This window comes from Rhizobium sp. BR 314 (genome assembly GCF_047445805.1).
Classification (GTDB): domain Bacteria; phylum Pseudomonadota; class Alphaproteobacteria; order Rhizobiales; family Rhizobiaceae; genus Rhizobium; species Rhizobium lusitanum_B.
Window position 1 is genome coordinate 1 of sequence record NZ_JARWLA010000011.1, and the last position, 174,181, is coordinate 174,181.

General features: G+C 58.9%; 152 protein-coding genes, 3 pseudogenes and 1 riboswitch. Of the genes and pseudogenes, 63 read left to right on the forward strand and 92 right to left on the reverse strand.

Annotated features, from left to right (window positions below):
• From QD461_RS15960 to QD461_RS15985, 6 genes are all read right to left on the reverse strand, one after another.
• Positions 1–320, reverse strand: a 320-nt coding sequence (locus QD461_RS15960; RefSeq protein ID WP_414088595.1) for a transposase, incomplete at its 3' end; no start/stop codon positions are given.
• Positions 321–444: 124 nt separating this feature from the next.
• A complete protein-coding gene (locus QD461_RS15965; RefSeq protein ID WP_184705941.1) occupies positions 445–1,167 on the reverse strand; it encodes an amino acid ABC transporter ATP-binding protein in 723 nt (240 codons plus the stop codon).
• The gene (locus QD461_RS15970; RefSeq protein ID WP_414088596.1) at positions 1,154–1,822 is read right to left on the reverse strand and encodes an amino acid ABC transporter permease; all 669 of its coding nucleotides are present in this window, start codon (positions 1,820–1,822) and stop codon (positions 1,154–1,156) included. The genes QD461_RS15965 and QD461_RS15970 overlap by 14 nt, the downstream gene beginning before the upstream one ends.
• A 135-nt stretch (positions 1,823–1,957) precedes the next feature.
• The gene (locus tag QD461_RS15975; protein ID WP_184705945.1) at positions 1,958–2,773 is read right to left on the reverse strand and encodes a transporter substrate-binding domain-containing protein; all 816 of its coding nucleotides are present in this window, start codon (positions 2,771–2,773) and stop codon (positions 1,958–1,960) included.
• 218 nt (positions 2,774–2,991) lie between these two features.
• Entirely contained in the window at positions 2,992–3,387 is a 396-nt protein-coding gene (locus QD461_RS15980; RefSeq protein WP_414088597.1) for a VOC family protein, read from the reverse strand.
• Positions 3,388–3,414: 27 nt separating this feature from the next.
• Complete coding sequence (locus QD461_RS15985) at positions 3,415–3,762, reverse strand: VOC family protein (protein WP_414088598.1); 348 nt, start codon at positions 3,760–3,762, stop codon at positions 3,415–3,417.
• Positions 3,763–4,007: 245 nt separating this feature from the next.
• Between QD461_RS15985 and QD461_RS15990 the strand changes: the two genes are divergently transcribed.
• Positions 4,008–5,657 carry a dihydroxyacetone kinase subunit DhaK gene (locus QD461_RS15990; protein ID WP_414088599.1) on the forward strand — a complete coding sequence of 550 codons (1,650 nt, stop codon included), beginning with the start codon at positions 4,008–4,010 and terminating at the stop codon, positions 5,655–5,657.
• A gap of 276 nt (positions 5,658–5,933) precedes the next feature.
• Here QD461_RS15990 and QD461_RS15995 read toward each other — a convergent pair whose 3' ends face one another.
• The 5 genes from QD461_RS15995 to gcl all read right to left on the reverse strand — a co-directional run bounded on the left by QD461_RS15995 (position 5,934) and on the right by gcl (position 12,957).
• On the reverse strand, positions 5,934–7,562 hold the full coding sequence (locus tag QD461_RS15995) for an MFS transporter (protein WP_414088600.1): 1,629 nt from the start codon (positions 7,560–7,562) through the stop codon (positions 5,934–5,936).
• A gap of 506 nt (positions 7,563–8,068) precedes the next feature.
• The gene (locus QD461_RS16000; RefSeq protein ID WP_414088601.1) at positions 8,069–9,337 is read right to left on the reverse strand and encodes a glycerate kinase type-2 family protein; all 1,269 of its coding nucleotides are present in this window, start codon (positions 9,335–9,337) and stop codon (positions 8,069–8,071) included.
• Between the two features lie 117 nt (positions 9,338–9,454).
• Positions 9,455–10,339, reverse strand: coding sequence for a 2-hydroxy-3-oxopropionate reductase (gene glxR, locus QD461_RS16005; protein ID WP_414088602.1), 885 nt, complete (start codon positions 10,337–10,339; stop codon positions 9,455–9,457).
• 5 nt (positions 10,340–10,344) lie between these two features.
• Complete coding sequence (gene hyi, locus QD461_RS16010) at positions 10,345–11,160, reverse strand: hydroxypyruvate isomerase (protein ID WP_414088603.1); 816 nt, start codon at positions 11,158–11,160, stop codon at positions 10,345–10,347.
• A 12-nt stretch (positions 11,161–11,172) separates the two neighbouring features.
• Positions 11,173–12,957, reverse strand: coding sequence for a glyoxylate carboligase (gene gcl, locus QD461_RS16015; protein ID WP_414088604.1), 1,785 nt, complete (start codon positions 12,955–12,957; stop codon positions 11,173–11,175).
• A gap of 185 nt (positions 12,958–13,142) precedes the next feature.
• On the opposite strand from gcl, the gene bhcR reads away from it, so the two are divergent.
• Positions 13,143–13,979, forward strand: a complete 837-nt coding sequence (bhcR, locus tag QD461_RS16020) for an HTH-type transcriptional regulator BhcR (RefSeq protein ID WP_414088729.1) — start codon at positions 13,143–13,145, stop codon at positions 13,977–13,979.
• 62 nt (positions 13,980–14,041) lie between these two features.
• Here the strand turns inward: bhcR and guaD are convergent, their stop codons facing one another.
• Positions 14,042–15,385 carry a guanine deaminase gene (guaD, locus tag QD461_RS16025; protein ID WP_414088605.1) on the reverse strand — a complete coding sequence of 448 codons (1,344 nt, stop codon included), beginning with the start codon at positions 15,383–15,385 and terminating at the stop codon, positions 14,042–14,044.
• Positions 15,382–16,620: a urate hydroxylase PuuD gene (locus QD461_RS16030; protein ID WP_414088606.1), complete on the reverse strand. Its 1,239-nt coding sequence runs from the start codon at positions 16,618–16,620 to the stop codon at positions 15,382–15,384. Before QD461_RS16030 ends, guaD begins: the two co-directional genes overlap by 4 nt.
• 140 nt (positions 16,621–16,760) lie before the next feature.
• Here QD461_RS16030 and QD461_RS16035 point away from each other — a divergent pair, with 140 nt between their 5' ends.
• The 3 genes and pseudogenes from QD461_RS16035 to QD461_RS16045 all read left to right on the forward strand — a co-directional run bounded on the left by QD461_RS16035 (position 16,761) and on the right by QD461_RS16045 (position 18,542).
• On the forward strand, positions 16,761–17,699 hold the full coding sequence (locus QD461_RS16035; RefSeq protein WP_414088607.1) for a LysR family transcriptional regulator: 939 nt from the start codon (positions 16,761–16,763) through the stop codon (positions 17,697–17,699).
• Positions 17,700–17,847: 148 nt separating this feature from the next.
• The gene (locus tag QD461_RS16040; RefSeq protein ID WP_414088608.1) at positions 17,848–18,099 is read left to right on the forward strand and encodes a type II toxin-antitoxin system Phd/YefM family antitoxin; all 252 of its coding nucleotides are present in this window, start codon (positions 17,848–17,850) and stop codon (positions 18,097–18,099) included.
• A 2-nt stretch (positions 18,100–18,101) separates the two neighbouring features.
• Positions 18,102–18,542, forward strand: a pseudogene (locus tag QD461_RS16045) (PIN domain-containing protein).
• 103 nt (positions 18,543–18,645) lie between these two features.
• Here QD461_RS16045 and xdhC read toward each other — a convergent pair.
• The 4 genes from xdhC to uraH are packed head-to-tail and all read right to left on the reverse strand — an operon-like array spanning position 18,646 to position 23,711.
• Complete coding sequence (gene xdhC / locus QD461_RS16050; RefSeq protein WP_414088609.1) at positions 18,646–19,494, reverse strand: xanthine dehydrogenase accessory protein XdhC; 849 nt, start codon at positions 19,492–19,494, stop codon at positions 18,646–18,648.
• Between the two features lie 4 nt (positions 19,495–19,498).
• Positions 19,499–21,853, reverse strand: coding sequence for a xanthine dehydrogenase molybdopterin binding subunit (gene xdhB, locus QD461_RS16055; protein WP_414088610.1), 2,355 nt, complete (start codon positions 21,851–21,853; stop codon positions 19,499–19,501).
• A gap of 4 nt (positions 21,854–21,857) precedes the next feature.
• Positions 21,858–23,339, reverse strand: a complete 1,482-nt coding sequence (xdhA, locus tag QD461_RS16060) for a xanthine dehydrogenase small subunit (protein ID WP_414088611.1) — start codon at positions 23,337–23,339, stop codon at positions 21,858–21,860.
• A 6-nt stretch (positions 23,340–23,345) separates the two neighbouring features.
• Positions 23,346–23,711, reverse strand: coding sequence for a hydroxyisourate hydrolase (gene uraH, locus QD461_RS16065; protein WP_414088612.1), 366 nt, complete (start codon positions 23,709–23,711; stop codon positions 23,346–23,348).
• A 160-nt stretch (positions 23,712–23,871) separates the two neighbouring features.
• Here uraH and puuE point away from each other — a divergent pair, with 160 nt between their 5' ends.
• Together puuE and QD461_RS16075 are read left to right on the forward strand one after the other, a co-directional pair.
• Positions 23,872–25,374, forward strand: coding sequence for an allantoinase PuuE (gene puuE / locus QD461_RS16070; protein WP_414088613.1), 1,503 nt, complete (start codon positions 23,872–23,874; stop codon positions 25,372–25,374).
• Positions 25,375–25,860, forward strand: a complete 486-nt coding sequence (locus QD461_RS16075) for an ureidoglycolate lyase (protein ID WP_199086496.1) — start codon at positions 25,375–25,377, stop codon at positions 25,858–25,860.
• A gap of 225 nt (positions 25,861–26,085) precedes the next feature.
• On the opposite strand, the gene QD461_RS16080 is transcribed toward QD461_RS16075, so the two are convergent.
• From QD461_RS16080 to mtnK, 8 genes are all read right to left on the reverse strand, one after another.
• Positions 26,086–26,505, reverse strand: coding sequence for a type II toxin-antitoxin system VapC family toxin (locus QD461_RS16080; protein WP_414088614.1), 420 nt, complete (start codon positions 26,503–26,505; stop codon positions 26,086–26,088).
• Positions 26,502–26,759, reverse strand: coding sequence for a FitA-like ribbon-helix-helix domain-containing protein (locus tag QD461_RS16085; RefSeq protein WP_414088615.1), 258 nt, complete (start codon positions 26,757–26,759; stop codon positions 26,502–26,504). Before QD461_RS16085 ends, QD461_RS16080 begins: the two co-directional genes overlap by 4 nt.
• Before the next feature lie 506 nt (positions 26,760–27,265).
• A complete protein-coding gene (locus QD461_RS16090; protein WP_414088616.1) occupies positions 27,266–28,558 on the reverse strand; it encodes an NCS2 family permease in 1,293 nt (430 codons plus the stop codon).
• Between the two features lie 470 nt (positions 28,559–29,028).
• Positions 29,029–30,147, reverse strand: coding sequence for a RuBisCO large subunit C-terminal-like domain-containing protein (locus tag QD461_RS16095; protein WP_414088617.1), 1,119 nt, complete (start codon positions 30,145–30,147; stop codon positions 29,029–29,031).
• The gene (locus QD461_RS16100) at positions 30,147–31,148 is read right to left on the reverse strand and encodes a transketolase family protein (protein ID WP_184705993.1); all 1,002 of its coding nucleotides are present in this window, start codon (positions 31,146–31,148) and stop codon (positions 30,147–30,149) included. Before QD461_RS16100 ends, QD461_RS16095 begins: the two co-directional genes overlap by 1 nt.
• A 2-nt stretch (positions 31,149–31,150) precedes the next feature.
• A complete protein-coding gene (locus tag QD461_RS16105) occupies positions 31,151–32,086 on the reverse strand; it encodes a transketolase (protein ID WP_414088618.1) in 936 nt (311 codons plus the stop codon).
• Between the two features lie 4 nt (positions 32,087–32,090).
• On the reverse strand, positions 32,091–33,185 hold the full coding sequence (gene mtnA, locus QD461_RS16110) for an S-methyl-5-thioribose-1-phosphate isomerase (RefSeq protein ID WP_414088619.1): 1,095 nt from the start codon (positions 33,183–33,185) through the stop codon (positions 32,091–32,093).
• Positions 33,182–34,453, reverse strand: a complete 1,272-nt coding sequence (mtnK, locus tag QD461_RS16115) for an S-methyl-5-thioribose kinase (RefSeq protein WP_414088620.1) — start codon at positions 34,451–34,453, stop codon at positions 33,182–33,184. The genes mtnA and mtnK overlap by 4 nt, the downstream gene beginning before the upstream one ends.
• A gap of 145 nt (positions 34,454–34,598) precedes the next feature.
• On the opposite strand from mtnK, the gene QD461_RS16120 reads away from it, so the two are divergent.
• The 5 genes and pseudogenes from QD461_RS16120 to QD461_RS16140 all read left to right on the forward strand — a co-directional run bounded on the left by QD461_RS16120 (position 34,599) and on the right by QD461_RS16140 (position 39,010).
• The gene (locus QD461_RS16120; RefSeq protein ID WP_414088621.1) at positions 34,599–36,116 is read left to right on the forward strand and encodes a sugar ABC transporter ATP-binding protein; all 1,518 of its coding nucleotides are present in this window, start codon (positions 34,599–34,601) and stop codon (positions 36,114–36,116) included.
• Positions 36,113–37,162, forward strand: coding sequence for an ABC transporter permease (locus QD461_RS16125; protein WP_184706003.1), 1,050 nt, complete (start codon positions 36,113–36,115; stop codon positions 37,160–37,162). The genes QD461_RS16120 and QD461_RS16125 overlap by 4 nt, the downstream gene beginning before the upstream one ends.
• A 52-nt stretch (positions 37,163–37,214) precedes the next feature.
• On the forward strand, positions 37,215–38,267 hold the full coding sequence (locus tag QD461_RS16130; protein ID WP_184706005.1) for a substrate-binding domain-containing protein: 1,053 nt from the start codon (positions 37,215–37,217) through the stop codon (positions 38,265–38,267).
• A 240-nt stretch (positions 38,268–38,507) separates the two neighbouring features.
• A pseudogene (locus tag QD461_RS16135) lies at positions 38,508–38,759 on the forward strand (ribbon-helix-helix domain-containing protein).
• Between the two features lie 2 nt (positions 38,760–38,761).
• Entirely contained in the window at positions 38,762–39,010 is a 249-nt protein-coding gene (locus tag QD461_RS16140) for a hypothetical protein (protein ID WP_414088622.1), read from the forward strand.
• Between the two features lie 301 nt (positions 39,011–39,311).
• On the opposite strand, the gene QD461_RS16145 is transcribed toward QD461_RS16140, so the two are convergent.
• The 3 genes from QD461_RS16145 to QD461_RS16155 all read right to left on the reverse strand — a co-directional run bounded on the left by QD461_RS16145 (position 39,312) and on the right by QD461_RS16155 (position 43,810).
• Entirely contained in the window at positions 39,312–41,366 is a 2,055-nt protein-coding gene (locus QD461_RS16145) for a bifunctional aldolase/short-chain dehydrogenase (protein WP_414088623.1), read from the reverse strand.
• 57 nt (positions 41,367–41,423) lie between these two features.
• Positions 41,424–42,404: a sugar-binding transcriptional regulator gene (locus tag QD461_RS16150; protein WP_184706011.1), complete on the reverse strand. Its 981-nt coding sequence runs from the start codon at positions 42,402–42,404 to the stop codon at positions 41,424–41,426.
• A gap of 209 nt (positions 42,405–42,613) precedes the next feature.
• A complete protein-coding gene (locus QD461_RS16155; RefSeq protein WP_414088624.1) occupies positions 42,614–43,810 on the reverse strand; it encodes a glycosyltransferase in 1,197 nt (398 codons plus the stop codon).
• A gap of 309 nt (positions 43,811–44,119) precedes the next feature.
• Between QD461_RS16155 and QD461_RS16160 the strand changes: the two genes are divergently transcribed.
• The 4 genes from QD461_RS16160 to QD461_RS16175 all read left to right on the forward strand — a co-directional run bounded on the left by QD461_RS16160 (position 44,120) and on the right by QD461_RS16175 (position 50,881).
• Complete coding sequence (locus tag QD461_RS16160) at positions 44,120–45,457, forward strand: polysaccharide biosynthesis/export family protein (RefSeq protein ID WP_414088625.1); 1,338 nt, start codon at positions 44,120–44,122, stop codon at positions 45,455–45,457.
• A 30-nt stretch (positions 45,458–45,487) separates the two neighbouring features.
• On the forward strand, positions 45,488–48,745 hold the full coding sequence (locus QD461_RS16165) for a glycosyltransferase (protein ID WP_414088626.1): 3,258 nt from the start codon (positions 45,488–45,490) through the stop codon (positions 48,743–48,745).
• 4 nt (positions 48,746–48,749) lie between these two features.
• Positions 48,750–50,039: a glycosyltransferase family 4 protein gene (locus QD461_RS16170; RefSeq protein WP_414088627.1), complete on the forward strand. Its 1,290-nt coding sequence runs from the start codon at positions 48,750–48,752 to the stop codon at positions 50,037–50,039.
• Between the two features lie 149 nt (positions 50,040–50,188).
• Entirely contained in the window at positions 50,189–50,881 is a 693-nt protein-coding gene (locus QD461_RS16175; RefSeq protein ID WP_414088628.1) for a sugar transferase, read from the forward strand.
• Here QD461_RS16175 and QD461_RS16180 read toward each other — a convergent pair.
• On the reverse strand, positions 50,871–51,029 hold the full coding sequence (locus tag QD461_RS16180; RefSeq protein WP_414088629.1) for a hypothetical protein: 159 nt from the start codon (positions 51,027–51,029) through the stop codon (positions 50,871–50,873). The two genes, QD461_RS16175 and QD461_RS16180, sit on opposite strands and share 11 nt — an antisense overlap.
• A gap of 285 nt (positions 51,030–51,314) precedes the next feature.
• Here QD461_RS16180 and QD461_RS16185 point away from each other — a divergent pair, with 285 nt between their 5' ends.
• The gene (locus tag QD461_RS16185; RefSeq protein WP_414088630.1) at positions 51,315–52,832 is read left to right on the forward strand and encodes an oligosaccharide flippase family protein; all 1,518 of its coding nucleotides are present in this window, start codon (positions 51,315–51,317) and stop codon (positions 52,830–52,832) included.
• Positions 52,833–52,924: 92 nt separating this feature from the next.
• Positions 52,925–53,761, forward strand: a complete 837-nt coding sequence (locus QD461_RS16190) for a methyltransferase, TIGR04325 family (protein ID WP_414088632.1) — start codon at positions 52,925–52,927, stop codon at positions 53,759–53,761.
• Positions 53,762–53,812: 51 nt separating this feature from the next.
• Here the strand turns inward: QD461_RS16190 and QD461_RS16195 are convergent, their stop codons facing one another.
• Complete coding sequence (locus tag QD461_RS16195) at positions 53,813–55,528, reverse strand: GMC oxidoreductase (RefSeq protein WP_414088633.1); 1,716 nt, start codon at positions 55,526–55,528, stop codon at positions 53,813–53,815.
• A gap of 213 nt (positions 55,529–55,741) precedes the next feature.
• On the opposite strand from QD461_RS16195, the gene QD461_RS16200 reads away from it, so the two are divergent.
• Both QD461_RS16200 and QD461_RS16205 read left to right on the forward strand, forming a co-directional pair.
• Entirely contained in the window at positions 55,742–56,926 is a 1,185-nt protein-coding gene (locus QD461_RS16200) for a DegT/DnrJ/EryC1/StrS family aminotransferase (protein WP_414088634.1), read from the forward strand.
• 1 nt (position 56,927) lies between these two features.
• Complete coding sequence (locus tag QD461_RS16205) at positions 56,928–57,632, forward strand: 4'-phosphopantetheinyl transferase family protein (protein ID WP_414088635.1); 705 nt, start codon at positions 56,928–56,930, stop codon at positions 57,630–57,632.
• A gap of 103 nt (positions 57,633–57,735) precedes the next feature.
• Here the strand turns inward: QD461_RS16205 and QD461_RS16210 are convergent, their stop codons facing one another.
• From QD461_RS16210 to QD461_RS16230, 5 genes are all read right to left on the reverse strand, one after another.
• Positions 57,736–59,337 (reverse strand): hypothetical protein, encoded by a 1,602-nt coding sequence (locus QD461_RS16210; protein ID WP_414088636.1) that lies wholly within the window; start codon positions 59,335–59,337, stop codon positions 57,736–57,738.
• A gap of 48 nt (positions 59,338–59,385) precedes the next feature.
• Complete coding sequence (locus QD461_RS16215; protein ID WP_414088637.1) at positions 59,386–61,869, reverse strand: condensation domain-containing protein; 2,484 nt, start codon at positions 61,867–61,869, stop codon at positions 59,386–59,388.
• Positions 61,866–69,959: an amino acid adenylation domain-containing protein gene (locus QD461_RS16220; RefSeq protein ID WP_414088638.1), complete on the reverse strand. Its 8,094-nt coding sequence runs from the start codon at positions 69,957–69,959 to the stop codon at positions 61,866–61,868. Before QD461_RS16220 ends, QD461_RS16215 begins: the two co-directional genes overlap by 4 nt.
• Positions 69,956–71,872, reverse strand: a complete 1,917-nt coding sequence (locus QD461_RS16225; protein ID WP_414088639.1) for an amino acid adenylation domain-containing protein — start codon at positions 71,870–71,872, stop codon at positions 69,956–69,958. The genes QD461_RS16220 and QD461_RS16225 overlap by 4 nt, the downstream gene beginning before the upstream one ends.
• 303 nt (positions 71,873–72,175) lie before the next feature.
• Positions 72,176–73,018, reverse strand: coding sequence for a glycoside hydrolase family 16 protein (locus QD461_RS16230; RefSeq protein ID WP_414088640.1), 843 nt, complete (start codon positions 73,016–73,018; stop codon positions 72,176–72,178).
• A 151-nt stretch (positions 73,019–73,169) separates the two neighbouring features.
• Between QD461_RS16230 and QD461_RS16235 the strand changes: the two genes are divergently transcribed.
• The 4 genes from QD461_RS16235 to QD461_RS16250 all read left to right on the forward strand — a co-directional run bounded on the left by QD461_RS16235 (position 73,170) and on the right by QD461_RS16250 (position 77,748).
• Positions 73,170–74,594 (forward strand): hypothetical protein, encoded by a 1,425-nt coding sequence (locus QD461_RS16235; protein ID WP_414088641.1) that lies wholly within the window; start codon positions 73,170–73,172, stop codon positions 74,592–74,594.
• Entirely contained in the window at positions 74,591–75,829 is a 1,239-nt protein-coding gene (locus QD461_RS16240; RefSeq protein ID WP_414088642.1) for a polysaccharide pyruvyl transferase family protein, read from the forward strand. The genes QD461_RS16235 and QD461_RS16240 overlap by 4 nt, the downstream gene beginning before the upstream one ends.
• A gap of 230 nt (positions 75,830–76,059) precedes the next feature.
• Entirely contained in the window at positions 76,060–76,731 is a 672-nt protein-coding gene (locus tag QD461_RS16245; protein WP_414088643.1) for a Crp/Fnr family transcriptional regulator, read from the forward strand.
• Between the two features lie 258 nt (positions 76,732–76,989).
• The gene (locus tag QD461_RS16250) at positions 76,990–77,748 is read left to right on the forward strand and encodes a LuxR C-terminal-related transcriptional regulator (RefSeq protein WP_414088644.1); all 759 of its coding nucleotides are present in this window, start codon (positions 76,990–76,992) and stop codon (positions 77,746–77,748) included.
• Between the two features lie 440 nt (positions 77,749–78,188).
• Here the strand turns inward: QD461_RS16250 and QD461_RS16255 are convergent, their stop codons facing one another.
• From QD461_RS16255 to QD461_RS16265, 3 genes are read right to left on the reverse strand one after another with little or no spacing between them, the layout of a single operon-like run.
• Positions 78,189–78,614: a DUF6941 family protein gene (locus QD461_RS16255; RefSeq protein ID WP_184706047.1), complete on the reverse strand. Its 426-nt coding sequence runs from the start codon at positions 78,612–78,614 to the stop codon at positions 78,189–78,191.
• Positions 78,615–78,618: 4 nt separating this feature from the next.
• A complete protein-coding gene (locus QD461_RS16260) occupies positions 78,619–79,026 on the reverse strand; it encodes a helix-turn-helix domain-containing protein (RefSeq protein WP_414088645.1) in 408 nt (135 codons plus the stop codon).
• A complete protein-coding gene (locus QD461_RS16265) occupies positions 79,010–79,495 on the reverse strand; it encodes a hypothetical protein (RefSeq protein WP_184706051.1) in 486 nt (161 codons plus the stop codon). The genes QD461_RS16260 and QD461_RS16265 overlap by 17 nt, the downstream gene beginning before the upstream one ends.
• A 327-nt stretch (positions 79,496–79,822) precedes the next feature.
• Between QD461_RS16265 and QD461_RS16270 the strand changes: the two genes are divergently transcribed.
• The 5 genes from QD461_RS16270 (at position 79,823) to QD461_RS16290 (ending at position 83,255) form a co-directional block, all read left to right on the forward strand.
• Positions 79,823–80,899: a hypothetical protein gene (locus tag QD461_RS16270; RefSeq protein ID WP_414088646.1), complete on the forward strand. Its 1,077-nt coding sequence runs from the start codon at positions 79,823–79,825 to the stop codon at positions 80,897–80,899.
• Positions 80,900–81,035: 136 nt separating this feature from the next.
• On the forward strand, positions 81,036–81,356 hold the full coding sequence (csgH, locus tag QD461_RS16275; protein WP_414088730.1) for a curli-like amyloid fiber formation chaperone CsgH: 321 nt from the start codon (positions 81,036–81,038) through the stop codon (positions 81,354–81,356).
• A complete protein-coding gene (locus tag QD461_RS16280; RefSeq protein ID WP_414088647.1) occupies positions 81,353–81,865 on the forward strand; it encodes a hypothetical protein in 513 nt (170 codons plus the stop codon). Before csgH ends, QD461_RS16280 begins: the two co-directional genes overlap by 4 nt.
• 41 nt (positions 81,866–81,906) lie before the next feature.
• Positions 81,907–82,215, forward strand: coding sequence for a curli assembly protein CsgF (locus QD461_RS16285; protein ID WP_414088648.1), 309 nt, complete (start codon positions 81,907–81,909; stop codon positions 82,213–82,215).
• A 143-nt stretch (positions 82,216–82,358) separates the two neighbouring features.
• Complete coding sequence (locus tag QD461_RS16290) at positions 82,359–83,255, forward strand: CsgG/HfaB family protein (protein WP_414088649.1); 897 nt, start codon at positions 82,359–82,361, stop codon at positions 83,253–83,255.
• A gap of 3 nt (positions 83,256–83,258) precedes the next feature.
• Here QD461_RS16290 and QD461_RS16295 read toward each other — a convergent pair whose 3' ends face one another.
• The gene (locus tag QD461_RS16295; protein WP_414088650.1) at positions 83,259–83,558 is read right to left on the reverse strand and encodes a hypothetical protein; all 300 of its coding nucleotides are present in this window, start codon (positions 83,556–83,558) and stop codon (positions 83,259–83,261) included.
• A gap of 59 nt (positions 83,559–83,617) precedes the next feature.
• Positions 83,618–83,959 (reverse strand): hypothetical protein, encoded by a 342-nt coding sequence (locus tag QD461_RS16300; protein ID WP_414088651.1) that lies wholly within the window; start codon positions 83,957–83,959, stop codon positions 83,618–83,620.
• 173 nt (positions 83,960–84,132) lie between these two features.
• Here QD461_RS16300 and QD461_RS16305 point away from each other — a divergent pair, with 173 nt between their 5' ends.
• Complete coding sequence (locus QD461_RS16305; protein ID WP_414088652.1) at positions 84,133–84,762, forward strand: invasion associated locus B family protein; 630 nt, start codon at positions 84,133–84,135, stop codon at positions 84,760–84,762.
• Positions 84,763–84,932: 170 nt separating this feature from the next.
• On the opposite strand, the gene QD461_RS16310 is transcribed toward QD461_RS16305, so the two are convergent.
• The 7 genes from QD461_RS16310 to ctlX form a co-directional block, all read right to left on the reverse strand.
• Complete coding sequence (locus QD461_RS16310; protein WP_414088653.1) at positions 84,933–86,084, reverse strand: M20 aminoacylase family protein; 1,152 nt, start codon at positions 86,082–86,084, stop codon at positions 84,933–84,935.
• A gap of 8 nt (positions 86,085–86,092) precedes the next feature.
• Positions 86,093–86,857, reverse strand: coding sequence for an ABC transporter ATP-binding protein (locus QD461_RS16315; protein ID WP_414088654.1), 765 nt, complete (start codon positions 86,855–86,857; stop codon positions 86,093–86,095).
• A 26-nt stretch (positions 86,858–86,883) separates the two neighbouring features.
• Positions 86,884–87,585 carry an ABC transporter permease gene (locus tag QD461_RS16320; protein ID WP_414088655.1) on the reverse strand — a complete coding sequence of 234 codons (702 nt, stop codon included), beginning with the start codon at positions 87,583–87,585 and terminating at the stop codon, positions 86,884–86,886.
• A complete protein-coding gene (locus QD461_RS16325) occupies positions 87,585–88,298 on the reverse strand; it encodes an ABC transporter permease (RefSeq protein ID WP_414088656.1) in 714 nt (237 codons plus the stop codon). Before QD461_RS16325 ends, QD461_RS16320 begins: the two co-directional genes overlap by 1 nt.
• Before the next feature lie 182 nt (positions 88,299–88,480).
• Complete coding sequence (locus QD461_RS16330; RefSeq protein WP_184706075.1) at positions 88,481–89,281, reverse strand: transporter substrate-binding domain-containing protein; 801 nt, start codon at positions 89,279–89,281, stop codon at positions 88,481–88,483.
• Positions 89,282–89,310: 29 nt separating this feature from the next.
• Positions 89,311–90,114, reverse strand: a complete 804-nt coding sequence (locus QD461_RS16335) for a dimethylarginine dimethylaminohydrolase family protein (protein ID WP_414088657.1) — start codon at positions 90,112–90,114, stop codon at positions 89,311–89,313.
• A 40-nt stretch (positions 90,115–90,154) separates the two neighbouring features.
• Entirely contained in the window at positions 90,155–91,117 is a 963-nt protein-coding gene (gene ctlX, locus QD461_RS16340) for a citrulline utilization hydrolase CtlX (protein ID WP_414088658.1), read from the reverse strand.
• 560 nt (positions 91,118–91,677) lie between these two features.
• Between ctlX and QD461_RS16345 the strand changes: the two genes are divergently transcribed.
• Together QD461_RS16345 and QD461_RS16350 are read left to right on the forward strand one after the other, a co-directional pair.
• Complete coding sequence (locus QD461_RS16345) at positions 91,678–92,226, forward strand: hypothetical protein (protein WP_414088659.1); 549 nt, start codon at positions 91,678–91,680, stop codon at positions 92,224–92,226.
• Positions 92,227–92,383: 157 nt separating this feature from the next.
• The gene (locus QD461_RS16350) at positions 92,384–93,346 is read left to right on the forward strand and encodes a magnesium transporter CorA family protein (RefSeq protein ID WP_414088660.1); all 963 of its coding nucleotides are present in this window, start codon (positions 92,384–92,386) and stop codon (positions 93,344–93,346) included.
• Positions 93,347–93,629: 283 nt separating this feature from the next.
• On the opposite strand, the gene QD461_RS16355 is transcribed toward QD461_RS16350, so the two are convergent.
• On the reverse strand, positions 93,630–94,742 hold the full coding sequence (locus QD461_RS16355) for a LysR substrate-binding domain-containing protein (protein ID WP_414088661.1): 1,113 nt from the start codon (positions 94,740–94,742) through the stop codon (positions 93,630–93,632).
• Between QD461_RS16355 and QD461_RS16360 the strand changes: the two genes are divergently transcribed.
• The 8 genes from QD461_RS16360 to QD461_RS16395 all read left to right on the forward strand — a co-directional run bounded on the left by QD461_RS16360 (position 94,627) and on the right by QD461_RS16395 (position 101,662).
• Positions 94,627–96,054 (forward strand): M20 family metallopeptidase, encoded by a 1,428-nt coding sequence (locus QD461_RS16360; RefSeq protein ID WP_414088662.1) that lies wholly within the window; start codon positions 94,627–94,629, stop codon positions 96,052–96,054. The genes QD461_RS16355 and QD461_RS16360 overlap by 116 nt on opposite strands.
• A 47-nt stretch (positions 96,055–96,101) precedes the next feature.
• On the forward strand, positions 96,102–96,953 hold the full coding sequence (locus tag QD461_RS16365) for a transporter substrate-binding domain-containing protein (protein WP_414088663.1): 852 nt from the start codon (positions 96,102–96,104) through the stop codon (positions 96,951–96,953).
• Complete coding sequence (locus QD461_RS16370) at positions 96,953–97,660, forward strand: ABC transporter permease (RefSeq protein ID WP_414088664.1); 708 nt, start codon at positions 96,953–96,955, stop codon at positions 97,658–97,660. Before QD461_RS16365 ends, QD461_RS16370 begins: the two co-directional genes overlap by 1 nt.
• Positions 97,661–97,664: 4 nt before the next feature.
• The gene (locus tag QD461_RS16375; protein ID WP_414088665.1) at positions 97,665–98,351 is read left to right on the forward strand and encodes an ABC transporter permease; all 687 of its coding nucleotides are present in this window, start codon (positions 97,665–97,667) and stop codon (positions 98,349–98,351) included.
• Positions 98,352–98,484: 133 nt separating this feature from the next.
• Entirely contained in the window at positions 98,485–99,333 is an 849-nt protein-coding gene (locus QD461_RS16380; protein ID WP_414088731.1) for a glyoxalase, read from the forward strand.
• Between the two features lie 176 nt (positions 99,334–99,509).
• Positions 99,510–100,718: a DUF3422 domain-containing protein gene (locus QD461_RS16385; RefSeq protein ID WP_414088666.1), complete on the forward strand. Its 1,209-nt coding sequence runs from the start codon at positions 99,510–99,512 to the stop codon at positions 100,716–100,718.
• A gap of 207 nt (positions 100,719–100,925) precedes the next feature.
• Entirely contained in the window at positions 100,926–101,102 is a 177-nt protein-coding gene (locus QD461_RS16390) for a hypothetical protein (protein WP_414088667.1), read from the forward strand.
• Between the two features lie 89 nt (positions 101,103–101,191).
• Positions 101,192–101,662 carry a hypothetical protein gene (locus QD461_RS16395; RefSeq protein WP_414088668.1) on the forward strand — a complete coding sequence of 157 codons (471 nt, stop codon included), beginning with the start codon at positions 101,192–101,194 and terminating at the stop codon, positions 101,660–101,662.
• Positions 101,663–101,954: 292 nt separating this feature from the next.
• Here QD461_RS16395 and QD461_RS16400 read toward each other — a convergent pair whose 3' ends face one another.
• From QD461_RS16400 to QD461_RS16415, 4 genes are all read right to left on the reverse strand, one after another.
• Positions 101,955–103,679 (reverse strand): dipeptide ABC transporter ATP-binding protein, encoded by a 1,725-nt coding sequence (locus tag QD461_RS16400; protein WP_414088669.1) that lies wholly within the window; start codon positions 103,677–103,679, stop codon positions 101,955–101,957.
• Positions 103,679–104,578: an ABC transporter permease gene (locus QD461_RS16405; protein WP_414088670.1), complete on the reverse strand. Its 900-nt coding sequence runs from the start codon at positions 104,576–104,578 to the stop codon at positions 103,679–103,681. Before QD461_RS16405 ends, QD461_RS16400 begins: the two co-directional genes overlap by 1 nt.
• Positions 104,578–105,543, reverse strand: a complete 966-nt coding sequence (locus QD461_RS16410) for an ABC transporter permease (RefSeq protein WP_184706101.1) — start codon at positions 105,541–105,543, stop codon at positions 104,578–104,580. The genes QD461_RS16405 and QD461_RS16410 overlap by 1 nt, the downstream gene beginning before the upstream one ends.
• Before the next feature lie 130 nt (positions 105,544–105,673).
• Positions 105,674–107,245: an ABC transporter substrate-binding protein gene (locus QD461_RS16415; protein WP_414088671.1), complete on the reverse strand. Its 1,572-nt coding sequence runs from the start codon at positions 107,243–107,245 to the stop codon at positions 105,674–105,676.
• A 159-nt stretch (positions 107,246–107,404) separates the two neighbouring features.
• Between QD461_RS16415 and QD461_RS16420 the strand changes: the two genes are divergently transcribed.
• The 3 genes from QD461_RS16420 (at position 107,405) to QD461_RS16430 (ending at position 110,838) form a co-directional block, all read left to right on the forward strand.
• Positions 107,405–108,772 carry an amidohydrolase family protein gene (locus QD461_RS16420; protein WP_414088672.1) on the forward strand — a complete coding sequence of 456 codons (1,368 nt, stop codon included), beginning with the start codon at positions 107,405–107,407 and terminating at the stop codon, positions 108,770–108,772.
• Between the two features lie 39 nt (positions 108,773–108,811).
• Positions 108,812–110,017, forward strand: coding sequence for an amidohydrolase (locus QD461_RS16425; protein WP_414088673.1), 1,206 nt, complete (start codon positions 108,812–108,814; stop codon positions 110,015–110,017).
• Between the two features lie 104 nt (positions 110,018–110,121).
• Positions 110,122–110,838 (forward strand): GntR family transcriptional regulator, encoded by a 717-nt coding sequence (locus tag QD461_RS16430; protein WP_414088674.1) that lies wholly within the window; start codon positions 110,122–110,124, stop codon positions 110,836–110,838.
• A gap of 88 nt (positions 110,839–110,926) precedes the next feature.
• Here the strand turns inward: QD461_RS16430 and QD461_RS16435 are convergent, their stop codons facing one another.
• Both QD461_RS16435 and QD461_RS16440 read right to left on the reverse strand, forming a co-directional pair.
• Entirely contained in the window at positions 110,927–111,598 is a 672-nt protein-coding gene (locus tag QD461_RS16435; RefSeq protein WP_313206310.1) for a LysR substrate-binding domain-containing protein, read from the reverse strand.
• Positions 111,599–111,646: 48 nt separating this feature from the next.
• A pseudogene (locus QD461_RS16440) lies at positions 111,647–111,823 on the reverse strand (LysR family transcriptional regulator); the annotation flags it as partial.
• Positions 111,824–111,996: 173 nt separating this feature from the next.
• On the opposite strand from QD461_RS16440, the gene QD461_RS16445 reads away from it, so the two are divergent.
• Positions 111,997–113,223 (forward strand): MFS transporter, encoded by a 1,227-nt coding sequence (locus QD461_RS16445; RefSeq protein ID WP_414088675.1) that lies wholly within the window; start codon positions 111,997–111,999, stop codon positions 113,221–113,223.
• 90 nt (positions 113,224–113,313) lie between these two features.
• Here QD461_RS16445 and QD461_RS16450 read toward each other — a convergent pair whose 3' ends face one another.
• Entirely contained in the window at positions 113,314–113,880 is a 567-nt protein-coding gene (locus tag QD461_RS16450) for an aldehyde dehydrogenase family protein (RefSeq protein ID WP_414088676.1), read from the reverse strand.
• Here QD461_RS16450 and QD461_RS16455 point away from each other — a divergent pair.
• Positions 113,770–114,048: a type II toxin-antitoxin system RelE/ParE family toxin gene (locus tag QD461_RS16455; protein WP_414088677.1), complete on the forward strand. Its 279-nt coding sequence runs from the start codon at positions 113,770–113,772 to the stop codon at positions 114,046–114,048. The genes QD461_RS16450 and QD461_RS16455 overlap by 111 nt on opposite strands.
• A gap of 118 nt (positions 114,049–114,166) precedes the next feature.
• Here the strand turns inward: QD461_RS16455 and QD461_RS16460 are convergent, their stop codons facing one another.
• The 10 genes from QD461_RS16460 to QD461_RS16505 all read right to left on the reverse strand — a co-directional run bounded on the left by QD461_RS16460 (position 114,167) and on the right by QD461_RS16505 (position 124,298).
• Positions 114,167–114,586 carry a hypothetical protein gene (locus QD461_RS16460; RefSeq protein WP_246806361.1) on the reverse strand — a complete coding sequence of 140 codons (420 nt, stop codon included), beginning with the start codon at positions 114,584–114,586 and terminating at the stop codon, positions 114,167–114,169.
• 166 nt (positions 114,587–114,752) lie between these two features.
• Entirely contained in the window at positions 114,753–115,610 is an 858-nt protein-coding gene (locus tag QD461_RS16465; RefSeq protein ID WP_414088732.1) for an ABC transporter permease, read from the reverse strand.
• Positions 115,611–115,660: 50 nt separating this feature from the next.
• Positions 115,661–116,596 (reverse strand): ABC transporter permease, encoded by a 936-nt coding sequence (locus QD461_RS16470; RefSeq protein WP_414088678.1) that lies wholly within the window; start codon positions 116,594–116,596, stop codon positions 115,661–115,663.
• Positions 116,597–116,598: 2 nt separating this feature from the next.
• Entirely contained in the window at positions 116,599–117,594 is a 996-nt protein-coding gene (locus QD461_RS16475; RefSeq protein ID WP_414088679.1) for an ABC transporter ATP-binding protein, read from the reverse strand.
• On the reverse strand, positions 117,591–118,607 hold the full coding sequence (locus tag QD461_RS16480) for an ABC transporter ATP-binding protein (protein ID WP_414088680.1): 1,017 nt from the start codon (positions 118,605–118,607) through the stop codon (positions 117,591–117,593). The genes QD461_RS16475 and QD461_RS16480 overlap by 4 nt, the downstream gene beginning before the upstream one ends.
• Positions 118,600–119,463, reverse strand: coding sequence for a metallophosphoesterase (locus tag QD461_RS16485; RefSeq protein ID WP_414088681.1), 864 nt, complete (start codon positions 119,461–119,463; stop codon positions 118,600–118,602). The genes QD461_RS16480 and QD461_RS16485 overlap by 8 nt, the downstream gene beginning before the upstream one ends.
• A 65-nt stretch (positions 119,464–119,528) precedes the next feature.
• Positions 119,529–121,169, reverse strand: coding sequence for an ABC transporter substrate-binding protein (locus tag QD461_RS16490; RefSeq protein WP_414088682.1), 1,641 nt, complete (start codon positions 121,167–121,169; stop codon positions 119,529–119,531).
• 135 nt (positions 121,170–121,304) lie between these two features.
• The gene (locus QD461_RS16495; RefSeq protein ID WP_414088683.1) at positions 121,305–122,840 is read right to left on the reverse strand and encodes an alkaline phosphatase family protein; all 1,536 of its coding nucleotides are present in this window, start codon (positions 122,838–122,840) and stop codon (positions 121,305–121,307) included.
• Positions 122,827–123,636 carry a DeoR/GlpR family DNA-binding transcription regulator gene (locus QD461_RS16500; RefSeq protein WP_414088684.1) on the reverse strand — a complete coding sequence of 270 codons (810 nt, stop codon included), beginning with the start codon at positions 123,634–123,636 and terminating at the stop codon, positions 122,827–122,829. Before QD461_RS16500 ends, QD461_RS16495 begins: the two co-directional genes overlap by 14 nt.
• A gap of 134 nt (positions 123,637–123,770) precedes the next feature.
• On the reverse strand, positions 123,771–124,298 hold the full coding sequence (locus tag QD461_RS16505) for a GNAT family N-acetyltransferase (RefSeq protein ID WP_414088685.1): 528 nt from the start codon (positions 124,296–124,298) through the stop codon (positions 123,771–123,773).
• A 424-nt stretch (positions 124,299–124,722) separates the two neighbouring features.
• Here QD461_RS16505 and QD461_RS16510 point away from each other — a divergent pair, with 424 nt between their 5' ends.
• Positions 124,723–125,358, forward strand: a complete 636-nt coding sequence (locus QD461_RS16510) for a Pr6Pr family membrane protein (protein WP_414088686.1) — start codon at positions 124,723–124,725, stop codon at positions 125,356–125,358.
• A 129-nt stretch (positions 125,359–125,487) separates the two neighbouring features.
• On the opposite strand, the gene QD461_RS16515 is transcribed toward QD461_RS16510, so the two are convergent.
• The 12 genes from QD461_RS16515 to QD461_RS16570 form a co-directional block, all read right to left on the reverse strand.
• A complete protein-coding gene (locus QD461_RS16515; RefSeq protein ID WP_414088687.1) occupies positions 125,488–126,255 on the reverse strand; it encodes an SDR family NAD(P)-dependent oxidoreductase in 768 nt (255 codons plus the stop codon).
• A gap of 292 nt (positions 126,256–126,547) precedes the next feature.
• Positions 126,548–127,297 (reverse strand): 2OG-Fe(II) oxygenase, encoded by a 750-nt coding sequence (locus QD461_RS16520; protein ID WP_414088688.1) that lies wholly within the window; start codon positions 127,295–127,297, stop codon positions 126,548–126,550.
• Between the two features lie 222 nt (positions 127,298–127,519).
• Entirely contained in the window at positions 127,520–131,221 is a 3,702-nt protein-coding gene (locus QD461_RS16525; RefSeq protein ID WP_414088689.1) for an autotransporter domain-containing protein, read from the reverse strand.
• A 208-nt stretch (positions 131,222–131,429) separates the two neighbouring features.
• Entirely contained in the window at positions 131,430–132,506 is a 1,077-nt protein-coding gene (locus QD461_RS16530; RefSeq protein WP_414088690.1) for an ABC transporter ATP-binding protein, read from the reverse strand.
• Between the two features lie 87 nt (positions 132,507–132,593).
• Positions 132,594–133,892, reverse strand: coding sequence for a D-tagatose-bisphosphate aldolase, class II, non-catalytic subunit (locus QD461_RS16535; RefSeq protein WP_414088691.1), 1,299 nt, complete (start codon positions 133,890–133,892; stop codon positions 132,594–132,596).
• The gene (locus tag QD461_RS16540; protein WP_414088692.1) at positions 133,889–134,842 is read right to left on the reverse strand and encodes an SIS domain-containing protein; all 954 of its coding nucleotides are present in this window, start codon (positions 134,840–134,842) and stop codon (positions 133,889–133,891) included. The genes QD461_RS16535 and QD461_RS16540 overlap by 4 nt, the downstream gene beginning before the upstream one ends.
• Before the next feature lie 12 nt (positions 134,843–134,854).
• Positions 134,855–135,712: a carbohydrate ABC transporter permease gene (locus QD461_RS16545; RefSeq protein ID WP_184706146.1), complete on the reverse strand. Its 858-nt coding sequence runs from the start codon at positions 135,710–135,712 to the stop codon at positions 134,855–134,857.
• Positions 135,712–136,629 carry a carbohydrate ABC transporter permease gene (locus QD461_RS16550; protein WP_414088693.1) on the reverse strand — a complete coding sequence of 306 codons (918 nt, stop codon included), beginning with the start codon at positions 136,627–136,629 and terminating at the stop codon, positions 135,712–135,714. The genes QD461_RS16545 and QD461_RS16550 overlap by 1 nt, the downstream gene beginning before the upstream one ends.
• Positions 136,626–137,882 carry an ABC transporter substrate-binding protein gene (locus QD461_RS16555; RefSeq protein WP_414088694.1) on the reverse strand — a complete coding sequence of 419 codons (1,257 nt, stop codon included), beginning with the start codon at positions 137,880–137,882 and terminating at the stop codon, positions 136,626–136,628. The genes QD461_RS16550 and QD461_RS16555 overlap by 4 nt, the downstream gene beginning before the upstream one ends.
• Before the next feature lie 13 nt (positions 137,883–137,895).
• A complete protein-coding gene (locus QD461_RS16560) occupies positions 137,896–138,873 on the reverse strand; it encodes an N-acetylglucosamine kinase (RefSeq protein WP_414088695.1) in 978 nt (325 codons plus the stop codon).
• On the reverse strand, positions 138,870–139,664 hold the full coding sequence (locus QD461_RS16565; protein WP_414088696.1) for a DeoR/GlpR family DNA-binding transcription regulator: 795 nt from the start codon (positions 139,662–139,664) through the stop codon (positions 138,870–138,872). Before QD461_RS16565 ends, QD461_RS16560 begins: the two co-directional genes overlap by 4 nt.
• A gap of 180 nt (positions 139,665–139,844) precedes the next feature.
• Entirely contained in the window at positions 139,845–141,161 is a 1,317-nt protein-coding gene (locus QD461_RS16570; protein WP_414088697.1) for an alpha-glucosidase/alpha-galactosidase, read from the reverse strand.
• Positions 141,162–141,267: 106 nt separating this feature from the next.
• Here QD461_RS16570 and QD461_RS16575 point away from each other — a divergent pair, with 106 nt between their 5' ends.
• Positions 141,268–142,137, forward strand: a complete 870-nt coding sequence (locus tag QD461_RS16575; RefSeq protein WP_414088698.1) for a helix-turn-helix domain-containing protein — start codon at positions 141,268–141,270, stop codon at positions 142,135–142,137.
• A gap of 24 nt (positions 142,138–142,161) precedes the next feature.
• Here the strand turns inward: QD461_RS16575 and QD461_RS16580 are convergent, their stop codons facing one another.
• The 8 genes from QD461_RS16580 to QD461_RS16615 form a co-directional block, all read right to left on the reverse strand.
• Positions 142,162–143,724: an ArnT family glycosyltransferase gene (locus QD461_RS16580; RefSeq protein WP_414088699.1), complete on the reverse strand. Its 1,563-nt coding sequence runs from the start codon at positions 143,722–143,724 to the stop codon at positions 142,162–142,164.
• Between the two features lie 299 nt (positions 143,725–144,023).
• Entirely contained in the window at positions 144,024–144,911 is an 888-nt protein-coding gene (locus QD461_RS16585) for a cation diffusion facilitator family transporter (protein WP_414088700.1), read from the reverse strand.
• Positions 144,912–145,054: 143 nt separating this feature from the next.
• Complete coding sequence (locus QD461_RS16590; protein ID WP_414088701.1) at positions 145,055–145,621, reverse strand: manganese efflux pump MntP family protein; 567 nt, start codon at positions 145,619–145,621, stop codon at positions 145,055–145,057.
• A gap of 6 nt (positions 145,622–145,627) precedes the next feature.
• Positions 145,628–145,796: riboswitch (yybP-ykoY riboswitch) on the reverse strand.
• Positions 145,797–146,057: 261 nt separating this feature from the next.
• Entirely contained in the window at positions 146,058–146,789 is a 732-nt protein-coding gene (locus QD461_RS16595; protein WP_414088702.1) for a tyrosine-protein phosphatase, read from the reverse strand.
• Positions 146,789–147,643, reverse strand: coding sequence for a carbohydrate ABC transporter permease (locus tag QD461_RS16600; RefSeq protein ID WP_414088703.1), 855 nt, complete (start codon positions 147,641–147,643; stop codon positions 146,789–146,791). The genes QD461_RS16595 and QD461_RS16600 overlap by 1 nt, the downstream gene beginning before the upstream one ends.
• A complete protein-coding gene (locus QD461_RS16605) occupies positions 147,633–148,574 on the reverse strand; it encodes a carbohydrate ABC transporter permease (RefSeq protein ID WP_414088704.1) in 942 nt (313 codons plus the stop codon). Before QD461_RS16605 ends, QD461_RS16600 begins: the two co-directional genes overlap by 11 nt.
• 114 nt (positions 148,575–148,688) lie before the next feature.
• Positions 148,689–149,996 (reverse strand): ABC transporter substrate-binding protein, encoded by a 1,308-nt coding sequence (locus QD461_RS16610; protein ID WP_414088705.1) that lies wholly within the window; start codon positions 149,994–149,996, stop codon positions 148,689–148,691.
• Between the two features lie 16 nt (positions 149,997–150,012).
• Entirely contained in the window at positions 150,013–150,885 is an 873-nt protein-coding gene (locus tag QD461_RS16615; RefSeq protein WP_414088706.1) for a metallophosphoesterase, read from the reverse strand.
• Positions 150,886–151,001: 116 nt separating this feature from the next.
• Between QD461_RS16615 and QD461_RS16620 the strand changes: the two genes are divergently transcribed.
• Positions 151,002–151,607 (forward strand): TetR/AcrR family transcriptional regulator, encoded by a 606-nt coding sequence (locus tag QD461_RS16620; RefSeq protein WP_414088707.1) that lies wholly within the window; start codon positions 151,002–151,004, stop codon positions 151,605–151,607.
• 68 nt (positions 151,608–151,675) lie between these two features.
• Here the strand turns inward: QD461_RS16620 and QD461_RS16625 are convergent, their stop codons facing one another.
• Positions 151,676–152,425 carry an SDR family oxidoreductase gene (locus QD461_RS16625; protein ID WP_414088708.1) on the reverse strand — a complete coding sequence of 250 codons (750 nt, stop codon included), beginning with the start codon at positions 152,423–152,425 and terminating at the stop codon, positions 151,676–151,678.
• 592 nt (positions 152,426–153,017) lie between these two features.
• Here QD461_RS16625 and QD461_RS16630 point away from each other — a divergent pair.
• A complete protein-coding gene (locus tag QD461_RS16630; protein ID WP_414088709.1) occupies positions 153,018–153,503 on the forward strand; it encodes a hypothetical protein in 486 nt (161 codons plus the stop codon).
• Between the two features lie 86 nt (positions 153,504–153,589).
• On the opposite strand, the gene QD461_RS16635 is transcribed toward QD461_RS16630, so the two are convergent.
• Both QD461_RS16635 and QD461_RS16640 read right to left on the reverse strand, forming a co-directional pair.
• The gene (locus tag QD461_RS16635) at positions 153,590–154,813 is read right to left on the reverse strand and encodes a dihydrolipoamide acetyltransferase family protein (protein ID WP_414088710.1); all 1,224 of its coding nucleotides are present in this window, start codon (positions 154,811–154,813) and stop codon (positions 153,590–153,592) included.
• Between the two features lie 2 nt (positions 154,814–154,815).
• A complete protein-coding gene (locus tag QD461_RS16640) occupies positions 154,816–156,894 on the reverse strand; it encodes a transketolase C-terminal domain-containing protein (protein ID WP_414088711.1) in 2,079 nt (692 codons plus the stop codon).
• A 118-nt stretch (positions 156,895–157,012) separates the two neighbouring features.
• Here QD461_RS16640 and QD461_RS16645 point away from each other — a divergent pair, with 118 nt between their 5' ends.
• The 11 genes from QD461_RS16645 (at position 157,013) to QD461_RS16695 (ending at position 166,566) form a co-directional block, all read left to right on the forward strand.
• Positions 157,013–157,492 carry an Lrp/AsnC family transcriptional regulator gene (locus QD461_RS16645; RefSeq protein ID WP_414088712.1) on the forward strand — a complete coding sequence of 160 codons (480 nt, stop codon included), beginning with the start codon at positions 157,013–157,015 and terminating at the stop codon, positions 157,490–157,492.
• A gap of 94 nt (positions 157,493–157,586) precedes the next feature.
• The gene (locus QD461_RS16650) at positions 157,587–158,477 is read left to right on the forward strand and encodes a PaaX family transcriptional regulator C-terminal domain-containing protein (RefSeq protein ID WP_414088713.1); all 891 of its coding nucleotides are present in this window, start codon (positions 157,587–157,589) and stop codon (positions 158,475–158,477) included.
• A gap of 299 nt (positions 158,478–158,776) precedes the next feature.
• Positions 158,777–159,784, forward strand: coding sequence for a 1,2-phenylacetyl-CoA epoxidase subunit PaaA (gene paaA / locus QD461_RS16655; RefSeq protein ID WP_414088714.1), 1,008 nt, complete (start codon positions 158,777–158,779; stop codon positions 159,782–159,784).
• A 30-nt stretch (positions 159,785–159,814) separates the two neighbouring features.
• Positions 159,815–160,099: a 1,2-phenylacetyl-CoA epoxidase subunit PaaB gene (gene paaB / locus QD461_RS16660; protein ID WP_414088715.1), complete on the forward strand. Its 285-nt coding sequence runs from the start codon at positions 159,815–159,817 to the stop codon at positions 160,097–160,099.
• Complete coding sequence (paaC, locus tag QD461_RS16665) at positions 160,099–160,881, forward strand: 1,2-phenylacetyl-CoA epoxidase subunit PaaC (RefSeq protein WP_414088716.1); 783 nt, start codon at positions 160,099–160,101, stop codon at positions 160,879–160,881. The genes paaB and paaC overlap by 1 nt, the downstream gene beginning before the upstream one ends.
• A 9-nt stretch (positions 160,882–160,890) precedes the next feature.
• Entirely contained in the window at positions 160,891–161,415 is a 525-nt protein-coding gene (gene paaD / locus QD461_RS16670; protein ID WP_414088717.1) for a 1,2-phenylacetyl-CoA epoxidase subunit PaaD, read from the forward strand.
• A gap of 25 nt (positions 161,416–161,440) precedes the next feature.
• A complete protein-coding gene (gene paaE / locus QD461_RS16675) occupies positions 161,441–162,517 on the forward strand; it encodes a 1,2-phenylacetyl-CoA epoxidase subunit PaaE (protein WP_414088718.1) in 1,077 nt (358 codons plus the stop codon).
• A gap of 29 nt (positions 162,518–162,546) precedes the next feature.
• On the forward strand, positions 162,547–163,302 hold the full coding sequence (locus tag QD461_RS16680; RefSeq protein ID WP_414088719.1) for a Phenylacetic acid catabolic protein: 756 nt from the start codon (positions 162,547–162,549) through the stop codon (positions 163,300–163,302).
• A 68-nt stretch (positions 163,303–163,370) separates the two neighbouring features.
• A complete protein-coding gene (gene paaZ / locus QD461_RS16685) occupies positions 163,371–165,428 on the forward strand; it encodes a phenylacetic acid degradation bifunctional protein PaaZ (RefSeq protein ID WP_414088720.1) in 2,058 nt (685 codons plus the stop codon).
• Positions 165,429–165,432: 4 nt separating this feature from the next.
• Complete coding sequence (locus tag QD461_RS16690) at positions 165,433–165,951, forward strand: acyl-CoA thioesterase (protein WP_414088721.1); 519 nt, start codon at positions 165,433–165,435, stop codon at positions 165,949–165,951.
• Positions 165,952–166,566, forward strand: a complete 615-nt coding sequence (locus tag QD461_RS16695; RefSeq protein WP_414088723.1) for a phenylacetic acid degradation protein PaaY — start codon at positions 165,952–165,954, stop codon at positions 166,564–166,566. It begins immediately after the preceding gene.
• Between the two features lie 71 nt (positions 166,567–166,637).
• Here the strand turns inward: QD461_RS16695 and QD461_RS16700 are convergent, their stop codons facing one another.
• The 4 genes from QD461_RS16700 to paaG form a co-directional block, all read right to left on the reverse strand.
• Entirely contained in the window at positions 166,638–167,234 is a 597-nt protein-coding gene (locus tag QD461_RS16700) for a TetR/AcrR family transcriptional regulator (protein WP_184706207.1), read from the reverse strand.
• Between the two features lie 105 nt (positions 167,235–167,339).
• Positions 167,340–168,650 (reverse strand): phenylacetate--CoA ligase PaaK, encoded by a 1,311-nt coding sequence (gene paaK, locus QD461_RS16705; protein ID WP_414088724.1) that lies wholly within the window; start codon positions 168,648–168,650, stop codon positions 167,340–167,342.
• A gap of 144 nt (positions 168,651–168,794) precedes the next feature.
• Positions 168,795–169,238 carry a hydroxyphenylacetyl-CoA thioesterase PaaI gene (paaI, locus tag QD461_RS16710; protein ID WP_414088725.1) on the reverse strand — a complete coding sequence of 148 codons (444 nt, stop codon included), beginning with the start codon at positions 169,236–169,238 and terminating at the stop codon, positions 168,795–168,797.
• Positions 169,235–170,023 (reverse strand): 2-(1,2-epoxy-1,2-dihydrophenyl)acetyl-CoA isomerase PaaG, encoded by a 789-nt coding sequence (gene paaG / locus QD461_RS16715; protein WP_414088726.1) that lies wholly within the window; start codon positions 170,021–170,023, stop codon positions 169,235–169,237. The genes paaI and paaG overlap by 4 nt, the downstream gene beginning before the upstream one ends.
• A 100-nt stretch (positions 170,024–170,123) precedes the next feature.
• Between paaG and paaN the strand changes: the two genes are divergently transcribed.
• The 3 genes from paaN to QD461_RS16730 form a co-directional block, all read left to right on the forward strand.
• Positions 170,124–171,785, forward strand: a complete 1,662-nt coding sequence (gene paaN / locus QD461_RS16720) for a phenylacetic acid degradation protein PaaN (RefSeq protein ID WP_414088727.1) — start codon at positions 170,124–170,126, stop codon at positions 171,783–171,785.
• 51 nt (positions 171,786–171,836) lie between these two features.
• The gene (locus QD461_RS16725) at positions 171,837–173,915 is read left to right on the forward strand and encodes a 3-hydroxyacyl-CoA dehydrogenase NAD-binding domain-containing protein (RefSeq protein ID WP_414088728.1); all 2,079 of its coding nucleotides are present in this window, start codon (positions 171,837–171,839) and stop codon (positions 173,913–173,915) included.
• A 106-nt stretch (positions 173,916–174,021) separates the two neighbouring features.
• Positions 174,022–174,181: helix-turn-helix domain-containing protein (locus tag QD461_RS16730; protein WP_414088733.1), on the forward strand; the 160-nt coding region annotated here is incomplete at its 3' end.

Below are 174,181 nucleotides of genomic sequence, written 5' to 3' on the forward strand. Positions count from 1 at the left end.
TCAGATGTGTATAATATACATCTGTGGTCGCGGCGGAAATCGCCCACCTTCTTGACGTCCGGCGCAACCTGACCCAGCAGCCACATCGTCTCCACATTACGCCGGCATTCCCGCTCAAGCCGCCGGGATGAGCGCACCTCGTTAAAATAGCCGTAGATGTAGAGCTTCAGCAGATCACGCCGATCGTAGGGCGGACGACCTGTCGAGGCCTCAACCGCKCGCCTGAAGCCGAGCTGCGCAACATCAAGCCCATCGACAAAGGCATCGATCACGCGCACCGCGGCATCTGCGGCAACGTAATCCTCGATCCGCGCTGGCAATAGCGACCTCTGACCCCGATCAGTCCCTGAAACAAATCCCATGAAAATGGCCGCATCGTTTCCAATGCGGCCACTTTAATTGATTTGGCGGACTTCTCACACAGGCTGGTGAGGCGGGCCTTTCCTAGAGTATCTTTGCCAGGAAGTTCTTCGTGCGATCCATCTGGGGATTGGAGAACAGCTCCTGAGGCGCGCCCTCTTCGAGGATCTGGCCGTGATCCATGAAGATCACCCGATGACCGACCTCGCGGGCAAACCCCATTTCATGGGTTACGACGACCATCGTCATGCCTTCGCGCGCCAGGCCGTTCATGACCTGAAGCACTTCACCCACCATTTCCGGATCGAGTGCAGAGGTGGGCTCGTCAAAGAGCATCACATCGGGTCCCATCGCCAGCGCGCGTGCGATGGCCACGCGTTGCTGCTGACCGCCTGAAAGCTCGTCGGGATAGTTGGCCTCCTTTCCACGCAGGCCGACTTTTGCCAGCAATTCATGTGCCACGCGGTCGGCCTCCTCGGGCGCGACTTTCTTGACCTTGCGTGGTCCGATCGTGATGTTTTCCAGGATCGTCAGATGCTTGAACAGATTGAATTGCTGAAACACCATGCCGACATGCTGGCGCAGCTTGTGGATATTGGTTTTGGGGTCGGTCAGCATCATTCCGGCGACTTCGATGTCGCCGCTGGTTGGCGTCTCCAACCCATTTAGGCAGCGCAGGAATGTGCTCTTGCCACTTCCGGATGGCCCGATGACGACGACGACCTCATTATTCTCCACATGCGTGGTAATGCCTTTCAGGATCTCATGCTGCCCGAAGGACTTGTGAAGGTCTTTAACGCTTATCAACTTGAAGCCTCCTCTCGATGTAGGATGAGAACTTCGACAGGGAGAAGATCATGACGAAATAAAGCGCCGCGACGAAGCCCCATATCGTGAAGGATGCGAAGGTTTCGGAGATAACGATCTCGCCCTTATAGACTAGCTCCGCAATGCCGACTGGCGCCAGAAGGGAGGTGTCTTTGATCGTCTGGGCGGCCTGGTTGACCAGGGGCGGGATCATGCGCTTGAAGGCCTGCGGCAGGACGATGTAGCGCATCGTCTGAAAGCCGTTCATGGCAATGCTTGCTGCCGCCTCTTTCTGTCCGCGGTCGACACCCAGGATGCCGGCGCGGACAATCTCGGTGACATAAGCGCCTTCATTCAGGCTGAGGGTGAAGGCCGCGGCAAGAATTGGATAGGTCAGCTGTCCGAACCAGGCATTGACGGGCAGGATCGCCGGCAATCCCAATACGATGAAGAAGAGTTGGACCAGCAATGGTGTCGACCGGAAGATCTCCACATAGGCTGTGGCGATCCATCGGAGCGGCGCAACCTTGGAAAGCCGCATGAGCGCCGCGATCAGCCCTATGATAACCATGAGGATGATTGCGACAATCGCATATTCGATCGTCAGCAGCAGACCGCTGAGGATGACAGGTAGATTTTGCCAGATGGCGTCCATGAACCGTGCCTTGTTTTTGTATTTATCAACGACAGGTCAGACGCGCGGCACGCATTAAGTGCCGCGCGGCTTGCGGATCAATCATAGGACTTTCGAGAGTAGAGGTATCTTTGGCCGGCATCCTGCCAGCTGATTTTATTCCGAAAGCGCCACTTTGTCTGGCTTAACGACATCATTGACCTCGCCGCTCGTATCGCCGCCGAAATACTTCACGAAGAGCTGATGATATTCACCGCTCTTGCGGATTTTGGCGAGCCCATCATTGATCTTGTCGACGAGTTCCGGCTTCGACTTGCTGAGGGCGATGCCGTAATATTCGCCTGTCAGCAGCGGTCCGACAGTCTCGACATTGTCGTGTTTGGATTTGAAATCGACATTGACGGGGTTATCGAAGATGACGGCATCCGCGCCGCCGGTTGCAAGCGCTTGATAGGCCGCGTCGATATTCTGGAACTGCTTGATGTAATCGGATGAAAAGCCGTGGCCGGTCAGATAGTCGACTGAAGAGGTTGCCTTCTTGGTTGCGACGACGTGGCCCTTGAGGTCGTCAAAGCTCTTGATGTCCGATCCTTTTTTCACCAGGACCGAAAGGCCGGATTTGTAGTAGGCATCGCTGAAATTGGCATTCTTCAGTCGACTGGTCTTGATTGTGATGCCTGCGACTGCCGCGTCGATCGAGCCGGCCTGCAGGCTTGGAACGAGCCCGTTGAACGGTAGCGTTTTCAGGGAGACGGTTAAGTTCTCGGCTTTGGCGATTGCATTGATCATGTCAATATCAAATCCGGTGACGACACCATCCTTCTCCGTTTCGAAGGGTGGAAAAGTTGTATCGGCACCGACCACGATGCTTGTAGCCGCATCCTGAGCGATGGCAACGGACGTTCCACCAAATATTGCGGCAAGAGCGGAAGCCACTGTAGCGACCAAAACGATAGACGATTTGCTTTTCAAGGGGGCTCTCCTTTTGGTGGGAGATCATGCCCTTGCGCCTGCGCGCCAATTCAGAAGGCGCGTAAAATTAGACTGCAAGCCTCTCCCTGGGAAATATTCAACGACATTGTTTGCGGGGTCAAGAGCAAGCAGAAACAATTTATTAGCGTGGGCGAATGTGATCATCTCGCTCAAGGCGCAGCCGTAAAGCAGTCACGCTGGCGCTGCTCTGCCGATCCTCACGCGGTATCATTTTGCAATGGTGACGGTAAGGTTATCGGCTGGTAGAGCCCGATGCGATAGCCGTCCGGATCGGCAAGGACGGCTCCAAGGCCGTAGGGTGCAGGTGAAACAGGATCGAGCAGATGTCCGCCTTGTCGCCCCAGCTCTTCGATGACGGCATGCATCTGCTTGCCGGATAAAGTGAAAGTCGGAAATGGATGACGGCCCGGGCAAGGTTCACCGAGCATGAAGCTCATGCTGAAGTCAGCCGACAGGCGGGTGAAGATGAAATTCTGGTTCACCGCCTGATGCCGTTCGAACGTAAGGCCGAACAGAGCGTGATAGAATGCCTCCGTCCGGTCGAGATCGAGGACATGGAAAATGAGGCAGGTTTCGGCGGGGCGCAGCGACATGAAGGATTGCTCCTTGGCGAATTGAGGCTAGATGACGTCAGCTATCATCAGAAGGTTCCCGTCGAGATCCTTGAATGTGAAGAAGACGTCGTCGCGGATTGCGGAGAGCGCAAGAACCGGCAGCGCTCGGCAATGATCATGCGCGCCTTTCAGATTTGCGGTCTTGAAATAGAAGATCGGCTTGGCATCCTGCGGGCCGACAAACGCCTTGCTGTCCAGCACGAGATTCGTTTCGCCGACCATGGGCACGCGCCAGAGATGGCCATGGGCGATCTCGCCGATGGGGGCGATCTCGAGCAGGCGGGCATACCATGCTCGTGCCGAGATAATTTCGCGGACAGGAATGAAGACTGCACCAATAGAGCGCGTGATCAATTTCGACTCCACCGAACCAGGTTTTCTGTCCACTATCGCCTGCAAATTGCAGAAGGATTACGCGTGACTGGCGATGATGAAACAGCGTAGCGACGGAGGCAATCGACGCTTCTGCTTCGGTTAGAGCAAGGCGAGCGGTGCGGCGCCGGCTCCTGCGGGTCGACCAGGTGGAAACACCCGTGCTAGGCTGATGATGGTTGCATTATGTGTCGTCATTGCTACGGCATCGAACTGGGAGAGTGGACGTGCGCAGCTTTTTGAACCGTAAGGAAGATCTCGTTTCTGAAGCGATCGATGGGTTGATTGCGGCAAGTGGCGGGCGGCTGGTGCGGTTCTCACCGGACAGCAGCGCAAGGGTGGTCCTGCGGGCAGACTGGCATAAATCGGATGTTGCCATTGTTTCCGGCGGCGGCTCCGGTCATGAACCTTCCCATGCCGGATTGGTGGCGGATGGCCTGTTGACGGCTGCGGTTTGCGGCGAAGTCTTTGCCTCTCCGAGCGTGGATGCCGTCCTCGCAGGTATCGTTGCGGTAACCGGAGATGCCGGCTGCCTGCTCGTCGTCAAGAATTACACCGGTGACTGGCTGAATTTCGGTCTTGCTGCCGAAAAAGCCAAGGCGCTTGGGCTCAAGGTGCAGATGATCATCGTTGCGGATGATCTGGCGACATCTCAGTCGCGGCAGCCACGCGGCATTGCCGGCACCCTGTTCGTTCACAAGATTGCCGGACATCTGGCACGGGCCGGCGCTGGCCTGGAGGAGATTGTCGCCATTGTCGAGCAGGCAAATCGCGGGATCGTCACGATCGGTGCGGCGCGCGATACCTGCGCCGTACCGGGCAGTCCGAAGGTCGAGCGGATAGGAGTAGACGAGGTCGAGATCGGGTTGGGGATCCACGGCGAGCCTGGCGTGGAGATCGCGGCACCCAAAAGCTCAAGCGTGTTGATCGACGATCTGGTATTGCGCCTTACGCCGCGGCTGAAGCCTGGTGTCGACTATGCGGTAATTTTCAACAATCTCGGCGGCCTTTCCAATCTAGAATGCCTGGTGCTTTTCTCGGACCTGATGAAATCGACGCTGCGCCCGAAGCTTCGCTATGTCGCAGGGCCGGCTCCCGTCATGACGGCGCTCGAAATGCCCGGCTTTTCGATCTCGCTGCTCGAATTGACGAGTGAGCGCGAGACGTTCCTGACATCGCCGACGGCTTCCCCCTATTTTCCAAGGTTTGAAAGGCTTCACAAAGTCGAGCCGGTTGCCGCACCAAAAGTCGACGCAGGGGAAGTTTTTGTGGCGTCCGCCGATGCCCCTGTGCGCGCCGTTGTCGAGACGATCATTGAAACCTGCCTTGCCATGGAGGCGGATATCAACGCGCTTGACGCCAAGGTTGGCGATGGGGATACCGGCAATACCTTTGCCGGAGCCGCAAGAGCGGTAAAGGCTGCAATCGACAGGCTCCCCTTTGCCGACGGAGCCGCATTGTTCTCTGCCCTCAGCGACCTCAAGCGCAAGGCCATGGGCGGCTCGAGTGGCGTCCTGTTCGCCATCATGATGGCGCGCAGCGCAGATGCCTATCGGCAATCGAAGGACTGGGTCGCGGCTCTTTCAGAAGGCTTGCAGGCAATGCAGCAATATGGTGGGGCCAAGCCGGGAGATCGCACGATGGTTGACGCGCTTTCGCCGGCCCTTGCTGCCCTCGCAAAGGGAGAGGGCTCGGCGTCGGCCGCCAGCGCCGCGCGGCGCGGAGCGGATGCCACCGCAGCCATGACACAAGCCAATGCCGGTCGCTCATCCTATCTTGAGGCACGGTCCCTTGAGGGAATTGCCGATCCGGGTGCTGAGGCGATCGCGCGCATCTTCGAGGCGCTTGCCGCCTCTGCAGGGGATTTGGATCGATAATCTCTTGCTCGTTGCCGCCGGTGTGGACAAAGCATGGCTTCGACGAAGCTCTCCCTTGCTTCTATGCCGATAATCAAAGGGCGGTCGCGCTCTACGAGGCGGAAAAAACGGACAAAAATCGGACCATCTTTCTTGCATCGCAGTACGGGGCAATTGGAGTGCCACCATTAATTCGTGATCGGTGCCAAGTGCGACCACTTCTCATTCAAAGAATGTCGTGATGTTCAGCGGGTGATCACGCCTGAACTCGTCGTGAAGTTGCGCCGGCTCCGGCCCTCATGTCGCGTCGAGATATGGCTTCAGTGGCATGTCGTCATGTCTTGGCACCGTCTGCCGCTCGATCATGTGGTGGATAGCAGGCGGTTCGCTGCCACGATGCAGCGCTTCGAGGCGCTCCGAAACGTCGACATCGGCGTGCGTCTGACGCTGGCTGTGCCGGACATAGTCGATCCAGGTCGGCAGATGATAGCTTTCGGTCCAGGTGTTGGGCTTTTCCAGATCGCGCAGCAACGACCATTGCTTTGCGCCATCCCGGATCCGCATCCTGCGGCGCTGGGCCATGACGGCAAGGAATTCAGGCACGTCGTCCTGGTCGATGCTGTAGTCCACCATGACAAGGATCGGGCCGCTCCTTGAGCGGAGATCCAGTTGCAATTGCGGTTCGCTGAAGGTGTTTGTCGGGTCGAGATTAAGCGACTCGAAATCCGGCTGACGCAGGGCAAGGCCGAGCAGGCCGCCGATGGCCAGGGTAACACTTGCGATGACAAGCGCGCCGGTGACGCCATGGCTATCGGCGATCTCGCCCCAGAGCCAGCTTCCCATTGCCATGCCGCCGAAAGTGGCAGTCTGGTAGAGCGAGAGCGCGCGGCCGACCACCCAACGCGGCGTCGACAGCTGAACCGTGACGTTGAATAGGGAGAAGGCCTGTACCCAGGCGACGCCGGCCGGCATAAGAAGAAGACAGCTCAACCATACCTGATGGCTAAGAGCGAGGAGGAAGCAGCTGACCGCCAGCGTGAAGAACGCGCAGCGGATCACCCATTCGTTGCTCAATAGGTCGCGAATGCGGCCGATCAGGAGCGCGCCGCAGATGGCGCCGAAGCCGAAGAAGCCGAGCATGATGCCGTAGGTGATGGCCGTTCCGTGCACATGATCGCGCGCGACCAGAGGCAGCAGCGCCAGGATCACGATGGCCGTCAAACCAAAGACGAAGCTGCGGCACATAACCTTGAGAAGATTGGGCGACATCAGGACATAGCGGAACCCGGCAGACATCGCACTGCCGAAGGGCTCGCGCGGCAGCGCATTGCGCGCGGGTGTCTTCTTCCAGCGCCAGAGCGTTATGATAAGAGCGAAATAACAGAAGACGTTGAAGAGAAACGCGAAGGCGGCACCTGCGGCCGCGACGATGACGCCGCCGATGGCCGGTCCGATGCTGCGCATGAGATTATAGCTCATACTGTTGAGCGCGACAGCGCCCGGCAGATGGTCGCGTGGCACGACATCGCCCATCGAAGCCTGCCAAGAGGGATTGTGGAGGGCGCCGCCGCAGCCGATCAGAAAGGTGAAACAGAGCAACAGCCAGGGCGTCAGGGCATTGGTATAGGACAGTACGGCCAGCGTTGCCGACACGCTGAGCATCAGCATCTGTGCGATCAGCATAATCCGCCGGCGATCGTAGTTATCGGCAAGGGCCCCTGCGGCAAGCGAAAAGATCATCACAGGCAGGGTCGTGGAGGATTGGACCAGTGCGACCATGCCATGGGAGGTGGCGAGACTGGTCATGAGCCACGCCGCGCCGACACCTTCGACCAGCCCGCCAAGATTGGAGATGAGCGTTGCAGACCAGAGTGAGCGGAAGGTCTTGGACTGAAACGCGACGAGCGGCGAAGTTCTTTTGGGCATGTCGACTTTTCTTCACAGGATTGTCTTGCTCGGCGGGCGCAGCAAAGTCGCTCAAGGGCAAGCGCAGCCGAGTCGACACGAAGCGTATAGTGATTTGCTAAATTCCGAAACGATTTTGGAATAATATTCTCGGCGAAGATGGCGAAATCATGCGACGCCGAGCAGCATCCGGCATGTTTCAGTCATGGGTGAGGGCGGATCCTGCCCTGTCAAAGCCGTCAGCGCCCTGAAGCCGGACGTGCCTCATGGCTCTCCTATACCTCTTCTGCGTGATGGAAATGCTTGATGGGCTATTCATGAGCGGCGGCGAACGGCGCTGGAAGCGTCCTGGCGACAGGAATATCACCGACCGCGAGTTCGTAATTTGTTCAAGGAATGTGCTCGTCGCCCTGTCGGGCGATCTAGACCTACCAGCTGTTCTCTCCTCGCCCGATATGTTGTGATCGGCGGGAGAGGGGGCAGCCTGAAGTAGCTCGCATGTCGCCACGACCTTGGAGGTCGACAGCCTATTGCAAAAGGATTGCGCGGAAATCGTTGACGTTCGTGCCGGTCGGGCCGCTTACGAAAAGGTCACCAAGCGCGTCAAAGGCCGACCAACTGTCGTTGCGATCAAGAAAGTCGACGGCGTCTTTTCCTTGAGCTGCAAGTCGCGAGACGGTGGTGCCGTCGGCAAAGGCGCCGGCATTGTCTTCCGAACCGTCGATACCGTCGGTGTCGGCTGCAAGTGCCGAAACTCCCTCCTGGCCGGATATGGCGCAAGCCAGAGACAGCAGGAACTCGCTGTTGCGGCCGCCCTTGCCCTTGCCCTTGATTGTCACCGTAGTCTCGCCGCCCGACAGGATGAGGACAGGGCTTTGCGGCGCTAGGCCTCGCTTTGAGATTTTGGCCACGATCGCTGCATGTTGGCGGCCGACTTCGGATGCTTCGCCTTCGATGGCGTCCGAAAGGATGATGGGTTCGACGCCGGCATTGCGTGCGACACCGGCGGCAGCCTCAAGAGCGATGGCGGCCGAAGCGACCAGCTTGACCTCGTTTCGCACAAAGCGGGGATCTGATGGTAAAGGTGGTTCGCCAATGCCATTTGCGATATGGCGTGTGACGGCTTCCGGCAAGTCGAGCCGGTAGCGGTCTATGATCTCGAGTGCTTCGGCACGCGTGGCTGTATCGGCAATGGTGGGGCCGGAGGCGACCAGCGCCGGATTGTCGCCCGGAATATCGGAAACGACGAGAGAGACTACGCGGGCGGGATAGGCAAGAGCGGCCAGACGGCCGCCCTTGATACGCGAGACCTGCTTGCGCATGGCGTTCATGGCGCTGATCGGCGCACCGGAGGCAAGCAGCGCGCGGTTGACGGCGACCTCGTCGGCAAGCGTGAGATCGCCGGCCGGAGCCGGCAGCAATGCCGAGCCGCCGCCGCAGATGAGGGCGACGACCAGATCGTCTTCGGTGAGGCCGCTCACCGCCGCCATCAGCCGCTCCGCTGCGAGCAGACCGCTTTCGTCCGGCACAGGATGCGCTGCTTCAAGAACCTCGATACGCTCGCATCGGACGGCATAACCGTAGCGCGTTACGACGACACCGGAAAGTGGCGCATCCCAAAGGCGCTCGAAGGCGCGCGCCATTTGCGCCGCCCCTTTACCCGCGCCGACGACCACCGTACGACCCTTCGGCTTTTCCGGCAGATGGGCGACAAGCGCCTTGTCCGGATCGGCAGCAGCCACTGCTGCATAAAACAACTTTTCCAGAAAGGCGCGAGGATCGGAAATGGGCGGCATCGAGCTTCTCACATTCCAGAGCGTTTTCGCCTTTCCGGCGAAGCGCGAAAACGCTCTATTTCAGTTTGGGTACGCATTCAGGTCGGAAAACCGCTCAGCAATTTTCCTGATGGTGCTTTAGGCGACGGGATGGTTCGCCATGCGCTCCAGCGCCTTGACCAGGCCGGAGTGGTCGAGCCCGCTATCGCCATTGGCGGCGCATTGGTTGAAGAGCTCCTGTGTCAAGGCAGTGTTGGGTAGTGAGACGCCAAGCGCCTTTGCACCCTGCAGCGCGAGGTTCAGGTCCTTCTGATGCAACGAGATGCGGAAGCCGGGCTCAAAGGTGCGCTTGATCATGCGCTCGCCATGCACTTCGAGGATGCGCGACGAAGCAAAGCCACCCATCAGCGCGGCGCGCACACGCGCCGGATCGGCTCCGGCCTTGGAAGCGAAGACGAGAGCCTCGGATACCGCCTCGATCGTCAGTGCGACGATGATCTGGTTGGCGACCTTGGTGACCTGGCCGTCGCCGCAATCGCCGACGAGCGTAATGTTCTTGCCCATCAGTTGAAGGAGCGGCAGCGCCCGTTCGAAGCTTGCCTCGGAGCCACCGGCCATGATCGAGAGCGAGGCATTTTTTGCGCCGACCTCTCCACCGGAAACAGGCGCGTCGATATATTCGGCACCGGTTTCGCGAACCTTCCTGGCGAATTCCTTGGTCTCGATCGGTGAGATTGAGCTCATGTCGATGACGAGCTTGCCTTTCGATAGACCATAGGCGACACCGTTTTCGCCGAAGAGGACATCCTTGACCTCGGGCGTATCCGGCAGCATCAAGATGATGGTGTCGACGGTTTCGGCGAGCGCTTTTGGTGTCTCGACGATCTGCAGGCCGTGGTCGAGTAATTCCTGACGCGGCGCAATCGCGAACTTGGAGGTGATGACGGTGTGGCCGGCATCCTGCAGGTGACGAGCCATGGGCGTTCCCATGATGCCGAGGCCGATAAATCCGATATGTGCCATGGTTCTTAGCTCCTGATAGTGAGAATAGCGGCGCTTTCGGCCTGGCGGCCGGCGGTCGCAAACCAGCCGAGCCCTGCCTCGGTCGTGGTGCGTGGCTTGTATTCGCAGCCGATCCAGCCGTCATAGCCGAGCGCATCGAGTGCGTTGAAGACGAAGGGATAGGCGATCTCGCCGGTACCCGGTTCGTTGCGACCGGGATTGTCGGCAAGCTGCACATGGGCGATCTGGGCCTGATGCTTCTTGAACGTGCCGATCAGCTCACCCTCGGTGCGCTGCTGATGATAGAGGTCATATTGAATGAACAGGTTGTCGCTGCCGACCTCCGCTATGATCGAAGCGGCCTGATCGGGCGTGTTCAGATAAAAACCCGGAATGTCGAAGTGGTTGATCGGCTCGATCAACAGGCGAATTCCGTGCTTGCCCAATTCGGCTGCGGCATAGCTGAGGTTGGCGACGAAGGTCGTGCGCAAGATCTCGTTGGACATGCCAGACGGAGCGATGCCTGAGAGGCAGTTGACCTGGCTGCAGCCAAGCGCCGTTGCATAGTCGATCGCAGAGGCGACACCGCGGCGGAACTCGTCGATACGATCGGGGAAGATTGCAATCCCGCGCTCGCCGCCAGCCCAATTGCCGGCCGGCAGGTTGTGCAGCACCTGGGTAAGGCCATGACGATCGAGCTCGGCGCGAAGCGCGTCCCTCTCGAAATCATAGGGGAAGAGATACTCGACGCCCTCGAAACCGGCCTTGGCTGCGAGTGCGAAGCGCTCGAGGAAGGGGGCCTCGTTGAAAAGCATGGTCAGATTGGCCGCAAATTTCGGCATGGGATGTCTCCTTTAGTCCAGCAAGGCAAGGGTCGCGGTCGGGGCGTCCTCGCCCCGCTCGGCAAGTTCCTCGAACTCGACGACGGCATTGATGTCGGCGCCCATGGCGATGTTGGTGACACGCTCCAGAATGAACTCGATGACGACAGGAACCTGATGTTCGGCCATGAGCTTTTTGGCTGTCGTGAATGCCTCCTGGAATTCGTTCGGGCTGCGCACGCGGATGGCCTTGCAACCGAGACCCTCGGCAACCGCGACATGGTCGACCCCGTAACCCGGCTCTGCGCCGTCCGTGGCGTTGATATTGTCGAAGGCGAGGCTGACCTCGAAATCCATGTTGAAGCCGCGCTGGGCCTGGCGAATGAGGCCGAGGTAGGAATTGTTCACGACGACATGCAGATAGGGCAACTTATGCTGGGCACCAACGGCCAATTCCTCGATGAGGAACTGGAAGTCGTAATCGCCGGACAGAGCGACGATCGGACGGTCCGGATCTGCAGCACGCACGCCGAGCGCTGCCGGCAGCGTCCAGCCGAGCGGGCCGGCCTGGCCGCAATTGATCCAGTTGCGCGGCTTGTAGACATGCAGGAACTGCGCGCCAGCGATCTGGCTGAGCCCGATGGTCGAGACATAGCAGGTGTCGCGATCAAAAGCCTTGTTCATCTCCTCGTAGACGCGCTGCGGCTTCAGCGGTGTCTGGTCGAAATGCGTCTTGCGCAGCATTGTGCGCTTGCGGTCGCGGCACTCCTCAGCCCAGGCCGACCAGTCGCGCAGCTTGCCGGCGGTCTTCCATTCGGTGGCGACGTCGAGGAAGAGCTTCAGCGCAGCGCCGGCATCCGAGACGATACCGAAATCTGGCGCGAACACACGGCCGATCTGGGTCGGCTCGATGTCGACATGCACGAAGGTCCGGCCCTCGGTATAGGTCGAGACATTTCCTGTATGACGGTTTGCCCAGCGATTGCCGATGCCAAGCACGAAGTCCGAGGCGAGCAGCGTGGCATTGCCGTAGCGATGCGATGTCTGCAGCCCGCACATGCCGACCATCAGCGGATGATCGTCGGGGATTGTGCCCCAGCCCATCAATGTCGGGATGACCGGAACACCGGTGATCTCGGCGAACTCGACCAGGAGATCGGAAGCGTCGGCATTGATGATGCCACCGCCGGCAACGATCAAGGGCCGCTCGGCTGCATTGAGCATGGCAAGTGCCTTTTCAGCCTGCGCCCGCGTCGCCGACGGCTTGTAGGGTTCAAGCGGGGCATAGGTGTCGATGTCGAACTCGATTTCAGCGAGCTGGACGTCAACCGGCAGATCGATCAGGACAGGTCCTGGACGGCCGGAGCGCATCGTATGAAGTGCCTTCTGGAAGACAAAGGGAACGAGTGCCGGCTCCATGACGGTTACGGCCCATTTGGTGACCGGTGCTGCGATCTTGGCGATGTCGACGGCCTGAAAATCCTCCTTATCGAGGCGCGCGCGCGGCGCCTGACCCGTAATGCAAAGAATCGGAATTGAATCGGCCGAAGCCGAATAAAGGCCGGTGATCATGTCGGTACCGGCCGGGCCGGATGTTCCGATGCAGACACCGATATTGCCGGCGCGCGCGCGGGTATAACCCTCGGCCATGTGGCTTGCGCCTTCAACATGACGGGCAAGCACATGGCGGATCGAGCCGCGGGCTTTCATCGCCGAATAGAAGGGGTTGATCGCAGCGCCGGGAACGCCGAAGGCGCAATGGATGCCCTCCTTCTCCAGAACCAACACTGCAGCATCGACTGCTCGCATCTTTGCCATGGGAATTCCTCCGTTTCTGTATCGAAGGTAGCGCATATGCCAGCAAGCGCAATCATAAAATGGAAATCAATCCCATTATATGGAAATAAACATTTTCAACAAATCTGGAACAATCGAGACTAAGCGGATATGTCATGAAACCGAAGCAGACTGCGCCAAAAGGCGCAGCGCGGGTTCGATCGGGAATGGAAATCGTGGTGGAAAATCGGGAAAAGACCAGGGGCCGGCCGGGTCGAAAACCAGCCGAGAATGCGGCGGCTTCGTCCGTCCAGGTGCTGGATCGCAGTTTGAAGCTTCTGGAGCTTGTGGCTGAGGCAGACGGCGCTGTTTTGACCGACCTTGCCGATCAATCAGCCATGGCGCCGTCTACGGTGCATCGACTGCTGACATCTCTCGCCCAGCACGGCATGGTGGCGCATGATAGCGAAACCGGCGCGTGGACCATCGGGGTCAAGGCCTTCGAGATTGGAACGGCTTACTTGCGCTTCCGCAAGCTCAGCACGATCAGCAGGCCGTTCCTGAAGCAACTGATGGAGGAAACCGGTGAGACGGCCAATATCGCCATCGAGGAGGATGGCGACGTCGTTTTCATCTCTCAGGCGGAAAGCCATGCGCCGATGCGCGCCTTTTTCCGGCCCGGCCGGCGCGGGCCAATCCATGCCTCCGGTATTGGCAAGGCGATCATTTCGACCTGGCCGGACAGCCGGATCGAGGCTGCACTTGGCGAACGCACGCTCCAGCATTTCACGGAGAAAACCCGCGATACGCTCCCTGCTCTGCTAAAGGACCTCACCGAGATCCGCTCGCGCGGCTGGTCGATCGATGACGAGGAACACACGCTCGGCATGCGCTGTGTGGCGGCGCCGATCTTCGACGAATATGGCGACGCCGTTGCAGGAATCTCCGTTTCAGGGCCGGCTGTGCGCTTGCCGGACGAGAAGGTCCATGCGCTCGGTCCGATCGTGCGGGCTGCGGCCGAAGGGTTGACGAAGGCCATGGGTGGACGTTCGAAACGCGCCTGAATGCCTTCACCGTCGCCTCCGATGACGGAGACGACGGTGTTGGTGGGCCGCCGCATCAATTGTCAGGCAAGCTGAAGTGACGCTTGAGCCATTGTCGCCGGCTTGTTGTTTTTGGTCTTCATCGCTTTTCCGGCAACATAGACTTCGGCGATGCAACGGTCGTCGCCCATGGTTTGAAGAATGAAGAGCTCCTCGGCGAGCGAGGTTACGGTGCGCATACGGAATTCCATCGCCGACTTCGCGCCGGAATCGAGCACGACGATATCGGCATCCGCGCCCGCCTGCAGCGAGCCGATCTGTCGTTCCAGTCCGAGCGCGAGCGCATTGCCGCGCGTCATGCGGTAGAAGGAATTGAACGGCGTCAGTCGCTGGCCCTGCAGATGCAGAACCTTATAGGCTTCGTCCATGGTTTCGAGCATCGAGAAGCTGGTGCCGGCGCCGACATCCGTCGCGACCGACCAGCGCGCACCGAGCTTGTCGAACTGTGCGGCATTGAAGAGACCGGAGCCGAGGAAGAGGTTCGATGTCGGGCAGAACACGCCGACCGCTCCGGTTTCGGCCAGAACGGCAACTTCTCGCTCGCTCATATGGATACAATGGCCGAGCAGCGTGCGCTCGTTGAGCAGACCATAGCGGGCATAGATGTCCGTATAGTCTTTCGCCTCGGGGTAAAGAGAGGTCGTAAAGGCGATCTCATCCCGATTTTCTGAAAGATGCGTTTGGACGTAGCAGTCGGGATGCTCGGCGACGAGCGCCTTGCTCATCTCCATCTGTTCGGGCGTCGAGGTGATGGCAAAGCGCGGGCTGATCGCATAATGCGCCCGACCGCGGCCGTGCCATTTCTCGATAAGCCGCTTTGTCTCGTCATATCCGCGCTGCGGCGTGTCACGCAGCGCGTCCGGCGCATTGCGATCCATCATCACCTTGCCGCCGATCATGCACATGCCGCGTGCTTTGGCCGCCGCAAAATAGGCGTCAACGCTTTCCGGATGCACCGAGCAATAGGCAACCGCCGTCGTCGTGCCGTTCGACAGGAGTTCGTCCATGAAACGGTCGGCCACCTCGGCCGCATGCGCGGCGCGGGCGAATTTCTGCTCCTCGACGAAAATGTAGGTGTTCAGCCATTCAAGCAGCTGCGCGCCATAAGACGCAATCGCCTGCGTCTGCGGGAAATGCAGATGCGTATCGATAAGGCCGGGTAGAATGAGGTTCGGTCGATGATCGGCAATACTGATATCGGCACCGGAAAGCTTGCTTATTTCGCCATAGGGGCCGATCTCAACGATCTTTCCGCCGCGGACAAAAACGGCGCCATCCTCGATATAGCGATAGGATGCGGTGTCATCGATGCCTTGCGGTTCGGCAAGGAAGGTCAGGACGCGGCCACGGATGAGAACTTCATTCATTGGGTTTTCTCCCCATTGACAGCATTTTCATACCAGGAAACGAGCAGGCGGCGCTCCTCGTCGGTAATGTGCGAGGCATTGGCCGGCGGCATGGCGTGGCTTCGGCCCGCCTGCAGATAGATTTCACGGGCATGGGCTGCTATATCGCGATCGGTCTCGAAGACGACGCCCTTCGGAGGGGCGATGATGCCCTCCCAGCTCGGCTCCTTCGCATGACACATAGAGCAGCGCCCCATGATGGTGTCGCGAACTTTCGGAAAGGCCTGAGCCTCGACGAAGGGCTGCTGGATCGCCGAAAGCTTCGTGACCGGCTCGCCGGTCAGAATTTTCGGAACGGTCGAAAGCCACATGATAGCGATGAAGAGGATGACGGTGACGATCCATGTCCAGGTCGGCTTGCCGGCGTCGGCATGACGGGTGTTGAACCAGTGTCGGATCGTCACGCCCATCAGGAAGACAAGCGAGGCGATGATCCAGTTGAACTGCGTGCCGAAAGCCAGCGGATAGTGGTTCGACAGCATCAGGAACAGGACTGGCAGCGTCAGATAATTGTTGTGGGTCGAGCGCTGCTTAGCGATTCGGCCGTATTTCGGATCTGGTTTGCGGCCGGCAATGAGGTCAGCGACCACGATCTTCTGGTTCGGAATGATGATGAAGAACACGTTGGCGGACATGATGGTCGCGGTAAACGCGCCAAGATGCAGAAAGGCGGCGCGACCGGTGAACAGGTGCGTATAGCCCCAGGCTACCGCCACCAGAATGAAGTAGAGCGCCACCATCAGCCGCGTATTGTCATTGCCGAAGGGCGACTTGCAGATCAGGTCATACATGATCCAGCCGCCGGCGATCGATGCCAGCGAAATGGCGATGGCGACCGGCTTCGATACGTCGAGCACAGCCGGGTCGATCATATAGAGGTCCGCCCCGGCATAATAGACGAGACAGAGCATGCCGAAACCGGACATCCAGGTGACGTAGCTTTCCCATTTGAACCAGACGAGGTGGTTCGGCATATTGGCCGGCGCCACCAGATACTTTTGGATATGGTAGAAGCCGCCGCCATGAACCTGCCATTCTTCGCCGTAGGCGCCTGGCGGCAGGGCAGGGTGCTTCTTCAGGCCAAGGTCGAGCGCCACGAAATAGAATGACGAGCCGATCCAGGCGATTGCTGTGATAACGTGCAGCCAACGGACGGCAAAGGTCAGCCAGTCCCAGGCGATGGCATATTCATACATGGGAACTCCCTCCCGATTTCCATGGGATTGTTTGCCATCGCTCGATTTTCACGAAAATCCCGGGGAATCCGCAACACTTTCAAAAAAATCTATAAGATGCCCCCCGCTTTGTTCTGCTTTGCGATGTGGTAGAAAGGGTTATGTCCTATCTTGATAACGTCCGTGTCTTCGTTCGCGTGGTCGAACTCGGTACCCTCTCGGCGGCAGGGCGCGATCAGCGCGTCACGCCGGCGGTTGCCAGCAATCGCATAAAGGAACTCGAGCGGCATCTCGGCGTGCGTCTGTTCAACCGCACGACGCGTAAGCTCTCGCCGACCGAACATGGACGCGTTTTCTATGAGAAGGCGGTAAAGATCATCGAGGCGGTCAATGAGGCCGAAGCGGCGATTGCCGATCTCTCCCGCAATCCGAAGGGTTCGCTCAGAATCACCGCGCCGCTCGGCATCGGCCGTCGGCTGGTGGCCTCGGGCATTCCGGAGTTTCACGACAAATACCCGGATATCGAGGTGCGTGTTCGCCTCTCGGACCACAATGTCGATATTCTGGCCGAAGGTGTCGACGTCGCCTTCAAGCTCGGCGTGCTTGAGGATTCCAATCTGCGCATGCGCGGCATCCTCAATTGCGAACGCGTGCTGTGTGCTTCGCCCAGCTATCTCGAGCGTCGCGGCGTTCCCTCGACGGCTGACGCATTGATCGCCGACAAGCATGACTGCCTTCTGTTGCGCTATCCGGGCTCGAAGGAATATTACTGGACGCTGATGACGGCGGAAGGCGTGCGCAAGTTCGAGGTTGCGGGACCCTATGACAGCGACGATGGCGATGTCCTCACTCAATGGGCGCTGGAGGACCGTGGCATCATCAACAAGCCTCTGTTTGAAGTGAAGGCCTACCTTCGGGAGGGCCGATTGGTGGAGATCCTGAAGGAAAGCCCGCCGGCGCCGGTGCAACTCGCCGCCATCTATCCGCACAAGCGTTTTCAAGATCCCAAGGTGCGCCTGATGATCGATTTCATGGCTGAGCGCTGTCAGCGGCTCATCGGCAAGTTACTTGCCGATGAGCCGGCAGCCGTAGCACCATGATCCGAAGGCCTTGCCTCACAAGACTGTCTCCTTGACCAGACGGATTCAGGACATCGCATCCTCGCATGCGAGCGTGAGGAGAGTGGTGATGACGATTCAGAGTCAGGAAGTTCTTATATGACTACTGATGGTCATATAGAGAATTGACATGAAGGAAATCCAGCTCAAGGATGCCAAAGCGACGCTTTCCGCCGTCGTCGATCAAGCCGTGGCCGGCGAGCCGACCATTATCACTCGCCATGGCCGTAAAGAGGCCGTGCTGGTTTCCTTCGAAGAATGGGAACGAATTTCCAGAGTGCCGGACTTTGCAGATCTGCTTTTGGCTTTTCCTGGAGAAACGTCGGATATTCCAGAACGATCACGAAAGCCTGCCCGCGCATTGCGTGAAAACGGCCTTTGACCTTGTATCTTCTGGACACCAATATTGTGTCGGCCGATGCCCCGACCAAGCAGAACGTCGGTATCGATGCATTTGCAGCCTGGATGCGTGCGAATAGCGACCGGCTTTATCTATCAGCAATCTCCATTGCCGAGATTGAGGCAGGAATTGCGCGTGCAGTAAGGATCGGGGCAACGACCAAAGCAGCGCAGTTGCGTCGCTGGCTCGCGGCGGTCGAACATTTTTACGCGGGTTGAATTCTGCCATTCGGAATGGAGGAAACGAGACACGCTGGCCTGATGCTTGACAGAGCACGCGCTCACGATCCTGGCTTCGAGGACATTGCCATCGCCGCGACTGCGGCTGCGCATGGTCTTACTGTCCTGACGGCCAACGAGCGTCATTTCGAGCCGCTTGGTGTGCCGCTCGCAAATCCCCTAAAGCAGTTACCTATTATCCAGTGACAGGTTTTAGTGAGACCGGCTGACTGCTGCAGCCAGCCGAGATCTTGCGACGGCTTTCGAGGGACGATGATACGGCAAGGGTATTCAGCTCATTGCCGAAAGGCTAGCGATTGACGGCGCCCACAAGTTTGATCCGCTCGGCCGCCCAACTCAGCGCGGCTGTCATGATTTCGGCAGCGGCAAGGGTTGCGATAACGGTCGGGCGCTTGTCCTTTATCGCGGTTCCACCGATCGGGCAGATGAGGCGATCGAAAAGATCCGCGTGACCGATTTCCCGTGCCAGCCAGTTGCGGAAGGTGGCGCGCTTGGTTTTCGACCCTATCATGCCGACATAGGCGGCATCAGAGCGTTTCAGCGCTTCGGCTGTGATCAGAAAATCGAGTGCGTGGTCATGGGTTAGGATCACGAAGCTGCTGCCGGCTGGCGCGTCGCGCACGACCGCCTCCGGCATGGCCGTCAGGCAAGTTTCAATGCGCGGCACGGTGCAGGCGGTCAGCTCATCCTCGCGCGTATCCACCAGCACCACGCGCAGCGGCGCCAGCGAAAGCGCCATGGCAAGCGCATCGCCGACATGGCCTGCTCCAAAGACGTAGACATGTGGGCGCGCGGCCATTTCCCGGTCGCTGCGAGCGACAAGATCGTTGGCAAGCTGCGGATTGAGCACGGTGAAGGCAAGTCCCACCCGACCGCCGCAGCACTGGCCGATCTCCGGGCCGAGCGGAACGCTCATCGGTTCTGCCGCAAGGCCGGAGCGCAACGCCCTACGGGCCTGGTCGATGGCCATGTATTCGAGCTGCCCACCGCCAATCGTCGCGAAAATCGCATGTTCCGACACCAGCATCCAGGCATCGGTATCGCGCGGCGCCGAGCCGGCAACTCCGGTCACTTCGACAAGGATCGATGCCGGTTCGCGGCGCAGGAAATCCCGGATATCTTCGCGGGCGGCAGACATGACCTCACTCCTTGTTCGCCGCCTTGAGACGCTCGATCGCCATCAGCACCCGTTCCGGTGTTGCCGGCGCGTCGAGACGCGGGCAGATCTTGTGATCGGCAACGCTTGCAACCGCATCCGAAAGCGCGTGCAAGACGGCAAGGCCAAGCGGCAGCGGCGGTTCGCCGACCGCCTTCGACCGATGGATCGTCGGCTCATAGGCCTCGGACCAGTCGGTCAGCGCCACATTGAAAATCTTCGGGCGGTCGGATGCAAGAGGGATCTTGTAGGTCGACGGTGCATGCGTGCGCAGTCGGCCCTTGCCGTCCCACCAGAGCTCTTCTGTCGTCAGCCAACCCATGCCCTGGATGAAGCCACCCTCGATCTGGCCGATATCGATGGCCTTGTTCAGCGAACGGCCGGTATCGTGCAGAATATCCGTGCGCTCGACGACATACTCACCGGTCAGCGTGTCGATGGAGACTTCCGAACAGGCCGCACCATAGGCGTAATAATAGAACGCATGGCCGCGACCGGCCTTGCGGTCCCAATGGATCTTCGGTGTCTTGTAGAAACCCGCAGCCGAAAGCTGGACGCGGGCCATATAGGCCTTTTTAACGAGGTCATCGAACGGGATTTCGATATCGCCGATCCGCACCCGGTTCGGCAGGAATTTGACCCGGTCGCGCGTCACCTGATGGCTTTCAGCCGCAAAGGCGATCAATCTCTCCTTGATCTGACGCGCGGCGTCTTGTGCCGCCATGCCGTTCAAATCCGCACCCGAAGAAGCGGCGGTCGGCGACGTGTTCGGCACCTTGGCCGTCGTCGTCGCGGTGATTTTCACCCGATCGAGATCGATCTGGAACTCCTCCGCCACGACCTGGGCCACCTTCAGATGCAGACCTTGCCCCATCTCCGTGCCGCCATGGTTCATGTGCACGGAACCGTCATTATAGACGTGGACCAGTGCTCCGGCCTGGTTCGACTCTGTCTTGGTGAAGGAGATGCCAAATTTCACTGGAGTGAGCGCGATGCCGCGCTTGACGATGCGGCTCTTTGCGTTGAACTCGGCAATGGCCTTGCGGCGTCCGGCATAGTTGGCGCTTTCCTCCAGTTCCGCGACGATACGCTGGATAATGCAATCCTCGACCCTCTGGTGATAGGGAGTGAGATTGCGCTCGCCCTGCACGCCCATCGCGTCATAGAAATTCAGCTTGCGAATCTCGAGCGGGTCCTTGCCGACCGCAAAGGCGACTTCGTCGATGACGCGCTCGGCGCCCACCATCCCCTGCGGTCCGCCGAAACCACGAAAGGCGGTGTTGGAGACGGTATTGGTATAAAGCGGCGCCGACTTTGCATGAACATGCGGGAAGAAATAGGCATTGTCGCAGTGAAACAGCGCGCGGTCACCGACCGGGCCGGAAAGGTCGGCGGAAAATCCGGCCCGAAGCGCGAAGGTATAGTCGACGGCAAGGATGCGGCCTTCGTCATCGAAGCCGACGTCGTAGTCGATAGCAAAATCATGCCGCTTGCCGGTGGCGGCCATATCTTCGTCACGGTCGAGGCGGATCTTGACGGCGCGTTTCAGCTTCTTGGCGGCGATCGCCGCGATTGCGGCGCACTGGTTTGCCTGGGTTTCCTTGCCGCCGAAGCCGCCGCCCATACGGCGCACTTCGATCGTCACGGCATTGCTCGGCACGCCGAGCGCGTGGGCGACCATGTGCTGCGTCTCGCTTGGGCCCTGCGTCGAGCAATAGACGACGACTTCATCGTCCTCACCGGGGATGGCAAGCGAGATTTGGCCCTCCAGGTAGAAATGATCCTGTCCGCCGAGCCGCATACGACCGGTGACGCGTCGCGGTGCGCTTGCAAGAGCAGTGGCAGCATCGCCGCGTTTCAGCGTCAATGGTGTCACCACTTGCCGATGGGTCGAAACGTCGAGATCCCAGATGTCGATATCGGCCGGCAGTTCCTCATAGTCGATCTTGGCAAGCCGGGCAGCGCGCCGGGCCTGCTCGCGCGTTTCCGCAATGACGCAGAAGATCGGCTGGCCGTGAAACTCGACCTTGCCGGCGGCGAGCACGGGATCGTCATGCATGTAGGAAGGCGAGATATCGTTGACGCCGGGTATGTCCTCATGGGTCAGGACGGTGACGACGCCGGGGGCCGTGCGTACTGCCGAGAGATCGACTGATTTCAAAATAGCATGTGCGACGGTGGACAGGCCGAGACCGGCATGCAACGTCCCGGCTGGTTCTGCGATGTCATCGATATAGATAGCCGCGCCGGAGACATGCTTATGCGCTGAATCATGCCTCGGGCTCGAATGGACACCGCCGACAATGGCTTCGGGTTTGAGATCGGTTGTGTGCTTGTTCATGGGTTCACGCGGCCTCGTATCTGGACACCTGTGCCGGTGTCGCATGGGAGGTGGTTTCCAGGTAGAAACGCAGCAGAAGGTTCTTCGCGGCGAGCGCACGATAGTCCGCGGTAGCGCGCATATCGGTCAGCGGCGAATAATCCTCGGCATATTTCTCCATGGCGACCTCTACCGTCTCCTCGCTCCAGCTCTGGCCGAGCAGCGCTTTTTCGACGGCGAAGGCCCGTTTCGGCGTTGCGGCCATACCGCCATAGGCGATGTGGATTTCCGTCACCGTGCCATCGTCGGCAAGGGTCACGCGAAAAGCGCCCAGCGTGGCCGTGATGTCTTCGTCCCGGCGCTTCGTCACCTTGTAGACGGCGAATTTTTCGCCTGATGCCGGGATCGGAATATGCACGGCTTCAACAAATTCACCGGCTTGGCGATCCTGCTTACCGTAAGCGATGAAGAAGTCTCCAAGCGCGATGGTGCGCCGGATGGCACCTTTGCGCAAGGTCAACGATGCGCCGAGCGCAATAAGGGCCGGTGGCGTATCGCCGATCGGGGAGCCGTTGGCGATATTGCCGCCGATCGTGCCCATGTTGCGGACCTGCTGGCCACCGATGCGCGCAATGAGCGGACCGAGCTCCGGAATATGCTGCGAGACTGTTTCAATCGCTTCCGAATAGGTGACGCCAGCACCGATGGAGATTGTACCGTCTTTCACGGTGAGCGATTTCAACTCCTGCAGTCCGGCGATGAAAACGACCGGCGTGATGTCGCGCATGTGCTTGGTGACCCACAGGCCGACATCGGTGGAGCCGGCCACCACAGTCGCAGTTGGAGTAGCCTCAAGAAAAAGGGCGAAATCGTCGAGGTTTGCCGGGACGACTAGCCGACCACGGCCTTCGCCGATTTCCACCCGCGCGCCATCGTGTAGGGCCTTGAGGCGCGCAATCATGGTTTCGCGCTCGACAAGCAGCGGATCGTTTTGTGTTCCGCCATAGCTGGAAATGGAGCGAGCGGCGCGTAGGATCGGCTCATAGCCGGTGCAGCGACAGAGATTGCCCTGCAAAGCGGTTTCGATCTGCTGGTCCGTCGGGTTCGGCGTCTGCATCCAGAGCCCATAGAGCGACATCACGAAGCCCGGCGTGCAAAAGCCACATTGCGAACCGTGAAAATCGACCATGGCCTGCTGCACGGGATGCAGATGGTTATCGCTGGGGGCCAGATGTTCGATAGTGACGACGTGGCAGCCGTCAAGCGAGCCAAGGAAGCGAATGCAGGAATTGACCCCCTCATAGACAAGTCTGCCTGAAGGCGTCAGCCGTCCAACAAGCACGGTGCAGGCGCCGCAATCACCCTCGGCGCAGCCCTCCTTCGTACCCTTCAGCGAGCGTGACAGTCGAAGCCAGTCGAGCAGGGTCTGGTCCGGCGCGACGTCATGAAGCGCAACGTCCTGGCCGTTGAGGATGAAGCGCAATTCGGAGCGGATTGTCACCGGCATGATCGCCTAGCTCCCGCGATAGGTGGAGTAGCTGTGGGGCGAGAGAAGCAGCGGCACATGGTAATGTGCGCCCTCATCGCCAAGGCCAAAGCGGATCGGAATGATGTCGAGGAACATCGGGCCTTCACTCGAACGGCCAAGGTAATCGCCGGCGTGGAAGTGCAGCTCGTAGACGCCTGACTTCATTTCGTCGCCCGCCAGCAGCGGCGCGTCGCATCGGCCATCGTCATTCGTCCGCGTGGATTTCAGAAGATGCAGCGTTTCTCCGTCCAACCGGTAAAGATCGATGCGCAAATCCTGCGCCGGCTTGCCGAGCGCCGTGTCCAGAACATGGGTCGTGAGCCGGCCGGCTCCTTGCGAATGAGGCTGCATTTTCTTCTCCCGAACGTAGCGCTCCTGCATCCACTATCCGCCAGGCCTATTCCACTGAAAAGCAGCGGTATCGTTCGAGACTTTCAAATTTTCCAAGGGGAATAATGCGCGCATTTTGCGGTTAGAAATTTGTCATCGAAGACATTTGGAGGAGTGTTTCATGCGATATTGCCGTGACATGCACGGGTATGGCCAGACGCCACCGGCTGCACAGTGGCCGGGCGACGCACGCGTCGCCGTACAATTCGTCCTGAATTACGAAGAGGGTGGCGAGAACTGCGTGCTGCATGGCGACGCGGCATCGGAAGCCTTTCTGTCGGAAATCGTTGGTGCCGCCCAATGGCCCGGCCAGCGCCACTGGAACATGGAATCGATCTACGAATACGGCGCTCGCGCCGGTTTCTGGCGCCTCCATCGGCTGTTTACCGGAAAGCAGGTCCCAGTTACCGTGTATGGCGTTGCGACGGCTCTGCAACGATCACCGGCACAGGTCGCCGCCATGCTGGAAGCCGGTTGGGAAGTTGCTTCGCACGGCCTTAAATGGGTCGAACACAAGGATATGGGACCGGAAGAGGAGCGGGCGACGATTGCGGAAGCCGTGCGGCTGCACACGCTTGTCACCGGAGAACGGCCGCGTGGCTGGTATACGGGGCGCTGTTCCGTCAACACCGTCGATCTTGTGACGGAAGCGGGCGGCTTCGACTATATTTCCGACACCTATGCCGACGATCTTCCATATTGGTATGAGCATGGTGATCGCCACCAGCTGATCATTCCCTACACGCTCGATGCCAACGACATGCGTTTCGCAACGCCGCAGGGTTTCAACAGCGGCGACCAGTTCTTCAGCTATCTGAAGGACTCTTTCGACGCTCTCTATGCAGAGGGTGCCGCAGGCAGCCCGAAGATGATGAGTATCGGCCTGCACTGCCGGCTGATCGGGCGGCCGGGTCGCGTCATGGCGCTCGCCCGCTTCATCGACTACATCCAAAGCCATGACAAAGTCTGGATCGCGCGGCGCATCGATATAGCCGAACATTGGGCCAGGACCCATCCGCCGAAGCCGGTTGCCGAGCGACCCTCGCAGATGCCTGAAGCCGAATTTGTCGAACGCTTCGGCAGCGTTTTCGAACATTCGCCCTGGATCGCAAAGCGCGCCTATGCCGGCGAGCTTTCCCCGGCAAACGACACCGCCATAGGCCTCCATGCCGCGCTCACTTTCCAGTTTCGTGCAGCGAGCGAAGACGAACGGCTCGGTGTGCTCGTCGCTCACCCGGATCTTGCCGGCAAATTGGCGCAGGCCAAGCGCCTGACGGCAAGTTCGACCGAAGAACAGGCATCCGCTGGCCTCGATGCATTGACGGATGAGGAGCGCACGCGTTTCACCGAGCTTAACGACTGTTATGTCGGAAAATTCGGCTTCCCCTTCATCATTGCCGTTCGCGACCATACGAAAACCGGGATCCTCGCTGCGTTCGAGACCAGGATAGAGAATGACCGCGCCGCCGAATTCGCCACTGCCTGCGGTCAGGTGGAGCGGATCGCACGCCTGCGGCTTGCCGCCATGTTCCCCGATGAGGTGGGCGAGCGTCCGCGTGATCAGCGGACTGCGGCATCAACGACGAACGCATGCATGGGAGCAACAGAGACGAGGAGAGCGTGAATGAAAGTGATCGAAATTCAGCCGTTGACCAACGCAGCCTTCTTTCCGTTTGGCGACGTCATCGAAATGGAAGGGGCATATAATTACCCCATCAATGCCGGAAAATGTGTGCGCTATCACGATCTGGCGAAGATCGAGACAACGGGCGAAAAGGCACGGGCGATGATCAGCCTCTTGCGCGGCGAACCGTATGAGCTGCCGCTGGAGCTAAAAATGGTCGAGCGGCACCCCCTCGGCAGCCAGGCCTTCATACCGCTGACGGACTATCCGTTCCTGGTCGTCGTCGCCAAGGAGACGGCGAACGGACCGGCCGAACCATTGGCCTTCCGGACGAAGCCGGGGCAGGGCGTCAATATCGGCCGCAATGTCTGGCACGGCATCCTGACGCCGCTCGACGGCCCCTCGGATTTTGCCGTGGTGGATCGCGGCGGTGAGGGAGTAAACCTCGAGGAGCATTTCTTTGAGGAGCCATTCCTGATCCGTTAAGCGGAACAGACGCAAGGTCCGGCGGTGAGAGGAAGCATTGTGGAGCAGTGCTCCCTCTTTCCGCAGTTAGGACCTGAAATCTTCATCATCCGGTAGCAACGCTACGCCAGCCTTCCACACTTAAGGACGGAGATGTCGGAACAGTCTTTGCGATAGGGTAGGGGCCTTCACCGAAAAGGTGTCGATAAAACCCGAGATTCGACAGGCACTAAGCAAGACTCATTGCTAGCAATTCCAGGGGTTGATGACGTTGAGACCGGCAGCCTCGAACGGACTGGTATCGCGTGTGGCAACCATTAGACCGCGGGAGCCTGCCGTGGCGGCGATGTATCCGTCCGCCTTGCCGATAGCCCTGCCGGTCTGCTTCGCACGGGCCATCAACTGGGCATATGCTTTCGAAGCGCCCAGGTCGAGCGACAGAATCCGTCCGGTGAAAGCTGGCAAGACCTCTCGTTCCAAGCGATCCTGATAGATCGTGCGTCGCTTGCCGTCCGGCATTGATGCCAAGCCGAAGCGCAGTTCGGCGATCGTGATCGTGGAAAGATAAAGGGTTTCGACCATTTGTGCATCGATCCAAGCGAGCACGTTGGAATCCGGCTCAATCTTCCACAGTTCAGAAATCACATTGGTATCGAGGACAATCATTCAAAGCCCATCGGTTCGGCCGGCGTTTGGTCGCGAAGCTGGTTGAATCTCTCGGCTTCGGCATCCGTCAGACCCTCGGCTTCACGGGCTATGGAAGTCAGCAACGTGCCGAGCTTCAGACGGCCATCTGGCTTGGCTGCCTGTTCCAAAATGCTGCGGATTTCAGCCTCTGCGCTCCGGCCGTGCAGGGCCGCTCTTACACGGATGGCGCGATGCACCTCCTCGGGAACGTTGCGGATGGTAATGGAGACCATGCTTCAAATCCTATGCGTGATTGCGTTGCTTGCAATATATAGAAGTGCAATCACTATTTCAATTTGAAGGTTGTCCGAAGTTGATCCCGGCGCGCTGCGGATTGGCTCGACCGGCCTCTCACAATTATAGCGTCGCAGAAAAGGACAAGGTTCTTTGGCTCAGAACGCATGAAGCCTTTCTTTCTCCTGGAGAGCCCAGCGCTTACAGGCGCCGGTCCATGTTCATGGAGATGGAGCGTCTCCGTCGGGCGCAAATGCCTCATGACGCAATGTGGTGGCATGCAGAGGAACATCCGGACCGGTATGACCCCGCTTCCTAAAGAGGTTGTAATGACCGAATTTCTAGATGAAATGTCGGATATGTCACCTGCGAATACAAGGTGAGTGAGCATCCTCCCGCTGCCGAGCTTTCACCGCCAACAAGGCTTTCCAGCTTGGTAACTGAGCTCCCAAAGGGTCGGGCCACCCTGTCGGATGACCCGGCCCTAAGAAACACGACGCTACCTTCAGTCTGCGAAGAAAGCGAAGCGGACGATGAACAAGGCCGCGACGATCTGCGTTGCCAGATGCAGCGTCGACCAACGGCCAGTGCAAACTTTCAGCACCACATAGCTGATGAAGCCAAAGGCAAGACCGTTGGCGATCGAATAGGTGAAGGGCATGGCGAGCGCCGTCAGGGCTGCCGGTGCTGCCTCCGTCAGATCATCCCATTCGATTTCGGTGAGCTCGCGCATCATCAGACCGGCGACGTAAAGCAGCGCCGGAGCGGTTGCATAGGCAGGAACCGAAGCGGCGAGCGGCGAGAAGAACAGGGCCGCGATGAAGAGCACGGCAATCGTCAGCGCCGTCAGGCCCGTGCGGCCGCCAGCTTGAACGCCCGAGGCGCTTTCGACATAGGCGGTGGTGCTGCTGGTGCCCATCAGCGAACCAGCAACGATAGCCGCGCTGTCGGCGAGCAGGGCTCGGCTTAGGCGACTCGGCTTGCCTTCCTCGAGCAGCTTGGCGCGCTTGGCGACGCCGATCAGCGTGCCCGTGGCATCGAAGACTTCGACGAGGACGAAGACGAGAATGATATGGACGAGGCCGCCATGCAGAGCACCGACGATGTCGAGCTGCAGGAAGGTCGGCAGCATCGAGGGCGGTGCCGAAACGATGCCGTGGAACTGGCTGACGCCGAAGATCCAGGAAAGGACGGTGACGGCGAGAATGCCGATCAGGATCGAGCCCTTCACCTTCATCGCATCGAGAACGGCGATGACGAAGAAGCCGAAGATCGCAAGGAGCGGGCCGGTCTGCTTCAGATCACCGAGGCCGATGAGCGTGGCCTTGTTAGCAACGACGATGCCGGCGCTTTTCAGTGCGATGATCGCGAGAAACAGGCCGATACCGGCGGCGATAGCGCTTCTGAGCGAGCGCGGGATACCGGCAATTAGCCAGCTGCGCACGCCGGTTATCGTCAAAAGAACGAAGATGGAGCCGGAGATGAAGACGGCACCGAGCGCCTGCTGCCAGGTAAAGCCCAGCGCTGCGACGACGGTGAAGGCGAAGAAGGCATTAAGTCCCATGCCGGGCGCCATGCCGATCGGCCAATTGGCGACGACACCCATGATGATCGAACCCAAGGCTGCGGCAAGACAGGTCGCAACGAAGACGGCATTCCGATCCATGCCGGTGGTCGATAGAATATCCGGATTGACGAAGATGATGTAGGACATCGTCAGGAACGTCGTCACGCCTGCGATGAGTTCCGTGCGGACGGACGTGCCGTGCTCGCTTAGTTTGAAAAGCCGTTCAAGCATTGTTCCTCCCAAAGCGTTCCCGACGCTCGTGAAATCAAGGGGCTCGCCTGCATCTCCTCCGATGCCGGCCGCGAGAAGCGCTCATAATCGCTCCGTAGCGAAGGTGGATTGTGCGCTGTTAATGGGTTTGGATGCTAGAGCCGGATTTCCCCGCAATTCGCGAAAGACATTCTAATTTTTCGCACTATTTCCGCGGGTATTGCGTTCGATCTGAGGTCGATCGATCACCGCAAGGCCGTTGTCCTTGCAGGCGATATCGCCCAATTACGCAGTCGGGCTGGACTGTTATCAGTCATATCTATAGCGGGACTGTGACAAAGCCAACCTATTTCGCGTCGCGTGGCGAAACCGTGATCGCTCGTTGCCGCGTGGGAACGGCAAGAGATAACGTTTATTCATCTCGCTGCCGTGAATGTTCGGCATCCGCAGCGTCGAGGCTCGTGTCAGGCAGATTCGGTGGTCACCGTCGATCAGGCATAAACAGCATCGAACAGGCGCTGGCAGGCCTCCACCAGATTACCGGTCTCCAGCAGGGCGCCTCCGACCAGATACATGATGTCGTTGCCATAGGCCGCACGCATCTCGCCTACTCTGTTCAACGTCATTCCGCCGCCAGGTGCTGGTACGATGGCTTTCAGTCCACCCAGTTCAACGGCGCAGGCACCGGCGATGGATAGGCATTCCTCGCGGGTGAAGCCGAAGCGGCCACCGAAATTCGGATAGATGACGGCATCTGCGCCCATCAGCCGATGAAGGGTTCCGAAGAAAGTGCGATGGGTAAATCCGCAGTCGGGCGAAACCACATTGGCACCCGCAAAGGCTGGATGCGAGATAAGAGGCAGGCTGAAATCCGGATCGGCCGCAAGGGTGCGAATGACATCGTAGCCGGCCAGCGCCGGCGCAATCATGACGCCGCCGGCACCGGCTTCCTGAGCCTGCATGGCCCGGTCGATGATCGCATTGGCCGGACCAGTGACATTGGGCACGAAGCTCGTTTTTCCGCCGCTCTTGGCGTTGGCTTCGCCGACGGCGTCCACACAGGCCCGCAACCGTTCGCCAAACGGCGACGTCTTCTGATCGACGAGGCCGTGATCATCCTTGACGTAATGCATGCCGCCAAGCGCGAAATCATGGGCCAGACGGGCGAGTTCCTTCGTCGAGAGGCCGACCGGCTTGATCGCCGACATCAGCAATGGTGTCTCGCCAACGCCGGCGCGGGCACGCAACCCGGCGATGCCATGCCGCGGGCCTTTGCACAGGTCGAGGATGCCGGGAGAAAGGCCGATGTCTTCAACCTTCAAACCCGGTTTGATCGAACTATTACCGAAGACGATATTGAGAAATTGCGGGAAGTCGCCGCCAATATCGTCTTCCGAGTAGGAGATGGTTGCAAGGAAGCCCTGGCGCCCATCCGGATCCTTATCCAACGCTTCCAGCCGCCCCAGGATTTCGTCTTCGACATAGCCCTTCGGCACGACGTGGCGTGGAATTTCGACCGTCTGTTCGAGCGTGATGTCGAGGGCACGCTTGCGTGCCTCCTCGACATCGCCCGTCCGGATGAAATAGGTGACGGTAAAGCGCGGAGCCATCAGAGTGCCTCGGCCTTCTGCGCGGAGTGAACGTGATCGAGACGGACTTCCGCCAGTTCATCTTCCCCGATGGCAAGCGGCTTGCCGAGGAGCTGTTCGATGGCGCCGACAAGCGCGCTGGCATCAAGTCCGTATTTCTTCATCAAATATGGTTTGGAAGCGCCATGCGCAAAGGTATCGTTGAGGCCGAGGCGCTTCAGCTTGATGCCGATGCCTTCTTCGGCCAGGATCTCCGCAACCAGCGAGCCGAGGCCGCCGACGATCGTGTGGTTTTCGAGCGTGACGACGCCTTTCTTGCCGCGAGCGGCCTTCAGCAGGCCATCACGGTCGAATGGCTTCAGCGTTGAGGCGTGCAGGTGATGAACGCCAACCCCGCGCGCCTTGAGCGGCCCGCTCGCGCGCAGTGCTTCCTCGGTGCAAACACCGGAACTGACAACGAGGATGTCGTCGCCTTCGGAGAGCGTGCGCAGCCGGTTGAATTCGAAAGGCGTCGAAAAGAGGCGCGGCACCTCGCCGCGCAGGACGCGGACGTAGACGGGGCCATCAATGGCGTCCGCGACTTCGAGGACGGTTTCGACTTCCGTTGCATCGCCGGTTTCAAGCACGGTCATGTTCGGCACCGCACGCATGACGGCAATGTCTTCGATCGCCTGATGGGTGATGCCGCCCGGCGTCGTAATGCCAGGCAGAAAGCCCATGAGCCGGACCTTGCGGTTGGAATAGGCGATGGAATTGATCAGCTGATCGTAGGGGCGGCGATACAGAAACACCGAGAACGTGTGGAGGAACGGGCGATAGCCCTGCATCGCAAGGCCGCCGGCAAAGGACAGCATATTCTGCTCGGCCATGCCGAGCGTAAGAAACTGCTCCGGATGCCGGTCACGGAAGCCGTCGACCTCGCAGGAGGAGGTGAGATCCGCCGAAAGGCAGAGCACTTCCGGCCGTGCGACTGCAAAGGTTTCGAACGCCTTGGCATAGGGACGGTTGACGATCTCGACCATGTTCATGTCCTTTCCACTGCGTTCATGTCGATGCCAAGCTCGGCGGCCAGCGCCGCCTGCATTTCCAGCCGCTCGTCCGCGCTCTTGAAGCGAACATAGTGAAGTCGCGGGAAGCGCTTCTTGAGGAAGTTCATACCCTGATAGGGCGAGGTATTGGCGAGGATCACCAGTGGCTTGCCGGCTTCCGTGCTTTCGGCGGCCTGGCGCATGGCGCCGAGATCGTGACCATCGACCGAGCGGCATGTCACGCCAAAGGCGCCGACGCGCGCGGCAAGATCGCCAAGGTCAAGCACCGAAGACATGGCGCCATCGCATTGCTGGCGGTTGACGTCGACGATGACGCGGATGTTGTCTATCCGGTGATAGGCCATGGCCGCAAGGCATTCCCAGGTCTGGCCCTCCTGGAATTCTCCATCCGACATATAGACCCAGACCTTGCCCGGCTCGCCTTTCTTCTGTCGTGCCCAGGCAACGCCCGACGCCATGGAAAGGCCCTGTGCCAGCGAGCCGGTCGTCACTTCCATGCCGGGGCTGTGTTCGGCGCCGATCATCTCGACCGAGCCGCCATCCTTGTTGAAGTGGTCGAGCGCATGTTCGTCCATCCGCCCCATCTCGATCAGCGCCGAGTAGATCACCAACGCGTAGTGTGCAGGTGAAATGAACAAGCGGTCGAACTCGGGTGCGAACGGGCCGTGGTAGCCCGCGCCCGTGAAAGCATCCGGATTGTGGGCCGAAGGCACGCCACGGAAGGGAAGCGGCACTTTCGGAAGCGTCGGTTCGCCGAGCTGCAAGAACTCGTTATAGAGAAGGGCCAGGCTCTCGGCGGCCGAACAAGCCTGGCTCAGATAGCCACCATTGTTCTTCATCGTGTGGAAAAAGACGCGACGGCGAATTCCAAGCGCAATATCTTCCGTGGATTTCTGATTGGAGAGGGTCATCGTCTCAGCTCCGTTCGGGGAAAAGGGCCTTCAGACCTTCCAGCGACGGCGTCGCGATGCCGCGTTCCGTTATCAGGCCGGTGATCAGGCGGGCAGGCGTGACGTCGAAGGCGGGATTTGCCGCAGGACTTCCTTCAGGCGAGATGCGAACGCTCGCTATTGAACCATCCCGTGCTTTGCCCTGAACGAAGCTGACTTCGTCCGCGGATCGCTCCTCGATCGGGATTTCCTTGATGCCGTCGTGAACCGTCCAGTCGATGGTCGGTGACGGCAATGCAACGTAGAAGGGCACGCCATTGTCGCGGGCGGCAAGCGCCTTGAGGTAAGTTCCGATCTTGTTGCAGACATCGCCGTTTGCCGTTGTACGATCCGTTCCGACGATGACCATGTCGATATCGCCGTGCTGCATCAGGTGGCCGCCGGCATTGTCGACGATCAGCGTGTGCGGCACGCCATGACCGTTCATCTCCCAGGCCGTGAGATAGGCGCCCTGGTTGCGCGGGCGGGTTTCGTCGACATAGACGTGGACGGGAATGCCTTCCTCCGTCGCCATATAGATCGGCGCCGTTGCAGTGCCGTAGTCGACCGTCGCAAGCCATCCGGCATTGCAATGGGTAAGGATGCGGACAGGTTCGCCCGCCTTCTTTTTCGCGGTGATCTCGCGGATGACCTTCAAGCCATTCGCGCCGATCGCGCGATTGAGCTGAACATCTTCCTCGGCAATTTCGGCGGCACGCTTGTAGGCGGCTTCGGCGCGTGCGCCTTCCGACAGCGGCCGCAGGTGTTCGCGCATGGCGTTCAGCGCCCAGCGCAGGTTGATGGCGGTCGGGCGGGTTTCGTTGAGCTCTTCCCAGACGGCGTCGAGATGCGCGCTGGAAGGGTCCTTTGCCATGGCGATGGCAACGCCATAAGCGGCCGTGACCCCGATCAACGGCGCGCCGCGCACCCACATGTCACGGATGGCAACGGCAACGTCATCGACTGTCTTCAGCGTGACAACTCTGAATTCATGCGGCAGCCAGCGCTGATCGATAATGTCGACCGAGCGGCCGTCCTCGTTGAGCCAGATCGTATGGTAATGGCGTTCTCCGACTTTCAAGCGAGTGTCTCCTTCTGAAGCCGTTCTGCTGTCGCGCGGACATCTTTGAGGCTGTGGATGCGATGCCGGTTGACGGCGAGGTGGCGCCCAAGTTTCAGCGCCCTACTCTCGCAGGCGGCCCGATGATTGGGATCGGCGATGGTTTCGAAATCGGCATTGTGGGCGAGGCCAAGAATGCGGCGATGCATCTCGATGCCGGCAAAGCCCAGCATTTCGCGATAGATTTCGTCGAGGACGATGTTTAGAGCCTGTTCGGCTCCCATCATGTCACCTTGATCTTCGAAGAGACTGGCCTGGTAAAGGATGCCCTTGCGCTCGTTGCGCCAGAGATTGGCGAACTCGGCGCGGAACGTTTCCCAGATGGTTTCGACCGTATCGAGCAAATACGCGCGCATCTCATCGCGCCCCGCATCGTCGCTTTCATGACCGCTTTGCGCGAAATAGCTCATCCAGAAATTGGCGAGCAGCATGCCGACGTCGAAACTGATTGGACCGTAAAAGGCAAATTCCGGATCAATGACGCGCGTTTCGTCATCTGTGACCATCACCGAGCCGGTATGAAGGTCGCCATGGCAAAGCGTCTCTGCCTTGGCGGAGAAGAGATGCTTCAACCGCTGTGCTTCCACCTTGAGGTCTCGATCGCCACGCAATTCTGCAACGATCGGATCAAGTTGCGGCGAGGTATGCCGGTTGAGCTCCGCTTCGAAATAGGGATCGGAAAAGACGAGATTCTCTGTGATGTCGCAGAGCTCGACATTATCGGCGAAGAGCGCCACGTCTGCCTTCTTGTCGCGCGTGACCATGGAGAAATCGGAACCGCGAAAGAGTGTCCGCGCGCAGAAGAGCCCGAGATCACGACCGATCTTTGGAAGGATGCGGCCATCGATCAACGCCCGTCGCAAGATGACATGCGGGGTCAGAAACTCCATGGCGATAATGGCCTGGGCGGCGTCGAAGAAAAAGATTTCCGGCACCATGCCAGGATCGCGCTGGGATTGGCGTATCAGGGCATGATATTCGAAAAACGAGCGCTTCAGAGGAAGCGGCCAGCTTTCGCCAACAAGTCGCACATAAGGCAGCGCCTGTTTGACAATGGCGGCTCCCTTTTCTCCGGTAACAATAAAAACGAGATTGAGATTGCCGTCGCCGACTTCCTTGACGGCCCATCGCGCGGAATCGTCGCCGATTTTTTCCCTAAGAATGGCGTTGCCGCCAAGTCGGCCCGGCAATGTCTCGACGCTAAGCGCCGCAAAGACGTGGGTGTCCATTATGCTCTCCTCCTGCGCATGTCGCGGCCTCCACCGTGTTTCGACATGCCGTCATGGGCACAACTAAGTCGGCATTCTGTCAAATGTCAATGGCCTTGACATTTGATTAAAAGCTATCCTAACCTGCTGTCATTGGGAGGAGAGAATGAGCGAACATGCAGTGTTTCGCATCGAAGGTGTACGCAAGTCCTTTGGTGCGGTGGCGGTGCTCCAAGGGGTGCATCTCGACCTCAAGGGCGGTGCCGTCACAGCCTTGATGGGTGCCAATGGCGCCGGAAAATCGACGCTCGTGCGCATCTTGAGCGGCGTTTATCCGCGCGACGCAGGCACGATCACTCTTTCGGGTGCGCCGTTCGAGCCCTCGACGCCCGCGGAGGCGATCCGGGCTGGCGTCGTGACGGTGCATCAAAACATCAATGACGGCGTTGTCGCCGATCTCGATGTGGCGACCAATCTGACGCTCGACCGGTTGAACGGGCGTGGTGCGCGGCTGTTCTTCAATCCACGCCGGGTTCGGCGCGAGGCTGCGCTTGTCGCCTCGCGCATGGGCCTGACCATCGATCTCAAATCCAGCATCAACGACTTGAGCCTTGCCGATCGCCAGATGGTGGCGATTGCGCGCGCCATGGCGCATGAGCCAAAGGTCCTGATCCTCGACGAACCGACCTCGTCGCTGTCGAGCGTCGAGGCCGACCGCCTGTTCGATCTTGTCGATCGCCTGAAGGCGCGGGGCGTCGCCATTCTTTATATTTCGCACCGCATGTCAGATATACGCCGTCTCGCAGACAGTATCGTGTCGTTGCGCGACGGTCGCATCACAGGGCGCTTTGAAGGGCCAGATCTCGACTACGAGGGTGCCGTCAACGCAATGCTGGGCCGAAAGGTCTCTGCCGATGCCGTCTCGGTACGCGAGGCAAGCATTCCCGTATTTCGAGCACAGGGCCTGAAACTTTCCGAGCATTCGCGACCGTTCGATCTTGAGCTTGGCGATGGAGAGATTGTTGCCGTGACCGGCCTTGTCGGGGTTGGGAAGTCGGCGCTTGCCGAAGTGTTGGCCGGAGCCCGCATGCCGCCGTCAGGCCAGATGACGCTCGATGGCGCGCGTTACGTGCCGAAGACGACCGGACAGGCAATCGCAAGCGGCGTTTTCCTTGTCGCCAAGGATCGTGGGATCAGCGGCATCGTGCCTGATTTCAATATTTACGAGAATATCAGCCTACCGTTTCTGCGTCGGCTATCCCGCCTCGGCGTTTCGAACCGTGCAAGCGAAAGGGCGAGGGCGCGTCGGCAGATCTCCGCGCTCGGTGTGGTGTGCCGCAATGAGCGGGACGAGATGCACACGCTGTCGGGCGGCAACCAGCAGAAGGTCATGGTCGGCCGCTGGCTTTCTGAGCCGTCGCGGCTTCTTGTTCTCGATGAGCCGTTTCAGGGCGTCGACATCGTCGCCAGACGCGATATCGGCAATAAGCTTCGCTCCTCGGCCAATGGGCGGGCCACCATCCTATTTCTCACCGAACTCGACGAGGCCTTCGAAGTGGCCGACCGCATTCTTGTGATGTCGGAGCAGACGATCGTCGGTGAGCATCGCAATTCCGGCATTGATGTCGAGCGCCTGCTGTCTGAGATCGCAGGTCAATCCTCTCAACAGGTCAGCGCAATATGAGCAGTGAACAGAGCAAATCCGCAGGCGCGGTTCCCTTGTCCCAACCGAGCGTGAGCGTCAGGGATCTGGCGATAAAATATGGTTTCCTCGTGCTGCTTTTCGGCATGATCATCTATTTCTCGCTGGTTACCGGCGGCTTTGCCTCGCCGCAGAGCGCGGTCTTCATCCTGCAGTCGGTGTCGATCACCGGGATCCTTGCCCTCGGTGTTACCGCAACGTTGGTGGTCGGTGGCTTTGACCTCTCGATCGGGTCGGTCGCCACGAGCGCGATGATGGCGTCGTCATACGTGATGGTTGTCATGGGTGGCGATGCTGTTACGGCAACGCTCGTCTGCCTTGCCGTCGGCGTGCTGGTCGGGCTCATCAATGGCATCATCATCGTCTACATGCGTGTGCCGGATCTCCTTGCGACACTCGGCATGATGTTCCTTCTGCTGGGGCTGCAGCGAATTCCGACAGAGGGCCGCTCTATCGCCACCGGGATGACGCTGCCGGATGGCTCTGTCGCTAGCGGCACTTTCAGCCCGGGCTTTCTCGCTCTTGGCCGCCATCGCTTCGATTTCATCCTGCCCAATCTCGTCCCGGTTTCGGTCGTGGTGCTGATCGTGCTGGCGATCCTGATCTGGTTCTTTCTCGAATATACCCGGTTCGGACGCATGATGTATGCCGTAGGCTCGAATGAACGTGCGGCCGGCCTCGCCGGTGCGCCGGTCAATGCATACAAGATTTCCGCTTACATCATCTCGGGCATCTTCGCCTCGATCGGCGGCATTCTGCTCGCAGCCCGTCTCGGCCGCGGCGATATTGCCTCGGGTAACAACCTCTTGCTCGATGCTGTCGCAGCCGCATTGATCGGTTTTGCGGTGCTTGGCGCAGCCAAGCCCAATGCTTTGGGGACGGCTATCGGCGCCCTATTCGTCGGCATCCTGCTGCAGGGGCTGACCATGATGAATGTGCCTTACTACACCCAGGATTTCGTCAAGGGCGCGGTTCTCGTCGTCGCTCTGATTTTCACCTTTGCATTCTCAAAGAGGAGCAAACGCTAAGGGCGCATGTCCTTGGCGGATAATCATAATCTTACCGGAGGAGGAGACTGATATGAAGATGACACGCAGAACGCTGGGCGCCTTGGCGCTTGGCCTGATGGGAGCAGCAGCCTTTGGTGCGCCATCCTTTGCCGCCGATATGCCCAAGCCGTTCGATAAGCCGGGCAATGTGAAGATTGCGCTGGTGCGCTATCTGTCGACCGGTGATTTTTTCCAGTCCTACCTGGCCGGCGTCGAAGCACAGGCCAAGGCACTAGGCGTTCAGCTGCAGGTATTCGACAGCCGTCAGGATGCGGCGGTACAGGCCGACATGGTCGATCAGGCCATCGCGCTTGGCGTCCAGGGGATCATCATCCAGCACGGCCTGACGGAATCGATGAAGGATGCCGCTAAACGCGCCGTTGACGCGGGCATCAAGGTCGTAGCCTTTGACGTCAACGTCGAGAACCCGAAGATCCCACAGGTCGAACAGTCCGACCGTGACCTTGCGCGCCTGGCGCTCGAACAGGCCATCAAGGACAATGGCCAAAGCTTCAAGGCCGGCTACGTCTATGTCGCCGGTATCGCGCCGCTCGATCGACGCGACGAGACCTGGAAGGAGTTCAAGAAGAAATATGCTGGCATCAAGGAAGCGGCCCAGTTCGGCACAATGGACAATCCGATCGCCAACTCGGTCGCAAACCAGGCTCGTTCGGTGGTCTCGGCAAATCCGGATATTACCGTGATGTTCGCTCCCTATGACGAATTCGCCAAGGGCGTGAAGATCGCCGTCGATGAAGCCGGTCTCTCGTCCAACGTGAAGATCTATTCTGCCGATATTTCGACGCCCGACATCGCTGCGATGCGTGAGTCCGGGTCCGCGTGGGCGGCGACTGCGGCAACGAACCCGGCCGTGGTTGGCCAGGTCTCCGTTCGTGCTCTTGCCATGCTGCTGGCCGGCCAGGATCCGGGCCACCAGGTCGTCGTTCCGCCGACGCTCATCACCCAGAAGGATCTGAATACGCAGGATATCAAGAACATGGAGGAACTCGGCGCGAAGCTTCCACAGTTCGCGCATGCGGATGTCGCCATGCCGGCATGGATGCCGAAGGCTGCCGCCAAGTAATCCAATTCTTTCCCAACGACTGGCGGTGCTTCGGCACCGCCTTTTTTTGTCTGTGTTTCACGGTCTAGCCGTGTGCGCAGGCAAACAATGCCCCGGTTGGGGCAGTTTTTCTTTTGGATTTCACCTCAGCGAAGCGCAAGCCTGTTGGGCTCTGCCGCCCGAAGAGTATCCTTCCTAATCGAGAGTATTGACAATATTTGCTACGCTTCCCGCAATAGCTGGGTAGCGAAAGGGCAAGCGATGGCATCAGACAGCATTCACGTGAAGGTCAAAGGGGGCCTACTGGACCACCTTCAGCAGCAGATCGAGGAGGACGGTCTTTATGAAAACGCGAGTGAATACACTCGCGCGCTTATTCGCCGTGACCTCCAAACCAGGGATGAGGCCTGGGAAGCCCTGTGCTGAGAGCTATCGTCGGCATTGTGGGCGTACGATAGCGAAATTGTCGCGGTCTCGGCTGATGATGTCATCCAGCGGAACGAGACCCGCTAAACATGGCGGCTTATCGTTTTTACCAGCATGCGGATGCTGCGCACGATGAGATCTGGCGTGATACAGTCGAGAAGTGGGGTGAAGCGCAAGCCGTCACCTGTATTCGGGGGCTCCACACTCATTTGCAGCTTCTGACGAAAGACCGGCACCTCTGGCGCAGGCGTCCGCAGAGACTGGCCGTTCCAGCCGACGTCAAGCGCAAGGCCTATTTCAGCCGGATGAGCATCATTATGTTTTCTTCCGTACTCTGAATAACGGCGACCTTGGCGTCATGAGCATTCTGCACGAGCGCATGGACATGGCGGTGCGTCTTAAAGAAGATCTGGTCGCATTGGAAAGTAGGAAACCGACCATTTAGTCGGTAGAGAGCCTAGCGGTCATCGCCAGCCTCTCTTAAACGGCATCAAACGGATGTCAGCCTTGGTTCGGAATGCATCAAGGCAGGCATGATGGCACGCTTCTGCGATCCAAAGAAAAGCAGAAGCGCTCAAGGTCCTTCAGTGCGGACATGTCGCCATCGGAAAACCGCCGGACACTGTTACGTGACATGCCTTAGCGAAGCGCAGCGGCGATATTGCCGCCATCAACCGTCGTCACATCTGCCGTTGTTCTTTCCGCCAAGGCGTGGTGAACGAAGGCGCGAGCGACGTCGTCTGCCGTCACTTCGAGGCCAAGAAGATTCCCGCCCATATATTCCGAAACGGAAAGGCCGCGCGCGGCCGCACGATTGGCGATCATCTCATCGTTGAGCAGGCCCGATCGGATGCGGTCGGCATTGACGGCGTTGACCCTGATACGGTCGGCACCATGCTCCAGCGCATATTGTCGGGACAGGAAGAGCGTTGCCGCTTTCGGAAGGCCATAGGCGCCGAATTTGGCACCGGGATTGACCGCTTGCTTTGACGCGTTGAAGAGCAGAGCGCCGCCGGTCTTCTGCGCTTTCATGATGCGTACGGCGTTTTGCGCGACGCTCTGATGGGCGAAGAAGTTCAGCTCAAAACTCTTGCGCAGCAAAGCGTCGTCCATCGTGGCGATCGGACTTTCCCAGGCGGCGCCGGCGTTGGAGACGACAATGTCGACACCGCCGAATGTGGCAACGGCGGCATCGAAGGCGCCGCGAACCGAGGTCGGGTCGGTTATGTCGCATGCAAGACCGATCGAGCTGTTGCCAACGGATTTGGCGACTGCCTGCGCCCTTTCGCCATCGAGGTCGACGACGACGGCGTGAGCGCCTTCCACTACGAATGCCTTGACGATGGCGGCACCGATGGCGCCGGCACCACCCGTCACCAGCACGACCTGGCCGGTGAACGGTTTTGGCTTGGCGCCGGCGAGCTTTGCCTGCTCCAGCGACCAATATTCAAGGTCGAAGAGATCCGGTCGGCTGACAGGTTCGAAGCGGCCAACCGATTCCGCATCGCGCGCCGCCTCGATCCACATTTCTCCTACATCAACGGCGATCATCGCATCCTTGTGGGTTCGGCCGTGGCCATAAATGCCGAGACCCGGAACCAGGGTCAGGCGCGGCATCGGATCGAGCATGGTGCGCTTGACATCGTCGCGGGCATCGTTGCTGCGGAAATACTCGGTATAGTCGGCGACAAAGGCGGCGACGCGCTCATCGATCACGCCACGATAGGTCCCTAGATTTTCCTTGGTCGGTGCCGGCAGCACCATCGGGCCGGTCTTGATGCGGATGGAAAGATCCGGCGTGGAAACGCCACGTGCCGCCATATCAGTGACTTCGGCTGAATTCACGAAGTCGAGGATATCAGGCGAGGTGCGGAATACGCTGATCATGCGGTCGAAGCGACCTTCGCCTTTATCGACTGCAACGGCACCGCGCAGCGTGGATGCGATATCGCCCGGACTTGCGAGATCTGCAGGCAGGGCGGCTGCCGTGAACGGATGGCGGCCATTCCGCTTCACATGGTCTTCCGCCAGTGACACGTAATGGATCATCCGGTCATAGGCTTCTTTTGCCGTCGCGCCGAACGTGAAGATGCCGTGCTTGTCGAGGATCAAGCCCTCGACCGTTGGATCCTGCTCGAAGACTTCCGCCGCGGCCTTGGCAAGCGCAAATCCCGGCATGATATAAGGCACAAAGCCCATCTTTCTACCGAACAGCTCGGTGCTCATCTCCCTGCTTTTAGCCTGGTCGGCGATGGCAAGGATGGCGGTCGAATGGGTGTGATCGACGAATTTGTGCGGAAGGAAGGCGTGCAGCAGCGCCTCCACGGAGGGATTTGGTGCCAGGGGATCGATGAGATTGGCGCGCAACAATGTCACCATGTCTTCGTCCGACAACTTTGCGAGCTTGCGGCTCTTCAGCAGTGGTTCGATCCGCACGGCAGGCAGGCCAGGTGGCTCAATGGTGCCCATGTCCCAGCCGCTGCCCTTGACGCAGAGGACGGCGTGGTTATCGCCGACGAGATCGGTCATCTCCGTCTTCACGGAAGTATTCCCGCCCCCGTGCAGCACAAGCCGAGGCTCGCCTCCCAAAAGCCGTGTCGTATAGGTGCGCAATGCAAGATCGCGATTAACGCCCTTGGTCTGATAATCGGCCACGACTTTTTCCGCGACATCGTCGCGCCACAGATTTTCCATGTCAGTTTGCCTCCCAATGAAACGGCCCCTTCCGGATCGGCGGGCCATGTGACAGGCTCAGGGCTTGCCCGAGCTGTTCCTGTCGAGCCCCTCTGTCTGCCAACGATCCAGGAGCCGTCGCGCCATCGATGCGGTGACGACGAGATGCGAGGCAAAGCCGCCTTTCAGCGCGGCAAGCAGGGGGTCGAATTTGCTATCTTCCTGCACGACGAGCATGCGCTTCTTGATCGCCCGGATAGAGGCTAGGTCCGCCGACATGCAGCGCCGATTATGGGCGCAATCCATCCACTGGCCGTCGTGGTCGATGAGTTGTCCGGCGATGACGCCTGCCGCGCCCTGATCGCCCATCGCATGCATTTCCTCCGCCGAAAGAGCGCCGCACTTGACGAGGTGGCTGTCTTCCTCGATGCCGCCCACCGAATAAAGCGCGAGCTGGCAATCGGCAATCGTAGCGAGCTGTTCGCGAATGACCGGCTCGGATCGCAGCTCTTCTGCAAGCCGCTCCGAGGAGAGAACAAGGGGCGCATAGAGGTTGATGCCCTCGGCATTGAGGCGCCGGGCGATTTCCGTCGTGCATTGGTCGGGACGATAGGAATAGGGGGCGCCAAGATTGCCGCAGAGCTGAACGACAGTAACGCCGCGCAGGTCGGCGAAAGGCATGACGTCGGCGATATGATAGACGGTTCGCCCCCAGGCAACGCCGATCCGGTCGCCCTTGTTGATAAGCTCGAGGAAGACGGAGGCTGCCACAACCGGCATTTCGGCGGCCGGATCCATGGCCTGCCGGTCTTCCGGCACGATCCAGACCGCTGTCAGGCCTATTGCATCTTCCAGCTCTCGCGCGAGAACATCGTCGGAGAAGAGTTCCGAAGAGGTGGTGATCGTGACGATCCCCATTTCGCGCGCCCTGCGCAGATACATCGCAATCGACGCGCGCGAAATCTCCAGGCGCTGGGCAACCTCGTCCTGGCGCATACCGTGGTTATAGTACAGCCAGGCGGCCTTGTGGATAATTTGGTCATTGGAGCGGATCGGCATGCTGCTCTCTCAGAAATCATGGATGCTGACATAATTCATCATAGCTGACAAAAGTCAATCCACCGATCTGATATGACAGCAGTCCGCATCTTGCAAGGCGGCGGATCAGGCACGCCATTCAAGGCGCGAGCTGGCGCACCGTGACGAGGCGCCCGTCTGATCGCTAAACCACAATCAAGGGCGTGTTCCGATCTTGATGCCAATGAGATCTATTGCAGCGTGGTCTCATGCGGCTTTGCCGCAAGGATCGGCAATTGTGCTTCTAAGCCAAGCTGCATGGCCGCGATGGGGCGATGGTTGCGCAGCCTGTCGGCCCTGCGGGTCAGCAGCTCCTCATTGATGATGGCCTGCATGCCGGCAATGAACCGATGCCGACTGAATTGTTCAGCATGTGCGAGAAGCGTCGCCGGATGAAACTGATGCTCGATGGCCTCGAATTCATGCACAGCGTCGATGAGCGCATCAGCGGATTGCTGTTCGAACAGAACACCGCTTACTCCTGGAATGACGGTTTCCAATGCCCCGCCGCGCCCATAGGCAATGACGGGGCGGCCGCTCGCCATCGCCTCGACCGGAACGATGCCGAAATCTTCTTCGCCTGGAAAGACCAATGCGCGGCAACGCGCAAGCTTCTCCTTCAGCACGGCGAAGGATGTATGTCCAAGGAAAGTGATGGAGGGGCCGGCGCTGCGCTTCAACTCCTCCAGTTGCCGGCCTTCGCCGATGACCACGAGGTTGCGCTTCATCCTCGTAAACGCCTCTATCGCGAGGTCGACCCGCTTATAGGAAACCAGCTGACCGGCGCAGAGATAGAAGTCTTCCGTCGATGATGCCGGGGTGAAATCATCGACATTGACGGGCGGATAGACAACGGCCGCCGGCCGCCGATAGTATTTGCCGATGCGATCGCAAACGTGATGGGAGTTGGCGACGAAGCGATCGACGCGCAGGCTGGTGCTGACGTCCCAGGAGCGCAGCAAAGGCGCCAGCATCGGCATCATGAGCCGCGAGCCGAGGCCTGCATGCGACCGGTAGAAATGATAGTGGTCCCAAAGATAGCGCATGGGCGAATGGCAGTAGCAGACATGCGTTGCCTGCGGCGGTGGAATAATGCCCTTGGCCGGGCCGGACTCACTGGAAATGATGAGATCGTAATCCGTGAGGTCGAAGCTTTCCAGCGCAAATGGCATCAGGGGGAGAAGCGATTGATAGGCCCGGACCGCGCCTGGAATGCGCTGCAGGAACGATGTGATAATCTTGTGTTTTCGTATCTTGTCCGAGAGCCTGCTTTCATCGCAGACAAGAGTGAATATATCGGCATCCGGATACATGTCGCAGAGCGCCTCGACGACTTTTTCTCCACCCCGCATCGCCACCAGCCAATAATGTACGATCGCCACGCGCATTTTCGTCCCTCCGTCGGCCGAAACCACATTGGGCAGGCAGCAACTTTTGCGACAGGGCCTATATCGGTTCAGCGAAGCATCCAAATGGGCGAAGGTAGTATCCAAAAGATTTAGCCGGTGGTTGTAGCCTCTACACAAGGATATGGCCTCTCGACCAAGAGGGGGCAGGATTGTCCAGCTCCCTGTCAGAAGTGATAAGGCCTGTTGCTGCGGCAGGGGATTTACCTCTGCGTGTCCTGCTGCTGATCTCGTTACCTGTGCCTTCGACTGAGCGGTGGCACGAGCAATATGCAAGCGAGAGTTCAGCCCATGTCCAGAGTTTCCGCTTTGATTCGTCGTTCGGCGTCCGGCTCGCACAGGGTCATGGCGCCCTGGCTGCTTGCAATGATCCTCTCCGGGGCAAGCTCCTATGGAATCGCGAACGCTGCAGCCAGCGACATCTACCAGGTCGGGCCACAGGCCAGGCTGAAGATTGCCATCGTCGAGTGGATCAGCGGCACCGGCGAATATAAGGAATGGACCGCCTTGAACGGTGAATACCTGGTCTCGCAATCCGGTTCGATCTCCATTCCAATGATCGGCCAAATGCAGGTCAGCGACAAGACAGTCGAGGAGATCAGCGCCGATATCGGCGTGAAATTGAAGCAGATCACCGGTTTGGCGGTGGCTCCGACGGCGTCGGTTGAAGTCGTCAAGTATCCGATGATCTATGTGTCGGGTGCAGTCGAAAAGCCAAGCGAGCTAGAATTCAGGCCTGGCCTGACCGTTAAGCAGGCGATGGCAATGGCAGGCGGGCGCGAGCGCCGCTCCAGTCAGACGGGCGACTATACGGAAGCACAGCAGATCAGCTACGCAGGTGAGATCAGTCGGATGGAGCTGCAGCTGAAGCAGCTGAGCGCTCGGCAGGCCCGCCTGCTCGCCGAACTCGACGACCAACCGGCAATCACCTTCCCGCCGGAGGTCAAGGCTGCCCCCCAGGGCTCGGCGGTCTGGCAAATCATGAAAAGCGAAGTCGATCTCTTCAATGCAAGAGCCGACGCCTTGCGCCAGCAATTGGCCGCCGCTGCCGATCTGGAGGCGCTGTTGCACAATGAAATCAATATCCTCGATGAAAAAATGTCCTCGCAGGATGAACAGGTGAAGATCGCGCAGGACGAATTGAGCGACATTTCCAAACTGGTCGACACGAAAATCCTGACGACATCGCGCAAGACCTCCCTGGAGCGGATCGTCGCCGAAATGCAGGCGGGCAAACTGGATCTCGTCGTCGCCTCGATGCAGGCAAAGCAGAAGCTGAGCGAGACCGAACGCGATGCGCTCAATCTCAAGGGCCAGCGAAAAACCGAAGCGGGCCAACAGCTGCAGGTTACCGAGAGCGAAATCGAGGATACCAAGCTCAAGCGCAACACGACGCTGCAGCTTTTACAGATCTCCGGCGCGTCACTGTCAAGAAGCCAGAGCATGAAGGCACTCGATCTTCAGCCGCTGGAATATTGGATCACCCGAAAGGGGGAAGAGGCCGATGCCGTCAAGGTCACCGAGGCAACCGAGCTGCAGCCCGGAGACGTGTTGGATGTACGCTACAACATTTCCGGAAGTCTGGACGGCACGACAGTTTCGTCCGTCGACGTTGGTCAATCCCAATAGTGCTACGCAAATGATGATGGGGCGTTAGTCATGGTAGTTCACGAGATCGGCAAAGGTTTTTCCGGCACTCCATCGGAGGCCAACGGTGCCGGAAATGGCGAATTTATTTCGTTTCGCGACGTTTGGCGCTTTCTGCAGCGGCACTGGCTGATCTTTGCATTGTTTACGGGAGTAGGGCTGGGGATCGGCGGCATATATATGGCGACGACCCAACCGATCTATCTTGCAAGCACACGCCTCGTCATGGACCCTGATCAGGGGCGTATTGTTTCCCAGGATGCATTCACCGGGACTGTCATCATCGAAGCCGCCGAAATCGCGAGCCAGGTTGAGATCGTCAAGTCCGAGGCGATCGCGCGTGCCGTCGTGCAGAAACTGAACCTGACAGAAGACCCGGAAATCACAGGCGGCGTTTCATGGCAGGCCATGCTGCACGACAAGTTGCGCGGCATTTTCAGCTTTTTCAAGCGAGGCGACGATGGCAGTGCCAAAACGGAGGTCTCTGAGGACGACATCATGCGCCGGACCATGGCCTCCTTTCTGTCACGGGTAGAGGTCAATCGCGTTGGCCAGTCCTACATCCTCGAGATTGGCTACAGTTCAGTCGATCCGCAGAAGGCGGCCATCGCAGCCAACGCCATTGCCGAGGCCTATATCAGCACCGGCCTTTCGGAGCGGGCGTCGGCAGCACAAAGCGGCGCCAATTGGCTGGAAACGCGCTTGATCGAAGTTGGACGACAGGCGCGCGAGGCAGCCATGAGCGTCGAGGAATTCCGCGCCAAGAACGGTATCATGGAGATCAGTACCTCCTCGTCCCTCGATCAGCAGCAATTATCCGAGATCAGCAGCCAGGCCGTCGCGGCCAAGGCGCAGACAGCCGCCGAAACAGCCAAGCTTGCAACCCTCAATCAACTGATGGCTGGGGGCAAGGTCGAGGGTGACGTCGATGAGACGATGAACAACCCGCGCATACAGAAACTTCAGGAGGACCTGGGAGCTGCCACGGCCAAGCTGAACAGCCTTGCCAGCAGATACGATGCCGATAACCCTGCCATCCTTGCCGCGCAGCAGGAAATCGACCGGGTAAAGGCGGACATGCGTAAGGAGTTTGAGCGCATTCAGGCCGTCTACAAGGCAAATCTGGAGGTCGCTCAAACGCGAGAAAAGCTTCTGAGCGACGAGGTAGCCTCGCTGAAGGACGCCGGAACGGATAAGAACCTGGCGAAAGTTGAGCTGTCGGAAATGGAGAGTAGGGCGACCACATATCGCCGGATGTATGAGAGCATTCTGCAGCAGCTTATCGGCGCGCTGCAAAAGGAATCCTTCCCGCTCGGAAGCGTCCGCGTGGTGACGGCGGCAGCCATACCCTTGGCAAAGACATGGCCGAAATCCTCCTTCGTCCTGCCGTTCTCGGCGATGCTTGGCCTTGCCGCGGGCGTCATGGCCGCGCTGCTGCGGGATGGCCTCGATCGGCGCGTCAGCTCCAGCGAAAAGCTGCGGCGGGAACTGGGTATCGGTTCGCTCGGCCATGTCCCCGTCTATGCAAGCCCCTCATTCCTGCCGGGAAGCCTGGCAACGGCCAACTCGAGCTGGCGACGAACAATGCTGCCTCTGAGGTCCGTGCTCGATACGCCATACTCGCAATTTTCCGAAGCGTTGCGCGGCGTCAAGCACTCGATCGATTCCGCCTTTCCACCTAACGCGCCTATGGTGATCGGCATCACATCCGTCGGCACCGGTGAGGGTAAGACCACCATTGCGACCAATCTCGCGCAACTTTACCAACATGAAGGTGCCTCGGTCGTCTTGATCGATGCCGATTTCCTAAACGCGAGACTGAGCTGCGTCGTCACGGAATCCGGGACGGAATTCGGCATGGAGGCCCTGAGTATCAACGAGGTCCCGCGGCGTTATTCCGTTGCCCACGAAACCGGTGTGCTGGTTGCCAAGGCCGATCATCAGCCGGAAGCGGAACTCATGCATGCCCCTGGCAGCGTGCCGGTGGTAACGGTCGACGAGACCGAGAAGTCGGTCGCAGCCTCCCAACGCTATGGCCATCTTCCGGCGCTCAAGGCCGAGATCGATTTGCTGCGGCGGCAATATAAGGTCGTTATCGTCGACATGTCCGCGTTTGAGGATTCCGCCGATACGCGTGTGATCTGCACTTACCTTGAGGGCATCGTCGTTGTCGTCGGCCAGACAAACAAGATGACCGTGGAAAGATTGTCCGACGCACTGGCAAGCTTCGGCACCACTACGATCAACATCCTCGGCATCATCGCTAATCGCAGCTATGAAAGACGGCAGAACCGCCACTCGCGTCCCTGGCGTCGCAAGCCGCAGGAGCGCCAGCTGCGTGCGTCCGCAAGGCGGCTGACAGGCCAGGTTTCGGGGCGCCCCTTGAAGATTACCGTTGGCATTGCGAGCGCGGGACGTCGCGATATCCTGTCGTCCATTCTCCCGCACATCGCCAATCAAACTCGCAAGCCCGACGAGATCGTCGTCTGTCTATCATCGCCCGAGGATATCGATCCCAGCTGCCTGCGAAATCTCGACTTTCCGGTACGGGTGCTCATTTGCGAACGTGGGCTGTGCCGCCAACGCAATCGTATTCTCGACAGCATACAGGATGCCGATATCGTCCTTTTCCTCGACGACGATTTCCTGATGACGTCAACTTACATCGAAGAGGCGGAGCGGCTGTTTCAGCTTCAGCCGGATGTGGCGATATGCACCGGCACGGTTCTGGCCGACGGCGTCACCGGACCGGGCATTTCCGTTCGTGACGGTCTGCGTTTGGTGGAGGGCAAGCGCCGTCGTCGATCCGAGCCAACCTTGCAGTTCCGCCAGGTCTATAACGCCTATGGCTGCAACATGGCGATCCGAATGGCTATCGTCAAAGCCGCCGGCTTGCGCTTCGACGAGAACCTGCCGTTCTATGGCTGGCTCGAGGATGTCGATTTCAGCAGGCTCGTTTCCCATTATGGTCAGGTCGTCAGCGTCAAGCATCTCGAAGGCGTTCATCTTGGCACGAAGGGCGGCCGATCAAGTGGTATCCGTCTGGGCTATTCGCAGGTTGCAAACCCGCTCTATCTGATGCGCAAGCGTACCATGAGTGTGCGGCAAGCGACGATGCAGATCGGTCGCAATCTCACCGCCAATCTCATCAAGGTCTGGCGGCCGGAGCCCTGGGTTGATCGCAAGGGGCGCCTCAGAGGCAATTTCATTGCATTGCGCGATCTTCTCAAAGGCAGATTGGCACCCCAGAACATCGAAGCATTGGAATAGTTCAGTGGCAAACCCACCCGGCATCGATCGCGTCGTCGTCATCAACGATCGTTCTGCGCGGGTGGGCGGAGCGTCCAACCTGGCAATCCTGTCAGCCAGACTGCTCCAGGACGCGGGTGTCGCCGTCACCTTCTTCGCCGGCGATGTCGCCGGTGCCGATCAGCCGGTGCCTGATACCATCAATCTCGCCGCGCGACCGCTGATGCAGCAGCCTCGTCTGAGCGCTCTCACGAGCGGTCTCTACAACAGTCATGCGCATGATGGCCTTAATGCCGTCATTTCGCGCGTCGATACGCCGGGTACGATCTATCATCTCCATGGCTGGTCGAAGATCCTGTCTCCGTCGATTTTTCGCGCCCTATGGCCGGTTCGTTCGCGTGTCGTCTTGCACGCGCATGATTATTTTCTGTCCTGTCCGAACGGGGGGTTCGCCAACTATCGCAGAAATCAGGTTTGCCCTTTGACGCCTATGTCGATGAGCTGCCTGACGACCAACTGCGACAAGCGCGGCTATCACGAGAAACTCTGGCGGTCGGTTAGGCATCTCATGCGGGAGCGCTACTATCCCATTCAAGAGGTTGCCGCCAATATCATCGTCGTGCATCAGCGCATGCGCGACTACTTCCTGCGCGGCCAGGTCCAGCTCGCCAATATCGAGACGATCCGCAACCCGGTTGAGCCTTTCCTCGATCGAGCGGCAGATCCGTGGAAAAAGCGCAATTTCTTCTTTGTCGGGCGGTTGGAGCCGGAGAAGGGATTTGAGGACGCAGCGATTGCAGCGCGGCTTGCCGGCGCGAAACTGCATGTCATCGGCGATGGTGCCGGTCGGATACGCCTGGAGCGAGACTTCCCGGAGGTTGTCATCCATGGATGGAAATCCAAGGACGAGATGCGGGACATTCTGTGCGATGCCCGTGCGCTGATCGTTTCGTCGCGCGTGCCCGAGCCGTTCGGCCTGGCTGCGCTCGAGGCGGTGACAAGCGGTATTCCAGTGATCTTGCCGGATGCGGCGCTCCTCGGTGAGGAACTGGCAGCTATGGGATGCGGATTGACGTTCCAAAGCGGCAAGGTCGAGGCGCTTGCCAGCGGAATTCGCCGCCTTGCCTCCGATGACATGCTACTCCGTTTGATGAGTGTGAATTGCCTCCGACGGTCCAGCGAAATGGCCCATACGCCCGCATCATGGCTTGAAGCATTGCTGGCGCTGTACGACCGCGTTCTCGACCGTGCAAATAGTGCCGGTACGAGCTCGAAATCGACCGTGCCCGGCGTTTTTCAACCTCCCATCGGCTGATCGATGAGACCGGATGAGGCTTGTGGTTAGCTCTGTGCCCGGCCCCCTACGCCATTGGGACTAGGCCGATGCCCGCAGGGTCAATTGTCAAGCAGAAGGGTAGCTGGCAGCCTTTGAACAAAGCATGGAAGCGTTGAGGGATCCAGGATATGTTATCAACTGTTGACGGCGTTGCCCATCGCGAGCGACCGCGTCTCGACCTCAAGCAGGCCGAGCGCCTGGGCCGCTCCAAACGCCTTGTCGACCTTCTTCTTTCCGGCGCAGGCCTATTGCTTCTGGCACCGGCGTTGCTCGTCATCGCCATCGCATTGCTTCTGGTTGACGGCCGCCCCATCATTTATCGCCATACACGCGTCGGTCGCGACGGCCGCCTCTTCGAGTGCCTGAAGTTCCGCACAATGCGCAAGGATGCCGACCACCAGTTGGCGGAGCTGCTTGCGCGCGACGACACGCGAAAATCCGAGTGGCTATCGACACAAAAATTGACCAACGATCCTCGCGTCCACTGGCTGGGAAAATATCTGCGCATGAGCAGCGCCGACGAATTGCCGCAACTGTTTAACGTTCAGCGCGGCGAGATGAGCATGGTGGGTCCGCGGCCCGTTGTCGTCTCGGAACTCGATCGCTATGGCCCCAACCTATATTGCTACCTCGGGCTGCGGCCAGGCATTACCGGCCTCTGGCAAGTCAGCCGCTGCGCCGACACCACCTATGAGGAACGCGTTCAGTTCGACGTCGACTATTTCCACAGTCGCTCGCTGCGCACTGACTTTAAAATTCTCGTCAGAACCATTGGCGTCGTGCTGTTTGCACGTAACGAAAAAGAACGCCTTACCAAATGAGAAGCGCAGCCATGACAAACCACACGGCAAGGCTGAAGACCACCAGAGCCCAGCGCAGCAGATATTTCTGGTTTGATTTGCCTGATGGGCTTGGGCGGATGCGATCATGGTCGTCTTCGTTCATAAGCGGCTCTGCATGGTCTTTCATGACAATTACCGGCAAACCCTTCTTCCTCTATCCAGAAATTCAATCTTGTCTTGGTATCCAGGATAACAATTACTCTGAAAAAAAATTGTTTAATTCCGGTTTCCGTCGCCGGTGGGCAGCGTTTCATTGCACGCAATCATGTCCTGAATGGGAACGCTATGCATTTTATCTGGTGCAAGGCTTGAGGCGATTGGGCGGTTACATGCCGTCTACGCAGGAATTACTTCAACCAATAGGGGCGAAAATTGGATCTTACGCGCAACAGCATCCAATGATGATATGCCGATGAGCAGTTTCTCGTTTCCTCCAAGACATGCCGGTCGGGTCGGTCTGCGCAATTGGTTCCGTGCCCGTATGCCGGCGATCATCGGTGACGGGGCGTCGACGCTCGTTTCGAAAATTGTCTCGCAAGTCGTGCAACTTCTCATTTTTCTCGTCGCTGCGCGTATGTTGGAATCCGCTGAGTTTGGCCTGTACGCATTCAGTTCCGCTATCGTGGTCATGCTCGTTGTCATTGCCGAAGGCGGATGGGGCGAGTTCGTCATGAAGGCCGAATGTACCGAACGGGAACTCGATCAGGTCGGCACGATCTCGATCATTGCCGGCATGATGGTGACTCTGCTCGGATCACTCTGCGCCATGACTGCATGGGTCTTTTTCAACCGGCCGCACGAAGCGCTCCTCCTGGCCCTTTTCAGCAGCTGGTTTTTGCCGTCATCGCTCTATGCCGTTTATGACGGGTTGCTGGTTGCCCGCGGCCTGCTGCGCAAACAGGCAGCGATCCGTATTGTCAGCGAAATCGCCGGCCTATGCGTCACGATGTTGGGCCTATGGCTCGGATGGCATGTATTTTCACTCGTGGCGGGGCGGCTTGTGTCGCAACTCGTCTCTCTCGGCGGCTCTGTGGTCGTGCTGTCCTGGTATCCAAGACTATATCTGACCTGGCCTTTCGCGCGTGAGATCCTTGAATTTTCAAGCCATATCCTGTCCAATCGGCTCATCCTTTTTCTTCGCTCCTACTCTGGAACGCTCGCAATCGGCAGCTTCCTTGGTCTTGCCGAGGCCGGCTATTACCGCGTCGCAGAGCGCATCGTCGCGGCCTTTTCCGAGCTTATCGGCGAGCCGGCGCGGATGCTTGCCTGGACGCTGTTTCGCCGATCGGCGATCGTGATGGGACCGGATGGGCGGGCGGCTCGGGATGCCGGCCCCTCTGCGACCGTCTTCATGATGGTTCTCATCACAATCTCCACACCCATCTATCTCGGTCTTTCGTTGGTATCGTCGAACCTGGTGGACATCGTGCTCGGCGATAGATGGGCCCCCGCCGCGGTGCTCGTCGTGATCCTGTCCATGAAGCAGGTCCTCCTGATGCCTGGTTACGTGACCGAGGCACTGCTATCCCTGTCGGGCAATATCAAGCGCATGCCCCCCACGCTTTTTCTCAATGCGGTGGTTTCCGTTTCGCTCATCTTGCTTCTCGCACCGTTTGGTGTCGTGGCCGCCGCCTGGGGCCAATGTCTGGCCGCCATGGTTTCCTTCGCAACCTCGATGCATCTGCAGCAACGCTATGGCGCGCTTCGCTGGGAGCGCGTCCTTCGCAAGAGTGGCTATGTCGCGATCGCCGTCGCGTCGATGGCGGCAGCCGTTTATGGGCTCGGCTATTTCGCAGGATCGCTCAGCATGCAGCGCGCGCTGACGGTCATGCTGCAGGTCGTCTCCGGCGGTGCGATCTACGTCTGTACGCTTCTTGCCCTGGAGAAGATGATCGGAGATGCGGCCTCTGTTCTATCGCTCCGGCGATAATGACGGCGGATTGGCTTCGGCGATCTCAAAACGAGCCCACAGCGGCTCCATGAGGCGCTGAATGGTTTCGGAAACAGATTGGGGGATGTAACATGGCGGCGTCATTATGGTTCGGTTCCTCCTGGCCAGCTCAAGCGCGCTCTATCGCGAAGGGAGCGGTGCGGACGGTCGAGCACGGGCTTGCACCCCTGCGCCTGGCGCGCGGACGGCTGAGCTATCTTCTTCCTTTCCCGCGGCGCTTCACCGGCGCGTATCCCTCCTATGACGCGGCCATGGCGGCGGCGCGACGGCGGACGCTCGCCGGCTATGATCACGACGAGATCGCAACCGTTGCCTTCGGTAAGATGTGCGAGGTGGCGCCATGGGATTATCCAGTGTTGTTCTGGATCCGCATTTTGCTGCCTAGCATCGATGGTTTGGTCGACGCCGGCGGACATATGGGCACGAAATATCGCGCCTTTCGTTCTCTCTTGCCTCTCAGCGTCTCGTTTCAGTGGGTTGTTTACGATCTACCGGCGATCGTTCGCGCCGGTCAGAGCCTGGCTGAAAAGGAGGGCCTGGCGCATCTGAAGTTTGTCGACCGGATCGAAGACGCCGGCAGGATGCCGCTGTTTCTCGGATCAGGACTGATGCAATATCTCGATATGCCGCTGTCTCGGCTCCTCCAGCAAATGCCGTCGCTTCCTCAACACCTGATCCTGAACAAGGTCGCGCTCCGTAAGGGCGGCAGCATCGTCACCCTTGAGCGAATTGGCAGGTCATATGTGCCTTATCACATGCGTAACGAGGTCGACTTTATCGCAGACATTACAAGGCTTGGATACAAGCAGGTTGATCGCTGGACGATTCCCTCCCTGTCGCACACAATCGACACCCATCCCGAGATGGGTCGCAGTGAAAGTGCTGGCTTCTATTTCCAACTCGGCTAAAGCACCTCGCCGCTGTTGCGGGAAATTCCTAGCAGCTTAGCGCGACAGGCATTAACTCTGATGGAATGAGAGGTCCGGTTCACTCACCCGAACATTGTACGGCCGCACACTTTGATGGCGCTCTTTAAGATGATCGGCGAGCCGGATCGCCAAGGCGAGCAGCATCAATGTCGGATTGGCATGGCCCGGCGTCGGAAAGACGGAGCTGCCCGCGATGAACAAGCCATCCACGCCATGCACCATGGCATTGGCGTCGACGACGCTGGTGCGGGGGGCGGTTCCCATACGGGTGGTGCATGAAGGGTGGGCCATATCCATGAATGTCGCGTCGCTATCCGCATCTGCGATGATCCAGTCCGGCAGTTGCGGTGTCGGCAGGCCGACCCGCGTGAATTCATCCGAGATTATCAGTGCAAGCCGTTTGACGCTGGCAATTTCGGGCGTTCCAATCTTCCAATTGATACGTGCCAGAGGTTGGCCGAACCGATCGCGCCGCTGCGAAAGCGTGATGCGACTTTCCGAATTGAGTTGCTGTTCAGCCATGACGTCAAAACGCAGTTCCGTCGAGCGATGCGGCAGGCCGCGTTTCCGTACCAGGCGATCATAAAGGCCGCAGGCGACCATATCCGTCGATCTTGCGACCGTCAGCAGGTCGCCCTTGAGCGTCGTGCCCACCCCCTTGGTCAAGCGCTTGAGCGCGGCCCAGGGGTCATTCTGGGCGTGGATCTGAACCGGGTAGGCGGCACAGTTGGTGAGACTTTCCTGCCTCTGTATGTCCGGGCTCAACGACAATCCCCTGAGGTAGAAATGCGTGCGCCCTGTATGCTTTAGGCCATAAAAATTGAAGTGCCGCGCGATCATGTCGATATCCGAACCGGTAAAGCGGCAGAGGGACGTGCGTGGATGATCGCAGAGATAGCGCCCCACGACATCATGATCATTGCCGATACCCGCCGGCAGGACGGCATTCGATGCGAGCAGGAGACGCGCGTTTTCGATGCCGCCGCCGCAAAGAACGATCGTATCGGCATGGACGGTCGCCGACCGGCCGATCGAGCTTGCGAGGTCGAGCGAGGTTACTCTGCGGCCCTGGCCCGTCACATTGATCTGGGTGACCGTGGCATGCGTCAGAAAATATACGTTCGAAGCCGTGATGTCGAGCGCAAGGCGGCTAAACCGGGTCGGCTCGGCTCGCGGATAGCGCATATGACTGAACTGCCAGAAGAATGGCCGCAGCAACTGCCGATCAAGCCTGAGATCGTCCGGGCTCGTATGCAGCAGAGCAAACAGGCTTTCGTCATAGCGATTGGGTCCGAGATTGAGCATTTCGCCCGCGCGTTCGAGCATCGGCAGCAATTGCTTACGCTCGAGCGGCCAACCCGAGAGCTGGAGCCAGGGCCTGAGGGTGAAATCGGTTTCGTCGAATGCCGCGCACTTGCCGATCCAGGTATGGCTGCTGCCGCCAAGCATGCGATTTCTGAGTTCAAAGGCAGGGATATCGTTTAGCCAGGCCAACGCCCCGTCATAGCCTCGTCCTTGCGCCGCCGTGGCCGCCTGAATGAGTGGCTCGCCAACATTTTCGACGGCATTGAGCGATTGAATTTCGGCTTCGTATTCGCAGCCGCCGCTTTCGATGACGAGAATGCGGATTGCCGTACCGGCAAACTCGCGCGCGATCGCAATGCCCGCCGGTCCGCCGCCGACAATGGCAATATCGGCATATATTTCAATGCCATGTGGCATGGATCGCAAGTCGCGCTTCGTCATGGTCGTTTTCCCATCGGCCCTGCCATTTTTTTAGCAGCATCGCGGGTGCGCGGATAATTGTTCGATTGGCATAGGCGCGGGCGACATCTACCGATTTCGGATAGGTGCGCTGTTCGGATCCGACCTCTTTTCAGTCGGAAGGCCATGCTGAAAATGCGGTGATCACAAGCTAGGCTCTTCGACAAAGAGACGTTTCCTGGGGAGCTGGAGAATATGGCCAAGGTGGGGTTACGCGAGTGGTTGGCGCTGGCGCCAGTGTTTGCCTCCGGAAAGTTGGCACGCTACAGCGACGAGAGCGGTGGTCCGCTCGCGCGGTTTGAAGCCGATTTCTGCACCAAATTTGGCGTGCAGCACGCCCTGACCATGAGCAGCGGAACAGGAGCATTGATCTCCGCTCTGGTTGCAGCCGGCGTCGGACCAGGAGATGAAGTGCTGGTGCCCGCCTACACATGGATCGCGACGGCCGCCGCTCCCTTGGCGGCAGGTGCCGTGCCCGTGCTCGTCGACATCGACCACACGCTGACCATGGATCCGCAGGACATATTGCGTAAGATAACGCCACAAACGAAGGCGATCATTCCCGTCCATATGTCGAACATGGTGTGCGACATGGACAGCATCATGCGCATCGCACGCGAAAGCAATCTGATTGTCATCGAGGATGCCTGCCAGGCAGTCGGACTGCGCTACAAGACCCGACGCGTCGGTACGATAGGCGATTTTGGAGCATTCAGCTTCAATCAGTTCAAGAACATAAATTGCGGGGAAGGAGGGGCCGTCGTGACCGATGACGCACGGTTGTTTGCCCGTGCGCGGATGTATCATGACATCGGCTCCATGTTCCGCGGTCATCACGACAATGCCAGCGAGCCTCCGATGCTGGGCGTGAATTTCAAGGCGAACCAGATCCAGGGGGCAATCTTGAATGTACAGCTGAAGAAGCTCGATCCGATGATTGCACGCATGCGCGAGCGTTACAACGTGATGCGTGAGATCTTTGCTAAAAACACGCGGCTTACGGTCGGCCCCCATAATGATGTCGGCAATGCGGCGGGATTTCACGTCATCTTCGAAACGTCGGAAGAGGCGAAGAGATTTGCCGAGGAGAGCAAGCGCGGCGTCTATCGGCTCTTCGATTCCAGTCGCCATGTCTACACCAATTGGCAGCCGATCCTACAGCAACGCACCGGCCATCCGGCGATGAATCCGTTTCTTTGGACGGATCGAAAGATCGACTATGCGCCCGAGACATGCGCGCAGACGCTGGACATCTTGAAGCGCACCTGCCGTATCAGCCTCGGGGAGAACTACCCCGTGGCGCTGGTTGCCTATCTGGCCCGCCGCATGTCGAAACAGGCCAAGTCCATTCCCACCAACCTCTTTTACGCAACGATCTGACATGGAGACCACCGGCCCAGACGTCATCGATGTCTGGAGTTGGCGGTTGGACGTTCCGCCACCCGATCTCGACATGCCCGTTGCACTCTTGTCTCCCGACGAATGTGCGCGGGCAGGCCGGTTTGTTCATGACCGCGACATGCACCGTTTTATCATCGCCCGAAGCAGGATGCGATTGATCCTGGCCCGGTATCTCGGGCTTGCGCCGCAGTCGATTTGCTTCAGTTACAATGAGAGCGGAAAGCCGTCCGTTTCGGGCTCCGGCATTTTACCGGTTCATTTCAACCTCACCCACAGTGCGGACCTGGCTATGCTCGCAGTTTCCGACTGCTACACGCTCGGTATCGATATTGAGGAGGTCCGTTTCCTGAAGGAGGACATCGCCAAATGGTTCTTTTCCCGCAGGGAGTGCGAAACGCTTCGCTCGTTGCCGGCGGAAGACTATCTTGACGGGTTCTATCGTTGTTGGACGCGCAAAGAGGCATTTGTGAAGGCGCAAGGCAGCGGGCTGTCATTGCCGCTCGATAGTTTCGATATGGTCTTCGACAGATCGAACATATCGCGGTTGGATCATTTTGAAGGTCATCCCGACGCGCCCAGGAACTGGGCGGTTCTCGAGCTTGTCGTGCCGGTCAACTTCGCCGGCGCAGTCGTTGCCTCTACTGGCGGACATCGGGTCGAGCTGCGCTATCGTGACACGATCTAGAGCAATTCCAGTAAAAGTGCGCAGCGGTTTTGCGTTTGGAATTGCGCAAAAACAAAGAGATAGAGCATTTCTGCGACTCCGTTTTAGGTGGAAATGCTCTAGATCAGATGGTCAGTCTTGCATCGAGAACATAGCGTCCGCCGGTTTCGTCGAAATGGTGACAGCCGAGCAAGCCGGACTTGAAGGAAGGCGTAATCGTGCGGATGCACCGCTCGCGGTACTCGCTATGCGAGAGCGTCTCGATCTCCATAATATTCAATCCATAGCCATATATGCCGTTCGCATTTCGCTGTGAGGGGCGCAGGAGCCTTCCGCCTCGCGCGAAGATCCGCCCAGCGCCTCGAGCCACCGTGCTACCGATGACGACGGGATTGTGCTTGTGTGGCCTGATGCCGGTCAGCGCCGGGCCGTCGACCTCGAACAGATAGAGCTCGCTGCAATGGTCTTCGTAAGCATGGAAGTCCGACAGATTGGTGAATAGCCACCATTTGCCGTCATGCTGGATGAGGACGCTGTCGGCCGGCGATTGTCCCTCGAATGCGGTCGCATAGAGCTCCCATTTCAAAGGAAACTGCCAGCAACGCCAGACCTCCAGTCGTCGGGCCTGATGCGTTTCCGGTATCATGAAGATCTGGTCGCCGTCGCGAAATATATAGGGGTAGGAAAGATGATAGGGTCGCTCCAGCGCAACGCCGACCGGCTGCACCAGATCTCCGTTGAAATGCCCGACGGCGATATGTGCCTTGCGGTCGCCACGGGCATAGGCCTCGTAGAACAGATAGCATTCGTTCTCATGCTGAAAGAGGAATGGATCGGCCTTGATGCTACTACTGGATGGAGGGATCTCGGTTGCCTTACTCGGGTCGAAATCAGAGATTTCGCCTTGGCCAGTGTAAAGGGTCCAGAGCGCGGAATCGGCTCTGAGCTTTGCTCTGATCGACCTATACGCCCTGATCGAGATCGAGCTGGCGACGATGGAACCGTAGCGCAGGAGATCGCCAAGTGACGGCATCTGTCGTTCGGAAGGATCAACCAACGCGGTTGACGGCAATTGTCTGGTGTCCGCTATCCGCGTCAGTTCGCGCATTACGAGTGTAACGCTTCGCTCTCGCACGAAGGCACCCAATCGCGCTGCGCTGGGCTTAATGTTGAAGGACGCGCGTGTGATCTCCGATTTTTCATTTCTGTTGCCGCACTTAGCATAAAGGATCAGATCGGCCGTGGGGTCATGAGCAAGAACTTCGGCATAGCCAAACCAATCCACGTTTGCCGATCGTTGATCGGAGAAATTGAATGCCCATTCGCCGAATGGCAATGCCGCAATAGCATCGCCGGACAGGCCCTTGGGAACCGTGCGGATGACGAGGTCGACCTTCAGGCGCCGCAATGTGTCCGCGGAAATATCGTCGATTGCGTGTGTCGCATCGCCAGCGGCATCATAGCGCTCGATGAAATGGTGCCGGCTATCGAATTGCTTCGGCGCATAGGCGGGTTGACGGGCAAAAGCCTTCGCTTCCAATCGTGCACCCCACCTTAGCAGATTCGATGGCTTGGTGTCGCAGAACGGAGCCGGATGGGTAAAGACTGCGGCCAGCTCCAGCCGTGGCGCTGCCAGAATTCGATCGAGGATCATCAGCTCCCAATTCTGAAGCCTCTGTCCGCGCGCGACAAGAATGCCGACCCTCAACGGTTTGCTTGTGTTCATCGCCGCTCCCCCTGTGGCTTTGCTTCCTTGAGGCACATTCGATAAGCCCTAACTGCCGTTAAGTTCTCCCGATAGCGTTGAGGCTAGCCCGCGGATGCCGTTGCTGGTCAGCGAGTCCTCGTGCCAGCCGTCGATGTCGACCACCTTGCAGCTCTCCGCGATTGCGTCGCCCCATCCAAATCGCAGTTGGCGTGCACGAGGATGGGTCGCGCTGCTTCGCAAGAGAACTGTCGTGGGATCCCTGGTTTGCTGTGGCTGGTAGTGACGCGCTGCCGCCACCAATAGCTTGGTGACAGATTCGTTCTTCTCTTCTTCTTCTGAATATTGCCCCGCCTTGACGCGGAAGATCCTGAGAAGAGACAGGGAGATTTTGAATTCCTTGAGATAGTCGATCAGTCGGATGCGCCGGGACAAAAGCTTCCTCGTGAAATAGAGGAGACGCTTGCGCCGTCTTTCCCGACGCCATTTTGCCTGCTCGCGCTCCGGCAGGGAGGCAAAATAGCCCGGGGCCCATGCGTCGATAATGGCCGTGGTGCTGACATCCAATCCCTTTTCACGCAACTGCCGGCTGACCTCCATAGCCAGGATGCCGTTGACGCATAGTCCGACGATGGCCACCCGGCCGACTGCTTTGTCGATCTGCATCGCCTCTATCGCGTAAGCAGCGATATCCTCGATGCTCAGGCGCGCAAGGCCGTTATCGAGGTCCGCGTGAAACATGTTGACATTATGCACCGAGATGGCATCCGGCAGCTCATTGGCAAGGCGATAATAGAGGAGCGGATGGTTGATCGTGTAGACGGCGCCGGTTCCCGTGCCATGTTTGCAGGTGATCAGATCCCACGGATTTACGACCTTTTGCCGCGGTGACGATGCCGTGTCGACATTGAAGATCGCCGCTGCAAAGCCTGCAAACGTCGGCTGCTTGAATAGAAGCTGCAATGTCGGTGCTGCATCGAATCTTGCGCGAGTTTCCGATAGTAACCGGAGCGCGAGGAGGGAGTGACCACCGAGCGCGAAAAAATCATCATCCGGACGTATTTGCGGAACCTGTAGGATTTCCTTCCAGAGCTCAGCAAGCGCTTCCATTCGCGTATCCGACTGCGATGTTTTTGCGACGGTGCCATCCATCGGCGCAGTCTTGGCGGGAGCTGCCACGTATCGTTCCGGCGCAACGAGCGAAGAAAGCGGCGCCTCAGGGTGATTGAGAGCGATTTCATAGGCATCCCTCAAAAGTTGCAGGAGGCTCTCGATCGTACCGGCCTCGAAAAGGTCGGCATTGTACTCGATCGATATACGCCAGCCGGTCGGCCGGCCGATCATGATGAAATTCAGATCATAAATCACGCCCGGTGATTGCGAAGGTGAACTGATCAGCTCGAACTCGCCGTAGCGCCGATCTTCGAGAAATGCCTTTTGCAGATTGAAGTTGACTGAGATCAGCGGATTGCGTGCCGGATCGCGTACCGGGTTGATGAGTTCCACGAGCTTGTTGAATGGCATGCGTTGATGGTTCAATGCACCTTCGATGGTCGCACTGACGGACTTTATGTGCTCCGCAAAGCTGACATCCGCGCCGAAATCGAAACGCAGTACCAGATTGTTGATGAAGACGCCGATCAAGTCTTCCAGGTCGCTATGCTCGCGGCCGGCAATCTGCGAGCCGAAGAGGACGGTTGGAGCCCCTGTCAAACGATGGAGGACCGCACTCAGGACTGCCGCTCCGAAGCTGTATTGGGAAACGCAATGCGCGCGCGCTGCCACATCAAGCCGATCGGTGAAGGCGACCGGCTGGGCGACCGAAAGGATATCGCCGCGATTGGTCTTGACCTGACCGCGGGGATGATCCGGCGTGACTTCGAAATATGGAGCGCCCTGCAACTTTTCCCGCCAGAAGGTCTTCTCCGTCTCAAAGCCGTAGCTTTGCAGATACTCCTGCTGCCAGAGAGCGTAGTCGCCATATTGTAACGGCAGTTCGGGGAGGATTGGCGCGCGTCCTGCATCTATTGCCGCCGCTATTTCACCGATCTCCCGCCCGAGCACGCGGATGGACCAGCCATCGAAGCAGCTCTGATGAGCGGTGATCAAAAGAACGCCACGCTCGTTTTCCGCCATCAGCAGGCTGACGCGGAACAGGCAGGGCGTGCTGAGATCGAATGGGGCTTGCGCTGTCTCCTCGCCGATCGACAGAATTCTCGATTGGCGCTGTTCCGGCGGCATGCCGCGCAGATCGATCACGGACATCTTGAAGTTGACGTCGCTCACGGCTTGCTGGAACGGCTGCCCGCCTTTTTCGACGAACCTCGTGCGGAGTATCTCATGCCGCTGGATGGTCTTTTTAAAGGCCGCTTCCAGGGTCGATGCTTTGAAAGAGCCTCTGATTTCCCACCGGACGGCGACATTCAGCGCGGGATTACCGGGATTGAGCTGATCGAGAATCCAGCAGCGCAGCTGCGTCTGCGTACAGGGAAACTCGCCGATGATCTGCGGTTCGAGAACCGAACCGCTCGGGCTGCTGTCAATGGTACTCATGTAGTTGCCCCCAGGCTGCGGCGTGCGCCGTTACGAAAGTCTCGCAATGATGGTACGTGAAGTTGAACCGGATCGGACTGGCCGTCCCCCTGGCTCTCGGCAAAGGCCGCCAATGCGCCGACCGTCGGATGACGCAGCAAATGTTTTGCTTCCAGCGGCAGGCCGCTGTCGCGCATGCGCGCGGCGATGCGGAATATGGCGAGCGAATCTGCGCCGAGCGCATAGAGGTTGTCGTCGACGCCGATGTCGCTGAGATTCAGGACATCCTGCCAGATCGCGAGTAGCCGCTGTTCCATCTCGGTCTTTGGCTCAAGCTTCGCCTGTGCCGCTTCGCGCTGGGGCACGCCGCGCTGCTGCAAGGCCTTGCGGTCGAGCTTGCCATTGGCGGTGTGGGGCAACTCTGTGTCGAAAACCCAGAAGCCCGGCACCATGTGACCAGGCAAATTGGCTTTGGCATGGGCCGCAATAGCCGCGACAGACAAATCCTTACCGCCGGCATTCTGTAGGATGTAACAGACCAGCGAGCGGTCACCCTTGGCGTTTTCAGCGACCACGGTGGCACATTGGCGCACACCTTCCGCCTTGGAGACCACGGCCTCTATGTCGCCGAGCTCGATACGGAATCCGCGCAACTTGACCTGCTGATCGCGGCGCCCGAGCAATTGCAGCGAACCGTCAGCAAGTCGTCGACCGACATCGCCGGTCTTGTAGAGGCGCATTGGTCTGCCAATGGCAAAGCAATGTGGGGCGAAGGCCTTTTCCGTCAGGTCGAGGCGATCGAAATATCCCTCTGCCAGACCGTCCCCGCCGATATAGAGTTCGCCGACCACACCGATCGGTGCGATAGTCTCGCTTTGGTCAAGGATGAAGAGCTTCGTATTGGCAATCGGATGTCCGATCGCAATCGGCTGATCCGCATCCGTGATGCGCTGCAGCGACGACCAGATCGTTGTCTCCGTCGGGCCGTACATGTTCCAGAGTTCGCCGCCGATGGTAAGCAGCGAGCGAGCGAGTTCCTTGGGCAAGGGTTCGCCGCCACAGAGCATCTTCATTGCCGGTCGATCCTTCAGGCCAGCTTCAACTAACATCTGCCAAAGCGTTGGCGTGGCCTGAAGCACGCTGGCGTCGCGCTCGCCAATCAGTTTCACCAGTGCGAAGCCGTCTTGAACGTCGTTGCGGCTGGCGATAACGACCTTTCCGCCAGATATCAGCGGCAGGTACAGTTCCAGACCGGCGATGTCGAACGAGATCGTTGTAACCGCGATAAGCGTGTCCTTCGCGCCAAAACCCGGCTCCTTCGCCATGGAGAGGAGGAAGTTGGTCAGGGCACGATGCGAAACTTCGACGCCTTTCGGCATGCCGGTCGAACCGGAGGTAAAGATGATATAGGCGGATGCCGTCGTGTCGATCGGCAAGGTCTTCAAAGGCTGGCCCGTCATCGAGCTGATTGCCTTTGCGTCCTGATCAAGCCGGATGACAGGGGTATTGGGAGCAGCGAGGTGTGCCATGTCGTCGCTGTCGCAGATGAGCCCGCCGATGCGGGCAATATCCAACGTCTGCTTCAGGCGCGGTTCCGGATGCGCCGGATCCATCGGGACATAGGTATGTCCCGCCTTCATCACGGCAAGAAGGGCGACGATCATGCCGAGCGAGCGCTCTATCAGGATTGCGATACGCTGGCCGGGATCGGGAAGCGCCATCTGGAGATAGAGGGCCAACTGGTTCGAGCGTGTTTCCAGCTCCGCATAAGTCATAGCCTGGCCGCTAAACTCTGCGGCGATCGCATTCGGTTGTGCGGCTGCCCGCTTGGAAAAAAGCGTGAAGACGAATTGATCGTGATCGTAAGGCACAGTCGTGTGATTGAGCGTGTCGATCAACCAAGATTTTTCCTCGCTCGACAGCAATGAGAGTTCGCCGACCTTTCGATCCATATCCTTGGCGAGTGTGGCCGCAAGCGTCGAAAAATGACCAATCCACCGCTCGACCGTCACACGGTCGAAGACGTCGGCATTATAGTCGACGTCGATGCGAATGTGATCGGCTGCCTCGATCATGTTGAAGAACAAGTCGAAGTTGGAGAAGGCCTTGGCGTTCGGTTCCATGGTCGGCTTGAGGTCGCCGAACGACGATCCGCCTGCCATGCGTTCAAGATTGAACTGGATCTCGGTCAGTGGCAGGCGGCGCGGATCGCGTTTGGCATCGAGCTTGTGGACAAGCGTGCCGTAGGTGTAGTCCTGATGTTCGAACGCCTGGAAGACGAGCTGCTGGGTCGCCTTCAGATGGGCGGTAAACGGCTCCGTCATCGGTACCGTCTGGCGCAGCGGCAACAGGTTGACGCAATGACCCATGAGGATCTGGCCATCAAGCAGGCTCTGGCCGGCAGAGGGAATGGCGATGACGATATCGTCCTGACCCGACAGCCGCGAGATCATCACCTGCAGCGTCGCCAGCAGGGTGGAAAATAGCGTGGCGCCCGATTTCGCACCCTTCTTCTTCAACGTCTTGTAGGTATCGGCATCAATGTAACCGGTGCAGCTTCCGCCCGCGAAACTGCGATATTCCGGCCGCGGTCGGTCGAGAGGCAGGTCGGGAAGATCCGGAATCGACTTGAACTGGTCGAGCCAGAACTGTTCCGTCGCTTGCGATTTTTCCGGTCTCGGCGACAGGTCGGTTGCGTAAGTGGCAAAGGAGAGGGCGGGCTGAAGTTCCGGCACCGTGCCCGCCCTGAACGCTGCATAGGCCGTCGCCAGCTCTTCCACGAAGGTGTTGATCGACCAGCCGTCGCAGATGATGTGATGGGCGGTGAAGACCAGGACATGCTTTTCAGCCGATAATTTGACGATGCTTGCACGCACAAGCGGGCCATTGATAAGGTCCAAGGGCGTGCGAGCTTCGTCATCTTTCAGATCGGCAAGGCCCTTTTCATCCAGGCCTTCGATAACGGACAGGTCGAGCCTGAAGTCTGGTATGAACTGGAAATGCTCACCGTTGCGGTCGAAGCGGATATGCAATGCGTCATGGCGGGCGAGTACGGTATCAAACGCCTGCTTGATGGCTGCTTCGTCGAGCGTTCCCTCAAGCGTCAGCGAAAAGGACTCGTTGAATGAGCAGGAGGCTTCGTCTCCAGCTTGGGCAGCAAGCCATATTTCCGTCTGTGCCTCGGTCAGAGGCGCTGATTGAGGCTTGGCGATAGCGACCGGCATCTGCGTCTGCGTCTGCGCAGCAGATTGGAATGCCTGTTCCTTTGTTGTGAATATGCCGGCGGCCTGCATGGCGTCGAGACTGTCGCGAAATGCCTTTGCGATCAGGCGGAAGTCGTCCTCGCTATGGGCTGTCGTCAGGAAGCAGGGATAGCCGTCCTGTATGTGAACACCGTTTAGTCGCATTTGGGCATAGAACAAGGCTCCAAGCACATCCTGGCTTGAGAAGTCGGTGGCAAACCAGCTCTTGTAGCCGTGGACGACATCCGCGATGCCGCGGCTGGCAAGATCAGCCTTGATTTCCGCAACCAACGCTTGCGTACGTTCTGCGACGCGATCGTAGAGGGCGGATCCGTCGCCCTTAATGTGATGCAGCACGGCGTTGGCGGCTGCGAGCGTCAGCGGATGACGTACGAAAGTGCCTGCAAAGAAGGTGGGCGCCGTCATGGGGACGGAGGTGTCACCATAGGACCAATAGCCGCCATCGAGAGCGTCCATGAAGCGGGCGTTGCCAACAAGCACACCGATCGGCATTCCGCCACCGACGACCTTGCCATAGGTCGCCATGTCACCCTTGATGCCCCAGATCGCCTGCATGCCACCCGGATCGACGCGGAAGCCGGTGACGACTTCATCGAAGACAAGCGCGAATTCCGATTTGGTGGCGATCTCACGCAGTTCCCGGACGAATTCCCGTGGTTGCAGTTCCGGATGACGGCTCTGGATCGGCTCGATGATAATAGCCGCTATGTCGGCGGCGTTGGCGCGGATGAAGTCGAGGCTTTCCGGAGCGCCGTAGCGCAGGACTGTCATGTTGGAGACGGAAGCCATCGGAATACCGGAGGCAACCGGCAAAGCGATCGGCTTGTCGGCGCGATTGCGACCCTTGACCAGGACTTCATCGAATTGACCGTGATAGTCATTGGCGAAAACCACGACCCGGTCACGGCCGGTGACCGCACGCGCAATCCGCATTGCAGCCATCACCGCTTCTGAACCGGTATTGCAGAAGGTAACCCGTTCATGGCCGGTCATGTCTGCAATCATCTTTGCGACGTCGCCGGCAAGCGGTGTCTGGGGGCCGATGGCAAAGCCGCGATCGGCCTGCTCCTTGACGGCATCAATAACGAAATCCGGCGCATGTCCGAAAGCTGTCTGGCCGAAACCATTGACCAGGTCGACATATTTGTTGCCGTCAACGTCCCAGATATAGGCACCCTTGGAATGGTCGCAGACGATCGGGAACACCATCTCTTTCCAATCTGCCCTGAAGCCCGATGCAGAGCGGGGATCGGCGAGGTGGCGGCGATGCTCCTGGGTGAAGGTCTTGGATCTGGCATTCCTGGCCTCGTATGCCTTGGTGAGACTGGCGATGAAATCCAGTTTGGCCGGCGAAATTTCCGCCGTCACGCTCTTGGCGTTCGGGCGATAGAGCTTGATGCGCTCGGTGCCGAAGTCGCTTTCTACAGGAGCGGCTGACGTCGGCTGCGTTTGCGCCGGCTGCGCCGGAGCTGGAGCGGATGCTGCGGGTGTTGTGACGGGCAGCGCCTGCGGGACAGGAGCGCCAACCTGCATGGTCTGCAGCATGAGAAGCTGTTGCGCAAACAGCGATTGTGCCATCTGGATCTGAGATTGCATGACGCTGGCGAGGTCCGAGGCCGCGTTCGGCATCGATGCGGCCTGCGGCATTGGCGATGCGATCGCCGGCGCCATTTGTTGCGGCGTGGCCGTCATCGGCATCGTGATGAGTGGAGACGCAGGCGACAATGGTTCTGCAGCCTTGACCATCTCCGGTGGCATCTCCCGATCGAGATGGACAGCGAGATCGGCGACCGAGGGGATGTCACTCAGCAACTCCCGGAAGGAAATCTTGACCTTGAAGTCTTTCTCGAGGCGTTGCGCAAACTGGCCGACAAAGAGCGAGTCGAAGCCAAGCTCCAGGAACGTTGCCGTTCGTTCGTCCGGCCCGAGCGTCTCGCCTGACATGTCGCTAAGCAACGTCAGAAGGGCTGTTTCCAATTGCGGCAGTCGATTGGGGACCGGGATTGAGGCTGCAACATTCATCGTTGGTTTCTCCTCGGTTAGGTTGACGTCAGAGACAAAGAGGGTGGTGGGAGAGGGATCATTCAGTTCGGCGTCGGCCCGCATTGTCGCTGAACGGCGTGCGGATGGCGGGGCATCGATCCAATGGCGCTGCCGTTGGAAAGGATAGGTTGGCAGGGACAGACGCTGCTGTGCTGCCGGCGGAAGGGCAGGCCAGTTGAGGCGGCAGCCCGCCATCCATAGCTTGCCATGTGCTTCGGCAAGCGTGGCGGCCGAAGCAGAAGCGCGATCGTGCTCGGGGAGGGATTGCACAATGGCGGCAAGACTATCCCGCACGATCGTCTGCGCGGCAAAGACCGACAATGTACGTCCAGGTCCAACCTCGAGAAGGACCGGCTTGCGATCGCGGCAAAGCGTGGCGAGCCCATCGGCAAAACGCACGGCATCGCGGCAGTGCATGGCCCAATAGTCCGGCGATGTCGCCAATTCCGCGGTCTGCCAATCACCCGTCACACCTGATACGAACGGTATGGTCGCCGTGCCATAAGTGACCTTCTCCGTCTCCTGTCGCAGCGCCTGAGCCGCATCCTTCATCATCGCGGAATGAAATGCGTGTGAGGTGTGCAGCCGGCTGAAGGCGATCTCGGCATCCGAAAGTGCTGCGCAAACCGCCTCGATATCGGCAAACGGCCCGGAAATGACGCAGAGTTTCGGCGCGTTGATCGCAGCGATCTCGACGGCGCCCTGCAGATAGGAGGCCGTCGTCGCAGGATCGGCGCGAACGGATACCATCGCCCCCAGCGGCTGGTGCTGCATCAGCCGTCCGCGATTGGCAACGAGGCGCAGGCCATCTTCGAACGATATAACGTTGGCAAGCGTAGCGGCTACAAACTCGCCAACGCTATGACCGATCATCGCATAGGGCTTGACGCCGCGGCTCAGCCACAATCGCGCAAGCGCATATTCCACCAGATAGAGGCAGGGTTGAGCGATGCGGGTTTCCCGCTGCTCATCGGCGATTGCCTGCGTTACGGCGCCTGCGTGGCAGATATAGTCGCGCAGATCGAGCCCGAGCGTCATTTTCAAAAGCTCGGAGCCGCGGTCGATCCAACGGGCAAATTCCGGCTCTGAGCGGTAAAGGCCTGCGCCCATGCCGACATATTGAGCGCCCTGGCCGGGAAACATGAAGGCGACCGGCGGTTTGTCCGTTGCAACAAGGGATTGATAATTGTCTGTCGTCAGTTTGATGATCGCCTCTTCGACACTTTCGGCAGTGACCGCCAGACGGTGGCTGAATTCGCGTCGACCGGCCTGCAGCGTGTAGGCGAGCTCCGCGATTGAAAGCTCGGGATTTTCGGCGAGATGATTGCTCAGATTGCTTCGCATCGCGGCAAGCGCCGACGTACTGCGCGCCGAAAGCGGAAGAATGTAGTGGCCCTCTGCCTCCCTGGACTTAGTCGGTGGTGGCGATGGAGGCTCCTCCAGAATGACATGGACGTTGGTGCCGCCAACGCCGAAGGCACTTACGCCAGCTCGCCGCGGCGTTGGTCCCTCCGGCCAGTCGACCATTGTGGTTGGGATGTAGAAGGGGCTCTTTTCGAGATCGATACGCGGGTTGGGCTGGCTATAATTCGGCATTGGCGGGATTTTCCCGCTGCGCAATACCAGCGCCGTCTTGATGAGCCCGGTGACACCTGCCGCCGCGTCCGTATGACCGATCGTGCCTTTGACCGAGCCAAGGGCGCAGCCGGCCGGCCCCGGGGCATCATGGGCAAATGCCCTCGTCAAGCCGTTGAATTCGATCGGGTCTCCGAGCGGCGTCGCCGTGCCATGGCATTCGATATAGCCTATCGTTGAGGGGTCGACCGCAGCGTTGGCAAGTGCCGAGGCAATGGCTTCGGCCTGTCCCTCCACACTTGGCGCAGTGAAGCCGACCTTGTCGCTGCCGTCATTGTTGATGCCGTAGCCGCGAATGACCGCATAGATGTGATCGCCATCCTTGACTGCGTCCTCGTAGCGTTTCAGGAGGATGACGCCCGCGCCGCTGGCAAAGACCGTTCCGGCGGCGCTGGCATCGAAGGGCCTGCAGGCGCCGTCTGGTGACGCCATGCCGCCCTCTTGATAAATATAGCCTCTTTTTTGCGGGATCGTCACCGAGATGCCACCCGCGAGCGCCATGTCGCAGCTATAGGTCAGCAGGTTCTGACAGGCTTGCGAAACTGCAAGCAGCGAGGTCGAGCAGGCCGATTGCACGGTAAATGCGGGGCCGCGCAGATTGAACTTATAGGCGACCCGAGTGGCCAGCGTGTCGCTGAGCGCGCCGACGAGCTCATGAAAACAGCCGATCTGATAGTTCGACGTGAACTCCTCTGCCTTCATACGCTCGTGAAGGACATTGTTGATCAGATAGGTCGGCATGGACGAGCCGGCGAAAACCCCGATCAAGCCGGAATAGCGGGACGGATCGTATCCGCCATCCTCGAGCGCTTCCCAGCATATTTCCAGAAAGATGCGATGTTGCGGGTCGGTGACCGCAGCCTCACGTGGGAACATGCCGAAGAATTCCGCGTCGAACATGTCGGCACCATCGAGATGAGGCCTTGCCGCCACATAGTTCGGTTGCTTCCGTTCCTCGTCGGTGAAGGCGTCTTCGATTTCATCCAGCGCGAAATGGGAGAAGGCAGTCTTTCCCTGGAGTACCATTTGCCACAGTTCACGCACCGACGCTGCGCCCGGAAAGCGGCCTGACATGCCGACGACGGCAATATGCCCGGAAACCTGTCCGCTCAGATCGTCACTGTCTTCGAAATCACGCGCGCTACCATTGTCCTGGTGATTCCGTTTCATAAGGAGCTCCTACGGAGATGAGAAATGGCCTTCTTCTGTAGAGCTGCGCGCTGCGCGGCGGCGGCGATGCGTGTCGGGACGGGCGCATTTCCATCCAGGTATTGCGCCAGGTCCCGGATGGTCGGGTGACGCAACAGGGCAACCACATCGATTGAGTGGCCGAGGGCTTCCTCAAGTCCCGCATGAATTTCCATCAGCTGAAGCGAGGTGCCGCCGAGATCGAAGAAGTTTCGGTCGAGGTCGACGCCAGTCAGGGCCAATGCGCCCTGCCAGAGCGCGGTCAGCAGTTCCTCTGTCTTGCTTCTGCTGTCAGTCGGCCTGACCTGCGCCTCTATCGGCGGCGGCAACAGTTTCGAGCGATCGACCTTTCCTGCAGCTGTCAGTGGCAGACTATCGACGACGACTGCGGCATTCGGGATCATATAGGCGGGTAGAGTGGCGCGCAGCGTCGTCAAGACGGCCTGGACGAGATCGGCGCCGGCGCCCACATGGCTTTCCTTGGGGCACAAATAGGCAACGATGCGTTTCAGGTTTTCTCCCTGGACATGGCAAAGCACTATGCCGTCGGTAAGACGCGGATCTCGCCTGAGAACGGCTTCGATCTCATCGAGTTCGATGCGCTTGCCATTGATCTTGACCTGGCGGTCGCGCCGACCCTTGAAGGTAACGGTCCCGTCCGGCTTCAGGCAGGCGAGATCACCAGTCAGATAATAGCGCGTCGGACCCTCTTTCGTATCAATCGTGACGAATTTCTCGGCCGTAAGTTCCGGGCGCTTGAAATAGCCAATGGCCAGACCATCGCCCGCTATTGCCAGCTGGCCTTCTATTCCCGCAGGCAGGACACGCAGCTCTTCGTCGAGTATGGCAATAGCTGTATGCGCGATCGCCTTCCCGATAGGCAGTTCTGCGGCTGAAAAGCCGGGCAGGACCTGGAAAGCTGTAGCAAAGACCGTCGTCTCGGTCGGACCGTAGGCATTGGTAAGTCGGCAACCGGGGTGACGTTCCAGAAAGCGCCTGGCGTGAACCGCCGAGCCGACATCGCCTCCGAAAAGAATGTGGCGAAGCTGCGGTAAGGGGGCACGTGCGTGATCGGCGAACAGATTGAACAGGCCCGTGGTCAAAAACGAGATGCTGACGCCGGTTGTCTGCATGACATCGCACAGGCGCGAGACGGAGAAGTCGCTCTCAGGCATGATCGCCAACGTGCAACCATTAAGAAGAGCCCCCCAGATTTCAAAGGTCGCGGCATCGAAGGAGATCGTGGCCGTATGAAGGACGACGTCGTCGGGGCGAAAATCCACATAGGTTTGATCGAGGACGACCCGCGCAATATTGCGATGACAGATCATCGTGCCTTTGGGACGGCCCGTCGAGCCGGAGGTGTACATGATGTAGGCGAGATCGCCGCCGGTTATGTTTGCCGCAGAAAGGGTAATAGTCGGCTTATTCGCCATCTCGCCGAGCATGGCATCCGCTTCGATGACCTTACCTTTCATACTCGGCACGCTCGCAAGCTTGTCACCGTGAGCTGCATCGACGAATATGACCTTGGGCTGGCACTCGCCGATAACGAAATCGAGATGTTCGATCGGAAGGGCCGGATCAAGCGGAAGATAGGCGCCGCCGGCCTTGAGGATTGCCAGCGTGCAAATGACCGCATTGATACCTCGTGGCAGGAAAAGGCCGACAATATCCGCCTTATGGACCCCAATTCTTATCAGGTGCGCCGCAACTGCGTCGGACAGGCGATTAAGATCGTGATAGTCGATACTGACATCACCGAAGACGAGGGCTGTTGCCTGCGGCACCGCCTTGGCCTGGGTACGCACCATTTCGTGAAGACAACGGTCGCGATCATAATGCATGCTTGCTGCACCAATTGCCTTTGCCTGCCCCTCACGGTCGATCATCATCGCTCTCCGGGTTGTCCTGCGAGTGACGACATCGCGATGCGAGACGCTTCATCGTCCATCGCAGAATTTCATGCTGGGGCAAAAGCACTAGATGATCATTGGGATGATCGATCTCACCACCGAAAGTCGTAAGTCATGGTGGAGCGTAGCCATTTGGTCGGAAAGGCTCGGCAGAGCCAAGGCAAGCCGACCGAAAGCATTACGCCCGGTGCCCTGAGATCCGCCGCCGGCAAGGGCGTGCGGCATCACACTGGAACGATAATTATGCTGTGATGAGTGAATTGGATGCCGGTGGCTGCGAGCCTATATGAACTGGTATGCTCGCACATAGTCCACGAACATGAAGGAGGGATCGGCCGCAGCCATCTTCGTTATGCCGTCGACAATGCCCAGATCGACCAGAAGATACATAGGCTGGCGATGTTCCGGCAATGTCTTTGTCTTCCAGACAAGATTTCCATCGAAATACATGCGTATGAAATCCGAATCGATCTTCACGCCATAGGTGTGCAAGTCGGAAGGGGTTGCATTCGCAAATGCACTGATACGGGAGTAGGCGGAATCGTGTCGACCGTCCTTGTGCCAGACATGCACGGTCGAGGAATAGGCACCGGGCTTATCGCCATAATATTCGATGACATCGATCTCGGCTGTTGCTTTCGATCGGTCCTTACCTATTAACCAGAATGCGGGCCATACACCGGGGCCATCTGGTAACCGCGCGCGCATTTCGAAATAGCCATATTGTTGAGCAAAGCCATTCCCATCGTGATCGACCGATGCAATAAGGCCGGAACGCCACAGACCCTTGCTGTCGCGCGCAGCGGTAATCCGCAACATCCCATCCTGTACTGCAAAGGGGAACTCACCATCCGGATCCGAGAAGCGAGCGCCGCCAAAGTCCCCATTCCAGGGCGTATGGGAGATCCAGCGTGTACCTGGCCCCCAGGCCGATACGCTCAACGCGTCGAATGGATCCTCGAACGTCATTTTCATCGAGCTGACATCGAGTGCATCGCCGGTGTCACCAGCGTAGGTAATCCTGATGTCGCAAATAGCAATCAAGGTTGCGGTAACCGAGGCGCGAAGGAAAGCGCGCCGATTGGCCATACCTCGAACACGATCAACTGGCGATAGACGATCCATGCATATTAGCATGAGCCCACCATTGCCCATGGTATACAACGTATTTCGGCCGATGCGTCCACCAAAAGGCTTAGGAAAGGCGGAAATACAACCACGCAGGCGCCGTGATAATTTGCGGCAACAATGAGGCAAAGCGGCTGGACTATGTCACATGAATGCCATGGGACTAATAACACTGATCGTCGGTGTGGCGATATTGGCTGCGCCAGTTCGATGGTCATTCATCGTAATGGCCCTGTCGACGGTGTTTGGCGCCGCCGCGGCCTTCAGCCTTCCCGGTCTCGGCGGGGCGTCAGTGCTTGTACCGAGCCTGTTCCTGCTGTTCTTCGCTATACGGCTGTTTGCGGCCTACGGCGAGGGACCGTTTCTCACCGCGCTTGCACCCTGGCGCCCGGGATTCTTCCTTCTGCTCCTGACGGCCTTTGGACTGTTCACGGCAGTTTTCTTTCCGCGAATGTTCCAAGGCATGACGCAGACAATGACGGTGCAGCGCTCGATCGGCGCGCATAGCCTCATAGCGCTAATACCGTTGCAGGCGTCCTCGAACAACATTACCCAGTCGGTCTACGCCCTTGGTGGCCTTATCTGTTTCATTGCTACCTTCGCATTTTTTCGACGAAACGGCGTTCCAGCGATCTTCGTCAACGGCATACTGATCGTTGCGGGCGTCAATCTCAGCTTTGCGCTCGCCGATATCGTGACTTACTTCACCCATACGGATTTTCTGCTCAGCTTCGTGAGAACGGCGAATTATGCGCTTCTGACCAACGCTGAGAAAGGGGGATTGAAGCGCATTTCCGGCACCTTCCCGGAGGCTTCGGCATTTGCCGATTTCACCCTTGTCCTCTTTGCCGTTGTTGCAAGCCTCTGGCTTGGAGGCATTCGCTCGAACACGACGGGCCTTGTCTCCGGCTTGCTTCTGGCGGCGCTTGTCCTTTCGACGTCAGCGACGGCGCTTGTCGGGCTAGCCGTCATCTTGCCGATCCTGTGCCTACAGTCGTTCCAGGCTGGACGACAAGAACCTGGGACGGGCCGGCCGGTCCTGATCTTATCCATATTGGCAAGCATGCCGCTTGCCATCTTCTTTGTTCTGATCGTCATGCCAGACCTCGTGCACAATCTCAGCGAATTTCTGGACGAAATGCTGTTCTCCAAGGCAGACAGCCAATCCGGGCGAGAGCGCTTCATGTGGAATGCGATGGCCTATCGGGCGTTCTTGGATACCAACGGCTTCGGCGCCGGCCTGGGCAGTGCGCGCGCCTCCAGTTTCGGCCTTGTACTATTGTCCAATATCGGCATCTTCGGCACCTTGCTCTTCGCCTTATTCGTCGCCCGGCTGCTGATGGTGGATACACGGCCAGGGCCTTCGTCCTCAAGGCAGGCCCGCGCAGTCGTACGTGCGGCCAAGGCCGGCCTCATTACGGTTCTCATCTCGGCGGCAACCTCCGGCACGGTGTATGATCTTGGGCTGATGTTTTATATTCTGGCGGGTAGTATCTCCGCTCTCAGTCCTGTGAAGCATTCGGTCCGAAACGGTTACGCGTCACGCTTTGGTACGATTGGGGAGTTGAGATGAAAATCCTCGTCTTCAATGTCAAGTATAGCGAGAATCTCGGCGACGGACTGCTGGCGGAATGCATCGAAACCGCCCTAGCGAATGGTGGGGGCGAGATGGAGGTGGAGACCGTTGACCTTGCCGGACGACAGGCCTTCGCTCGGGGGCATGGTGCGCGGCGGCGCCTGATACTTGGATTGCTGCGCTGGATGCCCGCTGCGGCACGACGCCGGCTGGTCAGCCTGGGTTTAAAGCGCAACCTACGTCGACTTGTTACCAGCTGGGACGAGAAGATCGCCAATGCCGACGTCGTGGTGATCGGCGGCGGCAACTTGTTTCAAGATGATGACCTTAATTTTCCATTGAAAATCGGCACTGTCCTTGACTGTGTTTGCCAGCAGGATCGGCCGCTCGCCATTTATGCGGTCGGCGTCAGCAAGCACTGGTCGAGCTCGGCATATGAGCTCTTCGCTCGGGTGAAACGGGCACGGCTTGTACATCTTTCCGTGCGCGATGGATTTGCCCAGGACAATTGGCACGAGCACTTTCCGGAGGGGCCGAGAGCAAAAATCGTCCGGGATCCCGGACTTCTGATTGGATCCCTCACGATGGCGCAGCGACCTTGCCAATCGACAGAGCGCCGATTGACCGTCGGCCTATGTGTAACCGATCCGATCATACTTCGCAGGCATAGTACATCGGCACTCGCAGCAATCCCGTTCTCCAATATCGGGGTCTACAGGGATCTGATCGGCCTGCTCCTGGATGATGGGCTGCGCGTGGTGTTGTTTTGCAATGGCGCGAGAGAAGATCAGAGATTTGCGGAGTATATTCGCAGCTCGGTCGTCAAGCATAGGGCGACCGATAGCGATGTGTTCGATATTGCTGAGCGTCCGAAAACTCCCGGTGATCTCATTGAGACAATTCGTTCGGTGGATGTGATCCTGGCACATAGGCTGCATGCCTGTATTGCAGCCTATGCGCTGAAGATCCCGCATGTCGGCCTCGGCTGGGATAAGAAGGTCGAGGGCTTTTTCAATTCCGTGGGGCGCGAAGACTACCTGGTAAAGGACGCCACATCCTCACCGATCTTCGTTGCGACCCTGGTCAGGGCAGCAGAACGGGATGGAATTGAGCCACTTCGGCATCAGATTGCCATAGCGGAGACCCGCGCGGGAATTTCGAACATGCGTCGCCATCTGCTGGAATGCGATCAATCCAGCGCGCCTGAGCCATGCCCGATGCATGGCGAATGACTTCTCAGTTCAGAGTATATTTCGTCTAGATACTTTGAAGTTTTATTTGAGTATGCGCAACAGCATGACGAAATTGCATTTCGTTTAAGTAAAAATAGATAAGAATAAAATGTGATTTCGAATTAAAGACTTCCCGTAATTTCTATGCTATTTAGGAGTTTGGGCTTACTATGTTTTCGAATGCTCAGAGGTGTATTCGAGAAATGCTTCTCGTCCACGGGGATGATAGCATGGCAGCGCAGATTCCAATTGAACATATTCGCAATCTGGGTGGTGTAACGCGGACCTTTACAGCCGGAAGTGCGATCTGCGGATACGACGATGAGGCGCCGCGTCTTCTGTTTGTCCTGAAGGGATGGGCTGCCTGCAGCAAGATGCTGCCGAACGGCACACGCTTCGTGACGGAATTTGTGCTGCACGGTGGTATGATTTCGACGACGTTGACGGCGCTGTCGCGCGAGACCGTACGAGCCGTCACCAATGTGACGGTCGTGGCTTTTCCGGATTTCACCTCACTTCCCAAGATCGAGGCGCCTACATTTTTCTATCGCATCGTCATTGGCGAGTTGATGCGACATCACGCCCGCATGTCCGAGCGGCTTGCGAATATGGGTCGGCGCGATGCACTCGAGAGAACCGGGCATATGCTGCTTGAGCTCGGAACACGTGTTGGCACATCTCGCGACTACGACAATTGCGAGTATTTCGATTGTCCTTTGACGCAGGCGGACATTGGTGATGCCGTCGGCCTATCAACTGTACATATAAATCGCGTTCTGAGAGATATGCGCGAAGCCCACCTCTTGCTGTTCCGTAACGGTATAGTTGTTTTTCTTGATCGTGCGCGTCTAGTCGATCTTGTTGACTTCGACGAGACCTGTTTCGATACAACTATTATTTGACATCGTATAAAAATCTCTCTTTAAGCGAACAGATAAGCATCATATTATTTAATATTTCACTTAAGCATTAACATATGTTAATGCGCAATGAAGCAAAATACGCAATTACTAGCTAAGATAAATCAAAAAATGAGGGGGATGACATGCGAAAACAAAATGAGCTTGGATCAATGCGCCGGCTATGCTCTGCCTATCGAACGAATACTAGAATATCTTCCGGAAGTACAATGTGCGTTTTAATAATTAGGGGTAACGGCCATGCATGGGCAATCAATAACAAGTGAGAAATTCACGTCGGATGGAAGCGCGCGTATCATTTCTGTTCGGGCATCGGATAGTTTGCGGCCGTTCAGCACAGCCGGTATCGACGAGTGGGAAGACTATATTCTCCTGATCGATTCCAGGGCATTAGACCGTGAATGCCTGTCCAAGAGCCTGACCGAATGCGACAGCGCAATGCACATTGTCACCGTCGGCTCCTTGGACGAATGGCAAACGCGCAATATGCAAGTATTGCCCTCTGCAGTTCTTTTCATGATCGGCGGCCGCAAAGTGTCCGATACCGATGTCAGCGCCAAGATATGCGCATTGGTGGAGAGATTTCAGACGAGCCCCGTTATCGTCGGTGCTGATGGTGACGAGCTTGCCCAGCTCTTGCATGCGCTTGAATGCGGCGCGCGTGGTTACATCCCAACCAGCGTCGGCATCAAGGTTGCTGCGGAAGCTGTGGCATTGGCGCGGGCGGGCGGTGTCTTCGTCCCGGCAAGCAGCCTACTGGCTGCCAAGGAGGCGATTACTCCCGTGGCTAGCCGCAACGGCTGCCTTGACAGTTTATTTACACCCCGCGAAGTGGTTGTTGCAGAAGCCCTGAGGCGAGGCAAGGCGAACAAGATCATCGCCTATGAGATGGATCTTTGCGAGAGCACCGTCAAAGTTCACATTCGCAATATCATGAAGAAGCTGAATGCGACCAACAGGACCGAAGTCGCCTATAAGATCCGCGAACTCGTCCGCTAGTCTTGTAGTTGGAGATCACGACTGCCGAATTGACAGTCGTGGAGGCCGTATCTGAGCCCTGGCGCAGCAGGCGTTGGGACAGGCGGGTATCTGCAAGATCAATCCGCTTGCATGATCTTCGACTGATGGGCAGGTGTCGGTGGCTGACATGCCACCGGCCGTCGGGCAGAAAAAGAGCAGGGACGGGGCATTTTCGACGATGCCGTCAAAAGCCTGCAAATCCCGGAGCCGCAATTAAGAATCCATCTCATGGATTTCCTACGCGTTGGGCCTCAAGAGGGCCTGCGCGCATTTCCTAGAGATACGTGAAAGTTACCCGCGCCGAGACGGCTTGCAGTCTGGCATGCCAATTGCCAAACTTCCTCAAGCCTTCAATCTACCGGCGCAATTGGGAGGCGGCCAACGGGCCGCAGATAGGCCCTCAGTGGTCAAGGTCGGCCTCATCGCTGCGCTACTCGCAGAGAGGCGATTTCCGCCGGCTTGTCGTCGATTATCGCGCCGACCGTCAATAGGCCGGGCTGGCGGAATCTGAGCGGCGAGAAGATAAGGCTGGCGCCGATGACGAGATTGATCGGAATGTCGTTCGCTTCCATCCCAGCGGAAAGATCCTTTTGCTCATCGAGTTGGGCCGCATCCAATCGTTCTTCCAGAATTGGCTGTCGATCGCCAGGTGCGACGCATCGCAGGATGATGGACCGGTACGGTTCTGTCGCGGAGGTGATCAAGTTCACATGCACGCAGAATTTGGGCAGGGAGAACGGAAACTCCGGCAACATCAGGACACCACTGTAAACGCCGATGAAACTCAGCTTCTCCCCGATTTCGGTGCGAACATCGTCGCAAAAGATACAATATCCGTAGCGCATGTCTTCACTCATCCCGATCAGTGTTGGCGCGGACCACAATCGTGCGGATCGCGCGCGAAGAACTCCAGGTGGCGACCCCACCGGAGCAAACTGGATGGAGGGCGGCCCGCGTCTCGGGTTCCGAGGCGCAACTTCCATCCGATGATCCTGCAAGGTCACAAAGCTCGATATGGATCTCCTTATCGAGAGCCCAGGCGAGGTCTGCAATCGAGCGAAGCGGAAGCTCCCGCTGTCCGCAGAGATAACTGTTCAGGTCCCTTCGGCTGACGCCGACGAATTCCGCAAGCTGCTGCTGAGTGATGCCCTTCTCGGACTTCCTTGCAATGATGGCGGCGATGAAATCGCCGCGAACATTTGCAACAAAGCGGCTAGCCGCACGCGCACGCGCGCCTATCTCAAACCGAAATGACATCTTCCGGATTTGCCCCCTCTACGCACAATGCATCTCCTACGCCCAGCTCACGGCGCAATCTGCGCACCTCGAGCCGATAACCGCGGTAAAGATCATGATCCTTCACGTGATCGGCCCAGTCTCCGAAGACAGCGACAAAGCAATTGCGCATGGGAAACCAGCCGAATATGCGGAAATCCACGGTCTTCAGTTCCCAAACCGCATTTCGTTCGAGCCGAATTGCTCTGAACTGTCTTGAATGAATGAGCGGCTTGCCCGAGACAAATGTGTAGAAGAGAAAATCCAGCTGTTCGACCGGTCTAAGCACCGCGCCGAGCGACGAGGGTTCATCCTTGCTTACACGTTCGCTTAGCCAATTGATAAAATCCGGGGTGGCAAAAAGCAGCCTCTTGGGCAACTGCTTTCGACCAAGCTGAATCTCAACCTTAACGATTGCTTCTGATGCTATCAGACTGTCAAACGTCGTCATGACTGTCAACTAATCCATTATCATGTGGCAAGCCTTTCACTTCAGTTGCCTGACGGTGAATTGAATTGCTGCACATTTGGATTGCACTTATCTACCTTCCTGATGGCTTAGTACGCCTAATCAATGATGAGTATAATATCTGTCTTGCGACAATAAATATCTAAATCCCTACACATTTTGAGGTAGGTTTCAGATACTTGATCCGGTTCGGCACGGCAGTGCTAGTACGAAGGGTTCTCTTGTTCGATTCTCGCCAGGCGGCCTATTAGAGGGCTTGAGGGCGGCGAATGGTCGCTTGCCCCGCCTTGGGGAACAGGGAGGATCGACATGAAGACGATTGGAGTTCTCGCCATTCTGCTGGCAAGCACGTCATTGGCGCTTGCAGCGCCCCCGTCGCCGCCGGCTGACAATGACTCGTTCATCGGTCAGGTAGGGGGATTCAACAGTGCTTTCGTCACGCAGAACAGTGGCAACAATCAAGCGCTGACCCTTCAGAATGGCTTCGGCAACTTTGCAGCCACCAAGCAAGACAAGGCAAAGTCCAATACCTCCGATATCCTGCAGTTTGGTACCGGCAACTTCGCGAGCGCCGACCAGAAGGGGAAAACCAACAATCAGAGCACGCTTCAGTTCGGCACCTTGAACTTCGCTTCGACCCGGCAGCGTGATGGCGACAAGAACAACTCTACGACGAGCCAATTCGGTTTCGGCAATGCCGCATTCGTGGATCAATCCAAAGGAGACAATTCTCAAAACACCCTTCAGGTGGGCGGGTTGAATTTTGCCTCGACGACCCAGACAGATGGATCCCATGGCTCCAACAAATCGGACATCATGCAGTTCGGTTGGGGTAACGGTGCCGTCGCCAGCCAGGACGGCGGCAAGAACGACCAGACGACGCTGCAGGTTGGCACCGGCAATTTTGCTGCTACGTCTCAATGGGGCGTCGTTGGCGGTAACGGCAATGCTTCCTCCACGACGCAGTTTGGTTGGGAGAACGTATCCTTTGCCAGCCAGCAAGGCGGCAACAATTCACAGGACACGTTCCAGGCCGGCGGACGCAACTTCGCCGGAACGAACCAACGGTCATTCTTTGGCGTGAATAAAGCGAGTACTGCCCAATTTGGCGTCGGTAATACCGCGCTGACGGCGCAGATCGCCAATCCGCTCGGCTCCAATGATTCCCTCATCGTCCAGGCTGGCAATCGCAACATGGCGCTTGCATCCCAGACAGGCGCACAGGGTGGTGGCCTCCAGTTCGGTGGTTCAAACCTTCAGGGAACCGTGCAGATCGGCACCGGCAACTATGCGCTGACCTCTCAGACCAGCTCAAGCTCTGTGACGAATACGTCGGTGACCGCACAGTTTGGTTACAGGAACGTCGCCGTGACGGTCCAGCACTAAAAAGAGGCGAGAAGGGAGGCGAAAGGAAATGTCTGCCTCCTCTTTCCAAAGGATCGCGTCCGCCGCACAGGCGGTCGCCGGTTGCAGGCATTCATGGGCTCTTGGAACTCCGAAATGTCTCTTCCTTTCGGCCATGATGTTTTCGTGCGCGGTTCCTGCCGCCTCGCAGGCGGGGGTAGAGTGTCTGATCGCGACAAACAGGAGTGAACGGTTTCTTGTGGTGCAGGCGATTGCCAGATCGGAAACGATGGCGTCGGGAACATATAGGCTGGTTCTTCTCTCCCATGGATCCGGCGGCACCAGCAAGAGCGTTCAACAGGGCAGTTTCGATCTGGAGCCCGGTTCGGATCTGATCCTTGCCGTGGCGATGGTCGACGTGGCGGACAAGGCTGACGTAAATGCGAGACTGAGGATCGAAACAGATCGAGGTGCATCACAATGTGGGTTACCGGAATGAAACGCATAAATCACTCGAGGCTTGCGCAGGGCGTCGGCATCGCGCTTGCCGCCTTGGCTTGCCAGACGGCAGCCGAGTGCCGAGCCGAAACGGCTTATGTCGTTCAGATCCCGGTCAATGTCACGACGACGTTGACATTCAACAGTGGGACGCCACCGTTGCAGACGGAGCAATATCGCAACACTTCGAACCATGTGGCGGGGATGACCCCAGGCCCGCCGGAGACCGGGGGCACGAGGCATGGCAGCAATCTGGCGCAGACGCTGGAAATTGGCATGCGCAACAGCGTCTATCATCTCCAGAGCGGGGCAGGAAACATCTCGACTGCCGGCATCATCGGAAATTATGGCAAGATAAACGTAATTCAAGCCGGAAATAATCTGAGATCGAACGTCGTATTGCTGAACGGTGCTGGCATGAACGTAAGTGTTCTCCAGCCCGCAGGTTCGGCGCCGGTCAATGTATTGATCGCGCGTTTGCCAGGTGGCGGGCTGCTTATCAAGCGTTGAGTGGGCGTGCTTGCGTCCAGGAACCAGGGAGAGAAATGAAAATGATCCTACGTGCGACAATGGTTGCGGTCGTCTTGAGCGCCGTTGCAGGTTTGCCAGTATTTGCGGGGCAATTGGTCTATCAGCCGACCAATCCAACATTCGGTGGCAATCCGCTAAATGGGTCATTCCTGCTGTCGACGGCGCAGACGCAGGGAGACGGTGTCAAGTCCGGCCAGCAGCAGACGCCGGACCTCTCCGGCCTCAATAGTGCATTGAGCAATCTCGGAAACGCAAATCAGGGGGCGAGTTCGAGCGGATCGTCTCCGGTCATCGTGATCCAAAGCGGTCAGGTGCCTGCCAATCCGTAAATCGAATTGATTGCGTAACCTCTCAATTCCTATGGGGGCGATTTAATCGTAGAGCCATGTCGCGAGTTGGTTTTCCCGTTGCAGCAGTGCTGTGCGGATTGGGTCTGGGAGGCTGCGCTGCTGCAGGCAGCAGCCTCGATCCGATGAGTACTCCAGCAACGCTGATGCCTGCCACGAAGACGGGTGTGGCCTTGGAAAGTCTGCCGCGCCCCAAGCAGAGGCTTGACGTTGCGGTTTACTCATTCCCCGATCTTACCGGGCAGAACAAGCCGAATGAAAACTTCGCCGAATTTTCGCGTGCCTTGACCCAGGGCGGCGCCCAGATGCTGGCCGATGTTCTGACCAAGGCCGGAAACGGCGAGTGGTTCAGCGTGGTGGAGCGAACCGATCTGCAATCATTGCTGCAGGAGCGGCAGATCATCCAGAATACGCGGGCGGCGGTCTATGGTGCAAAGGCAGGCGGGATACCGCCGCTCCGCTTTGCTGGCGTACTGCTCGATGGCGGCATCATTGGTTATGATTCAAATGAAACGACGGGTGGTATCGGTGCCAACTATCTCGGCATCGGCGGAAACACTCAGTATCGCAAGGATATCGTGACGGTATCGCTGCGAGCCGTGAGCGTTAGCACAGGGCGCGTTCTGGCCTCCGTAAGTACGACAAAAACGGTTTATTCCGTGCAATTGCAGGGATCGGCATTCCGCTTCGTCGGCGTCGATCAGCTGCTCCAGATCGAAGGCGGCATTACCCGAAATGCGCCGACAACCCTGGGGGTCCAGGAGGGGATACAGCTCGCTGTCTATGCGCTGATCTTCGAAGGCGTCAAGAACGGGCTATGGGAGTTCCAGGATGCCGCCGCCGGAGCAGCATTCATGCGCTATCTGGAGGAGCATCAAAGGGCCATGACATATAAGCTCGACAGCAATGGAAGGCCGATTGCGCCGGTGCAAGATCACCAGCAGGTCAGCGCGGCGACCCAGCCTGCCATCGGGACGACGTCAAGGCCACCCGTCATCATGGACAAGCCGAAGAGCCTATGAGCGCTAGCGATGTTGGATCATCTTTCGACAGATATCGGATTGCGCGTTCTCAGGCCCGCAGCTCACGGTTCCATTCTGCGCGTTGTCGCCTGAATTCTGTTTGGCCAAGGTCTGGGCGGCGGTTGCCTTGTCGAGACTGCTGTTCTTCCTGATGGGAACGTTACCGTTGACCTGAGGAATGCGGGTTTCGGAAAATCCGGAATGCCGGATAACCGGTTGATCGACGGCCAATGCCTCTGTCGCGGCAAGCGTGCCGGCCAGGAGCACGACTAGGACGATGATGGTTTGATCAGCATGTCTCATTTCGATGTTGCTCCTCGATCATGAGGGTAGGCGCCTTGGAGGTCAGTGTCGCAATGCGGTCAGTGTCCTACGGTGCCTTGCCCGACCGTCGGCAGGCTATTGTCGGCGGGGCCAGGTGCCGCTCGTTCGGTAACGCCGCTGCCGACGTTTGGAAAGATGCTGTTTGCCAGTGCGGTTTGCGACCTGACGGTCGGAGTGGTCTTTGGTCTATGCGAGAGTTTCCGGTGTTGGGTCGGCGGTTGAGCCGCTGGCACCACAGACGTCTCCGGGAGCTGCTCGACGAATGCGGGATTGGTCTTTTCAGGAGGCGCCTGTTGTAGATAGCTCTCGCCAAATAGCGCACCGCTGCTCACTGCGAGCAGCGTAACGAGCGAGTAGTTTGCGATGGTTGTCAACATCATCCGAGCATATTCCTTTGCGCGTCTGAAGTATTCCTTTCATTTGCAGAACATATTCCTAGAGTATTCTCACAAACGTGAAATATATTGAGCACAAATGGAAAACCATATGGAACATTACTCGATATAATTGTACATTTATCGTGAATTTGCAAATAAAATATTGGGAGGAGTGTATGCGTTTATCTCAGCAACTCGCAATTTTCTGTGCTGCAATTCTGCTTTCGCAAGCACTCGCGTCCTTGGCGCTCAGCGCTGATGGCGATGTGGCCAAGCCGCAGGCCGAGCCCCCTAACGAGGCGGGGCAGACTGGCAACGACGCGTTGCCCGGTCCCGCATCGACAAGCCCAGCGGCAGCCGTGCCGCCCACATCGCACGTCACTGAGCAGAAGTTTGCGGCATGGACGCTGCAATGTAGTACAGATACGTCAATGAAGCCTCCATGTCAGATCATGTACCGGTTGGCGTCACCCGATCAAAAGCGGGTATTCATGGTGATCAGCATGGCACGCTCCGCCGACAACAAGATCGGCATGCAAATGGCTCTTCCGCTAGGGTTTGCCATTCAGGAGGGCGTCAAGATCGGCTTTGGCAGCAAATATTCGACGGTCGCGAAGGTGTCGCGTTGTACCACGCAAGGATGCTTGGTCGAGGGGCTCTGTCCGCCTGAAATGCTTGATGTCCTGATGAAGGAAAAGTCAGGAAAGGTCTCTATTCGGATGATGCAGGGAAACGTCGCGGAGCTTCCTGTTTCCCTGGACGGTTTTAATGCCGCCTATCAAGCTATGCGGGCCAAGGATGGATAATGCTTGCAACATTGCCCGCCAACCTCACTCAAGAATAATCTCGAATGTGAGGTCGCGGGATGGTAAGCATGGTCTCCCGTGCTGATGATCAGGTTGACAGCAAACCAGACGACTGCCGGGATGCCGCAATTGTCGGGAGCTCCGTCAATGATGCCGGCAGCGGGTCCTGCTTATGCCAGTTGATCCTTCGCCAGGTAGTAGAAGTACATGGCTCCTTGCTCCAGAATCTCATCATTGAAATCATATGTCGTTGTATGCAGGCCGGCGCTGTCGCCATTGCCGATCAGCACATAGGCACCGGGAACCTTTTCCAGCAGGAACGAGAAATCCTCGCTGCCCATCAAGGGCAGGTCGAGTTCGGTAAAAGCATCCTCGCCGAAACGGCGTATAATCGTCGACCTTGCGACCTCAACTGCTTGCGGGTCGTTGATCGTTGCCGGGTAGCCCACCTGCCAGTCAAACGCGATGTCGGCGCCGTAGCTCTTAGCTTGTAGCGCCGTCACCTCCTCGACGCGCCTTCGGATCTCCTCGCGCACCTTCGGGTTCATCGCCCTCATGCTGATCTCGAGTACTGCCGTGTCGGCTATGATGTTGGAGGCTGAACCGGCCAGGAAGGCGCCAACGGTAACGACCGCCGGCTGGTGAGGAGAGATATTGCGCGCCACCAACGTCTGGAGCGCCATGACGATGCTGGAGCCGACGACCACCGGATCGACGGTCAGCTCTGGTTGCGCACCGTGTCCACCCTTGCCCTTGACGGTCACGGTCACCACGTCGATCGAGGCCGCGATCGGCCCGGCCCGCGTCGTGAAGGTGCCGGTCGGGATGCCCGGCCAATTATGCAGGGCAAAGACCTGATCGCAGGGAAAGCGTTCAAACAGTCGATCTTCGATCATCAGCTTGCCGCCACCGAAATTCTCCTCGGCGGGCTGAAAGATGAAATGCACGGTACCGGAGAAGCTCTTGTCCTGCGACAGCGCCCAGGCCGCACCAAGAAGCATGCTCGTGTGGCCGTCATGGCCGCAGGCATGCATGGCGCCGGGATGCTGACTGGCATAGGGAAGATTGGTTTCCTCCTGCATCGGCAGCGCGTCGAAATCGGCGCGAAAGCCGATGGCGCGATTGCTGTTGCCGGCGCGAAGGGTTGCGACCACGCCGGTCTTGCCGAGGCCGCGCGTGATCTCAAAGCCCCATTTTTCGAGCTGAGCGGCAATGAAATCGGAGGTCTTGAACTCGGAAAGGCCAATTTCCGGTATCTGGTGCAGCCGGTGCCTGATCTCAACGAGTTCCGGCAGGAAATTCTGGAAATCGATATCGCTCATTTCAGTCCTCATCCCATCCGCAGAAATTGGCGCAGCCGCTCGGATTGCGGGTTCCTCATGACATTGTCAGGAGCGCCGCGTTCTTCGACCAGTCCCTTGTGAAGGAAGATCACCTCGCTCGAAATGTCGCGAGCGAGCGCCATCTCGTGCGTGACCATCACCATGGTGCGTCCCTCTTCGGCGAGCTTCTTGATGACTTGAAGCACTTCGTTGACGAGTTCCGGATCGAGTGCCGAGGTCGGCTCGTCGAACAGCATCACTTCAGGTTTCATGGCAAGCGCACGGGCGATTGCCGCACGTTGCTGCTGTCCGCCTGACAATTGCGCCGGATATTGATCGCGCTTCGGCGTGATGCCGACTTTTTCCATCAGCACCTCCGCTTCTGCGATCGCCTGCCTGCGCGACGTGCCGAGGACATGGATCGGCCCTTCGATGATGTTTTCGAGGATCGTGCGATGGGACCACAGATTGAAGCTCTGGAACACCATGCCGAGGCGCGAGCGAATGTGCTCGAGCTGCCGGGGATCGGCTGCATGCATCTTGCCGCCACGCGAGGGAGCCGTGCGGATAACCTCACCCGCGACCGAGATTTCGCCCCTGTCCGGCGTTTCGAGATAGTTGATGCAACGAAGCAGCGTGCTCTTGCCCGAGCCACTGCTGCCGATCAGCGAGATCACGTCGCCCTTGCGCGCTTCGAACGAGATACCCTTCAAGACTTCGACACCGCCGAAGCTCTTGTGGATGTCTTTCACAGAAAGTGCTGTCTCGACCATTTCAATTCCTCCCGAGGCTTTCGAGCTCACGCCCGAGCGGCGCGATAACGCGTCATGCGGAACTCGACGACGTTCATGATCCGGGTCAGGATGAAGACCACGGCGAAATAGATGATGCCGGCGGCGATCAGCGGTTCGAAGATCAACAGGGACTGACGCTGCAGCATCCGCGCCGTGCCCATGACTTCGAGAATGGTGATCGTCGAGGCAAGCGAGGTCGTCTTCAAAAGAATGATGAGATCGCTCGTCAGGACCGGCATGCAGTGACGGAACGCCTGTGGCAGCGTGACACGGCGAAGGATGGTCCACCGCCTCATGCCGACTGAAAGCGCCGCCTCGATCTGACCGCGCGGGATCGCCTGGATCGCGCCACGAATGACCTCGGCATTGTACGAAGCCTGGTTCAAACTGAGTGCGGCGATCGCGTACCACAATCCGTCGCGCAGATAGGGCCAGAGGAAACTGTGGCGAACCCAGGTGCCGGGCAGGACCTGGCCAAGGCCGTAATAGATCAGGTAGATCTGTACCAGCAACGGCGTCCCGCGAAATGCAAAGGTGAAGGCGAAGGCCGGCCATGCCAGCAATCTGTATTTCGAGAGGCGGGCAAGCGCAGTCAGCGTACCGATCACGAGGCCAAATATGCCGGCCGTTGCAGTAAGCAGCAGCGTCAGCGGCATCGCTTTGATCAGGGCAGGCAGATAGGAGATGACGTTGGTGATCGTTTCCATCAGCGATGCCCCCGGTTCAGGTGGTTTTCGATACGGCTGATGATGAAGACGGAAACCAGCGTGATGAGCAGGAAGAGCAGGGCCGTCAGGCCATAGAAGAGAATATATTGCTTGGTGCTGGCGGCTGCGCGATAGCCCGTATAGAGCAACTCGCTAAACGAGCCGAGCACGGAGATGATGGCGCTTTCCTTGGTGATGGAAAGCCAGAGATTGCCCATGCCCGGCACCGCATGGCGCATCATTTGCGGAAGAACGACGCGGGTCAGGATCTTGCGTTGCCGCATGCCGATCGATACGGCAGCTTCAAGCTGGCCCGGCGGGATCGCGAGATAGGCGGACCTCAGCACCTCGGTCATGAAGGCGCCTGAGACGAAGGCGAGCGCGATGATTGCCGCCCAGAACGGGCTGAATTGGAACGCGGCATCGACAAGGCCGGCATATTTGAGGAAGCGTTCCGCACCGCTTGCGACGGAGAAATAAAGGAGAAGGATGACCAGTAGCTCCGGCAGAGAGCGCACGACGGTCGTATAGAGCCCGGCGATAATACGAAGCGAGCGACGATGCGAAAGCTTGCCGGCAGCTCCCAGAAGGCCGAAGATCACGGCGACGATATAGGAAACGATCGATACCTGGAGGGTCATCAGCAGACCCCAGGCGAAATTCGCGCCCCAGCCCTCCGGCCCCCAGCCGAGCAAGTGCCAATATGTGTCCATGCGTTTTACCTGCTCTATGCGGCTTTGCCTGTGGCAATCAGCCGGACGGCCCAACGGGCCGATATGCGGGATCAGGCGTCGTCTGCTCGTTGCGGTTGCGATGAGGCTTCTGAAGCGATGTCGCGTGGGGAGCAGGAAAGGGCGCCCCGGGCGTGGCCAAGGCCACGCCCGGCGTCACGCGATTACTTCTTGCCGAAGATCCACTTGTCGACCAGCTTTTGCGTCGTGCCGTCCTTGTTGAGTTCGGCAAGCGCGCCGTTGACCTTGCCGAGCGTATTGGCATCGTCCTTGCGAATGGCATAGGCAACACCTTCGCCGAGCGTGGTGTTCTTCGGCACTTCGAGCTTTACCTCATAGTCGGCGCCGGCCGGCGACTTCAGGAACGTCTGAATGTAGAGATCAGGGATCAGGACATAGTCGACGCGGCCAGCAACCAGGTCGGCGACGGAATTGTCGGCGGTGTCGTAGCTCTTCGCCTCGGCGCCCTTCAGATATTTCGCAACATAGGCAGCCTGAACGCTCGATGTCTGAACGCCAATGATCTTGCCGGAGACAATTGATGGATCAACGATCTTGCCCGAACCATCCGGCGCATCGACCGTAGCGATCTTCGTGGTATCGGACTTGGCGCCAACGAAGGACGTGCCTTCGGTGTAGTAGGGCGTGCTGAAATCGACGACCTTGCGGCGATCATCGGTGATCGAGAAAGCGCCGATAATGAAATCGACCTTCTTTTCGTTCAGCGAAGGAATAAGACCGTCCCAGGCCATTTGCTTGATGTCGCACTTGATCTTCATCTTCTCGCAGACAGCGCGGGAAAGATCGGCTTCGAGACCTTCCCATTCACCGGCTGCATTGACCTGCGTGAACGGCATATAGGGCTCGGGCGTCATGCCGAGACGGATAGTATCCTCGGCATGAGCAAAGCCGGCTGACAGTATCAGTGCGACACCGGCGATGATTTTCGATTTGAAGCTGTGCATTCTGTTCTCCCGTTTGTTCTTGAGTGTGCTTATCGGCCGTTGCGATACCAGCGCAGCGACATGCAGGACAGGCCCGCATCGATCTTCCCGATCTCGGTGGTCTTCATCGGCACGACCTTGTAGCCGAGCTTGTCGAGCATCTCGATCGTGCGCGGAAAGTCGGCACCGACCATGACGACATCATTGACGCGCAAAGCGTTGGCGGCCGGCTCTTCGCCTTCCGGAATGATGATCTGCTTGAACTCCTTGAAGACGCCTGAGCGCGCGAGGCGGGCGGTCGACAGGACGCTTTCGTCATCGAGCAGCGAGCAATCGGTCTTGAAATGCAGTACGCCTTCCGGCGTCGCGACGATCTCCGCCTTGCGGCCGAGCTTTGCGATGCAGGCGGAAAGAGCCTCGGCTCCGACCTTGTCGGTGCGCGCCGAAAGGCCGATCATGACGCTCTTCGGCGTCGTCAGCACGTCGCCGCCATCGGCAAAGCCCGGGGTCGGCAGATCGAGTACGGTTTCGAACATATCGCGCAGCGTCGGCGTAATTTCGGCCGTCTCTCCGACACGGCTGACTGCGCCTGGACGCAGCAGGATCGCGCCTTCGGTGAACACAAGCGCGGGGTCTTCGACGAAGACCGAATCCGGGAAGGCTTCGAGCGCCGGGAGAACGGTCACTTCGACGCCGGCGTCGCGCATGGCGGCGATATAGGCATCGTGCTCGGCCTTGACGCCTTCGAACGTCGGATTGCCGCGATCGTCGGCCCGAAGGCCGTTGACGACGGAGCGCGAGGGTTCGCGCACGATGACGGAATTGAAGTGATAGACTGATCTTGCTTGCGACATTGCAGGTACCTTTACTTTTGTACGGGCTTCTCTATCCGGCTCAACCGGCTGCGTAAAGCAATTGTGTGACCGCCGGTTCGCGGCGCGACAGGTGAATGCCGGCGAGCATGCAGCGGACGGATCCGCCGGCAAGCTCGATGGTCGAGACATCGAATGGCAGCAATTTTGCCGATTGTTCGATGTCCTGGATCTGGGTCATGTCGAGAGCCGCGCGAGCCCTTGCGGACAAAACAACCAACCTGCCGTCGCGCCCGTCCAGCTCGATGGCATTGCCGGCGAAGTTCTCGATCTGCTCGATCGAAAGGTCGATCACTTTGCGGCCGGTCTCTTCCAGGCGCGCGATGATCTCCCGCCTTCGCGCGACATCGGGAATCATCTGAGATCCCAAAAGTGCGAAGTCGGTCCCGATGCACATCAGCACGTTCGTGTGATAGATCGCCTTGCCGTTACGGTCGACGGCGTCGAAGACCATCGGCTCGAAATTGAAATGCGTGCAGAAGCGTTCCAGTGCGACCTCATTGGTGCGGTTGGAGCGGACGGCATAGGCCACGCGGCCGATATGGTCGAGCACCATGGCGCCGGTGCCCTCGAGATAGACATGGTCCTTTTCGAGGCCGGAATAGTCGATGACATCCTGGACGCGATAGTCCGTCTTCAGCATCTCGATCACATCACTGCGCCGCTCGGACTGGCGGCTCGCCGAATACATCGGATAGATGGCGACGTGGCCACCGGAATGAGTCGAGAACCAGTTGTTCGGAAAGACGGAATCGGGTGTCGCAGCGGTCTTGTCTTCGAAGACATGGACGGTGACGCCCGCCCCAGCCAAGCCCTCCGCCATGTGCGTTACCTCACCGAATGCAGCACCCGCGATTGCCGCTGCAGCACGCTTCTCGTCATTCGACTGGAACGAATTGTCCTTGGCGGTCATCGGATTCGGGGTGAAGTGATGAGGCCTGATCATCACAACGGATTTTGGGGCCTGGACGGAAAGTTTGCTCATTGTTCAGGCATTGCTCCGCTTATGAACAGATGTTGAATGATGCGACCGGCCGCAGAGACCGCGCCGATCTTGCAGTATCGGTTTCTTCCCCTGGTCCTGTGTGCAGATTGATGCTCCAACGTCATCAACATCTAGAAATTGAACCATGTTTCCAGTTCCACAAGGAAGTTTGATGAGGCAGCCTAGGAAGCCATAGCGTCAGTTGAAATTTGAGAACTGTAGAAAATTTGCTAGGAAATCTGGCACATTGCTCAGCCGATTTGTGCAGATTTATACCAATGGCCGCGACAAGGTGAATCACGGGTTTCGACACTGCCAAATTGAAGAAGCTTTGTGCTTGAGCGGATGCGCGCGACAGTCGTGCCGAAAGGGCTCCGGCCCTCGATGGCGGTTGGCGCGTGTCGTTGGGTGATTGCGGCCAAGACGAGTGGATTTTTGCCGGTGATCCGTCGAAAAATTACGCAAGCACAAAAAAGCACCTTAGCAGTTCCCCAAGCGCCGTGCTAACGATGACGATTGACGGCAGTAGCCGGCCAACCGCTCTATGGAGAATTAAGACAGTGACGGATTTTCTTGAAAAATGGTCTTCCAAAAAGGCTGATAAACCCAGAGCAGGAGCGAAAACTGTCATCGACACCTTCCGCGCCAGAATTGCGGAACAAAAAGCCTATCTCGAAGAATATGAGCGCGATGTCGACGGCTTCAGCAAGTGGCGCTCGACCTGGTTTCAGCGTGTACCCGGCGGTTTTGGTGTGACCGTTGGTCGTGACGCGGTCAATGCCGGCAAGGGATTGAGCTACGTCGTCGTTGAAACGCTCAAGGATGTCGCCGAATTTCTCGACGATCTCGCGCATCATGCACAGAGCGACACCGGCTTTCAGCAGGCCCTCGAAAATAACCGCCAGCGCCGCGCCGCACTTCTGAATGCCGGCAAGGCCGGCGCCAGCGCCGCCGCTTCGAAGGCGGCAAAGCCAGCGGCTACCAAGGCTGTCGCTACCAAGACCGTAGCTACCAAAGCCGCCCCGGCGAAGGCCGCTGCGGTTACTGCCGACGGCGAGGCAAAGCCGAAGAGAGGCCGTAAGGCAAAAGCTGAAACGACGACGAACTAACGTCGATCAGTCTTGAGTGAATGACCTGTTGAGAGACCGAAGCTTCTAAACAGAGGCTTCGGTCTTGAAGCTTTTCGGGGTCTGCCAGCATTAGGTCAGACTGATCACTCTCGTTCCGGGAGACCGGAAGTACGCCAATCGAGGGATAATCCAAACAATGCTGAATATTTACCCAGCTAAAGCCGGAATGGCTGAAGAGGCCGCCAGGGACGCACTGTGGATCGATCTCCTCAATCCCTCTGCCGAAGAGGTGGCTCAGGTCGAAAAACTGCTCGGGACGAAATTGCCGTCCCTGGGCGCCCTCAGCGAGATCGAGGTGTCGAGCCGTCTCAAGAAGCGCAACGGCATGCTCTATATGAGCACGCCATCGGCGGCCCGCCGTCCTGAAGGCGTGCAGGCAACCCCGCCATTGGGATTTGTTTTGTCTGCCGACAGACTGGTCACCGTTCGGTTCATGCCGCTGCCCACCTTCGAGGCGGTCGCTGGCAAATTTGCTGCCGACCAGGATATGCCGAAATCGAGCGTCGAAGTGTTCGTTCTATTGTGCGAAGAGATTGTCGACCATGTTGCCGACATTCTTGAGCATTTGGCTGGCGAATTGAATGGCCTCTCGGTCGAGGCGTTCCGCGCCGACGATACTCGCGGTCGCCATCCCGCGCGGGCCAATCGGGTTCTACGCGGCCAATTGCGACAGGTTGGTCGCCTTGGTGACCGTCTCTCGGAACTGCGCGACGGCCTGCAGGGGCTCGGGCGTGTCATTGCCTATGCAGAGCAATATGCCTGTGACTGGGACGGCGGAGTATTGAAGCCGCGCGTCGGCAGCCTGCGACAGGACATCCATTCCCTTTCGGATTACGAAGAGCAATTGGCCAATAAGGTCCAATTCGTTCTGGATGCACTGGTCGGCCTGATCGGCATAGCGCAGAACGATATTTTCAAGGTTCTGACGATCGTCTCGATCGTCGGCATCCCGCCGACCTTGATGGCTGGTGTCTATGGCATGAATTTCAAAAACATGCCGGAATATGACTGGGTCTGGGGCTATCAGTATGGCTGGGCAGTGATCCTGATCAGCGCGATCATTCCCTTGATCTGGTTCAAGATAAAGGGCTGGTTCTAAGCCGGCTGGTGATGGCGAAACGGCGAAACTCGAGATAGGTCAATCGACTGCGAGCCCAATTACCAGCCACAGATAAGGCAAGCGGTGTCAGCACGATCGAAAGGCAGGGAGCCGCGGCCACCCGCCAGGCCGCCGCGACATATTGCGGCTCTCGCTGACCATCAGGTAGAGCGATGCCAAGGGAGGTTGCGCGCCGGGTCCAAGGAAGCTCGTGCTTGTTTCGAGGAGGATCTCTCGGGCAAGTTCGGGGCTATCTGTACGAGCATTGTGCCGGCGATATTCGCTATCGCTGCGACAGGATCCAGTCCCGCACGATTGCCACCTCGGGTCGCTTCAGGCTCGGTTCCGGCGTCATCAACATATAGGGCTGTCGGATCGGCAGGTAGATGCCGAAGGGTTCGACCAGGGTCCCCTTAGCGAGCTCCTTCTCGATCATGAAATTCGGAATGAGCGCAAACCCGCCACCTGCGATACATGCTTCGACGGCAAGGAAGATCAGGTTGAAGGTTATGGCAAAATGCAGGTCGACATTGCCGAACCCGGTTTCAAGGAACCACGCAGCCCAGCCGATGTCGTGCCAACCGGGCTCCATGAACTCGATCTTGATCAATGGCTGTCCGAAGAGATCCGCAGGTGTCGGCTGCTTCGGTAGGCGCTCAAGGAATTCGGGAGCGCAGACCGCGGCAAGATGTCCGCCAAGCAGCAGATCCTGCTGCATGCCTGCGACATTGCCTAGACTTTGGTAGATGGCAAGATCGGGCGGCGGATCCTGAACATTCCACCGCTGCGGAAGGGCGGCGATACTGACCGATATATCGGGATGGGCTTGGTTGAAGTGAGCCATGCGCGGGGCAAGCCATCGCGAGGCAACCGAAAACTGGGACCGGATCAATACCTGGCTCTTCATCTCGCCCGCGCGAGTGGAGAGGGAGGCGGATGAGATCTGGTCGAAAACCGCGCCAAGCTTCTTTGCGTAAAGCAGGCCCTTCTCCGTCAGGGTGACGCCATTGGCGCGACGCTCGAACAATGCTCCCCCGACCCACTCCTCCAGTTGTTTCATCTGGTGACTGATGGCGCCTGCGGTCACGCCCAGTTCAGCTCCGGCCTGGACGAAACTCAAATGCCGAGCAGCTGCTTCAAATGCTCTCAGTGCGGTGAGGGGAGGTAGATGACGAACCATGGATGGCTTAGTTTTTCTAAGGGTCTCTAGGAAAATTATTGGTTTGCGCAAGAAATCGCCCTCTGATTTATCTTTGTCAACGACAAAGGTGAGGGAAACTATGTCTCGAGACGCTGCTTTGGAAATTGCGCGAGCCCATGGTTCGGACGGTCGCTTTCTCCATGATTTGGCAAAGAGGGTTGCCATTCCCACTGAGAGCCAGAATGCTGCCCGCATTGCCGACTGCAATCGATATCTCGTTCACTTTGCAGATGATCTGGAGCGGCTCGGGTTTGACCGTCAGATCATCTCCAATGAGATGCCTGGCGGCGGACCGTTCCTCATCGCGCGCAGGATCGAGGACCCAGCACTTCCAACCTTGCTGGTCTACGGTCATGCCGATGTCGTCCTTGGCATGGAGGGTGAATGGAGCGCCAATCGAGACCCATGGACGATCTCCGTCGAAGGCGATCGCATTTTCGGGCGGGGAACGGCGGACAACAAAGGGCAGCACACGATTGCCGCATTGGCGATCGAAGCTGTGTTGGCAGTACGCCAGCGCCTTGGATACAACCTCGTCTTTCTACTCGAAACCTCCGAGGAGACTGGGTCGGCTGGACTTTATGAGTTCTGCGAGAAGTATCAGGATGAGCTGAAAGCGGACTGGCTGATCGCTTCGGATGGCCCACGGCTGATCGCCGATCGGCCGACGCTCGTCGGTGGGACGCGTGGAACCTACGATTTCGATTTGATCTGCGATCTGCGCGCCGGCGGGCATCATTCCGGTAACTGGGGTGGCCTGATCGCCAATCCAGCGACGATCCTCAGCAATGCGATAGCCTCCCTCATTTCGGAACAGGGGCATATCAGGGTGCGCGGCATTGTTCCGGATGCGATGCCGCCAGCCGTCTCACAAGCCCTGCGTGCGATCGAGATCAGGGAAAACCCCGAGGGGCCGAAACTTGATCCCTGGTGGGGCGAGCCGGATTTGACGCCGGCGGAACGCGTCTTTGGCTGGACCTCTCTGGAGGTCCTGGCGATGACCGCCGGTACACCTGACCATCCGGTCAACGCCATCCCGCCAAAAGCCTGGGCGCGCATGCAAATCCGCTATACGGTGGATGTCGATCCCACTCGCTTTCATGAGGCGATCCGGGAGTTTCTTGACCGCAAAGGCTTCCATCGCATCCAGATGGTCAGCAGCACCTTCGAGTATGATTGGGGCGCCACCCGGCTTGATCCTGAGCATCCGCTGATGAAATGGGCTGTCGCATCCATCCACAGGACGACAGGGCAGGTTGCGACCGTCCTTCCCAATGCCGGCGGTTCGTTGCCGAACAATTGCTTTGCCGATCTGCTTGGCATACCGACGGTCTGGGTGCCGCATTCCTATTCAGGCTGCAGTCAGCATGCGCCGGATGAGCATTTGCTGATACCCCTCGTTGCCGAGGGGCTCGCCATCATGACCGGCCTGTTCTGGGATCTCGGGTCAGACGATCCGCCGCCGAGGCGCGGCTCACAAGATGCCAATCGGGAGCAGGAAGGCTGATGATCACGAGTTGATCGTCAGCGATATAAGAGAGTTGGGAGGAGCGAATGAATCTGTTGAAATCATGGGTGGCTGTCGGTGTTGCGATAGCCGCTGCGGCCTGCCTTGGTGCTGGCGGCGTCAGCGCGCAGGACGGCGCCAAGGCAGAGGTGCGGATCGGCACGGAAGGTGCCTATAAGCCTTGGGCCAGTATGGAGGCTTCCGGAGAATTGGTGGGCTTTGATATAGATCTTGCCAAGGCCGTCTGCGAAGAGATGCACCGGTCCTGCCGTTTCGGCACGCAGCCGTGGGAAGGCCTGATCCCGGCGCTTGAGCAGGGCAAGTATGACATCCTGATCGGTGGTATCTCGATTACGCCGCAGCGCGCAAAGCGGCTGTTGTTTACACAAAGCTACGGCAATTTGCCGATCAATGTCGCCGCCCGGAAAGGCGAAGGACTTAATGGCGCAAAGACCTGGCCCGACTTGAAATCCGCGTTGAAGGGCAAGGCCGTCGGCGTTCAATCAGGCACGCAGAGCCAGAAGTTTGTCGATGCGGAACTGGGCGGCGATGTGACGGTGCGGCTCTACGACAATCAGGATAGTCTCAATCTCGATCTGTTAGCCGGCCGTGTCGATGCTGCTGTCGCCGGGCGCTCGCCTTGGGTCGATCTCGTTCGCTCAGCCAACGGGAGGGATGTCGAGATCCTCAGCCCGGACCTCACCTTCAAGGATTTTCCTTATCTGGGCGTCGGCGTCGGCGGATTGCTGCGCAAGAATGAGCAGCCGTTGCAAGATGATTGGGACAAGGCGCTTTGTGTGCTCAAGCGAAAGGGCGTCGTTACCCAGATCTCGCAGAAATGGTTGGGTTTCGACATCGCAACGGCGCCCGATCCGGATCGCTGCAGGGAAGCCGGTTGATGAGCGCAGCGTCCCTGTCGGCTCTTTTCTCCTGGGATGTGTTGGCATGGAGCAAGCCCTTGTTGAAAGGGCTTGGTGTAACGGTAATCTGTGCGCTGCTTGGTTATCTCTTCGGCGCACTGCTGGGCCTTCTCATTGCCTTTGCAAAGCTTGGGTCTTCCCGGCTTCTGTCGGGTACGGCGACCGCCTACACGGTTCTTCTGCGCGGGGTGCCGCCCTTGCTTGTCATCTTTCTGCTATTCTTCGGCACCAATAGCCTGCTGATGTGGATTGCGAGCGGCTTCGGATATAATGACTATATCGAGATCGACGCGTTCTTCATCGGCGTCATTGCCGTTACGCTCGTTGTTGCGGCGTATAGTACGGAAGTCTATCGCAGCGGGTTCAAGGCGGTGCCGATAGGCCAGTTCGAGGCGTGTCACGCTCTCGGGCTAAGGCCGATGCACGGGATGCTGTTCGTGGTCATTCCGCAAATGCTGCGGTTCGCACTGCCGGGGCTCGGCAACGTTTGGATCATGGCGGTCAAGGAGACGACACTCCTGTCGATCATTGCCGTCAGCGAGCTGATGCGCGTGGCAAGCTCGGCCGGGCGCACAACGGGACAACCCTTCCTGTTCTATGGGCTTGCCGCCCTGGCCTATTTCACGATCGTCCTCGTATCGAACCGCTTCTTCCATTGGATGGAAGACAGATTGAGGCATAGCTGATCGCATGGATACGGAGCAATTTCTCTATATCGCCGGAGAGCTTTTGGGCGCATCAACGGCGACGCTCGGTCTGACTGCCTGTGTCGTTCCGCTGGCTTTCGGCTTTGGGGCCCTGGCATCATGGGCCAGATGCTCTCGCCACCGCATCCCACAAAGGCTGGCCGACCTCTACGTCTTGATTTTCAGATCGACGCCCATGCTTGTGCAGCTTTTCGTGCTGTACTACGGACTTAGCCAGTTCGAGATGGTGCGCAGCAGCTTCGTCTGGCCCCTCTTGCGCAATCCATACATCTGCGCCGTGTTCGCAATGGCGATTGGATCAGGGGCCTACGTCGCAGAGGTCATTCGCGGCGCCCTCGGCGCCGTCCCGAAGGGCACAGCGGAGGCCGGCACATCGCTTGGCTTGACCCGCGTCAAGACATTCTTCCTCATCACCCTGCCAATAGCGGCGCGCAGCGCCATCCCAGCCTCAAGTAGCGAGATCGTCATCACCATCAAGGCAACGTCTCTCGCCTCGACGGTGACGATCATGGAACTTACGGGCACGGCGAGAGATTTGATGAGCGAGACTTATGATGTGATCGAGGTATTTGTCATGGTGTCCGCCATCTATCTTATCCTGAATGCCGTTATCATGCTGTTGTTCAGGACCGTCGAAGCGCGTTTCTCAATTCCGGGATTGGCCGCATAGGCTATGCATCTTCATCCGCTTTCTGCTGGCAACCGGGCTCGATCTCGATCAGGATACCTCAATCACCATGGAGGCCCCGAATATGCTTGCCCGCAATACCTATACTGCCGGATTTTTCATCGCGGTTTCCCTGATGCAGACCGAGGCGGCGCTCGCCCAAACGCCGCATGCAGAAGTCGGCGTGGGCGCGCAATATGACACGACCCACGTCTATGTCGATCCGGACAAGGTGGACGCTTTCGTCACAAGTTTTCTCGGCACGTTCGGCGGTACGAGCACGAAGCAGGTGGTTGCGACCGTGACGCCGACGCCGAGCAGCACGACGTCGCAACTTCTGCAGACGCCGGTCGGAACTGTGTCGCTCTTCGGCTTCAAGACACCGATCCCTTACCCCTTCGGAGCGGAGCGAACCGGCTATCTGGTGACCGATCTGGATAACGCCGTCGTCGCGGCCCGCGCCGCCGGCGCGTCGGTCGTGGTTGAGACCTTCCCCGATCCGATCGGTCGGGATGCCGTCATTCAATGGCCGGGCGGCATCAACATGCAGCTCTACTGGCATAAAACCAAGCCCGATTATGCGGCTCTCGATAAAGTTCCGGAGAACCGTGTCTATGTATCACCGGATGCCGTCGACAAGTTCGTCAAAGCCTTCCTGACCTTTTCCGATGGCAAGGTCGTGTCTGACGACAAAAAGGCCTCCGGCATCGAGATCGGCCGCCCCAACGATACATTTCACCGTCTTCGCATCGAATCTGTCTTTGGCAAGATGACCGTGCTCGCAACTGACGGTTATCTACCTTACCCCTATGGCCACGAGACGACGGGTTACGAGGTCTCCGATCTTGCCGCGACGCTCGACAAGGCCAAGGCGAACGGCGCAACTGTCCTCGTCGATCCCCATACCTCGGACAGACGTAAGGCGGCGATGGTCGAATTCCCCGGCGGTTATGTCGCCGAGATTCATTCGCTTTCCTCGCAGTGAGGGCTTGGGGAAATCCTGCCGGTACGAAGCCGTTACCTGAAGGGCATGTATCCAGATACTACTGGACAGCAGCTGCTCGTGTCGCTCGGGACATTCTGCCGCAGCGAGTTCAAGGATAGATATTTGCGATCGTCACGAGCCTGACGCTATAGATCCTAGGAATATTGGGGGGCCAAATGCAAGCGACCGCACTCGACTTCAATTCCGAGCTACATGCACGGCCGTCAATCTATTTCTCCGGCCCCGCCATCGTCGAACATATAGCATTGGCAGGAACTGCGTCCACGGCCCACCATCCAAACCATCGTACCATTGAGGCCGATGATGAATTGGCTGGTGCGTCAACACAGGTCGAGTTTCACACGGAATTCGTTACCGTGACGAGGGTTACCCCTCTTGAAAGGGAACCGCGGGAATGGCCGGGCAGTAACCTTTCGACAGAAGAGGCCGCGCGACTGGCCGGACTATCGGACTGGTCGTTTATTTGCCGATTGGAGATCCTTGTCTGCGGGGCGGCACCAGCTGAACTGGGACCGTTTCTATCGGCATTCCATTTTGGCGACACTGCCGCGTCTACGATTGGCGGCGGGGCGGCGCTGGTATGCTCGGATTTTCGTGTTGGAGACAATAGTTCGAGCCGAGCCATTCTCTTCAACAGCGATCTTAACGCCTATCGTCTCGGGCGGATGATCCGGCGGGTCTATGAGATCGAGACTTACCGTGTCATGGCGTTGTTGGGTCTTCCGGACGCCAGGCGGCTTGGCCCGGCTCTTGGTGGATACGACCGAAAGCTCGTCGAACTGACCAATCGTCATGCAACAACCTCTGCAGAAGAGCACAAGCGTCTTCTCGATGAGATCTCGCAACTTTCAGCCGAGGTGATTTCCGCGGCTGCGCAGACGCGGAATCGATTTGGCGCGACGGCAGCCTATGCCAAGATCGTCGAGGAGCGCATCGTCGAATTGCGGGAAACGCATGTACCGGGTTTCCAGCGCTTCGGAGTGTTCGTCGCCCGACGGTTCAAGCCGGCGGTGAGAAGTTGCGAGGCGACGGCCCTGCGGCTGGAGCAGCTTTCGCACGCGACCATGCATCTGATTGATTTGCTGCAGACCCGAATCCAGGTCGATATTGAAGTGCAAAATGCGGTCCAGATCCAGGCGATGGCCGAGCGGGCAGAAACGCAGGTGAAGATCCAGAGGGCAGTAGAGGGACTGTCGATCATTGCGATCAGCTATTATCTTCTAAGCTTGATCAAGGTTGCATTCGAAACCGCCGATCACGCTGGCCTTCATATCGATCCGATCTACATGCTGATTTCGATTCCGGTTGTCATCGGCGCAGTTGCTCTTGCAATCCTGAGGGTAAGGCACGCGCTCAAATCATGAGTTCGCTTTGGTGAAGCGCAGCACCGACAGAGCGGTCTAGCTGAAATGCTGATGTCGTAGCTCTGTCCCTGCGGGCTTCTTCTCCTCATCGAACGCAAATGGGAGATGACGGTTGAGAATAATTGACGTCAGCGAACGGCTGTTACCCATATCCAGATATACCGATCATGCCTTGCCTACCGGGGACTGACCACGAGCATTGCCGCCGTGACCACGAATAAGCAGCGAGACTGCAAGCCTGTCGTCGGATACGGCTATACCTCCGTCGGCGGGTTCGGGCAGAGCGGTCTGATCCGCAAGCGCTTTGCGCCGCGCCTCTTGAATGCATCGCGGGATCTGCTCATGAACAACGCCGGTGACAATATCGATCCGTTCCGAGCGTGAAAGGCAACGATGACCGGTGAAAAGCGCGGTGGCCATGAACCTCTACGATTTGGACCAGGGGCTTGCTGCGGCGTCGGTGCTCGCCCCGTTTGGCCTCCGCTGGTTCGAAGACGCCTGCAATCCCTTGGACTTTCCAGTTCAAGCCCGCATTGCTGAACGTCTATGCCGGCCGGCTTGCTGCCGGCGAAGCTCTGGTTTCGCTCGCGGAAGCCAAGCTGCTGGATCGTCACGCAGGGCTACGCCGTGTGCGAGATGTCCTCGTCTTCGATCCTGTCCATTGCTACCGCCTTCCCGGATATATCGACATTGTCGATCATCTGACGTCACTCGGCTGGGATCGCAATTCCTTCTGGCCGCTTGGCGGGCACTTGTTTTGCCTGCATGTGGTCGCAGCGATGGGGCTTGCCGGGGCGGAATTGACGCCGTTCGCCTTTTACCCATTCAGCGGCCTGTTTACCGGAGCGATGATCGGTGAAGGGCGGTCAAATCCTCCCGATATTCCAGGCATCGGGGTTGAATTAAACGATGGTGCCAGGCGCGCGTTCAAGACTTTGGCGTGACCTAAACCGTGGAAAGCTGGATCCATCCCAGCAGCTATCAGTCACGTGGCTGTATCTTGCTCCACCACGAACGAAAGCAGGATACACATCGCAAAAGCCGCGGAACAATGCCGACCGCGAAGATTGCAATCGCCAGGGAGCAGGAGATCAGCGGCCTGGAGTTCAAAGTCACCCAGCCACTGCCGCAAGGCGCGACAGCGGCTGGGTCGGCCGCCGTCACCTTTGGGGCATGTCGGTGACGGGACGACTGCGGGTAACCCGATTAGATGGGGAGGCTCTCTGCTTGCGCGCCTCACGCGCTTGCCACGGTCTCCGCCCTGGAAAAGATGCGATCGAGCGAGGGCGCCAGGCGCAAGAGCTCGCGCGTATAGCCATGCTTCGGCGCGGAAAACAGGGTTTCCGTGTCTGCGAGCTCAACGATCTCGCCAGCCTTCATGACCGCAACCCGGTCGCACATCTGCCGGATGACCGCGAGGTCATGGCTGATAAAGAGGATCGACAGGCCGGCAAGGTCGCGCAGATCTTTCAAGAGATTGAGGATCTGGGCCTGGACAGAGACGTCGAGCGCCGAGGTCGGTTCATCGCAGATGAGCATTGTTGGTCGTGGCCCCAGCGCCCTGGCGATCGCGATGCGCTGACGCTGGCCGCCTGAAAATGCATGTGAGAAGCGCGCGCCGGCTTCACCCGGCAGGCCGACGGCCTCAAGCAACGTCCTTGCGTCCAGTCTCGCTTCCTCTTTATTCGCCGCAAGCCTGTAGAAGAGGATGGGCTCGGCGATCGCCGAATTGATCCGCAGGCGCGGATTGAGTGCCGAATATGGATCCTGAAATACCATCTGCATCGCGCGGCGGACGGATTGATCGCGGCTGCCGGCAAGGGGCTTTCCCTGAAAGTCGATGTCGCCCGAGCTCTGTGGCACCAACCCGGCGATCGTATTCGCGACGGTGGTTTTGCCGCAACCGGACTCGCCGACGAGACCGAAGATTTCGCCGCGACGGACGTCGAAGGATACGTCCTTCACGGCCTTGAAGATCGAAGACTTGCGGCCAGCCAGGAGCGAGCGCTTTCCATATTCCACACAGAGATTGCGGATGTTCAGCACGATGTCGTCGGTCGTTTCCGCGCCGGTTTCGACGCTCTTGCGGCGCACGCTTTCACGCGCATCGAGCGTGACCTTGGTTTCCTCGCTTGGAACCGGCAGGCGGTCGAGCCTGACATCGATCGGCGGAACGGCAGCAATCAGCGTGCGGGCATAAGGCGCCTTCGGCGCGGTCAGCACCTCGCGCGTTGGTCCGCTCTCGACCACACAGCCGTTCTGCATGATGGTCACGCGGTCGGCGATTTCGGCGACGACGCCCATATTGTGCGTCACGAGCAAAACGCCGACCCGGCGCTCGTTGGCGAGATCGCGAATAAGTTTCAGGATCTGCGCCTGCACAGATACGTCAAGCGCCGTGGTCGGTTCGTCAGCGACGAGCAGTTTGGGACTGCAGGCAAGCGCAGTGGCGATGACAACGCGTTGGCGCTGGCCGCCCGACAACTGATGCGGATAGCTGCCCAATCGCCGTTCCGGTTCCGGAATGCCGACGGCCCGCATCAGGTCGAGCGCACGGGCGCGGGCTTCGCGGCGGCTGATGTTCAGATGCGTCAGCATGCCCTCGCATAACTGGCTCTCGACCGTAAACAGCGGATTGAGGCTGGTCATGGGATCCTGGAAGATCGCGCCGACATCGCGGCCGGGTACGATGCCTTCGGTGCGGCCGGTATGCACATCGATGGGCTTGCCGGCGATCACGATCGATCCGGCAGCGATCCGGCCCGGCGCCTGCAGCAGGCCCATGAGCGCATTGCCGACGGTGGTCTTGCCAGCACCGGACTCGCCGACCAGCGCGTGGATCTCGCCCGGAGCAATGGTCAGATTGACATCGTTAACCGCCGCCAGCGTCTCGCCATTGGCAAGGGGATACTCGACCCGCAATTTCCTGATGTCGAGGACAGGTGTCTGTACGTTTATCATCAGCGTGCCATCAGTTTGGGGTTGAAGCGATCGCGAAGATAGTCGCCAATGATATTGACGGCGAGAACGAGGATCACCAGAACGGTGGCTGGCATGACGGCAATCCACCAGAGGCCGGAAAATAGGAACTCATTGCCGATCCGGATCAACGTGCCGAGCGAGGGATAGGTCGGCGGCATTCCGGCACCGAGGAAGGACAGGGTCGCTTCGGTGAGAATGGCGCCGGCAAGGTTAATGGTGGCAATGACCATGACGGCGCTGATCACGTTCGGCAGGATGTGGCGGATCATGATGCGGCGCGACGGCAGTCCGATCACCTTAGCCGCGCGGACATAGTCCCGCGACACCTCGACCATGGAGGATGCCCTCACGGTGCGCGCATATTGCACCCACTCGTTGACGGCGATCGCAAAGACCAGGATGGCGGGGGCCCAGGTCAGAACGGTGTCGGCGCTCAGCTGCGCCTTGGCGACACCGCTGATGAGAAGCGCGACGAGGATCGTCGGAAAGCTGACCAGCACATCGGCAATGCGCATCACGACGCTGTCGACCCTGCCGCCGAAAAAACCGGCGATCAGGCCAAGAAGAACGCCCATCATGGCGGCGAACAGCACGGCTCCGATGCCGATCAGTACGGATATCCGCAGCCCGAACAGGATCACCGAGACGAGATCGCGGCCCTGATTGTCGGTGCCGAGCAGGAAGCGCGGATCACCGCCATCCATGAAGGCGGGCGGAATCTCCGCATCCATGAGCGAATAGGAGGAGACGTCACGCGGATCCATCGGCGCGATCATCGGCGCGAAGACCACAAGTACCAGCAGCGTCGCGAGCACCAAGCTGGCGATGATGACCGAAACCGGGGGGAGACGCTGGATGAGTTGAGCTTGCCTGGCCATTATCGTGTCCTCAGCCGGGGATCGATGAAGATGTAGAGAATGTCGACGACTGTGTTGATGAGAACGAACAGGAAGCCGACGAACAGGAGATAGGCGGATAGAACAGGAATGTCCGGGAAGCCGACCGCATTGGTGAAGAGCAGGCCCATGCCGGGCCACTGAAAGACCGTTTCGGTGACGATCGCAAAGGCGATGAGCTGGCCGATCTGCAAACCTGTTACGGTGACGACGGGCATCAGCGCGTTGCGCAGCGCCAGGCGCCCATAGATATAGGAGCGCGGCAGGCCGCGCGCGAAGGCGAAGCGGATATAGTCCGACGAGAGTACGTCGATCATTTCCGAGCGCACCAACCGCATGATGAGCGTCAACTGGAAAAGAGCGAGCGTGATCGATGGCAGGATGAGTGACTTCAATCCGGAGAGCGTCAGAAATCCGGTCTGCCAGAAGCCGAGATCGACGACATCACCACGCCCGGAGGAGGGCAACCAACGCAGATTGACGGCGAAAACGAGGATCAGCAGCAATCCTGTAACGAAGGTCGGCATTGAGATGCCGACAAGCGTCAAGGATTGGGTCAGCCGGGAAAGCGCTCCGTTTGGTTTCAGAGCGCAGACGACACCGAGCGGAATGCCAATGGCAAGCGACATGATCGTGGCGACAATCACCAATTCCAGCGTAGCGGGAAGCCGGCTCAGCAATAATGTGGCGACAGGTTGCTGATAGCGGAAACTTGTACCCAGATCACCATGCAATACGCGCCCGACGAAGTTGAGAAACTGGATAACGAGCGGCCTGTCGAGGCCAAGAACGGCGCGCAGAGCGTCCTTTTCGGCTTGGCTTGCGCCTTCGCGGACCATTGCGGCGACCGGGTCGCCGACGAACCGGAACATGATGAAGGCGATTGCGATCACAGCAACCATCACGAGGACGGCCTGCAGCAGCCTTGTCGTTAAAATCCTGATCATAGGAATAAACCTTACGGGCGCACGACTAGGCTCTGAGGCCCAAAAGAACGCGTTGCTTGACTGCATCCTGCCTTGCGGGTGATCCCGAAAACCTTGGTCCGGGATCACATGACGCAACGGAGCTATCGGTTCACTTCATCTGTGCGAACCAGGGACGGACATATTCGTCAGCGAACTGAGGAATATCGACCTTGTCGCTCATGGCCCAGGCGACCGGCTGTTGATGAAGCGGCAGATAGAGCGCCTGATCGTGGGCGATCTTGAATGCTTCCTTCAACATGTCGACGCGCTTGCCTTCATTGAGTTCGGTCGAAGCTGAGCGTGCCAATGCATCGATCTTGGGGTCAGAAAGACCGTTCGGATTGCTGCCGCCATAGGTGCCATCATTGGTGGCAAGCAGGGACTGCAGGACGCTATAGCCGTCCATCGGCGGCAGCGAGGCCCAGCCGAGTATGTAGACATCCAGATCACCCTTGTCCATGCGCGGGAAGTAGGTGGTCTTGCTTTCGACGGCGACCTCGGCCTTGACGCCGATCTTGGCCCACATGGAGGCGATCGCCAGGCAGATCTGCTCATCTGCGATATAGCGATCGTTCGAGCAATTCAGGCCGATCTTGAACCCATCCGGAAATCCGGCTTCCGTCATCAGTGATTTTGCCTGCGCCACATCGAAGGTGAGCGGAACGTCGATGGACTTGTCGTAGCCCGTGACCTCTGGCGCGACCAGCATGCCAGAGATGCGCGACTTGCCACGCATCAGTCGCTTCTGGATCGTGTTCAGGTCGATGGCATGCCAAAGCGCCTGGCGCACCTTGACGTTCAGGAGCGGATTGGGCTTGCCCGGCATGGCATGGAGCTCAGGCCGGAAGTTGAGGCCAAGGAAGATTTCGCGCAGCGACGGGTTCTCGACCACCTTCAGGCCGGGCGTGTTGCTGACGCGGTCGATGTCCTGCAGCGGGATCGGGGCGATCATATCCAGTTCGCCCGAAAGGAGTGCCGCGACACGCGTGGCATTCGACGCGATCGGGCGATATTCCACGCCAGTCAGATTGTGTTGGGGCTTGTCCCACCAGCTTGCATTGACCGCGAAAACCGACTTTGAATCCGGCTCGTAGCTGACGAGCTTGAACGGACCGGTGCCGTTGGCGTGATTGCTGGCGTAGGTGACAACGCCGGTCGAGGCGTTGCCGGGCTTCAGAGCGTCGTGCTGCTGCATCCACGGCTTGCTCATGATGTAGACAGCGGCAAGGTCGTTGAGCAGCAGAGGGTAGGGGCCGCGCAGAATGATGTCGACGGTATAGTCATCGACCTTTTCGGCGCCGATCACCGCAGGCAGGTTCTCGCGGTTGCGCGCGCCGGGGTCGATTTCGCGCAGGATGGTTGCGACGACATCGTCGGCATTGAAGGGCTGGCCTTCATGGAATTTTACGCCCTGCCTGAGCTTGAAGCGCCAGCGCGTCGGCTCGATGACCTCCCATGAAGTGGCGAGCGCCGGCTCGAGTTGCAGGTTCTTGTTTCTGCGCACCAGCGGATCGAACACCATGTGATGGACGCTTTGGGTGAAGCTGTCGACCTGAGCGTTCGGGTCATACGAGATGACGTCGCCAGCCGAGGACCAGCGCAGCGTCTTTGCAAGCACTGGCGTCGTCAGCGGCACGATGATGGCGAGCCCCGCCAACAGGGTCTTCAGATAATTGTTCACGCTATCCTCCCATATTACGTATACATTGTAATAGATTTTACGTATACGATTGCTCCCAAACTTTAGTATACATATGATGTGCACAGTTTCAAGATGCGGGGATCTGATTTCACGAAATGTCGTGGAAGACTCGCAATCATGTCGAAGGAGGAGGGCCGGATGACGAAATCGCTTCTGATCACAAATGGCGTTGTTGTCACAATGGATGCGGAGGGCCGCGTTCTTGAAAAGGCGGATGTCCTGATCGAGGACGGCCGTATCGTCTCTGTCGGCGATCCTCGGTCGGAAGCAGCCGCGACCGCTGAACGCATTGATGCGGCGGGCATGGTGGTGATGCCCGGCTTCGTCGACACGCATGCGCATGCCGGACATATGCTAACCAAGGGCTTAGGCGAGGATTCTGACCAATGGATGGAGATTACCGGCCGAATTTATGCGGAAGCTACCGATATCGAGTTCTGGGCGGCAGAGGCGGCGCTTTCGGCATTTGAGCGCATCAGATGCGGCACGACGACCGCAGCCCTACTGTTCGGCGGCGGTCCCGATATCATGCGAACCGAAACTGCGGACGCCGCTCACGCTCATCTCGAAGCGATCGCCGATATGGGGGTGCGCGAAGTGCTTGCCGTGGGGCCAAACCGGCCAAATGGCTCTCACCTATACCGCAATCATACACACAGATCGTATACAAATGTCGTCGTGGATCCGATGCGGCAATTGTCCGTATGCGCCGAACTCATCGACGCCTGGGCTGGCCGCAACGATTGCCTGCGGATTGCGGTGTCGCTTCCTGTGTTCGACGCGAACGAATTGGAGAATGAGATCGTATGTAATTTGTCACGGCAGGCCCGCGATCTTGCGCGCGAGAAAGGCGTGCTACTGATCCAGGATGGTCATCGCGAAGGTTCGATTGCCGCCAACGCAGCGGAGCTCGATCTTTTTGATCATCGCTCGCTGCTTGCGCATTGTATTGAACTCACCGCGGAGGATTTTGCCGTGTTGACGAGGACCGGCGCCAAAGTCGCACATAATCCAAGCGCCCTGATGTCGGTGTTCGGCCGCTGCCCGGCGCCGGAGCTGATGGAGGCCGGCGTGACGGTTTCGCTTGGCACGGACGCCGCCGCACCTGACCGGCCCTTCGATATGTTCCGCAATATGTTCCAGGCACATCGCTATCATGCTCGGCACTTCAAGGATGACGGGGTTCTGCCACCCATGCAGCTTCTGGAGATGGCGACTATCGAGGGCGCGCGTGCACTCTCGATGGATGAGGAGATCGGGTCGCTTGAGGTCGGCAAGCGTGCCGATATCATCCTCGTCAACATGAGGCAGCCACATCTCTTTCCACCGGCCAACCCGGTCCAGCGGCTTGCCCGCTTTGCCAATGGCGCCGATGTCGATACAACGATCGTCGGCGGTCAGGTCCTCATGCGCTCAAGGCGTCTGGTCCGGCACGACGAAAATGCGATCCTGGCACGTGCCGAGCGCGCCTTTCATCAGATGACGGAACGTATGGCGCTCGCATGAGGGCGTAGCTCAACCCGAGGATTGATTGGAGACTATGCAATGAACGAGCTTCTCATTCGCAACGTCAGCCCATTCGGTGGCGAGAGGACGGATCTCTACATCGTGAATGGCCGCTTTGCCGACAGTCGACCGGATAGAGCGGTGGCCGAGGTCGATGGTAGCAGTTGCATCGCCTTGCCCGGACTGGTCGAGGCGCATACGCATCTCGACAAGAATCTGATCGGTATGGATTGGTTCGAGAACCGCGTTGGCCCGACAAGAAACCAGCGAATAATCGCCGACCGGCGGGCGAAACAAGAACTTGGCATCGACGCACGCCGGCAAGCCGCCCAGCAGATCCTGCAAACGCTGGCCTTTGGTGTGCTGCATATCCGCAGTCATGTCGATGTCGACACGGAAATCGGCATTTCCAACATAGAAGGCGTCGTCGAGACGCGAAATGCCTTCGAAGATCTGGTCGATGTGCAGATCGTCGCCTTTCCTCAGAGTGGCATGCTGGTGCGGGATGGGACGCTTGATCTGATGGACGCGGCGCTGAAAGCAGGCGCCGACATTGTCGGCGGCATCGATCCGGCGAGCATAGACCGTGATCCGATACGCCATCTGGATGCAATCTTTGCGCTCGCGGAGCGCCATGGCAAGCCGGTCGATATCCATCTGCACGAGCCGGGCGACCTTGGCGCCTTCTGTCTCGAACTGATCATTGAGCGAACACGCGCCCTTTCGATGCGGGGCAAGGTCATGGTCAGCCACGCTTACTGTCTCGGCATGCTGGACGCGGGAAGGCAGCAGGCACTCATCGATCTGCTCGCTGCTGAAGGCGTCGCCATCATGACGGTCGGCAGCCCATCTGCGCCGGCGCTGCCGCTGCGGGCGATGCGCCGGACCGGAATTGTGCTGGCCTCAGGATCAGACGGCATCCAAGGCACGTGGGAACCATGGGGCAATGGCGACATGCTGGAGCGGGCTAGATATTTGGCGCAGCGCAATGGCATGACCAACGATACCGATCTGGCTGAGGCGGCGCGTATCTGCACCTTCGGCGGGGCGGAAGGTATCGCTCTTGCCGACTACGGTCTTTCGAGCGGATCTCATGGCGACGTCGTCCTCGTGCCCGCACGCACTCTAGCCGAAGCGGTCGCGCTGACGCCTCAGCGGCGAACGGTCATCCGCCGCGGTCGCATCGTGGTGCGCGATGGTGTGCCGAGCGATCAGCTTTCGCATGTGCAGGATCTGACTCGTTAAACACACCAAAGGCTTCGGACATGGCAAGAATGGTTCCTGCCCGCTGTCCGATTTGAGACGTTCTTCCTCGTTGGCCTTCTCGGATATTTCAGTTCAGGATGATCATGGCGCACAATTCCAATGACAAGAAGCAGAAATCGGCGGTCTCCAAGTCGGATGCCGTCTACCGCACTTTGAAGCGTGCTATCCTCGACCAGGCGCTGGCGGCAGGAACGAAGCTGCCGGAGGATTCGATCGGCGATCGCCTCGGCGTCAGCCGGACGATCGTTCGGCAGGCGCTTGCCCGGCTCAATGGCGAAGGCTTGATCGAACAGCGCCCGCACAAGGGCGCCTGCGTTGCTCAACCGAGCCTCGAGGACGGGCGCAACATCCTGGCGGTGCGCAGCGTCCTAGAAGCGATGGTGGTGGAAACGCTGGTCGGCAAGCTGACACCGCAGCAGATCCGCCAGTTGGAAGCGCATGTCGATGCAGAAGATAGTGCGAGGGCCAACAACGCCTCCACCTCGATCCAGCTTTCCGGCGAATTCCACGTGCTACTCGCCACATTGACCGAGAACGATGCGCTGTCACGCTATGTCACCGAGCTCGTTTCGCGCTCGTCGCTTATCCTTTCGCTCTACGGCCGCCCGCATTCCCCCGATTGTGCCGTCTCGGAGCACAGGGAGCTGATCGCAGCACTCGCCAGCGCCGATCGCGACAAGGTACGAACCTTAATGACGGATCACATCGAGGCCATCACCACCCGTGCCTTGTTGAAGGCGACACCGGAGAAGGACTTTCCGGACCTGTTGAGCGCTTACGCGCGTGAGGAGGGGCTGTAGTAGCCTGCTCACAACTCGCGAGTACCGCACATCCTGCTCTCGAGGAGTAGAAATGAGAGATGGCGTGGGCGGAGCGCTTTGTCGCTCCCTACGCGCGCAATTTGAGAGACAGCTGTTCGCCCACGAAATCCAGGAATACACGGGCCTTGGGTGCCAGATGTCGGTTCGATGGCCATAGGAGGCGCAGTGTTGTCGCGTCTCCGACATATCGATCAAGCACTTTCACCAGCGTACCGCGCGCGATGTCGTCCTCAACCGCGAAGTCGGGCAGAAAGGCCAGCCCGGCTCCCTGCCTTGCAAAGACGAGCTGCGGCTCAAGTGAATTGGTAATCGTTGCAGCAGGTAGCTCGATATCAATTGCGGCGTCGCCATCACGGAAGAGCCATCGAAGAAGCTTACCCGTCGCGATTTGCCGGTACATTATGCAGGCATGCTGTTTCAGATCCTCGGGGGTTTCTGGAACGGTGCTTTGATTGAGATAATCGGGTGCCGCGACGACGATCTGACGATAGGCGCCTACAACCCGCGACATCAGTCGCGAATCGGTCGCACGACCGGTACGCAGCACCACGTCAAAACCCTCATCGATCACATCGACCAGCCGATCAGAGCAATCGATGTCGAGCTCGATTTCCGTATAGCGTTTCTGAAATTCTGCCAGCATCGACATGAACGGCATCCCCGCCGATGGAAGACTGAATTTAAGCTTGCCGCGTGGAGCCTCGTGGATTTGAGCAAGGTCCAGTTCGGCAGCCTCCATCTCGGCCGCAATGCGCCGGCAGCGTTCGAGAAACAGACGGCCCTCAGGCGTGAGCGTGACGCTGCGTGTCGATCGGTGGAAGAGCTTCGTCTGTAAGCGTTCTTCCAAGCGCAGGACGGCCTTGCTTACGGCCGACGCCGAAATGCCAAGTCGGCGGCCGGCCTCGGTAAAGCTTCCGGAATCGGCAGCCTCCGTGAATGCGGCCAGGGAGCCAAGACGATCCATACCAACTCCATAAGCGACAAATATTCATAAGTGAAATGAATTGAAGCATATTTTTCATTTAAAAGCGACCCTTTACCCTTTGCCGTCGAAACAGGCGCTCGGCTGAGCATCGCTATGTGATGACTGCCCCAACGGCTGGCGCTGTCCCGCAGATCTATTAAAGGAACACTCAAATGACGAGAAGTCAGGCTCCGGCCATTCGCACTGATGACCCACCTGCCGGCAGCTCCTGCCAAACGGACAAGCTGCCGCTCGCGGGATTGCTCACGCTTGCAGGTGCGGCTTTCATGACGCTCATGACGGAAATCATGCCGGCCGGACTGTTGTCGTCGATGGCAAAGGGCCTGAGCATCTCCGAGAGCCTGACGGGTCAGTTCATCACCGCTTTTGCTTGCGGTGCATTGATCGCAGCCATTCCTGTAACGGCCCTGACCCAAGGTGTGCGCCGCAGGCCATTGATGCTTGCCGCGATTGCCGGGTTCGCCGTCGTCAATCTGATCACCGCGCTGTCAACGAACTATGTGATCTCATTGATGGCGCGTTTCGCTGCGGGTGTATTCGGCGGTGTGGTTTGGTCATTGCTCGCCGGATATGCCGTCCGCATGACGCCGACGCATCTAGGCGGGCGGGCAATCGCGATATCCGGCGCCGGGGCTGCGGTCGCCCTCGTGCTCGGAGTGCCCGCCAGCACCCTTCTTGGTCGGATCATCGGTTGGCAAGGTGCTTTCGGCATCATGTCGGCAACCGCCGTTCTTCTGATCGTCTGCGGCCTCGCCGTCCTGCCCGATTTCCCGGGCCAGAAGAAGGGTGAACGTCCGTCCCTTGTCACCATAGTCTTGACGGCCGGAATTGGACCGGCGCTCCTCGTCGTCTTCACCTTCGTGGCGGCGCATAGCATTCTCTATGTCTACATCGAGCCATTTCTCGGGTCGGTTGCTCCGTCGAGAGATGCGGGTACGGCTCTCCTCATCTTCGGACTGGGTTCTTTTGTGAGCCTGTGGTGCGTCGGCGCAACTGTCGATCGTTGGCTGCGTCCTCTCATCGCTGCAAGCGTCGCCATCTTCGCTTTTGCTGCATTGCTGCTCGGCATTTGCAGCGCAATGCCGGCGATAATTTATCCCGCCGTTTTCGCATGGGGGCTGGCGTTCGGCGGCTTTGCGACGTTGACGCAAACCATATTGGCGCGATTTGCCGGCAACACTGTGGATGTTGCCTTGTCAATGAATACGACTGTCTGGAATTGCGCCGTTGCCGCCGCCGGGGCTGCGGGCGGAATATTGCTCGATGAAATAGGCCCGACATCCTTCCCGTGGGTTATCATTGCGATGCTGGCCGTGTCTTTCGGCGTGGTGGTTCTCGGGGTCAACAAGGTCCTGGCACGAGATGCTTGCTCAAACTGACCACAGCAATGACTGAATGAGTTTCGACGCGGCAAGGCCGGACACGGGAACCTGCGTGTGGCCTTGCCGTAGTCCGTCTGGTCCGGGGCGCTATCCCGGCAGAGCAGAGAGCGAAGCGTGAGTGCTTTTCAGCTCTGAATATTCGCTGAAGCCGTGCTTGCCGAGCTCGCGGCCGACACCGCTCCGTCTATGGCCGCCGATTGCCAGCTGCGGAGCGCCGCCACCCATGCCGTTGATCCAGCTTCGGCCTGCTTTGATACGACGGATAGCCTGGAACGCGGTCGACAGGTTCATCGACCAGACACAGGCGGAACGACCGTAAGGCGCGTCATTCGCGTTGCGAATGGCCTCCTCTGCGGTCCTGAAGAGAAAAGTGGTCAATACCGGGCCAAAGATCTCGTCCCAGGCAATGGCCGTTTGCGGGATGACGTCTGTGAAAATCGTCGGAGGGTACAAGGCTCCGGCGTCGGAGAACTTGCTGCCGCCAACCAGTAGCTGCGCTCCGCCAGCCTTGCCTTGCTCGACATATTCAGCGACCTTGTCCAGATGCGCAGGGTGAATGAAGGCCTCGATCACTATCTGCAGGAGCCCGGCGTTGAACTTGCTCCCGGCTTCATTGACGCTCTCGAGGTCGCCTACGATCTCATCGCAAGGCATCCACAGGCAGGCTCACTGCGATTTGGATATGATTTGGGACTACCTGAGCTGCGTAGTATTTCCCTACAGCGATATCCCTATATCGCTTTCTACCGTGATCAACCGGACCATATCGATGTCCGGCGCGTGCTTCACGGCGAGCGGGATATTTGCCCGGACAATACATGAATCAGATAGCCACTGACGATCAGAGCCGTTTAGCGATCCAGGCTGCCTAATAACTTTGAATGCTGGTCGATACGGTGGTTAGATCGAAATCGCTCGATCGACCTGATCCGCGCTCGCGCTATTTCGGATCCTCATACGAATATTGCGCGCACATCTGCCCGTTGCTCTTGGGGGCTCGCTCGCTCGTGAAGACGGCAATTGCGGTCGTTCCCTCACCTTCGGCCCATGTTGCGACAAAGGTGACATCGCCTGAACCGCAGAGCTGGTTGTCGTTCTGAAGTTCAGGATCAGCAGGTTCTTTGACGCGATATACGGATGCCGGCACAGAGCGGCCATCCACATTGAAATGATCCGCGACAAGGTCGGAGAATTCCAGCGTCTCGCCGTTTTCGAACTTGATGCTGAAATCATCCATCCAGACATCGCCGGTAACACTGATGGCGGTATTGCTCATTGCCGTATAGTGGTCCGCCTGCTGGGCGAAAGCGGCTGTGGCCATGAGGATGCTGAGGACGCTGGAAAGGAGAAGGCGGCGCATTTTAATCCTTGAGGGAATCACTGAGGGTCTTGGTTTCTCGCAAGCATCGCATCTTTTGCTTCAATCGCAGAGGCTCATTTTGAGTAGCTTCGTGCTTTGTCACTCGCGGATCTCGAACTCATACCTGGATATTGAGAGCTTGGTCGAAGGCGTCAGATCGTGCCAGTCACCCTAGGGTGGGGTCCAGCCTGTCGCGCAGCCAGTCTCCGACAATCGATACCGACAATGTGGTGAGCACTATGATGACTGCGGGCGTCAACATGATCCATGGGGCCGACTGAATGTAGTCGCGACCATAGCCGACCATGTTGCCGAGGCTCGTTTGCGGCGGCTGAAGGCCGATCCCGAGGAAGGAGAGGCTCGATTCGAGCAGGATGACACCAGGAATATTGAGCGTCATAGCGACGATGATGGTTGTCGCGATATTGGGAAGAATATGCCTGAGATAGATGCGCGCCGGTGATGCGCCGATGTCGCGCGCTGCCACGGCATAGCCTCGCGCGTTGGCCGATATGGCAAGGCTGCGCGCAATGCGGGTGTTGACCTCCCAGCCGTTGAGGCCGAGCAGCAGCACGAAGATAACAAGTGAATTGCCAAAAAACGCCAGTACGGCAATGGCAATGATCATGAAAGGCATGGCTAGCTGGGCATCGACCAGCATCAGGATCACCTGATCGACCCAGCCGCGAAAATAGGCAGCGAGAAATCCGAGCGTCACGCCGATAATAGTGGTGATGATGGTGGCTGCCACCGCGATGATGATCGATATTCGGATCGAGGCTATGACGCGGGAGAAGACGTCACGTCCCAGTTGGTCCGTACCGAGGAGGTGCTCGAACGTGCCGCCAAAAAGGGCAGGCGGGCGAAGGCGCGCAAGGACGTTGGTGGCCATGAAATCATAGGGCGTCAGCCAATAGGCGAATAGCGCGACGAAGAGCATCAGCGCGAGCCAGAAGATGGCGATCAACACCAGCGGCGGCCAGGTCGAAAAAAAGACATCGAGGCCGCTTTTTCGCTGCACCATGCCGCCTGGGGCAGCTGCGTTTTCGACTTCTGCAGTCATCGGCAATGCTCCTAAGTTTCGACCTGGTGCGGGGTGCGCATACGCGGGTCGATGACGCCGTAGAGAAGATCAACCGTAAAATTGGATATGACCATCATCACGCCGATCAGCAGGAGGATCACCTGAACCACGGCAAGGTCGCGAGAGGTGACCGATGAGATCAGCAGGCGACCAATCCCGGGCCATGAGAACACGCTTTCGACCACGACAGCGCCGCCAACCATCGAGCCAAGCATAAACCCGAAGATGGTGACGATGGGCACGGCCGCATTCGGCAGGACATGGCGAGTGACGATCTTCCCCCATGGTACGCCCTTGGCACGGGCGGTCCTTACGAAAGGCTGTCCGAGCACCTCGACCATGGCCGAGCGAGCGTAACGCGCAATGACCGCTGCCCCGGCGATGGATAGTGTCACGATGGGCAATACCATGTGCAGCGGGGTCGCATAGCCCCCCGATGGCAGCCAACGCAATTGTACCGCAAAGATCAGCGCCAATACAAGGGCAAGGACGAAGGTCGGCACGGTAAAGCCTAGCACCGAGATCGACATGATCAGCCGATCGAACACAGAGTTGCGATAGAGTGCAGCGGTAATCCCGGCAAGAAGGCCAAGCGCTGTCTTCAGCACCAGTGTCGGTGCCATGACGGCAAGCGTTGCTGGAAGCCGGTCGAGTACGACATCAAGCGCTGGCCGGTTCTCTCGCATCGAATTTCCGAGATCGCCGTGCAGTACGGCGCCCAGATATTTATAGAATTGCACCCAGATTGGCTGATCGAGACCCCATTGGCGGCGGAATGCCTCGATGACCTCGGGCGGCGTCGTGGCGACATCGAAAAACCGGCTGAGGGGATCGCCAGACAGGCGCATCACAAAGAAGGCAAAGGTAACGATGATGAACAGCGTCATCAGCGCCCGCAACAACCTGGAGAGAACGAACTGGGCCATGCTCAAATCGCCTCGATACCGGAGGGGGAGGGATCGTTGACTAGGTGACACGCCACTGCTCGCCCGCCCGTTTCGACTAGATTGGGACGGATGGATCGACAGGTGGCGCGCATCTGCGGACAGCGGGTATGGAATGGACAGCCGCTCGGGACGTTCACCGCACTCGGCGGATCTCCGTTCAGGACGATGCGACTGCGCCTGCTGCGTCCGGGTACAGGTACTGCCGAAACGAGCGCGCGGGTATAGGGATGAGCCGGGTTGGCGAAGATGTCTTCGACATCCCCGATCTCAACGATGCGTCCGAGATACATCACGGCGACTCGCTCGGCGATCTGACGGATCACCTTGAGGTCATGGCTGACGAAGACGCCGGTAAAGCCGATGCGGGCTCGAATATCCTCAAGCAAGTTGAGAACCTGCGCCTGCACCGAGACATCGAGCGCTGACACGGGCTCGTCGAAGACAAGCAGTTCCGGGTTGAGGACGAGCGCGCGTGCGATGATGACACGCTGGCGCTGACCGCCGGACATTTCATGCGGATAGCGACTGCCATGATGGGCTAGCAGGCCGATCTGCCCCATGACGTCTGCGACAAGCATTTTGCGGTCGGCGGCTGAGAGGTCCGGCCGATGGACGATGAGCGGTTCTTCGATCTGGTACCCCACAGGAATGCGGGGGTCGAGCACTGCAAGCGGATCCTGGTAGACCATCTGCATGTGCCGGCGCATGCGGCGCCAATTGGCGTCTACCCTGGCGCTGACCCTTTCGCCACCAAAGCGGATCTCGCCGCTGCTTGCTGGAATATGTCCGAGCAGCAACCGGGCGGTCGTCGACTTGCCGCAGCCGCTCTCGCCGACGATGCCAAGCATTTCGCCGGGTGCGACGTTGAAGGAAATCCCATCGACGGCTTTCAGCCGTTTGGTCGCGGAAAACAATAGGCCGCGTTGCCGCAGCTTGAAACTACGGCTCAGATTTTGGACTTTGAGCGCGCCTTTCACAAATAGACTCCTGCTGCGGCATGGATCGGCATGCTTGAGGGTGCAATGAGCATGCAGGCGGCGCGATGCTTAATCTGGCCGCCTACGGTGCGGAGCATCGGCACGGCAAGCGAGCAGGCTTGCGTTGCGAGGGAACAGCGAGGGCCAAAGGGGCAGCCGGTAGGCAGCCGGTCAGGCGGCGGCACCGTGCCTGGGATGGCAGTCAGCCTGCGGCGCGGCCCTTCAAGGTCAGGCAGAGCGGCGATCAGGCCGCGCGTATAGGGATGAGCAGGCCTGGCGAATAACGCTTTTGTCGGCGTGTCCTCGACGACCCGGCCGCAATACATGACGACGACGCGCTCGGTCATTTCCGACACCATGCCGAGGTCATGAGAGATCAGCACGAGCGCCATGTTGCGCTCGCGCCGCAAATCATCGAGCAGGTCGAGGATCTGCGCCTGAATGGTCGCATCCAGCGCCGTCGTCGGCTCGTCGGCGACCAGAAGTTGAGGATCTCCGGCCAAGGCCATGGCGATCATCACGCGTTGGTTCATGCCGCCGGAAAACTCATGCGGATATTCGCTCATCCGGCGCGAGGCATTGGCAATGCCGACACGGTCAAGCAGGCGTTCAGCTTCTTTGCGGGCTTCCCCGCCATGCATGTTCCGATGTAGCGCCAGGGCTTCGGTCAATTGCCAGCCGACCCGGTGCAGTGGATTGAGCGAACTGGCGGGATCCTGGAAGATCATGGCCACGCGTCCGCCGCGGATCGCATTGAGTTCCGGCTCGGCCAATCCGAGCACTTCACGGCCGTCCAGTTTCACCGAACCTTCGACCCGGGCATTGGCGCCAAGCAGACCGAGGCTTGCCATCCAGGTGATCGACTTGCCGCAACCACTCTCGCCGACAATGCCAAGCGTCTCGCCACGCCGAACGGACAGGCTGACGCCGTGCAGCGCACGCGCGACATGATGCCGGCCACTGAAATCGACGCATAGATTAGAAATTTCAACAAGCGGGACAGCGTCAGCCATGTTGCGGTTCCATCTGCTGCTCGCGCAGCGCGCGCAAGGCGTTACGATCGATGGTGATGAGATGCCGCGCGACACCCTCGAGCACCACGCAGCTCAAAACACCGGTGGCGTAGATTCCCGTGTCGACATTGATGCGATTGGGGAGGCTTTCAACGGAAGCACCTGACGTGTGACCATGCACTACGACCTTCCCGAAGTCGGTCGTGGAAGTCAAAAACCGGTCGCGGATCCATGTCAGATCTTCCTTGCGCTGGTCCGCGAGACTGCGGTCGGGATTGACACCCGCATGGGCGAAGAAGTAGCCGCCCAGTTGATAGGATAGCGGCAGCCCGGCAATGAAGTCTCTGTGCTGCTGCGGCATGCGGGCGATCAGCGCCAATCGCACGACCTCGGCCGCCGCCGGATTGGCCATGGCGCGCAGCACCTCCTCGGGAGAGAAGCCATAGGATGCAAGGGTCTCGAGCCCGCCCTTGCGGCCCCAGAGCGGCAAAATGGTCGCATCGGTTAAGAACTCGTTGAGCCAGGCATCATGATTGCCGCTGAGGCAGACGACGCAAGTCCTTTCGTCGGCTTCACTTTGCTGGGCAGCGACCCGTTCGATGACCGATCGGGAATGCGGACCACGATCGATCAGATCACCGAGATAAACGATGACTGCACGTGCAATCGGATGCAATGCACGATCGGCATCGATGGCCACCTGCATGGCCAGCAGGTGATCGAGATGGCCGTGAATGTCGCCGATGGCATAGATGCGCACATTCTTGGTATCGGCCGGCGATACATCGCGAAAATGGTTCCAGCCGCCACGGCTCAGGTCGATCGGGAGGGGCTGCCGCATGAAAGGGTTGGTCACTAAATTCGTCCTGCAGGTCGGGAATGCCGCGGGCGGGCGCGGATGCGCCCGCCCGCTCGGTCTCTTTAGTTTTTGACGGCGAAATGACCGGGCGTGAAATCCATCGCGAACATGGCGGATGGTGCCCATTCGATGTTTGCCTTCTTGCCGTAGAGAATGGCGTTCTGGTGCAGAACGATCATGCCGGGATCCTCATTCTCGAGGATGTCGAGTGCGCGGGAGAAGGCCTTCTTGACTTCGGCACGGTCGGTGGAGGTGTTGAGCACGTTGCAGAGGGCATCGAATTCGTCGTTTTGCCACATGCCGCCCTTCGGATTGGTCTTGGAGTTGTAGACGCCGTTCGGGCAATTATTGGCGAGAAGTGCTGCCGGAAACGCAAAATAGGCCGTGTTCGAGAGATCCTGCATCATGCGGTCGGGGCTCGGGTCATTGGGATTGTCGATGACCGAGAAATCGATATTGAAGCCGATGGCCCGCAGATTTTCGAGGTTATACTGTGCGATGGTCAGTTCGTTGGGGTAGTAGTTATTGTGAACGCGATAGGTGATCGCCTCGCCCTTGTAGCCGGACTCGGCCAGCAGCCGCTTAGCGAGCTCCGGATCATAGCTTGAGGTCTGGTGACCGGTGGCGAACAGATCCCCGAATAGCGGATGCTGGAAGCCTTGCGGCACTGCAGTCCGACCGCCCCAGAGCGCGTCGACAATAGTCTTGCGGTCGATGGCGTGGCTGAGCGCCTGACGCACCTTGACGTTCTTGAGCGGGCCATTGTTTTCATCAAGCGCAATGAAGCGAACATTGGCGACTGGGCCGCCGACGACTTTGAAATCGGAGGATCCCTCGATCATCGGAACCTGATCGGAACCGACATCGGATATAATGTCATATTCGCCCGACATAAGACCGTTCACGCGGCTGGCGGCTTCCGGCACGATAAGGATATTGAGCTTGTCGATCGGAGGCTTACCGCCCCAGTAGTCGCCATTGGCGACCATATGAACGGCTGAACCGGGCTCCAGCTTTTCAACCTTATAGGGGCCGGTTGCGATCGGCTTGGCTGCCCAGGCGTTCCAGCTTGCAGCTTCCATAAAGCCGCGCCTGGAGATGACACCGGCATAATTGACGCGGGCGAGGCGGGCTTCCGTGTCAAGCGTCGCCTTCTTCATGACGATACGGACGGTGAGGTCATCGACCGCTTCGACATGGTCGAGCAATGGCCATTCGGAGGCGCGGCTGGCGGCAACGGTCGCCGGCGGCACGATACCCTTGCTGCCGTCGACGCGGGTGAAGGTGGTTTCGCCCTTGTCGCGAGCCGCGATCTGCGCCGGCAGCAAGCCAAAGCGCTCGTCGGAGAAGGAGAAGGCAACATCCTTGGCGGTCATGATATCGCCGTTGTGGAACTTGACGTTCGGACGCAGCTTGAATTCGAGCGTCTTGTCGTCAATCCACTTCCATTCGGTGGCGAGCCCCGGCTTGAAAGCGAGCTTGGGGTCTTGCAGATTAAGGGCAATAAGCTGTTCGAATACCGAATTCTGGAATTTGCGCGCCGCCGTACCGTTGTTCTCGTTGATTTCAATCGAACCGGCCGTGCCCATGGACTGGACGGCAACGTTGATGGTGATATCCCGAGCCAGTGCAGATGAAGCAGCGCCGAGGAAGAGGCTGCTTATCAAGGCAGCTCGAGCGAAGGTCTTAAAAGTCGTGTGCATTGAGGTCTCCGGTGAGGCCGCTTGCCCGCGGCATGGCTTCGCCGTGATCCGCCGAAGAGGATTTCGACAGGCTGGCGCGATCGATGGACGCCGCGAGATAACCCGCAGCGCGATGGGTCCTAGAAACGGTACGCGTTATTCGGCTGGCGATCCGACAAGCCTTGTCGACTGGTTGGAAACCATAGTTGCCGGCGAGGCCCAAGCCTCGTCGACATAGCTTTGTGATCCGATGCGACCAAAGCGCAGATGTGAGGCCTTGCCCTGCGCTGTGGCCGTAAACTCTTCAATGACCGGCGCGGCAACTACCTCACCGTGATCCAGCAGCTCATGCATCACGCGACCGGTCATGGTGTCCGGCGCTGTGACGCCCAGCATATGCAGGCTCGTCGGGGCAAGGTCGGTAATGCCGGTGCGGGTGGTGATGACCTGACCGCCGGCCTTGAGGCCTGCGCCATCGGCAATCAGCACGGCCGTCAGCTCGGCCAGATGCATGCCGCCATGGGTGCCGCCGCCGACGTCGATCTTGTAGTTGCCGACATCGCAGACCGACCTGCCGGGTATTCCGAATTCGTTCGGTTCGTCGTCGCCGGCAAGGTTGAGATAAAGATCAGGGGCGCGGTAGTGCGCGGCGCCGGTCAGCTCCAGCGCCAGCGTTCCCTCGATCGTTCCAAGCGGCGAGCCGGGCTCGATGGCTCGGGTGAAGCTTGCGCCATACCAGTCCTGAGCGACGAGAGCATCGAAGGCCGCCTGCAGCAGTCCCTTGTCGTATCGACGCAGCCACAGGCCGGGAGCGCGACCGCGGCGGAAGATGATGTCTATGCCGTCGTCGAAGCGTGTGGCCGCACGAATGCCGGCCGCCTTGAAGGCATCATCGAGATTGATGAAGCGCGATGATGTCGAGTGACCGTGATCGGACGTGATGAAGACGGCGATCGCCTCGCGCTCCGGCTGATGCTCACGCCAATCGAGGAGAGCACCGATTGCCGCGTCGCATTGGCGCAGGCTTTCTAGCTGCCCCTCGGCGCCGAGGCCATGGAGATGAGAGGCGCTATCGACCTCGGTCAACCAGATGATCGAAGCACTCGGCTTTCTGGCCGGCCAGATGGAATTGACAAAGATATCGATGGCCTTTGCCTCGGCGCCGCGTTCGAAGCCGGTACTTGGGACCTTGTGGCGCGCCATGATGTCGATGGCGAGATCATGCGGAAAGGCGAGCTGGGGGTGGCGGACATTGAAGCCGATTTGACCGAAATCCGCTCCCTTCCAATTGAGTGCCGTAAAGGAACCTTGACCGCTTGACGTGACGACAGCGAAGGACTTGCCGGCTTTGGCGAGGGTTTCGCTGAGATTGACCGTGCGCACCATGCCGCCGGCGTAATGCGCCTCGCCATAGCGCCAGTCATGAATGGTGTCGGTACCGGCAAGTCTGCCGCCGCCGCTACGCGCGTAGAAATCATTACCCAGCACGCCCGTACTTTCGGGTCTTGCACCATTGGCAAGCGCCGACAGCGCGCCGCGCGTTTCGCTTGGAAACACAGTGCGATGATCGCTACTGACAACGCCCCTTTGCTTGAGGGCATGAAGGTTCGGCATGGTCAGGGCATTGATCTGGTCGGGCCTAAGCCCATCAACGCCAAGAATGATGACGTGGGCGATATCACTCATGGTCATGCGCCTCTGCTGCAGGAAGTGAATTTACCGCTGTGTCCGGGTAAAGCACGTTGGTACCGGCTTCCGCGAGCAAAGCGGTAAAATGGGGGGCAAGTTGTTCGTCGGTGACGAAAGTGCCAATGTCCTTGAAGGGTATTGATTGGTAGCGACCCGGTGCGCCGATCTTGGTGTGGTCGGCCACATAGATCGCGTCGCGCGACTGGCTGACGATCTGCAGCTTAAGCCGCATATTGTGGCGGGTTTCCTCCACAAGGCCGAAGCGCTCGTCGAGACCGTACACGCCAACGATGGAAAGATCGAAGCTGCAATTTTCGATCGCATCGAAAACCTCGTCTCCCATCAGCATCTTGGCTGACGCGTTATATTCGCCGCCGGTGAAATGAACGCGGTGACGCTGACCTGCCTGCAACGCTTCACCGATAGCCGGCATATTGGTCATTACCGAAACCGTCGGACCATCGCGCATCGCCTCTGCAACAGCCAGCACCGACGAGCCACCCGTCATGAATATCCATTGGTCGGCCTCGATCAGCGAGGCGACCCTGCGACCGATGGCCTGCTTCCCGGCCCGCTCCATCAATACCCGCTCTTCGAGCGGCGCCTTGCGGTCGGAAGGGATCGCGCCGCCATAGACGCGGCGCAGCGCGCCATTACGCTCAAGCGCCACTAAATCGCGCCGTACCGTCTCGGTCGAGACCCCGAAAGCTTCGGCCATCGCCGCGATCGACATGCCATGGCCGCCGTTAACGAGGCTTACAATGTTCTGATGCCTGCCGGCTGCTGGAAGTTTCGACAAAAGTCTCTCCTTGCTTCGGGAACGAGACTTAGAGGTTCGAGATTACAGTGACGTGACATTTTATTGAAGTTTGCGTCATAGTAGTTTTCATATCAACATTATCACACAAAGTTCCACATTCGATATGTGCCGCCCTAGATTCCGGTGGGGAGGGCCTTGCTCAGCATGACACTGCGATAATTGGTGTGGGACCACTGTTCGTAGCCGATGAAGCGAAATCCGAGGCGAGAATACCAATCGACAAGATGCGTGGCCGGCTCGGCCGTATCGAGCGCCAATTCTCTGGCGCCACTTGCGATCGCCTGCTGTTCGGCGAAGTTGATAAGTTGCCGGCCAAGTCCGTTTGCCTGCAGGCCGGGCTCTATACCGAATTGGGCAATGCTCGACACTTCTGGCCGGTCATACCAGTCGCAGCCTTTGGTCTGGCCCATGTTCTTGAACAGGATCGTGCCCCGGATCGTCCCGCCCATCACGCCAACGAAACATTGCCCTTCGGCGATGCGTTTGGCCGTAACCTCTTCACTCTGATGGGTCGCCATAAATCGCAACCCCATGCTCGCAAGGCCGCTATAGGCGCGATGAAGCAATGCCGTCATCTCGGCTATGGAGTCGGTTTCCATCCAGGGGCGAATGGTGAAACTGGAGAGTGCCGGATTTTTCATATGCAATGCTCGAATGGCTGTTTTGATATGGAGGCGGACGAGATCTGATCGGTCGGCGTAGTCGGACGAGGGTGCTCTCACTATAAGGAGGTTAGTCTCCAGCCATTCGACTTCTGCCCTCGCTATTACAAGATCAACGGGCGCGCAAAATTACAGTTGCGTGAAATTTATTTGAACTTTGTGTGTTCGGTCGTTCTGAGGGGCAGCAGTCCATAAACTACCACATTGGAAGAGATGCCAGTCTCGCCCACAAAGGCCGTGCCTTGCGTCCAATCATTCCGTCGGAAATTGTTCCGATTTTCGAAATGATGCGCTAGAGACAGATCCTGTCGAATTGGCCAGTATGGCTGGTGCGTGTGTTTGCTTGCGCGGGCTTGCGGCCTGCCTCGGAGTTTTGCGGGTCCCAATGTCCATGAAAGGTTCTGTGAGTTTCTGCCGCTGTTTGCTTGCCTTGCTTGCGCTGACAGGGATCGTGATTTCCTATGTTGCCATCATACCTGGGGCGCATGTCTCACGCGTCAGATTGACGACGAATTTCCTCAGTTATTTTACGATACAGTCCAATATTTTGCTTGTCGTCGCCTTGCTGGCGGCGGAGATCGCACCACCATCCCAGATTGGGCGATGGGCCAGACGCTCGTCAACAAAAACGGCTATCCTTCTTTATGTGGGCGTTGCTGGCGGCGTCTATTTCTGGATGTTGAAGGATGTTTGGCACCCGCGCGGCTGGCAGCTGCGGGCAGACCAGTTGCTTCACTATTGCATCCCCTTGCTTGCTGCGGTTGATTGGCTGTTCTTTGTCGAGCGCGGCAGGCTAACCTGGCGAGATGCATTCTGGTGGCTGCTTTTTCCGGCGCTCTACTCGGCGTATTCGCTCGTCCATGGTTATTTCTCGGGCTTCTATCCCTATCCCTTTTTGGACGTAAACGATGTCGGTCTCCAGGAGGTTCTGGGCAACATGGCGCTCCTGGGCATACTCTTCCTGCTTCTCGGAGGCACGATCACCCTTGTCGATCGCATGGCGGCAAGGCTTGGTAAAAGGGCGCCGCAACCCGAATAGATGCGGCATTTTCAGGAAAGACACACAGTGCGTTTCCACTTGAAGGTCACGAAGAAACAATAGGATAGGGCAGCTTCTGCTCCAAAGAATGAGAAGCGCCCTATCGGATGAGTTCAACGCGCTCGATGGCTAGATTGCCGTAAAACCGTTGTCGACGAACAGATGGACGCCGTTGACGAAGTTGGATTCATCGGACGCCAGATAGAGAGCTGCCCGCGCGACATCCTCCGGTTCGCCGATGCGGCCCTGCTGCGCAGCGATTGCGGCATCGGAGACGTCGACGCCGAGCGCTTGCAGCTCGGCGACTTCGCGCAGGCCATGTGGCGTGCGGATGAAACCCGGGCAGACCGCATTGCATCGAATGTTGCGGTCGCGGAACTCGACGGCGATGGCGCGTGCAAACATATGCACGGCACCCTTCGTCGTATCGTAAAGCACTTCCATCGGCGTTGCCGCAACCGCCGAGATCGAAGAGGTGCAGACGATCGAGCCGCCGCCGGCCGCGATCATGCCCGGCAGGACCGCCTTGGTCATCAGGAACATCGACCGCACATTGACGCCATGCAACCATTCCCATTCCTCAAGCGTGGTTTCGAGAAACGGTTTGATGACAATGGTGCCCGCGTGGTTGAAGAGCACGGTCACGGCGCCGAAACGCCCTTCAATGCCTTTGACGGCGGCATTCACGGCCTCCTCGTCCGAAACATCCGCCACCCAATGGTCAGCAATGCCGCCGGCGTTGCGGATCGACCGCACCGTTTCCGCCGCCGCATCACCATTTCGGTCGATAATAGCAACTTTAGCGCCTTCCGCCGCGAACAGGCGCGAGGCAGCTCCGCCCATCCCCGTGGCGCCGCCTGAAATGATGGCAATCTTGCCCTTGAGCCTATCCGTCATACATCCCCCTCTTTCTAGTCCTAATTTGCCGCGGGCTGCTTGCCGCCCGCGAGGTCGCTCAACGCCTTCGAAGGTTTCTTCAGATCCGAAACCTGTCGGCACGCCTTTGGAACAATTGCACTTCAAGCCCGCCCGAAGCAAGAATGCCGGCGAAAAGCATTTGCCTTGTGAGGTAAATGCCGTGCAATCGGACTAGCTCTCGGCGGCTCAATTGCCGCGACGCGGAACGCGGCAATTCATCCAACCCAGTTGCGGATCTGGACGGCATCACTACCTGACGAGTTCACGGCTTTTAGCGTGCGTCGTGAAAGATGATGCCGACGGTATGCCGCATCCCCGAACGGACGCGACTGACACCGTGCCTGAGATTGACGCGATAATTTCCCTTCGTCCCGCTAACGGGCCGATTATGGACAGCGAAGGCGACGGCGTCGCCCTGCCGAAGCGGGACCACCTCCACCCGGCTCTGCATGCGCGGGCGCTGCTCGGTCAACACGAATTCGCCGCCGGTAAAGTCCCGACCCGGTTCCGAAAGCAGGATTGCCACTTGGATGGGAAATGCAAGATCGCCGTAAAGATCCTGGTGGAGGCAGTTAAAATCTCCCGGCACATACTGCAACAATAGGGGCGTCGGGCGCGTCTGGCCGGCTTCATGGCACCGCTTCAGGAAAGAGGCGTGTTCGTCGGGATAATGCTCCGCGATACCCATACGTTCGTTCCATCCGTTGGCGATACCGGCTAGATGCGGATAAAGTGCGGTGCGCAATCCGTCCAGCAGCCCCGGCAAGGGATATTTGAAATAGCGATATTCGCCCTTTCCGAAGCCATGGCGCGCCATGACGATATGGCTGCGGAAATGTTGCTCCTCGGCATAAAGGCCGGCAAGGGCGCTGCATTCCGCGGGCGTGAGAAGCTTTGGAAGAACGGTGCAGCCAAACCCGTCTAGTTCGCCGGTAAGGGCGCGCCAATCATAGGCATCGACCCGAGCCTTTGCAGATCCTTCTGGTGATGCGGGGGAAATGGTGGGGCGCGGGCTATTCATGGCGTATCCTCGGCTTGAGTGGATCGCGGCCGGCCCATCAGGCATCGGCGCGAGAAGCCAAACCCTAGCGTCCAGACGAAACTCTCCGCCACCCGATTTGCAATGGGCAGGGAAGATCCGCGCAACGATCATCATTTACGATGATGTGCTCAAAAAGCCTGGGGGATCAGACACTGGGCCTACGGGGCACCTACCTCTTGCGCACACACGGCTGATTGGCAATCAATAGCGCGCCTGCAGGAGCAGCCGGAAGAGATGGGCACGGTTTTCAGCGCCGAAGCTGCCATTATAGTCAAACGCAAGCGAAACCTGCTGACTGAGCGCAATGTCGAACCCAGCATCGGCCACCAGCGAATCCCTGTCGACGACCGTTCCGCTCTCGGCAAAGATATCCCCGCCCGCAAATGCCATGCGCGACGTGATGTCCAGACCGCCGAATGCGTGCCGCCAGCCGAGCGAGCCGTAGAGCGTGGTAGGCATGTCCGCGATAGTCACATCTTCTTCCGCGCGTGCGCCAAACGTTGCGAAGGTGATCGCGGACTGATCGGCCTTGCCACTCAAAGCAGCAGCACCGCCGCTCTCCGAAAATGAGCTGGTTCGCACGTCGGTAAAGGTGATGTTCGCGAAGGGCTCGAGCCGGTCATCGCCCATCGAGATCTCATAGGCCAGTTCGCCGAAGACCTGTGCCGTATAGGCATGGTAGTTCGACCGCAGTGCGTCGGAAAAGGCAGCGAAATCTACATTGCGCAGGGTCGAGACGGATTGCAGGCTGTAGGTTCCGCCAAGCCGCAGGGCGAGCGGCCCCCATTGTCTACCCGCGTAAATGCCGAGATTGTAATTATCGGCATCAGCATGGGCGGAAACGCCGGATTGATCAAAGCGGCTATGTCCATAGCCGGCAAGTGCACCGATCCGCCAGTCGGAGTCATAAAGCGTCGTGTCGAAACCGAACAGCACGCCGCCTGCGTTGCCCCTGCCATTGTCGGAAGACGACCAACCGCCATAGGGCGCGCCCCAAAATGCGGCAAGGCCGTTGACCGGATCGGCGAGAATGCCCTCAATCGCCTTTTGCGGCTCGGTTCTCTGGCGCTGATCGGCATTGGCATAGGCAAGGCCTGGATCACTGGCGAGCCGCGGCTGTTTGGTGCTGCCGACTACACCACCCTGTATGCTGCGCAGGCGATCGATCGCAGCATCGCGTACGAAGCGGCCATTGTCGAAAGCGGTCGCGGCAAGCGAAATATGAATGTCGCCGGCCAGCTGCTTCAGTGCCCCGGTGGCCTCGTCCATGCTTAGCAATGCGACGGCACCGTAGAGAGGGTTTGATGCTCCCAGGCTCTCGATGCCATATGCCGCCGAGCGTTGGTTTGCATTCAAGCCTGCCGCGGCAAAGGACGTGCTGTTGCGCTCCAGTGTGAGATCGATCGAGCCACTCGAATATCCAAGGACGGGACTGACGAAGGCGTAGTTCGACTGCACGGCGCTGAAACTGCCTGAGATGCCGCCGGCAGCCGACAGAATGGTGTAGTTGGTCGACGCCTTCAGACCGCCGCCAACCAGGGAAAGCGTTCCGCCGTTCAGATTGACCGCTCCAGTGACGTCAACCCGGCCAGTTGCGCCGCCATTGCTCTGGAAAAGGAGCGTCGAGCCGCTTTGTGTTGTCAGATCGCCATTGACCTTCAGCGTGCCGATGCCGCTGTTGCCGGGTGACAGCGTCGCTCCCGCTCCAACAACGGTCGAACCGACGGTGCCTGTTCCGCCGAGTAGACCATAGCCGCTGAGGCTGATGGAGCCGCCAAGTGTTCCGTCGACGATGAGGCTGCCGCCCGAAACGGAGGTCACCCCAGAAAAGGCGCTGGAGTTGCCTGTCAGGGTCACGGTGCCGGAGGCGACAAAGAGCGAGCCGTTGCCGTCTATTACTGCGCCGAGCGTCTGGGGAGCGCCACCGAAATTAAAGACGAGAGAGCCATTGCCGCCACCGAAATGGATGGCATCAACATCAAGCTTTGCCGCACCGGTGGCCGTCTGACCAAGGGCCGCGCCGATATTCACCGAGGCGGTCGAGCCGGCCTGGGCGGCGATCGTCAGACTTGGTGTCGAAAGCGCAGAGCCCCCGCTCAAAATGAGGCTGGCATTGCCGGCATTTCCGATCGTCAGTCCGTTGCTTGCCGACAATTTCGACCCGTCGCCAGTCACGGTAACTGCGCCGTTGCTGCCCGCCACATTGCCGATGGTGGCGGTCGCCGTATTGACCGAGCCTCCCTGGATAACATCCAGTGCACCACTGCCGGCATTGCCGACGATCAGATTGCCATGGTTGCTCCAGGCAGAGCCTGTTCCCGTTACCGTCGCCGAGCCGGTCGAGCCGGCCTGCGTGCCCAGGCTGGCGCTCTGGCTCGTGAGCGTACCCTGCGACGATACCGCAAGGCTTCCCGTGCCACCGCTTGCGCTGCCGGCATTAAGATCGCCATTGATCGCCCAATGGCTTCCTGCGCCGCTGATGAGCGCCTGGCCACTACCGCCTGCGCCGGTGCCAAGCGATGCGTTGCCCGAAGAAAGGCCACCGCCCGCCAGCACCTTCACGGATCCGGCTCCGGCAACACCATCCTGCAGCTCGCCGCTCATGTCGAAATGGCTGCCATTGCCGACGACAACCAGCGCGCCGTTGGAGCCGGCTTTCGCGCCGAGCGTTGTCGTGGCGGAACTGGCGCTTGCCGAGCCCGATACCATAAAGGAGCCGGTCCCTTCGTTGCCCATCGTCAAATCGGCATTGATGTCCCAATGCGAACCCGCCCCGTCGACTGTAACGGCGCCGGCCGAGTTTCGCCCATCGGCGATGGAGGCAGAGCTGCTCCTGACCGCGCCACCTGTGCTGATGTTGAGTGTGGCGTTTGCGCCAGAGCTATCCGCATCCGCCTGATCGCCGCCGACAAGCAATGAGCCGGTGTCCCAAAGCGACCCCGCGCCGCCGACGGTAACCGTGCCGTTGGCGAAACGACCGATCAGGGCGGAGTTGCTAGACACGTTTGCCCCGGAATAGACAGCGAGTGCGCCTGCCGCGGTCGAACCCACAGTCAATAGTCCGGAGGTCGTCCATTGCGAGCCAAGGCCGGAAACCGTTGCGGAGCTGGTGCCCGATCCGTTTCCTGCGCCGATTGTTGCGTTGTCATTCGAAACGGTCGCGCCCGTGGATATGGCGATTGTCCCAGTGCCGTCGCGACCGACGATCAGATCACCGTTGATCAGCCAGTCAGTACCCGAACCGGAAGCCGACACGGAGCCTGAGCTGCCGGTGCCATATCCAAGCGTCGCATCGCCTGTGTTTGTGGTAGCGCCATCCGTCAGAACGAAGGAGGCTTGTCCGTCATAGCCGATGAATAATGGTTGGCCGCCGGAGAGCGTGAAAGACGATTGGCCGCTGACCTTGACGCTGCCGGTGCTTCCGGCGGACGAGCCGATATAAACGGGTCCACCGCCGATATATTGGCCGCCAGCGCTGATCGCGAATGTTCCGGCACCTCGGTCGCCGACCAATAGTGTCCCGCTGTTACGCCAGTTTGCCGCCCCACCGGTGAGGTTGAAGACGCCCGATGAGCCGGCATTCGAACCGATTGCGGCGGACGAGCTTTGAAGCGCGCCGAGGTCGGTCAGAGATCCATCGGCATTGAGGCCGACGGTGAGGTCGCCCGTCGATGCTGAATTGCCAGGAGTGATTTCTGCTGGAAATGTTCCGCCATCGACCACCACCGAGTTGACGGGAGCGGGAAGGGATGCGGGCGACCAGTTGGCCGCATTGTTCCAATTGCTGTCGACCGCACCCGTCCACGAAAAGGGTGCGCCAATGGCAGCTGCCGAGGTGAGGCCGGTCGAGAGTGGGACCAGAAAGGTCGAGATGCGCAGGGCGGCGCGGGCAGCAGCCAGCATTTAAAAAGCTTCCTACAACGTGATGTTGCACAGCTGTAGAAACGACATTATGGTTAAGGCTTCGTAAATTTGGCGCCTATTTGCTGCTCTGGCCGCTAGCTGGCGGATCGTCTGTCCCTCTCCTTTGCCGCCCTTACGGATATGAGATCGGCTCTGCTAGGATCGAGACAGCCAGCGGGAAACTCCACCGGTCTGCCGAGCACCTTCTTCAGTTCCTGCGGCCCCCGATTCGACGACCGGTTGCTCCCTCGAAAAGGTGCAGTTTCCCGGTATCGGGCTGAAGTGAAATCGTGTCGCCGACACGAGACCCGATGCGCTCGCGCAAAGCCAGGACGATATTATCGGAGCCGATGCTTGCGACGATCAAGGTCTCCGCACCTGTGGGTTCGACCACCACGACTTCGGCATCGATCCCGCCTTCGCTGACTGCGATATTCTCCGGCCGGATGCCATAGACCACCTCTGCTCCGCGAGTGACATCGATCCCCTGCGGAAGCGGCAAGCGAGCACCGCCATCGGCGATGAATTCGAGAGGGCCGTCTCCGCTGATCTTACCGCGGATGAGGTTCATGCCGGGAGATCCGATGAAACCGGCGACGAACAGGTTTGCCGGCCGATCATAGAGCTCGAGAGGCGAGCCGATCTGCTCGACATAGCCGTCGCGCATGACGACGATCCGGTCGGCCATGGTCATCGCCTCGATCTGGTCATGTGTGACATATATGGTGGTCGTGCGCAGGCGCTGGTGCAATTGCTTGATTTCAGAGCGCATCTGCACGCGCAGCTTTGCATCCAGATTGGAGAGCGGCTCATCGAACAGGAAGACTTGCGGCTGGCGCACGATCGCGCGGCCCATAGCGACACGCTGGCGTTGGCCGCCGGACAGATTGCGCGGGTAGCGGTCGAGCAGGCTTTCCAGACCTAGGATCTGGGCGGCATCACGCACCCGGCGCTCTATCTCGTCCTTCGGCGCCTTTGCCAGCCGTAGCGAAAAGCCCATATTCGCCTCGACGGTCATATGGGGATAAAGCGCGTAGGATTGAAACACCATGGCGATGTCTCGGCTCTTTGGCTCGACATCGTTGACCACGCGGCCGCCGATCGCGACATCGCCGCCGCTGATCTCCTCAAGGCCGGCGATCATGCGAAGAAGCGTCGACTTTCCGCAGCCGGAAGGACCGACGAGAATGACGAATTCGCCGTCGGCTATATCGATATCCACGCCGTGTAGAACTTCGAAATGACCGTAGCTCTTGCGGACATTCGCCACGTTTACAGATGCCATGATGTTCTCCAATTGGTAGAAACGCGAGTTGCTTGATCGTCAGCGCCGCTGGGGATTGTCCAGGCCGGCTAAGGGACCAAGGCGATCTCAAACGATTGTTGCTGCGGAATAGGGTGCCAAGGCCGAATCGATCGCGGCGATGCACAGATCGCGCGCTCGAGATGAAATCTTCCCGGCGACAACAGCCGGATAAAGCCGGCCGAGATATTGGCTGATGAGTGTCTCGGGGATGTCATCAACGAAACGGTTCAGGAGGCTATCGACAGCCGCCATCGCCCGCTCGTGCGGCCAGTAATAGCGGATGCGGTCGCTATAGCTGAAATGTCGCTGCAGTCGCCGCTCCTCGGCCGAGCCATGGTAATGCGAGTCCCAGTTGGCTGGATTTTGCATCATCACCGCCTCCATGGTCGCATAAAGCGAATTAGGGACGGCATCGCCTTCGAGCTTCGATGCAATGGCATCGAGGCCGTAGAGCGCCTCGCGCAAGGCAAATGTCAGGCCGGGACCAACTTTGAGGATGGCGAACCCGCCATCCACGAGAGCCGAAAGTGCTTCGGCCGGCTGATAGTCCGTGGAATGCGCCTCGAAGAGCAGGCCGGGCATTTCACGCAGTGCGCCGATCAGAGATCGCGCCCGATCCGGCTGGTAGATGGCGACATCGGCGTTGCTGAACTCGACGCCGGGCTGCACGACAATCCCGACGACACGCTCCAGCGCCGCCTCGGTACCGGCTTTCGCGAAGGCTTCGCGATGGACCGCAAGCGTATTGATCGCCGCCTTGGGTGTTGTGACGTCCAGCTCATCAAGAGCGTGGGTGGCGCCTCCCGGCGGTGGGACTTCCGTGCCGATAATATAGACGGGCGGCCGCCGGCCACTGCGTCGAGCGGTCCCTTCCGCGACTGTCGCCAGTCTCGCGGCCCGCGCGGCAGTTACTTCATCCGCGAGAGCGACGGGCTCGCCGGCGCAGCCCATCGAGGCATCGAGGTGGATCTTTTCAAAACCCGCCTCAACATAGGCCGCTATCATCGCCTCGGCCTTTGCCATCGCTTCCTCGGCGGGCAACTTCTTCCAAGGGTTAGGCCCGAGATGGTCGCCGCCAAGGATGATGCGATCGCTGGGGAAGCCCACCACTGAGGCGATGTCCTCGACGAACTGCCGGAAATCGCGCGGCGTCATCCCCGTATAACCGCCTTCCTGATTGACCTGATTGCAGGTCGCTTCGATCAGGACGATGGCCCCCTCCGACACCCCGCGCCTGAGCGCCGCCTCGATGACCAGTGGATGTGCGGAGCACACGGATGTAATCCCGCGCGGCAGTGAATCGACGCGGTCTCCGAGAAGCTTTCTCAGCGCAGCGTCGCGATTGTTTTCGATGGCAGCGTTCATCCTAGCATCACGACCTTGGTCAGGTGTCGGGGCGATACGGTATCGACACCCTTTGACTGTGCTGCGCGCTCACCAAGGATCTGCAGGGCAGGCAGCAGGCAGAGGCCGGCAAGTGCCGGATCGCAATCGACAGGCAGTTCCAGATCGCCCGGACCACCGAAGCCGATGACTGTCGCCCCCTTCTGTCGCAACTCGTCGACCAGCAGCGCTTCAGCATCCTTCTGGTCGGCGCTGTAGAGCATGATGACAGCAGTGTTTTCATCGACGAGGCTGATCGGCCCGTGACGATATTCGAGCGGATGGAAGCCCTGCGTCATGCTCTGGCTCATCTCCATCAGTTTCAATGCACCTTCGAGAGCAATGCCGTAGAGCGAGCCGCTGCCAAGGAAGACGAAATGCGAGCGCCCCGCGATGATGCCGGGCAGGGCCTTGTCGAGCTGGTCGGCAAGCAGGCGTGCGGACCGGATGATCGAGGGTGAAATCTCCATTCCGACCATCTGCATGCCCAACAGCAGCATAAGGCTTGCCGAGACCGTCATGACGATCCCCTCGTCGTTATGGGTCGGGGCTTCGATGAGCCTATCGCAATTCTTGGCAAGCGAACTATCCGGCTCGACCGTGATGGCGGTCACGAAGACTCCCGCCTTGCGGCTTGCCTTCGCCGCGGCCACGGTTTCTGTGGTTTCGCCGCTACGTGAAAGGGCAACCAGATGGGCCTTTTGCCAGCGCGGCCAGAAGGCGGTCGGCCGGTTCAACCATTCCGCACCGGGCACGGCGATCGCAGGATAGCCGGCGCGATTGGCATAGGTCGCAAGCGACAACGCGAGATTGTAGGATGTGCCGCAGCCCAGAAAAACCGTCAACTCGGCATCGTGGGGGGCGGAGATTGATCCGATTGCCTTTTCCCAGAAGGGGAATTGCTCGAAGATCACCTTTTCGGTCGTATTCATGCTAGCTCCGATTTACTTGACCGATCCGGCCAGCAGACCGCTGACGAGGTATCGATTGAGAAAGATGACGACCAGGGCGGGAATGACGATGGCAACTGCGCCACTTGCCGTGATCAGCCCGTAGTCGATGAAGTTCTTGGTGACGAATTCCGGGATCAGCACGGTCAAAGGCTTCGTCGCCTGTGGTGAGAAGATGAGCGGGACGAGATACTGCCCCCACGCGCCAAGAAAGGTCAGGATCGCCGCTGCCGTAAGTCCCGGCCCGGCAAGCGGCAGCACGATGTTGAAGAAGATATAGAGCCTGCCGGCGCCATCGAGCTGCGCTGCCTCTTCAAGCGCGATCGGCAGTGCTTCGAAGACGCTGCGCAGCAACCACAGCGATAGAGGCAGATAGGCCGAGACATAGATCAGCGCCACGCCGACATAGGTATCGACGAGATGAAGGCTGATCATGATCCGGTAAAGCGGGATCAGCACCGCATATCCAGGAATTGCGAGGGTCGCGACAACGGCGCCGAACAGAAAGCCCCGGCCGGGGAAACGGATTCGCGTAAAGGCGTAGGCACCGAGCGCCGAGATGGCGACGCAAAGCAGCGTGGCTGCAACCGAAGTCACGATGCTGTTGATGAGCGCGGCACGAAATTGCGACCAGACCTGAACCCCGCCAATTCGGGCGATATCGATGCCGAACAGACGCGAGAAGTGATCGAGGGTGAAGTGCTGCGGGAAGAAATGGATAGGGCGTGCCGAGAAATCTTCGGTTGGCGTCACCGAGCTTGCAAGCGTCCAGTAAATCGGGCCGAGCGACCAGATCAGAAGAACGGCGACGCCGACCCAGATCAGCAAACGATATGAAAGGCTCTGTTTCATCAGTCAAACCGGGTGTTGCGATAGACGCGCAGGACATAGACGAGCGAAACCAGCAGCGAGACCAGCGTGATCACGAGTGAAAGCGCCATGCCATAGGAGAAGCGTAGATTCTGGAACGTCTCGAGGTAGATCTGCACGAGAACCGGCCGTGTTTCGAGACTGGAGCCTGCTAGAACCCAAGCTTCGTCGAAGAGGTTGAATGCATTGACGGTCGCGTTGGTCATGGCAACGGCGATGGCGCTGCGCACCAGCGGGAGGGTGACCAGAGCGAACACCTGGCTTCGGGTGGCGCCGTCGATGCGTGCCGCTTCGTAGAGATGAGAGGGAATGCTCTGCATGGCGGCAAGGACGATGACGACAGTCAGAGGCATCATGCGCCAGACATGCACGACAGTCACGGCAATGATGGCGCTTGTTCGATCGTTGAACCAGACATGGTTTTCAAAGGGGAGGCCGACCGCTGAGAGAACGCCGTTCAGCAATCCGGCACCGGGTTGATAGATCCACAGCCAGATCACCGCATTGACGACACCGGGCAGCGCCCAAGGCAGAACGACGGCCGCGAGCAGCCATTGCCGGCCGACCTTGACCTGGTTGATCAGGGCTGCGGCAAGCACGCCGAAGACCGTTTCCGCGACGACCGCAAGGACGACATAGAGAAGCGTATTGATCCAGGTCGTCGCCAGCTGTCCGTCCGAGAACATGCGCGTGTAGTTGTCGAGGCCGACAAAGGGCGTTCCCGCCTGCATCGGATTGATCCTGTGGAGGCTGTCCCACACGGTTCTTCCGATCGGATAGAAGACAAGGGCGGCCATCGTGATCAGGATCGGGGAAACAAGCAGTATCCCGAACGTGGTGTCGGCCTTTATGCCGGCACCACGTTTGGTCCTGCCATCGGCAGACATTGTTAGCGTCATTGGGCCGATGCCTGCTTTGCCGCATCGGCAATGCTCTGCATTGCCTGATCGACGCTGACCTGGCCCTTCGCGGCACTGTTGATCGCGGTATTAACGGCGCTCGAGAATTCCGGGTACCAGGGCGGCGTGCCCTGCGGGAACAACGGCTCGACAGTCTTCGATTGGGCGACGAGCGCGTCACCGCTTTGCAACTGACCAGAGGTGTTCAGCTCGGCAAGCGCAGAGGTTCGGGTCGGCAAGGCACCATTGGCGGCATTCTTCTTCTGGAACTCCTTGCTGGTGAACCATTTGACGAAGGCGATGGCAGCGTCCCTGTTCTGGGAAACGCGGGGGATGGCGAGTGCCTCCGGAAGACCGAAGCTACGGGTTTCGCCGCTCGCGGTGGGAACCAGGATCGCTTCGACCTGACCGGCTACTTTCGATTGCTTCGGATCATTCATCTGGCCGATACGGCCGGGCTCTCCGGAGATCATGATGCTGGTAACACCCTGGGCAAACATGCTCTCGTTAATTTGGCTATCCTTCAAGTTGGTAGATGCCGGATCGACCAGCCCTTCCTTCATCAGCATGAGTTCGAAAGCGAGTGCCTTGTAGCCGGCGGAATCCTTCGAAACGAAGAGCGGCTTGAAGTCCTTGTCGAACAGCTCGCCACCGAAAGCCTTGGTCAACAGGTACCAGCTCGTCGAAGCGCCTTCGGTCGGCGAGAGCGGCAGGCCGATCGGATAGGTCGCGATCTTCTTTTCCTTGATCTGCTTGGCGGCTGCGACAAGCTCGTCAAGCGTCTTCGGCATCTTGGTGATGCCCGCATCGGTAAAATGCTTCTTGTTGACCAGCATGACGCGGAAGTCGTTGGTGTAGGGTACTCCAAGCAGATTGCCGTTGACAGTAAAGATCTTGGAGACGCCGATATCCTTGACTGCATCGGCATCGATCACGTCGTTAAGCGGCAGATACCAGTCGGCTGCACTGAACTGGCCGGTCCACGACCAGTCGAACTCGGTGACGTCGGCGGGGGCTGCACCCGCGATCAGCGAGGTGACGAGCTTCGGGCGGATATCGTCCCAGGAGAGCGTCTGCATGTTGACATGGATGCCTGTTTCGGCTTCGAAATCGCCGGCGATATAGGCCGCCTGTGGCGAGGGCATCAGAACGGTTATGGTTTGGCCGGCAAGAGGCTTGGCATCCTGAGCGGCAGCCGGAACGGCGGCAATGATTGCCGCCAAGGCGACGAATGGCAAAGTAAATCTACGCATGTTCCCTTCTTCCTTATTGTTTGACGTCTGCTTCACCTGAATGCACCGTAACGGTCGCGACCGTGGCGGCAATTTGCCTGATCCAGCCGTCATCGACCGGCCAATCGAGGAGTTGGGCGGCAGCCAAAAGGGCGCCGCCGATGGGAGGAAGTCGAGGCTCTGCCGCAGGGCGGCCAATGTGCCGCTCAAGTGCGGCAAGGAGCGTGCTGCTCGCAAAGGTGCCGCCCGCATAGGTCCAATCGGCTGCCGCCTCGCAATGCGGCGATATGGCTTCCATGTGTTTTGCAAGCTCTGCCGCAGCCTGCTCGATCAAATGCTTCGCGCCGGCATCTCCTGTGCTCGCAAGCCGATCGACGAGAACGGAAAGCCTGGCAATCTCAGCGCGGGGACTGGTAAGCTCACTTGCCCAGCCGCCAAGTGCGTTGATCGGATCGGAACCGTCCAGCTCCAGGAATTCGAATATGGCGGCCGCCAGCGCCGTCGGCGGAGCACGTCCATCGAGGCTTTGGCTGGCAAGGCCGAGCGCTGCGCGACCGATCCAATAGCTGCTGCCCTCATCGCCGATGACATCTCCCCAGCCGCCGACACGCGCAGACACGCCATCGGCATTGCGCGCCCATGCCATCGACCCCGTACCGGAAAGGATGAGAATTCCGGGCTTGCCTGCGAAGGCGCCGAGATGAGCGGCATCGACATCATTGAGAATATGCTGACGCGCCTTGGGGAAGCTGATCTTGATCGCATCGCGCTGCTGTTCGGACAGGCGAGCAACCTCGCCATAGGCGGGCAGGGCTGCAGCGATCGCCGTCAGACGCTGTTCCTCTATGAAAGGGCGCAGCGAACGATCCAGTTCCCACCGCCAGGTCGGATTATCCATCGGATTGACACCGCCGCTGCGCACCATGCTCAGGACGTTGCCGGCTCGATCGGCGAGCGCTACCAGCACTTTGCTGCCGCCGCCGTCGATGCCGAGGATGAGATCGGTGCTCACTCCCGTCCTCCCAGATCCGCAATGGTGACATCGACGCCGAGACCGGCGAGTTCGCCGCGCCAATGGGTGGAAAGACCCGCGTCGGTGATGACCTTGGAGGCGCTGAGCGGGGCGACCTTGTAGGTTGCCATTGTGCCGAACTTCGAGGAATCGGCGAGCACGAAGCGGTGCGCCGAGCGGCTGAGCATGCATCTGTTGAGGCTCGCCTCGGCGCTGTCGACGCTGTAGATCGCGCCATCCGGGCTGATCGCGCTGGCACCGAGAAAAAGCTGGTCGAACCAGATGGATTCAAGCATCGCTTCGGCCTGCGGCCCAACGAGCGAGGCATTCTCGCTGCGCAGTTGCCCGCCGAGCAGCACGACCTCAAGATTAGGAATATTGAGGAATTCCTGAGCAACCGTCAGGCCATTGGTGAAGATGCGCAGCGGCATCGGATTGAGGCGGATGAGACGCGCAAGCTGAAGGACGGTAGTGCCTGCATCGAGGAAGATCGCGGTGCGCGGTGCCAGCAGATCATAGGCTGCGGTCGCGATCGCACGCTTGGCCGACAGGTGCCGCTTGGCTCGCTCCTGGAAGGCAAGTTCGACCGAGGAACCTTCTGCGATCCGGGCTCCGCCATGCACACGGTCGATCACGCCCTCGCTTTCGAGAACCTGTAGGTCTCTGCGCACCGTCGCCAGAGAAGCGCCGATGGCGTCGGCAAGCGCCTGAATGGTCGAAAATCCATTCGCGTAAAGATGGCTGCGAATGGCATCGAGGCGATCGACTTTCACTCCCCCGGCTTGGCTCAACGAAAGTTCCTCTCCGATAATCACTTCTATTTCGCTCAGATTTCCATTCAATACGATCATTGTCAATCATATTTTTGATCTATTTTGATCTAATCGCGATTGTTTGCGATCTGGAAAGGCAAAACGCGGGCTTCTTGCGAAGCCCGCGTCCAGGAATGCTGCTTGGATAACAGCGTGGGATCAGTGATAGGCGGGCAGCAAGTCGCCATGCTGGTCGATCATGTCGTCGACGAGCCTCCAGATCTGGTCAGGCGAAAGCTCTGCCGATGTATGCGGATCGAGAAGAGCTGCCTGGTATATACGCTCACGCTTCCGGGTCAGTGCCGCCTCGACCGTCAGCTCTTGAACGGAAATGCTCATACGCATCACCGCTGCGAGCTGCGACGGTATGCGTCCGATCTTGATGGGCTGGATGCCGTTGCGGTCGACATGGCATGGCACCTCGACGATGCATTCGTCCGGTAGGTTCTGGATCAGTCCATTGTTCGGAACATTGCCGTAGATCAGGGCGGAGCGGCCAGTTACCGCTGCATGAATGATGCCGGCGGCATATTCGTTGCTGCGGCAGACCTCGATCGGCTTGCCGCCTTCGAGATCGCGGCGCAATTCATGCCACTCGGCAATCTGGACCTCGCAACGGCGAATATACTCGTCGAGCGGAATGTTGAGCCGTTCGATCAGATCACCGTGGCCCTCCTTGATGTACCAGGACGTATACTCGGAAAAATGCTCGCTCGATTCCGTCACGAAATGGCCGAGCCGCTTCAAGACATCGAAACGGACCCGGTCGTCGTCGGGCACGCTCCCCGCTTCCGCAAGCGCGCGCAGGCGTGGGTAAAGGTCCTCGCGGCTGCCATCGGCGTGCAGCTTTTCATATTTGAGAAAGAAGGCGATGTGATTGATGCCGGCCGATAGATAGTTGATGTCAGCGACATCCTCACCAAGGCAGGCGGCGAGATGGGCCGCCGTATGCTGCACACTATGGCAGAGGCCGACGGTGCGAATGCTGGGTGCAATCTCCTTGATCGCCCAGCAATTGATCGCCATCGGGTTGACATACTGCATCAGCAGGGCATCGGGGCATACGTCTTCCATGTCGCGGCAGATCGCCTCGAGAACCGGAATGGTGCGAAGCCCGCGGAAGATGCCGCCAATCCCGAGCGTGTCGGCGATGGTTTGTCTCAGCCCATGTCTCTTTGGAATTTCGAAATCGGTGACGGTGGCTGGCTTGTATCCACCGACCTGCATCATCAGGATGACGAAATCGGATCCCTGCAGCGCCTCCCGGCGATTGAGCGTTGGCTCGATCCTGATGTTGTCGAGACGGAGGGTCTCGCAAATGCGGCGGGCGACGATTTCGGAGGTTTTCAGTCGCTCGGGATCGATGTCGAACAGGCTGATAACAAAGGCGCCGCCGACTTCTGACGATAACACGTCACCTAGAATATTTTGAGCAAACACGGTGCTTCCGGCACCCACGAGACAAATCTTCGGCATGACTGGCTTCCTCTCAGCGGTTCATGCCAGACAGATCGCTCTTTTAAACGAGAGTTTCCTCCTGTTATTGTCATAAATATTCCGGGATTCGAGTGAGACCTCATCCATGCCAGAAAAATTCGATCCGAAGCCCGATACGTTGGCGGCTTCGCAGGGCGCCTTCTGGGTGGAGCGGCATATCGCCAGCACCATGGCAAGCGCCCACTGGCACAACCATGTCGAACTGAACCTGCTTCCGGCGGGGCGGATGACATATCTCTTCAATGGGAAACAGGAATATGTCGAGGCCAATCGCCTTATCCTTTTCTGGGCTGCTATACCGCATCAAACCATTGAGGTGAGCGACAATGCTTCTCTGGTCTGCATCTACCTGCCTCTGGCGGATTTCCTGGGGTTGTCGGTTGACCGAGACATCAGACGCTCAATCATGCAGGGCAAGTTTCTGAGCAATCCACGTATCGATATATCCGATGCGATGGCCGCGGAACGCTGGGTGGAGGATTGGAGTGGTGGCGACCCGATGCGTCGGGAGCTGATCGTCGAGGAGGTCAGGTTGAGGGCGCGCCGTCTCATCCTGGACGGAAAAGCGGGGAAGGAGTGGCTATCTGTCCGGTCGAAAGCAACCTCTTCAGGCCCGGCAGTGCGCCATGCCGAAACACTGACCGACCTCATCAACGAGCATTTCGCCGAGCCGCTCAGCATGCCGCGGCTTGCCAAGCTCGCGGGTATTCATCCAGCCACGGCCAACAAGGCATTTCGGGATGTCCTCGGGATTTCCGTGAACGAATATCTCACCCGTTATCGCATAGCACGCGCCATGCAATTGCTTGCCGATACGAACATCGCCGTTTTGAATATTGCCTACGATTGCGGGTTTGGATCGAGCAGCCGCTTTTATGAGGCCTTCAAAGACCGGACTGGTCAGACGCCGCTTGCCTTCCGCAGGATAGTCGGCGGTTCAGACGTTGATGAATAGCCGGCTCCGGCCGGTTCAAGTCGATCATTCGGCTGCAGGATAGTACCAGGAATAGCCGAAATGGTAGCGGTCCGGTTCCTTGCCGTAATAATAGGGAACGGCGATATCCTGTTGGGAGGGAAGCTTAATTGCCTTGCCGAATTTTGCTTCGAGCCATTGTTTCAGCTCGTCCGGCATGGACGATTGGCTTCCGTTACGCTCGTTCCAGACGAGCAGGACGGGTCCTTTCCCAAGAGCCTGGCGGCTAAGGTCCGATGCCGGGTAAGCCGTGGAAACGACTGATGTGTCGGGCATGTTCACGCGTATGTTGCCTGCCTTGTGCCAAGTCGTGGTGACGATGGCTGAAGGCTGCTTTCCTTCCGCGGCGATGACCTTGTCGAGGAAGGTCCCATAGGGCGTATTCAAGTGCTGATAGGAATGGAAGAAACGCGCAAGGAGAATATCACCTGCGACGACGATAGGCAGCGCCACCATCATGACGATCGGGATATAGAGAAACTTCTTGATGTCCGTCTGGCTTTGTCTTCCGGCAGCGTCAAGCTTCAGACAGAAATAAGCCGGTACGAGAAACAGGAAGGGAAGAAGCCAGCGGTCACGGAGCTCGGTGAGCGTCACGATGAAGATCAAGACCAGCAGGATGACTGCCGTGCTTGTCAGGATTCTCCCGATGAAATCGCTCCATTCGCTTCGGGCGCGCAGCGATCGCAAGAATGACTGCCGAAAGACGAGAAGGAAGACCACTGATGTCGGGACGATGATTTCCACCGTTGTCTTTATCAGGTCGGAAATTCCGTGCGCAATATCGGAAAGCTTCCCGCCGGCTCCTTGTTCCGCCATGGTGTTGACTGTCGACGTCAGGACGAGATCCAAGTTGGAAATCATCCACACCGCATGCGGCAGAACCACCAGAACGGCAAGCGAAAGCGTCAACAGGAGCCGGAGATCGAAAAGCCGCTTGCGGCCCTCGGGATGACAGAAAGTTGCAACAAGAACGCTTAGTATGACGAGCGCAAAGTTGTATTTCGTCAGCATCCCGAGCCCGGCCCATAGGCCAATCATGGCGTAGGAGAAGATGCTAGGCCGACGAATGGTCGAAACCACGAAATAGATGAACAGGACCACCGCGAGCAGCGTCAGCACGGTGTGCGTAAGATCTCTTTGTGCCTGCCAGAACATCTGAGGCATCGTGAAAAGAGACAGGACGCCGATCGCCGCCAGCCGCTTGTCGACCACAAGCAGGCGCAGCAGCTTGTGATAGGTAATGTAGACGCCAAATAGCATCAGGTTCTTGACGATGACGAAGGACGCTACGCTTGTGCCGAAGATCTCGAAAACGCCGTATTGAAGCCAATTGTAGAGCGGCGGCTGCGCGTCATATCCCCATGCGAGCCATTGTGAGACGACAAATTGCTGGGCTTCATCGATCCGTAGCGAGTCAGAAATGGCGATGCGGATAATCGTCTGTGCCAGGAAATACGCCGCCAAGGCCCAAGATACCCAGCGGAAGTCGGAGGGTGCGTTAAGGCTGCCGGTCGATGCACCGTCTTCCAATACATCGGCAAAGCTGCCATTCCCCAGAGGTTTCATCCCGATCTCCGTGCATGTGCCAATGGCGTCATGTTGGCGCAATGTCACAGATATAACGCGCGCGCAACGGCTTCCGGCATAATTCTGGAGGTTGATATGGGGTCTTTTGCCGCTAGACCCGCGCTGATCGGCGCGGGCGTAAGCTTCGGCTAAGTATCAGCAAGGTCACCTTGGTCTCTCGCAAGCCTTTGAGAAACTTCTAGATGCTTTCCGCTTTTCTTCGAATCGCAAAAATGCGCTACCCCCTATCGTTCCGCAGCTCCGGACGGAAAACCGCTTCGCACTTTCCTGGAGTTGATCTAGACGACGATAATCCCTTTATGTTTGGCCTTGTGTTCGGGCTCGACATGGATCGTGACGATGGCCCCCGATATGGCCTTTCGCAGCGCGTCCTCGATCTTGTCGCAGATATCATGGGATTGGCCGACGCTCATCTCGGCCGACACAACCAGGTGGAAGTCGATGAATGTCGCTTTGCCGGCATGGCGTGTCCTTAGCGCATGGGCTTCGATGGCGTCATCGGCATTGAGCGAAATGATCTCCTTGATCCGCGCGAGCTCTTCGGGAGGTGCAGCCTCATCCAGCAATCCGCTTGCGCTTTCCTTAAGAACCCCCCAACCGCTCCAAAGGACGTGGACCGCCACCAGAGCGGCGATGGCCGCATCCAGCTGGGTGATGCCGGTCAGAACAACCAGAACCACGCCGACAACGACGCCGACGGAGGTGATGACATCCGCCATCAGATGTTTCCCATCCGCCACAAGTGAAGCCGAGCGCTGGACGCGTCCCTGTCGAATGAGGAGGCTCGCCCAGGCGACATTGATGATCGTGGCGATCGAACTCACGGCAAGGCCGGTCCATGCCGCGTCGATGGGCTTGGGATGGAGGAAGCCCATATAGGCTTCGTGCATGATCGCGAGAGCCGCCACGACGATCAGCGAACCCACCAGAACCGCCGAGAGATATTCCGCCTTGTGATGGCCGTAGGGATGTTCCTCGTCGGGCGGCTGCGAGGCGATTTTCACCGACAGAATGACGGCGAGCGCCGAGACGACGTTGATGATGCTTTCGAGAGCGTCCGACAGCAGTGCGACGCTGCCCGTTATCCAATAGGCGGCATATTTGATCGCGAGGACCACGAGACTGACAAAGAAGCTTCCGAGTGCGATTTTCAGCGACCGTTCCATGTCAGCCCTGTTCCCATGAAGTTTTGGCAGGCCATCTTATCGACGCCAAATCCCTAGTCTGAAATAGTGAAACCGTGTGATTGCCGAAGCAATCGTCTTGGCGACCGAAGTCCACTGAACCGAGCCGCGATCTTCGTTGAGGATCAGGTAAGCAGATGTTCATAGAGAATGGAGCTCCCAAGTCCGATAAGCGCCAGGCCCGCGAATGCTTCGGCAATTCGACCGAAACGAGCGCCGATCAGTCGGCCGACCAGCATGCCGCCCGACGACATGACGAAGGTCGCCGCGCCGATTGCTACGGCGATGACGACGATATTGACCTGAAGAAAAGCGAGCGACACGCCGACAGCCATCGCATCCAGGCTCGTCCCTATGGCCGCTGCCATCAGCACGGCAAAGGACATGGCGGGTCGGCTATCACGCTCTTGTTCATTACTGCGTCGCATAGCGGCATAGAGCATGTTTGCTCCAACCGCACCCAGCAGGCCAAACGCAATCCAATGGTCGACCGCGCTGATATATTGGGCGGCGGCAATACCTGCTGCCCAGCCGATGATCGGCGTGATCGCCTCCACGATGCCGAACACGGCACCTGTTCTGATGGTCTCGAAGAGGCGGGGCCGCACGAGCGCGGCACCGCGACCGACTGACACTGCAAACGCATCCATGGACATGCTGAATGCCAGCACGACAACTGCAAAGAGCGACATTTGAATAATCCTGCGGACATGGGAAGCCGGGCATCCTCCGCCCTGTCCGAACCAGGCGGTATTGCCACGGTCTTGCCGAGTCGATCTTTCGACTGAACGCGCCACGTGCGCTTCGCACGAGCATGTTGACACGTTCCCGCCAAGTCAGCGGTAGCTACTCCCCGATAAGCGCAGCAGGTAGTGCATCGGCTTTTGCATGTCAACTAAAGGCGGCGAAATAAAACGTGAAATAACTGTTATATAACAACAATTTGTTGGGGATTTCTCAGTTGCAATTGCACATGCAAATCAGTCGCAAAAACAAACGCCTTTTTCGCGGCAGGGCGCCGGTTTTGTCGGCAAACACCAGGCAAGTCGAAGGTGTGGTTGCTGCCTCCCTCTGGTGCTTCCCATGCAGGGCAGAGATGAGGCATGACCCCGACGTTACAATATGCCGCTATCCGAGCAACCGCTCTTCGAGACGGCGTATGGTCTCGGGCGATACGCCAGCCCAGAGAAGGTAATCGCTGGCAGATCGATATTCCTCTTCGATGAAAGCGATCGTCGCGGCCATGGTGGCCGGCTCGCAGGCAAGCAACGGGCGGAACTTATCAATATCGCCGCCCTGCGCCAACGCATTGGCAAGGATCTCTTCGACCATGGGAGCGATCATACGGCCCGTCAACGCATAATCTTCGAGAATCTCCGCTGTGTCGACGCCGGCGGTCGCCAGCAGAAGGGCGGCGATGATCCCGGTTCGGTCCTTGCCGGCCGTACAATGGAAGAGGACGGTATCCTCATCCCCCTCCGCGATCAGCGATATGACCTTGGCGATCGCCTGCCGGCGCTCGCGCAGGGCCTGAATATAGAGATCGAGCAGGGTGTCGGTACCCGGCTTGTAGCTCGGAGCCAGCGTATCGAAGAGTGAGATGTTGTGATAGCGAACCGCCTCGTTGCGGCTGAATGGATTGGGCTGGTGCTCAAGCTCTGTCGCGTTGCGCAGGTCGATCACGACACGCACACCTTCACCGACGAGGGACGCCATGCCCTCTTCATCCAGACGATGCAGCCCATCGGCGCGGAGCACCCGGCGCCAGAGCGTCGTTTTGGTACCGGCCCGGTAGCCGCCGAGATCGCGGACATTATAGGTGCTATTGATCGGCAGATGGCGCGACTTTTCTGAAGTCATCAACGTATTCCCGATTTCATAAAGGAAGAAACGACGTGTCTTTGCAGGATGATGTAGAGGATGAAGATCGGAAGGCTAGCCATGGTCGCCGCCGCCATAAGCGGCCCCCATAGCGTGCCTTCCGAAGTCATGAACATCTGAATGCCGATCTGGATCACGCTGTTTTCGGGCGTGCGCGTCAGGAGAAGCGGCCAGAAATACTCATTCCAGGTCGAAATGAAGATCAGGATGGCAAGAGAGACGATCGTGCCGCGCAGATTGGGCGTGATCACCTCCCAGAGTGTGCGCCAGCTGCCGGCGCCATCCATGCGGGCTGCCTCCAGCACCTCGTTTGGAAAGCTGCGCATGGTCTGCAGAAGGAGCAATATGGCAAGCGCCGATGCGAAGTGCGGCAGGATCAACGCCGTGACGCTGTCGAGCAGGCCAAGGTTGGCGACCATGAGATAATTCGGGATCATCACCACTTGCAGCGGTACAAGCCATGTCAAGGCAACTAGGGCATGGGCGATCCTGTCGCCAGGGAAACGCCAGCGCGCGAAGGCATAGGCTGCGAGCAATCCTGTGAGCAGCTGTATGACGGTGACAATGGCCGAGACGATCAGCGTATTGATCAGCATCCGTCCGATCGGGATAGCATTGAGTGCGTAGACATAATTGTCGAGCGAAGCCGCCGTCGGCCAAATACTCTTCTCGAAGACACGGTTCGCCGGCCGCAGCGACGTAACGATCATCCAGTAAACGGGAAACAGACAGAAGAGCGACAGGATTGCCATCACCGCATGGCCGGCGGCTTTCTCGATCCCAAGAATGGCGTTGCCGCGCCGCGGCGGTCGCGTAAGGCTATCAGTTGTCATAGAAGGAAAACCTGTCGATCAGTCGGAACAGAAAATAGGCGAGCACGCCGAAGCTGATGAAGAGGACCACGGCTGCCGCAGAACTCCAACCGACCGAAAGGCTGGAAAAGCCGAAGTCCCAAAGGAGATAATAGATGTTCGTCGTTGCCCCGAGCGGACCGCCGCCGGTCAGCACATTGATGTAAGAAAAGCTCCATTGCGCCCCGAGCAGAATTGTCATCATCACCAAGAACAAGAGGGTTGAGCTCAGGAGCGGTAGCCGGATGTCGCGGACGATATCCCAGCGATTGGCGCCGTCCATGCGCGCGGCTTCGATCAGGGATGGGTTGATGTTGGCATTGGCGGCCGAAAGGATCAGCGTCGAAAAACCGATCAGCTTCCATCCGGTCAGCACCGTGATCGTCCAGATGGCAATTTTCGGATCCTGCAGGAAGCGCGGGGCGAAAAATCCCAAAGACTTCAGGGCCATGGCGACCATGCCGTGGCCTGGATCAAGCAACCAGCGCCATAACACTGCCGCGACCACAGGGGCGACGATCATAGGTACGAAGATCATCGCGCGGTAGATATTGCGAGCGCGCGAAGGCAGATCGGCCGTAAAAATGGCAATCGCCAACGGTAACAGGACGGCGAGCGGCAACAGGCCGATCACATAGATCCCGGTATTGCGCAGCGCCTGCCAGAACTTCGGAAGCGAGAAGATGTTGATGTAATTGGTCCAGCCGACGAATGTTATCGGTGAGGTCGCCAGCATGTTCCATTCGTAGAAGCTTAGCCGAAAGGCATCGATCAGCGGCCAGTAGATCCAGAGCAGAAAGGTTGCGATAGCCGGCGACAGATAGAGCCACGGGAGATGGGTCTGCTTAAGGATGCGGCGTCGCGGTCGCGCGGATGCGGCCGGCGATGTGGGGGAGGCGGTTAGAGTGGTCATGATGCGCTTGCCTGCCTCGTCTCTTGTGACGCGTCGGTGCCGGTTCCAGACTATCGGACGGTTTTGCGAGCCCTCCTCCCGCCAGCATGCGGGAGAGGAGGGCGTGTCATCAGCTCAGTTTGTACTCGCCGGCATCAGAGCCTGGGCGGTATCCTGTGCTGCCTTCATTGCAGCAGTCGGATCTCCACCTCCGAACACCGCCTGCTCGGCACCGTCCATCATCGCTTTGGCGATCTGCCGATAGTTGGGACCGGGGAAGGATTTCCAGGGTTCCAGCACATCCAATTGCTTCAGATTGGGCTGGACGAGGGGATGTTCCTTTACCCAGTTGCCGAGATATTGCGGATCGTCGACGATATCGGTGCGCAGCGGCAGATAGCCGATTTCCGATGTGATGACCGTATAGGCATGCTTCGATGTCATGAACTTCATGAGCTCCCAGGCGGCCCGCTGCTTGAGCGGATCGGCACTCATGATGACCAATGCGCTGCCGGAATTGTTCGGCCGGACCGGCTTTTCGCCGAAACGCGGCATCGTCGTGGCGCGCAGGTCGAAATTGCCGGTAGCGCCCTTGACCAGATAGGCCTGGATGGCGGAGGTCTGCAGATACATGCCGACCGTTCCGGCCGCCATGCCGTCCATGGCGGCATTAATGTCGAGATTGGTGTAGACGCCTGACGTGTAGAGGTCGTGCAGCATCGATACCGCTTCGACGGCCGCCGGCTCCGCGAAAACCAGCCTCTTGCGGTCCGCTGAAAGAACGTCACCGTTGTTGGAACGGATCAGGCCCTGGAACAGCCAGTCGCCCGCCGATGGTCCGAAAATGCCGGTGGCAAGACCATCCTGCCCAGTCTTGTCGACAATCGCCTTTGCCGCGACTTTCACCTCCGCCCAGGTCTGCGGCGGATGGTCGGGATCAAGACCCGCCTTGCGGAACAGGTCGGCATTGTAGAAAAGGACCGGCGTCGAGAAAGTATAGGCAAGGCCATAGGTCTTGCCGTTATAGACGCCGAGTTTCAGCCCCTTCGGCGACATGCCTTCGAAATGCGAGGACAGTTCCTCGGCTGGCACCGTATCCTCAAGTGCGACCGCGCCGAGGTTGTTGACGAAGAAATCGAGGTCGGAAAACACCATCTGGGCGATATCCGGTCCATGCCCTGCGGCGACGTCAGCCTGGATGCGCGTGCTGATGTCGGAAGAGGGCACGCCGATGCCGTTGACCTTGACGTTCGGATTGGCGGCTTCGAATTCGGCGATCAGACGCTTGGTCGCGGCCGCGCCGTTGCCTGTCGAGGCAAGGTTGTAGTTATAATAGTTGATGGTGACGGGCGTATCGACCTTGGCGGGAATCTGGCCCGCGAACGCTACCGATGCAAGCATCGCGAAAGCGATGCCGGCGCCAAGAAAAGCTCTGCGTTTCATCTTTTAAATCTCCCGGTCATTCCGCAGCGGCAAGTGCTGCCTGTTCTTCGTACCGTTTGATGAGTTCGCCCATCATGGCGAAGGTGAAGCTATGCAGTTCCCGCCGCTCGGAGGGCTGCGGCACGAAGGAAACCGTCAGGCCGGAGGGGCGTAGAGTGCCGACTGCGAACGAGGCGCCCGACAGCATGCGGATGCCCTCATTCAGGTAAAGCACGTCGGTTGCCGCGTGCTGGCCGACGCCGATGATCACCGGAATGCCGTACCAGTTGCTGACGCGGTCGAAATGGATGTGGCCGGAAAGGATACCGATGACGTTGTGGCCTTCGACAAGGGTGCGCAGTCTTTCTGTGTCGGCGATTGCCAGTGCTTCCCACTCAAGATCCGGATTTGGGTCCAGCGCCGGCGCATGATGCATGACAAGGAGCTTCGGCAGGGCAGGGTGGTTGGCAAGCTCACCTTCCAGCCAGGTGAACTGCGAGGCTTCGAAGCTGCCGCCGATCTTGAAGGGATGACTGGAATCGAGAACGATGATGTGGATACCATCGATGACGGCCGCATGATCGTAGGGAGCCTTCAGCTCATCGGCGCGATCGGTCATCGCCTTGTAGAAACCGTCACGCTTGTCGTGGTTGCCGAGCGCGTAAAGCACCGGGATACCGAGATCTGCCTCCGCCATGATGCGCTTCAGCTCTTCATAGGAGCCGACATCGCCGCGATTGGTGAGGTCACCGCTTGCAACAACGAAGCTTGGTGTCGGTACCACTCTTTTGACGTCGGCCAGGATGGCGGCCAGCGTCTTCGATGTATCCGAATAAAGGTGATCATCTGTGACCGTTGGGTCGGAGATGTGCAAGTCGGTAAGATGAACGAAGGTCGTATGGGCCGTCATGGCGTCGTTTCCTGTGCGTGGTGCGCTTTCCGGGGGATGCCTTGCAAAGGCACTTGCTTGTGTGACGACACATCGATACACAGGCGACATGACAGGTGAATGAAGGTTCATTCAGAATGGAATTGGATCCAGCCCGACGCGAACGTATCCTCGATGCGGCCGCCAAATTGATCGTTGCAAACGGTCTGCAATGCTCGATGGCAGCGATCGCCGAAGCAGCCGGCGTGGCGACCGGCTCGATCTACAATTATTTCAGGTCGAAGGACGATCTCATCCGCGGGGTCTATGCGCAGCTGGCCTCGACCATTGCAGCGCATCTCATCCCTTCGCTCACCGCCCCTGGCGGCCCTCGCGACCAGATTATCCGTTACATATACGACTATATCGACTTCATATGGCAGGATCGGCAGCGAGCCCTCCTGTTCGAATATCTTTCCAATGTACCGTTGATTTCCGGCGAGGAAATGAATGCGATCTTCGGCGAGGTAACACGCTATTCCGTTGGTCTGATGGGCGCGGCCAAGGAAGCCGGTCTGCTGCAGGATCTGCCGCCTTCAACGATGTCTGGCTATATCGGCGGCGGCATCCGCAATACGCTGAAGTGGCGCCGCTTCAATCCTGCGCCTCTCTCAGACGGGGAACGCGATGCGATCGCCTTGATGTCCTGGAACGCCATCGCGGCCCTGCCTGCAAGAGCGATGAGTTCTGCAGGTCATGATTGAACGGAAGCCCAGCTGTCAGTGTCGTCAGCCTGTCTGACGCGGCAGCTGGGCTGACCCTGCGTCGGCCGCTATTTCACCGCAGCATTGCCGCCATCGGCAAAGAGCGCCGATCCGGTAACAAAGCTCGCCATGGGGCTGGCAAGGAAGAGGGCGGCCGAGGCAATTTCCTCAGGTTGGGCGATCCGCTTCATTGCATGCAGGCCGGCCGCCCAGTCTTTCTGGCTTTGATCGCCCGCCATGTCGGTATCCACGCCGCCCGGCAGGAGTGCATTGGCCCGGATACCTTGAGCCGAGTAGTCGGCAGTAATGCCCTTTACCAAACCCATCAATCCGGCCTTGGAAGCGCCGTAGGCTGCCATGCCGGGGATGCCAACACTGGTTCCGACGAAAGTGGAGGTGAAGACGATCGAGCCGCCGCCACGGGAGAGCATCGCCGGAATCTGGCTGCGCGCGCCGAGATAGGCAGAAGTCAGGTTGGTGGTCAGCGTATTCTGCCAGTCCTCAGGCGCAATCTCGGCCAGCGGCTTCATTGCGCCGACCGTGCCCGCATTGTTGACGGCGATGTCTAGGCCGCCGAATTCGCTGATGGCGGCCTCAACGGCCCGTTCATGACTATCGGGCAGGCCGACATCGCCGGCGACAATGATCGCCCTGCCGCCTTTGCCGCGGATCTCGCCCGCCACCTCCTCGAGCTGCGTCGGGCGCCGAGCCGTCAGGACAATTGCTGCACCCTGCTCGGCAAACATCAGTGCGATGGCGCGGCCTATTCCCATTGATGCGCCGGTCACGATTGCGACTTTGTGTTCCAGTAGAGCCATATGGAGAACATCCTTCTGTTGTCGTTCCGGATGGCACCCTATTCAGGCAGGCTCGCGTAACCACCCGCTTCTTGCGCGGGATGGACGGAGCGGATCGATTCCTGTTCCTGGGCAGGAAAACCCCACGGCATTTCGATCGTCAGCTGTCGTCTACTACTGTCTGGTGAGATGTCAGGCTGCGTCCTTCATGATGATCGGGACGCGTGTTGAGTAGCTCTTCAGAGCTTCAGCGAGCGGGGACAAGAGGTTCAGGGTCGCCGCTCAAAACGAAGTGATATCCCACAAAAAGCCAGCAATGGCAGGGATTTCCCGCGAAAGACGGCCTGATGCAAGATCTCGCCTTGCAAAGACGGCAAGTCACGGTTATGTCGCAATGGTAAATCAAACCCTGCAAGCCTCCAATTCCAGCTGATCCTTCGTCGACAACGCTGCGTCAGTGAGCACACATCCGGACAATATGGCTAAACAGACCAAACCCTTCATTCTCGAAATCAAGAGCTCTCGTCGAACCAAAGCGAAACCGATCGAACAGAAGAAATCGATTTGGGGTGCATTCGCTTCCGAGCTGAAACAGGATTTAGCGGATGGGGAAGTGCCTTCGATACAGGTGGTCGCCAGCGAACATTGTCCGGCACCGGCTGATACGGACCTTAGCGTCGCCATTGAACAGGATGAAACTGAAGACCTGCCTGTTACCTCAGGATTTTTCGAGAAATGGGCTGGAAGAAGGGCTGATAAGCCTAAGGCTGGTACGGCTGATATCGTCGCGACGTTTCTTGCGCGGATCGAAAAGCAAAAGGAGCTGCTTTCCGAATTCGAGGTTGACCCTGCAGGATTTACGAACTGGCGTTCCGCCTGGTTTCGCAAGGTTGCCGGTGGTTTCGGCGTCAGCATCGGTCACGATCGAGTCGATGCCGGCGATGGGCTGCGTTATGTCGTTGTCGACAGCCTCCGGGAGGTCCACGAGTTTCTCGAGGATCTCGGCGAGCATGTTCGAACCGACGAGATTTTCCAGCGCGCCTTGAAAGCGAACCACAAGCTGCGATCCAATCGCAGGACCGGAGCCTCGGCATCTTGATCTAAATTCAGCTCATTTCTGTGTGATAGGGCAGGCCAGCATGTTCGGTTCTGCCCTATAGAACATATCCCGGCCAAGGCTTGTTGCTAATGAGGCCAGCTCTCCAGAGTGCGGACGAATTCGGTCAGCCAGGAATTCGTCTGGTGGCCGTCGAGTGAGCGGTGATCGATCGTCAGAGATATATAAGCCATCGGTCGGATCTGGATGGCGTCGACCCCATCAACTTCTCTGACGACGACGCGCTTTTCCAGCTTGCCGACCCCGAGAATGGCCGATTGTGGCTGGTTGATGATGATGGGGGATGCCAGCAGCGATCCGGAAACCCCGTGATTGGAAATTGTGAAGGTTCCGTCCTTCAAATCGTCATTCTTGAGCGCATTGGATCGTGCCCGACTTGTCAGGTCCTGCAAATCGGCCGCAATTTCCTCAAGCGACAGGGCCTGGGCCTGCCGGATCACCGGCGCCACCAGGCCTTTGTCGCCCAGTGCGATCCCGATGCCAATATTGACGTCCTCGAAGATTTCGAGACTTTCGTCGTGCCACTGGCTGTTTACCTCGGGCACCACTCTCATTGCCGCGACGGAGGCTGCGACGAAGTATGCGGTGTATGAGAGGCTTATGCCCTGAGATTTCAGGCGCTCCTTGTGGGTCGCCCGATGGCGCATGATCGCCGTGAAGTCTGCCTCGAAGATCGCCGTGACTTGCGGGGCTGTCGCAAGGGACTGCGCCATGTGTTTAGCGATTGAGAGGCGCATGGCGGAATGCGGCACGATCCGGGAGCGACCGTCGGTCGACGCCGGTGAGGACTTAACCGTCATGGCACTACGTTCCGCGACAACCGGTTGAGGTTGCGGTTGTGAGAGGACTGCCGTGTCCGCCCTATGCGCGTTTTCCATGTCGGCGCGCGTCACGCGCCCGCCCTTGCCACTACCCATAAGCGTGGCCGGATCGATCCCATATTCCATGGCGGCCCGACGCACTGCGGGCGAATAATACGGGGTGTTGGCTACCGTCAGCCCAGGCTGCACCTGCGTCGGGGCAATCGACGCTTCGGCTGTCGTGCCATTGGCGGGAACGATCATGCGTCCAAGCATCGCCCCGGGCATTGCATCGTCGCCGTCGGCCATCGCGATTTCGCTCAGGATACCGTCGCAAGGCGCTGATATTTCCTGCGTCACCTTGTCGGTTTCGAGCTCGACGAGTGCATCACCTTCTTTGACATGATCGCCGATCTGCTTCAGCCAGTTCCGGACGATGGCCTTCGTGCCTTCCTGCTCGATGGGAGCCGTGATTTCAATCGAATTGGCCATTCTCAAAACTCCAGCAATTCGGCAATGCGCTTGGCGATCCGCTCCGTCGACGGCACGGCCCAATCGAGAAGAACAGGATTATGCGGGCTTGGAATATCCGGCATGGTCAGGCGAGAGACCGGGGCGTCGAGATCCATGAAGGCCTTGTCGGCAATGACGGCGGAGATTTCGGCGCCAAATCCGCCGGTTCCGAGGTCCTCGTGAACGATGAGGCATCGATGGGTCTTGGCGACGGAGGCAAGCACGGCCTCTTGATCCCAGGGCATCAATGTTCGGAGGTCGATAATATCGGCAGATATGCCCTCGGCCGCCTCCTCGCATCGCTGCACCATGGCACCCCAGGTCACGATCGTGATGTCATTGCCGGTGCGGGTGAGACTTGCCTTGCCGAAAGGCAGCGCGAAATCGTCACCTGGATAGGGGCGGCGCGCCCAGGCATGGTCAAGCATTGCTCGGTGCTCGAAGAATATAACGGGATCGTTGCCGCGGATCGAGGTCCGCAGCAGGCCGACGGCATCTGTCGCATTGGATGGAACCGCCACCTTCCAGCCGGGCTGATGGACGAAAGCCACTTCGTTGGTCTGGCTATGCCAGGGATCGCCGCATTTGAAGAATCCACCCGGCATGCGGACCACGACTGGTGCTGCGAAGCGGTTGCTGGTGCGCCAGCGAATGGTGCCGCAATCGTTCAGTTGCTCGGTAGCCGGCTCGGCATATTTGCGAAACTGGATTTCGGGAACCGGCACGAGCCCGGCGAGCGCCATACCGACAGCCCGGCCGATAATTCCCTCTTCGGAAAGAGACGTGTCGAACACCCGCTCGTCACCGAATTTTTCCTGCATTCCGAGCGTCACGGCATGGACCCCGCCCTTAGGGCCGACATCCTCGCCGAAGATCACCACCCGCTCGTTGATCGACATCTCGTGTTCGAGGGTCTTGCGGATGGCGGTGACCATGTTGATGCGGACACCGGATGTCTCGGCGTCCGTCGTTGTCGCCAGTTGCACATACCCCATCGGATACTGGCCGCCCATCACCTGCATTTCGCCATCGAAGAAGACATGGCGGGTTACCGATGAGGGATCGGCAACCGGTCTTTGTTCAGCTGCGGCGCGAGCGCTTTCGGCCATCTGTCGTGCGTCGCTTTCGCAAGCGCTCCATTCTTCCGTCGTCATGACCGCCGGGACAAGGAAATCTCTCAGTCGCGGCAGTGGATCGCGCTCCCATTCACGCCTGACCGTCTCCTCACTTTTGTAGGTCTGCGTATCCTGAAAGCTGTGGCCTTCAAGGCGCGGAACCGTCAGCCTCAGCAGAGCGGGCTTGCGCTCCTCCCGGACAAAGGAGACCGCGTCCTGTATGAGGTTTGCTGCCTCAGCCGGATCGCACCCGTCGCCATCAAAAACCGCGAGGTTCTTCCAGCTCGCAAGATTGGCGGCGATATTGCCGCCGGGCGTTTGGATTGTCGAAGGGACTGAGATGCCAAAGCCATTGTCCTCGATATAGAACAGCATCGGCAATGCTTGTGTCGTTGCGGCGGTGAGCGCCGCCCAGAAGCCGTTGGAGGCAACCGAGCCGTCGCCGCCAAGGACGACGCCAATATCCTTGGAATAGTCGCCACGACCCAACGTCGTCGCGTAATATTTCATCGCCTGTGCCCAGCCGGCGGTCGGCGTATATTGAGCGCCAACGCCACCACACATGGGCAGAGCGGACGCACCGGCGCGGTTCGGATAGTTGAAGACGACACCGATGTCGCGTCCGTCGGAATAGCCGCCGGCTCGGCCCATGGCGGAGCCGAGCGCATCGGCCGGATCAACGCCAAGTGAAAGCAGAAGCGGCCGCGAGCGATAGTAGCCGCAAGTGGCATCGTGCAGACCGGTAAGCTGCGTCCCCAAAAGGATCTGCGCCAAATCGTGACCGCGCGCGGAAAACTGATAGAGAACCTTCTTTTCCGGAACGAGCCGCTTTTCCTCCATCTCATCGAGTGCCCGGGACAGTTGGACGAGATAGGCGACCTTGCGCCAATCGATGCGATCGTCTGGTGCGTTCCTCTCATGCTTCCTGACGGCTAGCTGGGCCATGTGATCCTCCTCCAAATGGCCCAATGATTCTAATTCAAACCCTCGCGCTATTCCTTTCAATCTTTCTGTTTTCGGGATAGAGTTTGAAATCCATGTTTCATAAATGGCGATTTTTTGAATGGAAGATTTCGATCTCGATCATGTCGACAGGGCGATTCTGCGCGTGCTGCAGGAAGATGGCGATATCAGCCAGGCGGCACTTGCCGAAAAGGTCGGCGCATCGCCTGCCTCCTGTTGGAGAAGAATAAAGGCGCTGGAAAGTGCCGGCGTGCTGGGCCGGACGGTTCGTCTCGTCGACGCCGACAAGATCGGCAAGGGGTTGAACGTCTTCTGCCAGGTCAAGATGAAGACACATGACCCTGCGACCCGTCGCGATTTCGAGCAGTTCATAGCGAGCTATCGCGAAGTTCTTGAATGCTATTCCATGTCCGGTGAATGGGACTATCTTATCCGCGCTGTCGTGGCTGATGTCAGGGAATATGAAGGGCTTTTGATGCGGGGCATCCTGACGCATGAAGCGGTCCTCAGTTCCTCGTCGCACTTCTCATTGAAATGCGTGAAATATACGACGGCCTTGCCGACGAATGCGTCGCGATAGTAGGCGTATCTTCCTTTGGCACTTGCTTGCCTTGAACAGGACTGCCGACCCAAGCTAATAGACCTGCAGTTTGCAGATGCGGAGCAGAGCTCGATTGTCACCTGATAATGTGAAACCCGGAGATGGTCTGAACGAGGCGGTTGAAGCGCTCCTCGTCGATCTGCCCATCAAGGCGGCGAGTTTCATCGTCACGATCTATGGCGACGTCGTCGAGCCGCGGGGAGGGGTGGTCTGGATCGGCAACCTCATCGAGGCCTGCAAAAGCGTCGGTATTACGGAAACGCTGGTGCGGACTGCAGTCTCGCGCTTGGTCACGGCGGGCCGGCTTGTGGGCGAACGGGAAGGGCGCCGCAGCTTCTACCGGCTGACGGAGACGGCACAAGCCGAGTTCTCGCAAGCCGCCAGCCTGTTCTACGGGCCTGAGCCGCAGGTCAGATGGCAATTCGTCCTTATCAATGGTCCTGCTCCCGAGGAGATCATGCAGGGTCTGGAGCGGGATGGCTTTGCGAGATTGAATCCGCGCCTGGCGGTCGGAACGCATCCGGCGCCGCCTTTGCCGGGGCGCGTCGTGGTCTTCGATGCCCAGCTAGCAACCGAGAACGGCGCCTTGAGGGAATTCGCCGAAGAGGCCTGGAACCTGCCGCGCTTTGCCGAAGCCTATCATGACTTCCTGCGTCGCTTCGGGTCGTTTTCCCAAAGTGTCGCGGATTGTGCAGTCCTCTCATCCTTCGATTGCCTGATCGCACGGCTGCTCCTCGTTCATCAGTACCGCCTGATCATGCTGCGCGAGCCGCATCTTCCCAAATCGGCTTTGCCGGAGGGTTGGCCGGGCGACGAGGCGCGACACCTATTTGCCGATCTCTATTTGCGCCTCTCCCAAAAGGCCGAGGGCTATGTCGGCCGCTATTTCGTCAATGATGCCGGCACCCTTCAGGAGACGACCTCTGCCAGCCAAGCAAGGCTCAGTCGCCTCGAGTTTCGCTGAAAGCTCAATCTGTTCAATCATATAGCGATGCTGTCGCCGTTGACGTCGGCCCAGGCACCTCAAATGTCACAAAAATTTCTGAAATTTGATTTGAATTGTGACATATCGCATGCTAATACAATGACCGATCGGTCGGTTAATTCGATGACTGACGATGTGAGGTTTCGTGGAGGAGAACGAAAAACAGGCCTATACTGTTGGTAGCGTGAAGCGTCGGCCTTGCCGGCAAGCCTCAGGACAACCGTAGGCCTGCGATCATTCTCAAGCGCGCTCGACGCGCGAAGACGGAGGAAAGATCAATGTACGCACAGATGGTGAAAACCGACGGCACCCGCATCCGTTCCCTCGACGAGATGGATCCTCAGGAGCGCGCTTTTCAGGAACGCGTCGATGCCGGACAGAAGATCGAGCCGAAGGAATGGATGCCGGAAGGCTATCGCAAGACCTTGATCCGCCAGATCAGCCAGCACGCCCATTCCGAAATCGTCGGCCAGCTTCCCGAAGGCAACTGGATTACGCGCGCTCCGACACTGGAGCGCAAGGCGATCCTGCTTGCCAAGGTTCAGGACGAGGCGGGCCACGGTCTCTATCTCTACTGCGCCGCCGAAACGCTCGGCATCAGCCGCGACGAGATGTATGAGCAGCTCCATTCCGGCAAGGCCAAATATTCCTCGATCTTCAACTATCCGACGCTGACCTGGGCCGACATCGGTGCGATCGGCTGGCTGGTGGATGGCGCTGCTATCATGAACCAGGTCCCGCTGCAGCGCTGTTCCTACGGTCCCTATTCGCGGGCGATGATCCGGATCTGTAAGGAGGAGAGCTTCCATCAGCGCCAGGGCTTCGATGTCCTGATGAAGATGGCGAGGCTGGGTACTCCGGCACAGAAAGCCATGGTGCAGGATGCGCTGAACCGCTGGTGGTGGCCGTCGCTGATGATGTTCGGCCCTTCGGACGATGCCTCCGTGCATTCGGCCCAGTCGATGGCCTGGAAGATCAAGCAGAATTCCAATGACGAACTGCGTCAGAAGTTCGTCGACCAGACCGTGCCGCAGGCCGAATATCTCGGCCTGACCGTCCCCGATCCCGATCTGAAGTGGAACGATACGAAAGGCGGCTATGATTTCGGCGAGCCGGACTGGGAAGAGTTCTTCAACGTGATCGCCGGCAACGGCCCGTGCAATGCGGAGCGGCTGAATGCCCGCAAGCAAGCATGGGATGATGGTGCGTGGTTCCGCGACGGCTTGACGGCGCATGCCGAGAAAGCGGCCGAGCGCCGTGCCGCCGCCAGGATCGCCGCCGAATAAGGCGGGTCGAATTTTCAGGGAGTGAAAAACATGTCCAGCGAATGGCCGCTTTGGGAAGTCTTCATCCGTGGTCAGCATGGCCTCAACCATCGCCATGTCGGCAGCCTGCATGCGCCCGATGCCGAAATGGCGATCAACAATGCGCGCGATGTTTATMCCCGCCGCAACGAAGGCGTCAGCATCTGGGTGGTGCGCTCGTCCGAGATCACCGCCAGTGCGCCTTCGGAGAAAGGGCCGCTGTTTGATCACTCCAATTCCAAGGTCTATCGTCATCCGACCTTCTTCGACATCCCCGATGAAGTGGGGCATATGTGATGGCAACCGCTGCACTGGATCCGGCGGCCGACCAGGCCGCTCTCGTCGAATTCCTCCTGCGCATCGGCGATAACACGCTGATCCTCGGCCATCGCGTTTCCGAATGGTGTGGCCGCGGGCCGGCGCTGGAAGAGGATATTGCGCTCGCCAACACCGCACTCGACCTGATTGGCCAGACCCAACTCTGGCTCGGGCTCGCGGGCGAGGTGGAGGGCAACGGCCGCTCGGCCGATGATCTTGCCTATCTGCGCGACGGTTACGAGTTCCGCAATATCCTGCTGGTCGAACGCCCCAATGGCGATTTCGGCAAGACACTCATGCGGCAATTTCTCTTTGATGCCTGGCACTATTTGCTGCTGAGGGGGGTGAGAGGCTCAACCGACCGGCGCATTGCCGAGATCGCCGAGAAGGCTTTCAAGGAGGTTTGCTATCACCTCGATCGCAGCCGCGACCTGATCATCCGCCTTGGCGACGGCACGGCCGAAAGCCATCGCCGCATGCAGGAAGCCCTGGACGAACTTTGGCCGTTCACCGGTGAAATGTTCGTCGGCGATGCCGCCGATGCAGCGCTGGTGCAGGCCGGCGTGATCCCGGAGCCGCAAAGCCTCAAAGCCGGTTGGGACGAGATCGTCTCCGACACGCTGACGGAAGCGACGCTGAAACGTCCGGCGGATGGCTATATGCATAAGGGTGGCCGCCGTGGCGTTCATACCGAGCATCTGGGCTTCATCCTCACTGAGCTGCAATTCCTGCAGCGCGCCTATCCGGGCGCAACCTGGTAGGAGGCTGGCATGGCGACCGCACTCCACCCTCCGGTCGAAGAGATCTGGCATTGGCTATCGGAAGTGCCGGACCCGGAGATCCCGGTGATTTCGCTGACCGATCTCGGCATCATCCGCGATGTCGGCTGGCAGGAGGATACGCTTGTCGTCACGGTGACGCCGACCTATTCGGGCTGTCCTGCAACGACCGTGATCAATCTCGATATCGAACGCGCGCTCGCCGAGAAAGGCGTCGACCGGGTGCGGCTGGAGCGACGGCTGTCGCCGGCCTGGACGACGGATTGGATCAGTGCCGAGGGCCGCGAGAAACTACGCGCCTACGGCATCGCCCCACCGATCGACGGCACGGCTGCCGACGGCATCTTGATGAAGCGTGTCGACCGGCTCGCCGGCCGCTCGAACCTCACGATCGCCTGCCCGCGTTGCGGATCGGCAAATACGGAAAAGATCAGCCAGTTCGGCTCGACGCCCTGCAAGGCGAGCTATCGCTGTAGCGACTGTCTGGAACCTTTCGACTACTTCAAGTGCATTTGACCCCAACAGGACGAGGCCCGCATCCATGGCACGTTTCCATCCCCTGACCGTCACCGATGTACGCCGCGAGACGCGCGATGCGGTCGTCGTCACGCTTGCGCCGTCCGAGGAGGATCGGGCTGTCTTCGACTTCACGCAGGGGCAGTATCTGACCTTCCGCCGCAAGTTCGATGACGAGGAGCTGCGCCGTTCCTATTCGATCTGCGCCGGCAAGGATGAGGGCGTGTTGAAGGTCGGCATCAAGCGTGTCGATGGCGGCTGTTTCTCGACCTGGATCAACGAAAACCTGAAGGCAGGCGACACGCTGGAAGCCATGCCGCCGATGGGCGCCTTCTTCACCCCCATCGAACCTGACGTCCCAAGGCATTATCTCGGCTTTGCCGGCGGCAGCGGCATCACGCCGGTTCTCTCGATCATCAAGACGGTGCTGGCGCGCGAGCCCCACTCGGTTTTCACGCTGGTCTATGCCAATAGGCAGATCAGCTCGATCATGTTCCGCGAAGAGCTGGAGGATCTGAAGAACCTCTATCTCGGTCGCCTTTCGGTCCTGCACGTCCTTGAAAGCGAGGCGCAGGAAATCGATTTGTTCACCGGCCGGATCGACGCTGAAAAATGCAAGGCGCTCTTCAAGCACTGGATCGATCTGACGTCGGTCGCGACAGCCTTCATCTGCGGCCCCGAGCCGATGATGCTCGCAATCGCTGCGGCGCTGCGCGAGCACGGCATGCGGGACGACCAGATCAAGTTCGAGCTGTTTGCGTCCTCGCAGCCCGGCCGTGCACGCCGTAAAGTGGAGAGCGCCGCCGCGGCCGATCACGAAACGAGCTGCGAGGCAACCGTGACGCTCGACGGCGCGACGCGCGTCTTCAAGTTCCCAAAGCATGGCCAATGCCTGCTCGATGCCGCGCTCGAAAACGCGATGGATGTGCCCTATGCCTGCAAGGCCGGTGTCTGCTCCACCTGCCGCGCCAAGGTTCTCGAAGGCGAGGTCGAGATGGAGGTCAACCACGCGCTCGAAGACTACGAGGTGCGCCAGGGCTACGTGCTGACCTGTCAGTGCTATCCGCTCACCGACCGCATCGTTGTCAGCTACGACCAGTAGCGCCAAACCGCATCGAAGGGAGGAACGAAATGTCCGAGACGATGCCGATCGAGCAATATCTGCAGGAGGGCGGCGTGCTGTCCTCGCCCGACAATGTGCCCCCGCGCTATCGCGGCGAGTTGTTGCGGCTGATGGCAAGCTTCGTCGATAGCGAACTGGCCGGCTCCGCCGGCTTTGCCGATATCATCAACGACGCGCCCGGCATTCAGGAGCGGATTTCCGCAGCGCGCATCGTGCTGGAAAAGACCGACCACGCCGGACAGGTCCTGAAAATCATGGAGACCTTCGGCGTCGATGGCGGCCGCTATGCCATCCACCATCCCTGGGCGGCGCGGCTATCCCGTGACGCCGACATCGGCGCTGTGAGGCAAGGCGGTGACATGCGGCTTTCCGTTTTCCATTACCCGCTCGAGGGCTGGATGGATGCGGTCGTCATGAACGTTCTGATGGGGGCGGCCAGCACCGTACAGCTGAAAGAGTTGGGGCGTGTATCCTACCAGCCGTTGGCCGAGGTCTTTCGTACCATTCTGCCGCGCGAAAGACGGCACGCGGAACTCGGTGCTGCAGGTCTTGCCCGCATCATTGCCAATGACGAGGGACGGGTGAAGGCACGCGCTTCGGTCGCCTATTGGTATCCGCGCGTTGCGGAGAGTTTTGGCCATGCCGGTTCCGCCCGCTTCGAAACATTGTCGCGCTTCGGTCTGCGCCATCAACCCAATGAAACCCTGCTTGCCGTATGGCAGGCCGATGTCGATGCGCAACTCTCTGCGCTCGGATTGATTTAGGCGATCCCAGGAAAACCGCCTGGCGACCTCCATTCGGGATTGCCGGAAAATGAAGGAAGGAAACACGGATGAACATCATGGCAAACCAGCCGCGCCGGCTTGAGAGCTATGTCGGAGGCACTTGGGTCGCCGGTGCCAAGGAGGGCGTACCGCTGCTCGACGCCTCGACCGGTGCACCCGTTGCGTCAATCGATTCCTCCGGCATCGATTTCAAGCAGACACTGGCGCATGGTCGCGACAAGGGCGGTCCGGCGCTCAGACGCATGTCCTTCCATGAGCGCGCCGCAATGCTGAAGGCGCTCGGACAGGCTCTGCTCGAGAGGAAGGAAGAGTTCTATGCGCTCTCGACGGCAACGGGCGCCACGCGGGCCGATAGCTGGGTCGATATCGAAGGTGGCATCGGAACGCTGCTGTCCTACGCTTCCAAGGGCCGGCGCGAGCTGCCGAATGCGCGCGTGCTGCTCGATGGCGACGTGGAGCAGCTCTCCAAGGATCAGAGCTTTTCCGCGCAGCATATTCTAAGCCCGCTGCAGGGTGTTGCCGTTCACATCAACGCCTTCAACTTCCCCTGCTGGGGCATGCTGGAAAAGGTGGCGCCGACCTTGCTTGCCGGCGTTCCCGCCATTGTCAAGCCGGCGAGCCAGACCGCTTACCTCACCGAACTCATGGTTCGCCGCATCATCGAGACCGGCCTGCTGCCGGAAGGTGCGCTGCAGCTTGTCTGCGGTTCGGTCGGCGATCTCCTTGATCATGTCGAAGGCCAGGATGTCGTTACCTTCACCGGTTCCGCAGCGACCGGCCAGCGTCTCAAGACGCATAAGGCTATCATCGAAAACTCCGTTCGCTTCACCATGGAGGCAGATAGCCTCAATGCGGCCGTTCTTGGCCTTGATGCCGGCCCCGGCACGGAGGAGTTCGATCTCTTCGTCAAGGAAGTCGCCCGCGAGATGACCGTGAAGGCCGGTCAAAAATGCACGGCCATCCGCCGCGTCATTGCGCCGCGAGCCTATAGCGAAGCCCTTATTTCGGCCTTGAACGATCGTCTCGACAAGACCGCGATCGGCAATCCGGCCGACGAGACGGTTCGTATGGGGCCGCTCGCGAGCCTCGATCAACGCGAGGAAGTGCGTGCCCGCATCCGCGACATGGCCGTCGATGCCGAGATCGTCGGCGGCGATCCCGACAATCCAAGCGTCATGTCTGGCGACGCGAAGGCAGGTGCCTTTCTCAATCCGGTGCTCCTCTATTGCGACAAGCCGAGTGCCGCCCGTGCCATCCATGACGTCGAGGCCTTTGGCCCCGTCAGCACAGTGATGCCTTACGATACGGCGGAAGAGGCGGTCGATCTGGCCCGGCGTGGCAAGGGCAGCCTCGTTGCCTCCGTCTTCACCAATGACCCCGGTTTCGTCGAGGAGGTCGTTCTTGGTCTTGCGCCGTTCCATGGCCGTGTGATGATCGGCAACCGTGCAAGCGCCAAGAGCTCCACCGGGCATGGCTCTCCCTTGCCAGGCCTCGTCCACGGTGGCCCGGGCCGCGCAGGCGGCGGCGAGGAGCTTGGCGGTATCCGAGCCGTGAAGCACTATATGCAGCGCACGGCCGTCCAGGGCACACCGCGCCTGTTGTCGGCGATCACCGGTCGCTGGATGGAAGGGGCCGCCGCGCAGACCGGCAGTGAACATCCGTTCCGCAAGTCGCTCGCCGAACTCAAGATCGGCGATCAGCTCGTCACCGCTAAAAGGACGGTCACGCTCGACGATATCGAGCATTTCGCCAGCTTCACCGGCGACACCTTTTACGCCCATATGGATGAGGAAGCCGCAAAGGCCAATCCATTCTTCGACGGTCGTGTCGCCCACGGCTATCTCATCGTCTCTTTCGCCGCCGGCCTCTTCGTCGATCCGGCGCCAGGTCCGGTCCTTGCAAATTACGGCGTCGACAATTTGCGCTTCCTGACACCGGTCAATCCGGGTGATACGCTCCAGGTGCAGTTGACCTGCAAGGAGATCAATCCCCGTGCCAATGCCGAGCATGGCGAGGTGCGCTGGGATTGCAAGGTAACAAACCAGCTGGACGCCGTCGTCGCGCATTATGACGTTCTGACGATGGTGGCGAAAACGAGAGAGTGAGCGCATGACGACGATCGAGCAAGACCCGCATCGCCTGGAAATGACCGTACTGATGACGCCGGATATGGCGAATTTTAGCGGAAAGGTGCATGGCGGCGCCCTTTTGAATTTGCTCGATCGCGTCGCCTTTTCCTGTGCGTCGCGCTATTCCAAGCAATATGCGGTAACGCTCTCGGTCGATCAGGTGCTGTTCAAGGAGCCGATCAATGTCGGCGAACTCGTCACCTTCCGCGCTTCGATCAACGATACAGGTCGCACGTCGATGGAGGTCGGCATAAGGGTCGAGGCGGAAAATATCCGCTCCGGCGAGCGCCGCCACACGAACTCCTGCTATTTCACCATGGTTGCCGTCGATGAAGCTGGCCGCCCGGTCCGCGTGCCCGAATTGGTGCCGGCAACGCCGGTCGATATCCGTCGACACAAGGCCGCTCAGCTACGCCGCACCCTGCGTCGCGAATTCGCGCAACGGCTTGAATCAGTGGCCGAAACCGGTCGGGATGTGGAAGGTTTGGGAGGCGATTGAATGGCGCAGATCTATTCCTATGATGGCGTGATACCGGTCATTGACCCGGCCGCCTTCGTGCACCCGGCTGCAATCGTCATCGGCGATGTCATCATCGGTCCAGCCTGCTATGTCGGCCCGGGTGCTGTGCTGCGGGGCGATTTCGGGCGCATCGTGCTTGAGCGCGGCTCGAATGTGCAGGAGACCTGTGTCGTGCACAGTTTTCCGAACTTGGAAGTCACGATCGGGGAGGCGGGGCATATCGGTCATGGCGCGGTGCTGCACGGTTGCAAGATCGGCGCCAATGCGATGGTCGGCATGAACGCGGTCATCATGGATGAGGCCGTCATCGGTGAAAACGCCATCGTTGCAGCCATGGCCTTCGTTAAGGCCAGCGCGGAAATCCCGGCAAACAGCCTGGCGGTCGGCTCGCCAGCGCGTATCGTGCGAGAACTTACGGCAGAGGAAATCGCCTGGAAGCGCCAGGGTACCGCGATCTATCAGCGGTTGGCATTGGAAGCGAAGGAGAAGCTGGTGGCGGTTGAAGCACTGACCGCGCCCGAGCCGGACCGCCGCCGCATTCGCGCGCCGGAATATGATCCGCTTGTTCTCGAGAGAATGAAGCTCGGTGATTGATCCGCTCTGGAATCAAGGATTGAGCAAGATGTCGCCCGAAAACCGCGCACACTTTTCGGCATCATGCTCCGTCAACGGACGGCCTTGACCCCCTCGAGGATGAGGGTGGTGGCGATATCGGCATATTCGTCGCGGGTGATCGGCCCATTCGGTCGAAACCACATGTAGACCCAGTTCATCATTCCAAAGAGCGACATGGTGACCGGCATCAGCAACGGCCTGTTCTTGTTCAGATCTGGATTAAGGGCTTCGATGATGCCGGAGAAGCGTTTAACGATACGGCGTTCGATCATGCGTAATTCAGAGAGCTGCTCGGGCGATAGGGCATGGGTACCGTTCAACTGCACCTGATGCTCGTTGTCGGCGCCTTCATAGTTCTTCAACACGGCTTTCACCAGTAAGCCCAACCGTTCCTGCGGTGCGATATCGGTGCGATCCGCCGCCTCGATTGCACTTTCGAGCTCCGTCAGATGCGTCTGCACGATATCGAAAATCAGCGCGTCCTTGCCGGGGTAGTAGTGATAGAGCAGGGCCTTCGAGACATTGCTATGCGAGGCGATCATCGACATGGAGGCTTTCTCCATGCCGACCTCGGCGAAAACAGCCGCGGCGCTCGCCAGGATACCACGCTGCTTTTCCTCGAAATCAACTGCGCGCGTGCGTGCCATCTTGTCCTGCTCTGTTCATTCCCTACTGGCCATAACGGCCGCGGGCGGCCGATTCTTCCTATATACAATCAAATCTTTATCGAGCTATCCCGGTCCAGATATCAATCACTCTTTCGGGCGGTTATCGACGACCCGTTTGGCCTTGCCTTCCGAGCGCGCGACACCACCCGGCGCGTGGACGATGATCTTCGTCGTCACACCGACAACGCTCTTGATGTGATGGGTGAGTTCCTTTGCCGAAACGCCGCGTGCGGCTTCGTCGGCTGCCTCCAGGGTGCATTCCACATGAACGGTCATGTTGTCCATGCGGCCGGTGCGCGTCAGTTCGATCTGGAAATGCGGCGCAAGCCCGCGACATTTGAGGATCTGTTCCTCGATCTGCGTTGGGAAGACATTGACGCCACGCAGGATCATCATGTCGTCGGACCGCCCCGTCACCTTCTCCATGCGGCGCAGGGAGCGCGCGCTGCCGGGCAGGAGCCGCGTCAGGTCGCGGGTGCGATAACGGATGATCGGCAGCCCTTCCTTGGTCAAGGTGGTGAAGACCAGCTCGCCAAGTTCGCCATCCGGCAGGACGGCGCCGGTCACCGGGTCGATGATCTCGGGATAGAAATGATCCTCCCAGATATGCAGGCCGTCCTTGCTCTCGACGCATTCGCTGGCGACGCCTGGTCCGATGACTTCCGACAAGCCATAAATGTCGACGGCGTGCATATCGAAGGCTTGCTCGATTTCATCGCGCATGGCATTCGTCCAGGGCTCTGCTCCGAAGATCCCGACGGCGAGGGAGCTCTCTCTGGGGTCGATGCCCTGGCGGCGGAATTCATCGAGGATCGACAGCATATAGGAGGGCGTGACCATGATGATGCGCGGCTTGAAATCCTGCATCAGCGTGACTTGCCGCTCCGTCATGCCACCCGAGATCGGCACCACCGTGCAGCCGAGTTTCTCGGCGCCGTAATGCGCGCCAAGGCCGCCGGTGAACAGCCCATAGCCGTAAGCGACATGCACGAGATCACCAGCACGGCCGCCGGCGGCGCGGATTGAGCGCGCAACGACGGTCGCCCAAGTGTCGATATCCTTGGCCGTATAGCCGACGACGGTCGGCTTGCCTGTCGTGCCGGAGGAGGCGTGAATGCGGGCCAGCTTCTCGCGCGGTACGGCGAACATGCCGAAAGGATAGGTATCGCGTAGATCCTTCTTCGTCGTGAAGGGAAACTTGGCGAGGTCTGATAGGCTCTTGAGATCGGAGGGATGAACGCCCGCTTCATCGAAGCGTTGCCGATAAAAGGGCGAGTTCTCATAAGCATGGGTGAGCGACCATTTCATGCGCTCAAGCTGCAGCGCGGAAATCTCGTCGCGCGAGGCTGTCTCGATGGCCTCGAGCTCGCCGGCCCGCGGTGATAGGTTTTCCATGAAAGTCTCCTCCAGAAATGCCAGGGCCACTTCGCTTCTCTTCGAAGCCGAAAAAGCTCCATCCTCTTGTTGTCCTACACATTCCGGACGAAGAGCAGCTGCGCGCTCTTCCTGGAAATGCGTTAGATGCTCCCGAAGCGAAGTCTACTCAGGCAGAAGCGTACCCTTGACCGAGCGTGAGTGGCCGCGAAATTCCGCGATCTGCTCGCCATGCTGATTGGTAATCGCGATGTCGTAGATACCGCCGCGTCCGCGGCGCGACACCTCACGAGCCGCCGCCGTCAACCGGTCGCCCCTGAAAGCCGGCGAGATATAGGTCACCGAACAGTGCTGGCCGACGGTGCGCTGATTATATGTGTTGCAGGCGAAGGCGAAGGCCGAGTCGGCCAGAGTGAAGATGTAGCCTCCATGGCAGGTGCCGTGACCATTCGTCATTGCCTCGGTCACATCCATCGAAATTGTGGCTTCGCCCGGCGCTACCGCAGTCACTTCCATGCCGAGGAGGCGAGTGGCGTTATCGTCTTCCCACATCGATTTCGCACAAGCCTGCGCGAGCTCTTGCGGCGAGAGATTTTCAGTAAGGCTCATCGTCCCTTGAACTCCGGCTTGCGCTTTTCGAGGAAAGCTGAGACCCCCTCCGCATAATCGGCACTGCGGCCGGCCTCGCGCTGCAGATCACGTTCGAGATCGAGTTGCTCGTCGAGCGAGTTGGTCGCTGCCGCCTGAATGGCGCGTTTCGTCAGGCCAAGGCCCAATGTCGGGCCTGAAGCAAGCCGGACGCTAAGCGCCTTTGCCTCATCCATCAGCTTGTCGTCGTCCACTGCGCGCCAGATCAGCCCCCAACCTGCAGCCGTCTCTGCGTCCAATGGCTCTGCCGTGAGCGCCAGTGCCTTGGCACGCGCTTCGCCAATGAGCCTGGGGAGGCTCCATGTACCGCCGGAATCCGGCACAAGGCCTATCTTAGCGAAAGCCTGGATGAACCGGGCCGAACGGGCTGCAAGGGTAATGTCACAGGCAAAGGCGATATTCGCCCCCGCGCCGGCGGCCACACCATTAACCGCGCAGACCACAGGCTTTTCCAGGCTGCGGATCAGGCGCAGAAGCGGGTTGTAAAAGGTCTCGATCGTGCTCCCGAGATCTGGCGTACCCTTGCGCGGGTCGCGATCGCCGAGATCTTGGCCAGCGGAAAAGCCGCGGCCGGCTCCCGTCAGAAGAACGGCTCGGACATCCGCATCCTTATGTGCGCGTTCAAAGCCGGCGCGCAGCGCAAGGTGCATATCCTCATTGAAGGAGTTGAGTTTGTCGGGTCGGTTGAGCGTGAGGCTCAAAACGCCATCGGCAAGGACTGATAGAACAGTGTCGGAATCGGACATGTATCCTCCCTGTCACCTTTCCCAGCGGTGACCGTGAAAAAACTCTTGCATAGACCGACCGGTCAGTCAATTATAAAAACAGCGAAAGGGAGGAATAGAGATGACAGCACTTTCCGAGCGGCATCTTACGACATTGCAGGGTGCGATGGATGCGGCCGCCAAACGCGACTACTGGTCCGCCTATCCCGAAATCCCAAGCGGCAAGATCTATGGCGAAACCGCCAGAGACGACGGTCTAGCAGCTTACGAAGCCAGGCTCGGAAAACAGTTCGAGATTGCCGGACATCCGGCGCAGAGCTCGGTTGGCGTTGAAGTATCGCCTTATGGGCCGTCGCTTGGTATCAGCTATCCGAGCGCATCCGTGGAGCTACTCGTTTCGGCATCACAGGCTGCCGCAACACAATGGGCTGCAGCACCGGCCAAGGCCCGCATCGGCATATGCCTCGAAGCGCTCTCCCGCCTCAATGCCCGCAGCTTCGAAATGGCGAATGCCGTTATGCATACGACGGGGCAGGGCTTTGCCATGGCGTTTCAAGCTGGCGGCCCGCATGCGCAGGATCGCGGCCTCGAAGCGGTCGCCTATGCCTACGCCGAGATGACCCGCACTCCGGCGCAAGCGATATGGACGAAAGCGCAAGGCAAGGGGGAGCCGATCGTTCTCGAGAAGCACTGGCGTGTCGTGCCGCGCGGGATTTCCCTCGTGATCGGCTGCAATACCTTTCCGACCTGGAACAGCTATCCGGGCTTGTTTGCCAGCCTGGCAACCGGAAATACCGTCATCGTCAAGCCGCATCCGGCGGCGATATTGCCGCTTGCCATCACGGTCGAGATCGTCAGGCAGGTGCTTGCCGAAGAAGGTTTCGATGCCAACGCCCTATTGCTTGCCGCCGACACGATGGGCTTCGAGATCACGAAAGACCTCGTGCAGCATCCGGCGACTGCGATCATTGACTATACCGGTTCCAACAGCTTCGGCTCGTGGGTGAGGGCTAATGCCGGTAAGGCTGATGTCTACACGGAAGAGGCTGGCGTTAATTCGATCGTCATCGGCGCGACCGACAATTTCGCTGGCCTGTGCAGCAACATCGCCTTCTCGCTCTCTCTCTACAGCGGCCAGATGTGCACGGCTCCGCAGAATATCTTCGTACCGCGCTCCGGGATTTCCACGGATGACGGGCACAAGAGCTTCGATGCGGTTGCCGCCGGCATCGCTGGAGCCATCGACAGCTTATTATCCGATCCGGCGCGCGCGGCCGGCATTTGCGGTGCCATCGCCAATCCGGCTTCGCTTGCGAGGGTGAACGAGGCCCGGTCGCTCGGCCGCATCGTTCGCGATTCCGCGCCGATCGAGGGTTTGGACGACGCACGCACAGCGACGCCGCTCATCCTCTCCGTCGATGCTGCCGCCGAGGCCGCCTATAGCGAGGAGCGTTTCGGCCCGATTGTCTTCATCGTCGCTGTCGATGATGTGACTGAGGGCGTGAACCGCGCGGCCGAACTTGCGGAAAGAAGAGGCGCGATAACGGCCGCTCTCTATGAAACCGAAGAGGCGAGCATACTGGCAGCAGCCGACCGCTTCGCGAAAGCGGGTGTCAATCTGTCGGTCAATCTGACCGGTGGCATCTATGTGAATCAGAGCGCGGCCTTCAGCGATTTCCACGTGACCGGCGCGAACCCGGCGGGCAATGCCAGCTTGACGGATACAGCCTTTGTTGCCAATCGCTTTCGCATTGCGATGTGGCGGCGACCTGCTGCGGCCTAATCCTCCTTTGGCGGACCGCCAACGACATCGGCTAACGAGACCTGTGAGACCATGACCGTCACAATTACGCATGAAGGCGCAATCGCTGTCGTCACCATCGACAACCCGCCCGTGAATGCACTTTCGCAGGCATTGCGACAGGCGCTGGTAGAGGCTGTTTCCAGCATTGACGCGGACGAAACCGTCGATGCTGTCGTGCTTATCTGTACCGGCCGTACCTTCATCGCCGGGGCCGATGTCAACGAGTTCGGCAAACCGCCGGTCCCTCCGCATCTTCCCGACGTCGTCACCGGCATGGAGAATGCACAAAAGCCTTGGATAGCGGCGATACACGGGAGTGCCCTTGGCGGTGGGCTCGAGGTGGTGCTCGGCTGCGCCTATCGCGTTGCCGCCGCGTCGGCGAACTTCGGCTTGCCAGAGGTAAAGCTCGGCATTGTTCCCGGCGCCGGCGGCACCGTTCGCCTGCCACGGCTGATCGGTGCTCCGGCCACGATTGACATGGTGACCAGTGGGACTGCGATCGGAGCTGGAAAGGCGAGAGACCTTGGCCTTGTCGACGCAGTGATCGAGGGAGATCTCTTGCCGGCAGCCGTCACCTTTGCAGGGGAGGTATCCCGAAAACCGAGGCCACAGCCGATCCGTGAGCGCAGCGTTCCGCCGGTCGAAAGTGATTTCTGGGCACGGACGGAAAAGGCTGTCGCTGCGAAGGCAAAGAGGGAAGTCGCCCCGCTTCGTGCGCTCGCCTGTATTCGGACGGCAAGCGAGGTAGATTTTTTGACAGCAACGGCCTTCGAACGCGACACGTTTCTGGAATTGCGCGGCTCCGCACAAGCCGCCGCGCTGCGCCATATATTCTTCGCCGAGCGTGCCGCACCTCGTCCTCCGGAAGTTGCGGACGTGGCACCGCACGATATTGGTTCCGCCGCTGTCATCGGTGGCGGCACCATGGGAGCCGGCATCGTTGCTGCGCTCAGGGACGCCGGCCTGCCGGTTGTTCTCGTCGAGCGCGACGCAACGGCCGTTGAACGGGGCCTCGCCAATGTCGGCCAGATCTTCGAGAACGCTGTAAAGCGCGGCCGTATCTCACCTGAGATCGCGGCGGAGCGCATGGCAGGGGTCACCGGCACGGGTGATTATGGCGCACTCTCGGATATGGACCTCGTTATCGAGGCGGTGTTTGAAGATCTCGTCGTCAAGCGGGCGGTCTTTGCCCAATTGTCTCGTGTCTGCCGAGCCGACGCTATACTGGCAACAAACACATCCTATCTCGATCCGAACGAGATCGGGGAGGGCCTTGCGCATCCAGAGCGCTTTCTGGGTCTGCATTTCTTCAGCCCTGCCCATGTCATGAAGCTTTTGGAAATCGTCCCGACCAGGACGACGGCGCTGCCCGTGCTGGCGAGTGGCTTTGCGCTTGCCCGCTTGCTCGGCAAGATTCCCGTACGCGCAGGCATCTGCGACGGCTTTATCGGCAATCGCATTCTCAAGGTCACACGCGCACAGGCGGAACGTCTGTTGCTCTCCGGCGCGACGCCCGCCACCGTCGATGCCGCGATGCGTGCATTCGGCCTGCCGATGGGGCCATTCGAGGCCCAGGATCTTGGTGGTCTCGATATTGCGGCCTTTCAACGCAAGACCGCGCGCGGACGCGGTGAAGCGCCGTTTGCGCCTGTCGCCGACCGACTTTGTGCCATGGGGCGCGTCGGCCAGAAATCGAATGGCGGTTGGTACGATTATCAGCCTGGTGATCGCACGCCGCAGCCCTCGAGCGCGGTTGCGGCTATCATTGCCCAGGAGGCTGCTGGACTGACGCAGCGAACTTGGGACGAAACGTCGATCGCCGATGCCATCATCCTGCCGATCGTGAACGAGGCAGCGCGCCTTCTGGAAGAAGGCATCGCGCTTCGCGCAGCCGACATCGACCTCGTCAAGATCCATGGCTATGGCTTTCCACGCTGGCGCGGCGGCCCAATGCATTATGCGCAGGCACGCGGCCTCGCCGAAATTGTCACGGTATTGGATCGTCTCGCGACCGAGAGCCTTGCAGATCCAGCTTGCGACGGTCTGCGACTGGCTGCCGAGCGCGATAGTTTCAAGGTAGCTGCTGGCTCCGCCGGTGCAGTTCCATAACAAACCTTATCTGCGAAACGTGTGTAGCCGCAAAGTTGAAGTGTCCTGTTTTTGCAAAGTTGGAATGTCACTCTCCCCGGGTTTTTGATGACCTGGGAGATTGCGGATGGGACTGATTGCGATGAGCGAGCGCGATCTGCAGCGGATCGAGATTTTGTCGAAGGTGATCGCCGGCCGCATGACGCTGGTGTCGGCGGCGCATGTGCTTGATCTGAGCACGCGCCAGGTCCGTCGTCTTCTGGATCGGATCAGCACTGGCGGTGCGG

Bases quoted from the DNA above. Each gene is read 5' to 3' on its own strand.
- QD461_RS15970 (WP_414088596.1), bottom strand. From the start codon at position 1,822: ATGGACGCCATCTGGCAAAATCTACCTGTCATCCTCAGCGGTCTGCTG.
- QD461_RS15980 (WP_414088597.1), bottom strand. From the start codon at position 3,387: ATGTCGCTGCGCCCCGCCGAAACCTGCCTCATTTTCCATGTCCTCGAT.
- QD461_RS15995 (WP_414088600.1), bottom strand. From the start codon at position 7,562: ATGCCCAAAAGAACTTCGCCGCTCGTCGCGTTTCAGTCCAAGACCTTC.
- QD461_RS16000 (WP_414088601.1), bottom strand. From the start codon at position 9,337: ATGCCGCCCATTTCCGATCCTCGCGCCTTTCTGGAAAAGTTGTTTTAT.
- glxR (WP_414088602.1), bottom strand. From the start codon at position 10,339: ATGGCACATATCGGATTTATCGGCCTCGGCATCATGGGAACGCCCATG.
- hyi (WP_414088603.1), bottom strand. From the start codon at position 11,160: ATGCCGAAATTTGCGGCCAATCTGACCATGCTTTTCAACGAGGCCCCC.
- gcl (WP_414088604.1), bottom strand. From the start codon at position 12,957: ATGGCAAAGATGCGAGCAGTCGATGCTGCAGTGTTGGTTCTGGAGAAG.
- bhcR (WP_414088729.1), top strand. From the start codon at position 13,143: ATGGAAATCGTGGTGGAAAATCGGGAAAAGACCAGGGGCCGGCCGGGT.
- guaD (WP_414088605.1), bottom strand. From the start codon at position 15,385: ATGAATGAAGTTCTCATCCGTGGCCGCGTCCTGACCTTCCTTGCCGAA.
- QD461_RS16030 (WP_414088606.1), bottom strand. From the start codon at position 16,620: ATGTATGAATATGCCATCGCCTGGGACTGGCTGACCTTTGCCGTCCGT.
- QD461_RS16035 (WP_414088607.1), top strand. From the start codon at position 16,761: ATGTCCTATCTTGATAACGTCCGTGTCTTCGTTCGCGTGGTCGAACTC.
- QD461_RS16040 (WP_414088608.1), top strand. From the start codon at position 17,848: ATGAAGGAAATCCAGCTCAAGGATGCCAAAGCGACGCTTTCCGCCGTC.
- xdhC (WP_414088609.1), bottom strand. From the start codon at position 19,494: ATGTCTGCCGCCCGCGAAGATATCCGGGATTTCCTGCGCCGCGAACCG.
- xdhB (WP_414088610.1), bottom strand. From the start codon at position 21,853: ATGAACAAGCACACAACCGATCTCAAACCCGAAGCCATTGTCGGCGGT.
- xdhA (WP_414088611.1), bottom strand. From the start codon at position 23,339: ATGCCGGTGACAATCCGCTCCGAATTGCGCTTCATCCTCAACGGCCAG.
- uraH (WP_414088612.1), bottom strand. From the start codon at position 23,711: ATGCAGCCTCATTCGCAAGGAGCCGGCCGGCTCACGACCCATGTTCTG.
- puuE (WP_414088613.1), top strand. From the start codon at position 23,872: ATGCGATATTGCCGTGACATGCACGGGTATGGCCAGACGCCACCGGCT.
- QD461_RS16075 (WP_199086496.1), top strand. From the start codon at position 25,375: ATGAAAGTGATCGAAATTCAGCCGTTGACCAACGCAGCCTTCTTTCCG.
- QD461_RS16080 (WP_414088614.1), bottom strand. From the start codon at position 26,505: ATGATTGTCCTCGATACCAATGTGATTTCTGAACTGTGGAAGATTGAG.
- QD461_RS16085 (WP_414088615.1), bottom strand. From the start codon at position 26,759: ATGGTCTCCATTACCATCCGCAACGTTCCCGAGGAGGTGCATCGCGCC.
- QD461_RS16090 (WP_414088616.1), bottom strand. From the start codon at position 28,558: ATGCTTGAACGGCTTTTCAAACTAAGCGAGCACGGCACGTCCGTCCGC.
- QD461_RS16095 (WP_414088617.1), bottom strand. From the start codon at position 30,147: ATGGCTCCGCGCTTTACCGTCACCTATTTCATCCGGACGGGCGATGTC.
- QD461_RS16100 (WP_184705993.1), bottom strand. From the start codon at position 31,148: ATGGTCGAGATCGTCAACCGTCCCTATGCCAAGGCGTTCGAAACCTTT.
- QD461_RS16105 (WP_414088618.1), bottom strand. From the start codon at position 32,086: ATGACCCTCTCCAATCAGAAATCCACGGAAGATATTGCGCTTGGAATT.
- mtnK (WP_414088620.1), bottom strand. From the start codon at position 34,453: ATGGACACCCACGTCTTTGCGGCGCTTAGCGTCGAGACATTGCCGGGC.
- QD461_RS16120 (WP_414088621.1), top strand. From the start codon at position 34,599: ATGAGCGAACATGCAGTGTTTCGCATCGAAGGTGTACGCAAGTCCTTT.
- QD461_RS16125 (WP_184706003.1), top strand. From the start codon at position 36,113: ATGAGCAGTGAACAGAGCAAATCCGCAGGCGCGGTTCCCTTGTCCCAA.
- QD461_RS16130 (WP_184706005.1), top strand. From the start codon at position 37,215: ATGAAGATGACACGCAGAACGCTGGGCGCCTTGGCGCTTGGCCTGATG.
- QD461_RS16140 (WP_414088622.1), top strand. From the start codon at position 38,762: ATGGCGGCTTATCGTTTTTACCAGCATGCGGATGCTGCGCACGATGAG.
- QD461_RS16145 (WP_414088623.1), bottom strand. From the start codon at position 41,366: ATGGAAAATCTGTGGCGCGACGATGTCGCGGAAAAAGTCGTGGCCGAT.
- QD461_RS16150 (WP_184706011.1), bottom strand. From the start codon at position 42,404: ATGCCGATCCGCTCCAATGACCAAATTATCCACAAGGCCGCCTGGCTG.
- QD461_RS16155 (WP_414088624.1), bottom strand. From the start codon at position 43,810: ATGCGCGTGGCGATCGTACATTATTGGCTGGTGGCGATGCGGGGTGGA.
- QD461_RS16160 (WP_414088625.1), top strand. From the start codon at position 44,120: ATGTCCAGAGTTTCCGCTTTGATTCGTCGTTCGGCGTCCGGCTCGCAC.
- QD461_RS16165 (WP_414088626.1), top strand. From the start codon at position 45,488: ATGGTAGTTCACGAGATCGGCAAAGGTTTTTCCGGCACTCCATCGGAG.
- QD461_RS16175 (WP_414088628.1), top strand. From the start codon at position 50,189: ATGTTATCAACTGTTGACGGCGTTGCCCATCGCGAGCGACCGCGTCTC.
- QD461_RS16180 (WP_414088629.1), bottom strand. From the start codon at position 51,029: ATGAAAGACCATGCAGAGCCGCTTATGAACGAAGACGACCATGATCGC.
- QD461_RS16185 (WP_414088630.1), top strand. From the start codon at position 51,315: ATGAGCAGTTTCTCGTTTCCTCCAAGACATGCCGGTCGGGTCGGTCTG.
- QD461_RS16190 (WP_414088632.1), top strand. From the start codon at position 52,925: ATGGCGGCGTCATTATGGTTCGGTTCCTCCTGGCCAGCTCAAGCGCGC.
- QD461_RS16195 (WP_414088633.1), bottom strand. From the start codon at position 55,528: ATGACGAAGCGCGACTTGCGATCCATGCCACATGGCATTGAAATATAT.
- QD461_RS16200 (WP_414088634.1), top strand. From the start codon at position 55,742: ATGGCCAAGGTGGGGTTACGCGAGTGGTTGGCGCTGGCGCCAGTGTTT.
- QD461_RS16205 (WP_414088635.1), top strand. From the start codon at position 56,928: ATGGAGACCACCGGCCCAGACGTCATCGATGTCTGGAGTTGGCGGTTG.
- QD461_RS16210 (WP_414088636.1), bottom strand. From the start codon at position 59,337: ATGAACACAAGCAAACCGTTGAGGGTCGGCATTCTTGTCGCGCGCGGA.
- QD461_RS16215 (WP_414088637.1), bottom strand. From the start codon at position 61,869: ATGAGTACCATTGACAGCAGCCCGAGCGGTTCGGTTCTCGAACCGCAG.
- QD461_RS16220 (WP_414088638.1), bottom strand. From the start codon at position 69,959: ATGAAACGGAATCACCAGGACAATGGTAGCGCGCGTGATTTCGAAGAC.
- QD461_RS16225 (WP_414088639.1), bottom strand. From the start codon at position 71,872: ATGATGATCGACCGTGAGGGGCAGGCAAAGGCAATTGGTGCAGCAAGC.
- QD461_RS16230 (WP_414088640.1), bottom strand. From the start codon at position 73,018: ATGGATCGTCTATCGCCAGTTGATCGTGTTCGAGGTATGGCCAATCGG.
- QD461_RS16235 (WP_414088641.1), top strand. From the start codon at position 73,170: ATGAATGCCATGGGACTAATAACACTGATCGTCGGTGTGGCGATATTG.
- QD461_RS16240 (WP_414088642.1), top strand. From the start codon at position 74,591: ATGAAAATCCTCGTCTTCAATGTCAAGTATAGCGAGAATCTCGGCGAC.
- QD461_RS16245 (WP_414088643.1), top strand. From the start codon at position 76,060: ATGGCAGCGCAGATTCCAATTGAACATATTCGCAATCTGGGTGGTGTA.
- QD461_RS16250 (WP_414088644.1), top strand. From the start codon at position 76,990: ATGCATGGGCAATCAATAACAAGTGAGAAATTCACGTCGGATGGAAGC.
- QD461_RS16255 (WP_184706047.1), bottom strand. From the start codon at position 78,614: ATGCGCTACGGATATTGTATCTTTTGCGACGATGTTCGCACCGAAATC.
- QD461_RS16260 (WP_414088645.1), bottom strand. From the start codon at position 79,026: ATGTCATTTCGGTTTGAGATAGGCGCGCGTGCGCGTGCGGCTAGCCGC.
- QD461_RS16265 (WP_184706051.1), bottom strand. From the start codon at position 79,495: ATGACGACGTTTGACAGTCTGATAGCATCAGAAGCAATCGTTAAGGTT.
- QD461_RS16270 (WP_414088646.1), top strand. From the start codon at position 79,823: ATGAAGACGATTGGAGTTCTCGCCATTCTGCTGGCAAGCACGTCATTG.
- csgH (WP_414088730.1), top strand. From the start codon at position 81,036: ATGTTTTCGTGCGCGGTTCCTGCCGCCTCGCAGGCGGGGGTAGAGTGT.
- QD461_RS16280 (WP_414088647.1), top strand. From the start codon at position 81,353: ATGAAACGCATAAATCACTCGAGGCTTGCGCAGGGCGTCGGCATCGCG.
- QD461_RS16285 (WP_414088648.1), top strand. From the start codon at position 81,907: ATGATCCTACGTGCGACAATGGTTGCGGTCGTCTTGAGCGCCGTTGCA.
- QD461_RS16290 (WP_414088649.1), top strand. From the start codon at position 82,359: ATGAGTACTCCAGCAACGCTGATGCCTGCCACGAAGACGGGTGTGGCC.
- QD461_RS16295 (WP_414088650.1), bottom strand. From the start codon at position 83,558: ATGAGACATGCTGATCAAACCATCATCGTCCTAGTCGTGCTCCTGGCC.
- QD461_RS16300 (WP_414088651.1), bottom strand. From the start codon at position 83,959: ATGATGTTGACAACCATCGCAAACTACTCGCTCGTTACGCTGCTCGCA.
- QD461_RS16305 (WP_414088652.1), top strand. From the start codon at position 84,133: ATGCGTTTATCTCAGCAACTCGCAATTTTCTGTGCTGCAATTCTGCTT.
- QD461_RS16310 (WP_414088653.1), bottom strand. From the start codon at position 86,084: ATGAGCGATATCGATTTCCAGAATTTCCTGCCGGAACTCGTTGAGATC.
- QD461_RS16315 (WP_414088654.1), bottom strand. From the start codon at position 86,857: ATGGTCGAGACAGCACTTTCTGTGAAAGACATCCACAAGAGCTTCGGC.
- QD461_RS16320 (WP_414088655.1), bottom strand. From the start codon at position 87,585: ATGGAAACGATCACCAACGTCATCTCCTATCTGCCTGCCCTGATCAAA.
- QD461_RS16325 (WP_414088656.1), bottom strand. From the start codon at position 88,298: ATGGACACATATTGGCACTTGCTCGGCTGGGGGCCGGAGGGCTGGGGC.
- QD461_RS16330 (WP_184706075.1), bottom strand. From the start codon at position 89,281: ATGCACAGCTTCAAATCGAAAATCATCGCCGGTGTCGCACTGATACTG.
- QD461_RS16335 (WP_414088657.1), bottom strand. From the start codon at position 90,114: ATGTCGCAAGCAAGATCAGTCTATCACTTCAATTCCGTCATCGTGCGC.
- ctlX (WP_414088658.1), bottom strand. From the start codon at position 91,117: ATGAGCAAACTTTCCGTCCAGGCCCCAAAATCCGTTGTGATGATCAGG.
- QD461_RS16350 (WP_414088660.1), top strand. From the start codon at position 92,384: ATGCTGAATATTTACCCAGCTAAAGCCGGAATGGCTGAAGAGGCCGCC.
- QD461_RS16360 (WP_414088662.1), top strand. From the start codon at position 94,627: ATGTCTCGAGACGCTGCTTTGGAAATTGCGCGAGCCCATGGTTCGGAC.
- QD461_RS16355 (WP_414088661.1), bottom strand. From the start codon at position 94,742: ATGCGGGCAGCATTCTGGCTCTCAGTGGGAATGGCAACCCTCTTTGCC.
- QD461_RS16365 (WP_414088663.1), top strand. From the start codon at position 96,102: ATGAATCTGTTGAAATCATGGGTGGCTGTCGGTGTTGCGATAGCCGCT.
- QD461_RS16370 (WP_414088664.1), top strand. From the start codon at position 96,953: ATGAGCGCAGCGTCCCTGTCGGCTCTTTTCTCCTGGGATGTGTTGGCA.
- QD461_RS16375 (WP_414088665.1), top strand. From the start codon at position 97,665: ATGGATACGGAGCAATTTCTCTATATCGCCGGAGAGCTTTTGGGCGCA.
- QD461_RS16380 (WP_414088731.1), top strand. From the start codon at position 98,485: ATGCAGACCGAGGCGGCGCTCGCCCAAACGCCGCATGCAGAAGTCGGC.
- QD461_RS16385 (WP_414088666.1), top strand. From the start codon at position 99,510: ATGCAAGCGACCGCACTCGACTTCAATTCCGAGCTACATGCACGGCCG.
- QD461_RS16400 (WP_414088669.1), bottom strand. From the start codon at position 103,679: ATGATAAACGTACAGACACCTGTCCTCGACATCAGGAAATTGCGGGTC.
- QD461_RS16405 (WP_414088670.1), bottom strand. From the start codon at position 104,578: ATGGCCAGGCAAGCTCAACTCATCCAGCGTCTCCCCCCGGTTTCGGTC.
- QD461_RS16410 (WP_184706101.1), bottom strand. From the start codon at position 105,543: ATGATCAGGATTTTAACGACAAGGCTGCTGCAGGCCGTCCTCGTGATG.
- QD461_RS16420 (WP_414088672.1), top strand. From the start codon at position 107,405: ATGACGAAATCGCTTCTGATCACAAATGGCGTTGTTGTCACAATGGAT.
- QD461_RS16425 (WP_414088673.1), top strand. From the start codon at position 108,812: ATGAACGAGCTTCTCATTCGCAACGTCAGCCCATTCGGTGGCGAGAGG.
- QD461_RS16430 (WP_414088674.1), top strand. From the start codon at position 110,122: ATGGCGCACAATTCCAATGACAAGAAGCAGAAATCGGCGGTCTCCAAG.
- QD461_RS16435 (WP_313206310.1), bottom strand. From the start codon at position 111,598: ATGGAGGCTGCCGAACTGGACCTTGCTCAAATCCACGAGGCTCCACGC.
- QD461_RS16445 (WP_414088675.1), top strand. From the start codon at position 111,997: ATGACGAGAAGTCAGGCTCCGGCCATTCGCACTGATGACCCACCTGCC.
- QD461_RS16455 (WP_414088677.1), top strand. From the start codon at position 113,770: ATGCGCAGGGTGAATGAAGGCCTCGATCACTATCTGCAGGAGCCCGGC.
- QD461_RS16450 (WP_414088676.1), bottom strand. From the start codon at position 113,880: ATGCCTTGCGATGAGATCGTAGGCGACCTCGAGAGCGTCAATGAAGCC.
- QD461_RS16460 (WP_246806361.1), bottom strand. From the start codon at position 114,586: ATGCGCCGCCTTCTCCTTTCCAGCGTCCTCAGCATCCTCATGGCCACA.
- QD461_RS16465 (WP_414088732.1), bottom strand. From the start codon at position 115,610: ATGGTGCAGCGAAAAAGCGGCCTCGATGTCTTTTTTTCGACCTGGCCG.
- QD461_RS16470 (WP_414088678.1), bottom strand. From the start codon at position 116,596: ATGGCCCAGTTCGTTCTCTCCAGGTTGTTGCGGGCGCTGATGACGCTG.
- QD461_RS16480 (WP_414088680.1), bottom strand. From the start codon at position 118,607: ATGGCTGACGCTGTCCCGCTTGTTGAAATTTCTAATCTATGCGTCGAT.
- QD461_RS16490 (WP_414088682.1), bottom strand. From the start codon at position 121,169: ATGCACACGACTTTTAAGACCTTCGCTCGAGCTGCCTTGATAAGCAGC.
- QD461_RS16495 (WP_414088683.1), bottom strand. From the start codon at position 122,840: ATGACCATGAGTGATATCGCCCACGTCATCATTCTTGGCGTTGATGGG.
- QD461_RS16505 (WP_414088685.1), bottom strand. From the start codon at position 124,298: ATGAAAAATCCGGCACTCTCCAGTTTCACCATTCGCCCCTGGATGGAA.
- QD461_RS16515 (WP_414088687.1), bottom strand. From the start codon at position 126,255: ATGACGGATAGGCTCAAGGGCAAGATTGCCATCATTTCAGGCGGCGCC.
- QD461_RS16520 (WP_414088688.1), bottom strand. From the start codon at position 127,297: ATGAATAGCCCGCGCCCCACCATTTCCCCCGCATCACCAGAAGGATCT.
- QD461_RS16525 (WP_414088689.1), bottom strand. From the start codon at position 131,221: ATGCTGGCTGCTGCCCGCGCCGCCCTGCGCATCTCGACCTTTCTGGTC.
- QD461_RS16530 (WP_414088690.1), bottom strand. From the start codon at position 132,506: ATGGCATCTGTAAACGTGGCGAATGTCCGCAAGAGCTACGGTCATTTC.
- QD461_RS16535 (WP_414088691.1), bottom strand. From the start codon at position 133,892: ATGAACGCTGCCATCGAAAACAATCGCGACGCTGCGCTGAGAAAGCTT.
- QD461_RS16540 (WP_414088692.1), bottom strand. From the start codon at position 134,842: ATGAATACGACCGAAAAGGTGATCTTCGAGCAATTCCCCTTCTGGGAA.
- QD461_RS16545 (WP_184706146.1), bottom strand. From the start codon at position 135,712: ATGAAACAGAGCCTTTCATATCGTTTGCTGATCTGGGTCGGCGTCGCC.
- QD461_RS16550 (WP_414088693.1), bottom strand. From the start codon at position 136,629: ATGACGCTAACAATGTCTGCCGATGGCAGGACCAAACGTGGTGCCGGC.
- QD461_RS16555 (WP_414088694.1), bottom strand. From the start codon at position 137,882: ATGCGTAGATTTACTTTGCCATTCGTCGCCTTGGCGGCAATCATTGCC.
- QD461_RS16570 (WP_414088697.1), bottom strand. From the start codon at position 141,161: ATGCCGAAGATTTGTCTCGTGGGTGCCGGAAGCACCGTGTTTGCTCAA.
- QD461_RS16575 (WP_414088698.1), top strand. From the start codon at position 141,268: ATGCCAGAAAAATTCGATCCGAAGCCCGATACGTTGGCGGCTTCGCAG.
- QD461_RS16580 (WP_414088699.1), bottom strand. From the start codon at position 143,724: ATGAAACCTCTGGGGAATGGCAGCTTTGCCGATGTATTGGAAGACGGT.
- QD461_RS16585 (WP_414088700.1), bottom strand. From the start codon at position 144,911: ATGGAACGGTCGCTGAAAATCGCACTCGGAAGCTTCTTTGTCAGTCTC.
- QD461_RS16590 (WP_414088701.1), bottom strand. From the start codon at position 145,621: ATGTCGCTCTTTGCAGTTGTCGTGCTGGCATTCAGCATGTCCATGGAT.
- QD461_RS16595 (WP_414088702.1), bottom strand. From the start codon at position 146,789: ATGACTTCAGAAAAGTCGCGCCATCTGCCGATCAATAGCACCTATAAT.
- QD461_RS16600 (WP_414088703.1), bottom strand. From the start codon at position 147,643: ATGACAACTGATAGCCTTACGCGACCGCCGCGGCGCGGCAACGCCATT.
- QD461_RS16605 (WP_414088704.1), bottom strand. From the start codon at position 148,574: ATGACCACTCTAACCGCCTCCCCCACATCGCCGGCCGCATCCGCGCGA.
- QD461_RS16610 (WP_414088705.1), bottom strand. From the start codon at position 149,996: ATGAAACGCAGAGCTTTTCTTGGCGCCGGCATCGCTTTCGCGATGCTT.
- QD461_RS16615 (WP_414088706.1), bottom strand. From the start codon at position 150,885: ATGACGGCCCATACGACCTTCGTTCATCTTACCGACTTGCACATCTCC.
- QD461_RS16620 (WP_414088707.1), top strand. From the start codon at position 151,002: ATGGAATTGGATCCAGCCCGACGCGAACGTATCCTCGATGCGGCCGCC.
- QD461_RS16625 (WP_414088708.1), bottom strand. From the start codon at position 152,425: ATGGCTCTACTGGAACACAAAGTCGCAATCGTGACCGGCGCATCAATG.
- QD461_RS16635 (WP_414088710.1), bottom strand. From the start codon at position 154,813: ATGGCCAATTCGATTGAAATCACGGCTCCCATCGAGCAGGAAGGCACG.
- QD461_RS16640 (WP_414088711.1), bottom strand. From the start codon at position 156,894: ATGGCCCAGCTAGCCGTCAGGAAGCATGAGAGGAACGCACCAGACGAT.
- QD461_RS16645 (WP_414088712.1), top strand. From the start codon at position 157,013: ATGGAAGATTTCGATCTCGATCATGTCGACAGGGCGATTCTGCGCGTG.
- paaA (WP_414088714.1), top strand. From the start codon at position 158,777: ATGTACGCACAGATGGTGAAAACCGACGGCACCCGCATCCGTTCCCTC.
- paaC (WP_414088716.1), top strand. From the start codon at position 160,099: ATGGCAACCGCTGCACTGGATCCGGCGGCCGACCAGGCCGCTCTCGTC.
- paaD (WP_414088717.1), top strand. From the start codon at position 160,891: ATGGCGACCGCACTCCACCCTCCGGTCGAAGAGATCTGGCATTGGCTA.
- paaE (WP_414088718.1), top strand. From the start codon at position 161,441: ATGGCACGTTTCCATCCCCTGACCGTCACCGATGTACGCCGCGAGACG.
- QD461_RS16680 (WP_414088719.1), top strand. From the start codon at position 162,547: ATGTCCGAGACGATGCCGATCGAGCAATATCTGCAGGAGGGCGGCGTG.
- paaZ (WP_414088720.1), top strand. From the start codon at position 163,371: ATGAACATCATGGCAAACCAGCCGCGCCGGCTTGAGAGCTATGTCGGA.
- QD461_RS16690 (WP_414088721.1), top strand. From the start codon at position 165,433: ATGACGACGATCGAGCAAGACCCGCATCGCCTGGAAATGACCGTACTG.
- QD461_RS16695 (WP_414088723.1), top strand. From the start codon at position 165,952: ATGGCGCAGATCTATTCCTATGATGGCGTGATACCGGTCATTGACCCG.
- QD461_RS16700 (WP_184706207.1), bottom strand. From the start codon at position 167,234: ATGGCACGCACGCGCGCAGTTGATTTCGAGGAAAAGCAGCGTGGTATC.
- paaK (WP_414088724.1), bottom strand. From the start codon at position 168,650: ATGGAAAACCTATCACCGCGGGCCGGCGAGCTCGAGGCCATCGAGACA.
- paaI (WP_414088725.1), bottom strand. From the start codon at position 169,238: ATGAGCCTTACTGAAAATCTCTCGCCGCAAGAGCTCGCGCAGGCTTGT.
- paaG (WP_414088726.1), bottom strand. From the start codon at position 170,023: ATGTCCGATTCCGACACTGTTCTATCAGTCCTTGCCGATGGCGTTTTG.
- paaN (WP_414088727.1), top strand. From the start codon at position 170,124: ATGACAGCACTTTCCGAGCGGCATCTTACGACATTGCAGGGTGCGATG.
- QD461_RS16725 (WP_414088728.1), top strand. From the start codon at position 171,837: ATGACCGTCACAATTACGCATGAAGGCGCAATCGCTGTCGTCACCATC.